Raw genomic sequence first — 222,056 nt, forward strand, 5'->3', positions numbered from 1 at the left:
GCCAAGGACAAGATCATGATGGGCGCCGAGCGCCGCTCGTCGGCCATGACCCAGGCCGAGAAGGAACTCACCGCCTATCACGAGGCCGGCCACGCCATTCTGGCGCTGAACGTGCCGTCGGCCGATCCACTGCACAAGGCGACCATCATCCCGCGCGGCCGCGCGCTTGGCATGGTCATGCAGCTGCCGGAAGGCGACCGTTATTCGATGAGCTACAAGTACATGATCTCGCGCCTCGCCATCATGATGGGTGGCCGCGTCGCCGAGGAGTTCAAGTTCGGCAAGGAGAACATCACCTCGGGCGCCTCCTCCGACATCGAGCAGGCAACCAAGCTGGCGCGCGCCATGGTCACGCGCTGGGGCTTCTCCGACAAGCTCGGCCATGTCGCCTATGGCGATAATCAGGAAGAGGTCTTCCTCGGCCATTCGGTGGCGCGCACGCAGAACGTCTCGGAAGAGACGGCGCAGATCATCGACGCGGAAGTGCGCCGGCTGATCGACGAGGCCTATTCGACTGCGAAATCCATCCTGACCAAAAAGAAGAAGGAATGGATCGCGCTGGCGCAGGGGCTGTTGGAATATGAGACGCTGTCCGGCGAGGAGATCAAGCAGCTGATCGCTGGCCACAAGCCCGCCCGCGATCTCGGCGACGACACGCCGCCAAGCCGTGGCTCGGCCGTGCCGAAGTCCGGCAGCCGCCGCAAGAAGGGTCCGGAGCCCGAGGGCGGCATGGAGCCTCAGCCGTCAAGCTAGGGTCCGGCTCAGGAGATTGATTCGAAAACGCCGCGGCTTGGACCGCGGCGTTTTTGTTCAGGAGGTGCCGACAGCCGATCACGGCGCGAAGCCTCTCACCCCCGCCGCATTCGATCCCACAACTGGATTCGGCAATTGTTAAGTTGCAAAGGGGCTGTCCCGGCGATCTCTCAAGACCTGGGTTCCTCTCCCCCGCTTTGCAGGGCGAGGAACCCAAACTGGAATGATGCCGCGATCCTCCCGCCCTGTTCTGCAGGACTTTCCCCCTTGAGGGACCCCCTTCAGGGGAGATTGGCAGTGGCTTCGCCGGTGCCCGCAGGACCGTCCGCCGTCGCCGGCAACAGATGGCCCGCGAACCTTGCGGTTGGCGGGCCTTCCTGTCTTCAGGTGTTACTGCCGATCAGCTCTTCAGCGCGGCATTGCAAAGGCTGTAGAAGCCGCCACCCTTCTGGATCCACTTGAGGCCACCCAGCGTATCGGCCTCCTTGTTGGCGTGGTACTGGTCGCGGCAGGTGTGCATGCGGCCCTTGGCCGGGGTTTCGCTGCTATACTTGGTGGAGATCGCCTTCGGAAACGTCACACCCTGGGGAGCGGTGACGGTCGGCGTTTCCGGGTGGCTGGTGAGGCTTGCCTGATCGGCTGCCGGCATGGTGTCGTCGTCGGAACCACCGGCACCGCACTGGCTCATGCGGAAGTCGTTCCACTTCATGCCGTTCAGCGTGTTGCCGGTCTTGGCCGCCTGATATTTGGCGCTGCAATCCGCCCTGCTGAGGCCGTTGCGTGCGTTGGCAGTCGCCGCTGCCTTGGTCGTCGCTGCGGCGGGTTCCACGGTCGCGCTGGCGCCGGCGGCGCATTCGCTCTCGCGGAAGTCATTCCACTTCGTGCCTTTCAGCGTGCCGGCGGCCTTTGCAGCCTGGTATTTGGTGCTGCATTCTTTCGCCGCCAGGCCCGGTGCCGCGTCGGAAATTGCAGCGCTGGTGCTGTCCGCCGCGGCTGGCGTGGCGTCGGCGGCATCGGTGCCGCATTCTGCCTTGCGGAACTGGTTCCAGTTCTGCCCGCCAAGTGTTCCGGCATCCTTTGCCGCGTTATACTTGGTGCTGCATTCAGCCATGGTCAGCGCATTGGCGGGCGCCGCCAGGAATAAGGTCACGACGGCGAGACCCGTCAAAGTGGCAAGTCGATGGATGAGCATGCGTCTTCTCCCTCAGATGTTCACGATATGTACCAACCAAGCAATAGCACTCAACGGCTGGTTGCGCCAGAGGCTAAATGGCGTAAAATCGGTCGGAAAGTGCATTATTTCGATACAATCGTAGCCAGACCCTGTCCGCCAGGTAGATTTTCCCGAGCGCGTTTGCACGGAAAACGCGTATAGAGCGAACACAGTGAGGGACTGCCTGACATGGCGGGTTGGATCGAGTGTCACCGGTGCAGCGCAACTGAATGCCTGATCCAGGGCCACTCGACCCGCGGATTGCGAATTCAGTGCCTACTGACTGACACAACAAAGAATCCAGATGCAGTCTGAAGTTCCTGAACGCTGCTGCCGCAACCAGGGCAGGAAACTTGAAAATCCACGCACGAGCGTGACACAAAACACACAAAACAACAATTTTCTAAGGATTGATGACCTATAATCATGCATTGTGATGATAGGGCTCGGGCCAATTTATGGCATGACGTGCCGGAAAAGAACCATCGGGAAGCTGGCTAGCATGGCAGGAAGTTATTTCGGTACGGACGGCATTCGCGGGCGCGCCAACAGGTTTCCAATGACGGCGGAGGTCGCCATGAGGGTCGGCATGGCCGCCGGCCTTTCGTTCCAGCGCGGCAACCATCGCCACCGCGTCGTACTCGGCAAGGACACCAGGCTTTCTGGCTACATGATCGAGAATGCGATGGTGTCGGGCCTGTGCGCCGCCGGCATGGACGTGTTCCTGCTCGGCCCGATTCCGACGCCCGCGGTCGCCATGCTGGTGCGCTCGTTGCGCGCCGACATCGGCGTGATGATCTCGGCCTCGCACAATCCCTACTACGACAACGGTATCAAGCTGTTCGGCCCAGACGGCTACAAGCTCTCCGATGAGATCGAGGAGCGCATCGAGGGGATGCTCCACAAGGATATCGACCTGGCGCTCGCCGATTCGGACGGGCTCGGCCGCGCCAAGCGCGTCGACGGCGTCCATGACCGCTACATCGAATTCGCCAAGCGCACGCTGCCGCGGTCGATGTCGCTTTCGGGCCTGCGCATCGTCGTCGATTGCGCCAACGGCGCCGCCTACAAGGTGGCGCCCGAGGCGCTGTGGGAGCTCGGCGCCGAGGTCGTCGCCATCAATGTCGAGCCCAACGGCTTCAACATCAACAAGGAGTGCGGCTCGACCCATCCGGCCGGCCTGCAGAAGAAGGTCCACGAAGTGCGCGCCGATATCGGCATCGCGCTCGACGGCGATGCCGACCGCGTCGTCATCGTCGACGAGAACGGCGCGATCGTCGATGGCGACCAGATCATGGCACTGATCGCCGAATCCTGGCATCAGAGCGGACGGCTGGCCGGCGGCGGCGTCGTCTCGACGGTGATGTCCAATCTCGGCCTCGAACGCTTCCTCGGCGACATGAACCTGCAGTTGCACCGCACCAAGGTCGGCGACCGCTATGTCGTCGAGCACATGCGTGCGCACGGCCTGAATGTCGGCGGCGAACAGTCGGGCCACATCGTGCTGTCCGATTTTTCCACCACCGGCGACGGCCTCGTCTCGGCGCTCCAGGTGCTCGCCTGCATCAAGCGGCAAAACCGGCCGGTCAGCGAACTGTCGAAGAAATTTGCGCCGGTGCCGCAGCTGCTGAAGAACGTCCACATTTCCGGCGGCAAGCCGCTCGAGGAAGCCCTGGTCAAGGCGGCGATCGAAGATGGACGCCACCGCCTGGGCAAGGCTGGCCGCCTGGTCATCCGGCCATCCGGCACGGAACCGCTCATCCGCGTCATGGCGGAAGGCGACGATCAGCAGCTGGTCGAGGCCGTCGTCAACGACATCGTCGAGGTCATTTCGGAAACGCGCAGCGCCGCCTGATCCTGCAGCTTTTGCCAGTTTGAAAGCCCGCCGTTCGGCGGGCTTTTTTGTTGGGTTGCATTCCAATGAATCCAGGGAAACGACGCGAAATCCTGAAAGATTTAGAGGTACATGGTTAAGCGATACGGTTAAACGCGTTTTAACTTTTCCAATTCATTATCCATGACTGAAGCCAATCAGATTCGGACGCGTTCGCTGTGCCGAGGGTTCTCAGGGGTGACAAGCATGTTCAATACAGCAAGAATGGCCCTCTTTGCCGCGCTGCTCGCGGGCGTGGCCGGACCAGTGTTCGCTGCCGACTTCGTCGAGCCGCCCGTGGTCGAGCCGGCCCCGCCGCTGCCCGTCTACGAGCAGCCGGTCGAATATGGCGGCTGGTACATTCGCGGCGACATCGACTACCACTGGTCGAAGTTCCGCGGCGGCGACTACATCACCTACGGGCCGGATCCTGGCACCGGCCGCTTTGACAGCGGCAAGCTGGAGGGCGCCTTCTCGGCCGGCGCCGGCGTCGGTTACCAGATCAACCAGCATTTTCGCACCGACCTGACCGCGGACTGGATGAGCAAATCCGATTTCCGCGGCTCGACCAGCGGCATCTGCCTCGATGGAGATCCCTGCACTTCGACCGACACCTCGTCCTATACGGCGCTGCTGCTTCTCGCCAACGCCTATGTCGATATCGGCACATGGCACGGCATCACTCCCTATGTCGGCGCCGGCATCGGCGGTGCCTGGGTCAAGTGGGATACGCTGCATAACGTCACTGAGGACGGTTCGTTTGAGCATAGCGGCGGCAAGGGCTGGCGTTTTGCCTATGCCGCCATGGCTGGCGCATCCTACTGCCTGACCGATCGTGTCAAGCTCGATGTCGGCTACCGCTACAGCCATATCGAAGGCGGTAAGATGTTCGACTTCGCCAGCGGCGTCGGTCCGGGCCATGACAAAGGCATCAATGTGCACGAAGTGCGCGGCGGCCTGCGCTACCAGTTCGGCAACTCGGGCTGCGCCCAGCCGGAGCCGATCGCCTACGAACCCGAACCGGTCTACACCAAGTAATCTCTCGAGAGCAGGTTTGCGAACCGCCCGGCAAAAGCCGGGCGGTTTTCGTTTGCCCGGGAAAGCGCGTCAAAATCAATTCGCTAACCCCTTGTTATCCTTAACCGCCACTTAACCAATATGGTTAACAATGATTCCTGAAACGTCGCTCGCGATCGCGAATGGCGCCACCTTCGGGAGCCGGGATTATGACTGTCAAATCGCGTATGGCGCTGGCGCTTTCAGCAATCGCCCTGACGCCGCTGTCGCAGGCACTTGGTGCCGACTACGATCCGCCGATCTATGTCGACCAGGCGCCGGATTATGTGCCGGTCGAAGTTGGTTCGGGATGGTATCTGCGGGGCGATGTCGCTTATTTGCCGGAAAAGAGTTTCGAAGATGAGGACTTCGCCTTCACACCGGCGAGCTTCAGCGACAATGAAGATCCGATCTTTGCCAGCATCGGCTTCGGCTACCATTTCAACGACTATCTGCGTGCCGATCTCAATTTCGGCTATCTGCCCGGCAACAAGATCGGCGTCGGCTATGATGACGGAACGACCGTGGCATCAGCGTCCCTGAAGAACTACGCCTTCTCGGGCATGCTCAATGGCTATGTCGATCTTGGCACCTATGTCGGGATCACGCCCTATCTCGGCGCGGGTATCGGAATCGTCCAGAGCAATCGCAAGCTTTCGGCGAGCTATTTCACCGACAACAATGACCCTACCGACGATTTTGTTCTGCAGGACGACAAGACCCAGTATTCCTTTGCCTATACGCTTAATGCGGGCCTTGCCTATCAAGTGTCCAAGAATGTTTCCGTCGATCTGGGCTATCAGTACTTTTCCGCGCCCGACGCCGAATATGCGACTGCCGAGAGTCTAACTTCATATACGATCGACAAAGGGATCAGCAATCATCAGGTCAAGCTCGGGTTGCGCTATGACCTCTGGTAGGAGCTGCGCGGGCGACAATCAAGACGGCGGATCTTCGGGTCCGCCGTTTGCGTTTTAAGCCATGGCATTTTCGCCGCGTGCGACCAGTGTCCTGCCAGCGACAAAAACTTTCCCCTTGACGCCTGACGCCTGAACGCATATCGCCGTCCGTGGGCCACCCCTCCCCAACGAGGGGCCACTATCTGGAAGGATAGACCACAATGACGACGCGTACGAAGCCCGGACTCCGTCCGGCAAATCCCAATTTTTCCTCAGGTCCCTGTGCAAAACGTCCCGGCTGGTCGGTCGAGGCGCTGACCAATGCTGCGCTCGGACGCTCGCACCGCGCCAAGATCGGCAAGACCAAGCTCGAACAAGCGATTGAGCTGACGCGGGAAGTTCTCCAGATTCCGGCGGATTATCGCATCGGCATCGTGCCGGCGTCGGACACCGGCGCGGTCGAGATGGCGCTGTGGTCGCTGCTCGGCCAACGTGGCGTCGACATGGTCGCCTGGGAGAGTTTCGGTTCCGGCTGGGTCACCGATGTGGTCAAGCAGCTGAAGCTTGCCGACATGCGCAGGATCGAAGCCGGTTACGGCGCGCTGCCGGATCTGACAAAAATCGACTTCGACCGCGATGTGGTCTTCACATGGAACGGCACGACATCAGGCGTGCGTGTGCCGAACGGCGATTTCATTCCGGCCAGCCGCAAGGGCCTGACCATCTGCGACGCGACGTCGGCGGCCTTTGCGCAAAAGCTCGATTTCCAGAAGCTCGATGTCGTCACCTTCTCCTGGCAGAAGGTGCTGGGCGGCGAAGGTGCGCACGGCATGCTGATCCTCAGCCCGCGCGCCGTCGAGCGGCTGGAAAGCTACAAGCCCGCCTGGCCGCTGCCGAAAATCTTTCGCCTCACCTCGGGCGGCAAGCTCATCGAAGGCATCTTCAAGGGCGAGACCATCAACACGCCATCGATGCTGTGCGTCGAGGACTATCTCGACGCGCTGCGTTGGGCGAAGTCGATCGGCGGCCTCGACGCGTTGATTGCCCGCGCCGACGCCAATGCCGCCGTTATCGACGGTTTTGTCGACAAATCTGCATGGCTCGGCCACCTGGCCACCGACCCGGCGACGCGGTCGAATACGTCCGTCTGTCTTTCCTTTACCGACCCGGATGTCGCTGGGCTCGATGCCGACGGACAAGCGGCGTTCGCCAAGGGCATCGTCTCGACGCTCGACAAGGAAGGCGTCGCCTACGATATCGGCGCCTATCGCGATGCGCCGCCCGGCCTGCGCATCTGGTGCGGCGCGACGGTCGAGACCTCCGACCTCAAAGCGCTGCTGCCTTGGCTCGACTGGGCCTTTGCCGCACAAAAGGCATCGCTCAAGGCGGCCGCCTGATTCCCTCCCCCTTTGAGGGGAGGGTGGCCCGGAGGGCCGGGTGGGGTTGCCTCCACCAACTCAACGGTCCGCCATCCAGAAAAGATTTCGGCCGCGTCCGGCCGCAACGACCCCACCCCGGCGCTTCGCGCCGACCCTCCCCTCAAGGGGGAGGGGCGCCAATCGCAAAGGACCAAGCTCATGCCCCGCGTTCTCGTCTCAGACAAACTCTCCACCACCGCCGTTCAGATTTTTAGGGATCGCGGCATCGACGTCGACTACCTGCCCGATCTCGGCAAGGACAAGGAAAAGCTGCTCGAAGTGATCGGCCAGTATGACGGCCTCGCCATCCGGTCGGCGACCAAAGTCACCGAAAAGCTGATCAACGCCGCCACCAGGCTCAAGGTGGTCGGCCGCGCCGGCATCGGCGTCGACAATGTCGACATCCCGGCGGCGAGCCGCAGGGGCATCATCGTCATGAACACGCCGTTCGGCAATTCGATCACCACCGCCGAGCATGCCGTCGCCATGATCTTCGCGCTGGCCCGCCAGATACCGGAAGCCAATGCCTCGACCCATGCCGGAAAATGGGAAAAGAATCGCTTCATGGGCATCGAGATCACCGGCAAGACGCTGGGCATCATCGGCTGCGGCAATATCGGCTCGATCGTGGCCACGCGCGGCGTCGGCCTGAAGATGCACGTAATCGCCTTCGACCCGTTCCTGTCGGACAGCCGCGCCGAGGAGCTCGGCGTCGAGAAGGTCGAACTGGACGAGCTGTTCACCCGCGCCGATTTCATCACTCTGCACACGCCATTGACCGACAAGACGCGCAACATCATCGACGCCGCGGCGATCGCCAAAATGAAGACCGGCGTGCGCATCATCAACTGCGCCCGTGGCGGGCTGATCGTCGAGGCCGACCTGATCGCGGCGTTGAAAAGCGGCAAGGTGGCGGGCGCTGGCATCGATGTGTTCGAGGTAGAGCCGGCGGAGAAAAGTGAGCTGTTCGGCATGGAGCACGTGGTGGCGACGCCGCATCTCGGCGCGTCGACGATGGAGGCGCAGGAGAATGTCGCCCTGCAGGTCGCCGAGCAGATGGCCGACTATCTGATCAAGGGCGCTGTTTCCAACGCCATCAACATGCCGTCGATCACCGCCGAGGAGGCGCCGCGCCTGAAGCCTTTCGTCAAGCTTGCCGAAGTGCTCGGCGCCTTTGTCGGCCAGGTCACCGAGGATCCGATCAAGGAGGTCGAGATACTGTTCGACGGCTCGACCGCGACGATGAACACGCGCGCGCTGATCAGCGCCACTCTTGCCGGGCTGATCCGGCCGCAGGTCTCCGACGTCAACATGGTGTCGGCGCCGATCATGGTGAAGGAGCGCGGCATCATCGTCGCCGAGGTCAAGCGCGACAAATCCGGCGTGTTCGACGGCTACATCAAGCTGACGGTCAAGACCGAGCACAGGACGCGTTCGATCGCCGGCACCTGCTTCTCGGACGGCAAGCCGCGCTTCATCCAGATCAAGGGCATCAACCTCGACGCCGAGGTCGGCCAGCACATGCTCTACACGACGAATGCCGATGCGCCGGGCATCATCGGCCTGCTCGGCACGGTCTGCGGCGAGAACGGCGTCAACATCGCCAACTTCCAGCTCGGCCGCAACCGGCCTGGCGGCGATGCCATTGCACTGCTTTATCTCGATGCGCCGTTCCCGGAAAACGTGCTGGAACAGGTGCGGGCGCACAAGTCGATCGACTCCGCCAAGCGGCTGCATTTCGATGTGGGCGCCTGAATCATGCCCGCGCGGCCCGCGTGCTATCAAGCACGCGGGGCGTTTCGACAATGTGGCTGACAGGCTCTGGATTGCATCATCCCCGTGCGGCATCGAATTTTTGCCGGCTAAATCGCTATCTTCCTTCCGCTGTATTCGGCGAGGCTAATACCGCCAAGCACCAGCACGAGGGCCAGTCCCTGATAGAGCTGGAATGTCTCACCGACGATCAGCACCGACAGCAGCGTGCCGAAGATCGGCACCAGGTTGATGAACAGGCCAGCCCGGTTGGCGCCGATCAGTTCGTTGCCCCGGATGTAAAAGATCTGCGAGACGACTGAGGCGCCGATCGCGGTGTAGAACGCTATCGCCCAGCCGCGCGCATCGGGGACGATGACCTTGCCGGCGGCCACTTCCCACAGGAAGAAAGGCAGCGAGGTGACAAGTGCGGCAATCGACAGCGCCAGCATCAGGCTTTGCCAGCGTATAGCCGGCTTCAGCCGCAGCCCGACCGAGTAGAAGCTGTAGCAAAGCACCGCGATCAGCATGATGGCGTCGCCGAAGTTGAGATCCAGCTTGAGAAGCAGGCGCAGATCGCCATGGCTGGCTGTCAGGGCGACACCGACAATCGTCAGCACGACGCCGGCGAGTTGCACCAGATTCACACGCAGGCGAAACAGCACGAAATTGGCGAGGATGATCACGATCGGTATCGCCGCCTGCTCGATCGAGACGTTGATCGCCGTCGTGTAGTTGAGCGCCGTGTAGAAGATCGCGTTGAAGAAGGTGAAGCCGCAAGCGCCGAGCCCGCCAAGCAGCAACCAATGCTTGCGCACCACCGGCCAGTCCTCGCGCAGCGTTCGCCAGCCGAGCGGCAGCATGATCAGAACGGCCAGAACCCAGCGCAGGAACACCAGCGTCATCGGCGAGACGTGGTCGACCGCCAGCTTGCCGGCCACGGAGTTGCCGCCCCACAGCAAGGTGGTGAACAGCAGGAACAGATAGGCGGTTCGATGCATAGCTAAAATTTCCAGCCGGGAGGGCAGGCGAAGGGTCTTTTGCCGACCTATTGTGGTGGTTCGCCCAAGTAAATGATGTCAAAGGCGAAAATTGTTGTGCCTGAGGGCGCTTTCGGCGGTAAAGAATGGTCGCGCTCGCCGGGTCTTGACGTTATAGAGCGACGTGCGTCCACTGGACGGACAAAGTACGCGTCTCAGGCTTGAATGTTCGCATCGTGCTTTCCGAAAATCGATTCCGATTTTCCGGCCTATGCGATAGAAGCCTGTCGTTTCGAACTATTTCAACCCGCTCCGAGCGGCGCCTCAAGGGAAAAGAAACATGGCCAATGTGGTGGTCGTCGGCTCGCAATGGGGCGACGAGGGCAAAGGCAAGATCGTGGACTGGCTGTCGGAACGCGCCGACGTCGTCGTACGCTTCCAGGGCGGCCACAATGCCGGCCATACGCTGGTCGTCGACGGCAAGGTCTACAAGCTGTCGCTGCTGCCGTCCGGCGTGGTGCGGCAAGGCAAGCTGTCCATCATCGGCAATGGCGTCGTCTTCGATCCGCACGCCTTCGTCGCGGAAGTGGCGAAATTGAAGGCGCAAGGCGTCGAGGTGACGCCGGAGCGCCTGAAAATAGCCGAAAACACCGCGCTTATCCTGTCCTTGCACCGGGAGCTGGACGGATTCCGCGAAGACGCCGCCACCAATTCCGGGACGAAGATCGGCACGACCCGTCGTGGCATCGGCCCTGCCTATGAGGATAAGGTGGGCCGGCGCGCCGTCAGGGTGATGGATTTGGCGGATTTGGAAACGCTGCCCTTGAAGGTCGACAGGCTGCTGACGCACCACAATGCGCTGCGCCGTGGGCTCGGCCACGCCGAAGTCACGCATGACGCAATTATGAGTGAGCTGATTTCGGTCGCGGACGAGATCCTGCCCTATATGGACCGTGTCTGGAAGATCCTTGACGACAAGCGCCGCGCCGGCGAACGCATCCTGTTCGAGGGCGCGCAAGGCACGCTGCTCGACATCGACCACGGCACTTATCCGTTCGTCACCTCGTCCAACACGGTAGCTGGTCAAGCCGCCGCCGGATCCGGCGTCGGCCCGGGTGCCATCGGCTATGTACTCGGTATCACCAAGGCCTATACGACGCGTGTCGGCGAAGGTCCGTTTCCGACCGAACAGAAGAACGAGATCGGCGAGTTCCTGGGCACGCGCGGCCATGAGTTCGGCGTCGTCACCGGCCGCAAGCGCCGCTGCGGCTGGTTCGATGCCGTGCTGGTTCGTCAGGCCGTGGCCGTCAACGGCATCAAGGGCATTGCGCTGACCAAGCTCGACGTGCTCGACGGGCTGGACGAGATTAAGGTCTGCACCGGCTACCGTCTCGATGGCGAGGCGATCGATTATTTGCCGGCCAGCCAAGGTGCGCAGGCGCGCGTCGAACCAGTCTACGAGACGCTGGAGGGCTGGAAAGGCACCACCGCCGGCGCCAGAAGCTGGAACGATCTGCCGGCCCAGGCAGTCAAATATGTCCGTCACATCGAGGAGCTGATCGGCGCGCCGGTCGCACTCCTTTCCACCAGCCCTGAACGGGACGACACAATACTTGTGACCGATCCGTTTCAAGACTAGATTCCAAGCTATTCCGGGCATCGCGGCCGCTTTGCGGGGGCCGGCCCAGAAACGAAATGCAGGTCGACTGAAGCATGGCAGATTTTGTTGGTGCTCTGAAAAAGACGCTCGACGGCCTTGGCAATCCGACGCCGGAAATACGCGCGAGGGTCTATGACAAGGCCCGTTCGACGATCGCGGACAAGCTGGCCAAGAACATACCGCCGTTGGCGCCTTCGGTCGTTGCCCAGCACAAGCGCACTCTGGAGGACGCCATCGCCAGCGTCGAGCGGGAGTACGCCAAGCCTGCGCCGGCATCCGATCCGCTGTCGGAGCTGGAGGACATCTTCTCCTCCATCGACCGCAACAAGAACCAACCCAGCCATGTCCGGCAGCCGGCAAAGGCCGAGCCGGCATGGCAACCGGCAAAGACCGAGCCGACATGGCAGCCGGCGCCTGCCGCCAAAGCCGCGCCGAATTGGCAAAAACCGCCATCCGTTGCTTCTCCTCCAGAGCGCACCGATGCGGTGCCTTCGGACGCGGATTTTCCGGCGGCGGACGAGAAGAGCGATACGTTTCGAGACGATGTCTTTGCCAACGACGAGGAGCCGGCGCCGGACACCTTTCAGCGTCTGCGTCCTGCCGAGCGCAAGCGCAGCTATGGCGGGCTGATCGCCGCTGTCATCGCTTTGCTCGTCGTCGCCGGCGGCGGCTACGGCGTCTGGCTGAACAAGGACGCGTTCAGCAACATGATGGGTCTCAACAGCACGACTGTTGCAACCATAGAACCGTTGGTGAAGCCGACCCCTTCCGAGCCGGCTACCGAGGCTGCGGCAAGGCCCCCGGCCGCAGCGGCTCCAACGGATGCCGAGGGCACAAAGTTCACCCAGCGGCTGACACCGGAGGGGGGTGAGGTCGATCCCGGCCCCGCTTCAGGACAAAGCGGTATCGGAGAGGGCGAATCCGTCGCAGCACTGACCACACCGCCGCCGGCCGCACCTGCGCCTGCAGCGCCGGCCGGCGATACGCCAGCCACGACAGCGCCCGCCACGCCGGGCGCTGCCCCCACAACACCGCCTGCCGATGAAGCAACGCCGGCGCCGGCGGCGCCGACCGACAGCGCAGCCGCCCCGGCAGCGCCGGCCCCGGGTGCTGCGCCGGCCGCGCCGACAGCCGCGCCTGCGGAAACCGCGCTGGCGGTCGGCCAAAAGGCAATCTTCTACGAGGAGCGTACCAGCACCGCCCAAGGCTCGGCCGAGCCCGGCAGCATCGTCTGGTCGCTGGTGCAGGAATCGCCCGGCGGCAATCTGCCGCCCGAGCCGGCAATCCGCGCCGAAGCGAGCATTCCGGGCAAGGACGTGCAGCTGCGCATGACCATCCGCCGCAACACCGACCAGACACTACCGGCCAGCCATATCATCGAGATGATTTTCCTGACGCCCGATGGTTTCGACGGCGGCGGCGTCGACAATATCCTGCGCGTCGCCATGAAGGGCTCTGAACAGGATGCCGGCAGCCCGCTGATCGGCATCCCGGCGAAGATCGCCGACGGCTTCTTCCTGGTCGCTCTCAACGACACCAAGGCGGACGAAGACGCCAATCTGACCCTGCTCCGGGGGCAGAACTGGATCGACGTGCCGGTCGTCTACAAGACCGGACGGCGGGCGCTGCTCACCATGGAAAAGGGCATTCCCGGCGAGAAGGTGTTCGACGAGGCGCTGAAGGCCTGGCAAACAAAAACGGCGGGCTGAGGCCGGCTCACCAGCCTCAACGCTCCCTTTGGCTCAGAAGCCTTGGAACAGCATGTCGAGTGCGGCCACGATGTCGTCATGACGACTGGAAAGATTTCCTTCGGCAGCAGGCAATTCAAAAGCCATCAAGGCTGACATGAATTGAGTGACCATGACATGGTCACTGCCGTTGATCGTGAGGTGGGGTTTAGCATGCCATCCCTACCCCTCCATCTCCTCGCGCAGCATCTCCAGCTCCAGCCATTCCTCCTCGAGCGCTGCCAGCGTGGCGCGCTCCTTATCGAGCGCGGCGATGGTCTGCTGGAATGAGGCCGGGTCGCGCTCGTAATAGGCCGGGTCGGCGATGTTGTTCTCCAGCCGTGAGATCGAGGCGTTCACCGCCTCGATCTTCTTCGGCAGTGATTCCAGCGCGAATTTCTGCTTGAACGACAGTTTCTTTGCTGGACCCTTCGGCGCAGCTGCTTCGGTCCTGCCTGCCGCCGCCATTTCGCTGGTCTCCGCCTTCGGCCGCGCCTTGCGATCGTCCAGCCTGGTGCCGCCGCGCTGCGCCAGCATGTCGGAATAGCCGCCGGCATATTCGATCCAGCGGCCGCCGCCGTCCGGCGCGATCAGGCTGGTCACGGTGCGGTCGAGGAAATCGCGGTCGTGGCTGACCAGGATGACGGTACCGGCAAAACCGGCGACCAGCTCCTGCAGCAGTTCCAATGTCTCCATGTCGAGATCGTTGGTCGGCTCGTCGAGCACCAGCAGGTTCGCCGGTCGCGCCAGCACACGGGCGAGCAGCAGCCGCGCCCGCTCGCCGCCCGAAAGCTCGCGCACCGGCGTGCGCGCCTGTTCCGGCTTGAACAGGAAATCCTTCATATAGGAGACGACGTGGCGCTGCTCGCCATTGATGACAAGGTTCTCGCCGCGCCCGTCGGTGAGGTATTGCGCCAGCGTTTCGGCCGGGTCGACCGCCTCGCGCTTCTGGTCGAGCGTGGCGATCTCCAGATTGGTGCCGAGCCGCACCGAGCCTGAGTCCGGCTTCAATTCGCCGGTCAGCATCTTCAGCAGCGTCGTCTTGCCGGCGCCGTTCGGGCCGACCAGGCCGACACGATCGCCGCGCTGGATGCGGGTCGAGAAGCCCTTGACCACGGTAAGATCGCCAAAGCTCTTCTCGATGTTCTTGGCCTCGATCACCAGCTTGCCGGATTCGGCGGCGTCGCTGGCCACCATGGTCGCCGCACCCTCGGCGCCGCGATGGCCACGAAAACGCTGGCGCATGGTCTGCAGTTCGCCGAGCCGGCGCATGTTGCGCTTGCGCCTTGCCGTCACGCCGTAGCGCAACCAGTGCTCCTCGCGTACGATCTGGCGGCCAAGCTTGTGCTGCTCGCGCTCTTCTTCTTCCAGCACGTTGTCGCGCCATTCCTCGAAATGGCCAAAGCCCTTGTCGAGCCTGCGGGTCTGGCCGCGATCGAGCCAGACAGTGGCGCGTGACACGCGCTCGAGGAAACGGCGGTCGTGCGAAATGACGATCAGTGCCGAAGAGGTGCGGGCAAGCTCCTCCTCCAGCCATTCGATGACCGACAGGTCGAGATGGTTTGTCGGCTCATCAAGGAGGAGAATGTCGGGCTCCGGCGCCATGACGCGGGCAAGGGCAGCACGGCGCGCCTCGCCGCCGGAGAGATCGTTCGGCGGTTCCTCGCCGGACAGGCCGAGATGCTCTATCAGATAGGTGGCGCGGTAGGGATCGTCGGCGGGTCCGAGCCCCGCCTCGACGTAGGCGCGGACGCTGGCGAAACCGTCCATGTCGGGCATTTGCGGCAGGTAGCGCACTGTCGCCGAAGGCTGGCGGAACACCTCGCCGTCCTGCGGCTCGATCAATCCCGCAGCGATCTTGAGCAACGTCGACTTGCCCGAGCCGTTGCGGCCGACCAAAGCGATCTTGTCGCCCGCCGACGACGTCAGTTCCGCTCCGTCGAGCAGCGGCGTGCCACCGAAGGTCAGTTTTATCCCGTCGAGATTGAGAAGTGGCGGCGCCATGTCAGCTTTCGGTAAGGGGGAATGGGTGGGCGAGCAACAGCGCGCGGCCGCTGCCCAGCGCGATTTCGAGCCGGCCCTTGACCTCATTGGAAATGGTCAGCGACGAGCCGAACGCCATCTCGATATGGTTCAGCGGCCATTTGGCGCCGGTCACGGTCAGGCCGGAAAGGTCGGAAAAGCCGAGAATCGAAAACAGCGTGCCATCGGCGTAGTCGAAGCCGGCCTTTCCGCGAGGCAAGGGGATGCCTTCCTGTGCGCCGCTGCTCAAAAGCACCTCCGTCCCTGCCTCGGCCAGTCGGACGCTGAGCGCCAGGTGCAAGAAGGCGTGGTCGGTCCGCTTGCCACCGAACGCGCCGGCAAGCACGAGGCTGGTCGCGCCGCGTTCGAGCGCGGCGGCGATAGCCAGTTCGCCGTCGGTCTTGTCCTTTTCTGCCGGAAACACCTGGCGGGGTACGGCGGCCAGCTCGTCCGGCAAATCCGCCGGCACCGAATCGAAGTCGCCGACCCAGAGTTCCGGCGTCAGGCTCAGCGTCCGGGCATGGCTCATGCCGGCGTCGGCGGCGATGACACGCGTGCCAGCGACCTGGCGGTCGAGCAGCGGGGTGCGGATAAGATCGCCGCCAAGCAGGATGGTGAATTTGCTCATATGCGTGGCCCTTACCAGCCCTGCTTGCGAAACGGAAGGCCGCGTTCCGGATGCCCGGCAAACTTCCGCTTGCGCCACGCCTGGGCCGGGCCTATGTGTCGAAACGCTCTAACGGGGTGCTGGACGCGATCTTCGCGGACCAGCTGAGAGGCAACCATGCCAACCCGCTGAACCTGATCCGGTTTGTACCGGCGGAGGGATTAGACGTTTCGGACAGCCCGACGCCTCAATTCCTTTCAACGTGAACGAAGGAGGCGCCGATGCGCGCGTTTTTATACACTCTTGTTTCGGCAATGCTGCTTGCGGCGGCCGTTCTCGCCGGCATCGGGCCGGCATCCGCGCAGGAAAAACTCACCGTCTATACCTATGAGAGCTTCACCGCCGACTGGGGTCCAGGCCCCGCGGTGAAGAAGGCCTTCGAGGCCGAATGCGGCTGTACTCTCGAATTCGTCGCGGTCGCCGACGGCGTCGCCCTGCTCAACCGCGTCAAGCTGGAAGGCGCCGCAACCAAGGCCGACATCGTGCTCGGCCTCGACACCAATCTGACGGCCGAAGCCAAGGCCACCGGCCTGTTTTCGCCGCATGGCGTCGTCATCGACGTCAATGTGCCGGGTGGCTGGAGCGACAATATTTTCGTGCCGTTCGACTATGGCTATTTCGCTGTCGTCTACGACACCGAAAAGCTAAAGACCCCGCCGAAGAGCCTGAAGGAATTGGTCGAGGGCAATGCCGATGAGAAGATCGTCATCCAGGATCCGCGCACCTCGACGCCCGGTCTCGGCCTGCTGTTGTGGGTGAGGTCGGTCTATGGCGACAAGGCGCCGGAAGCCTGGGCCAAGCTTAAGGCAAAGGTGCTCACCGTGACGCCGGGCTGGAGCGAGGCCTATGGCCTGTTCACCAAGGGTGAGGCGCCGATGGTGCTGTCCTATACCACGTCGCCGGCCTATCACATGGTCGCCGAAAACACCGAACGCTATCAGGCGGCGTCCTTCGAGGAGGGCGAGTATCTGCAGATCGAGGTTGCCGGCATAACCACCAGGGGTGCGAACAACCCGTTGGCCAAACAGTTCCTGACTTTTATGAGCGGGCCGAAATTCCAGGATGTGATCCCCGAGACCAACTGGATGTTTCCTGCCGGCAAAACTGACAAGCCGCTCAATCCGGCCTTCGACAAGCTCGTCAAGCCGACCAAGACTTTGCTGTTCAGCCCCGAAGAGGTCGCCGCCAACCGCAAGGCCTGGGTCGACGAATGGCTGTCGGTGATGAGCAAGTAGCTTGTGGATTGAAAGATGATCACTCTACGGCGCCCCCCCTCTGTCCTGCCGGACGTCTCCCCCTCAAGGGGGAGATCGAATGTCACTTCCGCTTTCGCCAATCGCAACAGTCGAAAGATTGAGGCGAGGGTAAAGCAGCCAATCTCCCCCCTTGAGGGGGAAATGTCCGGCAGGAGAGAGGAGCGTGGGCGGGAACTCGGCCTCAGCCATATTTTCTGCTTCGACGATCGTTGAACCAGGCAGGGCGGCATGCATACCGGATATCCTGCCGATCCCCGCGTCACCGCCGGCACCATCGCGCTTGCCGCTGTTGCGCTGCTGATCGGCGGAGCGTTCGCCGGGCTCATCCTTGAAGCTACACGCAACCCGACCGGCGCCGCGTCGACTTTCGATTCCTACCTCTTCCGTGTCGCCCGTTTCACGCTGTGGCAGGCTTTGCTGTCGACACTGCTTTCCGTCGTGCCGGCGCTGTTCGTTGCGCGGGCGCTGTCGCGGCATCCGCGCTTCTTTGGTCGTGGCTTGATCCTGCAGCTCTTCGCCGTGCCGCTTGCGCTGCCGGCCATCGTCGCCGCACTCGGCATTCTGGCTCTCTATGGCCGTGCCGGCTATTTCGCCGGCGTGCTCACCGCGATTGGCGGTCAGGGCTGGCCGGGCATATACGGCCTGTCCGGCATCCTCGTAGCCCATGTCTTCTTCAATCTGCCGCTGGCGACGCGGCTGTTCCTCGAGGCGCTGGCGACAGTGCCGGCCGACCAGTGGCGGCTGGCGAGCCAGCTCGGCATGGGCGCCAGACCCGCATTCCGGTTGATCGAATGGCCGACGCTGCGTGCGGCACTGCCAGGCGTCGCCGGGCTTGTCTTCATGCTCTGCATCACTTCCTTTACCATCGTGCTCACGCTGGGCGGCGGGCCGCGCGCGACCACACTGGAGGTCGCCATCTATCAGGCGCTGCGTTTCGATTTCGATCCTGCCCGCGCAGTGACGCTGACACTGCTGCAGATCGCGCTGACCTTCATCGTGGTACTTGCATTGGTGCGGCTTGGCGCCAACACCGTCGGCGACACCAACCTGCCGGTGGCACCGCGCCGGTATCTTTCGGCTGGTACGGCCGAGACCGTGCTGAACGCAGCATCGATCGTTCTGGCATTGCTGTTCGTCGCCGGGCCGATGGCGGCCACGGTGACGTCAGGCCTTGGCGCCGATCTCGGCCGGCTGGCGGCCGAGCGCGCGGTGCGGCAGGCAACGCTGACCAGCGCCGTGCTCGCCTTGCTGGCGGCGCTGCTTTCAGTGGCGCTGTCGCTGTCGCTCGTCATGGCACGACGTGCGCTGGCCTTGAGGCGTCGCGTCGACGCCAAGACGCTGCTCGAATACGCCACCGATACCGGCGCCGGCTTTGTCCTCGTCGTGCCGCCCATCCTCATCGGCGCCGGCTGGTTCCTTCTCCTGCGTACTTTCAGCGATGTCTTTGCCATCGCCCCTGTCATGGTCGTCGCCGTCAACGCAGTGATGGCGATGCCGTTTGCCATTCGCGCCATTCGCCCCGGCTATGATGCGGCGAGCGAACGCCACGAACGGCTCTGTTTGCTGCTTGGCATTTCGGGCTGGGATCGGTTCCGGCTGGTCGACTGGCCGTCGCTGCGGCGGCCGCTCGCCACCGGTTTCGCATTCGCGATGGCTTTGTCGCTCGGCGATCTCGGCGTCATTGCCCTGTTCGGCAGCGACTCCCTGCAGACGCTGCCCTATCTCTTGCTGTCGCGCATGGGCAGCTACCGCACTATGGACGCGGCAGGCCTGGCATTGCTGCTCGGCCTGGTCTGTCTCGCGCTTGTCCTGGCCGCGGACTGGCTGGGACGGGGAGAAAAATCATGACGCTCAACAGCGAAAGCGGTACGGCTGTGCGGCTGGAAAAGGTCTCGTTCAGCTATGGTGAAGCGCCGTTTTTATTCGATGTCGAGTTCGCCGCCTCGAAGATCACCGCCATCATGGGGCCGAGCGGTTCGGGAAAATCGACACTGCTCAATCTGGTGGCCGGCTTCGAGACGCCGCGATCGGGCCGCGTGCTGATCGGCGGCGCCGATTTCGGCGCCAAACCGCCTTCGGCGCGGCCGGTGTCAATGGTGTTCCAGGAAAACAATCTCTTTGCCCATCTTTCGGTCGAACGAAATGTCGGCCTTGGCCGCTCGCCGTCGCTCAGGCTGACCGAGGCCGACCACGCTGCAGTCGCCGCGGCGCTCAAGCGCGTCGGCCTTGCCGGCAAGCAACAGCGCCTGCCGCGCGAACTCTCCGGTGGCGAGCGGCAACGCGTCGCGCTCGCCCGCGTCCTGGTGCGCGACCGGCCGGTGCTCTTGCTCGACGAACCGTTCGCCTCGCTCGGACCGGCCTTGCGCGACGACATGCTCGATCTGGTAGCCGACGTTCATGCAGAGCGGCGCATGACGGTGCTGTTCGTCACGCATCAGCCGGAGGATGCCCACCGTATCGGCCAGGACATGGTGTTCCTGGACAATGGAACGGTTGCCGCAACCGGGACTGTCGCCGATTTTTTTACCAAGGCTGGACCGGAAGCCTTCCGGCACTATATCGGTGCAGGTCCGTTTGGCGCGGGATCACGAGATGTTGCCCGGAAGCGGACATAATTTACGGCCAAACCGGCTTCAGGCGATGTGGTGCTTGCTTGCCATGGTCAAAGTAGTGTGGCTAGGTCCTCCGATACTGGTCCGGCATAGGTTGTGATTTGCCACTTCGGTGTCATGCGTGCTCGTGGGCGCGAAGGACGCTGTGGCAGTTGATTGTGCGTATGATCCTTTCTGAAAATCGATGCCCGATTTTCGGGGCCATGTGCTGAGACCCGAAAGGAAGCTGTTCTGCCGACCGGCACCGACAGAGTGAGAAGGAAACCGCTGGCGCGCTTCCTCGCGCTGGCCGGCTTTGCCATGGCGCTGGCAAGCTGCCAGATGTTCACGCCTCCGGACGTTCAGGAATCCGGCTTCCAGCCTTCCAACAAACCGATCACGGTCGACAATGTCGCCGCCAACGGCAAGCTCGCCGAAATGGCGAAGGCGCAGCACCCGCGCATCCTCGCCACCTATGGCGGCGAGTATTCCGATCCCAAGCTCGAGCGCATGGTCGCCAAGGTCGTCGGCAGCCTGACCGTGGTGTCCGCCAACCCGACCCAGACCTACCGCATCACCATCCTCAATTCGCCCAACGTCAATGCTTTCGCGCTGCCGGGCGGCTATCTCTACATCACACGGGGCCTGTTGGCGCTGGCCAACGATTCGGCCGAGCTCGCCGCGGTCATCGCGCATGAAATGGGCCACGTCACTGCAAACCACGGCTTGCAGCGCCAGCAGCTCGAGGCTGAGGAGGGGTTTGCGACCAAGGTCGTCTCGGATGTGCTCGGCGACAGCCCGACCGCCAAGGCGGCACTGATCCGCGGCAAGCTGCGGCTTGCCCAGTTCTCGCGCAATCAGGAGCTTGAGGCCGACGGCATCGGCATCAAGTCGATCGGCGAGGCGGGCTTCGATCCCTTTGCCGCCGGCCGCTTCCTGCAGTCCATGTCGGCCTACACCGATTTCCGCTCTATCAGCGGCGCCACCGACGCCAGCCTCGACTTCCTGGCGACGCATCCCAACACGCCGCAACGCATCGATCTGGCGCAGCGTCATGCCCGCCAGTTCGGTGCGCCCGGCGTCGGCACGCGCGACCGCGACGCCTTCCTCGCCGGCATAGACGGCCTGCTCTACGGCGACACACCGGAGGAGGGCTATGTGCGTGGCGAAACCTTCCTGCATCCAGGGCTCGGCGTGTCGTTCTCGGTGCCCGATGGCTTCATCATCGACAACTCGGCCGCGGCGGTGACGGCAACCGGGCCAGGCGACATAGCGATCCGCTTCGACGGCGTTTCGATCGACAAGAGCCGCTCGCTGACCGACTACATCCGCAGCGGCTGGGTGGCCGGTCTCGACGAAAGCAGCGTGCGACAGGAAACGATCAATGGCAACGAGGCGGCGACGGCGCATGCCAGCGCCGAGGGCTGGCAGTTCGACATCGCGGTGATCCGCGCCGGCGGTCAGGTCTACCGTCTGTTGACCGCGGCACCTTCCGCCAGCACCTCGCTGGATGCCGTGGCGCGCTCGGTCAGCGGCTCGTTCCGTATCTTGAGCGCAACCGAGAAAGCGGCGCTGAAGCCGCTGCATATCCGCGTCGTCACGGTGCGGCCCGGACAGACCATGGGCTCTCTCGCCGCGCAGATGGTCGGTGTCGATCGCAAGCTGGACCTGTTCAGGGTGCTCAACGCGATGTCGCCTGGTGCAGCAGTTTCCGCCGGCGATAAGGTCAAGATCATCACCGACAAATAGACTCAGGCGGCTGTCGCCAGAAACTCGGGGTTTTGCTTCACCAGCGCTATCTTGAGCTTTTCCATGGCGCGTGCCTCGATCTGGCGGACGCGCTCCTTGGAGATGCCGAGCGCCTCGCCGAGGGCTTCGAGCGTCGCGCCCTCGTCGCTCAGCCGGCGCTCCTCAATGATCCTGAGCTCGCGGGCATTGAGCGCGCCGAGCGCCGTTTTCAGCCAGACAGAGCGGCGTTCGACATCGATCGTGTCGCCTACGACCTCGTCCGGCAGAGGATCGTCCGAAACCAGGAAATCCATTCGCTCGGTGGCGCCCGCATCGTCGGCGAGCGGCTGGTTGAGCGAGCTATCCGGGGCCGAAAGGCGGGAGTCCATCATCGCCACGTCGGCCTCCGAGACGCCGAGCGCCACCGACACCTCGCGGTAGAGCGAGGTATTCGAGATCGGCTCGGCGCCGTTCGCCAAGCGGGCGCGCAGGCGCCGCAAGTTGAAGAACAGCGCCTTTTGCGCCGAACTGGTGCCGCCACGCACGATCGACCAGTTGCGCAGGATATAGTCCTGCATCGAGGCGCGGATCCACCATGTCGCATAGGTCGAAAACCGCACCTCGCGCTCCGGTTCAAAACGGGCCGCTGCCTCCAGCAGGCCGACATGGCCTTCCTGGACAAGGTCGCCGAGCGGCAGACCGTAGTGGCGGAATTTCGAGGCCATGGAAATGACCAGCCGCATATGCGCCATGGCGATTTGGTGCAGCGCCTGCTGGTCGTTGTCTTGCTTCCAGCGCAGCGCGAGAAGATGCTCCTCGTCGCGCTCGAGATAGGGGGCTTTCATCGCCGCGCGGACCATGGTTCGCCCTGCCATATCTTCCATCATGCCACGCTCCCTGTTCCGGGCGTTGCGGTACGATCGCTCGACCCTGAGCTGGCATCGAGGTTGAATTGGCGACGCCGCGCCCTACAACAGCCAAGAACGTGCCACGCGGGTGAATGGTTCCGCCGCTGATGTCGCGTGGATTGCACTGGCGAAAGCTCGTTGCGGCGGTCGCTACGCGGTCGGTTGGCGTGACTCGATGTTGTTTTGAGAATTGGATTTCAAAGGCGTCTTATTTTTGAAATCCGGTTCCTTATTTCGCCAGCCTGCATCTGTCAGTTTCCGGTGCTCAACAAATGCGCCGGACGCCGGCCAAGGACGGAATCACAGAAAAATGAAATGGCTCAAATCGCTTATCGTCGCCGGAACACTGCAGGTTTTGGCCCTCACACCAGGCCATGCCGGCGCAAATCTCGATCAGATCAAGCAGGTCGGCCTCTTTAAGGTCGGCACCGAAGGCACCTATGCCCCCTTCACCTATCATGATGCCTCGGGTGCATTGGTCGGCTTCGACGTAGAGATAGCCCAGGCGATTGCCGAGCGCCTCGGCGTCAAGGCCGAATTCCTCGAAGGCAAATGGGACGGGCTGATCGCCGGCCTCGACGCCAAGCGTTATGACGCCGTCATCAATCAGGTCGGCATCACCGAGGCGCGCAAGGCCAAGTATGATTTCTCCGATCCCTATATCGCTTCCAAGGCGGTGCTGATCGTGCGCGGCGACAATACCGATATCAAGAGCTTTGCTGACCTCAAGGGCAAGAAGGCGGCGCAGTCGCTGACTTCGAATTTCGGCAAACTCGCCGAAACGAACGGCGCCGAGCTCGTCGGCACCGATGGTTTCGACCAATCGATCCAGCTGCTTCTTACCGGCCGCGCCGACGCCACCATCAACGACAGCCTGTCCTTCCTCGATTTCAAGAAGCAAAAGCCCGACGCCAATGTGAAGATCGCCGCTCAGGAAGAAAACGCCGACTATTCCGGCGTCATCGTGCGCAAGGGCGATCCGGAACTGGTCGCCGCCATCAATCAGGCACTGGCCGACATCAAGGCCGACGGCACCTACCAGAAGATCGCCGATACCTATTTCGGCCAGGACGTTTCGAAGTAAGCGCATTGCACGGAGCGGGCTGATTGCCGGCCCGCATGGCAAGCATCGCGGCGAGCCGTCTTTGACGGCCGCCGCTTTTCGCGTGATATGACGATCGTATGGTCGCGCCTCGATGCTGCCGGGCCGGTTTTTGGGGGGCAATCTCGCAAGGAGGGTTTTCGTGCCGCACTGGCTGCAATTGATGCTGGACTCATTGCCGACGCTGCTATGGGCCGCGCTGATCTTCACCGTGCCGCTAACGCTCCTGTCGTTCGCATTCGGCCTCTTCGTGGGATTGGTTGCGGCGCTTGTCCGGCTGTTCGGCCCGAAGCCGCTGGTCGCCGTGGTCCGCTTCTACGTCTGGATCTTCCGTGGCACGCCACTTCTGGTGCAGCTCTTCCTGATCTTCTACGGCCTGCCCTCGGTCGGCATCCTGCTCGACGCTTTTTCAGCCGCGTTGATCGGCTTCACGCTCAACATCGGCGCCTATACGTCGGAAATCATCCGCGCCGGCATAGGCTCGGTGCCGAAGGGGCAGTGGGAGGCGGCCTACTCGATCGGCATGACCTGGAGTCAGGCGATGCGGCGCACCATACTGCCGCAGGCCGGCCGCGTCGCGGTGCCGCCGCTGTCCAACACCTTCATCTCGCTGGTCAAGGATACATCGCTGGCCGCCGCCATCACCGTGCCGGAAATGTTCCAGGCGGCGCAGCGGATCGTCGCCACCACCTATGAGCCGCTGATCCTCTATATCGAGGCGGCGGCCCTGTATCTGGCGCTGAGCTCGGTGCTGTCGGCATTGCAGACGCGCTTGGAAAAGCGGCTTAACCGCTATGGCGGCTTCCTGGAGGCGCGTTCATGATCGGCCTGACCGACATCGAGAAGCGCTTCGGCGACAACCTCGTGCTGAAGGGCGTGACCGTCACCATCGAGGAAGGCAGCGTCACAGCCCTTGTCGGTCCCTCGGGCGGCGGGAAAAGCACGCTTCTGCGCTGCATCAACCTGCTTGAGATCCCGACTTCGGGCACGGTGCGCATCGGCGACGACGCGCTCGAATTCCACCCTGGCGGCAAGGTTTCCACAATGGCCATCCGGCGCCTGCGGCTGCAGACGGGCATGGTGTTCCAGAATTTCCAGCTGTTCCCACACCGCACCGCGATCGAGAATGTTATAGAGGGGCTGGTAACGGTGCTGAAATGGCCGACGGCGAGGGCGCGCGAGCGGGGGCTCGCTCTGCTCGAAAAGGTCGGGATGGCGCATAAGGCCGATGCCTGGCCGGCGACGCTGTCAGGCGGCCAGCAGCAACGCGTTGCGATCGCCCGGGCGCTGGCGCCATCGCCGAAAGTGCTGTTGTGCGACGAGCCGACCTCGGCGCTCGATCCGGAACTGGCGCAGGAGGTGGTCGACGTGCTCAGCCAGCTCGCCCGCGAGGGGACCACCATGGTGATGGCGACGCACGACCTGCGCCTCGCATCGAAGATCGCGCAGGAGGTGGTGTTCCTCGACGCCGGCGCCATCGTCGAGAAAGGCCCCGCCGCCGTCCTGTTCAGCAATCCGGAGCGCCAGCGAACCAGGCGGTTCATCGCGACGCTGAAGCAGGAGGCAGAGAAGGAAGGAGACGGCGAAGGTTAATGCATGTCGCCCAAAAGTTCGTAGCGGTTTTGGGATAACGACATGCATACAAAGAAAAACCCGGCACGAGGCCGGGTTTTTCCAATTCGAAGGCGAGAAGCGCTCAGGCAGCTTCTTCCTGCTCGGCTTCTTCGTTGTCGGCCTTGGCACCGCGCTTCGGACCCTTGTTGAGGTTCACCTCGATGAGGCGCACCGCTTCGGTTTCCGACATGCGGTTGACGGCCGCGATCTCGCGCGCCATGCGGTCGAGTGCCGCCTCATAAAGCTGGCGCTCGGAATAGGACTGCTCCGGCTGGTTGTCGGCGCGGTAGAGGTCGCGCACTACTTCCGAGATCGAGATCAGGTCGCCGGAATTGATCTTCGCATCATATTCCTGAGCCCGGCGCGACCACATGGTGCGCTTGACGCGGGCGCGGCCCTGCACGACCTTCAGCGCGCGATCGACATAATCCTCTTCCGACAGCTTGCGCATGCCAATGGAGGTCGCCTTGGCAACCGGAACCTTCAGACGCATCTTGTCCTTCTGGAAGTCGATGACGAACAGTTCCAGCTTGTGGCCCGCAACTTCCTGCTCGTCGATCGAGACGATCTGGCCGACGCCATGCGCCGGATAGACGATGTACTCGCCGGTCTTAAAACCGTGACGCGCTGCGCTGGACTTCTTCTGCGGGGTGATTGTTGCCATTACGCCATGAACTCCTTGGTGTGGTACCGGCATTCTGCCGGCCGAACTCGCGCGATCGGGTAACCGATCGTTAGCCGCACAACTACGAAACCACCGGAAAAGCCGAGGTCGGCAAGCCGCATAATTGCGACTGCCTGCCCCAGATCACTCTGGTCCGGATTGAGAAATTCACCTTTCAGTGATTTGGGGCGTTCGCGCCATAAATCGACGTTGTGTCACCGGCATGTTTGGTTGGTGTAGCACAAAAAGTCGGAAGAATCAAGGTTTTGCTGCACGCGCGAAGGCCATGCGCCATCGCCGCCTGTCAAGGCAGTTAATGTGCGGTGCCTGTTACGCCGCGTCATGCCGGTCAAATCGGCGTTGCCGCTACAGCGCCACGCGCCCGTTTTGGACGTGCACGGGACGCTGTGACACTTTTGATCTTGCGCATGGTCCTTCCCGAAAATCGATTCCGATTTTCGGTCAGGCGCTAGTCGCCCTCGCCGGGCTCGGGGGAGAAATACTTCTCGAACTTGCCGGCCTCGCCATCGAAGGATTTGGCGTCGGCCGGAGGCTCCTTCTTGGCGGTGATGTTGGGCCATTTATCGGCATATTCGGTGTTGATCTGCAGCCATTTGTCGAGCCCCGGCTCGGTGTCGGGCTTGATCGCGTCGGCCGGGCATTCCGGTTCGCAGACGCCGCAGTCGATGCACTCGTCAGGATGGATGACGAGCATGTTCTCGCCCTCATAGAAACAGTCGACCGGACAGACCTCGATGCAGTCCATGTATTTGCATTTTATGCAATTATCGGTCACGACATAGGTCATCAGTCGGCTCCGGGACGTCCCGTTTTATCAGAGCGAGGTGCGTCCAATCGGACGCACAAAGCACGCTCTAACACTTTGAATTCACGCATCGTGTTCCCCAATGCGGTTAGGCTTTTTGGGCGGTAGGCTTTTTTGGTGAGGTAACGTCTTTGCCCGCCGCTTGCAAGAGCAGCCATTGCGCGCGATACCGGCGTTTCCGGAATGGAATTCCAGACGGGCTATGCGACGAAAGCCGGTTATGCGTCAGTCGTCGCCGAGCAGCCGGTCGGTCTCCCGGCGTTCCTTCTTGGTGGGGCGGCCGCTGCCGGCGTCGCGCAGTGCGGGAATCGCATCGGGAACGGCCTCGCCTTTTGGCACCGGCGGTGGCGACATATCCTCGTAGAGCAAGCGCGCTTCCTCTGCGGGGCCGCGCCGGCTTCCCGTGCCGAGCACCTTCCAGACGAAGATGCGCCGCTCGAGAGTGATGGTCAGGACGTCGCCGGCGCGGACCAGATCGGAGGCCTGCGCTGCTTTGTCGCGATTGATGCGGACCCGTCCGGCCACCACCAGCTTCGCTGCCAGCGAGCGCGATTTCACCGCACGCGAAAAGAACAGCCATTTGTCGATGCGCTGGCGGGCATTAGCGACCATCGGAGCGAGCGAACCTACTTCTTCAGCTGGTCGCGCAACGCGGCGAGCTTGGCGAAGGGGGAATCCGGGTCGAAGCGCACGGGACGCTCCTCGCGAGGCTGCGGCTGGAACGCGGGCTTTCCACCGGGCGCGCCACCCTTGCCCTCCGGCCTGCCGCCCTTCCAGTCAGGCCGGCTCTCACGACGATCGGGACGCTCGCCCTGCGGCTTGCCGTCGCGCCGCTCTCCCGTCTCGCCCTGGGGCTTGGGCTTGAATTTGCTACGGTCGAAGCGCGGCTTGCCGGCGCCGTCGCGGCGTCCTTCATGGGCGGGCCGGCTGCCTAGAGCGCCGGCCGGTTGTCCGCCGGTGGCATCTGCCGGTGCGTCGCCACGGCCATCGCGCGCGGCTTGCCCGTTGCGCGGGCGATTGTCCCTATCACGGGGCCGGTTGTCATGGTGGCGGTGGCGCGGGCGCTGGTCGAAGCGGCCCTGCCGCCACAACAGGATGGGTTTTGGTTCTTCGGCCTCTTTCTCGGCCTCGCCGGTGGCGGCTTCCGCCGCCGCGGCAGGTTCGGCCGACACTGCTTCCGTTGCAGGCGAGGCTTCGGAAGCCGGCTCCGCCGATGCGACTTCAACCTCGGCGGCTTCGAGTTCTGCCTCTGGTTGAGCCGCTGATACCGCTGGCACTTCGGCTGCGGCTTCGGCTGCAGGCAGTTCTTCGGTGACCTCAGCCGGAGTTTCCAACTGAGCTTCCGCGACAGGTACCGCTTCGGTGGCGGGTTCTGCGGAAACTTCGGCTGCGGCCTCTGCCACGGCAGCGGCATCCGACTCCGAACTCTCGGCCGGCGCCTCGGCGGCTGCGTCCGCTATCGCGGCTCCCGCTGCCTTGGCCTGCTCGGCTTCTTCCGCTGCCTGCTTGGCTGCGGCGGCTTCACGCGCGGCATTGTCCTGGGCCTCGAGCCGCGCCCTCACCTCCATCGCCGGCTTCGGCTCCGCCCGGTAGCCGAGGCCTTTCAAAATCTCTTCCATGTCGTCGGCCGTGGCGCCGAGGATCGACATCATCGGCGGCGTCACCATGAAGGACTGACCGTCATAGGCGCCGTCGGGGCGCTGCCCGAGGCCCGGCTTCCAATTGGTCGCGGGCCGGATCAGGTCGGCCAATCGTTCAAGGATGTCGACGCGCACCGCGCGACGGCCGAGATTTCGGTAGCCGGCCAGCTTATAGAAGGGCTTGTCGAACGTGGGATCGATGACCACCGAGGTGCGGCCGGAGGCCAGCGCGTGAACCACGTCGCCAAAGCCGGGCTTCTCCTTGCCGTCGTTCCCCAGCGCCCACAACAGCGTCACCAGTCCGGCCGGGGCCGGTTTGATCAGCGCGGGCACGAAGACGTGGTAGGCGCCGAAGCGCACGCCGAGCCGGCGAAGGGCGGCGCGGCCTTCCTGGTCGAGCGACTTCATCTCCTCGGCGATGTCACGGCGGTTGATGAGGCCGAAATGCTCGACGAGCTGGAAGGCGATGCCGCGGCCGATGCCGGTGATCTGCTCGGCGTTCTTGAGGTCGACCAGCGGCTTCAGCAGGGATTCGATCTGGAAATTGACGAAGCGCTCGGCGCGGGCCGCGACCTTATCGCGGGCGGGTCCGGTGAGCTGCTCGTCGGCCAGCAGCACAAGGCGCGGCTTCAACGGCTCGTCGCCTGCGACCAGCGTGCCGATCGGGGCGCCGATCCAGCGCAGCGTGCCGTCGGAGCCGAGCGCGATGTCGCCGTTGGCCGAGGCGCCGAAGCGTTCGGCCCGCGCCTCGAATTCGGCTGCAAGCGCCTTCTGGGCTGCTGCACGCACCGCCTTGGCGTCCTCGCCGCCGGCGCTCTGGTCGGCGGTGAAGCGGAACCCCTGCAACTCGCCGACGTGATGGCCTTCGACGAGGACGGTTCCGGTTGGGCTGATTTCGGCTTCAGGCATGGTATTTTCTCTAAGGCGCCGCATGAGGACGGAAGTCCTGCGGTCTACGAAGCGTTTCGTCAACCGCTCATGCAGCGCATCCGACAATCTGTCTTCGATTTCGCGCGTCTTTTCCTGCCAGTGTGCCTGATCGGCCAGCCAGCCCGGCCGGTTGGAAACGAAAGTCCAGGTGCGGATCTGGGCGATCCGGTGCGACAGCGTGTCGATGTCGCCCTCGGTGGTGTCGGCACGGCGCACCTGCTCGGCCATGTAATTCTCGTCGACATGGCCATGCCTGGCAAGGTCCATGTAGATCGAGGCGATCAGGTCGGCATGCTGGGCTGGCGCGATCTTCCTGTAGTCGGGAAGGGCGCAGGCCTCCCACAACAGCGCCACCCGCCTGGCGTCGGTGGCAAGCGCCCGAATGTCCTCGTCGCGGGACAGATGTTCGAGCGCCTGCGCATCCACCGCCGGCAGCGCGCGCGTCAGGCCTTCAACCGGCGCGTTCGTCTCGATCGAGCGCTTCAGCGCGTCGAGGTTCGCGAAATCGAAACGCGCGGTGCGCCATTGCAGCACCTTCACCGGATCGAAATCATGCGCTTCGATCTTCTTGACCAGTTCCTCGTCCAGCGGATCGACCTGGCCGGTGACGCCAAAGGTTCCGTCGCGCAAGTGCCGGCCGGCGCGGCCGGCGATCTGGCCGAGCTCGGCCGCCGTCAGATTGCGGTACTGGTAGCCGTCGAACTTGCGGTTCTGGGCGAAGGCGACATGATCGAGATCGAGGTTGAGGCCCATGCCGATCGCATCGGTGGCGATCAGATAATCGACATCACCCGATTGGAACAGCGCCACCTGCGCATTGCGGGTGCGGGGCGATAGCGCGCCGAGCACGACGGCCGCACCGCCTTGCTGGCGGCGGATCAGTTCGGCGATGGCGTAGACCTCGTCGGCGGAAAAGGCGACGATCGCCGTGCGTCGCGGCAGACGTGTGAGCTTCTTCGAGCCGGCATAGGCGAGATGCGACAGCCGTGGCCGCGTCACCACCGACACGCCCTTCAGCAGACGCTGGAGGATGCCGTGCATGGTGGCCGCACCCAGCAGCAGTGTCTCCTGGCGGCCGCGCAGATGCAGGATGCGGTCGGTGAAGATGTGGCCGCGCTCGAGATCGCCGGCCAGCTGGACCTCGTCGATGGCAACGAACGCGGCGTCGGTCTCGCGCGGCATGGCTTCCACCGTACAGACCGAATATCTGGCGCCGTCGGGCTGGATCTTCTCCTCGCCGGTGATGAGCGCCACCTTGTGGGCGCCGACCTTCTCGCAGACGCGTGTGTAAACCTCGCGGGCGAGCAGCCTGAGCGGCAGGCCGATAATGCCGCTTTCATGCGCCACCATGCGCTCGATGGCGAGATGGGTCTTACCGGTGTTGGTCGGCCCGAGCACGGCGGTCACGTCGCGGCCCGACAGGATCAGCGGTTCAGTGTGTTTCGGCTGGATGTTCATCGACCTGGAAATAAGGCTCTCTGCCTCGCGTTGTCGGGGGCGCGCCACATGCTGGCGCGTGTGACAAGCGACACATAGGGATTTCGGGCGCGAAGCGAAAGCGGAATGTTCCGACGGCAGGTCGAACCCTCCCCCTCAGCGTCGATAATCTGTTCCGATTAGACGTTCGCCGTTCCGATTTAACAGTTGGAACGAGTCTGGAACGAATCGGCTACGAATCGCTGACTCGCGCGGATTCAGGGTTTGTTCACGGCTACATCTGGATTTTTCGCCGGCGAGTCTCACCACATGCTGAATCGCTGAACTGGCCCGTTTCATGCAGGGCTGACGTCGCCGTTAACCTTTGCCGGTGAACGATCGACGCAGGTCGCGTGGCATCATCCAACATTTTGAAATTATTAATCTTTCATCACGCGCCTTAACCATTTGGGGGTGTTTTCAGCCTTTTGTCCTTAACCTTCCGCTCAAAGCCGGAACGAAACGGCGACGAATCAGCGCTGGCGGAAGTTTCCCGGTTTGTTCACCCCAATATGTAGTGTCGTGAACAGGTTTTCCACCGAGTATCCACAGGCGGGGAACAGGGTTTTGCACAGGCTGCGCGGCCGCCGTTAACTTTTGCGTGCCGCTTCGGCACAAGGTCGGCGTCGCGTCCATCGGTCGGCGCAGTCGCTGCACGAGCACCAGTGTGCCAGCAATGCAGAACGGATTGGTTCAAGACCCGTCCTCTCCCACGGCATAGCGCTTCAAAGTAGGGCCGACTTTCTGGATAATTTCGTCGTGGGAAAGGGCGACGACTGGCGGAAGCCGCAGCAGGTACCGGCACATCGCCAGACCCAGCAGTTGGCTCGAAACGAGCCCGGCCCGTCGACCCGCATCGGCGGGGTCAGAGACCGCCGCAACCACCGGCCTCACCTGGTTGCCAAATACGTCGCGCAATTTTTCCGCGGCGAATCCGTTCGACGTCGCCGAACGCAGCAGAATTGCCATGCCAGGACCGCTGGCCGGGCCTTCCCAGATTTCGAGAAAACGCCTGATCAGCGTTTCGCCGATGGTGTTTCGGTCGATCACCCGCAGTGCCGGCAATTGCAGATCGACGACCGCCGCCCTGGCGAACAGCTCGTCCTTGCTGCGGAAATAGCGGATCACCATGGCCGGATCGATCGAGGCTTGCGCCGCGACGTCGCGGATGGAGGCGCCGTCATAGCCGTGCTCGGCGAACAGGAGCCTCGCGGCCTCGAGGATTTGGGCGCGCGTGCGGTCCGACTTGCTGGGTTTCTTCGGCTGATTCTCGGTCATGAAGTTCATATGCCAACGGCCGTTGACAAATGCAATGGGTTCGGCTAGAAAGTCAACGATCGTTGACAAATGGAGAGAGAAATGTTGCCCGAAACTACGGAAGTCCTGATAATCGGCGCCGGGCCGACCGGCATGGCGCTGTCCATCGTGCTGCACCAGGCCGGTGTCGATCATGTTTTGATCGACAGGCTGGCGCAGCAGCTTCAGACGTCGCGGGCTGGCGTCATCCACGCGGAGACGCTGGAAACGCTGGAGCCGCTCGGCGTCACGCAGCGGCTGAGCGAGCTTGCCCTGAAGCTGCAGAATTTCGCCATCCGCGACCGCAATCGGGCGCTGCTCAAGCTCGATTTCAGCAAGCTTCCGTCAAGGCATCCCTATCTGATGATGCTGCCTCAGAACCTGACCGAGCAGGTGTTCGCCGAGCGGATCGCAGCCCTGGGCGGCGTGATTCATCGCACGGTCGAGGCCAAGGCCGTCGTTCAGGACGCTGACGGCGCACGCGTGACGGTGATCGAGAACGGCCGCGAGAAACCGATATCGGCACGCTACGTCGTTGGTGCCGACGGCATGCACAGCCTGGTGCGCAGGTCGAGCGGCATCGAGTTCGACGGCGCGGCCTATGACGCTTCGTTCGTGCTCGCCGATGTTCGTCTCGACTGGCCGGTTGGGCCGACCGAAGTGTCGCTGTTCTTTGCACCGGCCGGGCTGGTGGTGGTGGCGCCGCTCCCGGACGGATCGTACCGGGTCGTCGCAACAATGGATGACGCACCGGAAAAGCCTGAGATCGCCGACATCCAGGCGCTGCTCGACAGCCGTGGACCGACCAAAGAAAGAGCCCAGGTGCTCGATCTGTCGTGGAGCTCGCGTTTTCGCGTCCATCACCGCTTGGTCCGCTCGTACCGCAAGGACCGGTTGTTTCTCATGGGTGATGCCGCGCACGTGCACAGCCCGGCGGGAGGGCAGGGCATGAACACCGGCATCATCGACGCGGTCGTGCTTGGCCAGTTGCTTGGCGACGTGGTGAACGGCGTGCGCCCGGAAGCGGAGCTCGACCTTTACGAAACGCTGCGGCGTCCGGCGGCCGAAGAGGTGCTTGAACTAGCGGGCACGATGACCGACATGGCGCTTACCCGCAGTCCGGTGAAGCGGTTCGTCCGCAATCTCGTGCTTTCGGTGCTGAACCTCAATTCATTCCTGAGACGTCGCATCGCCTTGAAACTGTCAGGCCTCAGCCGGGCGCCGCTTGCCCGCCTGCCGGCACCGTCGCGCGAGCCGGGCCCGATCGCCCGGACCAAGCCTGCAGCCGAACCACGGCTGAAGCTTGTCGCCTGACAGCCGCAGCTACCCCAGCCTCGATCTTGGCCCTGTGGGCGTCGGGCCGGTGCATCAGTTATCGGCGAGGGGCACGACGCCTCAGGTGATGTACTGGCCGCCATTGGCGGAGATGGTCGAGCCGGTGATGAAACCGGCATCGTCGGAAGCGAGGAAGACGACGCAGCGTGCGATCTCTTCCGGCTCGCCGAGGCGGCCAACCGGGATCTGCGGGATGACGCGCTCGTTGAGCACCTTCTCATCCATCGCCCTGACCATCTCGGTGGCGATATAGCCGGGGCAGATGACATTGACGGTGATGCCGGCCCGCGCTCCTTCCTGGGCGAGCGCCTTGGTGAAGCCGATGTCGCCGGCCTTCGACGCCGAATAATTGACCTGGCCGGTCTGACCCTTCTGGCCGTTGATCGAGGAGATGGTGATGACGCGGCCGAACTTGCGGTCGCGCATGCCGCCCCACAGCGGGTGCGTCATGTTGAAGACGCCGGAAAGATTGGTGTCGACGACCTCTTTCCATTGCTCGCGCGTCATCTTGTGGAACATGGCGTCGCGGGTGATGCCGGCATTGTTGACCAGAACGGAAACCGGGCCGAGATCGGCCTCGATCTGCTTGATGCCGGCGGCGCAGGCATCGTAGTCGGCGACCGACCATTTGTAGACCGGGATGCCGGTCTCTGCCTTGAATTTCTGCGCCGCTTCGTCATTGCCGGCGTAGTTCGCGGCAACCTTGTAGCCGGCGGTTTTCAGGCCGATCGAAATCGCGGCGCCAATACCGCGCGACCCACCGGTGACGAGTGCTACCTTTGTCATGATGTCCTCCCTTTTATTCGTGAGCGGCGGACGCTGAACGCTCTAACGGCGATTGAGCCCCGTTCGCCACCGACTATTTCACGGCTTGCCTGGCACATGAACCCCGAAAATCGAAATCGATTTTCGGAAAGCTACAGCGTGCTTTGCGCGTCCCAAGGCTGTAGCTGCCTTCACAGTGTTTCCACGCACATGGCAACGCCCATGCCGCCGCCGATGCACAGCGTGGCAAGGCCTTTCCTGGCACTTCTGCGGCGCATCTCGTAGACCAGCGTGTTGAAGATGCGGGCACCGGAGGCGCCGATCGGATGGCCGATGGCGATGGCGCCACCATTGACATTGACGATGGACGGATCCCAGCCCATGTCCTTGTTGACGGCGCAGGCCTGGGCGGCGAAGGCTTCGTTGGCCTCGACCAGGTCGAGATCGCCGACCGACCAGCCGGCCTTGGCCAGCGCCTTGCGCGAGGCGGGAATAGGCCCGGTGCCCATGATCTGCGGATCGACACCAGCGGTCGCCCAGGACACGATGCGCGCCAGCGGCGTGATGCCGCGCTTTGCGGCTTCCGCTTCGGTCATCAGCAGCACGGCGGCGGCGCCGTCATTGATGCCGGAAGCATTGGCGGCGGTCACGGTGCCGTCCTTATCGAAGGCCGGTCTTAGCTTGGTCATGGCGTCGATCGTGGCGCCGTGGCGGATATACTCGTCCTGGTCGACAATGGTGTCGCCCTTCTTGCCCTTGACGGTGAAAGCCACGATCTCGTCCTTGAACTTGCCTGCCTTCTGCGCGGCCTCTGCCTTGTTCTGGGAGGCCAATGCGAGCCGGTCCTGGTCCTCGCGGGTAATCTGGAACTGGCGTGCGACGTTTTCGGCCGTGTTGCCCATGTGGTAGCCATTGAAGGCATCCCACAGCCCGTCCTTGATCATGGTGTCGATCATCTTGTAGTCGCCCATCTTGACGCCGGCACGCAGGTGTTGAGCGTGCGGGGCCAGCGACATCGATTCCTGCCCGCCGGCGACGATCACCTTGGCATCGCCGGCGGCGATCTGCTGCATACCGAGAGCAATAGCGCGCAGACCTGAGCCGCAAACCTGATTGAGGCCCCAGGCGGTGGTTTCCTTTGGCAGGCCGGCATTGATAGATGCCTGGCGGGCGGGGTTCTGGCCCTGAGCCGCGGTCAGCACCTGGCCGAGGATGACCTCGTCGACCTCTGCCGGCTCGACACCGGCGCGAGACAGCAGTTCCTTGATGACCACGGCACCAAGCTCATGCGCCGGGGTGGCAGCAAAGGCGCCGTTGAAGGAACCGACGGGCGTGCGCGCCGCACTGGCGACAACGATGGCAGCGGACATGTTCTTCTCCAGACTTCGAGGTATCGAGGTTTTTGGTATCGTCAGGGCTTTTCTTGCCCTTTCAATGATCCAAGTCAAACCGGAAATGGGCATGCCCGCCATGCGCCGCAAGCAGGTTGCGCTTTGTGGTGGAAACAGCCCGCCCATTGCTGCGCAGCATTTTTAGCCCGCTATGCAGCATTAATTGATCCCGCAGTGCACAAACCACTTGGAATTGCGACGCTTTTGCGCATATCCTTGAAAAGGCGCAATCGTTACCGGCAGCTTACTCAAGTGCGCCGGTGTCCTGGGAGGATGCTGATGGCCGCGAAAGACGAACCGATTATCATCAAGAAATATGCCAATCGCCGCCTCTACAACACCGGCACAAGCACTTATGTGACGCTCGAGGACCTTGCCGAAATGGTCAAGAAGGGCGAGGAGTTCACTGTCCAGGACGCCAAGACCGGCGACGACATCACGCATCCGGTGCTGACCCAGATCATCTTTGAACTGGAGAACAAGGAGGGGCAGAACATGCTGCCGATTCCGTTCCTGCGCCAGTTGATCGCCTTTTACGGCGACCAGATGCAGATGATCGTGCCGAGCTTCCTCGAGCAGTCGATGATCGCCTTCTCAAAGGAACAGGAACGCTTCCGCGAGCAGATGAAGGGGGCGTTGGGCAAGTCGCCGCTGGACATGATGAAGATCGCCACGCCGATCAAGGCACTGGAAGAGCAGACGCGCCGCAACATGGAGATGTTCCAGAATGCCATGCGGCTGTTCACGCCCTTCCCACCTGCAGCCTCGAATGGCTCTTCCGCAGCGCCAGCGGAGCCGGCCAGGAAAGAAACGTCGGATAAACCCGACGACCTTCAAGAGTTGAAGGAACAGATCGCCGCCATGCAGCGCAAGCTCGACACGATGTCGTGATCGCCGGCCGACTAAACCCGGCCGAAATCTCGCATCAGCAGACCGTGGCAGAACATCCGCCTCAATGAGGCTGAGAGCTCCGGCCACGCTATTTCGTCGTCACCGTCACCAGCGCGGTAACGGGTTTGCCGTCCACAAGAATGGGCTTGTGATGATCATCGGCAAGTAGGACGCCGATCACGTGCTTGCCGGCGGCATCCGGGCAATGGCCGAAACGACCCTTGATAAGGTCGCCGCCAAAGTCGCTGTTCATGCTGTTGTACGGCTTGCCGGGGATGTTGCAGGTGTCTCCGGCGGGATCGATCTTCATATACACGTGGCCGCATTGGCTGACGCCGTCGCATTCACCCGCTGGCAGCAGCGTGAAGTTGCTCCTGACGACGACGCCTATCGCCTTCTCGGGATCGTTACCGAGTTCGATGACCGAACCGGCCACCGGCCAGACGATTTCCAGAGTTGGCCGATCTTCGGCCTGGGCAGACCCGAGCGACAATAAGGAGAAAGCGAGGGCAGTCGTTGCGATGATGCGAAGCATGGTAACCTCCGTTGATATTGTAATCACTGATTACATATGATTCGCTTGGGCGCAAGAAAATAATCGGTGATTACATTTCGGCCTCATGCTACTGGGAAGGCATGACCAACACCACGGATTCCACCGAAGCCGCCAACCCCAAGCGCTATCATCACGGCAAACTGGTCGAGGCCTTGATCGCGGCCACCGTGGGGATCATCGAGGAACGCGGAGCAGAGCATGTGTCTGTGCGCGAGGCCGCAAAGCGTGCCGGCGTTTCGCCCGGCGCGCCATTCCGCCATTTTCGGTCGAAAACAGCACTGCTGACCGCGGTCGCCGAACAGGCGATGAACCGGCTGACCGAGGCCGTTGCCAATGCACAGTCCAAAGTCGACAGCGCAGATCCCATTGTGGCCTTCGAAGCAATCGGACAAGGCTATCTGGAATGGGCGATCAGCAATCCCACCCATTTCCAGATCATCAGTTCTCGAACGCTGATCGATTTCGATGCGTCGGATAGTCTTCGTGATCAGAATGAAGCCATTCGCCGGAAGATGATCGATCTGCTGACCCAAGCGCAACAGCAAGGTCGGCTCGCTCCGGACACCGACTTCGATCATCTGATGCTTGCCGCGCGCGCATTTGTCTACGGATTGGCACGCATGGCAATCGATGGTCATTTCCCGGAGTGGCATCCGTCCGAGCCGCCATCCCTCGCCGCGCGGAGAGCTCTCCACCTTTTCATGAGCCGGATGACGATTTCATCCAAAGCGCAATCTCAGGAGCACCCCGAAGTAGCTACCCGGGATCGCTGACAAACTGTTTACACACTGTCCGTCAGGCCACAACTTCGAGTGAGGGTGTCCTCATTCATGACAAAAATTTCATGTCAGCGCCAATCCGTGCCGCTGTTCTTGCGCCACACGAGACATATATGCTGCACTGCAATATGCTTGCGTTAGCACCCCACTGAAGGATCTCGCCTTGCCCAGCAGAAAAACCGCCATCGTCACCGGTTCCACCTCGGGCATCGGGCTGGCCATCGCCCATGCGCTCGCAGCGGAAGGGTGCAACATCGTCGTCAATTCCTTTTCCGACACGGCCGACGACCAGGCCATCACCGATGCGATCGCCAAACATCACGGCGTGAAGACCGCCTACATCAAAGCAGACATGTCGAAGCCGGCCGAATGCCGGGCGCTGGTCGCAAAGGCAGCCGAGACCTTCGGCTCGGTCGACATCCTGGTCAACAATGCCGGCATCCAGCATGTCGCGTCGGTGGAAGAATTTCCGATCGAGAAGTGGGACGCGATCATCGCCATCAATCTGTCGTCGGCCTTCCACACCATCGCCGCCGCGATCCCGCTGATGAAGCAAGCCGGCGGCGGCAGGATCGTCAACATCGCCTCGGCTCACGGGCTGGTCGCCTCGCCGTTCAAGTCGGCCTATGTCTCGGCCAAGCACGGCATCATGGGGCTGACCAAGACCGTCGCCTTGGAACTGGCGCGCGACAAGATCACATGCAACGCCATCTGCCCCGGCTATGTGCTGACGCCGCTGGTCGAGGCGCAGATCCCCGACCAGATGAAGGCGAACAAGATGGACCGCGACACTGTGGTCCGCGAGGTCATGCTCGAAAAGCAGCCGACCAAGGAATTCGTCACGGTCGAGCAAGTTGCCGCTGCCGCGGTGTTCCTGTGTTCGGATGCAGCAGCGCAGATCAACGGCACGCATATTTCGGTCGACGGCGGCTGGACCGCCTAGTGAATTTGCTGCGCGAAACAAATCTGGCCGACAAATCAAGGGCAACGCCATGACGACAAACGGCAAGGTGGAGGAGCCCAAGAAGATCAACGTCGCGCTGCAGGGCGGCGGCTCGCACGGCGCCTTCTCCTGGGGGGTGCTCGACCAGCTGCTGGAGGACGGACGGCTCGACATCGCGGCGGTTTCGGGCACCAGCGCCGGCGCGATGAACGCGGTGGCGCTGGCCGACGGCTTCGTCCGAGGCGGCGTCGAGGGGGCGCGGCAGAAGCTCGACGATTTCTGGCGCGCGGTGGCGCTGAAGGGCCGGTTCAGCCCGGTACAGCGCATGCCGTGGGACGTGGCCTGGGGCAACTGGTCGATCGAGAATTCGCCGGGCTATCTCTTTTTCGACACCATGTCGCGGGTGTTCTCGCCCTATGTTGCCAACCCGCTGGGTCTCAACCCGCTGCGCGACGTGATTGAACAGGAGATCGATTTCGGCAATGTGCGCTCCTGCAAGTCGATGGAGCTCTTCATCTCAGCGACCAACGTCGAGACCGGGCAGTTGCGCGTCTTTTCGGATGGCGAGATCGATCTCGACACGGTGATGGCGTCGGCCTGCCTGCCGCAGCTGTTCCGCGCTGTCGAGATCAAGGGAGTGCCCTACTGGGATGGCGGCTATGGCGGCAATCCGGCGCTATTCCCGTTCTTCAAGACGGCTGCCACTGAGGACGTGCTGTTGGTGCAGATCAATCCGGTGGTCCGCGAGGGAACGCCGAAGAGCGCCAACGAAATCCAGAATCGCATCGACGAGATCACTTTCAATGCCGGGCTGCTGCGCGAATTCCGTTCGATCGCCTTCGTCAAGGAGCTGATCGCCGCCGGCCGGTTGCCGCACGGCGAATACCGCGACATCCGCATGCACCGCATCGATGCCGACGAGGCGTTCAAGGATCTGTCGGCATCGTCCAAGGTCAATGCCGAATGGGCGTTCCTGACCTATCTGCGCGACCTTGGCCGCACTGCCGCGAGCGATTGGCTGGAGGAGAATTACGACGCCGTCGGGAAACGGCCGACGCTTGATCTCTCAGGCGAGCTCGACGACGGCTTCAAGCCGATGCGTGGTCCGGCACCGGGCCGGCGGGTCAAGGAGTTCCTCGCGGCCCGCAAGAAGCCCGAGGCAGCGCGTCGCCAAGCCTGAGGCGTTTTGGATTGTCAGCTTTTTTGCAAGGCCAGATCGATCACCTTGATCAGCGCGGCCGCCGCCTGCCGTTGCTCGTCCGGATCGCTGATACGCATCTTCATGCCATCCAGCCCGTCGAGCAGCATGTCGGCGAGCAGTTTTACCGACAAGCCCTTGGCGGTCAGGTCGACGCCATTGCGTCCGGCTTCGCTCTGGATCGCTGCGGCGATATGCTCGGCAAACCGGCCGCGCCAGCAGCCGATCAGATCGGCGAGGCTCGACTTCATGTCAAGGAGTTCGGCGCCATGCGGCGAGGCATTGACGGCCCGCGTCATCGAGATCAGTGCCTCGTCGATGGCCCGCATCGTGCGCTCGGCAAATGGTTCTTCGCCGGCGAGCGCCGTTTTCGCCTGCTCGAGCGAGCGGGAAAGCAGCATCAGCGCGATGGCGCGATAAATGTCGGTCTTATTCTTGAACTGGAGATAAAGCGCCGGCCGCGACATGTCGGCGGCACGCGCAATGTCGTCCATGGTGGTGCGAGCGAAACCATAGGCCAGAAACACCTTCAGCGCGCCCTCCAGAATGCGGGCGCGCTTGGGGTCGGTGGCGATGTCCTCGGACTCAATCATGCTGCAACCTTATCCTGCAAAAGCTCTGTTGACAAAATGACGTAATTTGTCAAGATGTAGGAAATGGCCGACCGGCCTTTCGCCTTGGGCTGCGGACGACAACAAAGGGTATCCCCATGCGCCTCACCGTCGACGGGCAGGCATTCGACATCAATGCCGATCCCGAAATGCCGCTCCTGTGGGCGCTGCGCGATCTCATGGGCAAGACCGGGCCGAAGTTCGGATGCGGCATTGCCGCCTGCGGCGCCTGCACGGTGCATGTCGATGGCCAGCCGGTGCGCTCCTGTTCATTGCCGGTCGGTGAGGTCACCGGCACGGTCACCACGATCGAAGGCATCGGCACCGAAGGCAGACTGCATCCGGTACAGCAGGCATGGCTGGAAGTGCAGGTCGCCCAATGCGGCTACTGCCAGGCCGGCCAGATCATGAGCGCGGTGGCGCTGCTCGACGAGGTTGCCGAGCCGACCGATGCCGACATCGACAATGCCATGGGCGGCAATCTCTGCCGCTGCGGCACCTACCCAAAGATCCGCGCGGCGATCAAACGAGCGGCCGTCCTCAAGACGGCGGGGATCTGACCATGGCCAGTCTCGGAAAGATCGCCCGCCGCACATTTCTCATCGGCGCGGCTGCCATCGCGGGCGGTGTCGCCGTCGGCTACTATTACTACCGCAAACCCTATCCGAATCCGCTGGAAGGCGATCTCGCCGCTGACGAAGCGACCTTCAACCCCTATGTGAAGATCGGCGCCGACGACACGATCACCATCATCGCGCCGCGTGCCGAGATGGGCCAAGGCATCTCGACGACGCTTGCCGCCTTGGTTGCCGAAGAGCTCGATGTCGGGCTCGATCAGGTCAAGGTCGAGCACGGCCCGGCCTCCTACGCCTATTACAACCCAGCGATCCTGGAAGAGGGCGGTCCGTTCGCCTTCTTCGACGAAAGCATGACGGAAATAGTGCGCGCCGGCATGGGCGTGGTCGGAAAATTCCTCGCCCTCCAAGGCACCGGCGGCTCGGCCTCGACGCGCGACGGTTTCGACAAGATGCGGCAGGCCGGCGCCGCTGCGCGGCAGATGCTGATTGCAGCGGCCGCGCAAAAGCTCGGTATAGCTGCTGCCGATCTGGAAACGGCCAATGGCTCGATCCTGCACAAGGCGTCGGGCAAGTCGCTGACCTATGGCGCGGTCGCCGCGACCGCTGCGACGATGGCGCCGCCCGCGGAAATCAGGCTCAAAGACAAAGCCGACTGGAAACTGCTCGGTAAACCGCAAAAACGCATCGACATGCCGGCCAAGGTCACCGGGGCGCCGATCTTCGGCATCGACGTGACCTTGCCGGACATGCTGTACGGCACGGTCAAGATGAGCCCGCGCTTCTGGGCCAAGCCGGTCAAGGCCGATTTCTCAAAGGCTGAGAAAATGCCTGGCGTGATCAAGATCGTGCCGATCGACACGAATTACGGCCACGGCTTCGGCATCATCGGCGAAAACACCTGGGCGGCGTTCAAGGCGGCGGAGGCGATCGACACCGAATGGGCCGATCCCGAATATCCGCTGGATAGCGCCGGCATTTCAGAGGTGCTGAAGCAGGCGCTCGGCACAAAAGGGTCGGTGATGCGCGACGATGGCGATGTCGATACCGCCTTCGCCGACGCGCCGCGCGAAAAGATCGTCGAGGCTGACTATGCGGTGCCTTATCTGGCACATGCGACGATGGAGCCGATGAACGCCACGGCGCGGTTGAAGGACGGCGCCCTAGACATCTGGTGCGGCAATCAGGCGCCGACCTTGGTGCGGCAGCTTTGCGCCAATGCTGTCGGCATCGAGCAGGACAAGGTCAGCGTCCACACCACCTTCATGGGCGGCGGCTTCGGCCGACGTGTCGAGGTGGATTATGCGCTCTGTGCCGCGCTGATGGCGAAAGAAACGGCAGGCCGGCCGATCAAGGTGATCTGGACGCGCGAGGAGGACATGCGCCACGACGCCTACCGGCCGGCTTCCGTCGGCAAATTCCAGGCGCGGCTTGGCAACGACGGCATGCCGGTTGCCGTCGACATGACAATCGCCTCGCCATCCCTGATAGCCAGCACCTTGCGCCGGCTGTTTCCCTCGATATCGCCGCTCGGGCCCGACAAGTCCATCGTCGACGGTGCCCATAACCAGCCCTATACGATCCCGAACTACCGGGTGACCGGCGTCGCCGCACCCGTCTCGATCCCCGTCGGCTCGTGGCGATCGGTCGGCAGTTCGATCAACGGTTTCTTCCATGAAGGATTTCTGGACGAGATCGCAGTCGCCGGGAAAACCGACCCGGTCGATCTGCGCAAGAAGCTGATGGCTGCCTATCCGGCAGCGGTGAAGGTGGTCGAGAAGGTCGCCGAAATCGCGAAATGGGGCGAGACGCTGCCCGCCGGCAAGGCCAAGGGCATCGCGTTCACGCAGTCTTTCGGCAGTTGGGTCGGCGAGATCGTCCAGGTCGCCGACACGCCGTCCGGAATTCGCATTGAGAAGGTATGGATCGCCGCCGATGTCGGCACCGCACTCGATCCTGATATCATCGAGGCGCAACTCATCTCCGCCGCCGTCTATGGCCTGTCGGCGGCGATGGGTCAGGAGATTACTTTCGCCGGCGGCATGGTCGAACAGTCGAATTTCCACGATTACGATGCGATGCGCATCCTCCAGTGCCCGGCGTTCGAAGTCGCTATCCTGGAGAATTTTCACAAGATGGGCGGCGTCGGCGAAGTCGGCACGCCGCCGGCGGCACCGGCACTCGCCAACGCCATCTTCGCACTGACAGGCAAGCGCATCCGGACACTGCCCTTGTCGAAGGAAGTGACCTTTGCATGAAATATTCCCATCATGCTGACAGCTGCTGCCATGCTGTTTCGATGGCGCTTTCGCGCCGCAAAGGAAAGCCTGGCAACGGCACCGATGACGGTTGATGCAGCCAAGGGCTTGCCCGAGGAACGCGGTCTTTTCGGATCCGCGCTGCGCCGACTGCTATGTCGCAGACGGACGGCTGCGCTGGTCCGCGGCGCCTCATGGCGGCGGGCGCATCCTGCCCAGCGAAGTATTACCCATCAACTTTTCTGACTATGTTGCGGTGCAACTTTGATGTAAAAGCTCATTCGCCGATCACGGCAAGTTGAACACGGCCTTGCGCGCACCCATATCGGCGACGCGCCCGAGTTAGAAGACGCGGCCTGGCCGAACCCCGCGCACTGGAAAAACGACGATGCCGAAATACAGGTTTCACAAGCTTGCAGCCATTGTTGTGCTTGTCGGGTTCGCTGCATGGATGGTGACGGGCGAGTTCTCGTCCGTCGGCAGCGCGGCCGCCGACAACGAACCCAAGGCGGGGGAGGTCGAGCAGCCAAAAGCGGCTGACGCCGGCAAGGCCAAGCCCAGTGAGGCAGAACAGACCAAGGCGCCCCTGCGCACCGTCGCGACCATAACTCCGCCCAGGCGTACCTATGCGCGCGCCATCCGGATTTCCGGACTGACCGAAGCCGACAAGCGCGCGGTCCTGGCGACGCGCGTCGCCGGCGTCATCGACAACCTGCCGGTCAAGCAGGGACAGCGCGTCAAGACCGGCGACCTCGTGCTGATGCTGGCAGCCGAGGAAAAGCTTTCGGCGGTCAGCAACGCCAAGCAGCTTCTGGTTCAGCGTCAGGCCGAACTCGATGCGGCGTTGCGGTTGGCGAAAACCGGCAATCTGCCCAAACTGCAGCTCGACACGGCCCGCTCCAACCTGACGCTGGCCCAGTCGCAACTGGAAGCCGCGCAAGCCGAGCTTGACCGCAACGAAGTGAAGGCGCCCTTCGACGGCGTCATCGACCGAGTGCCGGTGGAGCTTGGCAGTTCCGTGATGCAGGGCGGCGAAGTGGCGACCATTCTGAGCCTCGATCCGGTGATCGCCCGCGGCGAGGTCAGCGAACGCGATCTCGGCTATCTGAAGATCGGCGACAAGGCGAATGTACGGTTGGTCAGCGGCCAGAATGTCGAGGGCACCGTGCGCTATATCAGCCGCGACGCCTCGTCCGCCACCCGCACCTTCCGCGTCGAGATCGCAATCCCCAACCCCGAGGGCACTATTCCGGCCGGGATGACCGCCGAGATCGCGCTGAGCGCCCAGCCGACCGACGCCGTCATTCTGCCGCGCTCCGTGGTGACGCTCGGCGACAAGGGCGACCTCGGCATCCGCGCCGTCGACAAAGACGACAAGGTCGTGTTTTTCCCGATCGACCTGGTCGACGACACGCCAACCGGCCTGGTGCTCGGCGGCATTCCTGCCGAAGCGCGCATCATCGTCGCCGGCCAGGAACTGGTGAAGGAAGGCGAAGTGGTCAAGCCGGTCGAAGCCGACCAGGCGACCATCCAGAAGCTGTTGGGCGAAGCGACGGCCGGGACGCAGTAATCATGGATATCGTCAAACTCGCGATCAACAATGCCCGGCTGACCATTTCGGTTCTGGTGTTCCTCATCCTTGCGGGTGCGGTCGCCTATCAGTCGACACCGAAGGAAGCGGAACCAGACGTTCCGATTCCGATGATGTATGTCAGCTTGATCTATCAGGGCATCTCGCCCGAGGATTCGGAACGCCTTCTGCTGCGGCCGATGGAAGCCAAGCTGAAAAGCCTCAAAGGTCTCAAGGAGATGCGTTCGGCCGCCTTCCAGGGCGGCGGCTATGTGCTGGTCGAATTCCAGCCGCAGACGGATCTGGCGACGGCCTTGCAGGACACACGCAGCAAGGTCCAGGACGGCAAGGCCGACCTCCCGCAGGCGGCCGAGGAGCCTGTGGTCACCGAAGTCAACATCTCCGAGTTCCCCGTTCTTGTGGTGACGCTGTCAGGCGAGGTGCCCGAGCGCATGCTGACAGCTGCGGCGCGCGAATTGCGCGACCGCATCGAGGAGGTGCCCGGCGTGCTGGAAGGCGCGCTGCAAGGTGCGCGCGACGATCTCGTCGAAGTCGTCATCGATCCGATGAAACTGTCTTCCTATGGGCTGCAGCTCGAGCAGCTGATCGGTGCGGTCGGCGATTCCAACAGCCTTGTCGCCGCCGGCAACATCGAAGGATCCGAGGGCAAATACGCGGTCAAGGTGCCGTCGCTGATCGAGACGCCGGAGGACGTGGCGGCGCTTCCGATCGTCGCCGGCCCCAATGCCGTGGTGCAGGCCAAGGATATCGCCACCGTACGCTCCACCTTCAAGGACGCCGAGACGGTGACCCGTCTCGACGGCAAGCCGGCGATCGCCATCGAGGTGAAGAAGCGCATCGGCTCCAACCTGATCGACACGATCGCCCAGGTGAGGGCCGTGTCCGATGCCTTCATAAAAACCATGCCGGAAGGTATGCACGTCACCTACACGCAGGACAAATCGGTCTTCGTCAACCAGTTGCTCGGCGATCTGCAGAATCACGTCATGATCGCCGTGATCCTGGTGTTCATCGTCATTCTCTACGCGCTCTCGGGCCGTGCATCGCTGCTGATCGGACTGGCCATTCCATCGTCCTTTCTGATCGGCATTCTGCTGTTGGCCATGATGGGCTACACGATCAACATGATCGTGCTGTTCAGCCTCATCCTGGCGGTCGGCATGCTCGTCGACGACGCCATCATCGTCACCGAATTCGCCGAGCGGCGCATGAGCGAAGGCATGCCTAAGGCAGAGGCTTTCGCCCTTGCCGCCAAACGCATGGCCGGTCCGGTCATCGCCGCGACGATGACGCGCATCGCCGCCTTCTCGCCGTTGCTGTTCTGGCCGGGCATCATAGGTGACTTCATGAAATACATGCCGATCACGCTGATCGTCACGCTCTCGGCCTCGATGCTTTATGCGCTGGTCTTTGCGCCGGCGCTGGGCGCCTTGTTCGCCAAGGCGCCGCCGCATCACGAGAATGACAACCGCGACGGCTGGTACATGGCCGTGGTCAAGCAGGCGGTGCGCTTTCCCATCACCGTGCTTCTGCTCACCGTCGGCCTTTTGATCGGTGTCGGCTTTGCCTATTCGAAATACGGCGCCGGCGTCGAGTTCTTCCCGAACGTCGAGCCTGACTACGGCCTGCTGTATGTGCACGCCCGCGGCAACCTTTCGCTCGCCGAAATGGATGCCGCCACGAAGACCGCCGAGAACCGACTTCTTGGCTGGCCAGGCGTGAAATCGGTCTATACCCGTGTCGGCAAGACGCAAGGCGGCGGCCAGGACATTCCTGAAGACGTGGTCGGCGTGATCAATTACGAGTTCATCGACTGGCGCGAGCGCAAATCGGCGAACGCGATCCTGGACGAATTGCGCGGCGTCATGGCCGGCATTCCCGGCGTCGATGTCGAGGTTCGCGTGCCCGAGGCCGGCCCGCCCACCGGCAAGCCGATCCAGATCAGGCTTTCGGCCGTCGACCCGAAAGGTCTCGACGACAAGGCGCGCGCCGTCGCCGCCCGCATTGCCAAGGTGCGAGGCGTCATCGATATTTCAGACGGCCTGCCGCCACCCGGCGTCGACTGGGCGCTCGACGTCGATCGCGCCAAGGCGGCGCAATACGGCATCAGCCCGACCTCGGTCGGAACGGTGGTGCAACTGGTGACGAACGGGCTGAAGCTCAGTGAATACCGGCCAGCCGGTGCTGACGACGCCGTCGACATCAGGCTGCGCCTGCCCGAGGACCGGCGCACGCTGTCAACGCTCGACGACCTCAGGGTGCAGACTTCGCAAGGGTCGGTGCCAATCTCGAATTTCGTCGCGCGCAAGCCCGAGCCGACGGTTGGCATCCTCAACCGCATCGACGGCGCGCGCACCGTGGTCGTCCAGGCCAATGTCGCCGCCGGTGCGCAGGTCGCGGCCGTCCAGCAAGAGGTCACCCAGGCTGTCGCCGACATGGATCTCGGCAGCGGCATACGCTGGAAGCTTGCCGGCTCGAACGAGGACAGCGCCGAAGCCAGCGCTTTCCTGAGCAAAGCCTTCGGTGCGGCGATCTTCCTGATCTTTCTGGTGCTTCTGATGCAGTTCAACAAGTTCACCAGCGTCTGGCTGGTGCTGTCCTGCGTGGTCATGGCGACGGTCGGGGTGTTCCTGGGGTTGCTGTTGACAGGAGAGGCGTTCGGCATCGTCATGTCGGGCATCGGCGTCATTGCGCTGGCCGGTGTGGTGGTGAACAACAACATCGTGTTGATCGACACCTATGACCGGCTGCGCGAAGAGGGCTGGGACAAGATGGACGCGGTTCTGCAGACCTGCCGCGAACGTGCCCGCCCGGTTGTGCTGACAGCGGTGTCGGCGATCCTCGGCGTGCTGCCGATCGCTTTCGGCCTCGGTCTCGAAATCTTCCATCACGAGACAACGATCAACGCGCCGTCGACACAATGGTGGATTTCACTGTCGTCGGCGATCGTCTTCGGCCTGTCCTTCGCCACCTTGCTGACGCTGGTGGTGACACCGTCGATGCTGATGGTGTTCACGCGTAGTAAGAACAGCCGCTTCTATGCATTCTTCCGTCGGGTGTTCCGGCGCGGCAAGACAGTCGGTGCGACTGTAGAGACCTCCGCAAGACAGGGCTCGCTTGACGAGCCGGCAATCGCCTTCCCGAAGGCCGCCGAATAGGCCAACTTTGCTTGGAGCGCCGCGCGTATTCTGAACGCGCAAAGAAAAGGCCGCCGGGAACAACCCAGCGGCCTTTTGCATTGTCCTGTCATGCAACACCTCAAAGCGGGGAGTTTCTCATGACGCTCAGCACCATTCTCGTCATCATTCTGATCCTCATTCTGATCGGCGCGGTGCCGGCATGGCCTCATTCGCGTTCCTGGGGTTATGGTCCCTCCGGCATCGTCGGCGTCATCCTGATCGTGCTGCTGGTGTTGCTGCTGATGGGCAGGATTTGACCCGGAGTTTGGTGCGCTACAAGGTACAGCGCTGCGCGCCTTCTGAGGGCGCAGCGCTGTAGCATTTGATTTTCGCTTTGGTCCTTTCCGAGCCTTCGGTTCGGATCATCCGTTGGGTAGTGACCACTTTCCGTTTTCAGGCAGCTTTCGAAACGCCATCAATCGTGGCCACACCGATAGCGTCGAGAGCTTCTGCCACCGCCCTATCCAGCGGCGTATGCGGGATTGTGCCGATGATGCCTTCCAGCCTTGCCGAGACCAGCCGGTGCGGTTCGAAGCGCAGATAGGACATCGAGACGAGCTCGCGCCACATCGCCACGAACGGGCTGCCGGCGCGCAGCACCCACCACGGCATCGACGTCAGTTTCAGCGTGCGCCCGAGCGCTTTTTCCGCGGCCGCCTTGATCTCGAGATCGGTAGCGGCGTGGCCGGGAAAGTTCAGCGCTTCGTAGGCGCCGAGCTTGTCGAGATTCTCGGCTAGCCCGACGAACGCCTTGGCCAAGTCCGGAAGGTAGGCCCATTCATGCACGAGATCTGCCGGCCCGGGAGCGGTATAGACGCCCTTGTCCATCTTGGCGGCGACGATCAGATCGAACCACGCTCCGCTGCCGGTTCCGCCGAAGAAATCGCCGGCCCGGAGCAGAATGGTGCGTACTCGGCCCGCTTCGGCCTCACGGCGAAAGAGGTCTTCCATGGCGACGCGGATGCGGCCCTTTTCGGTCGTCGGGTGGAACGGCGTGTCTTCGGTGATGACCGCCGGCATCGGCGAGCCGTAATTGTAAACGTTGCCCGGAGCGAGGTGCAATGCGTCGTTCGCCCGGCACGCGGCCATGACGTTCTCGGCCATCGGCAGGCACTTGCCCCAGTCGGTGTAGATCGGGTTGAGGCCGTTGAAGATGATGTCGACGCCTTCGGTGGCGCGGATAAGCGCTTCGCGATCGAGGCCGTCGCCGGCGACGGCGGTGGCGCCTGCCGGTTCTGCCGGGATCTTGCCGCTGCGGGTGATGGCGCGGACATCATAGCCAGCGTCGATGAAGGCCTTGGCCACCACGCGGCCGAGCCGGCCATTGGCACCCAGAATTGCGATCTTGGTCATTTTTCGTCTCCGTGTTTGCGTTACGGTCACAATATGATCCGTCCGCAAACGAATGGAAATTGACTGAATTTGGCGACGTGATATTCAGTTTTGAATGGAAGTCGACTGGAACCTGATCAAGAGTTTCGTCACAGTGGCGGAAACCGGCAGCCTGTCCGCTGCCGCGCGCAAGCTGGCTGCAAGCCAGCCGACGCTCGGCCGCCATATCGCCGAGCTGGAGCAGGCGCTCGGCGTCACCCTGTTCCGACGCGGGCGGCGCGGCTATGCGCTGACGGAAGCCGGCAGCACGCTCTATGAACGCGGCCGGGCAGTGAGCGAGCAGGCAAGCGCCTTTTCGCTATTGGCGCTGGGATCGGTCGAGGCGATCGAAGGCACAGTGCGCATTGCCGCCAGCGAGGTGGTGGCTGCCTATGTCCTGCCCGAGATGACGGCTCAGCTGGGCGCCGAGGAACCCGGCATCGAGGTCGAGATCGTCGCGTCGAACCAGGTCGAGAATCTCTTGCGCCGCGATGCCGACATTGCCATCCGCATGGTGAAGCCAGCACAGAACGAGCTGGTGGCGCGTAAAGTGGCAGACATTCCGCTCCGCGCCTGCGCGGCAAAATCCTATCTCGACCGACGTGGCCGTCCGAGCGAACCCGGCGATCTTGCCGGCCACGATCTGATAGGCTTCGACCGCAGCGATGAGATCATTCGCGGCTTTGCCCAGTTTGGTGTTCCGCTCACCCGCAATGCCTTCCGCTTCAGGACCGACAACCAAATCGTGCTTTGGGAGGCAGTGCGGGCGGGAAACGGCATCGGCTTCGGCCAGGAGCCGCTGGCCGATCGCGATCCGCTGGTGGAGACAGTGCTGCCGAGCCTCGCGCTGCCGACGCTGCCGGTATGGCTGGCTATGCACCGGGACGTGCGCACCAGCGTGCGCATCCGCCGTGTCGCGGATTTCCTCTATGAGGAGTTGAAACGCTATTCGGCTGGTGCTGCGTCGGGCGCGAATTCGGCGCGGTGAGCGAGCCCCGCCATCAAAAATACGACGACCAGCAGTCCCGACAAAGCCACGAAGATCGGACCGAAGCTTGAATGCTCGGCGATGAAGCCGATTGCCGACGGTGCCACCAGAATGCCGGAATAGCCCATGGTGGTGACGACGCTCATGCCGGTGCCGGACGACATGCCTTCCTGGTTGCCGCCGGCCGAAAACAGGATCGGCACCATATTGGCGATGCCGAAGCCGCAAAAGGCAAAGGCTGAGATGGCGAGCCAGGGCGAGGGCGCCAGCCCGGCCACCAGCATGCCGGCGGCGGCGACAAGCGCCGAGACGCGCAGCGTCGTCACGGCACCGAAACGGTTGCGGACTCCGTCGCCAGCGAAGCGCATGACGGCCATGACGCCGGAAAAAGCGGCGTAGGCCAAACCCGCTATGGCAAGGTCGGTGCCGAGTTCCTGTTGCAGGTAAAGCGCCGCCCAGTCGAGCACCGCACCCTCGGAGATCATCGTCAGCAGCGCCATCAGTCCGACCAGATAGACCAGCGGATTTCCAGGCAGGGCGAATTTGTGATGGTCGGTCACCTGAGGCCTATCCTCGGCGATCAGGTAGCGGACTGCCACTGCAATCACGGCGACAGCGAGAACCGTCACGACCATCGCATGGGCGAGATGACCGTAGTTCTGGATGGCGAAGCCGCCGAGAGCGCCGCCGGCGAAACCGCCAAGGCTCCAGAAGCCGTGCGAGGACGACATGATGGCGCGGGACAACCGCCGTTCCACCACGACCGCATTGGCGTTCATAGCGACATCCATGCCGCCGATCGAACCGCCGAAGATGAACATGGCTATGGCCGCCAGCGGCACGTTGGGGGCAAGCGCCACAACCAGCAGGCCGAAGCTGCCGATGAGACCGAACCAGCGCAGCACGGTGCGCGAACCATGCCTGGAGATCAGGTGGCCGCACCAAGTCATGGCTGTGACCGCGCCGGCGCCGAACAGCAAGATCAGCAGGCCAAGCGTAAATTTGCTGATTTCCAGCCGGGTCAGGACCACCGGGATCTGCGGCGCCCAGGCGCCGGTCAGAAAACCATTGGCGAGGAAGATGGCCGCCACGGCCCATCGTCCACGAATGGCGGTCTGCATGATTTTTAGCGTGTCCATCGTGTAGAACCCGGTGCGAAAATAGCTTCGCGCGGCAAATTAGATCGATTCAATCCTCAGTCAAGCGCTCGTTGTTGAAAGTGCTTGGGCCAAGTGACTCGCTTGAACTCGAGGTTGGTGAGAGCCGATCGGGTTAGTGATCCCTGGGGCCTCTTGCCTCGAACTCCGCCTTCTTGGCATCGGAGGCATCAGTCTGGTTGAGCGCCTGCCATTCGGCATAGGGCATGCCGTAGATGATCTCGCGCGACTGGTCCTTGCTGAGATCGACGCCCTCGGCCTCCGCGGCGTCGCGATACCAGTTGGAGAGACAGTTGCGGCAGAAGCCGGCGAGGTTCATCAGGTCGATGTTCTGCACGTCCGTGCGTTCGCGCAGATGCGCGACCAGCCGGCGGAAGGCGGCGGCTTCGAAATCGCGTTTTTGCTCGTCGCTGAGTTCCGTCATCGAAACCTCCTCACAGCGGCCCGGTGCGCGAGCCGAATCGTTTGACGTGATGTATATCGGGACGGCGGTTGATCGCGTCAACGATCGGCGCCAGCCGTTCGGCCCAGGCGACCGCATCCTTCCGACCGGCGATCAGGTCCTGACGGATTTCGATCAGCGCATGGGCAAAGCCGTTGACTATGGCATGCCTGAACATGGTGTCGCCGCGCAATGCGCCGTCATAAGGCTCGTTGTCGCCAACGATAAGGCTTTTGTCCTCGGCAAGCATTTCGATCAGCGGTCGCGCCACCCGGTCGTCGCGATCCCACAAGACACCAACATGCCAAGGGCGCACGAGCCCCTGCATGAATGGGGTGAAGGAATGTACCGAAAAAATGAAGGGCGCGCTTGCGGAAGCCTGTGCCACCGAGGCGATCATAGCGCCGACCGCATCGTGATACGGCCGATAGAAGCGGTCGAGCCGCCTTTCACGTTCTTTCAAGGCAAGTGGATAATTTCCCGAAATGACGGTGCCGTCATAGAGTTGGCGGATCAGCGTCGGATCGTCCTCGCCGCGATTGGGATCGATCAGAAGGCGCGAAAAATTGGTGAGTACCGCCGGCACGCCGAGCAAAGCTGCCAGTTCGCGCGTCACCGTCTCGACACCGATGTCGTAGGCGATATGGCGATCGAATTCCGCCGCCGGCAAGCCGAGGCTGCCATACTCTTCCGGCAAGTTGCGACGGGCGTGATCGGCCAAAAGCACGATGCCTCGCTTGCGGTCGCCCTCGACGATGTCGAAAGGCGCGAAAACTGTGGATCGGGTCATCGGCGGGAAATGGTCTGTTCGCTGGCTTCCGGGGAGGATGGTATCGTCATTCCACGAAGGGGATCATTACGCAATGCCGTCGTTTGGCCACGGTTTCTGCGGAAATCTGGCGGAAGGCGACAGATCGTGCGCCGAAGCCTTTCTAAATCGATTGGAATTGAGCAAAAGGGCGCGTTGACATGCGCCCGGACTTTTCCGAAAAGGGGCGTTGAGAGATGCGAATGTGGTTCTTGAGGGATTTCAGGATGGGTTCCGCCGGCAGGCCGCGCGTGCGCTATGCCTTCGCCGTGCCGCTCCTCACCCTTGCTGTGGGCCTCGCCGCGATGGTTGCGGCCTCGCCGGCGCGCGCCGATTTCCGTGTCTGCAACGCCACGCAGAACCTGGTCGGCGTCGGCATCGGCTATCGCGCCAAAGCCGGCTGGATCACCGAAGGCTGGTGGCACATCGAGGGATCGAGCTGCAAGACGCTGATCGAAGGGCCGCTGTCATCAAGATTTTACTATCTTTATGCAGAAGACGCCGAGCGCGGCGGGCGCTGGGATGGCCCGATCAACATGTGCGTGGCCGAAAAAGAGTTCAAGATCGCCGGCGTTACCGATTGCGTCGCCCGGGGCTTCCAGCGCGCCGGATTCCAGGAATATGACACGGGCGAGCAGGCAAGCTGGATGGTCCAGCTGACCGATGACCCCGCAACGGGGGGCGTTCCAGCCGCCCCGGGAACAAACAGTCAATGAGACGCAGCCGCAAGGTCAAGATACTCGCCACTATCGGTCCGGCCTCCTCCTCCGAGGACATGCTGAAGAAGCTCTTCGAAGCCGGCGCCGACGTGTTTCGCATCAATATGAGCCACACCGATCATGAATTGATGCGCACACTTGTCGGTCGCATCCGCACCGTCGAGAAAGCGGTCGGCCGGCCGATCGGCATTCTCGCCGATCTGCAGGGGCCCAAGCTGCGGGTCGGCAAGTTTACCAACGGCAAAGAGACGCTGACACTCGGCCAGACCTTCACGCTGGATGACAATCCCGAGCCCGGCAATTCGACCAGGGTCTATCTGCCCCACCCGGAAATCCTGAGATCGGTCGAGGCCGGTCACCGCCTTTTGATCGACGACGGCAAGCTCGAGCTGAAGGCGGTGAAGAGCGACGGCAAGGCGATCGTCTGCACCGTCGTCGCCGGCACCAGCATCTCAGACAAGAAGGGCGTCAGCCTGCCCGACACCGATCTGCCGGTCGGCGCGCTGACCGAAAAGGACCGCAGGGATCTCGATGCGGTGCTGGCCACCGGCGTCGACTGGGTGGCGCTGTCATTCGTCCAGCGTCCGGAGGATTTGGCCGAAGCGCGCAAGATCGCGCGCGGCCGGGCGCTCATCATGGCCAAGATCGAAAAGCCTCAGGCCGTCGCTCGGCTGGCCGAGATCATCGAACTTTCGGATGCCTTGATGGTTGCCCGCGGCGATCTCGGCGTCGAAATGCCTCTCGAAGCCGTGCCCGGCATCCAGAAGCAGATCACCCGCGCCGCGCGCCGCGCCGGCAAGCCGGTGGTGATCGCCACGCAGATGCTGGAATCCATGATCACCGCGCCGGTGCCGACCCGCGCCGAGGTGTCGGACGTCTCGATCGCCGTGTTCGAAGGCGCCGACGCTATCATGCTCTCGGCCGAGTCCGCGGCCGGCGCCTACCCGGTCGAGGCAGTGGCGATGATGAACCGCATCGCCAGCAAGGTCGAAATCGACCCGACCTATGCCGGCATAATCAATGCGCAGCGCTCGGAGCCGGAAGCGACCGGCGCCGACGCCATCTCGCTCGCCGCCCGCGAAATCGCCGAGACGCTGAAACTCTCGGCGATCATCAGCTATACGGCGTCGGGCACGACCGGCCTGCGCGCCGCGCGCGAGCGGCCGCAGGTGCCGATTGTCGCGCTGTCGCCGATCGTCAACACGGCGCGGCGGCTGTCGCTTCTGTGGGGTACGCATTGCGTCGTCTCGCCCGACGCCATCGACCTCGACGACATGGTCGACCGCGCCTGCCGCATCGCTTTGGACGAGGGGTTCGGCAAGCCGGGCGATCGGGTCATCATCACGGCCGGCGTGCCGCTGAGGACGCCGGGCTCCACCAACATGCTGCGCATCGCCTATGTCGGGTCGGACGTGCAGGCCAGAGGCTAATGCAAGTCGCCCAAAATTGGGCAGCGATGTTGGGATGAAAACAAACATCCAAAGCGCGTCGCATGAATCTCTTCAAACGCGACGGGCTTCAAGCAGCTCACCGGCGAATTCACCAAGCTGACGCCTTGCCTCTATGGGACCATGAGCGCAGCGACTTTCTGGCTGCGACCGAGTCAAGTCGGTGAGGCGACGGCGAGTACGATCGAGATTATCAGCAAGAGCGGCCCCATCATTTGAAATGGCTGGGAAGGCGTGCCAACCAGGCCCGTTGTCCAGCCTGGGATTGGTTTGGCATCTGGAGAAACCCGTAGCCGATGCCCGACATCCATAGGCCGACGCAAAACATTATAAATTCGTCGATATAAGCTGCAATCATGACCTAACCCCCTGACCGCCAGACAGGAAACCACACCTGGCGCTCACCGGCAAGCAGTGCCGAGACAGGTAAAAGCGACGAGGTTGCTGGATTCACTGACCGGATGGGCGTGAATATGTCGGAGCTTGGGTAGCCCGAGCGGCACCATCTGCACATAGCCTCGACGTACTTGAGCTTGAAGTCAGTTGAGGTAGTCTTTTCGGGCAAATGGGGAGGTGATCCAATGTGGACGCGCACCGATCTTCTGAAGCTCCTCGGCATCGAACACCCGATAATTCAAGCGCCGATGAGCAGCATCACCACGCCGGAACTCGCGGCCGCAGTCAGCAACGCCGGGGGGCTTGGCTCGCTTGGATGTGGCATTCTGCCAGGGGCGGCCATTCGGGAGCAACTCACGGCGACACAGCGCGCTACCAATCGGCCGATCAATGTAAACTTCTTTGCGCACCCGGTGCCAGCCCATGGTGATGAGGCGGCCCAACACATGCGCAATCGCCTTCACGGCTACTACGACGAGGTCGGCCTCGGGCCCGTGCCCCAACCGTGCGAGCCCTTTCCCAGCTTCGACGAAGAGCGCCTAGACATTGTGCTTGAGCTACGCCCAAAGGTGGTCAGCTTCCATTTTGGCCTGCCCGACACCAAAATTGTGCAACAGCTGAAAGAGGCCGGCTGTGTTCTCTTGTGCTCGGCCACCACTGTCTCGGAAGCGCGGCAAATTGAGGCAGCGGGGGTGAACGCTATCATCGCTCAGGGATACGAGGCGGGTGGCCATCGCGGCACATTCACCGGTGATCCCGCTATCGGCACAGTCGGCACGATGGCGCTGGTGCCGCAGATCGTTGATGCCGTGCGCGTGCCTGTCATTGCAGCCGGCGGTATCTTCGACGGTCGCGGCATTGCTGCCAGCTTTGCACTAGGTGCATCTGGTGTGCAGATCGGCACGGCCTTCCTGGCTTGCCCCGAGGCCAATGTGCAGCCAGTCTATCGCGCCGGGTTGCGCGCAGCCTCTGACGAGAGCACGTCGGTCACTCGTTGCTTCACTGGCCGCCCGGCGCGCGTGGTCCGTAACCGGTTTGTGTTGGAGATGGCTGGCGAGGAAGATGCCGCACTGGAGTTTCCGTTGCAGGCGAGCTTGGCATTGCCGCTTTCGATGGCAGTGGATGAAAGCAGGCGGGCTGATTTCCTGCCCATCTGGGCCGGGCAGGACGTTGCGAAATTGCGGGAGATGACGGCAACTGCCCTTGTGGAGAAACTCGTCGCGGAAGCTGGTTCATGACGGCACCGACGATGCCATCGGCCGAGAGACATCGGCAGGAGAAAACCGGGTATGCGCCCGTGAACTGGGGCTGACGCGACAGTCCCACCAGAGTTTCAGCCTTGCGGGCCCGGCCCTCCGGCATCAGATCCCTTCGCCGGCAAGTTCTTCCGAAAGCGTGCCGACCTGATCCTGTGCGCTGCGCATCATCGGGTAGATACTGAGCACGCGCTGCCACGCTTCCAGCGCCGACTGCTTGTGGCCGGTTACGGCCATGATCTGCGCCAGGCCGGAAAGTGCGCCAAAATGGCGCGGCTCGAGCTGCAGCGTGCGGTCGATGTCCGCCATCGATTTTCCAAAGTTATTCATCATGAAATGTACGGTGGCGCGCCGGTTCCAGCCTTCCGCATAGGCCGGTTGCAAGGTCACCACCTGGTCGAGGAAGTCGAGCGCCACGTCGAACTTTTTTTCTTCGGCCGCCTTTTGCGACCATTGCATCATCAGGTCGATCGAGGCGCTGCCGGATTGCGACCACTCGTGCGAGATGCGCGCGGCGATGCGCTCGGCGGCCTTTTCATTGCGCTCGCGCTTCAGGTCGACAAACAGCTGGTCGAGCCTTGCCTCCCTGGTCGTGGCAATCGGAGGGGCGACCGCATCGTCCGCTTGAGCCGGAAGCGAGGCGGAACCGAAAAGAAAAAGCGCCGCGAAGAATGCAAAGAGAATCCGCATGATCCGGAATCTAACCCCGGACAGCAGATCGTCAAACTGAATTTAGCGTGAAAGGGCCGGCAGGCCGGCAAATCCGCAAGCGCGGAGGCAGGCGCCCCCACGCAAAAAGACTCAGCCCTGGCGCGCCTTGTAGCGCGGGGCCGTCTTGTTGATGATGTACACGCGGCCCTTGCGGCGAACCAACTGGTTGTCGCGGTGACGCGCCTTGAGCGCCTTGAGCGAATTCTTGATCTTCATGGTCTTGCCCGTCGGTCTGGGCCCAGTCTTGGGCCGAATTATTAAGGCGCGCTCGGAAAGCGCGCCTCTGAACTTGTGCGTGGCTCATAAACGAGGAGCCTTGCCCGTGTCAACCGTAGCATGTGGCGAGTTTGAGTTTCCGCCCTATCGATGGCATTAGAGCAGCGCCGTCCAATAGCCTCAACGGTCACGGCTCATTCGCGTAAAATGGCCCATCTTGCGGCCGGGACGCGCTTCGGCCTTGCCGTAGAGATGCAGCATCAGATCGGGCTCGGCGAGCAGGGCCGGGACCCGCAGGACATCGTCGCCGATCAGGTTCTCCATGGCGCAGTCGAGATGGCGGCCGGGATTTCCCAGCGGTAGGCCGGCGACGGCGCGAATGTGCTGCTCGAACTGCGAGACAATGCAGGCGGCTTCCGTCCAGTGGCCGGAATTGTGAACGCGCGGCGCGATCTCATTGGCCAGCAGCGCGCCGTCGGCAAGGACAAAGAACTCGATACCGATGACGCCGACATAATCGAGCGCCGCAAGTATTTTTGCCGCCGCCGCCTGCGCTGCAGCGGCGGTTTCGGACCCTATCCTGGCCGGCAGGGTCGAGCTGTGCAGGATGCCGTCACGGTGGACGTTTTCTGCCGGATCGTAGGCGGCGAGCGAACCGTCCATGCCGCGCGCCGCGATCACCGAAATCTCGCGTTCGAAGCCGACGAAGGATTCGAGGATCAACGGCACGTTGCCCATCGATTCGCAGGTGCCGGCAAAGCCGCCTGTTTCCATGTTGCGGAACACGCGCTGGCCCTTGCCGTCATAGCCCATGCGCCGCGTCTTCAATATGCCGCTGCCGTCGAACTTTTTCAGCGCCGCCGTCAGCTCGTCGTCATTGTCGACGGGACAGAAATCTGCCGTGGGGATGCCGATGCCGTTGAGGAATTTCTTCTCCGCCACCCGGTCCTGCGCCACTTCCAGCGCGCGTGCCGGCGGATAGACCGGGACTGTGACGGCAAGCGCGCTGGCGGCCATGACCGGCACGTTCTCGAACTCATAGGTGACGACGGCGCTGACTGCCGCCAGTTCGGCGAGCGCAGCCGTGTCGTCATAGGCGGCGGCAATCTGCCGGTTGGCGACCTGTGCCGCCGGGCAATCCGGCTGCGGCTCCAGCACGACGGTACGATAGCCGAGGCGAGCCGCGGCCATGGCCAGCATGCGGCCGAGCTGGCCGCCGCCGATGATGCCGATGGTCGATCCGGCAGGCAGGCTCATGGCGTGTCCGTGGGCTCTGCGGCGACCTTGGCGGTCTGGGCGGCGCGCCAGGCATCAAGCCGGGCGGCGAGCTTTTCGTCAGTCAGCGCCAGCACGGCCGCAGCCAGAAGGGCGGCATTGGTGGCGCCCGCCTTGCCGATGGCCAGCGTGCCGACCGGAATGCCGGCCGGCATCTGCACGATAGAGAGCAGCGAGTCTTGTCCGGAAAGCGCCTTAGATTCTACCGGTACGCCAAAAACGGGAAGCGGCGTCATCGCCGCCGTCATGCCCGGCAGGTGCGCCGCACCGCCGGCGCCGGCGATGATCACCCGAAAACCGGCGGCCTTGGCGCCCTTGGCGAAGTCATAGAGCCGGTCGGGAGTGCGATGAGCCGAAACGATCAGCCGCTTGTGCGGGATACCTAGCGCCTCCAGCGTTTCGGCGGCGTGGCGCATCGTCGCCCAGTCGGACTGGCTGCCCATGATGATGGCGACGTCGGCGCGGTGATCGTCCAAGCTTCTGCTCCCGGCGGCAAAGGCGCGCATTAGCGGAATTCGGGATCGACGGCAAGGATACCATGCCTCGGCGCAGCATTCAGGCGTATGGCGCCAATGTTACCTAATCCGGCCAGCGCAAGGCGCCGGCGCTATCCTTGCGAGCCGACTTCATGGCATCCGCAGGACGGTCACTGGCGCTCAACACTGCCCGCAGGCGCTCGGCGACGATCTCCGCCTCGCCAGGATGAAGGTTGCAAGGGTCGAGGAAGAAGTGACCGCGCTCGACCTCGTGGTTGCGGACGATAATGGGAGGCGAACCTGCCGCCAGCGCCGAGGCAAGGCCGGCGGCGGTGAACCTGCTTTCGGGCGTAACAAACACCTGCAGGCGGTCGAGCGGATTGCCGGTCGGATCGGGAATGACATGCGCGGCGATACCGGGCAGCCCTTGCAATGCGTCTCTCCACAGATGCAAAGCCACTTCTTCCCGCTTGCGGATACCGGCATGGTCGCGCCGCTCCCAGGCCTCCAGGGCGGCCATGGTGCCGGCGATGCTTTCCTTGCCGATTTTCATCGCCCGCGCAACGCCACGATTCTGCAGATAGGCGGCCCGCACCAGATCCTTGCGCCCGGTGACGATGCCGCTTGTCGGTCCGCTGAGGAATTTGTGCCCGCTATAGACGACGATGTCGGCGCCGCGTGCGAGAAAGCCGCGCAAATCGTATTCGGAGGCGGCGTCAACGATCACCGGGACGCCCCTGGCATGGCAGATTTCACAGAATTCCTCGAGCGAAAGCATGCCGTATTGCACGGTGTGATGCGCAACGACATAGAGGCCTGCCGCGGTACGGTCGGAGATCGCCTCGCGCACATGATAATCCTGCGTCACGCTGACCGTGCCGGCCGGTACGGTCCTGGCCCCTGCAAGCCGGATCGACTGGTCGATCGGCGCGCCGTAGTTGACGATGTGACCGAGCTGGACAATGACCTCGGACTTGAGGCCCTCCGTGTCGTCCGGCAGCCGCTCGATCGCGAGTAGGTTGGTGCCGGTCATCGTGCCGGCAATCGCCATGGTGATGCCGCTGGCGCAGCAAGCCGTGACGAAGCCGGCCTCGCCTCCTGTGAGGCGCGCGACGACCGTGCTTGCGGCGCGTTGCAGATCGTCCATCTCCACCCACTGCGACGCGATCTCCGACATCGCGGCGATCGCTTCCGGGACGATGATCGAGGCGCCGAGCGCTGTCATCGTGCCGGAAACGTTGATGATCGGGCGAAGGCCCAGCCGTTCGCGAATTGTCGTGTTGGAGCCGTTTGCCGAATAGGTTTTCATTTTTGCGGATCCCGTTTGGTAGACATCAGGCGGCGATCTCGACCACCGCCTCGATTTCGACAGTGATGTTGCCCGGCAATGAGCCGACACCGATCGCCGAGCGGGCGTGCCCGCCGATATTATCAAAGACAGCGGCGAAAAGATCGGAGCAGCCGTTGACCACTTTCGGATGGTCACTGAAGGTCGGGATCGCGTTGACGAAGCCAAGCAGCTTAACGACGCGCACGACGCGGCCGAGGTCGCCTGCCGCGGCGTGCATGACGGCGAGCAGGTTCAGCCCGGTGAGACGGGCATGCTTATAAGCCTCTTCAACAGTGACGTCCTCGCCCACCTTGCCGGTGCAAAGCGTGCCGTCGGCGCGCAACGGCCCCTGGCCGGAGAGGAAGATCAGCCGTCCGCTTTCGGCGTGGGTGACGAAGTTGGCGATCGGCGCCGGCGGCTCGGGCAGCGTCAGGCCCAATTCGGCGAGCCGGATGTAAGGCGTCATGAAAAGGCTCCTTGCGACAGCTTTCGCCGTCCGATGTCAGAAATGCGAGGCACGAAACCGCGCCAGGAAACTGCGGAGACGCTCGTTTTCGATCTCCGCGCCCAGAATCTCGGCAGGCGGGCCTGCGGCGCTGACGCCGCCATCCGCCATGAAGACGATGCGGCTCGAGGCGTCGCGCGCAAAGGCCATCTCGTGCGTGACCATCACCATCGTCATGCCGTCCTCCGCCAGGCTGCGCACGACCTCGAGCACCTCGCCGACGAGCTCCGGGTCGAGCGCGGATGTTATCTCGTCGAGAAGCAGGATTTTCGGCTCCATCGCCACCGCCCGGGCGATGCCGACACGCTGCTGCTGACCGCCGGAAAGCTCGGCGGGCAGGCTGTCGGCTTTGTGGGCGAGGCCGACCCGGCCGAGCCAGTGCTCGGCAATGGCACGTGCTTCGGTACTGCTCTTGCCGCGCACCTTGCGCAGGCCAAGCATGATGTTGCCGGCCGCCGTCAGATGCGGGAACAGATTGAAACTCTGGAACACCATTCCGGTTTCGGCGCGCATCTTCGCCAGGTCGCGCTCGCTGCGGCGCTGGCGTGTTCCTGTGTCGCGGAAACCGACCTCCTTGCCGTCGATGCGGATGGAGCCGCTGTCGTAGCTCTCCAGGAAGTTGACGCAGCGCAGCAGCGTGGTCTTGCCGCTGCCGGAAGGTCCGATGACAGTCACCACCTCGCCGCGTGTCACCTGCAGGCTGACGGAGCGCAGGACCTCGACGGATCCAAAGGATTTGGAAACGTCGGAGATGTCGAGAAGCGCCGGATTGGCGGGCGAGGCGATGGACATCTTGCTATTCCCGGATAAAGGAGAAACGCCGCTCCAACCGTCGGCTGGCCAGGGAGAGGGCGTAATTGACGACGAAGTAGATGACCGCACCGAGGATGTAGAGCGGCATCGCCTCGTAGGTGCGGCCGATGACCTGGTTGATGGCGTGCATCAGGTCGGTGATGCCGAGCAGCGAGACCAGCGCGCTGCCCTTCACCGCATCGGTGACGCCATTGATCCAAGGCGGCAGGAAGCGCCTGAACGCTTGCGGGAAGATGACGTAAGCCAGTCGCTGGCGAAAGGTCAGCCCGATCGCCATCGCCGCTTCGGACTGCCCCTTCGGTATGGAACCGACCGCACCGCGCAGATACTCGATGACCTGCGCCGTCTTGAACAGGGTGAGTGCCAGCACGGCTGCCCAGAAGGATTCCAGATGGATGCCGACGGCAGGCAGGCCGTAATAGACGAAGAAGATGAGCACCAGGATCGGAATGCCGCGTATGGTGTCGCTGAAAATCCGCACCGCCCAGCGCAGCGGAGCCGGGCCATAGACAAGGCCGACGCCCATCATCACGCCGGCGACGAGCGACAACACCACGACCAGCAGCGACACCCATAGTGTCACGGCAAAACCCTGGGCCAGGAAAGGCAAGGCATAGGCGATCTGGCCAAGCATCCTAGTGCGCCGCCCTGAACCGGCGCTCGACAAGCCGAAGCGCATAAAGAAGCGCATAGCCGGTCAAGAGGTACATCGCCGTCACTACAAGATAGACCTCGACGATGCGGAAGGTGTTGAAGTTGATCCACTGGGCGCCGTAGGTGAGTTCGGGCACCGAAATGACCGAGGCAACGGACGTGTCCTTGAACAGCGATAGGAACGTGTTGGAAAGCGCGGGCAGCGTTATCCGCAACATCGTCGGCAAGCGCACATGGACCAGCCTTTGCCAGGGCGTCAGGCCGATCGCCTTGCCGGCGTCGAGCTGTCCGCGCGGAACCGCTTCGAGCCCCGAGCGGAACACCTCGACCAGATAAGCGCCGCTATAGAGCGACAGCGTGGCAACGAATGAGGTCTCCGCGCTGTAGGCGATGTCGACCACCGTCGGCAGGCCGTAGAAGACGAGATAGACGAGCAGGATCAGCGGCACGTTGCGGATGAACTCGACATAGGCGGCGATGACGGTCCGCACCGCACGCCCGGCCGACACGTACCAGACCGCCAGAAGCAGCCCGATGACGATGCCGATCGCAATGGAGATCACGGCCAGCTCGAGGCTGAGCAGCAGCCCTCCCCAGAGCTTGTCGAAATGCCGCCAGATCAGGTTGAAGTTTAGGGTATAGCCCATGTGTCCCTGTGATATCGAGGGCGGTCGACGAGAAGGAGGCGGAAGGGCGCGGCCCTTCCGCCAGCTTGCATCAGATGACCGGGAAGCCGGGATGGCGCGCCGGCGGCTCCTGTCCGAAATAGTCCTTGAATGCAGCATCATAGAGCGCCGTCTCATGGCCGAACATGGCGGTGGTGAAGGTCGTGTTGACGAAGGTCAGCCAGTCGAGGTCGCCTTGCCGAAGTGCGGCGCCGTAAAGCATCGAGAACCAGCTCTTGCCGGCATCGAAGTATTTGTCCGGATTACGCGAGGCGAGCCAGCGGACCGTCGACAGATCGACGGCGGCGCCGTCGACGCGCTTCGATTCCAGTGCCTGCAGCACGTTGGCCTGCGTGTCTATCTGCATCACCTGCGCCTCCGGCAGGACGATTCGCACATTTGCCTCGGCATCGACGTTCTGCAGGATGGAAATCCGTGTCGCCGAACCGCCGGCAAGCAGCTGGTCGAAGGTCTTGTTTTCGGCGTTCGGAAGGGTCAGCAAGGCGATGCCTTCGACGTAATAGGGCCGGGAAAAGTGGATAAGCTGCGAGCGCTGGGCGGTCATGGTCATGAACTGGATCGAGATGTCGACTTTGTTGGTGGTCACGTTCGGAATGCGCTGTGCCGGATCCTGCATGACGAATTCGACCTTGGTCGTATCGTCGAAAAGCCCCTTAGCAAGAATGCGCCCCATGGTGATGTCCATGCCGACCAGCTCGCCGGCATCGTTTTCGAAGTGCCAGGGCGCGTTGGTGCTGCCGGTGCCGACGATCACCTTGCCGCGCTCAAGAACAGTGCGCAGCAGGCTGTCCGGTGCAGCTTGCGCTGCCGCCTTCTGAACATCGATCGTTGCTGCTGCGCCCACCACTCCGGCCGTTGCAAGCCCTGCCATTCCCAGTTTCAGAAATTCACGTCTTTTGGATGTGTCGTTCACGGCGACCTCCTTCGTGTTGTGTTCCCCTTGGCGATACATGCGCCAGTGATCTGCTGGATTGTCTCTTACAAAAGACACATGTATCCTGTACAAGACAGATACTAACATCAGGAATCAGTAATGCAAGATGGCAATGCCTTGGCAGCGCGGTCGGAAGCTGGTCCGGACGAAGACAAGATTGCGAGTTCCCGCGAGAAGGGTCTCAACCGGGTGCTCCATATCCTGGAGTTTCTTCACGCGAACCAGCGAGCGATCGGGATTGGCGATCTCGCCAAAGGAGTGAATGCGCCGCGCTCGACGATCTACACGCTTGTGCGCTCGCTCGTGGATGCGGGCCTGCTGGAAATGGCCGGCGACGGCAATCGGGTCTATTTCGGAAAGAAGCTTTATCTCTACGGAATGGACTACGTGCGCGGCAACGACTTGCTCAGGAGAGGGCGTCAGGAAGTCGACAATCTGTCGCGCGAGACAGGCGAGACCTCTGAATTGTGCATGCTGCAAAGCGGCCGCTACACGATTGTCCATTCAAGCCCGGGCACCAGGCCATTCCGGATCAGCTCGGCCACAGGTTTGCAGATCCCGCTTCCCTGGACCGCTTCCGGGCGATTGCTTCTCGCCGGTTTCGAACGGGCCGTGATCGAAGACATGGTGTCTGAGGACGATCTCGTCCTGCCGGACGGCCGCAGATTGCTGCTGGACGACTTCATCGCCGATATCGCTACGGCTGGCGCTGTCGGCTACTGTGTGACCTCCGGTCTTGTCGACGCCTATACAAAATGCCTTGCCGCGCCGGTCTTTTCAGCTGCCGGAAAGGTCGAGGCGACGATATGCCTGGTGGTTCCCATCGACACTTCCGAGGAGAAGACCGGCAATCTCATTGCCCTGCTGCGCGAACGCGCCGCGAGGCTTTCGATCACGGGATGAGCAGGATTTGGCGCGACGGTAAGTGGATTCGCTCACGCGATGATGTCGGGGATGATCCGGTCTTCCAGCGCCATCAGCCGGTCTTTCAGGAAAAGTTTTTTCTTCTTCATGCGCTGGATCTGCAGAGGGTCGCAGCCCATGGCGATCATCGCGTTGATCGCCGCGTCGAAATCGGCATGCTCTTGCTTCAGCCGAGAATATTCGAGGCGGATATCGGCCTGTTCCTGTTCGGACATTATCTACCGTCTGCACGTCTGCGGCGCCCAAAAATGGGCCTGATTGGGCGGGGCCGGAGGTATCTTGCACCGGCGCGCAGCCAATACCACATTTCGTATTGCCGTGAAATGCTACCACGCAGCATTCGACATCGATGCCCGATAGTGGCACACTGTCATTATGCCGTCACAGAAGCGAGCCTGCGGTGGACGCGCCTTGACGGCTGCAATCGAGGAAACCATGAAAGGGAGAACCAATCATGTCTCTTGCATCCCATCTTGATGAGCTGCAGCGGAAACACGGCGACATCGAACGCGAAATCGATGATGCGATGAACCATCCATCGGTCGATGACCTCGAAATCGTGAATCTCAAGCGGCGCAAGCTGGCACTCAAGGACGAGATTGAAAAACTGAAGGCGAAACCGAAACCGACCACGCACTGACGTTCTTCTACAGCGCCGCGCGTCCTTTGGACGCGCAAAGGGCGCTGTCGCATTTCTGATTGGCGCATGATTCTTTCCGAAACCCGATTTTCGGGGTCATGCACAGGGATAGCTGCGCGCCGCCTTGGCGCGCGACCATTCTTTCCGGTGGCAACCAATGCCGCCGGAGCGTTTCGTTATTTGTCCGGCGGTCGATTTGACAGGTCTGCCTGCCTGTCGCCATTGACAAGCCATCTTTGCTCCTCCACCTCATGCCGGACCTTCTACGGCGCCGCGCGTCCTTTCGGACGCGCAAACGACGCTGTATTTTGATTTTTGCGCATGATTGTTTCCGGAAACCGATTCCGGAATTCGGCGCTAACAAAGGGCAGCCGGCCATGACCGGATATTTTTCTTCACCCTTCCCGCGCCGTACATCGGTCGGTGTCGATGTCGGCGGCGTGATGGTTGGCGGGGGTGCGCCTGTCGTCGTTCAGTCGATGACCAACACCGACACCGCCGACGTCGACCAGACAGTCGCTCAAGTTGCGGCGCTGCATCGCGCCGGCTCCGAGATCGTGCGCATCACCGTCGATCGCGACGAGAGTGCTGCCGCCGTGCCCGCCATCCGCGAGCGGCTCGAACGGCTCGGCATCGATGTGCCGCTGGTCGGCGATTTCCACTATATCGGCCACAAGCTGCTCGCCGACCATCCGGCTTGCGCCGAGGCGCTGGCCAAATACCGCATCAATCCGGGCAATGTCGGCTTCAAGGACAAGAAGGACCGGCAGTTCGCGGCGATCGTCGAGATGGCGATCCGGTACGACAAGCCGGTGCGCATCGGCGTCAACTGGGGGTCGCTCGACCAAGAGCTTCTGACCCGACTGATGGACGACAACCAGCGCCAAGGCTTTCCGCTGACCGCGCAGGAAGTGACGCGCGAGGCGATCGTGCAGTCGGCGATCCTTTCGGCCGAAATGGCCGAGGAGATCGGCCTTGGCCGCGAGAAGATCATCCTGTCGGCCAAGGTCAGCGGCGTACAGGATCTGATCGCCGTCTACACCGAGCTCGCCACCCGCTCCAACCACGCGCTGCATCTCGGCCTCACCGAGGCCGGCATGGGTTCGAAAGGCATCGTCGCCTCGTCCGCGGCGATGGGCATCCTGCTCCAGCAAGGCATTGGCGATACGATCCGCATCTCGCTGACGCCGGAGCCGAATGGCGACCGCACGCGCGAGGTGCAGGTGTCGCAAGAACTCCTGCAGACCATGGGATTCCGGCAGTTCGTGCCGATCGTCGCCGCCTGCCCCGGCTGCGGTCGCACGACCTCTACCGTGTTCCAGGAACTCGCCCAGAATATCCAGGCGGATCTGCGCAAAAACATGCCGGTGTGGCGTGAAAAATATCCCGGCGTCGAAAACCTCAAGGTCGCGGTGATGGGCTGCATCGTCAACGGTCCAGGTGAATCCAAGCATGCCGACATCGGCATTTCGCTGCCCGGTACCGGCGAGACGCCGACGGCGCCGGTGTTCGTCGACGGCAGGAAGGCGGCGACGCTGCGCGGCCCTTCGATTGCCGCCGACTTCGAAAAAATGGTCGCCGATTATATCGAGCAGCGGTTTGGGCAACCTGGCAAGGCCGCGGCGGAGTAGGTCGATGCGGCGCTTCCTCTGGGCGACGCCGGTTTTGCTTGGTGGATTGGTTTTGCTCGGCGCGCTCGGCTGGGCGACAGCCGCCCACGCCGATCCGCCCCGCCCCGCCAAGCAGCGGCTGCTCGACCGTGTTTGCAACCTGATCGAGGCCCATGCCGATCAAAACGGCCTTTCCAAGGATTTCTTTGCCCGGCTGATCTGGAAGGAAAGCCGCTTCGATCCCAATGCGGTCAGTCCGGTCGGCGCCGAAGGCATAGCCCAGTTCATGCCGGGCACCGCCAAGATACGCGGCCTTGCCAATTCCTTCGATATCGAGCAGGCCATCCCGGCCTCGGCAAAATATCTCGCCGAGATGAAAACCGGCTTCGGCAATCTGGGCCTGGCGGCCGCCGCCTACAATGCCGGTGAAAACCGGGTGTCGCGCTGGCTGAGTTCCGGTGGCTTCCTGCCGATGGAGACCGAAGACTACGTTCTGGACATCATGGGCGAGCCGGCCGACAGGTTCACCGACACCGCCTATGCCGGCACCATCCGGCCGCTCGACAAGAAAGCGAGCTTCGCGGTCGCCTGCCGCAGGCTGCCGGTCATCAAGTCCCAAACCGTGGCCATGGCGTCGATCAACATCAAGCCGTGGGGCGTGCAGGTGGCCGGCAATTTCCGCCGCGCCGCGGCTCTCAGTCAATGGAATGGTGTGAAGCGCCGGTTTCCGGCCTTGCTTAAGGACCATAATCCGGTGGTCAGCCGGGTGCGCACGCCGATCGGCAGGCGCGGCATCTATGCAGTCCGGATCGGCGCCGACTCCAAAGCCAAGGCCAACAATATCTGCCAGAAACTGCAAAGCGTCGGCGGTGCATGCATTGTGGTGCGGAATCGGTAAAGGCGATATGTCGGCGCTTGTTCGGACCTGAAAGTGCTGGCATGCGGCACGCCATCGCCGCGATGGCGGCACAAGGCAACAACCTCATTGTCGATAATGTGCTGTGCGACGGCGAGATGCCGGAGTATCTGAGGTGGCTGTCGGATTTCGATCTATGCCTGGTCGGCGTCTTTGCTCCGCTGGACGTTCTCGAAGGCTCGCGAATCCAGCGGGTCGACCGCTTGCCGGGGCTGTCGCGCTGGCGATATGACCGCGTGCACAAGAATATCAGCTACGATCTCGAAATCGACACCAGCACGCTCACGCCGCTGGAGTGCGCCAGGCGCATAAAAGCAAAATTCCAGCTATAGGCCCACAATGACCGACCTTCTTTACAGCGATCCCGACCTCGTCCAGTTCTACGATATCGAGAACGAAGGCGGCGTGGACTTCGACTATTGCGTCGGCTTTGCCAAGGCCGCGGGCTCGGTTCTCGATCTCGGCTGCGGTACCGGGCAATTGGCGGCGGCGCTCGCCGATCGGCGCAGCGTGACCGGCGTCGATCCGGCGCCGGCGATGCTCGACGTCGCGCGCCGCAGAGCCGGCGGGCAGAGGGTCGACTGGGTCGAGGCCGATGCGCGCAACGTCCGGCTTGGACGACGCTTCGACCTGGTGATTTTGACCGGGCACGCCTTCCAGGTGTTTCTGACGCCAGAAGATCGAGAGGCGGTGCTTGCCACGATCGCCGCTCATCTGGCTGCCGATGGGTGCTTCATCTTCGACACGCGAAATCCAATCGCGCAGGAATGGCTCGAGTGGACGCCGGAACAGTCGCAACGGGAACTCAGTCATCCCGAATTGGGCACCGTAAGAGCGTGGAACGATTTTAGGCGCGATCCCGCTACCGGTGTCGTCACCTACTCGACCCATTATGAAATCCCCGACAGTGGGCGGGTGCTCAGCGCCGAATCGGAAATCGCCTTCCCGACAAAGGAAAGCCTTGCGCAGATGCTGGACGAGAGCGGACTGGTCGTCGAAGAATGGCTCGGGAGTTGGCAGGGCGAGCAATATCTCGATACCTCGCCGGAAATCATCCCGATTGGCCGGTTGCGCTAGCTCGGATGGTTTGCCTTGAGCGGTTTTCCATCTTTTGCCGTGACCGATTGAGCGCACGGACGAGCCGAAAGCACCACCGGCCAATTGCGGCGCTGCGCTGGCGACGCGCCCACCGATGCAACTCGTGAGCATCGCGCAGATTTGGCTGTTCTGAACCCATCGCACCTCCTCGCCGGTATTTTTGATGCTGAAGAAGAGATCATATTATGTATCGCGCGTGCCGATAATCGATGATAATTTCTGTTCATCTGTGACGAGTTGGAATAGATGACCATGGACCGGCCAGAAACGATGGGTGTGTTCCTGTCGGTTGTCGAGGAAGGCGATTTCTCGGCGGCGGCACGCCGGCTGCGGTTGAGCCCATCGGCCGTCAGCAAGATCATCGGGCGGCTTGAGTCCCGCCTTGGCGTGCGATTGCTTCAACGCTCGACGCGGCGGATCAGCTTGACGGCGGAAGGCAGCACCTATGCCGATAGCGCTCGCCGTATCCTGAACGACATCAAAGAGGCTGAAATCGCGATTCAACCCGGCGCAGAACCACGCGGCCGGCTGCGGGTCAGTCTTCCAAGCGCCTTCGGCCATCGTTTGATCGTGCCGATGTTACCGGCCTTCATCGATCGCTACCCTGCCATCGAGCTCGAGCTAATGTTCACAGATGCGATTGTCGACCTATTGGCTGAGGAAACGGACGTCGCCGTGCGCGTTGCCGCCCAGAGCGATTCCAGGCTGGTGATGCGGCGGCTGGCGCCCAATCACCGTGTCATTTGCGCGTCAGCTCGGTATCTCGAAAAACACGGTATCCCGATGACGCCAGGCGATCTTCAACATCATACATGTCTTGGCATCACATCACGTGGCGGCCTCAACATCTGGGAATTCGATGGCCCGGACGGTCCGCAAAGCATGCGTATCCGCAGCCCGATAGAGGCCAACAGCACGGAAGCGCTACGCCGGCTGGCGCTCGCCGGTGTCGGCATCGTGTGCATGTCGGAGATATTGGTTGGACCGGATATCAGGATAGGCAGACTGACCGCATTGCTCACCGGATACAATCATCATGATGGACCGCCAATCTGCGCCGTCTATCCGCCTGGTCGAATCCTGGCGCCGCGTGTGTGCGTGTTCGTGGATTTCCTGGCCGAACAATTCGCCAACCCTCCTTGGCTACACGGCGCGCCATAGGACGGCAGTACAGCCTGGAACAGCGTCAGCTGTTGCGGGCCGCCACGAATTCCGCTGCCTGCTTCAGAAGCGCGGCGTGTCCGCCATAGGGATGAAGCAAGGCGTGAGCCTGGTCAACGAGGCCTTGAAGCTGGCCCCGCGCCCAATTGGCGCCGTGCAGCGCCACCAGCGTCGCCTTGCCGGCGGCTGCATCCTTGCCGGTTGCCTTGCCCATCTGGTGCGCGTCCGCCGTCAGATCGAGCAAATCGTCGGCAAGTTGAAAGGCAAGCCCGATCGCGGAGCCGAATTCCGCCAGTCTTTCACGGTCCGCCGCTGGCGCGCCGGCAAGGATTGCGCCCGCCTCGCAGGCGAAGCGGATCAGTGCGCCGGTCTTCATCGCCTGAAGCCGGATGATGCCGGCCTCGTCCGGCCTGATACGCTCGGCTTCGAGATCGAGCATCTGGCCGCCGACCATGCCGCCGGCTCCGGCAGCGCGGGCCAGCGCCAGCACCAGCGCCGCCCGTCGCTCGGCCGGCAGCATTGTCGCTTCGTCGGCAATGATGTCGAAGGCGAGCGCCAGCAAGGCGTCGCCAGCGAGGATAGCGGTCGCCTCGTCGAAGGCCTTGTGCACGGTCGGCTGGCCACGGCGCAGATCGTCGTCGTCCATGGCCGGCAGATCGTCATGGATCAGCGAATAGCAATGCACGCATTCGAGCGCCGCCGCCACGCGCAGCGCCGCCTCGCCGTCGGCGGAAAACAGCGCGGCGCTTTCCATGACCAGAAAAGGGCGCAGGCGCTTGCCGCCGTTCAGCACGCCGTGGCGCATCGCCTCCATCAGACGTTGCGGCCGCGCGATCTCGCCTGAAAGCGGACGGTCGTCGAGCAGTCGCCTGAGCAGCGCCTCGACCGGACCTGTGCGCGCGACAAGCGCTGCCTCGAACGGCATTTGATCGTCTTTCGTCATGCCGGGGACGGGTAGCTGACACTCAGACGTTGCGCAAGAAGCCAAGCGCCATTATGCCGGGGCAGGAGCAGCATGGATTGAGCGGCTTGGCGGAACCGATCGTCGATCACGAAACCGAAGGGCTGGACATGGTGAGGCCGAAACGCGGCAACCGCATCGGTCTCAAACGTTGGCCCCGGCACTGGGTCCGGCGCGGCATCACGGTCGCCGTCGTGCTGGCGCTGATGCCGGTGGTATTGACCTTTCTGTATCTGCCGCCGTTCGTGCATCCGGTGTCGACACTGATGCTGAAGGATCTGTCGACGTTTTCCGGCTATGACCGGCGCTGGGTCTCGATCGACGATGTGGCGCCGGCGCTGGCGAATTCGGTTGTCATGTCGGAAGACGGGCAGTTCTGTTTCCATCGCGGCATCGACCTTGGCGAGTTGAGGGGCGTCGTCGACGATGCGCTGGCCGGCGAGATGACGCGCGGCGCCTCGACCATCACCATGCAGACCGTGAAGAACCTTTATCTCTGGTCGCGGCCGCTGGGCTCGGTCCGGAAAGTCGTCGAGCTGCCGCTGGCCGTCTATGTCGACATGGTGATGTCGAAACGGCGCATTATGGAAATCTATCTCAATATCGCCGAATGGGGGCCGGGCATCTATGGCATCGAGGCCGCCGCCCAGCACCATTTCGGGGTTTCGGCAAAACGATTGTCGCGTCGCCAGGCGGCGCTGCTTGCCGTCACCTTGCCGAACCCAATCGCGCGCAACCCGGCGAAGCCCGGACCGGGGCTGAGACGGCTGGCCGCGCTGATCGAGCGGCGCGCGGGCCGGTCCGGCGCCTATGTCGGCTGTCTGCGTTAGCTTAAAAAAATTTGCGGCGACGCTGGCCAAAACGGCGCAGGGCGTGTATAGGCACCCGACTTTCTCAGATTCCGGCCCCTGACGCGGCCCTTTCACGAGGGCAGCCGGGGCATTTTGACCATGTAGTGGAGCATATCCATGGCCGTACCGAAACGAAAAACCTCTCCGTCGAAGCGCGGCATGCGCCGTTCGGCCGATGCCTTGAAGGCCCCGACCTATGTCGAGGACAAGAATTCCGGCGAGATGCGCCGCCCGCACCATATCGACCTGAAGACCGGTATGTATCGCGGTCGCCAGGTTCTGGAGCCGAAGGAAAGCTGAGAACGCTTTCGACGGTTTTGTGACTCCCGAAGACCGGCCATCGCGCCGGTCTTTTTGCACTTGGCGGAGATGATCGCCCACCGAACCAATTTCAGAGAGCTCAGCAGCCGTACCGGACGGCAGCCGCGCCGGCTGACATGGTTATTTCGCACCGTCTTGGTCCGTGTTCGCGGTCACGTACGAAAATTCTTGACGGCGAACGCCGAGCGCATACTAGAGAAGGTTGTCCAATCGGAGCCTTCTGATGTTTGGTGCCATCCCGCTGCTGATCGTGCCCTTCGTCCTCTATAATCTGGGGCTTCTGGGAATATTCGGCGGCGGCGACGATCCCTGGGCAAGCCAAATGTTCTCGATCCGCATGATGTCGGGCGGAGTGTTCTCGATGACGCTCGGCGATCTGATCGTGCTGATCGGGCTGATCCTCTTCTTCATCGAAATCGTGAAATCGACGCGCACGTCGAACGCCTCGATCATGGACCACCTGTTGTCGACCTTCGTCTTCGTGGCGTTCCTGGTCGAGTTCCTGCTGGTGAAGGGCGCGGCGCACTCGGTTTTCTTCACACTGATGGTCATCACACTGGTCGATGTCCTGGCCGGCTTCTCAGTATCGATGCGAGCGGCCACTCGTGACATAAACATGGGCTAGAGAGCCCGGCCTCAACAGCGCCGATGATGACGCCGGCCTCGTCGCGGATCAGCACCGCCGGAGACGGGCAGGACACGCCCGCGCCGGCACGTCGGAGACGCCGGCGATTTTAGATGGGTTATCGAAGATTAGAGCGCAGTGCGACGCGCAAAGGACGGTCTGCGATTTGAATCGCGCAAGCTTCTTTCCGGAAACCGATTCCGGCTTCCAGCATTATGCGCTGCGAACCAGCCCTATTTTTTCTTGGCGCGCGCCGGCTTCTTCACCGGAGCAGCCGGCGCATTGGCGAGGTCTTCCGCTTCCTTGGCAAGGCGGAGCGCCCTCAGTTTGTTGGTCTTTATCTGGCGGGCGTCGCTCTCGGCGACATATTCCGCCATCGCCTTCTGGCGAACCGTGGCTGCCTCTTCCTGCTTCTTGAAACGCAAATCGGCCCGCGCGCGGGCAGTATCCTTAGAGTTCTCAACCAAGGGCTTTTCCAATCCCGTAAATTATAGTTTTCATTCCTTTAATAGCAGAGCCGACCTGCAATGGGGAAAATAAGTTGGTCAGGCGCGGGAATCGCACCTGGCGCCCGGCGCCTTTCGAGCGGCAACCGCCTCGTATCCGGCCTGCAGGGTGGCACGCACGGTGGCATCCGGGAGCGTGTCGGAAGGCGTGCCCAGATGTTCGTGGCGCAGTTCGTCCATGAACTTTTCCCACATCGGCGGGCCGCCCTTCTCCAAAAGCTCGGCGCGGATCGAGAGATCCTCGCTGACAGGCAGCCAGACTCGACCCCAGGCGCCGAGATGCGCCAGGATCGGCACCAGCGTGATCGCCATTTCGGTCAGGCTGTAGATTGCCTTCTGCTTGTGGGTGGGATCGTCCGCCCTGGTCAGCATGCCGAGCTCCATCAGCCGCTTCAGCCGATCAGCGAGTATGTTGGAAGCGATTCCTTCCAGCGACCCGTTGAGCAGGTCGCGAAAGTGGCGTTTGCCGCCGAAAATCATGTCGCGAAGGATGATCAGGCTCCACCGGTCGCCAAACACTTCAAGCGACAGGTTGATCGGGCACCCAGACCGGCGATCGATGCTCATGCGACTCTCCAAAAAAAACCGGTTGCATTATAATATCAGTACTATTATCGTGCAACTGATTGCAAAATGCAATCGGCTTTAGGGAGGAGACTGCGATCATGATGAAGGCTGCGGAACCCGAAATCGCGTCCGAGACGTTTGGCGACCCCGCGCACCCACCGATGCTGCTGATCATGGGTGCCATGGCTTCGATGCTCTGGTGGCCGGAGGCGTTCTGCCGGAAATTGGCCGGCAAGGGTCTGTTCGTGATCCGCTATGACAATCGCGATACCGGCCGCTCGACCAAATATGCGCCGGGCGAACCGCCTTACACTTTCGACGACATGGCGGACGACGCCATCCGCGTCCTAGACAGTTATGGCATCGCGAAAGCGCATGTGGCCGGCATGTCGATGGGCGGCATGATCGCGCAGCTTGTGGCACTGAAACATCCGTCGCGGATCATCTCGCTTACGGCGATCAGCACTTCGCCAATCGGGATCGACACGTCGCATCTGCCAGGGACGACCGACGCCTATATGAAGCATTCGGCTGAAGGCGCGAAAGTCGACTGGTCGAACCGTGACGAGGTGGTCGACTTCATCGTCAAGGACGCGCACGCAATCGCCGGCACCGCGCATCCATTCGACGAGAAGCTGACGAGGGCGTTCGTCGAACAGGATTACGACCGATCCGGCGGCTTATTGAGCGCGACCAATCACTTCCTGCTTAAGAGCGGTGAAGATCGGGGCGGGGAAGACTGGAGGGGTCGCCTGCACGAATTGAAGGTTCCGCTCCTCGTTATCCACGGCACCGCGGATCCGATTTTTCCGGTCGAGCATGGCGCCGCCCTTGCCGAAGCGGTTGCCGGCGCAAGCCTTGTCCGCATTGAAGGCGGCGGCCACGAACTCCATCCCGACGATTGGGCCACGATCGTCGATGCCATTGTCACCCATAGCCAAGCCAGATAAGCGCGGAGCCGGACCTTGACAATAGTTAAGTAGATGCTTCAGTGTCTGGCTCTCTGTAAAAACACGCAGCGGCGAAGCACCAAAGGAACGAGCGAAACAATGTCCTACTTCAAGCTCTTCCCCTACAACAACGGTTAAGTCCGATGCTGCAAGATAGCGCCCAGCTCGACCTGATGTTCCAGGCGCTCGCCGACCCGGCGCGGCGGCACATGGTGGAGCGGCTGTCACGCGGCTCCGCCTCGGTCAGCCAGTTGGCCGAGCCGCTGGCGATGTCGTTGTCGGCGGTCGTCCAGCACCTGAACGTGCTGGAGGCGAGCGGCCTCGTCCGCACCGAAAAGCTCGGCCGGGTGCGCACCTGCCAGATCGAGCCGAAGGCGCTGAGGACCGCCGAACACTGGATCAACGAACGGCGCCTGAACTGGGAACAGCGGCTCGACCAACTCGGCGCCTTTCTTGCGGAAACCAAGGACGAAACCGAAGGAAACTGAGGAGGCCAACATGACCGAACGCTCCGTCGTCCATTCGACCATAGTGCTCGAACGCAGCTACGACGCTTCGCCGGCGCGGGTGTTCGCCGCCTGGTGCGATCCCGCCGCATTGCAGCGCTGGGGCTCGCCCGGAGAGGGGTGGGAAACCAGCATTGACTGCTTCGAGTTCCAGGTGGGCGGCATTGCGCTCAGCCGTTTCGGACCCAAGGGTGGCGAGAGTTATGTGAACGAGACGCGCTACCTCGACATCGTGCGCGACCAGCGCATCGTCTCGGCTGGCGGCATGACCAGCAGCGGCCAGCGATTGTTGGTGGGCCTGCTGACGGTTGAATTCAGTCCAGAAGGCACAGGCTGCCGGCTGGTGATGACCGAGCAAGGCGCCTTTCTTGATGGCCATGATCAGCCCGAAAACCATCAGGCTGGCTGGAGCCAGATGCTCAACAACTTGCGGGTAGAATGCGCATGAGCGCCGCAGCCTGAGCCAAAAGACCAGCAGAGTCGGGAGGATAGTATGAAACTCTACTGCGGCATCGGTCCGAATTCCTACCGCGTTCGCATCTTCATGGCTGAGAAAGGCATCGACGTTCCGCGGGTTGTTGTCGACCTTACAAAAGGCGAGCACAAGGCGCCGCAATTCCTGGAGCTCAACTCACTAGGCCAGATTCCCGTGCTCGTGCTCGACGACGGCACGGTGATCACCGAAAGCATCGCCATCTGCCGCTATCTGGAGGCGCTTCATCCGACGCCGGCACTGTTCGGCTCGGACGCGGTCAGCCAAGGCAAGGTCGAAATGTGGAACCGCCGCGCCGAGATCGAAATCTTCGGAACGATCGGTAGCATTGCCCAGCATTCCGATCCCATGTTTGCGGAGCGGCTCGTGCAGTTCCCGGCTTTCGCCGAAACGCAACGCGAAGCCGTTCCGGCAAAGTGGGCGTGGCTTGACCGCGAGATCGCCGATGGCCGCCCGTTCATCGCCGGCGACCAGTATTCCGTCGCCGATATCACCGCCGCCGTCGCAGCGTGGCTTGGCGCCTTCTTCGGAGCCGACATTCCGGACGCGCTCGTCAATGTCCATCATTGGCTCGACCGTGTTCAGAAACGTCCAAGCTGGAACGCTTAGGCCGATGCCCGACACTGTCTCGATGGGACGATCTGCGGCTCAACGCCAGCACCTGAATCCAAACGAGCTTTCGCCTGTCAAAGCAGATCGGACCTGATCCGCAGTTACTTCGCCGCCTACCAGGCCAACGACCGCAGCGTCATCGAGGCCGTGCTGACGACGATTTCACCTTCACCAGCCCCTATGACGAGGCCATCGACCGCGCGACTTACTTCGCTCGCTGTTGGCCGAACAGCACGCTATTCAAGTCGATCGCCGTCGAGAGGATTTGCGAGGACGGCAACGATGCTTTCGTTCTCTATCGCTGCGAAACGCTCGACGGCAAGGTCTTCCGCAACACCGAACTGCATTCGTTCCAGGACGGTAGCTGCGCAGCGTCGAGGCCTATTTCGGCGCCACCTACAAGGACGGCGTTTTCGTCCCGCAGCAACCATTGAGCTAGCTCATCGGCTTGCCAAGGCGGTAGGACCCAACAGGGGTGCCTTCTCGACAGCCACGATGATCTCGGCACCGCAAGCATGGCACAGGCGAGCTGCTCGACGCGCTTGGTGCGCCACTGGCCGAGGCGTGACGGCGCGCTTGCGCTGTCAACCAAGCTGCTCAGCATCCCAGAACTGGTCGAGCCAGATGTTGAGCTTCAGGAAGCCGGCATTGCTGACCGTATAGACGCGTCTTGTCCCTTCCGGTTTGGCGTTGACCAGTCCGGCATCGAGCAGCACCTTTAGATGCTGCGAAACAGCCGGGCGGGAGACCGGCAACCCGGCGGCCAGTTCGTTGACGGTCTTCGGGCCGCGCCGGAGCTCTTCCAAAAGATGGCGCCGGTTGGGATCGGCTATCGCCATGAAGGCGTCGGAAAACATCATGCCCTATTTGTGGGGCAAAGTTTTCTAAATCTCAACCGTTGGTTTCAGGCTTTCTGCGCGGATCGAGCCGCAAGGCTTCCGGCGTGATCGAGCGCTCGGCCGGTTGCGTCTTGAAGGCGTCGCGGCCTTCGATCGGCACTGGCGCGCGCCGACTGATGCGCAGCAGCGTATAGCCCGCCAGGCAAAGATGCGCGAAGGCCGTCGCAAGGAACAGGCCTTCCGGCCGCATCCAGCCCATCAGGCCGGCGGCCAGCAGCGGCCCGATCATCGTGCCGAAGCCATAGAGCAGCAGCAGGCCGCCCGACACTTTAACGAAATCCTCCGCCCGGGCGTGGTCGTTGGCATGTGCCACGGCGATCGAATATAGCGTATAGGCAAAAGCGCCGTAGGCGGCGGTGCAGACGATGACGAAGACGCCGGAGCGCGGCTCGAACAGGAAGACCGCGACGGCGAACAGCGCCGCGCCGAAGGCCAGGCCCGCCAGCACAAACCGGCGGTCGGTCTTGTCGGAGAGACGCCCGGCCGGAAGTTGCATGGCTGCGCCGGCAACGACCACCAAGCTCATCATCAGCGCGATCTCGGCCGTGGAAATGCCGATACGGGCGCCATAGACGGCACCAAGGGTGCCCCAGGCGCCGTTAGCGATGCCGATCAAAACGCAGGCGATCGCCGACACCGGCGAATTGACATAGAGCCCCTTGACGTCGAGCGAGACATCCTGCAGCGGCTTGGGGTGCGAAGCCGTCGACACCGCGGTCGGAATGAGCGACAGGCAGAACAGGATACCGGTGATCATGAACAGCGAGGCCGACTTCACGTCGCCGCCGGCAACGATCATCTGCCCGCCCATGATCGAAGCATAGGTGACCATCATGTAAAGGCCGAAGACGGTGCCGCGGTTCTCGTTGGTGGACTTCTCGTTCAGCCAGCTTTCGATGACCATGAAGGCGCCGGCCATGGTGAAGCCGGTGAAGGCGCGTAGCAGGATCCAGACATATTCGTCGATGATCAGGCCGGTGAGCAGGGCGACGATGGCACCCGATGCCGCAAAGGCGCCGAAAGCGCGTACGTGACCGGCGCGGCGCACCAGGCGCGGCGCAAAGAAGCAGCCGGTGACGAAGCCGCCGGCCCAGGCCGTGCCCATCAGGCCGAGCGATGCGGTCGAGAAACCTTCCAACTGGCCGCGCAGCGGCAACAGCAGGCCGTGCAGTCCGGTCGCCGCCAGCAGGAAAGCGGTGCCGCGAAGCAGCGAGAGGATCGGTCGGTAGCTTGCAAACATTTAGCTGATCCGGCTGGAATTTGGGGAGGGTCTGAAGATTCGAGCTTTTCGGCGGCGGGCGCTTCTGCTCTGGAAACTATCCGCGGCGGAACAGGGCCTCGGCCGCTGATTTGGTAGTGCTCTTGGTATTGAGCTCGGCTTCGAGCCGGGCGATCTCGTCGCGCAAGATGCCGATCCGCTCGGACAGTTCGCTAAGGGAAAGCAGCGACAGATCCTGCCCGATCTCATGCGGGCGGGCTCTCTTTTTGGGTTCGTCGTCGAAGATCGCCATCGTCGCTCCTCGCTCATGCGCTGCTACAGCATCCTTTGCGCGTCCAATCGAACGCCAGGCGCTGCAGTGGCCATTTGCCTGATTTGGCAATCAGCATACATAGGGCAGGGGCATGGATGCAAACAGTCGGCAAGAAAACCGGCAGCTGGCAAGAAACTGGCGAAGCGAGACGGGAAAATTCATGGCGAGTGGACAGAACAAAATTCCGGCGAAGATGACGGCCATTGCGATCTCGGAACCCGGCGGACCGCGAGTGCTGAAACCGGAAACGCGCGACGTGCCCGTGCCAGGTCCCGGCGAAATCCTGATCCGGGTGCGTGCCGCCGGTATCAACCGGCCGGATGTGCAGCAACGCAAAGGCGTCTATCCGCCGCCGCCCGGTGCGTCGGACCTGCCGGGCCTCGAAGCGTCAGGCGAAGTTGCAGCTCTTGGCGACGAGATATCGCGCTGGCGTGTCGGCGACCGGGTCTGCGCGCTGACGCCCGGCGGCGGCTATGCCGAATACGTCAAGGTCCATGCCGGCAGCGTGCTGCCGCTGCCCGCCGGCTTTACCCACACGGAAGCGGCGGCGGTACCGGAAAACTACTTCACCGTCTGGCATAATGTCTTCGAGCGCGGCGGCCTGAAGAGCGGCGAGACGCTGCTCGTCCATGGCGGCTCGTCCGGGATCGGCACCACGGCGATCCAGCTCGCCTCGGCCTTCGGCGCCTATGTCATCTCCACCGCCGGCAGCCAGGAGAAGTGCGACGCCTGCCTGAAGCTTGGCGCCGACCGGGCGATCAACTACCGCGAGGAGGATTTCGTCGCGGCGGTCAAGGACGCGACCGGCGGCAAGGGTGCCAACGTCATCCTCGACATGGTCGGCGGCGACTATGTGGCGCGAAACTACGAGGCCGCGGCGGTGGAAGGCCGCATCGTCCAGATCGCCACGCAGAGCGGGGCGGTGGCAAGCGCCGATTTCTCGAAGATGATGGTCAAGCGGCTCACCCACACCGGCTCGACGCTGCGGCCGCGCACCGTCGAATTCAAGGCGGCGATCGCCGCGGCGCTGGAGGCGCAGGTGTGGCCGCTGCTCGGCACCCGCAAGGTAGCACCCGTCATGGACATGATCTTCCCGCTCAAGGAAGCGTGGCGGGCGCATGAGCGAATGGAGGACGGCGACCACATCGGCAAGATCGTGCTCGATGTCGGCTGACGGTCGGCAAACAAGCTGAACAAAGGCTTAATTGTGCAATGCAACAAACGCATTGCGGCCATGCAAAAGCGTCTGTTCAACTTTTCATCAACGATGCCTACTTGAGCGGCATCGAAACGATGGAGGACTACCATGAACCCGATCCGTGCTTTCCGTAACTGGCGCATGTACAATGAAACCGTGCGCGAACTGAACCGCCTGAACGCCCGTCAGCTCAACGACCTCGGCATCAACCGTGGTGACATCGAGAGGATCGCCCGCAAGGCGCTTTGATCTCAAGCGTGATATCGCCTGAAAGCATCAAGCCGCTTTTTCGCGACTTGGTGCTTCGGTTCGAGATCATGCTTTAGAAGCCAGAGCCGCAGCAGACGGGCTTCCCGTCGCCGGTTCCGAGCCCGCTGGACCCTGTCCGGCGGGTTTTGTCGTTTTGGAGTCCGTGCAGCAGCAGCTGCGATGATCGACCGGTGCTACGAAGGCGCCGGCAAGATGCTGCAAGAAGTTCCACGCCCCCAGCGGCGCAACACTCCCACAAACTTCTGCATTCTCGGTCCTGCAGCCATGCTGCCCGATCATCCCAGCCTCCGTTCCCTGGTGATCAAACCGGACAACTCACGTGCTTACGACAGTACCTTCCAAAACCGTTGCGAAACGGCAACGGAGTGGTTATATACGCAGCGAATTTCCCATTTTGGTGGCTCTAAAACCACCGCCCGCGCGGGAACGCGGGCGAACGAGAAGGATATCTCAATAATGGCCAATACGCTGCTGATGCCCAAGGCGACCGCCGTCTGGCTGGTCGACAATACCGCGCTCTCCTTCGAGCAGATCGCGCAGTTCTGCGGGCTGCATCCGCTCGAGGTCAAGGCGATCGCCGATGGCGAATCGGCACAGGGCATCAAGGGCATGGACCCGGTCATGACCGGCCAGCTGACCCGCGACGAGATTGCACGCGCCGAGAAGGACCCGAACCATCGGCTGAAGCTGTCCGACCCCAAGGTGCGGGTGCCGGAATCCAAGCGCAAGGGTCCGCGCTACACGCCGCTGTCGAAACGCCAGGATCGGCCCAACGCCATCCTCTGGCTGGTGCGTAACCATCCCGAGCTGAAGGACGCGCAGATCGCGCGCCTCGTCGGCACCACCAAGTCGACGATCGACCAGATCCGTGACAGGAAGCACTGGAACTCGGCCAATCTGCAGCCGATGGATCCGGTGACATTGGGTCTCGCCACGCAGATCGACCTCGACATGGAAGTCAACCGCGCCTCGCGTGGCCGCGAGCAGGCACAGCCGGCCGGCGACACGCTGCTGCCGGCGGCATTGACCGAGCGGCTGGTGCCAGCGTCGGAGAAGCCAAAGGACGAGGATGCGGAACTCGACGCCAACGCCGTCTTCGCCAAGCTTTCGGCGCTGAAGTCGAAGGACGAGGACAAGGACGACGAGGAGTAGGATACCCGGCAAAGCATCAAGCCGGGCGGCCCATCTCGTTCAGCTTGGCGCGGCGGTTCCGTAACCATTGGGCGCGGAGCCAATGGCGGCGCCGCCATCGTCGGCTTTTGTCGCGCGGTTTTGTCCAGGGGCGGGAGATGGCGGCTATCCGTCTGTCAAAGTACCCACGTCTTCGGCAATGACTGCCTCATTCACCGCTGTGTATCCTGGCGTTCATTGACCGCACTCCTGCGCCGTTCCCGCCATTTTTCGAACTCCATGCCCACCAGCAAGGTGGCGGCGAGGAGAAGCAACATCCCCCATTCGCGCAGCGAAACCGGCGTGATCTGCAGTGTGTCGCTCAGTCCTGGAATATACATCGCGCCGATGTGCAGCGCCTGCGCGCCGAGCACGCCGAGAACGAGGAGGGGATTGGCGAACAGTCTTTGACGGAAAACCGAGAGGTGTTCCGAGCGGCTGTTAAAAACCTGGAAATTCTCGAAGAGGACGAAGAGGAGGAGCAGAAGGTTGCGCGCCTGCTCCTCGGGATAGCCCTGCTGGAGAAGCCAGTAGAATACAGCGAAGCCTCCGACGCCCATGACCAGAACGGAATGCCAGATGCGGCGGATCATCACGCGATCCAGGATCGGCTCGTTCGGACGGCGGGGCGGATAGCGAAGTTCGTCGCCTTCAGCCGCCTCGGCGGCAAGTGCCACGTCCTGTATGCCATTGGTGACCAGGTTGAGCCAAAGGAGCTGGACGGCCAGCAGAGGCATGGGCAGCCCCATCGGCATTGCCAGCAGGAACAGCACCACTTCCGCCGCGCCGGTCGATACCAGCATGAAGACCACCTTGCGGATGTTGGCGTAGGCTACGCGCCCCTCCAGGATGCCGTTGACGATAGAGGCGAAATTGTCGTCGGTGACGACGATATCGGCGCTTTCCTTGGCCACATCCGTACCGGCTCGTCCCATCGCCACGCCGACATGGGCATGCCTCAGCGCCGGCGCGTCGTTCACGCCGTCGCCGGTAACGGCGACAAAATGTCCGTTGCGTGAGAGGGACAAGACGATCGAGAGCTTCTGTGCCGGATCGACGCGGGCGAAAATTCGGGCATGGCGCGTCAACTTGTCGAGTGCCGCTTCCCCATCCTGTTCGGCGCGGCGCACCGTCTCGCCCGTCACCACCTGGTCGGGTTTGAATACGAAACCGGCCTGCTCGGCGATCACGCTTGCCGTTCGCGGATCATCGCCCGTCACCATCGCCACTTCGATGCCGGCACGATAGCAGTCGCGTATGGCGTTCGGCACTTCGGGACGCACCGGGTCCTGCATTCCCGCCATGCCAAGAAAGGTGAGATCCACCAGGTGGTGATGCGCGTAGCCGTCATCCGGTGCCGTGTCGATCTCCGCCTGGGCGAATGCCAGGACGCGCAGGCCCATTCCGGCGAGCTCCTCCTTCTGGCGCAGCAGAAACTCGCCATCAATCGGCAATGGCCGGTCACCAGCATCCATCTTGCTGGCCATCGCTATCAGCGTTTCGGGCGCGCCCTTGACGAAGATACGGACACGGCCCTTGCGGCGGTGAAAGGAGGCGGCGTATTTCAGGTCTGGCTCGTAGGGGATGCGCGTGATGAGCGGGTAGTGCGCGGCGATTTCCTCCTGCGCGATCCCACCCTTGCGGGCTGCCGTCAGCAAGGCGACATCGACGGGGTCGCCGTGTCGCCTCCAGCTTTCCCGCTCCTTGAACAGACGCCCTTCATTGGGCAAAGAAGCCGCTTTCAGAAGCGCGGATGCGCGCAGCGAGGCTTGCACGTTGTCGCCGAGTGTCGACACGATTGAACACGCGTCCAGATATTGGCCCGCCTCGCATTTCAGTCTCGTTCCGTCAGGCAGCAGGATGTCCGTGACGGTGAGCTCGTTAATCGTCAACGTGCCCGTCTTGTCTGTCGCGATCATGGTGCAGGAGCCAAGCGATTCCATTGCCGGCATCTTGCGCACGATGACGTTTGCCCTGGCCATCCGCCGCATGCCGATGGCCAAAGCGACGGAGATCGCGACGGGCAGCCCTTCGGGAATTGCGCTGACCGCAAGACCGACCGCAAGCATGAACAGGTCGCGATAGGGGATGTCGCGCAGAAGCCCGACCGCGATCAGCAGAAAAATTGCCAGGCAGACAGCGATCGCGATCATCCGCGAAAAGCGCTCCAGGCGTATGAGGAGTGGCGGTTTGGATATTGAGCGCCTGCCGATTTCCTCCGCGATCTTGCCGATCTCCGTTGCGCCGCCGGTCGAAACGACGACACCTCGTCCGCGTCCCCGCGTGATCATGGAACCGGCATATGAAACGGTGCGCTCCGTTTCGTCGCCCGACGATGAGGCGCTCTTCTTCACCGGTCTGGATTCGCCGGTCAGCAGCGACTCGTCGCATTGGAGGTCTTCGCTGAGCAGAAGCTGAATATCGGCCGGAACCCTCGAACCCGCTTCCAGGAGGACCAGATCACCGGGAACGAGTTCGCGTGCGTCGATGCTGCACTGCGTTCCATCGCGGACCACCGACGCATGCGGTTCTTCCAGATTTCGGAGCGCTGCAGCCGCCCGCCCGGCCGAATATTCCTGTGCGGCTCCTATGATGCCGTTGATCACCAGGACAGCGCCGATAAACAGCGCATCCTTCGCATCCCCTAGCGCCAGCGAGACCACGGCCGCAAAGAGAAGGATATAGATCAGCGGGCTGAGGAACTGCCGCAAGAATACGGCGGCGAGAGATGGTGTATGCGGTTGAGGGAGGGTGTTCGGGCCGTACTGCTCGAACCTGGCGCGTGCCTCGGCATTGGTCAGCCCCAAGATAGGAATAACATCCGGGGTTGGCGCAACGTTCGTCTGCGAGAGGACCAGGTCGTTCATGTCTTCCGTCGGCACGGTTTCCAGAATAATGGGCGGCTTGCCTGTTCCGTTGCCCCTTCGGAGGATCTCGTTGCCGCCGCCAATCTGTATGGCACACGGCCAAATTCAATTGTTTGTCTTGAATCAAGCCAGCGCGCGTTCCGCGTCCCATGATGGGGGCAGTGGCGACCGACGGCTTGGATGGAGACAGGGCCTGGCGGAGGACGCCATCATAGAGAGAAGAGGGGCAACCGTGTTGGCTATCGCGGGACTGCCGCCGGTTTTGACGCAAGTCAAGGAGAGAACGCCGTCCTCTGCCATCTTGCGGTGCTTTCCCGAGAAGGGGTGTTTACATGATCAAAAGTATTCTCGTTGCCCTGGATGGCTCAAGCTCGAGCATCGCTGGTGCCAGTTTCGCGCTTCGCCTGGCCAGTCGTCTGCAGGCAAATGTGGAAGGACTGGGTATTGTGAATTCCAACTGGATCCAGCGCCCACAGCCAGTCCCGATAGGCGGACTGGCCTACAAAAGGGCACTTGATCTCAAACTGATGAGCAGCGCTGACGAACGCATCGATGCCGTTCTGCATGCCTTCGGTTCCGATGCACGGCGGGCGGGCATAACATTTTCCGCCAAGCGGATCGATGCCGATGCGATTTCAAGCATCGGCATCGAATCCATAGAGCGCGATCTGGTGGTCGTGGGACGGAACAGCCTTTTCGACGTTGAGGCGGAACTTGACAGGATTCCGCTCTGTGTGGATCGTATCGTCCGTAACGGGCTGAGGCCTGTTGTGACGGTTCCGGATGCTGATGAGGGCCGTCGGGCGGAGAGCGACACCGCTCCCCTCTTGGTTGCCTTCGATGGGAGCGCTGCCGCTTCCCGCACACTTCATATGCTGGCTCTCCTTGGTATCGCGGCGGAGCGGGAAGTGCATATTCTGACCCAGGACAACAGGTCGGAACAGTACGCCGCCGCCGAAGCCGAGCGCGCCTGCGCTTTGCTCCGCCGGCACGGGGTCGCGCGGGTAAAAGGGGTGGGATTGGGCGACAGGCAGGCCGGCACGGCGGCGGAAGCAATCCTCGGGACGGCTAAGGTGCTGGGCGCCGGCATGATCGCCATGGGTGCCTACGGCCATAGCGGGATTCGCGAGATATTCGGGTCATGCACGCGCGCGGTTCTGACTGAAGCGCGACAGCCACTCTTCCTGTACCATTAAACATTTGTGTCGTCGAAGCTGCAGGAGGAGATGTCAAGGCACCCCCGCGCTGTCGCAGGCCTTCAACGTTCTCACACAGCCCGCTTCACGCGGGCCTTTTTGACGCGATCTCAGGCGTCAGGTTCGCGCGGCCCGGTCCGGTGCCATGCCGTAGTCTTCGCTGCGCTCAACCGCACGATAGAAATCGGCGAGCTGCTTGCCGCGCTCCGGCTTGAAGACGCGGCCGGCTATGACCACCGAAGCGATGCGATCGATACGGAAAGCGCGGAAATCGTCGCGCATCTCGCACCAGGCGACCAGCGTCCACACCTTGCCCCAGAACCACAGGCCCAATGGCCTGATGTCGCGCGCGGTGCCGCGGCCTGCTTCGTCGGAGTAGTCGATAGTCAGCACTTGGCGTTTTTCCACTGCGCGCTCGATCAGGTCGATTGCTTCGCGGGCGGCGTCGCTCACCACCCACATCGGCGTGTGGATTTCAGTGCGGGCGATGCGGTCCTTCTCTGCATCGGGCAGCACGGCGCCGATCTTGACCAGCGCCTCGTCGGCGGCCCGCGCCATGGCAGCGCCACCAAACGCGCGCACCATGCGGGCGCCGGCGACCAGCGCAACGATCTCGTCACGTGTGAACATCAGCGGTGGAAGGTCGAAACCCTCCCTCATCATGTAACCGACGCCGGCCTCGCCGTCGATCGGCACGCCCGTCGACTGCAGGTCGGCGATGTCGCGGTAGATGGTTCGCTCGGAAACCTCGAGCCACGTGCCCAGCTTCTGGGCGGTGACCAGACGGCCACCGCGCAGATGCTGCACGATCTGGAAGAGCCTGTCGGCGCGACGCATCGTATGGTCCCTCGGTGTTGTTTTCATGCATGTCGTGGTCCCAAAACCGGTGTCCACTTTTGGGCGACATGCATTATGGTTCGAGCCCTTCGCGCTTGCGCTGCGCGGCGACGAAAGCCGCGCCGAAGGACAACTTCCCTGTTGTCGGCGTCTTTGCATCCAGCACACGCCAGAACGGCGCGATGTCGCTCAGCGTCATGCCGCGTTCCAGATCCTCGTTGGCGGCCTCGGCAACAGTGCGCAGATGATAGCCGATAGTGACCGGACATGTCACTTCGGCACCGTGCTCGATGGCGAGCGCGGTGCGCAATGCGCGGACGTCCATGTCCACGCCCTCTGGGATGGAGCGGATGAAATCATCGACCTGCCGTGCCGTCGGCACCAGCATCGGCTGGCCCTCGACGACGTCGCCAACAGTGCGCAGCGTCGGCTTGATACCGTTGGTGCCCGGCGTGTTCAGCCTGTCGTTCCAGCCCTTCACCATTCCGGTTGCCTCCACCTCTAAACGAAAAGGCCGAAACTGTTGCCGTCTGGGTCCAGGCAATAGGCGAATGTGCCGGCCGGGATGGAGATCGCCGGCGAGACGACCTGACCGCCGTTCTGCCTCACCCGTTCCATGGCGTCCTCGATCGGTGCGGCAACCGACAGATGGATGGTTGGGCCGGTTCCCGGTGCCGCGGGCTTCCCGGAGTAGATGTGCCCGGAGGCCGTTCGCTCCTCGGCGGCGAACATGGCAATCGGGTTCGGGCCGCTCTCCTCCAGAATGAGATCGTTCTGGAGTACCGACCCATAAAAGGCGCGCGCCCGATCCATGCCGGTGACAGGAATCTCGAACCATGCCGAAGCTTTTGCAGGGATGAAGGCCATGTCTGTCTCCTGATACTGCCGCACTATTGCACGCGCTCCTGACACCATACTGTCAGCAGGCTTCAGCATATTCCCCTTCAGCGTACTCCTTGGCAAACAGCATACGCATCTCAGCAACGTCGCTGCTTCTCTGGGGATAGAGCGCCTTCAAATAGGCAAGAGCGAACGTGCCGGGAGCCGAACCCGGCGCGGACACGATGCGACCGTCGGCGACCGCATAGGGCACGTCCTGATAGTTCTGGGCGCCCGGGTAACCCGGTTCCTTTTCGTTGATCCAGCCACGACCATTGCTGGTGTGTTTGGCCTTGTCGAACAAGCCGGCACGTGCCAGTGCCAAGGTGCCGGCGCAAATGCCGCCGACCACGCCGCCACGCGCTGCGACCGCTGTCAGCAGCCGGGAGACATCAGGCGGGGCATCAACCCACTGGTCGGAGCCGATGACCGCCACAGCGTCGAGATCGGTGTTTTCATCAACCTCGGTGGAACGGTCGGGCGTCAGCATAAATCCGCTGGCCGAAGTCACCGGCTTGCCGTTCGGCGTCAGCGACACCGCGCGTGCGCCGAACCATTCGACCGCCGAAGCCGCCAGCAGCCCGTATTCCCAGTCGGCGAAGCGATCGATGAAAAGAACGCCAATGGTCTTCTGTTCGGACATTTCCTGCTCCGTCTTTCCGTCCGCCGGACCTATTTATCTGGGCGCCGTGGTGTCCGCATCCAACTGCTGCTGCGAAAAAATCGCCTCAATGGCCGCGGCCGTGGCGGCCTTTGTAATTATCCGGCCAACCGATGTCCTTGCGGATGCTTTGCGGCAACCCGTTCATGAAACGCCGGGTGCGGATCTCGTTGCGCATCGTCCTGATCTTGCCGACATAGTGCTGCACGCCGCGCAGAATGGTAAAACCGTTCATAGCTGGTCTCCTCTCTTTCGATGGAGACACTATCGCACACCCCTCCTGACAGCAGTCTGTCAGTAGAATGATGGCCTTCGGTGATGCTGCCGGTTTTGCCTTCCCGAGCTCGCCGGTGCGCGGCACGCCGGCTTGTTCATCGCAGGTCGCTATCAGCGTCGAGATCGTTCAGCTTACAGCGACGGACTGTCGGAATTCGCATCCTTCTGCGATAAAGTCGGCGTTCTGATATTGAAGGAGAAAAATTTTCTGTAAATCAGGGAGACGACCATGGGCCTGCAACTGACGGGAATCCACCACCTGACCGCTATCACCGCGAATGCGCCCGGAAACCTTCGTTTCTACACGAGGACCTTGGGCCTGCGACTGGTCAAGAAGACGGTCAATCAGGATGACACGACGGCCTATCACCTTTTCTATGCCGACGCCGAGGCGACGCCTGGCACCGATCTTACCTTCTTCGATTGGCCGGTCGGACGCGAACGGCGCGGCACCAACAGCATCGTCCGGACCAGCCTGAGGGTCGCCAGCTCCGAAAGCCTTGCCTGGTGGAAGCAGCACTTGTCCGGCGAGACCGTCGCGGCGGGAGAGATCGGCGATGTCGGCGGCTATCCGTCGCTGGATTTCGAAGACCCAGAAGGCCAGCGCCTGCGTCTCATCAGCGATGGCGGCAAGGGCGACAGTCATCCCTGGGCTCAAAGCCCGGTCCCAATCGAGCACCAGATACGCGGGCTCGGGCCTATCGTCATCAGCGTTCCCGACATCACCAACACCGAAGCGGTGCTGACCAGGGTGATGAACATGCACAAGGCGCGCGATTATGCCTCGCCGGATGGTCAGGGTCAGGTTCATGTGTTCGAGATGGGAAAAGGCGGCCCGGCGGCGGAACTTCATGTCGCGGTGCAGCCGGGCCTTGCGCCGGCACGGCAAGGTGCCGGGGCGGTCCACCACGTCGCGTTCAGGACGCCGGACCGGGAGACCTTGCATCAATGGACGGCGCGGCTGGCCGAATTCCGCCTGCCGTCAAGCGGTGAAGTCGAACGATACTACTTCCGTTCGCTCTACTTCCGTGAGCCGAACGGCATATTGTTCGAAATCGCCACCGACGGCCCCGGGTTCACGGCAGACGAGCCGCTGGAAACGCTGGGCGAAAGGCTGGCCTTGCCGCCCTTCCTCGAACCAAAGCGGGCCTCGATCGAGGCCGGCCTCAAGCCGCTGGCATAGCACCTCTCAGCGTTATGGCGATCTGGCATGAGCGGAGCGCTTTGACAGCCGGCCGTGATACTAGAGCGCCGCGCGTCCTTCTGGACGCGCAAAGGACGCTCCAGCACTTTTGAATCTACGCATCGTGCTTTCCGAAAATCGATTTCGATTTTCGGGCCGATGCGCTAGTCAAAAGCGGCATGTCGAAACTCCTCGCGCTCGTTATCATCGTCATGATGGTCATCCAGCTGATCAAGCCGCTCGGCTGGCCGGGGCTGAAGCGGCGCAGCGATTTCTGGAAGCTGGCGGTGCTGGCGATGGCGGCGATTTCGATAACAGCGGCGTTGGGGCATTGGACGTAGAGCTGGCGGCCCCGCTACGCTACGCGTGGTTCGTTGGCCAGCACCAGGTCGACGAGATGTTCCGCCCAGGCCCGGTAGCCGGCTTCCGAGGCATGAAATCCGTCGGAGGCAAAACCGGCTTCGGCATCGGTGATCGGCAGGCGCGGCGCCGGCACCGCGCCGCGTTCGAGGCAGAGGCGCTCGCCCATCCGGTTCATCTCGGCGGCGCGCATCTCCAGGATCGTTCCAAGCAGCGGCGGCATTGCCGGCGCCCGGGTGAATTCCAGCACCGGCGACCACACCACGCGCGCCTCAGGCCATTTGGCTCGCAGCGCGTAGAGCAGGCCGCCAAAATCGCTTTTGAAGCGTGGCACCGAGTGAAAGTTCTTGGTGTCGTTGGTGCCGATGGCGAGCACGATATGCGTCCAGGGATCAGCCGACAGATTGGGCAGCACATGGTCGCGGATCTGGCCTGAGGTCGCCGAGTTGAAGCCGGCTGCCCGCCAGCGCACCGCACGGCCAGTGCGTTGCGAGATCAGCTCGGCCAGTTGCGCGGCCAACCCGTACTCGGAATTGCCGATGCCGACCGAAGCGGCGGAAGAATCGCCAAGCATCAGAAGCGAGATCGCTGGCGCCTGGCCTGATATCTCGTGCATGACCGGACCTTGCGCGGGCAGCATGCGGGTGGTGCGGCGGCGCACGCCGAGTCCCTGCCAGACATAGGCTGGAAAGGCGAGCCAGGTGAGGAGGGCAAGAAAGCGCTGCATCGCAAACCGTTAATGGGGAAAGTCCGTTAAAGGCGTGGCGAGCAGCACTTAGCGCATATCGGGCTAAAGGCGAAAGATCTTGCGTCGGCTGCCCGTCGTCAATGTTAACAGGCGTCCTGCATCTCGTGCCTGTCTGCGTATTCATCGTGCAGCCGCACCCAGTCCATCAGGCTGTGGTAGGGACCTGTCTCGTTGCGGCCTTTCGGCGTCAGGTCGAGATAGTGATAAGCGCCGATCAGCGGATCGCCGCCCCTGGAGCGCGATATGAAGGTCAGGAAGATGTCGCCGTTCTCATCCCTGTAGAACACGCTGATGCCGGGAAGGTCCTTCGATTTCAGCGCGCGCTGCTCGAAATTGTAGGTGGTGTCGCCTGATTGGATATGTTTGTCGGTGAAGGAAACCTGCATGTCGAAGTTGAAGTCCGACGCGTAGGACGACACCCAGTCGAATTTCCACCCCATGCGCTGTTTGTAGGGCAGAAATTCGGCCAACGGCGCCCGCGAGATCACGACCAGCGACACATCGTGGTGCTTGAGGTGCTGGTTGGCGCCGTCGATATGGTCGGCAAGGAAGGAACACCCTTCGCAACGATAATCGGCGCCCGGCCCGAACATAAAGTGGTAGACGATCAGCTGGCTTGCGCCTGCGAATAGGCCGGCCAGTTTCTTCGGGCTCGGTCTCACAAGACGTAGTCCTTCCGGATCTTCAGCCAGGGCAATTCCCGCCGTTCGGCAGCGATGCGGTCGCGAAATCGCGTCAATTCCTTCTCGCGGGCCAGATGCGCCTTGTGCGCCTGGAACCAGTCTTCCCGTGAAACGAACTTGTTGTTTGGCATGAGTCTGCTCCTCTTTGAGCCCCAAGGACGTTTGGGCTCAACGCAAACCGACACGGCCCTCGGTTTTTTGGAGCATAATTGAACCCGGGCCATGGCCCGGGTTCGGACGAAGCCAAAAAACCGGTCAGGCGGCCTGTTCCAGGTCCGGCTGCCATTTTCCAAGTGCGGCCAAGTGGTTCATGTGGGCGCGGTGGGCGAAGGCGGCCTGGGCAGCGGCAACGTTGGCCGCCTTGCCGCTCCAGGCCTTCTGTGGCGCCGCCTGCAAGGCGCGGCCATAGGAAAAGGTCAGCTTCCATGGATGCGGGCCGATGGCATTGATGGCATTGAGGTTGGCGGTCGCCTCCTCGTCCGATTGCCCGCCCGAGAGAAAGGCGATGCCGCCGATTGCGGCCGGCACCGTTTCGCGGAACAGTTTTATGGTCTTTTCGGCGACTTCCTCGGGGCTGCTGGTCTTGCCCGACTTCTTGCCGCCGAGAACCATGTTCGGCTTCAAGATGGTGCCTTCGAGGACGACGCGGGCCGCGTAGAGCTCGGTGTAGAGTTTTGTCAGCGTTGCCTTGCTGATCTCGTAGCAGGTGCCGATGTCATGGGCGCCATCCATCAGCACCTCCGGCTCGACGATCGGCACGATGCCGGCCTCCTGGCAAAGCGCCGCATAGCGGGCGAGCGAATGCGCATTCGAACCGATCGACGTGGCTGAAGGCACGCCCTTGGCGACGTCGATGTCGATCACCGCACGCCATTTGGCGAAACGGGCGCCGAGCTTGTAATAGTCGGCAAGGCGCTCGCGCAGGCCGTCGAGGCCTTCGGTGATCGTGTCGCCAGGGAAACCGGCGAGAGGCTTGGCGCCGGCATCGACCTTGATGCCTGGAATGGCGCCGGTCGCCTTGATGATGTCGACCAGCGGCGTGCCGTCGGCGGCCTTCTGGCGGATGGTCTCGTCGTAGAGGATGACGCCGGAGATGTATCTGGTCATCGCCTCCTTGGCGCGGAACATCATCTCGCGATAGTCGCGGCGGCTGTCGGCGGTTGATTCGACGCCGATCACGTCGAAGCGCTTCTTGATGGTGCCGGAGCTTTCGTCGGCGGCCAAAAGACCCTTGCCGTCGGCCACCATCGCGGCGGCAATGTCCTCGAGACGTTCGCTCATTGTGCATCCTCCTGAACCGTTTGTTCCAACCTAGCAGACCACTAGAGCAAGGCAGGTTCAAGTCGAACCATTCCAAGCGGAAAGCTCGAATCGATTGAAAGGCGCAAACGCCCCTCGTTCGCCTGTCGCCCCAGGGCCTCAGCGCTTCAGCACATCGACACCGGGCAGCGGCTTGCCTTCCATCCATTCCAGAAAGGCGCCGCCGGCGGTCGAGACATAGGTGAAGTCGTCCGCGACGCCGGCATGGTTGAGTGCTGCCACTGTGTCGCCGCCGCCAGCCACCGAGACCAGTTTGCCGGCCTTGGTGCGGGCCGCGGCGTGCTTGGCTGCTGCCACCGTTGCCCGGTCGAACGGTTCGATCTCGAAGGCGCCGAGCGGGCCGTTCCAGACCAGCGTCGCAGCGCGGTCGATCCAGTCGGCAACGGTCTTCACGGTCTTTTCGCCGACATCGAGGATCATGCCATCGGTCGGCACCTCTGATATGGCGACGGTTTCGCTGGCGGCGCCCGCCTTGAATTCCCTGGCGACGACACCGTCGACCGGCAGGATGACGGCGCAGCCGGCTTCGGCCGCCTCGATCATGATCTGCTTGGCGGTCCCGGCGAGATCATGCTCGCACAGCGATTTTCCGACATCGGTGCCGCGCGCGGCGAGGAAGGTGTTGGCCATGCCGCCGCCGATGACCAGCGCGTCGACCTTCTTCACCAGATTCATCAGGAGGTCGATCTTGCTCGACACCTTGGCGCCGCCTACGATGGCGACGACAGGGCGGACGGGATTGCCGAGGCCCTTTTCCAGCGCGTCGAGCTCAGCCTGCATGGTACGCCCGGCGAAAGCCGGCAGCAGGTGTGCAAGCCCCTCCGTCGACGAATGGGCGCGGTGGGCGGCGGAAAAGGCGTCGTTGACGAAGATGTCGCCATTGGCGGCGAGCTTTTCGGTGAAGGCCGCGTCGTTCTTCTCCTCGCCCTTGTAGAAGCGGGTGTTTTCGAGCAGCAGCACGTCGCCGTTGTTCATGGCAACGACGGCGCTCGCCGCTGCGTCGCCGATGCAATCCGGCGCGAAGCCGACAGGGCGGCCAAGCACCTTCGCGCTCGCCTTGGCGATCGGCTCAAGCGAGAATTCGGGCGACGGTCCATCCTTGGGCCGGCCGAAATGGGCAAGCAGGATGACCTTGGCGCCCTTGCCGGAAAGCTCGGCGATGGTCGGCGCGATGCGCTCGATGCGGGTGGCGTCGGTGACCTTGCCGTCGGCGACGGGAACGTTGAGGTCGACGCGCACCAGCACACGCTTGCCGTCGATGTTGCCGATGTCGTCCAGTGTCTTGAAGCCGGCCATGCTGTTCCCTTTCGCGAAAAAAACGCGGGGACCTTACCCCGCATCAACGACGATGCAAGACCCGCATGGGAATTCACGGAAAATATGATCCGCGACTCGGGTCGGGAGCAGTCAGCCCTTGTCGGTTGCCTTTTCCACCACCGGCTGTGGAGACCGTTCCGCGTCCACAGGCGCCTCGGCACTCTGCTTTTTGATCCGCTTGCGCCAATTTCGCACAAAGCCAACGACGCGGTCGGCTATCTCGCCAGCACTCAGGAACACCGGCACCCGTGCCACCGGCGCGGTCGGCTCGAGGGAAAGACCAAGGCCAGTGATCTTGCCTTTGTCGTCGACGTCGCGGACGATCAGCTCGATCGGACCAATCAGCACGCGGTCGGCATATTCGGCATGACCGCCGAGCCGCTCCGTCACCAGGTCGCCGACGGTCAGCTTGCGTTCCTCCTCGGTCAGGCCCGGCGCGTAAGCGGCTTCAAGTTCCGCGGCGGAGCGCGCCGGATCGACGGCGAAGGCGCCGAAGAAGTCCGCGTCCTCGGGATCGACCACGGCGCGGCTGGCGAACAGCTTGTCGAGCAGGGCTGGATAGCGATCCGGCACGAAAATGTAGACATGGTCGCCGGCGGCGAGCCTGCCCATGTCCTGGAAGCGCATCGAGCGCCCGTCGCGCAGCACCAGCGACGGCCGCGCCCAGCGCGGAATGCGCTCGCCGCGCGCCACCGGGCTGCCAGGTGCTACGCGATAGGCGAGAAGCTCGTGATGGGCGGAGCCCGGCAATTCGAGTTCGACCTTGTCCAACGGGCCTAGGCGGGCCGGCACGATCAGGCCGAGGCGGCGCGCCAGCGGCCCGACGGTCCATCCCTGGATGACCAGCGACACCAGCACGACGATGAAGGCGGTGTTGAAAATGAGACGACCATTCTCAAGCCCGCCAAGCAGCGGCGTGATGGCGAGCAGGATCGACACGGCGCCACGCAGACCCACCCATGAGACGAAGGCGACTTCCGGGCGCGGCAGACGGAACGGCATCAGGCAAAGCCAGACGGCGATCGGCCGCGCCACGAATATCAAGAACAGGCCCAGCAGCACCGCCGGCAGCAGGATCGCCGGAAATTGCGAGGGCGTCGCGAACAGGCCGAGGACCAGGAACATGATGATCTGTGCCAGCCACGACATGCCGTCCTGGAAGCGCTTGAGAATGGTGACGGCGCGAATGTCGGAATTACCGGCAATAAGGCCGGCAATATAGACCGCCAGAAAACCGGAGCCGCCAATGGCGCCGGCGGCGGCGAACACCATCAGCGACAGCGTCAGCACGAAGATCGGCAGCAGCCCGTGGTCGAGATTGAGCCGGTCGACAAGACGCACGATGGCGAGGCCGCCGAAAATGCCGACGATGGCGCCAAGCCCCATATTGAGAAGGAAGCCGAGGGCGAGATCCGTAATCAGCACCCTGGCCTCGGGACTGGCGTTGGCGGCGATGATCTCGACCAGGCTGATGGTCAGGAAGATGGCGATTGGGTCATTGGTGCCGGATTCCACCTCGAGCGTGGAACGCACGCGTTCGCGCAAATTGATCTCGCCGGCGCGCAACAGGAAGAACACTGCCGCCGCGTCGGTCGAGGCGACAGCAGCCCCGAGCAGGAAGGATTCCAGCCAGCTGAGATCGAGCAGATAATAGGCGACGACGCCGAACAGGCCTGTGGTCAAAAGGACGCCGATGGTCGCCAGCGACAGTGCCGGTCCGGCCGCCTGGCGCAAGGCGTTGAGCGGCGTGCCGAAACCGGAATCGAACAGGATGACCGCCAGCGCCAGTGAGCCGGCAAAATAAGCCAGCCGCGCATTGTCGAATTGGATGCCGAGGCCGTCGGTTCCCGTGGCCAGGCCAATGCAGAGAAACAGCAGCAAGAGAGGGGCGCCGAAGCGGAAGGCGATCAGGCTCGAAAACGCGGCGGCGACGACCAGTGCGGCGCCGACCAGCGTCACGAGATAGATCGCATGCTCCATCCGCCAATTGCCCCTCGAATTCGTGTTCCTCTCGCTTTACGGGAGAGTGAGGCGAAGACATGACCGGTGCAAGGCGTGAGGGTGGTTTTTTGCCCTATGCCGCTGATTATTGAGTGTTTTGGCGCTCAAGGCGCGGTCTTGCCAAACAAACCGTTAGAGCGTCGTTTGCGCATCCAAAAGGGCGCTGGGCGCTCTCATGAAAACGCCCGGACAGAGCCGGGCGTTTTCCACGTCGCGAGAAGATGGTTCTGCGGTCAGGCGATGGTCTTGCCGAAGGCGACGGCGGTGTCGGCCATGCGGTTGGAAAAACCCCATTCATTGTCGTACCAGGACAGCACCGAAACGAAGTTGCCGTCCATGACCTTGGTCTGGTCGAGCGCCATGATCGAGGAATGCGGATCGTGGTTGAAGTCGATCGAAACGTTCGGATGATGGGTGACGGCGAGAATGCCCTTCAGCTTGCCGTTGGAGGCGGCGATCACCGCCTCGTTAATCTCCTGCACGGTCGTCGGCCGTTTGGCGATGAACTTGAAATCGACAACTGAGACGTTCGGGGTCGGCACGCGAATGGAGATGCCGTCGAGCTTGCCCTTGAGATCGGGCAGCACCAGGCCGATCGCCTTGGCCGCACCGGTCGAAGTCGGGATCTGCGACAGGGCCGCGGCGCGGGCGCGGTAGAGATCCTTATGCATGGTGTCCAGCGTCGGCTGGTCGCCGGTGTAGGAGTGGATCGTCGTCATCATGCCCTTCTCGATGCCGACGGCCTCATGCAGCACGGCTGCCAGCGGTGCCAGGCAGTTGGTGGTGCAGGAGGCGTTGGAGATGACGATGTGGTCCTTGGTCAGCCTGTCATGGTTGATGCCATAGACGACGGTGAGGTCGGCGCCCTCCGCCGGCGCCGAGACGAGGACGCGCTTGGCGCCGGCGGTCAGATGCGCGGCGGCCTTGTCGCGGGCGGTGAAGATGCCGGTGCATTCGAGCGCGATGTCGATGCCGAGCTCCTTCCACGGCAACTGCGTCGGATCCTTAATCGCGGTGACCTTGAATTTTTCGGTGCCGACGGTGATCTGGTCACCGTCAACCGTCACTTCATGCGGGAAGCGGCCATGCACGCTGTCGAAGCGCAGCAGATGCGCGTTGGTTTCGACCGGGCCGAGGTCGTTGACGGCGACGACGTCGATGTCCTTGCGGCCGGATTCGTGGATGGCGCGCAGGATGTTGCGGCCGATGCGGCCGAATCCGTTGATGGCAACTCTGACGGTCATTTTTCTCTCCCTGGGAGTTGGAGGCCGAAGATCAAGTCCGCAGCTTCATAACGGCGGGCTGTCAAAGAATCCAGCCGTCGATGGGTTGGATTTAAGTCCACCAGAAGGAGGCTGCCCGCAAAACCACGATGCGCGGTTTCGCGGGCGCCTGGCTTTACTCGCCGTGCAGGCTGGCTTCCGCTGCCTTCACCGTCGCTTCGGCGGTGATGCCGAAATGCGGATAGAGCTGTTCGATCGTGCCAGAGGCGCCGAAGCCGGTCATGCCGATGAAGATGCCGTCGGTGCCGATGAAATGATCCCAGCCCTGGCGGATGCCGGCCTCGATAGCGATCTTGATCGGCGCGTTGCCGATCGTCTTCTTGCGATAGTCGGCACTCTGCTTGTCGAATAATTCGAAGCAGGGGACAGAGACGACACGGGTCGGATGGCCGTGCTTCTCCAGTGCCTCGCGCGCCGCCAGCGCGATCTCGACCTCGGAGCCCGAAGCGAAGATCGTCACCGCCGCATCGCCATTGGCGGCGGCCAACTCGTAGGCGCCCTGGCGGCTGAGGTTCTCCGCAACGAACTCGTTGCGCACCGACGGCAGGTTTTGCCGGGTCAGCGCCAGCGTCGAAGGCGTCCTTTCCTGCTCGATGGCCAGCTGCCAGCATTCGGCGGTCTCGACCGCGTCGGCCGGGCGGAAGACATTGTGGTTCGGAATGGCGCGCAGTGCGGCCAGATGCTCCACCGGTTGATGGGTCGGGCCGTCTTCGCCGAGACCGATGGAATCATGGGTCATGACGAAGATCGAGCGGATGCCCATCAGCGAGGCAAGCCGCATCGACGGACGGGCGTAATCGGAAAAGCACATGAACGTGCCGCCATAGGCGATGAGGCCGCCATGCAGCGTCAATCCGTTGAGCGCTGCCGCCATGCCATGCTCGCGGATGCCGTAGTGAACGTAGCGCTGGCCGTAATCGTCTGATGTGATGTTCTTGGTCTGGCTGGTCTTGGTGTTGTTGGAGCCGGTCAGGTCGGCCGAGCCGCCGACGGTTTCCGGCACCGCGCCGTTGATGATCTCGAGCGCCATTTCCGACGATTTGCGGGTTGCGACCTTCGGCTTGTCGGCGGCGAGCTTCTTCTTGTAGTCGGTGATGACGGCGTCGAAATTCGCCGGCAGCGTGCCACTGATGCGGCGCTCGAATTCGCTGCGCAATTGGGCGTCGGCCTTGGCAAGGCGGCCTTCCCAGTCGGTGCGTGCCTTGACACCCGTCTTGCCGGCGTCGCGCCAGGCATCGAGAATATCGGCAGGAACTTCGAAGGGCGGATAGTCCCAGCCGAAGAACTTCCTGGCGCCGGCGATTTCCTCTGCGCCGAGCGGCGAGCCGTGCGCCTTGTTGGTGCCGGCCTTGGTTGGCGCGCCGAAGCCGATCGTCGTCTTGCAGGCGATCATCGTCGGTTTGTCGGAATGGCGCGCCGCCTCGATAGCATAGGCGATCGCTTCGGGGTCCTGGCCGTCGATGTGGCTGGCGTTCCAGCCGGACGCCTGGAAGCGAGCGACCTGATCGGTGTTGTCGGCCAGCGACACCGGGCCGTCGATCGAGATGTTATTGTTGTCCCAGAAGACGATCAACTTGTTCAGCTTGAGATGACCGGCAAGTGCGATGGCTTCCTGGGAGACGCCTTCCATCAGGCAGCCGTCGCCGGCCAGCACATAGGTGTAATGGTCGACGAGGTCGTTGCCGAAAGCGGCATTCATGATGCGCTCGCCGAGTGCGAAGCCGACCGAATTGGCAAGCCCCTGGCCGAGCGGGCCGGTCGTCGTCTCGATGCCGGCGGCATGGCCATATTCGGGATGACCCGCCGTCCTCGATCCCAACTGGCGGAAATGCTTGATCTGGTCGAGGGTGATGTCTTCATAGCCGGTCAGATAGAGCAGCGAATAAAGCAGCATCGAGCCATGGCCGGCCGACAGGATGAAACGGTCGCGATCGGGCCAGTGCGGGTTCTTCGGATCGTATTTCAGGAAACGCGTGAACAGCACCGTGGCGATATCGGCGCAGCCCATGGGCAGGCCGGGGTGGCCGGACTGGGCCTTCTCGACGGCATCCATGGAAAGAAAACGGATCGCATTGGCCATCCGGTCATGTTGTTCACGCGAGGTCATGCTTCCTCCAGTGTGGGGGTTTGGGCTTTGGGAGAGCCCTGGAAAGGGGTGCGCGACACATAGCAGGCGCGGCTTTTTAGTCAACAAACCGGCGCGCTTTTGCCGATCTTGTTAGTCAATAAACCGGCGCTTTTGCCGGTCTTGTGATGGCCCCAGAAGGGCCTTGGGGGCTCTACATTAGCGTTAGCAGGGGACAGCCGTGAGAGCTTTATTGACGTTGGCTTCACACGGCGGGTAATGTTTCAGACATAACGCGTTCTGTAACGTGGATGATTCGGTGATGGGCAGGGCGCAGGACGAAAGCCATGACCGGGGAAACGACACTCAAAGAAGTCATCGCGAGGCTGGGTAAGGCCATCGAGGGGCTGGAAAATGCCGTCGCGGCCAAGCTCGAGCACGAGCGCGACTATACGGAAGCCGAGGCGGAGGTGCAGCGCATGAACGCCGATCGCTCGCGGCTGGCGCAGGAACTCGACAATTCCGAAGCGCGCGCCGAACGGCTGGAAGACGCCAACAAGGAAGTGTCGCGTCGGCTGGTGACCGCCATGGAAACCATCCGCGCCGTGTTGGACAGATAGGGACTGGACAGGTAGGCCAATGGCACAAGTCACGGTTTCCATCGACGGCAAGCAGTATCGCATGGCTTGCGACGAGGGCCAGGAAGAGCATCTGATCGACCTTGCCGAGCGCTTCGACCGTTATGTCTCGCACCTGAAAGACTCATTCGGCGAGATCGGCGACCAGCGGCTGACCGTGATGGCCGGCATCATGGTCATGGACGAGCTCTCGGAACTGCAAAAACGCGTCAAGGGCATGGAAAGCGAAGTGCTGACGCTGCGCAAGACGCGTGACGACGCGCTGACCAAGGCCGACAAGAACGATTCGGTGCTGACCCAAGCGCTTGGCGCGCTCGCCCAGCGCATGGAAGATCTGGCGACGACGCTGGCGGTGAACAAGGCCTGAGCCAGCGCAGCGAAAATTCCTGCTGCATTTGCTGAGAAGCAATGAAAATTTTTCGCCGCCGGCTTCGATGCCGGTGCAACAGGCGTTTGAAGGATGACGCGGGAGTGGTAGAAATGCAAAAGCAACGCCGGTCAATGCCGGCTGCAATCACAGGGTAGGGACACGTCATGAGCCTTCGTATCAACGATATCGCGCCGGATTTCACGGCCGAAACCACGCAAGGGACGATCAGCTTCCACGAATGGATCGGTGACGGCTGGGCGGTGCTTTTCAGCCATCCGAAGAATTTCACGCCGGTCTGCACGACCGAGCTCGGCACGATGGCCGGGCTGGAAGGCGAGTTCAAGAAACGCAACGTCAAGATCATCGGCATTTCCGTCGATCCGGTCGAAAGCCACGCCAGATGGCAAGACGACATCAAGACTGCGACCGGCTATTCGCTGAACTATCCGTTGATCGGCGACAAGGACCTCAAGGTCGCCAAGCTTTACGAAATGCTGCCGGCCGGTGCCGGCGAAACCTCGGAAGGCCGTACGCCCGCCGACAATGCCACTGTGCGTTCGGTCTACGTCATCGGGCCCGACAAGAAGATCAAGCTGGTTCTCACCTATCCGATGACGACCGGCCGCAACTTCGATGAGATCCTGCGTGCAATCGATTCCATCCAGCTGACCGCCAAGCACCAGGTGGCGACGCCGGCGAACTGGAAGCAGGGCGAGGATGTCATCATAACAGCTGCGGTTTCCAACGAGGATGCGGTCAAGCGTTTCGGTGCCTTCGAGACGATCCTGCCGTATCTCAGGAAGACCAAGCAGCCCTCCGCCTGAGCGGCAGGGGCAGTACGGGAGAATTTTCGGTTTTCTTGCTTGCGCGAGCATGCGGTGCTTGACGGCGTGGCGCTGACGGATGACCATGCTCTTCTTTTGCCCCGGCAGAGAAAACCATTCCTGCCAGGTGGGAGTTCAGGGAGCCGGGATTGGACGCGACATCGGCCAAGCTGCAGGTTGCAGGCTTTTACGACAAGCCGAGCGGGTCCATCCAGTATGTCGTCGCCGACCCGCAGACGCGACGATGCGCAATCATCGATCCCGTTCTTGATTTCGATGAGAAATCCGGCGCCACGGCGACGAAGAATGCCGACGCGATGCTCGAGTTCATTAGAGATCAACGGCTGGTCGTCGAATGGATTCTCGACACGCATCCCCACGCCGACCATTTCTCGGCGGCGCACTATCTCAACGATAAGACAGGAGCGCCTACGGCGATCGGCGACAAGATTATCGACGTCCAGAAATTGTGGAAAGCGATCTACAACTGGCCGGATTTTCCTGCCGACGGATCGCAGTGGAACAGGCTGTTTGCCGATGGCGAGACCTTTTCGGTCGGCGGCATTCCGGCAAAGGTGCTTTTTTCACCGGGCCACACACTGGCCTCGATTACCTATGTGATCGGCGACGCCGCTTTCATCCATGATACGCTGTTCATGCCGGACAGCGGCACGGCAAGAGCGGATTTTCCTGGCGGCAGTGCGGCGCGACTCTGGCGCTCGATCCAGGATATCCTCGCGCTACCGGACGAGACACGTCTGTTCGTCGGTCATGACTACCAGGCGGAGGGGCGCGAACCTTTGTGGGAGAGCACTGTTGCGGAACAGAAATCCAAGAACACCCATGTTGCCGCCTGCAGGACAGAGGCCGATTTCGTGGCGTTGCGCGAGGCACGCGACAGGACGCTGCCGATGCCGAGGCTGATCCTGCACGCGCTGCAGGTCAACATGAATGGCGGGCGCTTGCCGGACCCGGAATCCAACGGCCGCCGGTATTTGAAATTTCCGCTCGATTGCTTGTGATGAGATGGGTCGCTGGCACTACAACTCTATTTTAAACTCGGCCCCGCCCCTCATCGCCTGCCGGGCACTTCTCCCCGTATAGTGACGGGGAGAAGGGACGCTTTCGCTGACGATTTCGCCAATTTTCGACGTTGCAAAAAGAGTGCCGGCGGTGCGATCTGCCTCTTCTCCCCGTCGCGATACGGGAAGGAAGTGGCGGCAGCCGGAGGAGGAGCGGCGCACACGCCAGTTACTCTGGCTTCAGGGTTTTGTTCGGCGGGCTAAATGTTCATACGTGATTTGCCAAGGATCGCTCTCGAAAGATCTTTCCTCGCCGATCCAATGGAAGCTGTTGGCAGTGATCTCAGTGAAACGCCATCGAGTTGTTAGACCGCGCGAGTCATTGCCGAGCTGGACAATGTCCTTTCCCTCGGCCCGCCCGATCTGGCGTGAGTGATCTCGGTTGAGCGGGTCGTTCCATATGATGTGCCATCCCTCGATCCCAGGATCGAAGATGCGCAAAGTCGTGCCATACATCGTGGGCGGCGCAGGGCGCTTGGGCCTGATCCAAACGTCCTGAATCGCGCGGCCTTCGAGCACCCAGCCAAAATGGCATTCTCCATTGCATTTCTGGATTTTGCCGTCGTGGAGGTAGCGGACCGAGTCCATTTCCCAGCTTCCAATTAGCCATCCATACAGGTCCATGTCTTTCGCTCGGTCGGCTGAGGGACCTTCGGATCCGAGGGCGGTGAGAAACGGAGAAATCGTCATCGTCATACTGCCTTTGTTTCCAAATAGACGAGCTCAACTGCCCAGCGCAGCCCCGGCGGCCCATTGTCGTGCCGGCCTGCCGCAAGCGCCGTCTTGTGGAATTTCGCGACGGAAGCCCGTGTCGGCGCCGGAACATTGCCGCCACAATTTGCAGCGTTGCGGTTTCCAGAGTCTTGGGGAAAATTGCCATAATGCCGCTATGAGCAGGCCAGGCTGATCGCACCGATGATTGAGCGGTCTTATCGCGACGGATCGTGCGTTCGCGAAGGTAACCGGCAACCCTAGCTGGAACACCAAGGGACAATTCTCCCGGCAGTCGGAGGACCCCATAAAAAAGGCGGCGCCAGTTACCTGACGCCGCCGTTATTTTTCCGTCGGAGCATTACGCCGCCGGCTGCGCCTCGATGGTGCGCAACGCCTGCATCTGGCGCTTGGCCGCGGCCTTGACCGCGTCCTGCACCTTCTCGAAGGCGCGCACCTCGATCTGGCGCACGCGCTCGCGGCTGATGTCGAACTCGGCCGACAGTTCTTCCAGCGTCAGCGGCTCCTCGGCCAGGCGGCGTGCCTCGAAGATGCGCCGCTCGCGCTCGTTGAGCACGGCAAGAGCGCCCGACAGCATGCCGCGCCGGTTTTCCAGCTCGTCCTGCTCGATCAGCGCCTCTTCCTGGCTTTCGTGGTCGTCGACCAGCCAGTCCTGCCACTCACCGGACTCGCCTTCGCTCGCCCGGATCGGTGCGTTGAGCGAGGCGTCGCCCGACAGGCGGCGGTTCATCGACACCACCTCGGCCTCGGACACGTTGAGGCGGGTGGCGATCTCGGTGATCTGGTCGGGTTTCAAATCGCCGTCGTCGAGCGCCTGGATCTTGCCCTTCACCTTGCGCAGGTTGAAGAATAGGCGCTTCTGGTTGGCGGTCGTGCCCATCTTGACCAGGCTCCACGAGCGCAGGATGTATTCCTGGATCGAGGCCTTGATCCACCACATGGCATAGGTGGCGAGCCGGAAGCCGCGCTCCGGTTCGAATTTCTTGACGGCCTGCATCAGGCCGACATTGCCTTCCGAGATCACCTCGCCGATCGGCAGGCCGTAGCCGCGATAGCCCATGGCGATCTTGGCGACGAGCCTAAGATGGCTGGTGACGAGCTTGTGTGCAGCCGTGGTGTCCTCATGCTCGGCGTAACGCTTGGCGAGCATGTACTCTTCCTGCGGCTGAAGCATCGGAAAGCGACGAATTTCTTCCAGGTAGCGGCTGAGGCCGCCTTCGCCGGAAACGATACTGGGTAATGACTGGGCCATGATAGCGCCCCTCTCTCTTGGAGTGGTGCCCCCGAAACGTGGCGGGCATATATCGCGAACGCCAAAGGCTCGTTCGCGACAACCGGTGTATATAGGAACAAAACCAGAAAGGACAGCATTGGTTCAACACGAAACAGTGTGTCACGCCAAAGTGAACAACGCCGGTCAGGTTTTGGCAATCAGGTTTGGAATGGGATAGGAGGCGGTTCAGAGTTTACGAAAGCCGTCGACAAGTTCCTCCATATCAGTCGGTACAGGCGCCTCGAACCTCATCGTTAAATGGGTCGTCGGATGCCGAAATTCAAGGAGGCGGGCATGCAACGCCTGTCGCGGAAATGCCTTCACCCGGCCCTTCAGCGGCTCGGGCAGCCGGTTCGCCTTGGTGCGAAAGGCCTGGCCGTAATCGGGGTCGCCGACGACCGGATGGCCGATATGGGCCATATGGACACGGATCTGATGGGTGCGGCCGGTCTCGAGCCGGCATTCGACCAGACTTGCCGTGGCAAATTGCTTTTGCTGCTCGCCAAAGCGCTCGATCACGGTGAAATGGGTGACGGCGTGGCGGGCATCGTCGCGGCCCTCCGGCACCACGGCGCGGCGCACGCGGTCGACGCCGCGGCCGAGCGGCTCGTCGACCGTGCCTGTCGGTCTCATCGGTATGCCCCAGACCAGCGCCAGGTAGGCGCGTTTGAGATCGCCGGTCAGGCCATGATCGGCAAAGGCCTCCGACAATGATTTGTGGGCGCGATCGGTCTTGGCGACGACCATGACGCCACTGGTCTCCTTGTCCAGGCGATGGACGATGCCCGGCCGCCGCACACCGCCGATGCCGGAAAGACTGTCGCCGCAATGGTGGATCAGCGCGTTGACCAGCGTGCCGGTCCAGTTGCCGGCGCCGGGATGGACGACAAGCCCAGGCGGCTTGTTGATGACGATCAATTCATTGTCTTCATAGAGGACGTCGAGCACGATGTTCTCGCCTTGCGGCTCCGCCGGCTCCGGCTCCGGCATATCGACCGATACGCGGTCACCGGCCGCCATCTTACGCTTCGTCTCGTTGACCGGCTGGCCGCCGACCTTGACGGCGCCCTGTCTGATCAGCATCTGCACCCGGCTGCGCGACATGTCCGGGCCGAGCTTGCCCGCCAGCCATTGGTCGAGGCGCTGGCCGGCCGCATCGGGACCCGCTTCCAGCACGATCGATCCCCCGTTTGGCGATCTACCGTCTGGCGATCCGCCCTCCATCAATCCATTCCCTGTCAATCCATCCTCTATCAATATGGGGGCCTGTTCGTTATGAGCGCTCATAGAAAATCGCTCCGGAATGTTTTGCCATGGCTGCTGCCGACGAAGACGAGGAAAAGCCGCTCGACCCCGAGGTTGAAAAGGTGCGCAAGAAGCTCGTCCGCTTCGTCGCCATCAATCTCGGCCTGCTGTTTCTCGCCCTTATGGTGGTGATCGCGGCCCTTGTCTATAAAACGCGCACCGCGCCACCTGCAGCCCCATCACTTGCCGGCGACATCCAGGTGCCGGCCGGCGAGCCGCTGACCGGCGACGTCGTGCTGCCGGTCGGAGCCAAGGTCATCAGCCAGTCGCTCTCCGGCAACCGCGTCTCCATCGATGCGGAACTTGCCGACGGCAGCCGCGCCATCTTTGTCTACGACATCACTGAGCGCCGCATTGTCGGTCGCTTTTCGATCCGTAACAAATGACTGGATTCGTCGGACATCGCCGTGTGGTCACGGTCGCGCTCATGGTCAGAAACTATGAGGAGGCGATCTCCTGGTACGTCGGCAAGCTGGGCTTTTTGCTCATCGAAGACGTCGATCTTGGCGGCGGCAATCGCTGGGTCACGGTGGCGCCGGCCGACGGACAAGGCGCGCGGCTGCTTCTGGCCGAAGCGGCCGATGATGTGCAAACAAGCCGCATCGGCAACCAGACCGGCGGCCGCGTCTTTTTGTTTCTCGAAACCGACGATTTTGTCCGCGACCACGCGGCAATGCTCGAAAAGGGCGTCGAATTCCGTGAGGCACCTTGCCACGAGGCCTACGGCACGGTGGCGGTTTTCGCCGATCTCCATGGAAATCTCTGGGACCTGATCGAGCCAAAACGATAGGATTGTAACGGATATTTTTCCAGCATCATCGACTGTCCGAAGCCCAGTTGCTTTTTCCCAGCCGTCAGCCTATATCGCCGGTTCTTGAACGCGCCCATCGTCTAGCGGTCAGGACACCGCCCTCTCACGGCGGGAACAGGGGTTCGATTCCCCTTGGGCGTACCAAGGATCTCAAAATATTTGCGTACCCGGGCATCGCCATCGGTCACGGCCGGCATGCCACTTCTGGCGCAGTGCCCGCAATTGAATTAGCATCGTGTCATGTAAATAGGGGCCAAAGGTGCAGAACGCCGCCGGAGATGAATCTGTCGCGCAGCGAATAGATCGAAGCTCGTCGGGAAGAGGAAGAGTGCAGGGAGAGAGGGCCAAATGCAGAAACTGCAATCGCAGGGCGTCCATCACATCACGCTGGTCGGCGCCGGGCGCCAGACCTCGATCGACTTCTGGGAAGGCGTGCTTGGCATGCCTTTTATCTTCGAGCAGCCCAATCTCGACAAGGCCAGCGAAAGCCACCTCTATTTCGATCCGGGTGACGGCCGGCTGATCACCATCTTCACCGATGAGAGCCGCACGCCGGTCAAGCGGCGCACGCCCACCGATATGGGCTGCGTCCATCACATCGCGTTTGCGGTGTCGCGCGTCACCTTCCTGCAGGCGGTCGTCCGGCTCGACGAGCGCGCCATCAAGCATAGCGGCGTCAAGGATCGCGGTTTTATGGATTCGATCTATTTCGAGGATCCGCTCGGCCTGCTGATCGAACTCGCCTCCTACCGTTTCGAGCCGCCAACGGGCTTCACCCATGCCGACGTGCTGATGCAGGCGCACAAAATTCGCGTCGCGCGCGGCGACTACGCAATCGCCGAAGTGCATCTCGCCGACGCGATCCAGGCGCTTGTCGAGCGCTCCCGCGCGACCTTGTCGGACGACCGGGCGCCGAAGAATCCATACTGACGACAGCAACCCCGAGGGAGGACCATAATGGCAAAGACGACAACGAAGAGTGCGAAGAAGCCGGCCGCCAAGGCCGCCACAAAACCAGCTGCCAAGGCGACAAAGCCTGCGGCCAAGGCGCCGAAAGCTTCCGCCAAGTCGGCAACGAAAGCCGCCGCAAAACCTGCAGGCAAGGCATCCGCGAAGCCCGCGGCCAAGGCCAAAGCGAAATCAGCGAAAAAGGCCGGGCTGACGCTCAGCATGCTGAAGCCGAGCGTCAACAATATGAGCGTTCGGGTGTTTGCGCGCGCGGCTGGGCTCGACCATTCCGAGACCGACGTATGGGGCCACACACGCTCGCCTGAATACATGGCGCGAAACCCGGCGCATCTGACGCCGATGATCGAGGACAAGGGCTTGCCGAGAGGCGTTCTGTGGGAAAGCTGCGCCATCATGCAGTATCTCGCCAACAAGCATGGGCTGGAGAAATTATATCCCAAAGCGCCGGCCAAGCGGGCAATGATCGACAGCGCCATGTTCTACCTGATCGGCACGCTCTACCCCTATGTGGCCCGCGCCACCTATCCTGCGCTGAACTTCCCGCAATATGCCGGCGAGGTCGGTCATAGCGACGCTCATCCCGACAGGAAATCGGAAGCTCAGAAGGCCGCGGCGGCTGCAATTGCCGAGCCGCTGGAGGTTTTTCACAGCTTCTTCAGGAACGGCAAGCCATTCATCGGCGGCAAGAACCCGTCGATCGCCGACATTCGCCTGGCCGCGACGCTCGAATTCCTCGCCGTCATCGACTACGCGCTGCCCCAATGGGCGAAGGAGTACATGGCGGCGATCGAGAAGAAGCTCGGCAAAGCCTATGCCGAGCCGGCCGCCGACGTGCGCGGCTATATCGCCTATCTGAAGTCGCAGGCCGAGGCGTGAGGCGTCTTGGCTGACTGCGTTGAGCGCATCGAGCTTGCCCCTCAGGCGACAGGGCTGTAGTCACAGACCCAGACACCGCCCGGCCGCCGGACAGATATGCCAGAGGCATCGGCATTGCAGCTGCAAATCGGGGCGGCGTTGCGCTTGGCGTTCAAGGACCGAATATCACAAGCTCGGTGAACGTCAGATCTCCGAGCGAGGGTGGTCTGGGACCCTTGAAGTACTTCAGCCCCCTGTTGGGGCGGTACCACCCGAACAGGCCTGCAATCGGCTCCTTGGCGTCGACGACGCACAGCAGGATGCCGCTTCGCAAGAGAAAGCGCCCCACAGCACCGGCGCACCGGCTCAAATCCGCGAGGGAGCGGCAATAGATGACCTGATAGGATGGGATAAGACCGCGCAATATCCGGCGCGGCATCAATACGAAGGGAAAAGCCGCTCCGTCGCAAATGCAAATCAATGACAGGCAACCCAGCGCGGCGTGTTCCGAGAGTATGTATCTCTCACTGTCGGACAGCATCGCCATTTCCGCAAGATCGGGACGAGCTTCGAGCACGCGACATGACCGCTGCACCGAACTAAAAAGCGGCAAGAAGGCAAATTGTCCGCTGGAAAAGAGGCGAAAGCCGAGGGCCAAATTGTGCTTCAATGTCGCGGGCGCCGGCGAAACATTCGTGTAGGTTACGTCTCTTTGCTTGAGAATCGTCGTAATCAGCTTGATGGCATAGGGGCGGAATTCTTCGTCGACGGACCAGCTTGAAAGGTTGCAGCGGATTTCGTCGCCTTCCTGCCTGCGATAACGGGTATAAAGGGTCAGCACGACGCCGACGATCCTATCAGCCTTCTCCAAAGCCAGGCCGTATTGTGGGAAGTCGGCGACGGCAGGCCGCTGCGACAAACGGATCAGCGCCTGTGTCCAGTAACTCCGGTCACGCTCCGGAAAGCCCCGGCACAGGCAGTCGACCACTCCTTCCCAATCAGCTTCGCGAATTGGTCGACAGTGGACGTCGGCAGGGAGGGCGCCAAGTACGGCCATAAATTGACTTCCAGAATACGATAGTTACTTAGGCATGCTTCACACGCTAACACATTGGTGTACAACGATTAATAATATGTGCCGCATTTAAAGACGACTTTCCGCACTCATCACGAAACGCAGATCAGATTGGCCATGACGCGTCGATGAGCAACTCCCGTCGGTTAAGGATTCGTTAACCAAATCCCTATCTACTGATCGGCAATTCACCTCCAACTCGCGACCACGGATGTACTGGCGCGGTCGAGGTGAAAAGAAAAGTCGGCCATGTGCCGGCCTTTTTGTTTCAAGGGCGATTGTTCCAGGGAAACCGCGGCCTGACTTGGCGATTGTCGTCGGCCATCAAGCCTTTAGCTTCAGGCGCAACGGCACGCCGATCGGGCCGCCCGGGCCGCCGCCATCAATGTGACCGGCGACGCGAAAGGCGCGGCAATCCTTTGTCGATCGCCGCGATTGCCGCCCTGGAAGGCTGCTTGCCGCTGAGCTTTTCGCCCGCGCTCGCCCAAGGAATTGCAGGCAGCGTCTTCACCCTGCAATTCGGCTCGCCCAAACAGTAACCGGGCATTGCCCTAGGCAAAGCCGCTCGTTTCCGGGGGGCCATTCACCCAAGCATTGCTAGGCGGCGTCACCTCGAGCGATCAGACCGGTTCCCGGTCCACGAGATATCAGTGTTGCCCGCGTCTCGCATTGACATGGCGCGCCAATTCCGGCGTCTCGAAGACATAGTCGCTCCAGGCCGATTCCGGAATCTGGCCGGCCAGATAGCATTCCAGCAAAAGACTTTGCTCAGGGCTGAGAGGTCTCGGCACGCGCTCATGGTCCAGTCTCAGCGAGAAAAACAGATTTCTGGGCGAGTGAAACAGATTTCTGGTCAAGTCCGAGACAGTGAAGTGAACCGACATGTGGTCTCCTTTGACGTTCCAGCGCATCACCCCAAGGATCGGGATCGATCTCTGCTCCGCTGCCGTTCGGTTCGAAAAGGACCATGCGCCAAAATCAAAATGGCACAGCGTGGCTTTGTGTGCCCAAAGGGACGCGCGGCGCTGCAATTTAACGTCGAGGGCGGGATAAGGTTTCAACGTGGCGGCGGTAACGCCGATCGCGCAGCCCGAAACCCACCGGTCAACACATGCTTTCGGCGATCGCGTGCGCGTGTGACCGAACCGCTGCGTCAGGTGCGCAACACGTGTTTAGGGCACATTTTTTATTGCCACCGTTGAATGCCGGCTGGCTATTCGCAGACCATGCGGACCCGTTTTCCGGGTTGGCTGACATTCCTGCAGGTGAGCGGTTTTGCCGGCTCGGATGCCAGCGTCGGCGGATTGTTGGAAGTCCTCGCGAGGCGCCTTCTCGGCGCCACGGGAGTCTTGATTCTGGGGGCCGCCGCTCTTTCCGGCATTTCGGGCGCCACAGGAAAGACATCGGTCTGCAGCAACTGCGGCTGTTCGGCTTGCGCCTGCTGCGGCGGCCTGTCCCAAAACCGCCGGACATCGAGCGGCCTTGGAATGACGACGGTGCCGTCGTAGCTGCGCGAGCAGCCGCTCCCCAACAGCAGCATCGGGCAAAGGAAAAAAGGCAGGATCCGTCCCAACATCGGCAACACCCTTGCGGGATTTATAACGCGGCTTCGGTTCTGCCGACAACCGTCGGAATACACCGCGGGCAAGGCTAGCGCATGACCCGGAGAATCGGTATCGATTTCCCTGGGGATCATGCGCAAAATCAAAATGCCGCAGCGTCCCTGGCGCGACTGGAAGCGGGCATGGGCTATTATCTGCCCAAGCCCATCAGCTCCAGGGCCTTGCTCGAAAGCGTCGAGCGCTGGCTCGGCGCGGACGGATAAATCCAGCGCAACGCGGGATCAGGCATCCGCCTCAGGCTATAAGCCGTGATTCGGCGAGGCATTGCGGACAAGACTATGGTGCGATCGCACCATATCAAAGCTTGCGTCCGGTTGGGACAATAAGCGCATTCGAGTTCCGCTCCTCCAGTTACGGGCGGGAGCAGCGACCGCCGGCAAGAAACAGGGTCAGATTTACCCCAACGGACCTGTTTCGGCGATGGCGCGGCCATGACCTCCTTGGCCGCATGCAACGCGCTCCCGCCCGGATTTTCTTTTTCGGCGCCAATTATTTCGCCTGTCGAGGCCAAATGCCGGCCGCAAATGGTGCAAGCTGCTGATTCCAGCGGCAAACCACGGCTGTGCCGGCGGGACCCGCGTCCCTTCCTTTTCGACATGGCTGTGCGGCGGTTACCGGGCTGACATCAAACTGTCATGTGACTGTAATAATCGGGGACTATTGGCCTCAGCGGGCGCCGAACGAATGGCGCCGAGAGACCATTTTCCGAACAGGAGCAGGCCACATGAAAAAATTCCTCCTTACGGCGTCGGCCGCGGCGCTTGCGCTCGCCGCGTCGGCTGGTTATGCCGCCGCGCGCGAACAGATTCAAATCGTCGGTTCGTCCACAGTGTTCCCCTTCACGACGGCTGTCGCTGAAAAGCTCGGCCAGAGCGGAAAGATCAAGACCCCGGTCGTCGAGTCGACTGGCACCGGCGGCGGCATGAAGCTGTTTTGCCAGGGCGTCGGCGAAAATACCGCCGACTTCACCAATGCCTCGCGCGCCATCAAGGACAGCGAGCTTAAAACCTGCAAGGCAAACGGCGTGACGCCGGTCGAGATCAAGGTCGGCTTCGACGGCATCGTACTGGCCAATTCGAAGGCAGGGACTGTCGTTGATCTGACCAAGGAACAGATTTTCAAGGCACTCGCCAAGAACGTCGCTGTTGACGGCAAGGTCGTCGCCAACCCCTACAAGAACTGGTCGGATGTCGACGCGTCGCTTCCCGCGACAAAGATCGAAGTGCTTGGCCCGCCGCCGACATCCGGCACGCGCGATGCGTTCGTTGAACTCGTCATGGATGCGGCCTGCCAGGAAGAAGTGAAGGCGGCTAATGAAAAGGGCTGCGGCGAGATCCGCGAAGACGGCGCTTTTGTCGAGGCCGGCGAAAACGACAATCTGATCGTCCAGAAGCTGGAAGCCAACCCCGATGCCTTCGGCATCTTTGGCTTCTCGTTCCTTGACCAGAACGCCGACAAGCTGCAGGGCCACAAGGTCGACGGCGTCGAGCCGACCTTCGAGAATATCGCATCCGGCGATTACGGCGTTTCCCGCTCGCTCTATGTCTATGCCAAGAAGGAGCATGTTGGCGTCATCCCCGGCATGCAGGAATTCATCGCCGAGTACACCTCGGAAGGTGCATGGGGTCCTGATGGTTATCTGGCCGACAAGGGCCTGATCCCGCTGCCGGACGCCGAGCGCGCCAAGTGGGCCGAAAATGCCAAGGCCCTGAAGGGTATGGGGTCCTGATGTTTCGGGGTCCGGGCGTATATCCGTTCTGACCCTCATGCTCTAAAGCCCAAAGCGCGGGACCAAGGTCCCGTGCTTTGAGCCGGTGAATGACCGGCGGTCGAGGGGACGTCCTGAATCATGGTCGGTTATCTCGTTGTTCTTCTGTTAATTCTGGCCGCTGCGGCCTATTGGATCGGCCGGACACGCGCCATTGCCAGCGTCAATGGCGACGTCGCGCGACTGCATTCGCTGCCTGGCCAGCATGGCATGTTTCTGGCGCTTTTTGCCGCCGGTCCCGCACTGCTTGCGATCGTATTGTGGTTGCTGGTGACGCCGGGAATTGAATCGTCGATCATTGCCGACCGCTTCTCCTCCGAGTTGTCGGGAATGGGCATTCCGCAGGTCGAAGCTTTCATCCGCGACGCTCGCGCGATGGCCTTTGGCGGACTTGTCGGCTTCGCCGATCCCACGAAAGAGGCGGCTGCCGCCGCCTACAAATCGATCCATACGACCAGCACCTGGATCATCTGGGCCGTTGCGCTCGTGCTTTCCGCGTCCGGATTTTACTGGGCCTATTCGCGTATCGCACAGGCCTACCGGGCGCGCCACGTGGTCGAGCGCGTTCTTCGCGCATTCTTGATCGCCTGTTCGGTGGTCGCAATCCTGACGACGGTCGGCATCGTCCTGTCGCTCATCTTCGAATCCCTGCGGTTCTTCCAACAGGTGCCGTTCTACAAGTTCCTGTTCGGCACACATTGGTCGCCGCAGAGCGCCTTCACCGGCGCCGGAGCGGAAGCCGGGGCGGTCAACCAGGACATTTTTGGCATGGTGCCGCTCTTTACCGGCACGTTGCTCATTACCTTCATCGCCATGCTGGTGGCTGCGCCTATCGGGCTGATGGCTGCGATCTACCTTTCGGATTACGCCTCCAAAAGCGTCCGCGCGGTCGCAAAACCGGTACTGGAAATCCTCGCCGGCATTCCGACCGTCGTCTACGGCTTCTTCGCCGCGCTGACGGTCGCGCCATTCTTCCGCGGCATGGGCGAAAGCCTGGGCCTCAATGTCGCGTCCGAATCCGCGCTCGCCGCAGGCGTGGTCATGGGAATCATGATCATTCCCTTCGTTTCCTCGCTTTCCGATGATGTGATCAACGCCGTTCCGCAATCCCTGAGAGACGGTTCGGCCGGCCTCGGCGCGACCAAGTCGGAAACCATCCGCAAGGTGGTCCTTCCTGCTGCCCTTCCGGGCATCGTTTCGGCGATGCTGCTTGCCGTCAGCCGCGCAATCGGCGAAACAATGATCGTGGTCATGGCGGCGGGGCTGGCGGCAAACCTCACGGCCAACCCGCTCGAAGCGGTCACCACCGTGACAGTGCAGATCGTGACGCTGCTGGTGGGCGATCAGGAGTTCGACAGCGCCAAGACGCTGGCAGCCTTCGCACTCGGCCTGGTGCTGTTCTGCATCACGCTTACACTCAACATCGTCGCTTTGCGCGTCGTCCAGAAATACCGAGAGCAATATGACTGATGCGATCTCGTCATACGGTGCCGTCGGACGGCCGGTCAGCATTCATACCGACGATGCCGCGAAGGCGCGGCTGAAGGGTCGTTACCGCACGGAAACGTGGTTCAAATGGCTCGGAGCCGGAGCCGTCGCGTTGGCCGGCCTATTCCTTGTGCTGCTCCTGTCGACGATCGTCACACAGGCGATCCCGGCGCTGCGGCAGAACTATCTGACGCTGCCGATCGACCTTTCGGCGGCCAAGGTCGACCCGGCAAAACTCGATGAAGTGAACTACGACGCCATCGCTCAGGAAGCGCTTACGGCGAGATTTCCGGATATTACGAGCCGTCAGGACAGGCGTCTGCTGCGCGGGCTGATTTCCACCGGCACAGGCGTCTTCCTGCGCAAGGATATTGCGGCTGATCCGGGGATGCTCGGAGGAACGGTGGACTATGCGGTTCCAGTTGACGATTTTGCCGACCTCTATCTTAAGGGGTTGCTTGCCGACGTCGGTTCGGACGAAGCGATTTCGACAAGCGTCACGCCTTCGGAAACCAGCGGCGACATCGATCTGACCTTCGGCGACGACGCCATGCTGGCGCTGGCGCGCGGCCGTGGTGCGACCGAAGGCGAAAACGGCATGCTCACGCTGACGAGCGGTGCATCATCGCTGCTGGTCGTGTTCAACGGCGGCACGGTCAAGCTCACCGCGCTGTCGCCGGGGCCTAGTGGGACGGCGGTCGCAAAGGGCACGGTGATCGAGGCGCTGGACAGCACGGCGCCCGCTGCGAGCGGCCAGGCATTCCTGCGCGTCATCGATAGGCCGGAAGCATCGCGAAAGATTTCCGACAAGGAGATCGTCTGGCTCGACACGCTGAAGAGCGCCGGCCTAATCGAAAGCCGATTCAACTCGATCTTCTTCTTCACCGGCGCAAGCCGCGAGCCGGAACTGGCCGGTGTCTGGGGCGCGGTCGTCGGATCGTTCCTGACCATGATCGTTACGCTCGCCATCGCCTTCCCGATCGGGGTTTCGGCGGCGATCTATCTTGAGGAATTTGCCCCCAAGAACCGGCTGACGACGATCATCGAAGTGAATATCAACAATCTGGCGGCGGTGCCTTCGATCGTCTTCGGCCTGCTTGGACTTGCCGTATTCCTGAATTTCTTCGGCATGCCGCGCTCAGCCCCGGTGGTCGGCGGCATGGTGCTGGCGCTGATGACCCTGCCGATCATCATTATCGCCTCGCGCGCTTCGCTGCGCGCCGTGCCGCCGTCGATCCGCGAGGCGGCGCTCGGCATCGGAGCGTCCAAGGTCCAGACCGTATTCCATCACGTCCTGCCGCTGGCGATGCCGGGCATCATGACCGGCACCATTCTCGGAATGGCGCATGCGCTGGGCGAAACCGCGCCGTTGCTGATGATCGGCATGGTCGCCTTCATCGTCGACATTCCCGGCGGCTTTACCGATCCCGCGACGATCCTGCCGGTGCAGATATTCATGTGGGCGGATTTCCCGGAAGCTGGATTCCAGCAGAAGACTTCGGCGGCGATTTTGATTTTGCTGCTGTTTTTGGTCATCATGAACGCCATTGCGGTGATACTGCGCAGGCGCTTCGAGCGGCGCTGGTAAGGAGCAGAGGATATGAACATCATGACGGAAGCCGGCGTCGAACAGAAACTGAGCAGCGCAACCAATGCCCCTTCGATCAAGATGAAGGGCGAAAAGGTCTCTGTTCATTACGGCGAGAAGCGAGCTCTGTTCGACGTGGACCTCGATGTCCGCGAGAACCAGGTGACGGCGTTGATCGGCCCATCGGGCTGTGGCAAGTCGACCTTCCTGCGTTGCCTGAACCGAATGAACGACACGATCGATATCGCGCGGGTGAGCGGCAAGATCACGCTCGACGGCGAGGATGTTTACGACCCGAAAATCGATGTCGTCGAGCTACGAGCTCGCGTCGGCATGGTTTTCCAGAAACCGAACCCGTTTCCGAAGTCGATCTATGAAAACGTCGCCTACGGTCCGCGCATTCACGGCCTGGCCAGGAGCAAGTCCGAGTTGGACGGCATCGTCGAATCGAGCCTGAAGAAGGCCGGTCTGTTCAACGAGGTCAAGGATCGCCTGCTCGAGTCGGGCACCGGTCTCTCCGGCGGACAGCAGCAGCGCCTGTGCATCGCGCGCGCTATCGCCGTGTCGCCGGAAGTGATTCTGATGGACGAGCCCTGTTCGGCGCTCGATCCGATCGCCACCGCCCGCGTCGAGGAACTGATCGACGAACTGCGCCAGAACTACACGATCGTCATCGTCACCCACTCGATGCAGCAGGCAGCGCGCGTGTCGCAACGCACGGCGATGTTCCATCTCGGCTATCTGGTCGAGGAGGGCGCGACCGACAAGATGTTCACCAATCCCGACGACAAGCGCACCCAGGACTACATCACCGGCCGATTCGGCTGAGCGGTCCGGCGGCGAATTTCGAACACGAGGACAGGATCATGGGTGAACACACCGTCGCATCTTTCGACGAGGAACTGGAGCACATCGACAGGCTGATCCGCGACATGGACGAGCTCGCCGCCGCGATGGTCGCAGCCTCGATCCGCGCGTTGCTTGCGTCAGACAATGCGATGGCGCAGCGTGTTGTCTCGGACGACGCCATCATGGATGCGCGGCAGCGCGAACTCGACGATAGCGCGATCACCCTGATCGCCAAGCGGCAGCCGATGGCACAAGATCTGCGCGCCGTGGTTGGCGCAATCCGCATGGCCGGCGATCTCGAGCGCATCGGCGACCTGGCCAAGAACATAGCCAAGCGGGTCAGCGCAGTCGGGCAGAGCGCCACGCCGCGCAATCTCTCGCACGGCATCGACGCGATGGCGGATCTCGTTCTCGAGCAGCTCCGCGGCGTGGTCGAGCACTATGTGTCGCGCAATGCCGGCGCGTTGAAAGAACTGCGCGCCGACGACCAGAAGATCGACGTGAAATACACGGCGGTTTTTCGCGAACTCCTGACCTACATGATGGAGGATCCGCGCAACATCACCGCCTGCACGCATCTGCTGTTCTGCGCCAAGAATCTCGAGCGTATCGGCGATCATGTCACCAACATCGCCGAAAACGCCTACTTTGTCGTGACCGGGCAGCAATTGCCGGCGGATCGCCCGAAGCTCGACGAAACGACGATGTCGGCGCCGGCGACATGACAGGAGTGACCGGCCGATGATCGCGCCGCGCATCATGGTGGTGGAGGATGAAGAGCCGCTGGGCGTCCTCCTCCGCTACAATCTGGAATCCGAAGGCTATCAGGTCGAGGTGGTGACGCGCGGCGACGAGGCCGAAATCCGGCTGCAGGAAAACGTGCCCGATCTGCTGGTGCTCGACTGGATGGTGCCGGCGGTTTCGGGCATCGAGCTTTGCCGGCGCCTTCGGGTGCGTCCCGAAACCGAGCGGCTGCCGATCATCATGCTGACCGCGCGCGGCGAGGAGAGCGACCGGGTGCGCGGCCTTTCCACCGGAGCCGACGACTATCTGGTCAAGCCGTTCTCGACACCGGAATTCATGGCCAGGGTCAAGGCGCTGCTGCGCCGCGCCAAGCCGGAAGTACTGTCCAGCGTGCTGAAGGTCGGCGACATCATGCTCGATCGCGAATCGCACAGGGTCTATCGCAAGAAGAGCGAGATCCGGCTCGGGCCGACCGAATTCCGGCTGCTCGAATTCATGATGCGGCACCCGGGTCGGGTCTTCTCGCGCAGCCAGTTGCTCGACAATGTCTGGGGCGAGACGATCTACATCGACGAGCGCACGGTGGACGTCCATGTCGGCCGGTTGCGCAAGGCGGTCAACAATGGTCGCATGCCCGATGTCATCCGCACCATCCGCGGCGCGGGCTATGCGATCAGGGAAGACTAGGGATGTGCTGATACGGGTGATTCCGGCCTGCGAACGGCGGCTTCCTGCGCTTCCGGTGCTCACGTACCCGAAATTACGCTCCGCTCCGGTTCTCGGAACCCCCATTCTCGACTCGGCCTGACCTGAATCTCAACACACCCCAAGTCGCGATCCGGGGATCCCTGCCTTCGAATTCAAGCCACGTTCTTTCCGACCGAGCCGGCTCGTGCCTGGATGCTCGGCGCGAAGATCTCCTGGTCGACGAAGCTCAGCGCCCGCATGGCGCAGCCTTCTCGGATCAGCGGCAGTTCGTTCGGCTCGGTGTCGAAGGAAATCGAACCCGAATGCTGGCCGCCGGCGGTCTGGGCGATGGCCTCGCGCAGGGCCGGCTCAATCAGGTCGAAGGCGGCAGCGCTGGCACCGACCATGGCGACCGGCGCCGGATCGATCAGCGCGAACAGGCTGCCGAGCCCGAAGCCGAGCGCTTCGCCGGCCTTGCGGTAGGCTTCGCGCTCCGGTCCGTCCGTCTCGCGCGCCCGGGCCGCCAGTGCCCGCATCTCGGCGTCGCTGACATCGGCGACCGGCTCGGCGTTTTCGCTCAATTGCCTTGCGTTGCGCCAGATAGCGTAGTTGCCGGCATAAGCCTCGACGCAACCGCGCCGCCCGCAGCGGCAAAGCGCGCCGCCCGGCCGATGAATCATGTGGCCGAATTCGCCGCCTGAGGAATGGGTGCCGGTGAACAGCTCGCCTTTCAGCACCAGCCCCATACCGATGCCATGCGAGAGCAGGATGGCGATGAAATCGTCGCGGTAGCGATCCGGGTCGCGCCAGCGCAGCGCCACGGCCATCATGTTGCAGTCGTTCTCCATGATGGCCGGAATGTCGAACTCGCGTTCCAGAATGTCGGCGAAGGCGATGTTCGTCTGCGGCGTGATCGGCGACCATAACATGGCGCGCGCATGGGAATCGGTAATACCCTGGATCGCCAGCGCGATGCGGGCGACGCTTTGGACGTCGAGGTCGGGGTCTTCGAGCCGGCGCCGGACGATGGCGACACATTCGTCGATCAGCTCGTCGCGCGACATGGTCAGCGTGTCCAGCCGGCGCTGTTCCTCGGCGACCACTTGTCCGGCATAGTCGATGACAGCGATCGACAGGAAATTCAGCGACAATACGACAGCCAATACCGCAGCGGCTTCCGGATTGAGGCTGAGGCCAACCTGCGGCCGGCCACGTTTCAGCGAGACGGTCTCACTCGCCTTGGTCTCGGCCAGGATGCCTTCCTGGATCAGGTCGGAAGAGATCGCCGATATGGTCGAATGGCTGAGGCCGGTGGTTGCGGCGATCTCGGTCCGCGACGGCTGGCCTGCGCGGCGTACGGCCGAAATAACCATGGCCCGGTTGCGCCGGCGCAAATCGTCATGGCGGATCCCAACCGACATTGTTTTGCTTCCTCCCTATTGCCGCGGCCGCTCATGAATCGGAAGCCGTCAGGCCGACAAATACTGGCAGAACCAGAAGGACCTGTCATTGTTTATTCCGAGACTCGAAAAAAAGCCGGCAGGAGATTAAAATCCATCAGAATTCATGTTGACAGTGCTTCGGCGTTGGATCAGTATTTTTTCGAGGCTCGAAAAAAAGAGTCTTTGTGCCGGCCTTCGGGCCAGTTGGTCGCGCCGTACGCGGCGTAGGGAGGAATATCATGAAGAGATTCACAGCCGCCATCCTGGCGGGGGTCGCCATGTCGCTGACGCTCGCGTCGGTCGCACAGGCGAAGGACAAGGTCATTGGTGTTTCGTGGTCGAACTTCCAGGAAGAGCGCTGGAAGACTGACGAAGCCGCCATGAAGTCGGCGATCGAGGCCGCCGGCGACAAGTATATTTCCGCCGATGCACAGTCCAATCCCGGCAAGCAGCTGACCGATGTCGAGAGCCTGATCTCGCAGGGCGCCAACGCGTTGATCATCCTTGCGCAGGATGCCTCGGCCATCGGGCCGGCGGTGCAGAAGGCGCTGGACGAAGGCATTCCGGTCGTCGGCTATGACCGGCTGATCGAGAACAAGGACGTCTTCTATTTGACCTTCGACAACCAGGAAGTCGGCCGCATGCAGGCCCGCGAAGTGTTCAAGGTGGCGCCGGAAGGCAATTACGTCTTCATCAAGGGCTCGGGCGCCGATCCGAATGCCGATTTCTTGTTCGCCGGCTCCATGGAAGTGCTCAAGGATGCCATCGACAGCGGCAAGATCAAGAATGTCGGCGAGGCCTATACGGACGGCTGGCTTCCCGCCAACGCCCAGAAGAACATGGAACAGTTCCTGACCGCCAACGACAACAAGGTCGATGCGGTGGTTGCCGCCAATGACGGCACCGCTGGTGGCGTCGTCGCGGCGCTGACGGCGCAAGGCTTGGCCGGATCCGTCCCGGTGTCGGGCCAGGACGGTGACCATGCCGCGCTGAACCGCATCGCGCTCGGCACACAGACGGTGTCGGTGTGGAAGGACGCGCGCGAGCTCGGCAAGAACGCCGCCGAGATCGCCTCGCAACTGGCCGACGGCAAGCAGATGACAGACATTGCCGGCGTCAAGGACTTCGCCACGCCGGGCGGCAATGTCGTCAAATCGCTGTTCCTGACGCCGATTGCCGTCACCAAAGACAATCTCGACGTCGTCATCGACGCGGGCTGGATCGAGAAGGAAGAGGTCTGCGCCGGCGTGGCGGCGGGCACTGTCCCGGTCTGCAACTGATCCGGCCTTCGCAAGAAGCCTGAAACGCCGCGGCTTCACGCCGCGGCGTTTTTTCAAAAAGAATTGTTTTTCCGCTTCTCGCAGATAACTTCCAAGCTGCTTCCGGCATCCGCGGCAGACGGCAAACCGGTGGGAGGACATCATGACCGACACGACTTCCAACACGCCGGCCGCCGATACAGGCGCCGATCGGGCGCGTGAATCCGAGCTCAGCCCGGTCGGCCGCTTCCTCAAGGCAACCGAGCTCGATATACGCATGCTCGGCATGGTCGGCGCGCTGCTGGTCATCTGGGTTGGAATCCACATCCTGTCGGGCGGGCTTTTCCTCACGCCGCGCAACCTCTGGAACCTGTCGGTGCAGACCTCCTCGGTCGCGATCATGGCGACCGGCATGGTGCTGGTCATCGTGATGCGCAACATCGATCTTTCGGTCGGCTCCGTCGAAGGCGTGATCGGCATGGTGATGGGCGTCGCGCAGGCCGAATTCCTCATCCGGGTCATGGGGTTCCAGCTTGGAAATCCCTGGATATGGATCATCGCACTGGCTGCCGGCGTGGTGCTCGGCCTCATGATCGGCGCGCTCCAGGGCTTCATCATCGCCTATCTCGAGGTTCCGGCCTTCATCGTGACGCTGGGCGGCCTGCTGATCTGGCGCGGCATGGCGTGGCTGATGACGAGCGGGCGCACCGTCGCGCCGCTCGACGCCACCTTTCAGCTCATGGGTGGCGGGCCGCGTGGCTCGATCGGGGCAACCGCAAGCTGGATCGTTGGCATTCTCGCCTGTGTGGCCGTCGCCTTGATGCTGCTCAACGGCCGGTCGCAGCGCAAGCGGTTCAAGTTCCCGCTGCGTCCCGTCTGGGCGGAGACCTTGCTTGGTGTTGTCGCTTGCGCCGCCATCCTCGGCGCCGTCTGGATCGCCAATTCCTATCCCTGGCCGATCGGCATCGTTCGCCAGTACGCCCAGCGGACCGGCATCACCATCCCGGAAGGCGGGCTGTTCATCGCCCATGGCATCGCCATACCGGTGCTGATCGCGGTCACTGTGGGCATCGTCATGACCTTCATCACCAGCCGCACCCGTTTCGGCCGCTATGTCTTTGCCATCGGCGGCAATCCGGAAGCGGCGGAACTCGCCGGCATCAACACGCGCTGGGTGACTATGAAGGTGTTCATGATCATGGGCGTTCTGGCCGCGATCAGCGCGGCGATTGCGTCGGCCCGTCTCAATGCGTCGACCAATGCGCTGGGTACGCTGGACGAGTTGCTGGTCATCGCGGCCGCGGTCATTGGAGGCACGTCGTTGGCCGGCGGCTCCGGCACGGTGCTCGGCGCCATGCTTGGCGCACTTCTGATGCAGTCGTTGCAGTCCGGCATGGTGTTGCTCGGCATCGATTCACCGCTTCAGAGCGTCGTCGTCGGCGCCGTCCTGGTCATCGCCGTCTGGCTCGACACCGTCTACCGCAAGCGGGTCTGACCATGATCACGAAAAAGTGGAGATCGGTTTTTGACAAGATCATGCTCACGCAAAAACCATAGGGAGGAACGATCATGGCTGACACAACTGCTCCCACGCCACTGATCGACATGCGCAACATCTCGATTGCCTTCGGCGGCATTCGCGCCGTCGACGATGCGTCGATCGATCTTTTCCCGGGCGAGGTCGTGGCGCTGCTTGGCCACAACGGTGCCGGCAAGTCGACGCTGATCAAGATCCTGTCCGGCGCCTACAAGCGCGACTCGGGCCAGATCTTCGTCAATGGCGAGGAGGCTTCGATCTCCAATCCGCGCGACGCCAAGAAATATGGCATCGAGACGATCTACCAGACGCTGGCTCTCGCCGACAATGTCGACGCCGCCGCCAACCTCTTCCTCGGCCGCGAGCTGATGACCGGCTGGGGCACGCTCGACGATGGCGCCATGGAGGCCGAGGCGCGCAAGGTGATGGGCAGGCTCAATCCCCGCTTCCAGCGCTTCAAGGAGCCGGTGGTCAAGCTTTCGGGCGGCCAGCGGCAGTCGGTGGCTATCGCGCGCGCCATCCTGTTCAACGCCCGCATCCTGATCATGGATGAGCCGACGGCGGCACTGGGCCCGCAGGAAACGGCGCAGGTCGGCGAATTGGTCATGCAGCTCAAGGCCGACGGCATCGGCATCTTCCTGATCAGCCACGACATCCACGATGTGTTCGAGCTTGCCGACCGTGTCTGCGTGATGAAGAATGGTCGAGTCGTCGGCACGGCGCGCACCAGCGACGTAACCCAGGACGAGGTGCTTGGCATGATCATCCTGGGCAAGTGCCCGCCCGGTGCCATTCCGGGGCCAGGTGCGCTGAAGATCGCCGCCTGAAGCTCAATAAGCCGGCTAAATACCCGTCATGTGATATGCCAGCGGTCATGATGGTTTGGCCGCGCCATTGTATTGACGCAGGGACTTGCCCATAAGATGGGGAACCATGGGCCGCAGCAGCAATTTGAAGAAGTTCTTTCCGATCGTCGCTTTCATCGCCGTCGCGCTGATCAGCCTGACGATGGCGGGATTCGCCTATTTCGCCACGCAGGAAGCGGCGCGCATCAAGTTCGAGGCGACGGCGGACGATGCGCTCAACCGGATCGATAGCCGCATCGACCTGCATCTGTCGCTGCTGCGATCGACCCATGCGCTGTTCGAGGCGCGCAATGGTGGCATTTCGCGGGGCGAGTTCAAGGCGTTCTTCGAAGCGCTTGGTATCAACGACAATTTTACCGGCCTGCGCGGTATCGGCTTTCTCCGGCTGGTGAGAGCCGGCGACGAGGCAGCCGTCGAACGTGCCATCCTGCACGACTATGGCGCCAGCCATGCGATCTATCCGGCTACGACAACGCTGCCATGGCGTACGCCCATTACGCTGTTTGAGCCGCTGGATCCTTCCAATCAATCCAGCATCGGCTACGACATGTTCACCGAACCGGTGCGGCGCGAGGCGATCGAAAGGGCGATGGCCGACAACCAGCAGCACGCGAGCGGGCGCGTGCAGCTCGGCCAGGAAACAGGTGCTGCGCAGACCTTCACCGGTTTCCTCGTTTTCGTGCGGCTCAACATCGAAACTGCGCCGGACGGCATCGATGCGTCCAAATCCTCGACATCAGGCTTTCTTTATGCAGCCTTCCGCGCCCGCGATCTGTTCCAGACCGCGCTCAGCCGAACGCCACTGCTGCCGGTGAACATCGAAATCTATGACGGCAAGGTGGATGCCGACCAACTTTTGTTCCAGTCGGAAACGCCGCCGGCATCGACCTTCGGTAACAGGCTGGTGGTTTCTCGCGAGATCACCATCGCCGGACGACCATGGACCGTTCTGTTCAGGCCGACAAGCGCCTTCTCGCAACCCTCCTCGCGCGCGATTCCGGTCATGCTCGGCCTCTTCGGGCTGCTGCTCGCAGGAACCATCGCGCTGGTGGCACGCTATCAGGAGCGGGCGTATGACGCGGTCTCGCTGCTTCATGAGACGACGGAAAAAAGCCTGCTCCAAAAAGACCTGATGCTGCAGGAGATGAAGCACCGCATCAAGAACTCGATCACCCGGGTACTGGCGATCGCGCGCCAGACGGCATCGCACGCCACCGACGTCCACGAGTTCTCGTCCTCTTTTTCGGCCCGGCTGCAAGCGATGGCGGCTTCCCAGGACATGCTGACGCGCTCGCGCTGGCAGAAGGCCGATCTCGGCGATCTCTTGCGCATCGAGCTTGGCCAGGTGTTCGGCAAGGAGCTTCCGGAGGGGATATTGTCGGGGCCAGAGGTGCTGCTCGACGAGACGACGACGCAAGCGCTCGGCCTGACCTTTCACGAACTTGCCACGAACGCGCTGAAATATGGCGAAACCGGCAATTCGGCCAATACTAAAAAGGGCGACTGGTCGCTCAAGGTCGACTGGTCAGTCGAAGGCCGCTGGCGCGACCGGACACTGGTTCTCAACTGGCGCGAAGTCGGCCAGAAGAAGCTTGAAGCACCTGCCAAAACCGGTTTTGGCACCAAGCTGATCGATTTGAACGTGACGCGCGAATTGCGCGGTACGATCAATCGCGATTTTCACGATGGCGGATTGAGCGTGGAAATCAGGATTCCGCTGTCGGACTGAAACGCTGACGCAAACCGACCGTTTTCGAAGGCCCTAGTAAACAGGGACCGGACGAGCCGGTCTCCGCTTTTACTGCCGCATGCGTTTTGAAGCGGATCAGCAGCGAGCCGTAAAGAGACGGCCACGGTTGTCGCGGTACTGGCAATAGCCATTGCGCAGGTTGCGCACCAGCAGGCCGGTACCGGCACCGATTGCTGCGCCGACGAGGGCACCCTTGCCGCCGTCAATCAGGCCACCGGCCAGAGCGCCAACCCCGGCGCCCACGCCGACATCCCGCTCGGTGGTGCTGCAACCGCTGACCGCGACCACGGCAACCATCGCAATAATCATCTTCCGCATAGAGCTACTCCTCGCTTTTGTCCTCACTTGTAGTCCGATCCGTCATTTATCATGCGAAAAAGCGTTTTGCCCTTTCGATTTCACTGTTGGCTAAGAAAATCTTTTTTGGCGCGCGCGCCGGTCGAGGCAACCTCAAGATTGGAAATCTCCACGGAAGCGTCGAGCGTGCCGTCCGGACGCACATTCCAGACGATCTGATCGTAATCATCCTCAAGTGCCGGATCGACGGAAAGGCATTTGGCAATTATGCGCGGAGCCTGACCCTGCACATCGCTCAAGGCAAACGGACGCTCGGCGGCGCATTCCTGAGCGGTTTCGAAAACGCTCACCGACACGGGCAGTTCGCGACACTCGGTCATCGCGTTCGAACAGCCAATGACCAGCAACACGGCAGCGATGTGTTCCATGACGACGGTCCTCTCGCCATAAGAACGGGCCATGTTCGTCAAAGTTCCTGCGATGCAGGCTGGCGCGACTGATTGGAGAACAGGTCGACATGAGGCAAGCGCAAGCCGCCGGCCACTTTGGGTCCGACGCTCTAGATCAACTGGAACGCGGCGGCCAGGACGACCACCGCAGCCAGCCCGATTGCGGCGAGGCCGGGGGTCGGGTGGGAAGCACGGGGCGACGGCATCGCGGATGCTTCGAGATCCTGAAACCCGCCCATCGAAACGCGTGCGGCCTGCTCCAGCCTGTTGATGTCGGCAACCGTCAAAGCCATTCCTCCCGTACTGCGCAGCAGACTGCGATCGAAAACGTCATGCGGATCGTGTCTGAACAGCTTCGGACTTTATGGTGAACAGGTGGTTAAGGCCGGCGCGGCTGGTATCGATCCCAGCCCTCTTGCCCCAGCCCTCTTTGGCACGGCTGTTGTCCGGTCAATCCGTCTCGAAATTGCCGCGAGGAACGACAAGGCGATATTCGAGGCGGTCCCCGGTGATTTCAAGTGTCGCCGTACCGTTCAACGACGCAGGCACGACGCGCTCGAGTGCGACGCTGCCAAAACGCTTCTCGCTGGGCTGATTGTCATTGGCTCCGATGGCTTCGGCCCATGTCAGCGACAGTGCGGTCTCGCCAGCGGAAGCGGCCGTCAGATCGGCGGTCACCTCGACGAATCCGTCGGCTCGCGACAGAGCGCCGTAGCTGACCGAATTGACGGCAAGCTCGTGCATGGCCAAACCGATATGCAGGGCGGCATTGGGGTTGAGGTACGGATTTGCCCCCTGGAAACGCAAGCTGCGCACGGGGTCGGCTCCATAGCGGCCGACCTGGCCGGACACCAGTTCGCGCAGTGCCGCTCCCCGCCAGTTGGACGAGGTCACCAGGTCCTGGGATGAGGCAAGCGACTGCAGCCGGCCGCGAAAGCGTGTCAGGAAATCACTGAGCGTGTCCGAATAACGACTGGTCTGGGTGGCGATGCTCTGGATGATGGCCAAAAGGTTCTTCGAACGGTGGCTGACCTCGCGCAGCAGCGTCTTCAGGGTTTGCTCGCGACGTTTCTGCTCGGTCGTTTCGACCATGGTGGTGACGACGCCCTGCACCGCGCCGCCGTCGTCGTGATCAGCGTCTACCCATACTTGGAACCAGCGAACGCCATCGTCGGCGGGAATGCTGAACTCAAGGTGTTCCGGATTGCCGGATGTAACGACATTGCGTTTGGCCGCACCGATGCGCTCCGCCTGCGCCAGCGGCAGGAGGCCGTTGCTGTCGGCCGTATCGGAAGCCCATGGCGGGCGCATGTTGCGCGCCCAGACGGTTTTCATCTCGCGATCCTGATAGAGAACCGAAATGCCGGCATTGTGCAGCGCATGGAGAAGGGCCCGGCCAAGCTGCATTCCACTCTCAGCGGACTGCAAGGCGACGATCTCATCGCTCCGTCCGCTGTGTTTCATATCTCCGGCTCTGGATTGCATGGTCACTTCACCCGCCCAATGCAGGCTGAACGGCTGACGGAAAAATGGGTTCCCAAACGAGGTCCGCCGAGCGACGTCCCGTTAAGGACATCGCCCGGCGGTAGCTGGGAACCGCTTGAGGGGTGCGGTTCCCAGTGTTGGATCGCAGTTCACGACGCGCGTTTGAACAAGCCCGCAATAAGCGAGATGATCAGGAAAGCGAGAAAGATGAAAAATAATATCTGCGCTATACCTGCCGAGGTGCCGGCAATACCGCCGAAACCAAGAGCGCCTGCAATGATCGCGACCACAAGAAACACGAGCGCCCAGTAAAGCATGATCCATCTCCTTCAAATGGTACGGCAAAAACGTCTTTCGCTGCCGTTTGTTCCACCTTTTCCCGAAAAAGACGATCCCTGGAAATCTTTCCGGCCCGAATTGAATCGTCATGAGCAGGGGCGCAAGTGACGTTTGCCAGCCGCACGGGCCGGCGTTATTCGATCAGTGGCAAACGGGCGACCCGTGGAAACGGGGCAGCGCGAGGCCGGGCCTGCCCGGTCCTATGCAGCGGCTTTCGCGTGCCGGTCGAAGAACAGCGCCTGGCTGATCAGGGCCTTGACCATATCCGGATTGAACGGCTTGGTGACGAGGAAGGCCGGCTCCGGCCGCTCGCCGGTTAGGAGGCGCTCGGGAAAGGCGGTGATGAAGATCACCGGCACCGGCGTGGACGACAGGATCTCGTTCACCGCTTCGATGCCCGAACTGCCGTCGGCAAGCTGGATGTCGGCCAGCACCATCTTCGGCCGCGTCTTTGTGAACATCGCCACCGCCTCGGCGTGGGTACGCGCAGTTCCGACGACGCGATGGCCCAGGCTTTCGACCATTTGTTCGATGTCCATGGCGATCAGCGGCTCGTCCTCGATGATCAGCACATCGGTTGCCACCTGGCGGGAAATCTCGTTGCTGGCCTCGGCGAGGAGTTCGGAGAATTCCTGATCGTCGACGTCGAGAATCTCCGCCGCCTCGCCTTCGCTGAAACCTTCCACGGCGACCAGCAGGAAGGCCTGACGGGGACGGGGTGAGATCGCGTTCAGATTGGCGGCGGCGCGCTGTTCCCACGCCGACTGCGGGTGTTCTTGCGGAACGCGGATGGCGACCGAGGTGAACAGCCTGGCGAATACCTTGTAGAGCGCGATGCGGTCGTTCGACGCGTCCGGAAAGATGTCGACGTCGGCGATGATGGCTTCGAGCATCGCGGCGACCAGCGCGTCGCCACTCTCCTGCGATCCGGAAACGGCCCGCGAGAAGCGGCGCAGGAACGGCAGGTGCGGAGCGATGGTTGCGGACAGGCTCATGATGGACGTCTCCCTCTGACGTAATTGGATAGATTGCAGGCCAAGGTGATTACAAGCCCCGAAAATAAGCCCTGAAAACATAAACGCCGGCTTTCCGAAAAAGTTCCGACGGTTTGGAACTAATATAAGGGGACGGCGTTTGAGGTCGGGACGGGCAACCAGACGAGGGGACCGCCTGCTTTGCGTCGTCTATTGAAGGGCGGCAGGGTACTGGGAACAAAGGGCGAAATGAAGAGATGACGAAAGATACCACGGCTGGCGCTGCAAACAGGCGCCGGGCAACTTCCGGCGACCCGCTCGGGCCAAACTCGGAAATCGGCCGCAAACTCAAACAATATTACGACGAGCTGGTCTCCGACAACGTGCCGGATCGCTTCGCCCAATTGCTCAGCCAATTGGAACGGGCCCAACCTGCACGGAAAAAGGACTGAGGCATGGCGGCCGTCTCCCAGAGCTTCAAGACGGATCTGCTCGGCTCGATTCCGAGCCTGCGGGCCTTTGCCGTGTCATTGACGCAAAACGCCGACAAGGCCGACGATCTGGTGCAGGAAACACTGGTGAAGGCCTGGGACAAGCATGAAAGCTTCGAGCCGGGCACCAATCTCAAGGCCTGGCTGTTCACCATCCTGCGCAACGAATTCTATTCGCAGATGCGCAAGCGCGGCCGCGAGGTGCAGGACAGCGACGGCATCATGACGGCCAGGCTAGCCGTCCATCCGGCCCAGCACGGCCAGCTCGACCTCAAGGACTTTCGTAGCGCGCTGGAGCAATTGCCCGAGGACCAGCGCGAAGCCATCATCCTCATCGGCGCGTCGGGCTTTTCCTACGAGGAAGCCGCCGAGATTTGCGGCTGCGCGGTCGGAACGATCAAGAGCCGCGTCAGCCGCGCCCGCACGCGGCTGCAGGAAATCCTGAAGATTTCCGGTGATGACGAGTTTGGCCCGGATGCGATATCGGCTCAGGTGACGGGGTCGAACGCCGCCTGAATACTGACCATCAAACAAGAGGTCCGCGCCCGCACGCAGCCGCCACCGCCTCCACGAGATCGTCTCCCGAATAGGGCTTGGTGATCAAGCTGACATCCGGAAAGGACACCTTGATTTCGTCCATGTCGGAATAGCCCGAGGCGAAGACAAAAGGCACGCCCGATTCGCGCAGCCGCGAAGCGAAATCGAGTGTCGAAGTGCCGCCCAGCATGAGGTCGACGATAGCCGCGTCGAATCGCGAGGCAACGTTCTTCCGATCGATCTCAGCCAGATCGCGGGCGATGACCACGTCGCCGGCGCCATAGTCGCGGCAAAGCTGCTCGACATTCATGGCGATCAGGAATTCATCCTCCAGAACAAGAATCCGCAATCCGTCCAGCAAGGGGGGCACGTGGCAATGTCTCCGTGGGGCGCAGGGAACAGAGGAATCATGATCCCTATCTAGCTTCCTGTCATTTAAAGTTATTTGGCATGCTGTCATTTAAAAAAGACATGCGTCGCAGATGGCGGAACCTCGATGCCTGCAGGGCGTTTGCTATCGCCTTCCGGAAGAGGGCCCGCCTCGAAGAGGGATTGAGATGTCTGGCCAGAACGGCCGTTCCTTGTCCGCCCGCCGGTATTCATGTGAGAACTGCCCACTGCGGCCGTTGCCGGCGTTCCGGGCCTTCGAGAAGCAGGAACTTGTCTTCGTCGACGCGCTCAAGAAAGGCGAACTGGCCTTCGACAAGGGGGCTACCGTTCTGGTGGAGGGAAGCCACAGCGACCATCTCTATACGGTGCTGTCGGGCTGGGCTTTTCGCTATAAATTGCTGTCGGATGGCCGCCGCCAGATTCTGAACTATTCCATGCCAGGCGATCTCATCGGTTTGCAAGGCAGCCTGATGGGCGAAATGCAGCACTCCGTAGAAGCGTTGTCGCCGATGCTGCTCTGCGTCTTCGAGCGGAAAGCCCTTCCCGAACTCTACCGCAGCCATCCGGGCCTCGCCTACGACATCACCTGGATCGCCTCGCGAGAGGAGCGCATGCTGGACGAGAACCTGCTCAGTATCGGCAGACGCACAGCGCTCGAGCGTGCAGCCTATCTCATCGCGTTCATCTCCAGCCGCGCCAGGGTAGTCGGGCTGAACGGCAGGACGCCAGTGCAGATCCCGATCACGCAGCAGCATCTCGCCGATACCCTCGGCCTGTCGCTGATCCACACCAACAAGACGATCCGCAAGCTGATGGACCGCAAGCTTATCTTCTGGCGCGACGGCGGCTGCGAGGTGGTCGACAACGAAAGGCTCAAGGAACTAGCCCGCTGGGAAGGGTTGAGCGAAGATCGCCGACCGCTGATCTGAGCGGCTACCGGAGACGTGCCGGGCTGGACTCGCCTGCGGAAACACCCTTTCATGGGAGTTGTTCCGATTTCGGAACCTTGGGGTGGGTCGAACGTTTCGACCCGAGCAAACGCAAGGAGTCAAGTGATGGCGACTGCCGCAGGAAAGTCCCCGAACGAAAGCCGGACGAATTCGGACCTTGAAGCCGACATCAGGCAGTTGAAAGTCGACATTCAAAAACTCACCGAACAGCTGGCCGAGACCGGCCAACATGGTTACGGGGCTGCTCGTCGCGTTGCTGCGGAAGGAGTTGAGCAATTGCGCGCCCAAGGCGAAGCAGCGTTTGAAAATATGCGCAGCAACGCAAGGGACCTCGAAGCGCAAGTGGTGGCCAGCGTGCGCGAAAAGCCGGTGACGTCGCTGGCGATCGCGGCAGGCGTCGGCTTTCTGTTCGCGCTTCTCGCGCGCCGCTAAGCCTCAGCCCAGATGGGAATGCTGGCATCGTTGATCTCGGGCCTCGCCTCGGGTGAAGCCGTGGCAGCCGTGCGCCGCGCGCGCACGGCTGCCATCGTCTATGCGCTCGCAGCGCTTGCCGCACTGTGTGGCGTCACTTTCCTCGTCGGAGCGGCCTATGTCTGGGTGGCGGGTCGCTACGGGCCGATGGCAGCCTGCCTTGGTTTCGGGGTCGGCTTCCTGGTGATCGCAGGGCTTCTCCTGCTCTTCCATCAGCTGTCGGCCGGCGCGCGCGCCCGACGCCGGGCGCGGAGGCGAAATGCCGACATGAAGGCGGTCGGCATCACGGCCGCGCTCGCCGTGCTGCCGGCGCTACTCAAGGGGAAAGGCGGCCTGGGCACCATACTCGGCCCAGCGATTGCACTCGCCGCCTACGCCATCTACCGCGAGAACGTGAAGCCCGATGCCGACGATCCGGATGCCGGCGAAGCGAAATAGCTCGAAGCGATTCTTCTTGTTGTTTGACCACAATCTAATCCGAAAACCTGGCTCCACTTTTCGCTGACGCGGACCTTCGGTTCGGGATCATGGCCAGGCCGTCACTTCGGCAGATCCTCCAGCGGCATCGATATTTCGGCGAACACGCCTTCCGGCCGGAATTCGTGGATCACTTCGCTGGAGATGACCTTGGCCAGGCTGCGGCGGATCAGGATCGAGCCGAAGCCGTGGCGTTCGGGCGAGACAACTTCAGGCCCGCCGCTTTCGCGCCAGGTCAGCACCAGGCGCCGTGCGCCCTTCCGGCCCTGTGCCTGCCAGTCGAGATCGACCTTGCCCGAAGCCGCCGATAGCGCTCCGTATTGCAGCGCGTTGCTGGCCAGTTCATGCAGAATCAGGCCAAGCCCGACTGCCTGGTCGGGCGAAAGCAGCAGATCGGCGCCTGAGATGGTCATGCGCGGCTGTTCGGCGGTGTCGAACGGCTTGACCTCGATCTGCACGAGTTCGCGGATGCCAATGCCGCGCCACTCGCGGTCGGACAGCAGGCTGTGGGCGGCGCCCAGCGCCTGAAGCCTGGCGCTGAAGGCTTCAAGGAATTCGCTCGGCTGGCGCGCATGGCGAACTGTCTGCGTCGCCAGCGCCTGCACTGTCGCCAGCGTGTTCTTGACGCGATGGTTCAGCTCGCGCAGCAAGAGCCGTTGCCGCTCGTCGCCGAGCTTGCGTTCGGTGATGTCGTAATTGACGCCGAAGATCAGCGTCGGCTTGCCGTCGCCGTCGCGCTCGATGACACGGCCGCGCGTCGCGAGCCAGCGCGGCGGACTGAAGCCCTTGACGCGGTATTCGCCAAAATAATCGTCGCCGCCGGTCAGCGCGTCGCGAAAGCGTGTCTCGGTCTGATAGACATCACGCGGGTCGATGGCGGCAAGGATATCGCGCGCCCTCAGCCGGTTCGAGCGCGGCAGGCCGAACAGCTCGGACAACCGGATATCGCATTCGATCATATCGGTATGGATATCCCATGCCCAGCTCGCGAGCGCTGCGGCATCGAGCGCAATGCCGCGCCGCTTTTCCTCGCGCGCCAGCGCCGCAGCGATGCTGGCGCCGTTGCGGGTGGCGTCCTTCAATGCGAACAGGCTGGCAGCGAGGCTGGCGAGCGCCGTCAATTGTTCGAGCTGGGCGGCAGACGGGGACGCGCGCGGCTTCCGGTCGAGCACGCAGAGCGTGCCGATCCGGGCGCCGGCCACCACAATCGCCACACCCGCATAGAAACGGACATGGTGCTGGCCAGTGACCAGCGGGCTGGCGTTGAAGCGTGAATCCGTGGTCGCATCGGTCACCACCATCGGCTGGTCGCCGGCGGCAATGGTATGGGCGCAGAAAGATGCATCTGTCGAGGCCTCGGTCTCATCCAGGCCGACACGGGACTTGAACCGTTGCCGCTCGACATCGACCAGCGTCACCAGCGCGATGGGCGCTAGCATCACCGCGGCGGCAAGACCGCTGATATGGTCGAAGTCACGATCGGCCGCCGTGTCGAGTGCGTCGAGACCGTGCAGTACTGCAAGCCGGTCCTGCGCCCTTACCACGTTAAGGACGTCGACCGGCAGATTCGGCTTTTTCACTACCCTGCTATCCACAAGGCCCCCAAGTGCATCGGCTTGCAGCCATTCTCGCCAGTTGCCTGGCTCTGAAACCGGAACCTTCGCCTTGAGGAACCGTTACCCAACCACGTTTTCCCAGCCGCGCCCGCCAGCGCCAAACGACATGCCAGCGCCAAACGAAATGGAGGCCGATCATGCCCAAGATCGTTCCTGAAGACAAAGCCCGCCAGGGACGCTGGGGGTGGCACACTTTCCGTATCTTGATCGCCGCGCTGCTTTTGGCGTTTATCGCCTGGGGCATCGCAGAGATTTACGGCAACATGATAGACAAGACGTCGACAACCGAACAGGGCGAGCTTCCCAAGGTCGAACAGGGCGAGAATCCCAAAGGCTGAAGCTATCCGATCGACTGTACCGGGCTGCATCACGCTGCCTTCGCTTGGACAGCGCGCGCCGGGACAAGAACGTTCAGCGCGCCAGGATGAATTTCGATCGTCGTTTCGGGGTCAAGCGGGACCAGTTCGCCGTCCATGACGGCGCGGAATTTCTTGGCAGCCGAGTGCACTTTCAAAACGGCCCGGTCAGCCTGGTGGATTTCCACATGCTCACTGTCGCGCCATTTGCCGCGCGCCATGTCGAAGAGAACCCTGAGCAGTTCGCCACGCTGCTGCGCCACCGTGACATAGATGCCGAGCACGCCGCCGGCGGGATTGTCGGCATAGGGCAGGTGACCCTCACCGAACAGATTGTTGGTGATGCCGATGCCGGTGGTGCGCGTCACGATCTCGGCTTCGCCGATGGTCAGCGTCACCTTCATTGCCGACGGGTTGTTGATCGCCGCCCACGCAGCCTTGACTGAAGCCCGCATCTTTCCCAACCGCGAGCCAAACTCCATGGCCTGGCGAAGCTGAACCATCCTGGCATGCATGCCGATCGAGAATTGATGCACGAATGGCTTATTGTTGGCGGTTGCCATATCGACTGCGATCACCTCGCCGTCGGCAAGAGATTTCACGGCCGCGTCAAGGGTCTGTGGAATGCCGAGCCCGCGCGCGAACAGGTTCATCGTGCCAGCCGGTAAAATGGCAAGTGCTTTCTTCCTGCCCATCAACCGAGCAGCCGCGGCCGAAATGGTGCCGTCGCCGCCACCGGCCAGCACAATGTCGACGCTGTGCTTCGAAGCGATGCGGTCCAGCGTTGCGACGATGTCCTTGCCGGCAACGATGTCGATATCGATCGAGTGACCTGCTGCCTCCAACGTCTGGCGCATCCGGTCCGTGAAGGCGGAAAGATCAATCGTGCGCAGGGTGCCGCCCTCCTGGTTCAGCACCGCCGCAAATCGCATCCCCCGCTCCGTTTTTTCTTGGCAACCATTGGATAATCATCGGCCAGGACAGAACCAGCCAAAGGCTGGAACGGGTCGGCTGAAAAAAAGTTCCGCAGCTCTAACGAAAATACAGGAGCGAATCTCACCGGCCGAACGCATGATTGAGCGCGATTCGGGTGGTTTTTTCCCGACGCTCGCCATGGTGTCGGAACAACGGCGCGGTCACGACGTTGTGAATATGTAACGCCGCGACCAATCTCCCACCCGGTGGCTCGTGGCGTGAACCGATAACGCACGAGGAGAGATTACGATGATCCGCACGCTCTTAACCACCACCGCACTCGCAGCGCTGCTTGCGACCGGTGCATATGCGCAGACGGCCACAACCCCGGCGCCGACGCAGGACCCGGCAGTCCAGGATACCGCTCCTGCGGCTCCCGTTGCGCGCGCCGAAGGCAGCCTGGTGACCAACATCATCGGGGAATCGGTCTATAATGGCACAGGCGACGATGCCGAGAACATTGGCAATGTCGACGACGTCGTCTTCGACGAAAACGGTCAGGCAAAATCCGTCATCATCGGCGTCGGTGGCTTTCTTGGCATTGGCGCCAAGAACGTGGCTTTCGACTACAACAAGCTGGAATGGGCCGAACGGAATGGCGACCGCTGGCTGATTGCCCAAACCACAAAGGATGAGTTGACGGCCCAGCCGGACTTCGATCGCAGGCCTTACGATCCGGTTCCTGCGGCCACCGACACCACGGCTACGGCTCCTCCAGCCCCTTCTGGCACGACCGATACCACCGCACAGAATGCTCCGGCGGCTCCGGTCGAACCGGTTCCGGCCGAACCCGTGAAGCGCGCCGATGGCAACCTTGCCACCAACATCATTGGTGAGACCGTCTATAACGGCACCGGCGACGACGCTCAAAACATCGGTGACGTGAACGACATCGTCCTGGCCAAGGATGGCAAGGCCGAGTCGCTGATCATTGGCGTCGGCGGCTTCCTTGAGGTTGGCGAAAAGAATGTCGCCTACGAGTTCGATAAGGCCAAGTGGGCGGAAAGGGACGGCGATCGCTGGCTGGTGGCCGAGACCACGAAGGAAGACCTGGAGGCGTTGCCAGAGTTCAACCGCGAGCCCTATGATCCGGCCCCGGCGACAACCGCATCGACTGACGCGGCGGCGCCGGCGCCGGTGACTACCACCCCTGCTGTCACTCCAGCCCCGGCGGAGAAGACCGCGGAAGCTCCGGCGGCAACGCCTGACCCGGCTGCTCCGGCACCGGCGGACAAGACGGCGCAGGCCCCGGCAACAACGACTGACCCCGCTGCTCCAGCACCGGCGGACACGACAGCCGAGGCTCCGGCTGCAGCAACGCCTGACGCAACCCCCGACCAGACGCAGACCGCGGCGATCGACAAGTCGGCGCTGACCGAAATGCCGATCAACGAAATCCGGTCCGAAGATTTGGTTGGAACCACCGTCTACGGCGCCAATGATGTCAACGTCGGCGAGATTGGTGACGTCGTACTGACGGGCGACAAGAAGGTCGACGCCGTCATCATCGACGTCGGCGGTTTCCTCGGCGTTGGCGAGAAGGAAGTCGCTGTCGGCATGGACAATCTTAAATTCATGACCGACAAGGATGGCAACCGCTATCTCTACACTAACTTCACCAAGGAGCAGCTCGAGGCGCAGGTCGCCTATGACAAGGGCACCTATACGCAAAAACGTGACGAACAGCGTATGATGATGCGCTAAGCCCCAGTGATTGACCCCGAAAGGCCCGCGCCGGCGACGGCGCGGGTCTTTTCTATGACTGGAAAGGCGGCAGGCGTGCGACGTGGCCGACAACGCCGTCGTCGGTCAGTTCGGCAAGCGCCAGCGACTGATCGAGATGTTCGGCCCGCCAGGCAAGCAGCCTTTCGGCAAGCTCCAGCCGGACCGGCAGATAGGCCGGATCGGCGGCGACATTGGTCAGTTCGTCTCGATCCTTCTCCAGGTCGAACAGCAGCGGCGGTAGGCCGCCGCCGAAATGTACATATTTGAATTGTTTCGTGCGGATGACGGCCAGATTGCACTGGCGCGGCCCGATGCCGAAATGGCGCTCGGCATCACCGTCGGCAACCGAGCGGAAATCGAACTCCCAATGCGCAGCCTCGCGCCAGTTCCGCGGCTCCCCGGCATCCAGGAACGGCTTCAGCGATCGTCCGTCGAGATGCGGCGGGGTTTCCTCGCCAAGCAGAGCGAGCAATGTCGGCGCAATGTCCACCGCCTCAGTGAAGCGGTCGACGCTGGCGCCGGCCGCTTTGCGGCGACGCGGGTCGCGGACGATCAGCGGAATATGATAACTGCCGTCGAAAAAGCCGCCCTTGCCCAGCATGTAATGGTCGCCCATCATCTCGGCATGGTCGGAGGTCAGCACGACGGTGGTGTCATCCCATGCACCCGCCGCCTTGACCGCCTGCCAGATGCGGCCAAGCTGTGCGTCGACCTCCGAGATCATGCCGTAATAGAGTGCGCGGATGCGGCCAAAATTGTCGTCGCCCCAGTCGCGCACCTTGCCCTCGGCGCCGGGGCGGAATTTCGAACGCTCCTGCAGGTCAAGATCATAGGCAAGGTAGGGGTGGCTTTCTGCCTCGGCCTGCCAGCGCACGGCGCGCTGGAAAGCCGGTCCCTCGGCAGGATCATACATCCTGTTGTAGGGCTCCGGCACGATGAAGGGCGGATGCGGGCTGAGGAAGGAAAGATGCGCGAACCACGGTGTATCGCGCTCTTGTTCGCCAAGCCAGCGGACGAACTCGCCGGCCAGGAAAGCAGCTGGGGTTTCGTCCTTCGAGTAGACGGGCGGCGCGTTGGTCACCTCGCTGTCGGTCGTGCCTCCAAGCTCGTCCGCTGGGCGATGGATGTCGGGAAAGCCGGCGCTGCTATCGATGCCGCGCGCCTGGAGCCACGACAGCCACGGTTTCTGGTGCTCCGGCAGGAGTTGGCGCACGGTGAAGCCGGGCAGCACGCCTTCGTAGCTTTTCAGCCGCGGGTCGCCCGGCGCCAGCGTGCGCGGATCGGGCGATACGTCGGTATAGCCGAACAGCGTCGGATCATAGCCGAGGCTACGCGCCGAGAGCGCGATGTTGCCGTGACGGGCGTCGAGCGGGGTGCCGTTGCGGCAAACTCGGTTGTTCATCTGGTAGAGGCCGGTGTAAAGGCAGGCGCGTGCCGGCGAGCAGGGCGCCGCGCCGCCATAATGCTGTCGAAACAGCACACCCTCGGCGGCCAGCGCGTCGGCATTCGGCGTCCGCACCACCTTGTGGCCTGCCGCCGACAGGCAGTCGCCGCGCCACTGATCGCAGGTGATCAGGAGAACATTCGGGCGTCTGTCTTTTCTGACCAATGCTGTATCCTTCATTGAAACGTGCCGCTCATGGAGCCGAAATTTTTGTGGCGACGCAAGCCTGAGGTATTCGCCAAATCGTAAACAAAAGCCGCCTTATTGTTCACTCATAGAGCACAGTCCATCTGTGTTTGCGGCCTTTGCCGCCGGCTGGCCGGTTCTCATATTGGCGTGGACCGCGGCATGGGCCGCACAGGACAAGGAAAGGGGCAGAAAAATGCTCGACCAGATCAAAGGCCTGCATCACGTCACTTCGATGGCCAGGGATGCGCGCCAGAACAATGAGTTCTTCACCAAAAAGCTCGGCCTGCGCCGGGTCAAGAAAACCGTCAATTTCGACGCGCCGGATGTCTACCATCTCTATTATGCCGACGAGCTCGGCACGCCCGGTTCGGTGATGACCTATTTTCCGTTCCCCAATATCGGCAAGGGCCGCCACGGCGTTGGCGAGGTCGGCACCACGGTCTATTCGGTGCCCGAAGGTACGCTTGCCTATTGGGAAAAGCGTTTTGCCGATGAGGGCGTCGCCGGGCTGTCGCGCGAAGAGAGCTTCGGTGAGAAGCGCCTTGGCTTCGCCGGTCCCGACGGTGACGGGTTTGCGCTGGTCGAGAACAAGGCCGACACCCGTACGCCGTGGGCGAAGGGCGATGTTCCCTCCGACGAGGCGATCCGCGGCTTTCACTCGGTGTCGCTTAGGCTGAAGGATGGCGGCGCCACCGAAGAGCTGCTGAAATTCATGGGCTATGAAGAAATCGACACGTCCGGCACTGTAAAAAGGCTGGCTGTGAAGAACGGCAACGGCGCCAATATCGTCGATATCGAATCGCTGCCGGGCGCCGCTTTTGCCGATCTCGGCGCCGGCTCCGTTCACCATGTCGCCTTCGCTGTCGAAAACCGCGCCAAGCAGCTCGAAGTGCGCAAGGCGCTGATGGACACCGGCTATCAGGTGACGCCGGTGATCGATCGTGACTATTTCTGGGCGATCTATTTCCGCACGCCGGGCGGCGTGCTGTTCGAAGTCGCCACCAACGAGCCCGGCTTCGACCGCGACGAGGACACCGCCCATCTCGGCGAGGCGCTGAAGCTGCCGTCGCAGCACCAGCATCTGAGGCCCTATCTCGAGCAACATTTGCAGAAGCTGGAAGACTGAGGACAAGGTCATGAGCAAGGATTCTTACACCCACAAGGTCCTGCCCGGTTCGCCGGGCGACGCGTTGCTCTTCGTCTTCCACGGCACCGGGGCCGACGAGACTCAGCTTTTGTCGCTTGGGCGCGATCTCGCGCCGCAGGCGACTATCGTCTCGCCGCGCGGCGATGTCTCGGAACACGGTGCCGCGCGCTTTTTCCGCCGCACCGGCGAGGGCGTCTACGACATGGGCGACCTGGCGCGGGCGACGGACAAGATGGTAGGTTTCGTCAAGGCGCATGTCGAGGCGGCAAAGCCCTCGTCGGTGCTTGGCCTCGGCTATTCCAACGGCGCCAACATCCTGGCCTCGGTGGTGTTCGCGGCGCCCTCTCTGTTCGACGCGGCGGTGCTGATGCATCCGCTGATCCCGTTCGAACCGGAGATCGAGGGAAGTCTCGCCGGCCGTCGCATCCTGGTCACAGCAGGCAGGCGCGATCCGATATGTCCGCCCAACCTGACGTCGCGGCTCGAGGCCTATTTGCGCGCCGATGGCGCCGATGTCACAGTGGAGTGGCACGACGGCGGCCATGAGGTGCAGTCGAACGAGATCGAGGCGGCGCGGCGGTTCCTGTCCGCTACGCCGGCAGAAGGAGCGTAAGCAATGCTTGACCAATTGCCGGAGATCGAACTGGAGGATCGCGGTTCCAAAGGCCGTTATCTCTTGCGCGGGCCTGATGGCGCCGAGGCGGAGATGACCTTCACCAAGATCGGCGAGCACCAGATCATCATCGACCACACCGAGGTGCCGGATGCGTTCCGCGGCCAGGGCGCCGGGCTTCGCCTTGTCACCCGAGCCGTCGAGGACGCGCGCGCGGCGGGCAAGAAGATCATCCCGCTTTGTCCGTTCGCCAACGCCCAGTTCCATCGTCACAAGGAATGGGCCGACGTGCTGAAACAGTAGGTTCGGCTCAATTCGGCCACCTAAGCGCGCGGGATGACGGTGGAAGAGCGGGCGGCCACAAGGGGATAACGTCTCTGGCATTTGCGCAGTTCGTACATCTTGCCTAATTAGGCGTATCGCCTGCAGACTGGCTGCGACTGAGGCCCGCCCCCTGAAACCGAATGGCTCCCTGATGACCGAATCCGACCTCGTCCCCGTCTTCGACGGCCACAACGATACGTTGCTCAGGCTCTATCAGTCGAAGGACGCGGATGTTGAGAAGCTGTTCATCGAGGGAACGCAGGGTGGCCACATCGACCTGCCGCGCGCGATAAAGGGCGGCTTTGCCGGCGGCATGTTCGCGATCTTTCCGCCGCCGGTCGAGAAATCCAAGCGCAGTGCGGTTCCACCTGCGCCGAGCGATACCGAGCCCTTGCCGCCCGAAATTTCGCGCGCCGACGCGCTCGCTTCCACCATCGCCATGGCCTCGATCCTGTTCAGGCTGGAACGAGCGTCGGCACTCACCGTCTGCCGCAGCGCCGGCGACGTGCGAAATGCGATGGCGCAAGGGTCGATCGCGGCGGTGTTCCATATTGAAGGCGTCGAGGCGATCGACCCCGAACTGACGATGCTCGACGTGTTGCATGCGGCCGGCCTGCGCTCGCTCGGCGTCGTCTGGAGCCGCCCGAACGCTTTCGGCCATGGCGTGCCATTCCGTTTCCCGTCGACGCCCGACACCGGACCTGGCCTGACCGATGCCGGCAAGGGACTGGTCAAGGCCTGCAACCAGCTCGGCATCATGGTCGATCTTTCGCATCTCAACGAAAAGGGGTTTCGCGACGTCGCCGAGATCAGTGACGCCCCGCTGGTCGCGACCCACTCGAACGTCCATGCGATCTGCGGCCATTCCCGCAACCTCACGGACTGGCAGCTCGGCGCGATCCGCGAGTCGGGTGGCATGGTCGGCCTGAATTTCGCGACCGGGTTTTTGCGCGAAGACGGCCGGATGAATGCTGATACCAGTGTCGACATCATGGTGCGCCATGTCGATTCGCTGCTGCAGGCGCTGGGCGAAAACGGCGTCGGCCTCGGGTCCGATTTCGACGGCGCCATGATCCCGGCTGTTATCGGCGACGTTACCGGCCTGCCGAAGCTGCTCGATGCGTTCGCGGCGCGCGGCTTCGGTCGCGCACTAATCGAGAAGATCGCCTATCGCAACTGGATCAACATGCTGGAAAAGACCATCGGGTAAAGCGTGTCGCCCGGCAGAGTAGCCAGCGACCTGCAATATATCGATCGAGCGGGGTTTTGATGATCTCGACAAAACCGTTGTGTCCGGAGCTCAAGCCGCGGATGATTGCGGACTTTGAGAACTTCAGGGCCGGCTCTTGAAGCGCCAGACCGTACGAACCGATGTCGCCATCGCCGGCGCGGGCTTTACCGGCCTGTCAGCCGCGCATGAATTGAACAAGGCCGGCATTGATTTTGTGCTGCTCGAGGCGCGCGGCCGCGTCGGCGGGCGGGTCGAGTCCAAGTGGAATGGGCTTGGCGAGCTGATCGACAGCGGCGGTCAGTTCCTGTGCGAGGACATGCCGGAACTGATGGCCCTGGTGCGAACGCGCGGTAAAACGTTGGTCGAGACCTATGTTAAGGGCGAAGTCATTGCCCAGCCGCTGACGGGCGAAAAGGAAGCCGAGCGAATCTACTACGCCTCGATGGCGATCCGCGACCGTATGAACGCGATTGCACCGGGCGATCCGACTATTGCCGGCTTGACCGTCGCCGCATGGCTCGATCGCCAGAACGATCCCGGTGAGGCCAAGGCGGCTTTTCGCTCGATGATCGAGGGCCTGTGGTGCCAGGCGCTCGAAAAACTGCCGCTTTGGCACCTCATCGACAATGACCGCCGTATCACCAATGAGGTGTCGGAGCTGCAGTATTTCGTGCACGAAACCATGCAGTCTCTGGCGGATGATCTGGCTGAGGATCTCGGCGACCGCCTGCGATTGAACACGCCGGTCAGAACGATCGAGCGCAGACTGGGAGGAATTCGTCTCGCGTCGACGACGGGCTCGATCACGGCGCGAATGGCGCTGATCGCCATGCCGCCGATGATGGCTTCGAAGCTGGATTTCGCACCGGCGCTGCCGGTTGCCTTGGAAAAGGCCCTCGGTGTCTGGCAAAGCGGCGCGGTGATCAAAATGCAGGTGCGCTACCCCACAGCCTTTTGGCGCGCCAAGGGCTTGAGCGGCATGGTGATGTGGCGCGATCCGCCGGCACTTTTTGCCTGTGAAGTCAGCAAGGATGGCGGCCACCCTGCGTTGGTCGTCTTCGTCGGCGGGCCGCTTGCTCTACGCTGGCGGGAGTTGGGAGATGCCGCGTTGCGCGCGGAGGTTACGGCGCGGCTCAAGGAGGCGCTCGGCACGGACGCAGGCAGCTTCACCGATTTCAGCTGTCGCGACTGGACCGATGATCGCTGGAGCGGCGGCGGCTACAGCGATCTCATCATCGATACGAGTGCCACCGATGCCGAACAAACCATCCTGGCCGGCGCGCCGCCAGTGTATTTCGCATCCTCGGAATTGTCGCCGTCATTTCCGGGCTATGTCGAAGGCGCAATCGTGGCTGGGCGCATTGCTGCACAGAAAATCCTCTCGGAATTTAATCCGCAGTAGTCACAAGCGCCTCATGGTCGCAGGTGAGGCGTCTCAAGCTGGCGACCGGACGTCGCCGGGCTACAGCGGCGGCGTGATTTGATCCCGTGAACATGCGACTGCATGAAACAGTTCGGCAAAGAACTCTCGCGCCCTCGCAGACCGAATATGCCCGGTACTGCCCGAATTCCGGTTTCAAATCTGTTACACGGTCAGTTTGCGTGCGTCGTTCGTCCGTTACCGGGTGCGGCTAAGTTCGTTTCAGCAGAAAAAGAAAATCAATGAAGGGAATGGCGATGCATACGAAAATCCAGACTGCCTACAATGACCGCCTGCAGGCGCCGGAGCGCAACGATCGGCGGCCGAAGCTGGCGCTGCGCCGGCGCGCCAACGACCATCCGATGGCGCTGTTCGTGGTGCTGGGCGCCGCCGCATTCGTCGGCATGGCGTTCGCGCCGACGGTTGGACCAGCCTTTGCTTCACTGAACCCGCCGGCAAATATCGTTGACGGCGCGCCGACCACGACAAAGACCGCGCGCCTGCCGATGCCGGAGATCGATTTTGTCTGCAAGGGGCAAGCCTGGGGCGCCGAAAGTGCGGACTGCCTGCGCGTCATCGCCGAGCAGTCCGGAATCCACAAGGCTCGCGCGGTCCGCGTGATCGCCAATGCCCCGCCGCTGACCGATACGCCGAACGTTTTTTGATGCCCCCCGAGCGACCCTCCAGCGCTCCCGGCAGGCTCCCGCCGCATCGTCGGCCGGGAGTCTTTTTTCTCTGGCCTCTAACCCTTCGTTTGAGCATTCGGATTCTTTCAAAAGCCGATTTCCACCAGTCCGAAGTTCTAGCTGCCCAATGCCGCCTGCTCGGCGATGGCCGACAGCACGCCGCGCACGTCCAGCGTGCTGAACGGCTTTTCCAGGATCTGCGGACGCTGCGGCGCGGGCAATGCTTCGATTTCGGCCTTTGCGCCGATCAGGTCGCCGGTGACCAGAACGAAGCGCCGCGCCAGATCGGGCTTTTCGGCGAGCAGTTCGCGATACATCGATATGCCGCTGGTGCCGGGCATGCGCAGATCGGAAAAGACGATGTCCGGCGGCATGTGGCCGGTCAAGGTCGCGGCGGCCGATGCCCAGGCCGGCACGATCCGCGACTTGATGCCCATCAACTCCAGAATATCGGACAGCGACGCGGCGACATCCGGCTCGTCGTCGATGATCAGCGCGTGACGCAATCCGCTCGAGCGCGACGGGGTTTCGCCGGCGGCGGCCGCGCCGGCGGAGATCGCCGGCAATTGGACGACGAAACGGGCGCCCCTCGGCAGAACTTCCTCGAACCAGACATTGCCATTGTGCCGTTCGATGATCGATTTGGAGATTGACAGGCCGATGCCGGTGCCGACGCCGACAGGCTTGGTGGTGAAGTAGGATTCGAAGATGCGAGAGCGAATCGCTTCCGGCACGCCCAGCCCGTTGTCCTCGACTGAGAAACAGGGATTGCCGCGATCGCTGCGAAACGTGCGAACCTTGATCAGCCGGTCGCCGCCGATGCCGGCCAGAGCGTGCTGGCTGTTGATGAGGAAGTTGGCGGCCACTTGCGTCACATGGTCGGCGTCGGCCATGGCCAGCAGCGGGCCGCTGGCGAAATCGGTATCGATAATGATGCCGGTCGACCTGGCGCCGTAGGCAGTCACTTCGAGTGCCGCGCGGACCACCTGGTTGAGGTCCGTCTCGGCCTGCGCCGCCGGGTGCAGGCGGACCATTGAGAGGAAGCTCTTGACGATGCGGCCGCAACGCTCGGCGGCGGCGCGCACCTTTTCGGCGCGCACCTTGGTCTGCGGGTCTGAAGCGAACTCGTGCAATAGCGTCGATTGTGCGACGACCACGGCAAGCGGGTTGTTGAGCTCGTGTGACACGCCGGCAAGCAGCGAGCCCATCGCCGCCATCTTCTCGTTCTGGTGCAGCTTTTCGCGCTGGCGGCCGATCTCCTCCTCGGCGCGCAATTTGTCGCGAAGGTCGCGGATCGAGCCGAAGATCAGGCGGCGGTCGGCGACTCGCATCTCGGTCGCCGTCAGTTCGATCGGAAAGACCTCGCCGGCCGCATTCTGGGTGACGGTCTCGATCCGCTGGCCGACCATCGGCGCGCCGCGGCCCGACATGTATTCGGCGCCCGACACATAGCCCTTGCGATAATATTCCGGAACGACGGTGTCGAGCAGGTCCTTGCCGAGGATGTCACTGCGCTGATAGCCGAACATCTTTTCGGCGGCAGGATTGAACTCGATGATCGAACCGGTCTCGTCGATGACGATGATGGCGTCTAGCGAGGCCTGCAACATGGTGCGGCGGATGACTTCGCTGGCATGGGCATCGGAAAGCGATCGTTCGATGGCGTCGCCGATGGCCAATGCCACGATGTGCAGCGTTGCCTCTTCCTCGTCGGTCCATTCGCGCTCGTTCACGCAGTCGTTGACCGCCAGCGTGCCCCACAGATGGCCATGCGCAAAGACCGACACCGACAGGAACGACTTGATGTGCTGCTTTTCGAAGTCGGTTCTCAGAAAGCCTTCAAGGTCGCGCGTGTGTCCCGCGAAGATCTTGCCTTGCCGCTCGTCCTCCGCCAACCGTTCCAGCAGTGGGTCCGAATTGACAACCGACTGCATGATTACCGTTGGCGACGCCAGTTCGCCACCAAATCGGGGGTTGATCCAGTAAGCCGCGACCGACTGGGCAAAGCCCTGGCCGGGCAGCTCGCGCAGCCGAAACAGGATGCCGCGCTGGCAATCCATGGCTCCGCAGAGCGTTTCAAGGATGCTGTCCATCTCGCGCTGCCAGTCGCCGGCTTCGCGAAGCCGGCGAACGACATGGACAGCCGCCATCGCCGCGCCCTGCCTGACGCCGTGCATATCGCTGCGTGCTGCTTCAGCCGTCATGGTCAGCCGTCATTTCACAGTCGTGCCACCGAGAGTGGTTACCGGTGGCCGCGCCGCTCAGTTGCTTTCGCCGGTCGGCAGCGAGAAGATATAGCCTTCGCCGCGGACTGTGCGCAGGAATTTCGGATTGGCCGGGTCCGCCTCGATCTTCTTTCTCAGCCGCATGATGCGGATATCGACCGCGCGCGACGATTCAGGATCTTCCACGAAGCCGATCGCCTCGGAGATCGCCGCACGCGTCAGCAAACGGTTGGCACGCGTCAGAAAGACCTCCAGCACGTCAAACTCGCTCTTGGCCATGTCGATGACTGTCCCATTGGTGCCGGTGACGAACCGGCCGTCGAGATCGGCATGGAAAGGGCCGAAGCTCATGAAACGGCGGTTGGCAGTTGTTTCGGCCTTGGCGCCCTGTGGTTCGGCAGGCTGCGGCACGCGGCGCAGCACGCTGCGGACCCTCGCCAGCACCTCGCGCAATTCGTAAGGCTTGACGATGTAGTCGTCGGCGCCGAGTTCCAGCCCGACGATGCGGTCGAGCGCGGTGCCGGCGGCAGTGGCGTAGATGATGCCGATAGGCATTTTCGAGCGCAGCCAGCGGCCGAGCGACAGGCCGTCCTCGCCTGGCATGGCGATGTCGAGGATGGCCAAGTGAAACGACTGCGTTTCCAGCAAGGTTCGCGCGGCGCTGGCACTCTCGGCCGTCGCGACATCGTAGCCGCTGGCGCCGAGATACTCGGCGACCGCGTCCCTCAGATCCGGCTCGTCCTCGACGATGACAATTCGCGCCCGCACTATGCTCTCGCTCCCGCTTTCAGCGGAAAGTAGATTGGGTATAAACATCATGTCCAGCACTCATCTTGGGTTGCCGGTTGCAGGGTGGAAAAAAATGGCTGCACGATCCGTCATCGCGCTGGTTTCCGTCGCCGAAGTGGTCGCGACCGATCTCGCCGACCATCTCGAACGGCGTGGTCATGACGTGCGCGCGGTGCGGCAGCCGTGGGAGGCCGAATCCTTGCTTTCCGGAAAGGGCATCGATGTCGTCGTCGTCGGCGACAGCCTCAGCCAGGCCGAAGGGCGTGATCTGCTCAGGCGCCATGGCGGCGAGGGCGGGCCGGATTTCATCCTGATCTGCCGGCCGGCCGATCTCGTCGACAAGGTGCTGGCGCTCGAACTCGGCGCCGCCGACGTCGTCGAGAGCCCGCTCAATGTCAGGGAACTCGCCGCTCGTATCGGCGGCTTGCTGGCACGGCGCGGCAGGAACGCCGGGGAATTGGTCGTGCTGGAGAACGCGACGGTCGACCTCCGGTCGGCCATGGTCATGCATCGCTCCGGCACGGAAGAACAATTGTCGCCGGGTCAGGTGGCGCTGCTCAGATTGTTCCTGGCCAGTCCGCGCAAGGTCTTGACACGCGACGACATCATTGCCGCCGCGCCCGCCGAAAATGCCGATGCCTTCGATCGCTCGATCGATTCGCGCATCGTGCGGCTGCGCCGCAAGCTCGACACCGAGACCATCACCACTATAAGGGGTGCGGGCTACCGGTTCGATCCGCCAACGCAGTTCGCCGACTGAGGCCGGGCCCCTCACCGTATTGCCCACAGGCCCAGGCGCTCAGCGGACCACAAGAAGCGACGGACCTGACGGCATTTCGCTGGCCGCGACGAATTCGCTCGCATGGGCACGATCCCTAAGAAGCACGGTGGCGAGGCCGGCAAAGCCGAGCAGGCCCTGTGCGTAGAGCAGTGCGGAAAGCACCGAAGCTGCAAATTTCGTGTTCATCGTATCCGTTCCCCAAATTCAGATCTGCTGCGTATGGCCTGTTTTCGGGCACACTCTCTTCCGGAAACCAGCACCACTTGTCGCGATGCGGTCTTTCGGTTCGGGATCATGTCTTCAGGGAAACCCCCGAAGCGCCCGCGCCGCCAGCGGAGCCCCCCGTCGCGGCGCGGGCCTTCGGTCCTCTCGGCTGCAAGTTGCCGGAGGGGCCGCGCATCTTCTTCAGCCCAAAACCGACCCGCCAGAGGGCCTTGAGCCGGTTGATGCGCAGACTGGACAGGATCCAGACCGTGGCGAAAAACAGTGCGGCATGCAGCGTCGAAACTTCGCTTGAAGTCATCCCCGCAAGCTTCGTCGTCGGGCTGCCGGCGAAGGTGCCGACGCCGCCGATCATCGCTGCGGCTATGCTTATCCTGAAGAGCCAGGAGATCGCGTTCGATTGCATGTTCATCTTCGTTTGTGTCGGCTGTTTTCGTTGGGTCAACTCTGCGGGTGGCCCGTATCCAGATCATGCCGCTAGCGTCCGCGCTTTGTTGCAGATTGGTTTCGAGCCAAGTCGAATTTCTTTCATATGAGGGTAGACCGCACTTTCACTTGGAGAAGACAATACCTTTTTGCGGGCCCGGGCTTGAGCAGCCGAGGCTTTATGTCATTGGGTTCACCCCTACAAATCCCTCGGATCGGCTTTGGGCTGTTAACCATGGGAAACACATTCGAAACAGAAACGCCTGCCGTGCGAAATCAATTCGAAACGTCACCCAACGATAAGCCAGTCATCGAATTGGAGCCGGCCATGTCCGGCAGATGGGGGACATCATGTACACTGCCATTTCTACCAAGCTCATCAACATCGCTGCCGCCGCCCTCACGGGTGCGGTTCTTCTGTTCGGCCCCGATAATGGCGTCGCCCATGCCGCCAATCAGATAGTGGCGCGGATTTCGCTTTCGCAGCAGACGATGCAAGTCATGGTCGACGGGCGGCCGACCTTCGCGTGGAAAGTCTCGACCGGCGCAAAGGGGCATGTCACCCCGACCGGCTCGTTCAAGCCGACCCGCATGCACCAAATGTGGTATTCGAGGAAATATGACAACGCGCCGATGCCGCATTCGGTCTTCTTCAAGGGTGGCTACGCCGTGCATGCGACCAATTTCGTCAAGCGCCTCGGCCAGCCGGCCTCGCATGGCTGCGTGCGGCTGCATCCGGTCGACGCCGCCGATTTCTACCAGCTTGTCGAGACTTTCGGTCCGGCCAACACCAGGATCGTCATCGTCAAATAGGTAAGCAAAGTCGATCCGCCTGCCGGGTGAAACAGGTTCCGGGTCGGACATCACTGCCCAAGAAAAAGGCCGGAAATTTCCGGCCTTTTTTGTCAATCAATCAACCGGGACCGGCATCAGCTTCGGGTCAGGCTTCTCGGCGTGATGCGGCAGGTCCTTGCTGGCAATGAAGGTGTAGAACATCGGCACCACGAACAGGGTGAACATGGTTCCCACCAGAATGCCGGTGAAGATCACCAGGCCCATCGAATAGCGCGCCGCCGCACCCGCGCCGCTGGAGATGATCAGCGGCACCACGCCGAGCGCCATCGCAGCCGTCGTCATCAGGATCGGCCTTAGCCGCACCCTGGCCGAGGCGACGATCGCATCTCGCCGCCGCATCCCGTGGAGCTCGCGCTGCTGGTTGGCAAACTCGACCAGAAGAATGCCGTGCTTGGTGATCAGACCGATCAGCGTGATCAGGCCGACCTGCGTGTAGATATTGAGCGTCCCCAGCCCCAGATTGAGCGGCACGATCGCGCCGAAGATCGACAGCGGCACCGACATCATGATGATTAACGGATCGCGGAAGCTTTCGAACTGCGCCGCCAGCACCAGATAGATGACCAGAACGGCTGCCGCGAAGGCGATGATGATCGTGTAGCCCTGTTCCTTCTCCTGCCGCGACTGGCCAGTATAGTCGATGAAGAAGGTATCGGGCAGGCTTCCCCTGGCGATATCCTCGATCGTCTTCAGCCCGTCGCCGGTGGTGACGGTGGGCAATGGCAGAGCCGAAATCGTGGCGGAGTTCAATTGGTTGAACTGCTCGATCGCGGCCGGCGATGCATTGGTCGAGATCTTCACCACCGCCGAGAGCGGCACCATCTCGCCCGACGCGCTGCGCACGAAATACTCGGCCAGCTTTTCAGGGTTGTCGCGGAAGTTCTGCGGCACCTGCGGGATGATGTCGTAGCTGTTGGATTCGCGGTCGAATTGCGCCACCTCAGCGCCGCCGACCAAGAGGGTCAGCGTCCGGCCGATGTCGGCGATCGGCAGGTTGAGCGCCGCGGCGCGGTCGCGGTCGATCGTCACCGTCACTTCTGGCGCGTCGTAGGACATCGAATTCTGCACGGCGAGGAAGCGACCGGAGGCCTGCGCCTTGTTCTTGATGTCCTCGGCCGCCTCATACACCTGGGAGGCCTCGCCGGTCGAGCGCACCACCATCGTGATCGGCAGGCCGCCGCCGGAGCCGGGCAGCGTGGGCGGTGCGAAGACGAAAGCTTCGACGCCCGCAACCTTGCTGAGGCGACCCGTGATGTCTTCCTGAAGTTCCTTCGAGCTGCGCGTGCGGTCGGCCCAGTCCTTGAATGCAAAGCCGACGAAAGCGTTGTTCGTCGGGCCTTGGAACGCGACGGCGGAGAACCGCGCCCTAGTTTCGGGGATATCATTCATCAGCCCGAGAATCTGGTTCACATAGGTTTCGGTGTAGTCCGACGTCGCATAGCGCGGCGCATTCACAATAGACAGTAAGAAGCCCTGGTCTTCTTCCGGTGCCAGTTCGCTCGCGGTCTTGGTGAACATGAAGCCGGTCGTGGCGACCAGTGCGATGACGATCATCAGCGTCACCGGGCGATATTTCAACGAGCCGCTGACCAGCCGTTCATAGACGTTTTCGACGCGCCTGAATGTGGTGTCGACAATGCGCTGGAAGCGGCTGTGCGAGCCGGCCCTGAGGATGCGTGCCGACATCATTGGCGTGATGGTGAGGGCGACGACACCCGAAAGCACCACCGAGCCGGCAAGCGTCACCGCGAATTCGCGAAACAGCGCGCCGGTCAGGCCGCCGGTGAAGGCCAGCGGCGCGAACACGGCGGCCAGCGTTATCGTCATGGCGATGACGGCGGACGAGATCTCCCGCATGCCGTTGAAGGCCGCCTGCATCGGCGACAAACCGTCTTCCTCCATATGGCGGTGGATATTTTCCACCACAACGATGGCATCATCGACGACGAGGCCGATCGCCAGCACCATGGCCAGCAACGACAAAAGATTGATCGAATAGCCCAGCGAAAACAGCAGGAAGCAGACGCCGATCAGTGACAGCGGAATGGTCACGATCGGCATCAGCACCGAGCGGAACGAGCCGAGGAAGAGCAGGATGACGACGATGACGATGGCGACCGCTTCGCCGATGGTCTTGAACACCTCCTCGATCGACGCGCTGATCTGCTCGGTCGAATCGTAGACGATCTCGATCGTCATGCCTTGCGGCAGCGTCTCCTGGATCGTCGGCACGATTTCGTGGATCGCCTCCGCTGTCGTCAGCGGATTGGCGGCCGGCGTCGGAAAGATGGCGAGGAAGATGCCGGGCTTGCCGTTGAAAGTGACCCTGGTGTCGGTGTTCGCCGCGGCGAGCTCGACGCGCGCCACATCGCGCAGCCTCACCACATTGCCGTCCTTCGATCGGAGCGGAAGGGCGGCGAAAGCCTCCGGCGTCTGCAGCGTCGAGCGAACGGTGATCGAGGAGGCGACGTATTCGTTTTCGGTATTGCCGGGCGCGGAGAGGAAATTCGATTCATTGATGGCAGTCAGCACTTCCGCCGCCGTCACGCCGCGCGCCGCCAGTTTGACCGGGTCGATCCAGACGCGCATCGAATATTCGGCGGCCCCGAAGATCTGAACGTCGGCGACACCCTCGACCGTCGACATGCGCGGCCGTACGACGCGCTCGATATATTCGGTGAGCTGTTCCGGCGTCATGTTCGGATTCTGCATCGAGATGTACATCATCGCGAACTGCTCGCCGGTGCCCTTGACGATCACCGGGTCTTCGGCCTCGTCTGGCAGATCGCCGCGTACGCCTTGTACCTTCGACAAGACTTCGTTCAACGCGACGTCGGGGTTGGAGCCGAGTTTCATCTGCACCGTCACGGTGCTTAAGGACGGCCGGCTCGCCGACGTGACATAATCGATGTTTTCGGTCGAAGCGACGGCACGGGCGATCGGCGCGGAAATGAATCCCTGGATCAGGTCGGCGCTGGCGCCTGGATAGGCCGTAGTGATCGTGATGGCCGTTTCTTCAACCTCCGGATACTGCCGGATCGAAAGGTTGAAGATGCCCTGGAAACCCAGAAGCAGGATCATCAAGGCGAGCACGGTCGAAAGGACCGGGCGGCGGATGAAGAGGTCGGAAAAGCTCATTGCTGGGCTGCCTGCTGGTTCGCCGGCTTGGTCGGGTCGATCGTGTTGTCGACGGCTACGGACATGCCGTTGGAGAGCCGGTTCTGGCCGGCGGTAACGACTTCGTCGCCGGGCGCAATACCTTCCAGGATCTCAACCAGGCCGGCATTGCGGCGGCCGGGCTTGACGAACACCTGGGCAAGTGCGAGCTGCGGTTTCTGTTCTTCCGCTGTCGATTCGGCCGGGGTGGCAGCCGGTTTTTCCTCGGGTTTTCCCGCAGGCGCTTCGGCCGCGGGCTTCGCAGTATCCGTGGCTGGCTTTTCTTCCGGCTTTGCCGCCGCAGCAGGGGCGGCGCCATTGGCCGCGGCCGCCTTCGCCGGACGCACCACAAAGACGAAGTCACCGTAGAGGCTGGAGGTCAGCGCGGTCTGCGGCACCGTCAGCACGTTGTTTTCCTCGGGCAATTCGACGCGCACCTGCACGAACTGGCCAGGTGTCAGCTTGCCTTCGGGGTTGGCGACCTCGGCTCTGACCGTCACCAGCCGGCTGGTCGGGTCGATCTTCGGGTCGATACCGCGAATGGTGCCGGCGAACGGCAACTCGCCGTCGCCAATGCCCAGCCGCACCGTCTGGCCGATCTTCAGCAGCGGAAGCTGCTGTTCGGGAACCGAGAAATCGGCCCGCATCGTCTCCAGGTCCTGCAGGGTCGCTACGGAAGTGCCGGGTGAGAGATACTGGCCGAGATCGATCCTGGGGATACCCACTGTGCCGCTGAAGGGCGCGGTCAGCAGCTTCTGCTCGAGCACCGCCTGCAGCCTGTTGACCTGTGAAGCGGAAGCCGATGCGGCTGCCCGCGCCGAGTCGAGCGTCGATTCCGAGCCGACACCGCGTTTCTGCAATTCAAGGGCGCGTGTCAACGCCGTCTGGTCGAGCGCCGCTTGCGCCTTCGTCGCATCGAGATCGGCGCGCTCGGCGGCATCGTCGAGCTGAAGGAGAACCGCGTTGGCTGCAACCTTCTGATTGGCGTGAAACAGGATGTCCTTGACGATGCCGGCGGTTTCGACGGTCAGGTCGACGCCGCGGACCGCACTGACAGTGCCGATCGCCTCGACGCCAGGCGTCCAGTTCGTCGGCTTAACGATTGTCGTCGACACGGTCGCGGCCGGCGGCTTCATCGTGGCGAAGAATTGCTGCATTGCATTGTCGCGGAACAAATTGAAGCCGACGATGCCGCCGCACACCAGCACGAGCAGAATGAAGGCAATGATGAAACGCTTGATCACGAACAGTCCCCTTGGCCATGGCCCGGCATAACAGTCGGATGACCGAAACACATACCTGTGACTGGTCCCGATTTCAAATGACGGCGATCTTACTGTACCGTCTGGACGGTCTTGTCAAATCCGCGTAGGCTAATGTATGGGGAGCGACTGATGAAGGCCCGCAGAACAAATTCGCGTGATAAAATTCTCGCCGCCGCCGCCGATGTGGCACGCGAGACAGGGCCCGGCAGCCTGTCGCTGGACGCCGTCGCCAGCCGAGCCGGCGTGTCGAAAGGCGGCTTGCTGTACAATTTCCCGACCAAGGCGAAACTGATGCAGGCGCTGGTGGAGGAATACCTGCGCGCCTTTGAGCAGGCGCTGGAGTCCGCCCGCACGGCCGGCGCCAGCGGCGAAAGCCCGCTTGCGACCTACGTCAAGCTTTCGGCCGAACATGCCGAGGAATCGAAACCGTCGGCTTCCTGGATATTTTCGGCAATCGCCGAGGATCCCGATTTCCTGACACCGATAAAATCGTCCAGGCGGCAGGTTTTCGAGCGGCTCAAGGGAGAGACGCCGGACCTCAAGGCGCTGCTGGTCTGCTACCTCGCCATCGAAGGACTTCGCAGCATGAACCTCTTCGACTCGGACGTCCTTTCACAGGACGAACGCCGGTTGCTGGTATCGTCCTTGCTTGAGATCGCGGGATAGATTGCCGCGAGCAATTGGCGTGAATGGCCGAAACCCCTATCTGGCGGCCAGGCGCTGTCATTGTCATGACCGGATTTCCTACGTGTTGCCGGCCGGATGCGAGAAGCCTTCCCCCGCGCCGCAGGATAAACTTATTATGACAGGTGAGATCATGGTTGAGCCGGTTGGCCCAAGGCGCCGTTCAGGGAACTTTTGTTCGGCTGGCGATTTTGGCTATATGGTAGAAAGCCGAACTGCCAGAAGGGTATTGCCGATGACGACAAAACGCTTTGCGATCCGCGCGCTCGCCTTCGCGATAGGCTGCAGCATGTCCGCCTCGGCTTTCGCGGGGGACAAATACCGCGACCATCGGCACCGCGACTACCGGGTTCAATCTGAGCGCTACGTTCCCGCCGAAGGCGACATCATCGACATTCTGTTCGGCGGCCCGCGGTACTATGACCAGCAGTTGTTCACGACAGCCGCCGGAGCCTGCTCCTACCACAGGGTCGGGCCTGACGCGAATGCGTTGAACAAGATCAACGATCACCACTGCGGGAAGTAGGCGGCAGGCCTTCAGCGCCCGCCAGCCTCCTTCATCCGCGCGATGATGTCGGCCATCAGCGCCAGGTCGCGACGGGAATCGGCGAGGTCGGTCAGCGGCTTTGTCCCGTCGGTGATGTGGCGATGGAAGGTCTCAAGTTCATTCGAGAAGGCGTCGCCATAGAGCGGCCCGTATGACCGCGTCACCGGGCCGGCTGCGCCGGCCTCCGTCACTTCTAGCCGCGTCGGCAGGCTGCGGATGTAGGGTGTGTCGTAGATGATGCGGACCCGCTTGGTGTTCGAGCGTACCTCGATCATGGCGTCGAACAGGCCGAGGTCGTCGACCACCGCATCGTAGCAGCAGGCGAAATGCCCGTAGTCGAAGGTCACGCTGGTGTTGGCGCCGCCATTGGTGCGGTGCGCCGCAAGCACACGGGCCGGTTCGCCGAGCAGCCCGCGCATCGCCGAAATATGGTGCGAGCTCAGCGCCGTCAGGCCGCGATAGGCGCGTACGAGGTCAGCGGGCGCATCGCTGCCCACCACTTCGCGGATCAGCGCTTCCCGCTCCTTGGCGCCGCGTGCCAAAAGGGCCGGATCGATGTCGGTGGGATAGAGGATGTTCTGGCTCTTCTTCAGGAAATGCCGGCCCTCGGAGATCAGGTCGAAGATGCGGACATGGGTGATGTCGGTGAAGTCAGGCAGTTCCTCTATCGCTGCCAGATAGGCCGGGGCGTAGCGGCGCATGTAGCCGACAAAGATCGTCTTGGCGTAGTTTGGCGTCAGCGCCAGAAGCTCGTCGATCTCGCGCACCGTCAGGCAGGCGGGCTTTTCCAGGAGGATATGCTTGTTCGCCTCGACGGCGGCACGGACGAAACGGCTGTGGGTCTCGTCGGACGAGAGGATGAAAACCGCGTCGACATCCGGCGAATCGATCAGCGCATCTGCCGTTTCGAAGGCTTTGGCGGTCGGGTATTCGGATGTGCACAGCGCCATCAGGCTCGGCGAAACATCATAGATGCCTGATATCAGCCAGCGGTCGCGCTGGTCGCTCAGCACCGGCAGATGGATCGACTGCGCGACCTCTCCCAGGCCCACTAGCCCGACACGGATCACCGCCACGGCACACTCCCTTTGCAACCAATTGTTTCAGCCAAAAGCCTGTTTGGGCGACAGGGGCGGCTCGTCCTTCATGCCGCACCGGTGACGAGCGCGACGAGTTCGTTGCCGGTCGTCTCGGAGGCACGCACCGTCGCCACCATCCGTCCCGCTCGCATCACCCAGATCTGGTCGGACAGTCGCCGCACCTGGTCGAAATTATGGCTGACCAGGATGACGCTGACGGCCTGTTCGCGCAGGCGCCGGATCAGAGCTTCGACGTTGGCCGTCTCCTGCACGCCGAGCGCTGCGGTCGGCTCGTCCATCACCACCAGCTTGGCGCCGGAACCTGCGGCGCGGCAGATCGAGATCGCCTGTCGCTGTCCGCCCGACAGGCGCCGCACGCGCTGGCTGACCGAAGGCATGTTGATCGACAGGCGCGACAGCATGGCGCGCGCCTGCTGCTTCATGGCCTTGCGGTCGAGCAGGGCGAGCGGGCCGATCCGGCGCACGATCTCACGGTTGAGGAACAGGTTCTGGGCGACGGTCAGTTCGTCGATGAGCGCCAGGTTCTGGTGCACCGTCTCGATGCCGGCCTTGCGCGCCTCGTCGGGGTTGGAGAAGGGACGCGGCCGGCCGTCGAAGAAGATCTCGCCGCCATCCGGCACATGCACGCCGACCAGGCAACGTATCAGCGTCGACTTGCCGGCGCCATTGTCGCCGATCACCGCGGTGACCTCGCCACGGCGGGCCTGGAAGGCGACATCGGTGAAGGCGCGGATGCCGCCGAAATGCTTGCTCAGTCCTTCGCAGGCGAGGATCGCGTCGACCGACGGGGAGTGATTGACGGCGCTCATTTCTGATACCGCATGATCAGGGCCGCCAGCACCACGATGGCGCCAACGGCCAGGGGCTGGTAGAAGGCCGAAACGCTGAGCAGCGTCAGCCCGTTGACGAGAGCGGTGAGCATCAGCGCTCCGATCGCCGGGCCGAGAATGCTGGCGCGTCCACCAAACAGGCTGACGCCTCCCAAGACGACTGCCGCCACCGAATTGAGCAGAAGGCTGGTATTGATCTGCGGTTCGGCCGAGCCGATGCGCGCGACCAGGAGCAGTGCGGCGATGCCGGCGCAGAAGCCTGAAATCGTATAGGCGGCGATCTTGACCCGGTTGGTGCGGATGCCGAGCGCGCTGGCGCTTTCGACCTGGCCGCCGGTCGCCAACAGATGCACGCCGAAGCGGGTGTGGTAGAGCGCGATATGCGCCACCAGAACGGCTGATATCGCCACCCAGACGGGATAGCCGAACGGCCCGAAGGAACCGGATGCCAGCCGCAGCAGGAAGGTTGAGCCGACCATTATCGGCTCGCCGCCCGACAAGATCAGGCCGAGGCCGGTGACACCCGAAAGCGTGCCGAGCGTCACCACGAAGTCGGGTATTTTCCCGGCTGTGATGAGCAAGCCGTTCAGGAAACCGACCGCGCTGGTGGCGGCGACGGCCAGTGCGCAGGCGAGGAAGATGCCATAGCCCGCGGCATCGACGAGGCCGAGGATGATGGCGCCCAGCATGACCGCGGCAGCCAGCGAGAGATCGATGCCGGCGGTGGCGACGACGAAGGTCTGGCCGATCGACAGCACGACCAGGATCGCCGCGGCCAGCAGCAGGGCCTGCAAATTGGCGACGCTGAGAAAGACCGGCTGACTGATGCCGAACACGACGACGAGGCCGATGAGGCCGACGACCGATGCCCAGTCGGCCCAGAAGGAAGGATCCAGGAGGAGAGCCGCCAGGGAGGGACGGCTCTCCTCTGCCGCGCCCGCTGTATGCGCGGGCGCGTTTTGTTCAGGCGTGCTCACTTCAACATCTCGCGGAAGGGATCGGGATAGTCGCCGCCCGGGCGCGGGAAGTTCTTCAGCGAGGCTTCGGCATTGTCTTTGTTGATCAGAAGCACGGGTGCCGGCACGTTGGCGGGCAGTTCCTTGCCCATGGCCGCTGCCTTGCAGGCTTCCACGCCCATGGCGCCGACGACATAGGGATATTGGGCGACGGTGGCGGCGAGTTCGCCGGCAGCAACGGATTTCAAGGCGTCGACGATGCCGTCGAGCCCGATCACCTTGACGTCCTTGCCCGAAGTCTGGACGGCACGTTGGACGCCGAGCGCCATGATGTCGTTGGCGGCGAAGAAGCCGGCGAGATCGGGGTGTGCGGCCAGGATGTCGGTGGCCGCGGTCAGCGCCTTTTCACGGTCCCAGTCGGCGCTGACCATTACCACGACGTCGAGCTTGCCTTCGACGGCCTGCTTGAAACCTTTGATGCGGGCGTTGCTGCCGACATCGCCGACGATGCCGGCCACCAGCGCGACCTTGGAGCCTGCAGGAACCAGCTTCAGCATCTCCTCGCCTGCCAGTACGCCGGCGGCGACGTTGTCGGTGCCGATATAGGTTGAGATGGTGAAGCCAGCGGCCTTGGCCTGCTCGGCGTCGATGGTGCTGTCGATGTTGACGATCGGCTTGTTCTTCCGGGCGACAGGCACAAGTGCCTGGACGAGGTTGCTGACGCTGATCGGATTGACCAGATAGCAATCGAAATCCTGCATGGCCATGGCGGTCAACCGATCGGCCTGCCCGGTGGCGTCGCCCATATTGGCGGCTGCCTGGATAGTGACGGCCACGCCGTCGGCCTTGGCCTGCTGTTCGATGCCCTGGTGCATGTACTGGAAGAAGGGATTGTCGAGACCCTTGACGATCGCCGCGACGCGGGCCGCGTCCTCGGCATGGACCGGCATGGAAATGATGGTTGCAAACAGGCCTGCGCCAAGCGTCAGGCAATTGAACATACGCATGCTGCCTCCTCATAATGTTGGTTGTGTCGCAGTTGACCCGTTGTTCGGCGAACCAATGCCTGTGCCGGCGAAGGCTGGCCCGGCGATTGCGAATGACGGGCTGCCGACCGATCGGCGATTGCCGCACGGCGGTTTCCGGGCTCGGTTAGGGCCATTCTTGTCAGGCATTTCTCCTCCCAGAGCGCTGACCGATGCCTTGTCAGCATTTCCGCATGTTTTAGAAAAAATTAACACGCGTCAAGATTTAAAATGGTGTGCAGTGATTTTGACGTGCTGCGGTGCAACGGAAACCGAACCATAGGAGGTCGGAGCAGCTTGATACCGGCGTCGTCAGTTGTCTGGCTTCAGGCTATGAGTCCGCCGCTCACGCCGAATGCAGCGCGCCAACAAGGACGACGAATTCGCAGTCCAGACATCAAGATCAAGGCCCTTGATGGTCTCGACGGACCCGTAGGATTTGCGCGCACCGCGCAGCTTGAGCTCAGCCATGGCTTGTCTCCCTGGCGCCGGCACGCTCAGTCGCGCCGTCTTTGTTGTCCTCGTCCTGCGCCATCGCCAATGGCGCGCCCGGTTCGCCTTCCCACAGGATCAGGCTGGCCGCGCCGATCAGGCCTGCGCGGTCGCCAAGCTGCGCCGGCACGATCGGCACATCCCGGTAGGCCGGCATCGCCCGCTGCTCGACGGTTGCCCTGATGGTTGAAGCCAACAGGTCGAAGCCATTGGCGAGGCCGCCGCCCATGACGATCAGGTCCGGCGAATAGAGATGAAGCAGGTTGGTGAAGCCGATGCCGAGCCACTTCGCCTCCGCCTCGATCAATTCGAGCGCGCTGATATCGCCGGCACGTGCGGCTTCGACGACGTGCCTGGCCGAAACGTCGCCGTCTGCCGAAAGGCGCCTGAGCAGGGAGCCGTCGCCCGGCGCTGTCAGCGCCGTGGCACGGCGCCCGAGCGCGGTTCCGGATGCGACCGCCTCGAAACAGCCGACGGCGCCGCAGAAGCAGCGATCGCCCTCGCCGGTGATGGTCATGTGGCCGATCTCGGCCGCCAGGCCGCGCCGGCCGTGATAGATGTGGCCGTCGGCAACGACCCCGCCGCCGATGCCGGTCGACACGGTGACGAACACCAGGGAGCCGCTGCCTCGGCCGGCGCCGAAGCGCCATTCGCCAAGGGCGGCCGCGTTGGCGTCGTTTTCCAGCCGTACCGGCAGGCCGAAATGCTTGCCAAGAATGTCGATCAACGGCACGTCGTGCCAGCCGGCCAGCGTCGGCGGCGCGATCACGATGCCGGCCTTGGGGTCGAGCGGTCCCGGCGCGCCGATGCCGATCCCGGCGACATCCGCCTGTGGGCGCTGTGTCAGAAGAACCCCGGCCAGTGCGATGATCTGGCCGATCACCGCATCCGATCCCGCGATCGCCATCGTCGGCGCCGAAACCTGCGCGACAATGCGGCCGCCGCTCTCGACCAGCGCGCCGCGCAGCTCCGTTCCGCCGAGATCGAAGGCGAGGGCCAGTCTTGTCATCAGGCGGCGACCTTCAGCCCATGCAGCCAGGCCATGCGCTGCGCGAGGTCGGGGTCGCCGAACGCCAGCGATCCGAGCACCACCGTCTCGGCGCCGGCGGCGCGCAGGCGCGGCACCGTCTCGTGGCGGATGCCGCCGTCGGCAGCCAGGATGATGTCGGTCTCACGACCCGCTTGCTGCATCAGCGAGCGTGCCTCAATCAGGCGGGAGCAAGCCTGCTCGGAAAGGCTCTGGCCCTTGACGCCGATGGATGTGCCGAGAAGCGTCACAAACGCCACTTGCGACAGGAAAGGCGTGACTGCGGCGACCGGCGTTTCGAGCCTGAGCACCACGCCGGCCTCGGCGCCGAGCGCATGCGCCAGCCGCACGGCGCGCAGGCCGGCTTCGCCGTTTTCGGCGTGGACACTGACCAGGTCGGCACCGGCATCGATGAACTGACGCGTCTGCTCCTCGACGATCTCGGCTTCGACCATCAGGTGCACATGGATCGGTTTTGCCGTCAGCCCGGCGATCCGCGCTACCAGATCCGGGAAGAACAGGAAGCCGGGGGTGAAGCGGGCGTCTGCGACGTCGATGTGGTGGAGGTCGACGTGAGGTTCTATGCGCTTTAGGTCGCGCTCCATATTGGCAAGGTCGGCCGACCACAAGGAAAATTCGCCGAGCAGCCGGTTGCGCGGCAGGGCGGCGATGGCGTCGGGACCGGACAAGGATTTGGTCGTCATGACGGAACGAGGCTCCGGAAATTCGAGTAGGCGTGAAGGAAGGTCGTGATCTCAGCCTGCAGCTCGGCGAAATGCCTGACGCTGTCGAGCGCCTTGGGATGGATTTCGGCAAAGGTCGCGCCGGGAATGGCTGTGGCGAGCGTATGGGCCGCCGAGAGCGGGTGCACCGCATCCATGGCATTGCCGATGACCAGCGTGGGGATACCAAGGGCAGCGGCGTCACTCGCCGAAACGCCCGGGCCGTCGGCGGCAATGTCGGCGAGGACCTGCGCGAATGGCGCGGCATCCGGCCGGTCGAAATAGCCGAACAGCGAGGCAAGGTTGTCGGGTGCTTCACGCTGCAGGCGCGCGGCGGTTTCCGATTGCGCGAAGATCGCCCTCGCCTTGTCGGCGCCGTGGTCCAGGATAAGCCTGGCAACCTCGGCGATCGGCCGCAGGTTCACCGGCGCGCTGTCGAAAATCCAGGCCGGCCGCACCAGGAGAAGACCCGCGACGCGGTCCGGATGACGGCAGGCCAGGCGCATGGCGATCGCGGCGCCCATGGAAATGCCGCCGGCGACGAAACGATCGAGGCCGGCCTGATCGGCGGCGGCAACAACATCGTCCGCGAACATGCTCAGGCAAAACGGCCGGGGGCTGCCCAGTCCCGAGGCGCCGTGTCCGCGGCATTCCAGCGTGATGCGCCGCAACCCCGGCCCGGAAGGGAAAGCCTGAGCGACCTGCGCCTCGCCACCGCCCAGCCCGTGCTGAAAGACGACCGCAAGCCCGTCGCCACTATCGGAAATCCGAAGCGTGGCGTCATCGCGAAGCAGCGTGGCCAGGCGCGCCATCACACCAGCCCTTTGAGGAAGCGGGCAACGCTGGGTGCCTCTTCGGCCGAGAGGCCATGCGTGACCAGCGGTCCGTCAAAGCCCGATGCTTTCAGCCTGGCGACGAAATCCGGAAAGTCGACGACACCCCGACCGGCCGTAGTGAAGCGGCCGTCGGCGAAACGGTCCTTGGCATGGGCCATGGCGATGTGGCCCGCTGTGCGTTCGACGGCGGCGGCGACGATGTCGCGTGCTTCGGCCGGGCTCGCCTGCTCGAACAGGTTGGCCGGATCGAGCACGATGCGCAGCCGTTTCGAGCCAATCTCGGCGATGAGGCGCGTCGCGTCCGACGCCGAGGTGACGATGTTGGCCTGTTCGGGCTCGATGCCGAGATCGACACCGTGGCGCTCGGCGAGTTGCAGCGCCTTTTCCATCTCGCCCGCCATGTCGTCCCATGCCCCAGGGTCGGCATTGTCCGGGTGATACGCCCACTGATCGTCCGCGTTGCGCGTTCCCGTGCACAAGGTGACCAAGGGAACGGACAGGGATGCCGCAGCCTTGATGACCACGCCAAGCCGGCGCAGGCCGTCGTCGCGCATAGCGCTGTCGGGATGGGCCATGTTGTAGGTGCCGGAGAGCGCCACCAGCGCGACACCGCAAGCATTTGACGCGGCCGAGATGGCATGAATGGCGTCTTCCGGCACCGCGTCCGGCATCGACGGCAGGCCGGCGCAGGCAAGGTTGAACTGGGTGACGGCAAATCCCGCGTCGCGGACCGCTGCCAGCACGCCAGCCGGCTCGCTGCCCGGGAAGGTCTTGGCGAACACCCCGATCTGCATCAGACCGCTCCCGTGACGCTGGCAATCTCGACGCGCTCACCGCTTTCGACCGAGCGGGCGATCGCCACCATGGCGCGGATCGAGGCGAGGCCGTCCTCGACATCGGCGCCGCGCAGCGGCGCGCCGTCGAGCACCGTGTCGGCGAGGCCCTCGAGCTGCCGCCTGAAGAAATGACCGTCGGCGCCGAGCGGCCTTCGCGACGTCGCATCCTTCTCGTGAAAGATATCGACCTCACTCGCCCGGAAATACCAGGGATTGAAGGTCTTCGCGATCGCCGAGCCGTTTTCGCCATAGAGCTGAAAACCCTCGTGCCAGTCCATGCGGACAGCCACGGTGAGGTCGAGATGGCCGAGCGCGCCATTGGCGAATTCGGTTTCGACGAACCAGCAATAGGCGCCGAAACGTTCGTTGAGGCGGGCGCGCACGGCAACGATCTCGCCGCACAGGAAGCGCGCGGTGTCGACGAGGTGCGAGCCGTGCGCGAGCATGAAATACTGCCTGAGATCGGCCTTCGGATTGCCGCCCGGCTTGCGCGCCAGCTTGCTGGTGACCGGCAGCGGCTGGACCGCGTTGGTGTTGGTGTAGCGGTGAGTGGAATCGCAATACCAGGCTTTTAGCGCCAGGATCTCGCCGATCTCGTCCCGGACGAAATCGCGCGCCGCTTCCAGCGCCGGGTCGAAGCGCTTCATATGGCCGACCTGCAGCACCTTGCCGGAGCGCCTGACCGCATCGGCGAGCATCTCTCCTTCCTCGACCGAGACGCCGATCGGCTTTTCGCACAGCACGTGCTTGCCGGCCTTGAGCGCCTTGATCGACATCGGCACGTGGTAGGCGTCGGAGGTCGCGACGATCACCGCCTCCAGTTGCGGGTCGGCGAGCATCTCATCGTAATCGCCATACATTTTTTCGGGTTCATAGGTCGCGCCCATGCGCGCCAGAAGATCGGGGGCGGCATCGCAGATCGCATAGAGATCGGCGTTCCTGGCCTTCACGCAGGATTCGAGATGGGCGAATTGCGCGATCGGCCCGCAGCCGAGCACGCCGACACGAAGGCGACGGTCTTGCTTTCGGATCATGGTCTCTTCCTCACGCGCCGTAGCCGCGCATGGCCTGGCGGTTGGTCTTGACCGCGGCGGCCGGATCGGCGGCGGCAGTCTCGGATTCTTCTTCCAGCACCAGCCAGCCGTTGAAACGAGGTGCGGCGCTGGCGATATCGATCACCGCTTGGATGTCGCAGACGCCCTTGCCGAGCATAGCCCAGGTGCCGCTGGCGTCGACGTCTTTCAGATGCACGTAGCGGATGCGATCGCGGTAGGCGGTGAGCGTATCTGCCATGTCTTGATGGCCGCGCAATATGTGGCCGGTGTCGGGCACCCAGCCGACGAGCGACGGATCGATCAGTGCGAAAATCCGATCATAGTCGGCACGGTCGAACAGCAGCGTGTTGTGGTGGGAACTGGGGTGGACAGCGATGTCGACGCCGGCCTTTCGCCCGAGTTCGCCGGCCTTGTTGTAGAACTCCGCAGCGATCGCAAACTTGTCGTTACGCGGGCCGTCGGACACGACGGTGGCCGAACCCATGGAGACGAGGGCGCCGGGGAATGCAGCGGCGAAATCGATCCAGCGCTGCGCCGTCTCGAGGTCGGCGCCGATATTGTCCTTCAGCGTAAAGCCGCTATTCGAGCCGAAAGCGAAGGAGACGAGCGTCAAGCCAGCCGACTCCAGCGCCATGGCGAATTCCGCCGGCCTGTCGGCATAGCGGCCGATCATCGTGTCGGTGATCTCGATGCCGGCATAACCACCGTCAGCGATCGCTTTGAGCAGATCGTCCGGACCGCCGGCAAAACCGTCTCCGAGCATTTCCCAGGTAAAGGTCTGGCAGCCGACTTTCAGGTCTTTCACGTTCATCCTTTCATTCCTTGATGCCGCCCTGCGTCAGCCCTTCGATGATGTGGCGCTGGAAGAACAGCACCAGCACGATCAAAGGGACGGTGACGACTGCCGAAGCTGCGGCGATGTCGCCCCAGGGCACGTAATATTGGTTGGTGAAATTGGCGATGCCGACAGGGATCGTCTGGCGATCGATGTTGGAGGTGAAGGCGAGGGCGAACAGGAATTCGTTCCATGCGGTGATGAAGGCGAGCAGGCCTGTGGTCACGAGGCTGGGCAGCGACATCGGCAGGATGATGTGCCAGAGCAGGCCGGGAACGCTGACGCCGTCCATGCGCGCGGCCTCGTCGATCTCGCGCGGGAGCGTTTCGAAATAGCCGAACAGCACCCAGGTGACGAGCGGCAGCCCGAGCGCCAGGTAGGTTATAATCAGCGCCGTGTAGGTATCGAGTAGGCCGAGATTGGTCGCCACCAGGTAGAGCGGCCCGACTAGCGCGATCTGCGGGAACATCGACACGGAAAGGATGACCATCAGGATGCCGAAGCGGCCCTTGACGTTGAGCCGCGACAGCGCGAAGGCGGCCAGCGATCCGACGAAGAGGCACAGGAACGTCGTGGCCAGCGAAACCACCAGCGAATTCCAGACATAGCGGTGCAGCTGCTTCTCGATGAAGGCGTTGTAGTAGTGCTCGAGCGTAAAAGGCGCGGGGATCAGCGATGGCGAGCCTGACGTCAGCGCCTTGTCGAGCTGGAACGATGTCGAGAACTGCCAGATGAAAGGGCCACCCGACCAGACCAGGATCAGCAGGGCGCCGAGATAGATCGCGATCGTCTGCAGCGGTGAACGCGCGTTGTTCATTGCGCCCTCCTGATCTGCCTGATGAGATAGAGGCAGAATACCAGTGCGATGATGCCTTCGGTGACGAACATCGCCGTCGAAACGGCGGAGCCATAGCCGAATTGCAGCGTCGAGAAGAGCACCTTGTAGGACAGCGTCGACAGCGTTTCGGTCGAATCGGCCGGGCCGCCGCCGGTCAGCACGTAAACGAGGTCGAAGACGCGAAAGGCGTCGAGTGCGCGGAACAGGCCGGCAATCAGCAATGTCGGCACCAGCAGCGGCAGACGGATGTACCAGAAGGTGGTCCAGCCTTTTGCGCCATCCATGCGCGCCGCCTCGATCAGCGAATTGGGCACTGTCTGCAGCCCGGTCAAAAGCAATAGCGCCATGAACGGGGTGGTCTTCCAGACATCGGCGATGATGATGGTCGTCATCGCCGTGTCGGGCGAGCCGTACCAGTTGACGTTCTGGTCGATCAGCCCGGCATGCAACAGGATATAATTGATGATGCCGTTCTGGCCGTCGAACAGCCAGCCGAACATCTTGGAGGTGACGACGGTGGGCATCGCCCAGGGAACCAGCATGGCGGCGCGAACCAGGCCGCGTCCTTTGAAGGCCTCGCACAGGATGAGCGCCATGCCGAGCCCGATGACGGTCTCCAGTATCGTGGATGCCGTGGTGAACCACATCGTGTGCCACCAGGCATTCCAGAATTGGGCGTCACCCCATAGCTGCACATAGTTGGAGAAGCCCGAGAACTCGTTCTCCTGGGTGATCAGCGAGGTGTTGGTGAGCGAGAGATAAAGCCCGTTGATGATCGGGTAGAAGGAAACCGACGCCAGCGACACGAAAGCCGGTGTCAACAGGAGCAAGGCCCACAATGAGACTGGAAGCGCCTTGCCAAACCGCCGCGGCCGGCCAATGCCAGGAACAGTGGCCGCCGCGGTCACGGTTCAGCCGACGATCTGGTCGATTTGCGTCGCCAGCGCGTCCATCTCGGCCTGGACGTTGCCTGAGACCAGCGCCTTGGAGATGCCCGACTGCAAGGCCAGCGTCACCTTCGCATATTCGGGCGTGATCGGCCGGGCGGTGGCGCCGGTGAACACTTTCTCGAGGCTCGCCATGAACGGCTGTTCGGTCTTGATCTTCTCGTCCTGGAGCAGCGCCGGGCGCGTCGGCGCGAGGCCGAAGTTTAGGGCGATGCGATGCTGGGTTTCGGTCGACGACAGCCAGGTCAGCAACTCGATCGCGGCTTCGCGCTGCTTCGAGTTGGCGTTGACGCCCAGTTGATAGCCGCCGAGACAGGCCGAACTCTTGCCGCCGGGGAAGGACGGCAGCGGCGCGACGCCGGCCTTGTCGACTACCTGGGAAGCCTTGGCGTCCTGGGCGATCGGATAGACATAGGACCAGTTGCGCATGAACATCGCCTTGCCCGAGGTGAACGGCTGGCGCGACGGCTCCTCGTCCCAGGACAGGACGTCCTGCGGGCTGATCTTGGTCGTGGCGATGGTGTCGTGCAGGAACTGGATCGCGTCGACCGCCGCCTTCTGGTTGATCAGCGACGACTTGCCGTCGGGCGCCAGGATAGCGCCATTGTTGGAGGTGATGATCTCGACGGCGTCGCAGACCAGAACCTCGGCCTGCTTGCCCTGCCAGAGATAGCCGAAATCGACGTCGCCGGCCTTCTGCGCGGCGGCGGCGATGGTCGCCATGTCGGCCCAGTTTTCCGGCACCTTGCCGCCATGCTTATCCAGCACGTCCTTGCGGTAATAGAACATGCCCGAATCCATGAACCAGGGCAGGGCAGTCAGCTTGCCGTCATAGGTGCATGCATTGAGGGTTCCGGAGAAGTAGGCGCTGCGCTTGTCCGCCGGAAAGTATTCGTCGAGCGGCAGCGCCCAGCCGGCGGCGGCAAAGCCGGCGATCCAGATCACGTCCTGGCTGAAGACGTCAGGCGTGCCGGTGCGCCGGGCGAGTTGCTGGACGAGGCCCTGGTAGACTTCCGTCGAGGAACTCGGCGGCGGCAGCTCGATGTTCTTGACCAGAATGCGGTCCTGCGATTCGTTGAAGGCCTTGATCAGGTCACCGAAAGTCTCCTTGCCGAAGAAAGCGGCGCTGGCAAAGCTGATTTCGGCCCGCGACTGTGCGCGAGCCCGGCGGACGCCCAGCCCGGTGCCGAGGCCAAGTGTTGCCGCGCCCAGTAGGCCGGCGCTGCCGACGAGAAACTGCCGGCGGTCGGCGATCGTCACATGCGCCGCAGGCTTCGAGCCGGAGACCGGCCCTTTTTTGATGTCAGTCATTTTCTCCTCCTTGCGCTGGCAGCCTCCCAGCCAGCATTTCCGCATGTTCCATAAAAATTTTACGCGCGTCAACATTTAAAATGCTGTAAAGCGGCTTTCGAATCTGATCCGTTGCTGGTGCATCGGTACAGCCAGAGCGATGCGACGTCGGGAGGTGAAGTAGAAAATGCGAGGAAAATCAGCAGCTAAGCTCGGCATTGGCGTTGTCGGGTGCGGCAACATCTCGATGACTTATTTGCGCAATGCAGCTCTGTTCGGTGACGTGGAGCTGCGCGCCTGCGCCGACATATCGCCCGACATGGCGGCGCTGCGTGCGAGCGAATACGGTATGCGGGCGGTCAGCGTCGAAGCGCTCCTGGCCGATCCCGAGATCGACCTCGTCCTCAACCTGACCATCCCGGCAGCGCATTTCGACATTTCGTTTTCGGCGCTTTCGGCGGGAAAGCACGTCTTCACCGAAAAACCGCTGGCGACCTCGGCCAGCGACGGCCGGCGCCTTGTCGCCGAGGCAGCGGAACGCGGGCTGCTGCTGGGTTCGGCTCCGGATACTTTCCTCGGCGCCGCCGGACGGCGGGCACGCCGCCTCATGGATGAGGGCGCAATCGGCCGCGCGGTGACCGGCACCGCCTTCATGATGGGGCGCGGCATGGAGCACTGGCATCCCAATCCGCAATTCTACTATCAGCCGGGCGGCGGACCGGTCTTCGACATGGGGCCCTATTATCTGACGATGCTTGTTAATTTGCTCGGGCCGGTGGCCCGCGTGATGGCGATGGCGACGCGAGGCCAGGAGGAGCGGCTGATCACTGCCGAAGGCCCCCATCGGAACACCAGCTTCAAGGTCGGCACACCGACCAACATCCTGTCGCTGCTGGAGTTCCGCTCGGGCGCCACCGTCACCTTCGCTGCCTCCTGGGATGTCTTCAGGCACTCTAACCATCCGATCGAGCTGCATGGGACCGAAGGCTCGCTCAGGCTGCCCGATCCGGACACGTTCGGCGGCACCGTCTCGCTGTCGGAACGTGGGGCCGACTGGGCCGACTTCCACAGTGAGAGCGAACTCTATGGCGCGCGCAACTGGCCCTATGCCGCGCCGGACCGAGCCAACTACCGAATGCTCGGCGTCGCCGACCTTTCGCGCGCACTGGCAACCGGAAGAAAGCCGCGTGCGTCCGGCGATCTTGCGCTGCATGTACTGGAGACTATGGAAGCGATTCTTGCTTCGGGAGCGAGCCGCGAGTCCGTCGCCGTCAACGCAACCGTCGATCAGCCGCAGCTCCTCCAGGAGGACGAAGCGGTTAGCCTGCTTGCCTGATATCGGAGCGCCTACGATGACGACATCGCTTTCGCCCTTGCTCGATCCGGAGGTCCGGCACGTGCTCGACCTCGACCGGCAGGCGGCTGCCCCGCCATTCGAAGCCGGCACGCCCGAAGAAGCGCGCCGCGCCTATGAGCAGGGCTTTCCGGCACTCCAGGGCGAGCGCGAGCCGGTCGGCTCACTAACCGAGCGCACCATCACCGGACCCGGCGGCCCGTTGACGCTCAGGATCTATCGCGGACACGGCGTGAGCGGGGCCGCTGCCCCGGCGCTGCTCTATCTGCATGGTGGCGGCTGGGTGATCGGCAATCTCGACTCCCATGACGAGATTTGCCGGTGGCTTGCCAATATGGCGGCCTGCGTCGTCGTCTCTCCCGATTACCGGCTGGCGCCGGAACACAAATTTCCGGCAGCCATCGAAGATTGCCGCGCCGCACTTTCCTTCATGCAGGACGGCGCGGGCGATCTCGGCATCGACGCAGAACGAATCGCTGTCGCCGGCGACAGCGCCGGCGGGCAATCTCGCTACCGTGCTTTGCCTGCTTGCGCGCGGCGACAAGAACCCGCCGACTGCGCAACTGCTGTTCTATCCGAACACGGACGCCTCGCAGGCGGCGGACAGTTATCGCCACTTTGCCGACGGTTATGGTCTCACCGCGGCGACCATGGCCTGGTTCCGCGACCACTACATCCGCGATGCCAGGGACATTGGCGACTGGCGCGTATCGCCGCTCAAAGCCGAGAGCCTTGCCGGCGCAGCCCCGGCCTTTGTCGCCATCGCGGGTCACGACATCCTCGCCGATGAAGGCGAGGCCTACGCGAAGCGTCTGGACGATGACGAGGTGCCGGTCGTCCTGCGGCGCTGGCCCGGCCAGATCCACGGCTTCGTTTCGATGGGCCGCCATGGTCCGGTGGCACGGCAAGCGGTTGGCGCGGCGGTTGCCGCATGGCGCGGCTTCGATCCTGTCTTTGGAAACGCTCAGGCCGACTGACGCATTACCAGCGTCGCGTCGAGACTGACCTTGGGGGCAACTGCCGCGTCGACTTCGTCCAGCAAGGCCAGCAGCGTCTCGACGCTGCGTCCCGCCATGGAAGCAAAGTCCTGCGCCATGGTGGTGAGGGCAGGGCAGGTGTAGCGGCTCAGCGGATGGTCGTCATGGGCTGCGACCCGCAGGTCGCAATCGCCCTTGCGGCCGACCTTGCGGCCTTGCGAGTAGGCGGCGGCCATCACGCCGAAGGCGAGACGGTCGTTGGCGCACAGAATGGTCCTGCCCGGCAGACCGCCACGGGCGAGCATCGCTTCCATCTGCTCATAGCCGATCCGTTCGAAATCCCAGGTGTAGTCATCGGTATTGCCGATGATGACAGGCTCATGTCCGAGCCGCTGCATGGCGCCGACATAGCTGTCCAGGCGTTCGCGCGAATTGTGGTTGACGTGCGGGATGTCGAAATAGACCGGGGCAGTGCCGGAACGACAGAGATAATCGACGATGGTCGAGACGCTCTGGCTGTTGTTGGTGCCGACGAATGGCGTGTCGCCCTCGAGATAGGTGTCGAAATAGACGATCGGTATCGTCTGCGTCAGCTTCTCCAGCGTGCGATGGTCGGAGCGCAGGCCGAGCGGCGCGATCAGCGCGCCGGAAACTTTTAGCGAAAGAATGGTTCGCGTCGCTTCCACTTCGAGCTCGCGCGAGCCGTGCGAGGAGATCACGATCGGCCAGTAGCCTTCGTCGCGCAGCCTGAGTTCGATTCGGCTGACCATCTCGGAATAGAAGGGATCGGCGACCGTCGGCACCACGATGCCGATGCTGCGGGTCCGCTTGCGGTTCAGGTTGCGCGCGAAGAGATTGGGCTGGTAGTCGGACGAGCGCAGCGCTACCTCGATCCGCTGACGTGTCGCCGGCTTGACGCTGGTCGGATCGTCGAAATATTTCGACAGTGTTGGCCTGGAGACGCCGCAAGAGCGAGCAAAATCCTCCATCGTCTTGTGTGTCATCGACATCAAAGCCCTCGCGCTGCCACGAGCGCTGCCCGGTTTCTACATACGGTGCGCCAGCGCGCAACTGCAAGGCGAAACTTTACAGACAATTTCGATAGTTTTCATGCGTCAATTTATTAATTGACGCGAAAAAGCACAAGCCCTATCACCCCCAGTGGGCGAATTCGAAATTCATGTCACCCGGAAAGTGCTCGCGCGGTTCATTAGAAGCGAGGCCGGGCGAAACGCCGAGAGGGATTCCGCGAGATGAGGAAGCTGGTTAGTGCCGGCGAGATTCTGGTCGAGATCATGGCCGAGCGGATCGGCCAGAGCTTTCTCGAGCCTGGTCCGCTGCTTGGGCCCTACCCGTCCGGAGCGCCTGCCATCTTCATCGGCCAGGCGGCGGCGCTCGGCCAGCCGGCTGGTCTCATCGGCGCCGTGGGCGACGACGATTTCGGCAGGCTGAATATAGAGCGGCTGCGGGCACTGGGCGCCGACGTTTCGGCGATCGCGGTACACAAGGGCCATGCAACGGGCACGGCCTTCGTCACCTACCGGGCCGACGCCAGCCGGCATTTCGTCTTCAACATCCGCAACAGCGCCTCCGGCCGGATCGAGACCGACGGGGCGGCAACAAACTTGCTCGCTAGCGCCGACCACGTCCATGTCATGGGTTCGTCGCTGTTTTCCGACCGCGCCATCGCGGTGGCGCTATCGGCGATCGAGACTGTCAAGGCCAAAGGTGGAACCGTGTCCTTCGACCCGAACATCCGCCGGGAGATCATGCAGGCGTCCGGCATGCGCGGGGCGCTCGATCATGTGCTGGCGCGAGCCGACATCTTCCTGCCGAGCGGCGAAGAGCTCTTCCTGTTTTCATCGGCGAAGGACGAGAAGAGCGCGGTCGACGAATTGCTGGCCCGTGGCCTGTCCTGCATCGTCCTCAAGAAAGGTGCCGCCGGCGCCGTTTATCATGATCATCACGGTGCGGTCGCCTCGTCAGGCTTTGCCGTTGACGAGGTCGATCCGACCGGCGCGGGCGATTGTTTCGGTGCTGCCTTCGTCTCGTTCTGGCTGCGCGGGGCGGCTCCTGCCGAAGCCCTGCGGATCGCCAATGCCTGCGGTGCGCTTGCCGTCACCCGCAAGGGGCCGATGGAAGGCATTTTCCCGCTTGAAGCGGTCGAGGCATTCATCGCCAGGGGGAACACGCAGTGAGTGACGCGACGCGAAGGTTTGCGCACATTGCGGCCAGGCGCGCCGCAGGCGAGAGAAGCGGCATCGCCTCGGTCTGCTCGGCGCATCCGCTGGTCATCGAGGCCGCCCTGCGCCACGGCGTCGCGCGGCACGCGGATGTGCTGATCGAGGCCACCTGCAACCAAGTCAACCACGAGGGCGGCTACACCGGGATGAGGCCCGCCGGCTTCCGCAGCTTCGTCGAGGCGCATGCGCTGAAAGCGGGTTTCCCAGTCGATCGCCTGGTCCTTGGCGGCGATCATCTCGGACCCAATCCGTGGAAGCACATGGCTGCGGCCGCCGCTATGAAGAAGGCGGGGGCGATGATCGATGCCTATGCGAGCGCCGGCTTCACCAAGATGCATCTGGATACGAGCATGGCCTGCGCCGATGATCCAGCCGTGCTTGCCGATGAGACGATCGCCGCTCGCGCGGCCGAACTTGCAGCAATCGCCGAGGCGGCGGTCGAGCGCGCCGGCAGCGAGAAGCCCGTCTACGTCATCGGCACCGAAGTGCCGGTGCCGGGCGGTGCACTGGAGGCGCTCGACCACCTGAATGTGACGGCGCCTGACGATGCCTTGCGCACCGTCGAGGTCCACGCCCGGGCGTTTTCCCGTGCCGGCCTCGAAGCCGCTTTTGACCGTACGGTCGGCGTCGTCGTTCAGCCCGGCGTCGAATTCGGCAACATCGAGATCATGCCCTATGCGCCAGCCAAGGCGACCGAACTCGTGGCTGTGCTCGACCGCATGCCAAAAGTCGTTTTTGAAGCGCATTCGACCGACTACCAGCCGGCCGAAGCGCTTAACGCTCTCGTTCGCGACGGTTTTGCCATCCTCAAGGTCGGCCCCTGGCTGACCTTCGCGCTTCGCGAAGCGCTGTATGGGCTCAGCCATATCGCCGATATGCTCGCGCCGGACCCTTCGCGCGAAAGCCTGCCTGCCGCGATGGAACGCATCATGCTGGCGTCGCCGGGAAATTGGCAGAAATACTATCCGGGCACTCCGGAAGAGCAGCGCGAGCAGCGGCATTTCTCGTTCAGCGACCGCATCCGCTATTACTGGCCGACGCCGGAGGCGCAGCGCGCAATGCAGGCGCTGCTGGACGTCTTGAGCGAGAAGGATATCCCCCGGCCTCTGATCAGCCAGTATCTGGGGCAGCTCGACGCTGAGGTTGCGGCAGGCCGGGCCAAGCCCCTCGCGCACAACCTTCTGATCGGCAGCATCACCCGTGTCCTCGATATCTACGCGGACGCGACGGGACAGCAGGGATCGGCTGCCGGAAAGTCGGCATCCGCCTAAATCCCCCTCATACACGTCAGATGTCGATGTTGTTTCGAAAAGGGCGTCGCCGTAATTTGCACTGACATGTTAGTGTGCTAGTGCTGCGTTCACATTGATCTCTGGAGAGAATAGCAGTGGCCTCGCGCTTTGGTCTTTCGGTCGCCCTCGCCACGCCGTTCGAGGCGTCCGGGCAAATCGCCATCTCTCCCATGATCACACAGGCCCGGGCTTGCCTTGGCGTCGGCTGCAGCAGCGCAACGCTCTTCGGCACCACCGGGGAAGGCGCCTCGGTGGGCACGGGAGAGCGGCGGATTGTTACCGAGGCCATGCTGGCCGCCGGCATTCCGGCACATCAGCTCGTCGCCGGCGTGATGGTCGATGCGGCCGAAGACGCCGCCGAACAGGCGCGACATGCCTTGCAGTGCGGTGTCCGCAATATCCTGCTGGCTCCGCCGAGCTACTTCAAGAATGTCGGCGAGGACGGGTTGTTCGGATGGTTTTCCGCCGCCTTCGCCGCGCTCGGCCCGATGGCTCGCGGCGTCCTGCTTTACAACATCCCCTCTGTCACCATGGTGCCGCTCCCGCTCAGCCTGATCGGTCGGCTAAGTGCTGCCTTTCCCGGCGTGGTCGCCGGTGTCAAGGATTCGGGTGGCGACTGGAGCTACAGCGAGGCGCTGCTAAGAGCCCATGGCGACCTGGTGATCCTGATCGGCGACGAGCGGCACCTGGCGAGAAGTGTGCGCCAGGGCGGGCAGGGCGCCATCTCCGGCATGGCCAATTTCGTCACCGGCGAAATCCGCGCCATGGCCGAGGACGGGCGCGACGATGCCCGCGTCGAGAGCTTCGTGCTCGAATTGCTCAAATATCCGGTCATCCCGGCGGTGAAGGTCATGGTGGCGCGCAAAACCGGCGACGAGCGCTGGCTGGGGGTCCGTCCGCCGCTGGAGCCGATCGCTTCGCAAGGGCGGCAACAGCTTGCCGCCGCCTATGACAGGCTGTTTGCGACAGAGCCGGCCTGACCGGCAAAGGGAAGCGCGCTGAAATGAACGACAGCAGCGAACCGGCAACCCTCAGGGAAAGAGCTTATGCCAGTTTCACGCGGCATTTGCTGGCCCGCGATCTGCGACCGGGACAGTTCGTGTCGCAGCGTGAGCTGGTTGCCTTTACCGGGCTGCCGCTTGGCGCCATCCGCGAGATCGTGCCGCGTCTCGAGGCCGAGGGACTTTTGATGACCATCCCGCAGCGCGGCATGCAGATCGCCCATATCGATATCAGCCTGATCCGCGAGGCCTTCCAGTTTCGCCTGTTCATGGAGCGCGAAGCGGTGGCGCTGTTCACCGTCAACGCCTCCGACGCCGAACTCGCTCGTTTGCGGCGCGAACATGAGGACATGCTGGCTCAAGCGTTGTCGCAGGCGCCGACGCCGGAAATGGAAGCCAAAGCCCAGAACATCGATTGGTCGATGCACGACACCTTCATCGATGCGCTGGGCAACGAGATCATCGCCAAGGCGTATTTGGTCAATTCGGTAAAGATCAGGCTAATCCACCAGGAGCGTTTCCGTATCGACGGGCGCGTCGTGCCGGTGATGCAGGAGCACCTGACGGTGATCGAAGCGCTCGAGAGCCGCGACCCGCAAAAGGCGGTCGAGGCGATCAGCCGGCATATCGACAACGCGCGCCGGTTGGCGCTCCAGATCTGAGGACGTATGGTTCGCGGCTGCCCGCGACGCTATCCACAACGACAGCAACCCAGGGAGGAAGAAATGTCGTCCAATCCGTTTAAGCCAACAAGAAGACAAGTCCTTGCAGGAACCACGGCGCTAGCCGCCGCGGGCCTGGCGGGCCTTCGCCCGAGTTTTTCCGCCAGCGTCGACTGGAAGCGCTTTGCCGGCACGACGCTCGACGTCAATTTGGTTAAAAGCCCGCGCAGCGACACCATCCTGAAATATATCGCCGAATTCGAGGAGCTGACCGGCATCAAGGTCAATGCCGAGGCGACGCCGGAACAACAGCAGCGCCAGAAGACGGTGATCGAACTGAGTTCCGGCAAGCCGAGCTTCGACGTCGTGCATCTCAGCTATCACGTGCAGAAGCGCCAGTTCGAAAAGGGTGGCTGGCTGGCCGACATCGCCGGCTATCTGGCCGATCCGACCCTGACCGATCCTGGGCTGGTCGAAAGCGATTTCGCCGAGGCTGGCATGCTTTTCGCCAAGGACAGTCAGGGCGTGCTGCGGTCGCTGCCCTTCTCCGTGGACTACTGGATCGTCTACTGGAACAAGGAGCTGTTCGAGGCCAAGGGCCTCAAATACCCTGAAACGTTCGACCAACTGGTGGCCGCCGCCGAAGCGCTGACCGATCCGTCGACCAACACTTTCGGTTTCGTCGCCCGCGGCCTCAAGAATGCCAACACGCCGGTGTGGACGTCGCTGATGCTCGGCTACGACATGACGCCGCTCGACGACAAGGGCAAGCTGCGCACCGAAACGCCCGAGGCGATCGAGGCCGCTGCCCTCTACCAGAGGCTGATGACCAAGTCCGCCCCTCCGGGCGTCACCGGCTTCAATTGGGCTGAAGCGCAGTCCGCCTTTCTGCAAGGCAAGATCGGCATGTGGTTCGATGGCGTGGGTTTTGCCCCGCCGATGGAAAATCCCGAAAAGTCGCGCGTGGTCGGCAAGGTCGGCTATGGGCTCATGCCCAAGGGCCCCAAGGCGCATGCTTCCGGGACGTTTGGCGACGGCCTCGGCGTGACCGCCTCCAGCGAAAAGAAGGAAGCTGCCTATCTGTTCTGTCAGTGGGCGGTATCCCCGGTCATGGGCGCACGCTTGCTCCAGGCCGGTGCCGGCGTGCCCTTCCGCAAGTCGGTGCTGGAAGACCCCAAGGTGCGCGAAGGCGTCACCATGCCGGCAAGCTGGCTCGATGCCGTGGTTCAGTCCGGTAACATCAGCAGGCTGGCGCTGCCGGTGATCATCCCGGTTACCGAGTTCCGCGACATCTACGGCGTGGCGCTGACCAACATGATTGCCGGTGCCGATCCTGCCGAAGAGCTGAAGAAGGCCACGGCGCAGTTCCAGCCGGTTCTCGACAGGAGCGAGCAGGGCTGATGTCCGCCATTGCCCCAGAACGCACCGGGGTGACGGCTGACCGCACCGGGGTGACGGCTGACCGCACCGGGGTGACGACGGATCGCACCGGGGTGACGACGGAAGCCATCGAAGGGAGCCAGACGATCCGGCTGGCTCCCAACTACTGGCCCTTCGTCGTTCCGGCGCTCGTCGTCGTTAGCGCCGTGATCGTCTTTCCCTGGGCTTTCACGCTCTGGATGAGCGTCAACCGCTGGACGCTCGGCCAATCGCGGAGCTTTGCCGGGATGGAAAACTACCTCCGTCTGGCCAGCGACCCGCGATTCTGGGAATCCCTGGTTCATACGTTGACCTACACCTCCCTCTCGGTGGCAGCGCCGATGTTCCTGGGCACTGTTGCCGCCCTGATCTTCGACGCCAGGTTTCCGCTGCGCGGCCTGCTGCGCGGCGTCTTCGTCATGCCAATGATGGCGACGCCAGTTGCCGTGGCGCTGGTCTGGACCATGATGTTCCATCCCCAACTCGGGGTGCTCAACTACCTTCTATCGCTGGTCGGTATCCCGGCGCAGGAATGGATTTTCAACGCCAACACGGTCATCCCTTCGCTGGTCGCGGTCGAGACCTGGCAGTGGACGCCGCTGGTGATGCTGATCGTGCTCGGCGGGCTGGCCTCGGTACCGCGTGAGCCGTTCGAGAGCGCCGAGATCGACGGTGCCAATGCCTGGCAGCAATTCCGCTACCTCACTTTGCCGATGATCGCGCCGTTCCTGATGATTGCGTTGATCATTCGCACCATCGATGCGCTGAAGAGCTTCGACATCATCTATGCGATGACCCAGGGCGGACCGGGCACGGCGTCCGAAACCATCAACATCTATCTCTACAACACCGCCTTCTCCTACTACGACATCGGCTATGGCTCGGCCATGGCCGTGGTGTTCTTCATCGTCATCGTGGCGCTGTCCTTCATTCTGCTGATGCTGCGCCAGCGCTCGCAGTGGAACGATGCGGAGGGCAAATAGATGAGCTCACGTCTGCTCAACCAGATCGGCCTGTTTTTCGCGGCTCTGGTCATCGTCTCGCCGGCGATCCTGTTCTTCCTCTGGATGATCTCGCTGTCGCTGAAATTCGAGATCGACAACGGCGCCTATCCGCCGATCCTGATCCCTGAACGTTTCGCCTGGTCGAACTATGTAAAGGTGTTCGAGGAGAACAATTTCCTGCTCTATCTCTGGAATTCGGTTCTGGTGACGGGCACGGCGACATTGCTGGCGCTGCTGATCGGCGTACCGGCTGGCTATGGCATAGCGCGGCTCAAGGCTGAAAGATCGGCGATCGTCATCATGATCGCCCGCATGACGCCGGGGCTGTCCTATCTCATCCCGCTGTTTTTGCTGTTCCAATGGATCGGGATCCTCGGAACGCTCTGGCCGCAGATCATCATCCACCTGGTGGTGACGGTGCCGATCGTGGTCTGGGTGATGATCGGCTATTTCGAGACCACGCCGATGGAACTGGAAGAGGCGGCCAACATCGACGGCGCCAGCTCCTGGCAGGTATTTCGGCTGGTCGCCCTGCCCATCGCCAAGCCGGGCATCGTTGTCGCCTTCATCCTGTCCGTCATCTTTTCGTGGAACAATTTCGTCTTCGGCGTGGTGCTCGCCAGCCGCGAGACGCGCACGCTACCGGTCGCCGTCTACAACATGCTTTCCTATGAGCAGGTGAGCTGGGGGCCGCTTGCCGCCGCAGCACTGGTGGTTACGCTGCCGGTGCTGGTCCTGACCATGTTCGCGCAAAAGCAGATCGTCGCCGGGCTGACCGCCGGCGCGGTCAAGGGCGGCTGAAGCCGCATTCCAGCTCGACATCACTCTTCTCCCGGAGAAATCCAATGGCATCGGTAACCATCAACAACGTGCAGAAAGCTTTCGGAGCCACCAGGATCATTCACGACGTCAGCGTCGATATCGCCGACGGCGAGTTCGTCATCCTGGTCGGCCCGTCGGGATGCGGAAAGTCGACGCTGCTGCGCATGATCGCCGGACTTGAAACGATCTCCGGCGGCAAGATCATCATCGGCGAGCGGATGGTCAACAATCTGCGGGCGCGGGACCGCAACATCGCCATGGTGTTCCAGAATTACGCGCTCTATCCGCATATGACGGTGGCCGACAATATGGGCTTTGCCCTCAAGATCAAGAAAGCCGATCCGGCCGATACCGCCGGCCGCGTCAGGAATGCCGCCAATATCCTTGGCCTGGAAAAGCTGCTTGAGCGCTATCCGCGTCAGCTCTCCGGCGGCCAACGCCAGCGTGTCGCCATGGGCCGCGCCATCGTGCGCGACCCGCAGGTCTTCCTGTTCGACGAGCCGCTCTCCAATCTCGACGCCAAGCTGCGCGTCCAGATGCGCGGCGAGATCAAGGCGCTGCACCAGCGGCTGGGCACGACAACGATCTATGTCACGCATGACCAGATCGAAGCGATGACCATGGCCGACAAGATCGTCGTGCTGCATGACGGCCTGGTCGAGCAGATCGGCGCGCCGCTCGACCTCTACGACCAGCCGGCCAATCTCTTCGTTGCCGGCTTTATCGGCTCGCCCGCCATGAACTTCATTGCCGGCCGCATCGAGGAAGGCGTGTTCCGCAGCGCCGGCGGGCTGATCCTGCCGCTGCCGGAAGGTGCCCGCCCGGCTGACGCTGCAGGACGCGAACTTGTCTACGGCATCCGCCCCGAACATATCCGCGCAACCGCCCAGGGCATGGAAGGTACGGTCACGCTTCTGGAGGCCACGGGCTCGGAAATCTTCGCCAAGGTCGACTGCGCCGGCGAGGAAATTGCCTGCCTGTTCCGCGAGCGGCTGCCGCTCAGGCAAGGCGCGCAGGTGCGGATCGAAGTCGATCGCGCCAGCGCCCACCTGTTCGACGCGAAAACCGGCCGGCGTGTGTGATTGGCGCAGGCGCCCCGGGGTAATCAGCGTCAGCGAACCAACCCATTCGCCAGCAAGAATCATGTGATCGCTGGTTGCGGACACTGGTCCCAGCAGGAGAAGCCTGAGGAGGTCACCGCCCTCATGCTCGACTGGCTGAAGCGGCGGTTCCCCGCGTAGCGATCGAGCGGCTGGCTGGCGATTGTGACATCAAGGGCGGCTTCGCAACGGTTGCTGCTGGCGAAGGTTCGGAGCAGGCGTGATCCCCGTAAAAATTACACAACGCGTCTTGCAGGATTGCCGTTCAGTACTGCCGGAACCGCTCTATCTCTTTGTTTTTGCGCAATTCCGGACGGAAAACCGTTCACACTTTTCCTGGAATTGCTCTAGCCGAAGACGAACGCTATCAGCAGCTCCGGCTCGATCACCGGCGCCCGCACGGCGCTCAACTGACCACGGTACTGGCGTTCGCCAGCGCCGATGACAAATCCGCTGGTGACCGGAGTGTCGCCGTCGAGGTCGAGGCGCGCAAAAATGTCGGCAACGTTGAGGTCCAGCGCCAGCTTGAGGTCGTGCCGCGCATCGTCGTTTGGTCCGGAAGGCAGTTGGCGCTTCACCAGTTGCTGGAACGGAACATTGAAAGTCAGGATCTTCTTCGATGACGTCAAGGCAAATGCAGGCGAGGGGCAGGCAACCAGTATGGCGTTGATTGTCCTTATTGACGCGAGCTTACTCAACGTCACGTTTTGCTCCGCCTGACCGCGTATGCAGGCTACCCGGATTGCCGATGTCAGGTTGCCGTTCTGTGCCTGAGTTCCGGCTATCTCATCGATCAGCATGCCGATCGTGCACTTCCGGCTCTCAGCCATCCGCTTCAGCGATATCCAAAAAGCACGCTCCAGGCGGATCCCGCGGCGCATTCCGCCACGCGCCACAACTCGAAATTCCAGTGCAAAATCCTCGTTGGCGAGCGGCAGGAGTAGCGGATCAGGATTGGTGGGGGGAGAGGTGGCGCTAGCGCTCACTCATAGCCTCCTGACGCGCCTTGTTGATCGGCTTCAAAAGGTAACCCAGGGTCGTCTTGCGTCCCGTCTTGATGTCGACTGAGCAGATCATGCCCGGGATGATGGAAAAAGCCTTGCCATCCCGTTCGAGCGTCGATTTGTCTGTCGCGACACGTACCTGGTAAAAGGGCCCACCCGTTTTTTGATCGACCAGGCTGTCGTATTCATTTCTACCCCACCCACGCTTCTGCCCTGTACGTTTTTATATGGCCAAGCCTTCTCACCGAGCTTTGACAGATTTATCCGCCAAATTCTTGGAATATGTGAGGGTTTATTGATTCAGCGCCGGTTAAAAACAGGTAAGTTTCGGGAATGTAGCGAAAATGGCACATAACGGGCGGCTCGCTACGTTGTGGAAGGACGCCTGCGCCTATGATCAATGTTGCTTGCCGCGACTCACCGGGGTCGTGGCTCAGAAGCGCCTCTATTCGGGAAGAGCGCGCCGTCCATTAAGCCTCGCGCAATCTTTGCAGCCTATTCTGCTTATCGATTGTCGAGGGAACATGACGCGCAAGCCGCTACTGCTCTTTGCCTTTCCAGCTCTCATCCTTCTGATTCTGGCAGGGGAGCGAGCTGCGACGTTCCTGCTGGGAACCTATCCGGCCAGTCCCGTCATGTGGCGGATCTGGCTTGAACTACGCCCTTTGTCGACGATGTTCTGGCAGCAGGTCGACCTCTATCTGGGCGGTTCAATGGTCCTTGATGCCGCCATCGTGACCGCCGCGTCGATCATCTGCTGGATGGCTTGCCGGACGAGAAAATCGGCCGCGTTCTTCTTCCTTACCAACCACGTCGCTCTGCTTTTCGCCGGGTTGATGATCGCTTCCGGCAGCCATTCTGAGACAGCGAGCACGATTGCGGCATTCACCGCGCCCAGCGGCCATCCATTCTCGCTGATCCTCGATTTCACATGGCAGAACAGCCTGGTGCTGCTTCTGGGCACTGCAGCCTGCGCCTACTGTCATGTTGCGTTTCTCGGCGAAGCGCGACAGCGTTCCCAAGCGCTCGCCATACGGCTTTGTGCTCTGCAGCGGGATCTCTAGCTCGGGGCACAGCCATCGCGCTGCCGATCGGCATTGCAAACAAGGTGACGGCAGCTCGGAATCCAGCTGAGCGCACAACCGATCTCTCGATGTCTGTCGCTTCTAATTGATTTTCTTGTAATGGACCTTGCCGTCAGGCTGCACTATGCGCTGGTAGGACGAGTTTGGGGCAGGGGGCAGCGCCGCCGCGATCCTCTTTTTGGGCGGGCGCGGCGCTTCGACGATACTGGGTTCGGTCGGTTCTTCGAGATCGGTGGCTGCATCCGCCATGGTGCTGGTCGTGACCACGGAAGGCTCCGCGATGCTCGACATGTCGTCGTCACTGGCCAGGGGCAGCTCCTGTTCAAGCCGGGCAATACTGCCTTTGACTTCGTTGAAGCTGCCCTGCAGTTGACTGTCCAGTTTTTCAAACCGGCTTTGAAAGCCGTTGTTGACCGTCTCAAGCCGGGCTGCGATCCGTTGCTCGAACGATCCGAGTTGTTCCAGCCGCCGTTCGACAAAGCGCAGATCGTTGATGCCGCGGTAGAAATAGACCGCGGCCGTTATGTTCACCGCCGTGATCAGCAAGGCGCCGACGGCGACAACGCCGATCATCTTTGCATTGCTTGGTTTCCCAACAACAGCTTGCCCTCCAGTGTGGGTTGCCGGCCCAATGTCGATCGCTGGCATATCCGGGTCGCTGATCATCGTCATTGGACCACCACCCTTGCGCCGACCGAGACGCGCTTGAAAAGATCGATCACATCGGTGTTGGTTAGACGGAAACATCCCGATGTTCCGTCGAAGCCGATGCCCTTGGGATCGTTGGTGCCGTGGATGCGGTAGAGCGTGTCGCGCCCGTCCCGCAGCAGATAGAGTGCCCTGGCACCGAGCGGATTGTAGGGACCGGCGGGCACCATTTCCGGCAGCTCCGGCTGGCGGGCGCGCATTTCCTTAGGCGGGCGCCATTCCGGCCATTCCGTTTTCGCTCCGACCTTGACGATGCCGGTCCAGCCAAAGCCGTCGCGCCCGACACTGATCTGGTAGCGCAGCGCCTCGCCCTGCCGGGTCACCAGATAGAGTGCCTTCTCGTCCTTGCGGATGATGATCGTGCCGGGCCGTTCCGCGGTTTGGAGAGCAACCGCCTTGCGCAGGCTGGGCCCCATTGCCGGCAGCGGCGGCCGGTCCGACAGCGCGGACCGGGCATGGGCGAATTCCCAGGCCGGCATCCCCAACGCCAGGCCTATGATGCAGGCGCCGGCAAGCCTCGGGACGATGCGGTATCTACCGGGCTGCGTCATCGAGCCGCTCTTTGAACATCCGCTTCAGGTCCTTGTTGAAACGCGCCCGCCCAGCCACTTCGGAAGGCAGGATGGCTCGGTTCAGCGCGTCGGTCAGCAGCGCATTGTCCAGGCTGACCGACTTGATGTGCGGCGCCTTGAAGATCTTCTCGAGTTCGCTGTGCGAAAAGTGGTTGCCGAACCATTTGCGCTTATGCTTGTTGGCGACCAGCGTGATGCTCGCCGCATTGCCGCGCAGCTCGCGGATCTTCGTGTAGAGCCGCTTGCCTTGCCGCAGCGAGGCGACGTTGAGCTCGAAGACGATGAAGATCTCGTCGCTCGTCGAAAGCACGGAATTCTGCCAGGGGGTTTCGATATTCGGCAGGTCGATGACGATGTCGTCGAACCGGTAGGCGACGAGGTCCAGCAGCCGGAACACGAAATTGGCGCCCTGCGGCTCAAACGGCAGTTGTGGCCTCTCGAATGAATAGAGGGTCAGGCCGGATGGACGCGAAAGCCTGATGACGTCCATCAGTTCGACATCGAGCCTTTCCGGCTGGCCGATGATGCCGGCCAGGTCGAACTGGTTGAACAGGTTGAGGTAGGCGCCGCAATTGGCGCTCTGGAAATCGAGGTCGACGAGGCAGGTCGAAGCCGCGCGTTCGGTGGATTTCGACGCCAGGAATTCCGCCGCCGACAAAGCGAGCGTCGTGGCGCCGGCGCCGCCGCTGGCGCTGATGAAAGTGATGATGCGGCTCTTAGTGCCGTGGTTGCCGGTGTCGTGGAAAGTGACCGCGTTCAGCAGCTCCTTGGCGTCGAGCGGCTTGTGCAGCCAGTCCGACGCGTTCATGCGGACCAGGATGCGCGTCTGCTCGGAAGTCAATTCGTCGGAGACCGCGATCAGCGGCACGGATGCCCACAAGGCGCGGGCCGCGACGATGCCGGGCATGCCGAGCAACTCGCCATTGGCCAGGTCGAGGATGACGATGCCCGGCCGCGTCTCGGGGGGCGGACCATTGAGGAAGTCAACCGTCTCGGAAATTCGGACGTCGTAGATAGCCAGCGCGTCCAGCCGCGTCGCCACCTCACGCTTGAACTGCGGATCCGACGAAAACAGCGCCACCTGCTTTCGTTTGGTCGGGAGAACCTTGGTGTTGATGGCGTTCATGGCGATGTACTCCTCAGGTCTTCGCCCGTGACTGTGCTGAGCATCGAGGGCATGGTGAGGTTTCCGTATCCGAGCAGGCCGCCGAGGAAGAAGAACTGGAAGGTCAGGTTCTGAAGCCTGACGGTGATTGTCGGCACCGGTCCGCCCAGCCGGGTCTGATAGCCCAAGCCGGTGGCGGAATAGGTAATGACGACATTGTCGCGCCGCAGGCCTGAAAAGAAATGGCACATCCCCGGCCGCTGGTCTGTCGCCAGCGGGACACAGGCGTCGTCATTGGTGACTGCCGTATCGCCGCGGAAGATACGGCTGAAGTTGGCGGCATTGAATGTGCCGCCATTGCTGCAAGCGCCCGTGCCGGCGGTATATGTGCAGGCGAAGGGTCCATAAGCGGCAGCAACCACCGGGGCGCCCGGTGCCGTCGTCGGTGCGGCTGTAGCTAGCGCGGTGGCAACCGGATCGGAAATCGAGGCCAGCCGTGCGCCGAGCTGCACGGCCTTGTTGGCGGCGTTCCACTGATAGAGGGCGTAACCGAAATCGACGAAGCCGAGAACAAGGGCAAACAGCAGTGTCGATACGATGGCCATCTCCACCGTCGTCGCGCCGCCTTCCGATTTTGCGAAACCCCTGATCATGATCAGAACCGGATCAACCGCTCCTCGTGAGAGCTATTTATCGTCATGGGGCCAATGCGGACCAGAGACAGCATTCCGATGCCACTATAGGCCAACGTCCCCGCCGCCCTGACGATGCAGACCTGTGCAGTTGTAGCGCGATATAGGGTGACACCTGCGACCACCGCGTCATGGCATGAGCCTGAGGCGGCAATGGTCACCGTCACATTCGCCTTCTGCCAGCCGACGATGCGCGCACTCCCTGTCCCCGCGGCATTGCCGAACACCGCGATGTTTGTGGCGATATCGGCGCAATTGATCGCCGCCAGCCCGGCCTTGGTATACAACTGGCTATTGCAGCGCGCGGCAAAGCGTGCCGCGTCAGACAGGCCGGCCTCCATCAGCAGCTTCTGGTGGATCAGATTGCCGAACTCGAACACGCCCGCCGACAGGATCAGCATCAGCGGCGCGATCAGCGCCACTTCGACGAGAGCCGTGCCGCATTGCTCGCGTCGAAATCTGTGGAGATGGTGGTACAGCGCTGCGATCATCGCCATCACCGGTAGAGCTGGGCTTCGTCACGAAGGAAATTGTCGAGCGTACCCTGGCCGGCACCCCCGGTCACGTCGACCAGTTCGACCATCACCGACGCATCTTCCGATGCTGACGGTACGGGTTCAGTGAGGAAGAAACTGCCGAAGGCCTCGACCGGCAGATTGGTGCTGTGGCCGGACAGGCCGTTGCCCGCAGCTTCGAGAGCATTGCAGTTCAGGATAGCGCCATAAAGCAAACGACGATCAACTATCGTGACAGGCGGTTGGCAAGCTGCGGCCGGCGTTCCGATCTCTCCACCGGTCGACGCGGTGCCCACCAACCCGTTCGAGATCTCGTAACGGTAGACCTCATAGCGCGTCGGCTTGGTTGTGTCCCATGACGTCGGATAGGCCGCGGAACCGAAGTTGGTGCTCCAATAGCCGGAGAAGTTCCAATCTCCGTCGCCCATCCTGCCGGCTAGATACGGGGTTGTCGCATCGCGCGGAAGGCCCATCGTTCCAGCTTCGGTGAATGAAAGTTGGTTCATGGAAGGGCATTGATTGGCGCTGCCTGTGGTCCGTATCGCCCCTTTTCGGACATTGGCGGCCGGACCGTATTCGGGGCTGTCGAAGTGGTTGCCGTTAGCTCTAATCCCGAAACGAACGTTGAAGGCATCTTGCACCGGGCCGGCATTCTGACCGGTCTTTGTCGTTACGTTCGCGGAATTGTAGCAGCCGATCGGCGTCGACGTTGCGATCGTCTGAGCCAGCGCTTGGGCACCATTTCCGACATCTGGCGGAGGTTCGAGGAAGCCGAAGTTGCCCGGACCGGCCGCAGCCCCATTTCCGACCTTCCTCAGTTCGATAAGCCGGCGACGGACGGCCGGATTGGAAACGGCCTGCTCAAGCGTGTAGCCGCCGGCGTCATTCGTTCCGTCTTCATCCATCTCATAAGGATTGCACATGAACACCGGCGTGAAATCGCAGACGCCGGAGGTGAAGCCCGCTACCGCGACTGCCCCGACATTGAAGCTGTCGCTGGCGCCGGATGTCAAAAATGAGGCGGGGAAAATCGCGGCAAACCCTTGGGGAGCGACTGTCACCTGGATGAACCGTGTTTCCGCCTGTCCGACAGCCAGATTGGCATCTGCAAGATAGTTGGCCTGATTGGCGGTTGTGATCTTGGTTCCGTCGTTGGCAGGGATCGCTTTGAGGAAGCACCAGGAAATGTGGCCAGCACTGTTGCAGCGCTGCGTGCCTCCCGGCTGACCGGAGGTGAGAGTGAACCTGCCTGCCGTGGAGAAGTTGCTTTCATTGTCTACGAGCGTCGCCATGGCGCGTTCGGCCCGCGCCCAGGAACCGCTGCTTCCGTCCAGTTCCGCTGCCGCCGCGAGCGCAAACGCGTCAGCGCCCTTCTGAAGCTCGTTGTGGAGGTTGTTGACCCGGCTCATGTCGATCGCCAGCAGGGAAAAGCCGATGATCGCCGGCAGCGTCACACTGACGAGAATCAGCGCTATTCCCCTCTGATCGTGCCAGAACGCGCGAACAATCCGCAGCATGGCCTTACTCTTAGCTCCCCTGACGCCAGTCGCTTTGCCTGACGCTGAACTCGCATCCTTCTATTCAACCCCGGTGTTGCCGACATTGACCGTAATGGCTGGCGGCGGCGGTGGTGGCGGTGGAATTCTGTAGCTCTCAGCGACAGCGGCGGCGCGCACGCCGTCGCCTTTGATCGTCGTGTTCTTGGAGGCCGGATTGAGCGGGTCGACCGTCTGCAGCAGCGAGTTGTATTTCTGCGTGTCGCCTGCGGCCAAGGTCATCGTTTCGTAACGATTCAGATAGTCGGCGCAGCCCGTCAGCAAGCCGGCGCACAAGAGGATGAGCAAGATCCTATTTCTTGACATAGAGCATCTTGTCCTTGGATTTGAGGTCGAGCATGTGGCCGTAGGGGCCAACGACACCTTCGCCCAGTTCATATTTGCGAACCATGTCCTTGGTCACTTCCAGTTGACCGAGCAGGAAAAGCTCGGGGTCGTTGGCGGGCCGTGTCTTGTCGAACGGCGTCGCCAGTTGTTCGCCTGGTTTCACCGGCCGCACGATATGCGGCGTCACGATGACGACCAGTTCGGTCTCTTCCTTCTGGTTGCTCGAATTCCGGAACAGGGTCCCGACGATCGGCACCTGGCCGAGCCACGGCACCTGCCTCTGTAGCTTGGTGTTCTTGCTCGACAGAAGCCCGCCGACCGCGAAGCTCTGGCCGTCGCGCAATTCGACGACGGTCGACAGCTTGCGGTTGGTGAAGATCGGGTCGCCGGCGCTGGTGAAACCGGTGAGGTCGCTGACTTCCGGCGCCAGCCTGATATTGATCTTGTCGTCGGCAAGAACGATCGGCGTGAACAACAGATTGACGCCGAATTGCTTGAACTCGACCTGGACCTCGCCATCACCGTCGACGCTACGGATAGGAACTTCGCCGCCGGCATTGAAGCTGGCCGGTTCGCCGGACAGCGTGGTGAGGTTGGGCTCGGCCAGCATGCGCACAACACCCTTGGCCTCGAGCGCCTCGATGATCAAATCGACCTTGATGTTGCTGTCGATGACGCGAGTGATCAGCGCCGCGAATGGATTGCTGTTCGAAAGAAGGCCGGTAATCAGACCTCCAGGTCCAAGAACCAAATTGTCCTCATCGACGGTGGCAATACCGGTTCCGGTGCGGGTCGTGCCGCTGCCGTTGGTGCTCCTGATTGAGACGCCAAGATCGCGGCCGGCATTGCGCTTGGCCTCCAGCACCCGCACTTCGAGGTTTACCTGCTGGCTGTTGTCGACGGTCACTGCATTTATGATCGCGTCAGGCCCGTATTGCTGGGCAACCTGCAGGATCGCCGCCAGCGTGGCGCCGTCCTTGACATGGCCGCCAAGCCTGACCTTGCCGTTGACCGAACCGATATCAATGCGCGCCCTGGGCGCCACCTGCCGGATCGCTTGCGCCATGTCGCTCACGTCGACGCCGACCTCGATCTGGATCACGCCAAGCGAGCGCTTGTCCTCGGAAAAGAGGTTGACGGTGGTGGTGCCGGCACTCTTGCCGATGACATAGAGCGTCCGGTCGGTCATTGGCTGGGCGTCGGCGATCTTCTCGTCGCCGACGACGATGTCGCCCAGCGTGGCGTTCACCTGGATCGTCACCGACTGTGACATGGGCAGGAAAATACGGTGGACGCTGGGGTTCGATACATCGATCCTTCGGTCGGCTGCATGAGCAGCAAGGTCGATCGGCAATAGCATCACCGAACAGGCCAGCGCAGCAGCCGCCAGTGGTCCCCGGAACATACGCATCTAGACTACCCCCCCTTGCCCAACCCGGAACCCCTTCCGAATGCGCCGGTGTTATTTTTGTCGCGGCACGTCGTAGGATTCGAGCTTCACACCCCTGAAAACGCCGATTGTCGCACGCGCCGGTGGTTCCGGCTGCACATATTTGATCACTTGCTTAACTACCTCTTGCACCTGGGGTGCTGAGGCCAGTGCCGGAGCAGGTTTTGCGCTGCTCAACAGGTCGAGCCTGCTTCCCACACGCTCCACGGCCTGGGTCAGCCCATTGATCTTGTCGTCCGCGCGCTTGCGCTCGGCCGCGGCCTCAGCTTCGGCTATCGCCTGCTTGGCGAGCTCGGCCTCCCTGGCGGCGACGTCGGCCGGCGTGTCGCCGGTCAGGTCGGAAAGCGTGATGCGTTCGGTCGACTCGCCCTCGCTGGCGGCTGCCTGGCGAAGCGCCAGCGACAGCTGGCCGGCACCGGCGGCCAAGGTAAGCTTCTGTGCATCCCTGGTGCTGGCCTCGAGCGTGACCGATTTCACCACCGTCGGGCTGTCGGTGCTTTCGTCGGCAACCTGATCGACGGCGAGCACCTTCATGCTCTGCAGCAGCACGTCGACAAAGCTCTTATCCGCGCCGCCTTCGCCACGCGCCGTGCGCGTTAAAAGTACATCGACACGATCGCCGGGAAAGACAAATCCGGCGACGCCGAGCACGTCGTTGACCCTGATAGAGACGGCTTTCATGCCTTCGCCGAGCACCGCGGAGAGCGTGGCACGCTGGCCGGGACCGGTGATCTTGGTGGCGAGAACAGGCTCGTTGGCGCTGATCGCCTGCAGCGCCTGCTTGGTGCCTTCGCCAGCCAGCGCCTCTTTCGTCGTCTTGAAAGCTCCGGCCGGAATGGCACCTGCAGGCCAGGCGATTTCACGCAGCTTGTCGGCCGACAGTGTGTCGCCGAATTTCAGCGCCACCGCTGCCACCACAACCGTATCGCGCTGGATTCCGTTTGCTTCCGCCATGGCACTACGCTGGCTGGCGAGCCAGACATTGGCGAGCACCACCGCCAGGACGCCGAACACGCCCGCAAGAACGATCATGATAAGTGTGTTAGCGCGCATAGCCCAAGCCCCAAGCCCCAAGCCTAAAGTGCGGGAATTCGCCCGTCGCGATTGGGCTCAGGCCCGGATCGGATGGGACCCGGGCCTGAGCGTGATCTGGCGATCAGGTTCCGACGCCCGTTGCCACGTTGCAGGTGCCGAGTGGCGATGCTTCCAGCGCGGCGCATAGGCCGGTAAAGCGACCGGTCACCCAACCGCCGATCGCCAGGATAGCAAGTATCGCTGCTGCGGCGATGATGCCGACAAGGATAGAATATTCGACCATGGCAGCGCCGTTTTCGTCGTCGCGGAACTGCCGGGTCATCGTCATGAGCTTCTTCATGCCAATCTCTCCCTTTGGAGTTTGAACCCGACGAGACGAGCCAAGGATGAAATCCATACCTGAGCATCCCCCGTCATCTCGAATCTAAGTCCCGGCGAAAACCGGAGTCAAACGGGATTAACGGATCCTTAACTATCATGTACATGGCCGCGCCATAATATTGCCACTCTAACACTAATCAAAGCATTGATTTGGCTGAATTTTTCATCCGCCTTAACCATTCGTTCACAATTTGACCGTGGATATGGCGGAAGCGGGGCAGCATTAGTGATGGTGCATATTCCTTTATATCTAAGGTCTTAGGTGAGTTCCATGACGCCTTTGTGGCAAAAAAGGCACTTTGCATTGAAAGGCGAGCCCCCGTGTTGCATTAGGACAGCGTCGCTGACCAAATAAACGTCGCGTTTTCTGATGCTTGATCTTAACTATGTCCGAAGTATTAATTTGCATGGTGCGCAGCTGGCGCTTGTGCCATCCGTGGTTAACGCTTAGTTTCAGCGTGGGGATTAAACGGGGAAGAAGCGTCATGTTGGGCCGATTCACCAAGGGGCCAAGCGAACCGCGGGTCGAGCCAAGGGTTGAGCCGATCGTGACGTTGCCGGTTGCGGCACTTCCCCCGGCAGCCGACGTCGAAGCGGCAGGTGACGATTTCCTGACGCTCAAGGTCGAGCTCCACCGCCATCTGATCGACCGGTTCAATCTTGCCGCGCTTGAAACGGCATCGAAGGACGAGATCCTGAACGAAATCCGGCCAATCGTTCGCGAGTTCGTTCGTGCTCGCGCTGTACCGCTGAACGCGCGGGAGCTCGACAGGCTGACCAGTGAGACAGCCGACGAGATGCTGGGCCTTGGGCCGATCGAGCCGCTGCTCAAGGACGACTCGATCACCGACATATTGATCAATACTCACAAGCGCGTCTTCATCGAGCGGCGCGGCGTGATCGAGGAGACGGCGATCCGCTTCCGCGACGAGGCGCACCTTCTGCGCGTCATCAACAAGATCGTCTCAGCCATCGGCAGGCGCGTCGATGAATCGGCGCCGATGGCGGATGCGCGCCTGGAAGACGGCTCGCGCGTCAACATCGCGGTGCGGCCGGTCTCGGTGGATGGCCCACTGGTGTCGATCCGCAAATTCTCCAAGAATCCCTATTCGCTCGAGCGCCTGATGGCGCTCAATTCGATTCGCCAGCCGATGATCGACCTCCTGCGGATCGCGGTGCAGTCGCGTAAGTCGATCCTGGTTTCGGGCGGCACCGGCAGCGGCAAGACGACATTGCTCAATGCGCTGTCTAGCTACATCCCGGCCAAGGAGCGCCTGATCACCATCGAGGATGCGGCGGAACTGCAATTGCAGCAGCCGCATGTCGGCCGCCTGGAGACGCGCCCCCCGAATGTCGAGGGCAAAGGCGAGGTTCGTCAGCGCGAACTGCTGAAGAACGCGCTGCGCATGCGGCCCGACCGCATCATCGTCGGCGAGGTTCGCGGCGAGGAAGCCTTCGACATGCTGCAGGCGATGAACACCGGCCACGAAGGCTCGATGACCACCATCCATGCCAACACGCCACGCGACGCGATCTCCCGCCTCGAGCAGATGGTCGGCATGGCCGGCATGCCGATGACCCACGAGTCCATCCGAGCGCAGATTGCGTCGGCCATCGACATCATCGTGCAGACGCAGCGTCTTTCGGACGGTGGAAGGCGCGTCGTTTCAATCTCCGAACTGACCGGCATGGAGGGCAATGTCGTCCAGCTTCAGGAGATTTACCATTTTGTCCGCCGGGAGGTGACGCCGGAGGGCAAAATCATCGGCGATTTCCGCGCTACCGGCGTCCGTCCACGCTTTGCCCCGGAGGCGGCGACCCTGGGCCATCATTTTGCCAAGGACGCCTTCAATCCGCAGGTTGCGCTCTGATGCCCACCGGCCAGACTTTGCTCTACTTCATTTATGTGCTCGCGGCCGCCTCGACGATTCTTGCTGGCGAGGCCCTGTATTTTTCCTTTGCCAAGCGCCGCTCGCGAGTCAGCACGATTAACCGCCGGATGAAGCGTCTGGTTGATGACGTTCCGGCCGAACTGACCTTGCAAGGATTGCTGCGCGAACGCGGGCTGACGGATTCGGGCGACTTTCTCTTTGGCCTGATCGGGCTGAACAGGCTCTATACCCAGTCCGGTATCACCGGAAACCCGCTGTCTTTCGCCGCGACCTTCCTGCTCGCTGGCCTGGCATTGGCGTCGCTGTTGTCGATCTTTTTGGGTTTCTCGACCTTCGTATCCCTCATCGTTTTTCTGGTGGTCGGATTTGTGCTGCCGCTTCTTGTTCTTCGGCGCGCCCGCAACAAGCGAATCCAGAAATTCGCGAAACAGCTCCCGGATGCGCTGGACATGATCGTTCGTTCACTGCGCGCCGGACATCCGGCCTCGGTGGCGATTGGTCTCGTCGCCCGCGAAATGCCCGATCCGCTCGGCACTGAATTCGGCATCGTTTCCGACGAAATCACCTTTGGACTCAGTATTGAACAAGCCGTGCGCAAGCTTTCACAACGCGTAGGCTTCGAAGGTCTTCATCTGCTTTCGGTGTCGCTGTCAATTCAAGCCAAGACCGGCGGCAATCTCACCGAGATTCTACACAATTTGGCGTCAGTTTTGCGCGAGAGGCAGAAATTGCGAATGAAAATCAGGGCGCTTTCGTCCGAGGGCCGAGTGTCGGCATGGATCATCTCACTGTTCCCGGTCGCGATGTTCCTGATCCTTCAGATACTTGCCCCAGCCTATTACGGAACGGTCTGGAACAATCCGGTCATCCTGCCGGTGTTCCTGATTTTCGGGTCGTGGGCACTGTTGGGCGATTTCATTATGTATCGAATGGTCAATTTCGATTTCTGAACAGGGGCGAAGCGTAACTTGTTTTCGAACGTCCAGAACCTGAGCATGTTGGTTTCCATTGCCGTCTTCGTGGCGGCGGTGGCACTTTTTCTGTTCGGCGCGCTCGTCTTCTTGCCGGCGCTGCAGACGCGGAAGCTGGTCGCAAAAAGCCTGATGGCCGAAGGTATTGCCGATCGCCGTTCGCTCGTTGGACAGGAGCAGCTGGCCAAGATCGCAGCGCAGCGGCCAGTGGATGCATATTTTCGATCGATCGAAAAGGAGCGGGACGAGCCCAGCGCCTTGGACGCGAAGCTCTTTCGCGCCGGCTTTTACCAGTCGAGCGCTCCACTCATTTACACCTTGTCGCGGCTTGGCGCGGTCTGTGTCGGCTTTCTGGCCGCCTATGCGCTGCTGTCACGCGTCCTGCCGCCTGAATTGCCCGCTTTCGTAGCTTTTGCCGGCTCTGCTTTGTTTGCGCTCGCCTGCATCGTGGTTCCAAGCGTCCTGCTCGATCGCTTCGAGAAGGCACAAAAGCGGATCTATCGTCGTGGCTTTCCCGATTTCATGGACATGATGATAACCTGCGCCGACGCAGGAATGAGCCTCGAGGCGGCCGTCGAGCGTGTCAGCGGTGAACTGGCCGGCACCCACAGGTGGCTCGGCATCCAGCTTTCGATCATGACTTTGCAGTTGCGCGCCGGCAAGCCATTGCGCGACGCCTTGCGCGAACTCGCCGACCGCATTGGTCTTGACGAGGCGCGGGCGCTCGCTGTGCTTTTTAGGCAGTCGGAAGAACTTGGCACTAGTCTCACGGAAGCCTTGCGCGTCTACAGCGACGAAATGCGCACCCAGAGAATCCTGATTGCCGAAGAGCGCGCCAATGCTTTGCCGGTCAAGATGATGATCCCATTGGGGCTCTGCATCTTCCCGGTCGTGTTGATGGTCATCATGTTACCGGTGATCATCCGAATGAGGGGCATTTTCTTCTAGACGATCATGTGCTTTGGTCGAAATACAGAGTCGGAGAACTCTTTTGGGGGACGAAATGATAGGGCCAATGCGCCTCGCAGCCCTAGCCGGTTTGCTGCTTATCGTGCTTTCCGGCTGTCAGACGGCTGATACCAGCGGCGTCGTCCGCACCAACGAGCCCTCAAAAGGTGACGTGACGGCATTTGGCGATGCCTTCGACGGGCTGAAGACGGTCAGCGACGTCGAGTACTATGCCTCGGACCAGGCCGTTGCCGAAGCCAAGAACCAGTTCCGCGCGGAAAATTACGGCAATGCCGGCGCCTTGTTCTACAAGGCGACACAACTGGCGCCCAATGATGGTGGTGCCTGGATGGGCCTGGCCGCCTCTAGCGATCGCATCCGCCGCTTCGACCTCTCCGACTACGCCTATCGCCAAGCCTTCCGGCTGGTCGGCGGGACGCCCGAATATTACAACAATGTCGGCTATTCCTATCTGCTGCGCGGCAAGCTGCAGGACGCACGCAGCAATTTCCTCAAGGCTTATGAGCTGGCGCCCAACGATCCGACCGTGGCCAACAATCTGCAGCTGCTGTCGTCGAGCGTGAAGAATCTCGAGCGGTAAGGCGACAGCATGTTGCTCGCCGCATCGCTGCTGCTGAAGGGACTAGCCATTCCTTTGCTGGCAAGGATCGCCTGGCTCGACTTCACCACCCAGAAGATATCCAACCAGAATGTGCTGCTGCTGCTTTGCCTGGGTTTGGGCTCGCTGCAGCTCCTATCGGTGCAATCCGGGTCGTGGCGGGACATGGGCCTGAGCGCGCTTGCCGGTCTTTTGCTGTTTGTTGCGCTCTTTCCGTTCTGGGCCATGCGCAAGATCGGGGCCGGCGATGTCAAGCTGATGGCGGTGGTGCCGTTGCTGATAGGCGGCAGCGGCCTCGTCGTATTTTCAGTGCTGCTGCTGGTTTTCGCTCTCGCCACGGCGATGGTCGTCAAAAATCCGCTCATGCTGCCGCAAGGCGCTTTCCGCCTCTACATTCAGCACCTGGACCGCAAAGGCGTCGTGCCGTTTGGCGTGCCGATCTCGCTCGCAGCGATCTGCACGATAGTGTTTCAGATTTATACCAACATGATGGTTCTAGCCGGACTATCGGTTTGACGGAGGGCGGCTTTGGACCCTTGCGGGGCAGAGGCGATGAAGGTGAAGAACTAGGCGCTTACGTGCGAGCCAAGAGGAGGGTTGCATAAAGCAGCTCGAAGTTCTGGATTGGAACCCGCCTTGTCTGGTGATCGCCTTCCCGATGGCGAAGCGTGTCGGCAAAGTCCGACGTGTTGCCGAGGTGCTTTCGGGCAAGCGCGGCGCCGCTGCGACGAACTACTGGAAGCAGGTGGTTGCGACCTTGGGCGGACAGACGCAACGTGCCGGGTTCGATCGGGATACCATCAACCGCGAACCGCGAGCGTTTCATGACGCTGTTCAGCGCGAGCTTTGCTTGCGAAGTGGGCACGGGCAGCGGTCAGGAGGTAATGCCGCATGACCCCGACCTATCGCGGCGTCAACGGGCGGGTGGTTCAACCCGTGCGAAAACCATCAGCGCTGGTTGGATCGATCTTCATCAACCGCGATCTGGCCTCGGCCACGCGACGTTGCGCAGCCCGTATCCTGCTGCACAACGCAATATTGATGCCGACACCGCAGTCTTCATCCAGCATTTCATTCGCACGCCTAAGGGAGAGCTCCGCTCGGCTGAGCCGCTGTCGGGCTCTCGCCAATTCCAAATCCAGAAATTCCATTATCCTGCATCCATTACAGTCCCTTCGATTGGTAAACCGCTTGTCGTCGCCGTTGGTTCCGGCTTTTCGCGAACGTGCAGCCTAGGCGTCGATTTGGTTGGCACAGTCTGGAACGCCAGTGGTGAGCTGCTGGCCGGAAGCGCGGGAACCAATGAGCCGTATCCCTGCCAAAAGAGAGATCGTCCGCTGATGCTGCTCACTCGACCTGCTCAATCTCCGGACCCGGTTCAGTCGGCGGAGCTGGCATGCAATCTTGTCCGGCGCATTCCTGCACAGGGTTATCCGCCGGCGGGAGACAGTTTTGCCCCTCGCAATGAACTGGCGACTGCTCTGTTGCTGCTTCGCTGTTCGGCGGAGCCGGCTGATCCTCAGCTCGAACGGGCGGCATTCCAAGGCTGATCATGGCCGTGCACAGGAGCGCAATCCGAAGCAATTTCATTTCCGCCTCCGCGGCTCACAGCGAAATGCAGACTACACTTTCGAACTGCGGCCTACATCCTGTCACCCGCGAACGGCGTTAACAGCGCGTTTCGTTGCTGGCCAGAAGGTCGCGAGGAATGAGAGCGAGCGTTGTTCGTCTCCCTGCCAAACAGCGCTAGAAACAGGCGAGCGTCTTCGACCGCTCCATATACCCGGCACCGAGGCCTTCACGGTCAAGCAGGCGCTGGAGGTGTTCAAAGACTATCGATTGTCAGAGGACACGTTGCGACGCTTGGTGAAGCAATTCAATTTCACCTCGCCAATCAGACGGCGCACCGCTTCGCATCAACGATCCAGGACCAGCCATGGCGCTTGAGGGTGATCATTGTGCGCTGAACTGCATCCAGGCAGGATGTAGAACGCCGCACTGTGCGACGCAGAGAAGGCGCCAGTGCGGTGCTCAGCATCGCACATCTGAGGCGGAGCGCTACATAGGGGCGGCGAGGATGGCGGAGCGGCGCTCGGCGCTCACGCCGTAGCTCATTACCTGACGTTCGTCCGACCGAGAGTGTCGTCCCGCCTCCTGCGGCCTGTTAGACCTGCCAGACCCAGTAGGCCGATAAGGCCCAACCAACCCCAGTCGAAGTCGTCGCGAGCATCATCGGCTGCGGCAGGCGGTGTAGGTGTTGGCGTCACTTGCGAAAGGGCAGGTGCTGCTGTTGCAGTTAAGCTGGTAGCCAGCATAAGGGCTAATAGAGATTTGGTGAGCATCGCAGTCTCCCGTTGTTCGAGGTGTGATCTAACAGGCGGAAACGACCTTTGTTCCCGCGAGTGCTCAAACGGTGACCTGCGCAACCAAAATCCGGCGCGATCATCGGGCGCTGAGATCAGGCGATCCGCACGGTTAATCCCGCCCGATCAGGACGCTTCCTGCACTTCCGCGACTTGTGGCGTCACGGGTGCAGAATTAATGACGTAGGTGTTCGAGGTCAGGTCGCTAGTAGATCGGATGATGATGCCGTCGTCTCTTAATCGGGCAAACGTCGCCCTTGCGATACGCATTGGCTTGCCTTTGGCATCTGCGGCGGTGACTTTGTTCGACCAGGGAACGTGAGTGATGGTGTCAACGCGCTTGAGAAAGCGCTTTTCCTTCTCGGTCAACTCGATCACGCCCGTTCCTCCATATCATTGGCAGCGTTTGGTTGGCCCGGTAACGCCGATGATGCGACTCCGTTCCGAGGACGCACGCGCCTAACCGGGTTGGAGCGAGCGGTCCGCCGGACTGGCTATCCGCCGAAGCACCCCCGCCGAGGGCCAAGAAATTAACATTGCCGCCAGCCCGATCTGCAGCGTGTCGTGGTTGCCGTCGACCCTTCAGGCACCAAGGGGCAAAGCGATGATGGTGACGAGATTGGCATCATCGTGGCTGGCAAGGGTATCGACAGTCGCGCTTACGTTCTTGCTGACCGGACATGCATGCTATCTCCTGACGGCTGCTGGGGGCGCCGAGCTGTCGATGCATATCATGGTCGCTGGTCGCAGACGCCGGACAAGGTGAAGGCCGACAGGATCGTGGCTGAGCGCAATTTCGGCGGCGCCATGGTCAAGCACGTCATCAAAACCATCGAGCCGACCGCTCCTTGCAAGGAAGTGACAGCCAGCCGCGGCAAGAAAGGCCGCATCTCGCACCAGCGAAAGAAACATCGGCTCGGCGTGCGATTTTACGACCCCGCCCGTGAGCCGACGCCTCGCTGGTGACACGATGGGCGATTACGAATGATCACCCGACTGATCAATTTCCCGCCTATAAAAGCAGAACTCGACGTCTTAAGGGTCGCGGAAGTTCGCAAGAGCAGATTGCGGACGTTCGATACCTGCCATTGGCCATTTCGCGCTGTTCGAATCCCGCGGTTGTTCAGAGCGATTGCTAATCCGCGCAGGCTGATTGTGCCAGAGTGCTGAATGGGCGCGATGATGGCAGCACGGTCTGGGCAAATCTGTCAGCCTCCCGGATCGAGATCTTTCGACCTCTCGCTGCAGCTTCCGCTTTATTGGTCGGATTACCGAGCTTCATTCCAGTGGTCTTGCAAGGGGCGAGGGCGGCCTTGGTCGGTTCCGAGCATCCGCGCCCTTTCCGGTTTCGATCTCGGTGAACTCCTGGAGGATGATCATCCACTCGGCCTCGGCAAAGCGGGCGACTGCAGCAGGCTGGGCCTCAATGCCCAAGCCCGAGCGTCCTTGCCGCTGTGTGGAAACCCGATAATACGCGATTGCGGTCGGCATGTTGCTGTTCCAACTGTTGTGCAAACTGCAAACCACCGTTTGCAGTTTGCTCATCGACGACGAAAGCCAAGTTCTTTCAAAGTGATAGTTGGAAACCGCAAATTGCAGCGTGCGTCCTGCACAATATTAGATCATCGTTCGCGGAACTTTTGCGAGGCCGAGCCCTTCTCCATCTGAACGAGGAGGAACCAATGGCAAATCTGGGAAAATTAGCGATCGCGATGCTTGGGGTTCTAGCTTACCAGAACCGCGACAAGATCGGAGACATGATCCGTCGCGCACGAGAGCGCGATCCGAACAATCCGCAAGGTGGAATCGTCGATCAACTGTCCAAAGGTGTGTCGGGCACTGCTCTCGGCGACATCCTCGAACGATTTAGAAATGTGGGCGCGGGATCGAAGGTAGACTCTTGGGTGAGCACTGGGCCGAACCAGCCAATCGAGCCACGCGAGGTGGAGATGGCCATAGACGAGGATACGCTCACGGCTCTTTCTATGCAGACCGGTCTTTCGCGAGAGGAGCTCATTGCCAGGATCACGCGAGATCTGCCTGATGCCGTCAATCAGATGACCCCGAATGGGGAAATACCCCCAGTTGAGCCGACGCACGGCTCGGATGAAACGACCCTGCTCGATGAGGTGCCCCCGAATACGACCCAGACTAAAGGTAGCTGATCAATGATCCAGCCGGCGTGTGCCTGTGCCTGCATGGGGGCGGCGCGTGCTGCCGCGGGCCAATGCCGACAAGTCTTGCAGCGTGCTGATCACATCGCCGTCTCCGTTTCTGACGGCCATATTCGGGCCAACAATTTCGGAAGCTTCGCCAACGGATTTACGACGCTCCTCGGCCGATGACCTCGTTGCGGCGGATGACGCCACAAGCCGCCAGCGCAGCGGCAGCGTTAGGCGGCAAGCAGCACGACGACGAAGAAGACGCGCTCTATCCCACAGCTAGTCGAGGCTGAAGACGTCTACTCACGGCCGGCGCAGAGGTCGGCCGGACTCCACTCCCCCAGCTCTCTTGTTATTGTGCAGTGCAGCAACGATATTGCTGCGCGTGCGTTGCACAGATTGCCGTCTTCCGGGCGGTTACAACAGGGACGGCTCCATTGCGAAAAATCTCCGATACCATCGCCCGCCTCGCCGCGCTGCGGGCGCGACATGCCACGCATACCGCCGACCTCGGCGCGTCGGACCATCTCCAGACGCTGGCCGACTTCGGTACCAATCCCGGCGGGTTGGGAGCGAAGTTCTACATTGCCAATCACCTATCCAAGGGCGCCCCGCTCGTCGTCGTGCTGCATGGCTGCACACAGAACGCGGCCGGCTATAACCATCATTCCGGCTGGTCCCAACTCGCCGACGAGGCTGGCTTCGCGCTGCTCTTTCCCGAACAGCAACGCGGCAACAATCCGAACCTCTGTTTCAACTGGTTCCAGCCTGGCGACACCAAGCGTGGTTCGGGCGAGGCGCTTTCGATTCGCCAGATGATCGAGACTATGGTCGTCACCTACGGTCTCGACCGAAGGCGAATCTTCATCACCGGCCTCTCGGCCGGAGGCGCAATGGCGGCGGCCATGCTGGCGACCTATCCGGAAGTGTTTGGCGGCGGTGCGTTAATTGCCGGCCTGCCCTACGGCAGCGCAACGACAATCCCGGAGGCGTTCGATCGCATGCGCGGCCACGGCGGTCCATCGGAACCGGATCTGCAACGGGCGCTCCGCCGCGCATCGGATCATCGGGGACCGTGGCCGAGGATTTCGATTTGGCACGGTGCCGCTGACCACACGGTTTCGCCTTCCAACGCGGAAGCGATCGCAGGCCAATGGCGAGGCGTCCACCGGCTCGAAAAAGCACCGACGCTCGTGGAAGCTGCCGGACCGCACGCAAAGCAGGTCTGGCGTAACGGCGCGGGAGAGGCCTTGATCGAAATCAACATGATCGCCGGGATGGACCACGGCACGCCGCTCGGCAACGGCCTCGGCGCTCCGGGACCTTATATGATTGATGTCGGCATCGCCTCCACACGCGAGATTGTGCAGTTCTGGGGGATCGCGGCAACGGAGGAAAGCGCCTCCCGGAAATCAAGGCCGCAAGTGCCCGCCAGCCAACGGCCACTACCCCAGTCACCGGCGCCAGCTATGGAAAATGCCCTCCATCAGTTCCCGCGTCACACGGAATCGGGCCAGCCCGGCGTGAAGAAGATCATCGAGGATGCCCTTCGGGCGGCCGGTTTGATGCTCTAGGTGGACGGCGCAAATCGCTCGCCCCCTCACTCTCGGGGACGAATGCCCCGATGCCGTCCGCATAGGTCAATCGCCCGGCCAAGCAAAGGAACGCGTTGTCTTTGCAATCGTTGACCGCTTTTCATCGAGCGGTCGCCATGCACCTCGTCCAGATACTGCTTCCCCGCGCGGACAACACCGGCCGGCCTTTTGGCCGGGGAGGATTCGACCGTGTGAAGGAAGACCTGGCCAACTGTTTCGAAGGCGTTACGGCCTACCTGCAGGCGCCCGCGGAAGGTCAGTGGCAGGATGGCAAGCAGCCAGCAAAGATGATCTCGTCATCTTCGAAGTGATGGTGGAGGAGATCGATCTACCGGACTGGCGCAGACGGCGCGCCGAGCTCGAACGGCGGTTCCGGCAGGACACGGTGATGATCCGCTACATGCCGATGGCGCTCGTATAGAGCGCCGACATCATGCCATCAACCTCAATCCGCAAAACCGAGTACGATCCGCAGACCAAGGTTCTCTCGGTGTGGTTCGTGGCGAGCGGCAAACGTTACGACTACGAGGCTGTTGCGCCAGAGACCTATGCGGCCTTCCGAAACGCCTTCGTAAAAGGCCGCTTCTTTAGCGACCACATTCGCGACCGTTTTGGGTACCGCCTGATTGCCGACGCATAGCGATCGTTAGCTGCACGCGGAGACTCATGCGCCGGTTTCGGAATTTGACGCGCCAGCAGGCTTCGATTCCGGGGAGCCCTTGTGGCGCAGGAAAATCGACAGGACGACCAGGACCGCGGTCGACAGGAACTCCGACTGCCAGTTCTGAAACGACTCGAACCATAGCTGGGCGTCGAGAAGATAGCTTCCTATCGATTGAACCTTGCCGCCGTGCAGCAGCGCTTCCTCGTTCGCAGCAGTCAGGCTCGCCCACCAGTGCAAGGCAAAGGAGATGATGAACAGCAGGGCCAGTGCTATGCCAAGCGAGTAGGAATAGAGCCACGACAGGATCGGATTGCGCCTGCGGGTGGCGGTCGGAAGTTCGTGCTTGGGCCGGTCGGGATCATCGGGATCACGCGACTCGGCCGAGCCGCGCTGAAACAGCATCGCTGTTAGCATGACATAGGCCGACATCTGCAGGAATTCGCTTTCCCAGTTTTCGAATAGCGCCGAGAGGAAGTTGCCGCTTTTCAAATAAGCCAACAACCCGATCGCTGCCGAGCCATGCTCACGAAGGTCTTGATTGTAGGCAGAACGGCCCGACCAGATCATGCCGACGGTGCTGAACAGGAACATCGCCACCAAGACGATCGTAAGCCCGTTGTCCCGAAAAATGGTTCTCATGGTCGTGTCTTCCTCGAGCCTTCGACTAGCGCCAGTTCTCCAGAACCTCTTCGATCCTCACCGCCTCGACCTTTGGCCGGCGGCACGAACCGCGCCAAAGATGGCATCAACTCGACGAGACCGGCATCGATGTTGGCAAGGGTGCCCTCGGCCCAACGCCGATAATACCGCGCCCACATGCCCGGCCGCGATCTTGACGACCTTCTCGCCATCGTGAGCTTCCAGCAATATCTCGAATTCATCGCTGATTACCTGTTTGCCGGTAAAAAACGTCCCAGCCTCCCCCATGTCGCGGCCATGTCGCGTGGATCCGCCGATAGTCGCAGGAAACCCTTGGAAATCAACGGTAGCGAATTGCAACATGGCGCGACATGACCACCGCCCAAATGATCACCAGCTATTGATTTTGTTGGTGATCCCGACAGGAATCGAACCTGTGACCTACAGATTAGGAATCTGCCGCTCTATCCTACTGAGCTACGGGACCACGCGGCCCGACACATAGCCGCTTCGGACCGTTTCGCCAAGAGGCAGGCTCGATGCAATCGGCCGGTTGCGAGGTGGATCGCAAAGATGAGCTGGGGATAGCGGAACTTCGGACCTCCGCTGCGCTTTAGTGTGCCGAAGGAGATGCCGCATGAGTGCTACGAAAGAGTTCTTTGAAACCTGGCTCCAGGAGAACGTCGGTAACCTGCCCGCTGAAAGCGAGGTGAGCGTGGCGGTCCTGGCTCAGCAATTCGAACAAGATGCCGACGCGGCCGGCTATGGTCACGAGGTACGCGAAGACGAGATCGGCGACATTGAAGAGGCGATTGAGAAAGCTCTGGACAAGGCCCGGACTGGCGAACAGCAGCAGGCCGATCCGGTCGAAGAGAGTGATCTGGCGCCCGTCATGGAGGCGCTGGAGGTCGAGGACCCGAAGAGCGGACCATAGCGGTCCAGGCGCCATCCACTGATTTCGAAAAGAATCCCAGCGGTTGCGGCTCCCCTCCACCCTACATGACCGCCCATGATAGATGCGTGGGTGGGTATCGGCGTCGCGTTGGCTGCGTACTACCCTCGGGGGCAAGCCCCAGGGTAGGCTTTGTATGCATTAGGCGGCCAGCGCCGTCTCCGCGAGCTTCACCCAATAGCTCATGCCGTGCGGGATGACTTCGTCGTTGAAGTCGTAGGCAGGATTGTGGAGACCGGCGGTGTCGCCATTGCCGATGAAGATGAAGGCGCCCGGCCGCGCTTCCAGCATGTAGGAGAAATCCTCGCCGCCCATCACCGGCTGGATGGCGCGGTGCACATGAGCGTCGCCGGCGATAACAGCCGCGACATCGCTGGCAAAGACCGTCTCTTCCGGATGGTTAAAGGTGACGGGATAATTGGCATTGTAATCGACCTCGATCGTTGCGCCGAAGGCCGCGCCCACGCCCTCGCAGATGGCGCGCACGCGCTCCTCAGCCTTCCTGGCGACCTCCTTCTTCAGCGTGCGCACGGTGCCGGCGATCTCGGCGCTCTCGGGAATGACATTGTAGGCGTCGCCGGCGTGGAATTTCGTCACCGACACCACGACAGCCTCGACCGGATCGGTGCTGCGCGAGGCGATCGTCTGCAGAGCGCCGACGAGCTGGCTGGTGATGACGATCGGGTCGATCGTGCCGTGCGGCATCGCCGCATGCCCGCCTCGGCCCTTGACGGTGATGGTGAATTCGGCGGTCGCCGCCATGATCGGGCCCGGCTTGATGGCGAATTGCCCGACCGGCAGGCCCGGCATGTTGTGCATGCCGAACACCTTGGAGATGCCGAAGCGCTCCATCATGCCGTCCTTGACCATCTCGTTGCCGCCGCCGCCGCCTTCTTCGGCCGGCTGGAAGATCACCGCGAGGGAGCCGGCGAAATTGCGCGTCTCGGCCAGATATTTGGCAGCGCCGAGCAGCATCGCGGTGTGGCCGTCATGGCCGCAGGCGTGCATCTTGCCCGGAATGGTCGAGGCGTAGGGTTTTCCGGTGATCTCGTTGAGCGGCAGCGCGTCCATGTCGGCGCGCAGGCCGATGGTCGTGCCTTCGCCCAGGCGGCCGCGGATGATGCCGACGACACCGGTCTTGCCGAGCCCGGTCACCACGTCGTCGCAACCGAAGGCCTTCAGCTTGTCGGTGACGAAGGCGGCGGTCTTGAAGACGTCGAAATTCAGCTCTGGCGTCTGGTGCAGATGGCGGCGCCAGCCGGCGACCTCGTCTTGCATTTCGGCGGCGCGGTTCAGGATCGGCATGATGGTTCCATCTCGCTGTTGGAGCAGACGGGTTCTGCCTGCTGCTTTGCAATTGTGCCTGCTGTTTTACAATTGTCCTTCAGGCACTTTGCCATCTTGACGTCACATAGGCTAAATAGCACCGCAAGATTGCAATCCGGATAGAGGGACCGGATCACCATGCTGGCGATCGCGTAGCAAATCTTACGGAGCCAGAGGCGACTGCGGCAAGAGGCGATTTCGAATTCCACCATGCGGTACAGGCATTTCCTCAAACTATTGCTGGCGGGCGCCGTGGCGCTTCCGGTGCTGGCCGGACCGGCTCTCGCCAATCCGACGATCGTGTTCGAACTGGGGAATGGCAAGATCCTCCAGCACCAGGAGGCTTTCAAGCGCTGGTATCCTGCCTCGCTGACCAAGCTGATGACAGCCTATGTGACGTTCCGCGCGATCGCGGCCGGCGAGGTCCAGCTCGATTCGCCGATCAAGGTCACGAAGCGTTCCGCCGGCGAGCCGCCGAGCAAGATGGGCTTCAAGCCGGGCTCGGTCATGCGGCTCGACAACGCGCTGAAAATGATGCTGGTCAAATCGGCCAACGACGTCGCCATGGCCATCGGCGAGAACATCGGCGGTTCGCAGGCCGTTTTCGCCGAACGCATGAACACCGAGGCGCGCCGGCTCGGCATGACCGGAACGCATTTCGTCAACCCGAACGGGCTCTTTTCGCCGGACCAGTATACGACGGCGCGCGACCTCGGCTTGCTGGTGATGGCGATCCGTACGGAATTTCCGCAATATGCCCCATGGTTCTCGATCGAGGGCTTGGCCGTCGGCAAGAAGCAGATCCCGAACTACAATCTTCTGATCGGCCGCTATCCCGGCGCCGACGGCATGAAGACCGGTTTCGTCTGTCCCTCGGGCTTCAACATGATCGGCTCGGCAACACGCGACGGCCGCACGCTGGTGGCGGTGGTGCTTGGCGAGAGGTCGGCCGTCACCCGCGCCGAGACCGTCGCCAGGCTGCTCGACCACGGCTTTGCCACGCCGAGAACGGGCTGGTTGACGGTGGCGGCGCTGCCTTCCTATGGCGACACCACATCGGTCAACGACCTGAATGACGAGATTTGCAGGAAGAAGCCGGCTAAGGAGCAGTCGGAAGCTGTCCCCGTCGGCGATAAGAATGCGCCAAAATCTCCCTATCGGGAAAAGCTCGACCATGTGCCGACATTGATCGCCGTCGGCCTTGGCGGCGCCACCGGGCCGAAGCCGAAGGCCATGCTCGATGCATCGGGCCGGGAATATGCCGACGTGCCGCTGCCGAGCTGGCGGCCCGACCTGCCGCCGCCGCCCGGTGCCGAGCCGACAGTGATCGGTTCCGCCACCGCGGCCCAGGGCAACCCACCCGCCAAAGCCTTGAACTAGCCTGATGAGCAGCGGCTTTCCCATTCCCGTCTCGGTGCTGACCGGTTTTCTCGGCGCCGGCAAGACGACGCTGCTCAACCGGCTGCTCAGAGATCCCGCGCTTGCCGACACCGCGGTCATCATCAACGAGTTCGGCGAGGTGGCGATCGACCATCTCCTGGTCGAACAGGCCTCAGACGGCATCATCCAGCTTTCCGACGGCTGTCTCTGCTGCACGGTGCGCGGCGAACTGGTCGACACGCTGGCCGATCTCGTCGACCGGCTGCAGACCGGCCGCATCGCCCGGCTTGCCCGCGTCATCATCGAAACCACCGGCCTCGCCGATCCGGCGCCGGTGCTGCAGTCGATCATGGCGCATCCGGCGCTGGTCCAGGCCTTCCGGCTCGACGGCGTCATCACATTGGTCGATGCGGTCAATGGCAATGCGACGCTCGACGCCCATGTCGAGGCGGCGAAGCAGGTGGCCGTCGCCGACCGCATCGGGCTGACGAAAGCCGATCTGGCCACCGATCCGCGCGACGTCGGGGCCTTGCGGGCCCGGCTGCGGCAGATCAATCCGGGTGCCGAGTTGCTCGATGCGGGTGACAGAAGGACCGATGTAGCGGCGGCGCTGTTTGATTGCGGCCTCTACAACCCGGCCACCAAGTCCGCCGACGTGCGGCGCTGGCTGGACGAGAAAGCCGCCCATGATCACCATGGCGATCATGACCACGGCGACCATGAGCACGATCACGACCATCGGCACGATTCCCGCGTGCGCTCCTACTCGTTGGTTCATGAAGGGCCGGTGCCGTTTTCGGCGATCGAGATGTTCTTTGACCTGTTGCGATCGGCGCATGGCGAGCGCCTGTTGCGCATGAAGGGCGTCATCGAATTGCTGGAAGACCCGTCGCGGCCGCTGGTCGTCCACGGCGTACAGAAGATTCTGCATCCGCCGGCGCGGCTGCCGTCCTGGCCGGACGGTCAACGCGGCACAAGGCTGGTGCTGATCACGCTCGACATGACGGAAGACTACGTCCGCCGGCTGTTTGCCGCCGTGACCAGCCGGCCGTCGATCGATACACCGGACCGCGCAGCGCTGGAAAACAACCCGCTGGCCATCGCCGGGCGGTAGCTTCAATTTTCGAACGCCGCACTGCCCTCTAACGGAATTGCAAACCTTCCGGAGCTGGCGGCGTCCGTGCAACTGCCAATCTCCCTCCTTGAGGGGAGATGTCGCCGAAGGCGACAGAGGGGGTCGCCTCGGCTGGCGCGACGCCCCGTAGGACGAAAGAAAAGGTGGGCGCTTCACGCGCGGCAACCCCCTCTGGCCTGCTCTCTTTGCCAAAACTTGGCATCTCCCCCTCATGGGGGAGATTGTCCCGCTCAGCCGTTTTCGCCAGAACGAGCTAAGTTGAGACTCAGCCACCGCCGCGCTCGACGAGGAAGCGATGGCCGCCTGATATCGCTGCCGTTTCGATCAATCGATGGCCGCTCTCGGTGCAGAAGGCGGGAATGTCGATGACGGCGAGGGGATCAGTGGTTTCAAGCCACAGACGGCTGCCCGGCTGCATTGTTGCCAACCGCTTTTTTGCCTTGAGCACGGGCAACGGGCAGTTCAGGCCTTTGAGATCGTAGACGGCGGTGGGGCTGGTTGAGGGCCTGTCTTCTTGGCCCCCATCTTCTCGTTCAAGCATGAACCTCAGCCGCCGAACATGCCGAGCAGCCTCTTCTTCAGCCTTGTCGTCGTGCTTTCGTCGGCACTCGCCGCCTGCGTTTCGATTGCCGCGGCGGCCCCGGAGGGCACGACGGTTGCAGTGGCGACAGGCGCTTCGGCTGCGGCCCGGACCGCTTCCTCTTCAGCCAGAGCCTGAGCCTTAGCTGCCTCTTTCTCGGCCTTGGCTGCTTCTATCGCGGCAAGCCTTTGCTCCTCGGCCTTCTGCTTGGCGGCCTTCTCCGCGTCGAGCGCGGCCATCTTGCGGCCCGCCGGCGAATCGATGCGGCCCATGCGTGCCGTCGCCGTCAACGAGCCGTCGGCGTTGAGCGAGGGCGGCTCGATCGGCACGCGTTCGCCACGGGCGCGCTTCTTCGACCACTCGGAGACGATGCTGGCTTCCTTGATCCCGGCGATGGTCGGCTTGGGCGCCGGCACGCTGGCCTTGACCGCGCCGTTAAAAGCCGCTTCGTAGGTGCTCTGATAGGCATTGAAGGCGCTCTTCAGCGAATCCGGCTGCGTGGTCGCGGGGCAGGCGCCGGCCGGATCGAAGGTCACGCCGTCAGCCGCGACCTGGTTGAAGACATAGCGCTTCTCGCAGACATCGACCTTCGGCGGCACTTTGGTGATCTCGAAATTGTCGTAGCCCACCTTCAGCATCTTCCAGAATTCGTAGTTCGGATCTTTGCGATAGCGCGCCATGTTGGCGGCGGTCATGCGGAATGGAAAGGCCTGGATCTGGAACTCGGTTTGGCCGCCCTGGAAAGCGTCGCGGCCGAAGGCGTAGATTTGCTCGATCTGTGCGTCGGTCATCGAATAGCAGCCCGACGACGAGCAGGCGCCATGGACCATCAGATGGGAACCGGTGCGGCCATTGGCGCGGTCGTAGGCGTTGGGGTAGCCGATGTTGAAGGCGAGGTGGTAGCTCGACCGCGGATTCATCTGCGCCGGACGGACCGTATAGAAGCCTTCCGGCGCCTGGCGGTCGCCTTCGGTGAATTTGGGGCCCAGCTTGCCCGACCATTTGCAGATGTCGTAGCTGGCGACCAAGTCGTAGCGGCCGTTGGTCTTGGCCTTCCAGATTTCGAGCTTGCCCTCTTCCTTGAAGATGCGGGCCATCACCGGCGAGGTGCGGGTCATGCCCTTGGCGTTCATGCTGGCCAGGATCTTGTCGGGCAGCGGCTTATTGGCGTGGGGGGCAAAATCCTTCATCGAAGAATCATTGCAGCCGGCGACGCCTATCGCGGCAATCAGAAGTCCGGTGCGGGCAAGCTTGGCAAACATGGATATGGCTATGTCTTTTCTTTCGCACCGCAGGCATCAACGCCGTCAGGCCCAACCCTAAGCCCGTTAACCTTGAAAATTCCTTACCGCAAGCGCCGGACGCATCCCCTTACAGCAATTTGATTGAACCGAATGCCGCGGCATTTTTGTGGCGGAAGCGCTCAATCTTGCCACATTGCGGCGCGGACACCCATCTCGCTAAAGGTTTCGCCCCATAGCCAGGTATTTTTCGCGGCGCTGCTCGCGAAAATCGGTGTTGGCGCCGGAGAACTCCTTCATCGTCTTCGCGATGAGGTCGCCGGTGGCGGCAATCACCGTTTCCGGGCCACGATGGGCGCCGCCGAGCGGTTCGGCAATGATGGCGTCGATGATCTTCAGCTCCAGCAGATCCTGGGCGGTGATCTTCATGTTGGTCGCTGCATCCTTCGAGCGGGTGGTGTCGCGCCACAGGATCGAGGCGGCGCCCTCCGGCGAGATCACCGAATAGATGGCATGCTCGAGCATGTAGACGCGGTTGGCGGTGGCGATCGCGATGGCACCGCCCGAGCCGCCTTCGCCGATGACCACCGAGATCGACGGCACCTTCAGGCCGAGACAGGCCGAGGTCGAGCGGGCGATGGCTTCGGCCTGGCCGCGCTCCTCGGCATTGACGCCGGGATAGGCGCCGGCCGTGTCGACCAGCGTCAGCAACGGGATGTTGAAGCGATCGGCGAGTTCCATCAGCCGCACCGCCTTGCGGTATCCCTCCGGCCGTACCGAGCCGAAATTATGCTTCAGCCGGCTGGCCGTGTCCGAACCCTTTTCCTGGCCGATGATCGCCACCGGCTCGCCGCGGAAGCGGGCGAAGCCGCCGACGATCGCCTGGTCCTCGCCGAAATTGCGGTCGCCGGCAAGCGGCGTGAAATCGTTGAACAGGCCCTTTATGTAGTCGACGCAATGCGGTCTGTCCGGATGGCGCGCCACCTGCACCTTCTGCCACGGGGTCAGCGCCCTATAAGTGTCGCGCAATGCGTCACGCACGCGTTTCTCGAGACGGCTGATCTCATCGCCGACATCGACCGCCTCGCCATTCTCGGCGAGCTTCTTCAGCTCGACAATCTTGCCTTCGAGATCGGCAACCGGCTTTTCGAAATCGAGGTAATTGTACATTCTTGAGCGGACCGATAAGCCGGGAGGCAATGACTGACGGAACCTGGGAAATAGAGGCGCCGGGCGGTGGAACGTCGTCCTCACATAGCGATATGACGTCTAGTCGGCAAGCGGATGATGATCGTTGACCAGCCGCACCAGCCGCTCCTCCAGCACATGCGTGTAAATCTGCGTCGTTGAAATATCGGCATGGCCAAGCAACTGCTGCACGGCCCTGAGATCGGCGCCGTTCTGCAGGAGATGGCTGGCGAAAGCATGGCGCAGCACATGCGGCGATATTTTCGCCGAGGCGATGCCGGCGCGCGCGGCAAGGCCCTTCAGGTCGCGGGCGAAAACCTGCCTGGAGAGATAGCCGCTGTCGCTTGCTGCTGGAAAAAGGAACGGGCTATCTGCGAAAGCCGGCACCGTTGCCCGGGCAGCGAGCCAGGCCCGCATTGCCATGCGCGCCTTTGCCGACAGCGGCACCATGCGTTCCTTGTCACCCTTGCCGCGCACCATGAAGAAACGATCGTCGCGCAGCGCCACTGTGACCGGCAGGCCGACCAGTTCGGAAACGCGCAGGCCGGTGGCGTAGAGCACCTCGACCAGGGCATGCAGGCGCAGCGCCGCCAGGTTGTCGCCATCGTTCAGCGAGGCGTCAGCTGCCTCCTGCGCTGCACGGTCGATCAGCCGGCCGGTGTCGGCCTCGCTCATCGTCTTCGGCAGCGGCCGGCCCTTCTTCGGACTGTCCAAGGTTCCGGTCGGGTCGTCGCCGCGTAGGCCTTCTGCATAGAGGAACTTGAAGAACTGGCGGATCGCCGACAGTTTGCGTGCCTGCGAGGTGGCAGCAAAACCGCGCGCCGCGATCTCGTCGAGATAGCCGCGGATATCGGCGGCGGCGGCACCCGCGAGCCCGCCGTCGATCTCGGCCGAAGCGTCTTCGAGGTCGCGGCGATAGCTGGAAAGCGTGTTTTCGGCAGCGCCGCGCTCGGCACTCATCATTTCCAAAAAGGCTTCGATGCGGGCCGCGCTATTCATTTCTTTTGGGTCAGTTTTTCTCTTTTTGGGTCAGTTTTTCTTGGGGTTCAGCTTTTCGGGAGGAATGCGTACGCTCATTTCGGTCTTTCTCGGCTCGACGAACATCGCCAGAGCGAACATCGTGCCATAGACAATGCCGGCCAGAATCGTGAGCGTCACGACAAAGCGGAACAGTGTCGGCATCAATTTTCGCCCGTCTTCTTGTTCTGCGTTTCCAAACCCTGTGCCCTTATGAGACGCCAATCCGGCCAATTCAAGGGCGAAGCTCGGACGACGCTCGGCGCCGCCACGCTTGACGCAATCAGGCTTTTGATGTCGATACGCCGGCAAAGAGGGCCTAAGCAGGCATTCGTGGGCTGGCCCACGAATGCCTGCTTAGATTCTTTGGCCTGTCGCAGTTCTTGTCGCCAAACCGTAGGACACTTGGCGGAACCTGCTTAGGAACATCATGGTGTCATGAACGCACTACCAGCAAATCCTCCCGATGAGAGCCATGCCGCGCTGCTCGGCCGGCTGGGCAACCGTTCCATCGTCTTTGTCGGCCTTATGGGCGCCGGCAAGACGGCGATCGGCCGCAAGGTGGCGGGGATTCTGGGACTGCCTTTCATCGACAGCGATCAGGAGATCGAAAGCGTGTCGCGCATGAGCGTCCCTGAATTGTTCGAACGCTATGGCGAGACCGAGTTCCGGGCGCTGGAGCAGCGGGTCATCCTGCGCGTGCTGGAACATGGTCCGCAGGTGCTGTCGACGGGCGGCGGCGCCTTCATGAGTGCGCAGACGCGGGAGGCCATTGCCGGCCATGGCGTGTCGGTATGGCTGAAGGCCGAGATCGACCTCTTGATGGACCGCGTTTCCAAGAAGCAGAACCGGCCGCTCCTGAAAAGCGCCGACCCTCGCGCCGTCATCGAGCGGTTGATGGCTGAGCGCTATCCGGTCTACGCGGCCGCCGATGTCACCGTGCCGACCCGCGACGATCGCAAGGAGGTCATCGCGGCCGAGGTGGTGAATGCGCTTTGCGGGTATTTCGGCGTTGCGGCCGCGACAGGCGAGGTGCGGTCGTGAGCACCAATACGACAGTCACCGTCGAAGTCGGGCTCGGCGATCGTGCCTATGACATACTGATCGGCTCCGGCCTGATTTTGCGCGCCGGCAGCGAGATTTCGCGCCGCCTGCCCGGCACGCGCGCCGCGGTGGTCACCGACGTCAATGTCGCCGCAGCACACCTCGAGACGTTGAAGGCCGGCCTTGAAAAGGGCGGCATCCAGCCCGCCGTGATCACGTTGCCGGCTGGGGAAAAGACCAAGAGTTTCGCGCATCTCGAAGAGGTGGTGGACGGCGTGCTCGCCGCAAGACTGGAACGCGGCGATGTCGTCATCGCGCTCGGTGGCGGTGTCATCGGCGATCTGGCCGGATTTGCCGCCGGCATCGTGCGCCGCGGCATGAACTTCGTGCAGATCCCGACTTCGCTGCTGGCGCAGGTCGACTCATCCGTCGGCGGCAAGACCGGCATCAACAGTGCGCGCGGCAAGAACCTCGTCGGCGTCTTCCATCAGCCGAAACTGGTGCTGGCCGACACCGAGGTGCTCGATACGCTGCCGATCCGGGAATTCCGGGCGGGTTACGCCGAACTCGCCAAGTACGGGCTCATCGATCGCCCCGACTTCTTCGCCTGGCTGGAGGAAAACTGGGGCAAAGTGTTCGCCGGCGGCCCGGAGCGGGCCGAGGCCATCGCCGAAGCCTGCCGCGCCAAGGCCGAAGTCGTCGCCCGCGACGAGTTCGAGACCGGCGACCGCGCGCTGCTCAATCTCGGCCACACGTTCGGCCATGCGCTCGAGGCCGCCACCCAATATGACAGCGCGCGTCTCGTCCACGGCGAGGGAGTCGCCATCGGCATGGCGCTGGCTTATCGCTTTTCGTCACGCCTCAACCTGGCAAGCCCCGACGATGCGGCGCGCGTCGAGGCGCATCTTCGCGCCGTTGGCCTGCCTTGGTGCATGGCCGATATTCCGGGTGAATTGCCTGTTGCCGAGGCCCTCCTTGCCTTCATCACCCAGGACAAGAAGGTCTCGCGCGGCGCGCTGACTTTCATCCTGACGCGCGGCATCGGCCAGGCCTTCATCGCCAGGGATGTGCCGGCCTCGGAAATTCTGTCGTTTCTCAGGGATAACCATCCGGGTCAGCAGGAAGGCCGCCCGGGTCAGCCGAAAGGCAGCCGGGGTCAGCAGAAGAGCCGCCCGGGATGAACGAGGCCGGCTGGATCGTTGCTGCTGTCCTTGCCGGGCTCGGCCTGCTCGCTTTCGCGTTTCGCTTGCGCCTGCTCGCCGCCTTCGGCTATGAGCTGCAGCGCATCGGGCCGCAGCATTCGAACCATGATGAAGCGCGCGGTGCCGTCAACGATTCTCGGCGCGACGGCCAGGTGGTGCACGTGGATCGCGCCCGCATCGGCCGCTTGTCCGATCTCGACGAGCTCGAAGTCTCCGATGTCATGGTCCACCGCACCAACATGCGCTCGGTCAATGCCGACAATCCGCCGGAAGCGGTGGTGCGCGAGATCCTGCAGAGCCCGCATACCCGCATGCCCTTGTGGAAGGGCTCGCTCGACAACATCGTCGGCGTGCTGCATGCCAAGGACCTGCTGCGCGCGCTGAACGATGTCGGCAACGACTTTTCCAAGATCGACGTGATGAAGATCGCTTCAAAACCGTGGTTCGTGCCCGATACCACGACACTGCAGGAACAGCTCAACGCCTTTCTGCGTCGTAAGGCGCATTTCGCAGTCGTCGTCGACGAGTATGGCGAGGTCGAGGGGCTGGTGACGCTGGAGGACATCATCGAGGAAATCGTCGGCGAGATCGCCGACGAGCACGATATCGACGTGCAGGGCGTCAAGCAGGAAGCCGACGGCTCCGTCGTCGTCGACGGCACTGTGTCGATCCGCGACCTGAACCGGGCGCTCGCCTGGGACCTGCCGGACGAAGAAGCCACCACCATTGCCGGTCTCGTCATCCACGAGACGCAATTGATCCCGGACGAGAAGCAGGCGTTCACCTTTCACGGCAAGCGCTTCGTCGTCATGAAGCGCGACAAGAACAGGATCGCAAGGCTGAGGATCAGGCCGGCCGGTGACGTCTAGTTCTGGTAGGTTCTGTCGCAGCTAACCCATCCTTGACTGCACGCTCGCCGCGCCGGCGTGCACTTTTCGACTGGGCGGTCTGGAGATGACGTGATCGATCGGCGAACCCTGCTTTTGATGTCGATGGCTTTGTTGCCGGCCAGCGCTTCGGCGGCGTCGCGCCGGCTTTCGCCATCTCCGCAAACCTTCGACTACGGACCGGCCAGGCTCGACATCTACGCGCGCGCTGGCGCTAGCTCCGTGCCTGTGGTCCTTTTCATCCATGGCGGTGCCTGGCGAGCCGGCAATCGCACCAACGTCGACGTCAAGCCGGGCTTCCTGCTCGACAATGGCTTCTGCTTCGTCTCGATCGACTACCGGATGCTGCCTAAGGCTGATGTCGCCACCCAGGCCGACGATGTCGAGCAGGCATATCGTTACGTGCGCGCCAACATCGCCAGATACGGCGGCGATCCGAACCGGATAGCGGTGATGGGCCATTCGGCCGGCAGCCATCTCGCCGCACTGACCGGGCTGCGCGGCGGTCTGCCCGGCGTCGCGGCGCTGGTTCTGAACGATACCAGGGCCTATGATCTGGAGGCGCTTGCGAGGAGCGGCGGCATGACACCGGCCTATGCCCGGGCCTTTCCCGACCCGGCGCAGTGGCGCGCGCTGTCGCCTGCCACCCATGTCGGGAGCCGCAAACATCCGCCGACCTTTATCGCCTATTCGCGCGCATCGGGTCGTGCGGCGGCCTCACGGGCCTTCGCCGAGCGCCTGCGGGCGACTGGAACGGAGGTGACACTGTTCGACGGCAGCGCTTATTCGCACATGTCGATCAACCGCGACTTCGGCGACGAAGGCGACACCTTGACCCGTGCAGTGATGACTTTCCTGAACGCGGCGCTCGGCTGAAGCCTACCACCTGGTCTTTTCGTCCGGCGCGGCCGGCTCGATCGCCAGCGCGTGGACACCAGCCTTCAGCTCGTCGGCCAGCAATGCGTTGACCGCGCGATGGCGCTCGATTCGGCTCATGCCGGCAAAGGCTGAGGAGACGATGCGGACGCGGAAATGCGTCTCGCCGGTGCCGTCATAAGTGCCGTGATGGTCGGAATCCTGATGGTGATGGCCGGCATGCAGATGGCTTTCGTTGATGATGACCAGCCGCTCCGGCGAGAACGCCTTCTTCAACTTGCCTTCCATCGTTGACTGTATGGACATTCGTACTTCCCTTCACCACATATGGCGAGCGCATGACCCTCGAAAATCGGCGCCCTTTGCGCGTCCGGAAGGACGCGCGGTACCGTCGCCGCGACAAAATTCGCCGATCGCCCGCTTTATGCCGCGATTCAGCGGTTAGGGCGATCATTGCAAAAATGTCAATTCTTGTTTCGCACCAGCGAACAGCCCATAAATGGGTGAGATGAAACCGTACCCCAAATATTTCGAAAAAATTCGCATCCGCCCGGAGAAGGATGCGGAGCTGAAGTCGCGCTCGCCGATCTGCCAATGGGACGGTTGCAAGGAGGCCGGCACCCATCGCGCGCCGGTCGGGCGCATGAAGGAGGGCGAATATTTCCAGTTCTGCTTTGATCATGTGCGCGAGTACAACAAGGGTTTCAATTATTTCTCCGGTGTCCCAGACACCGAGATCGCCCGTTTCCAGAAGGAAGCGATGACCGGCCACCGGCCGACATGGAAGATGGGCGTCAACGGTGCCTCCACGCGCTCCTCGCCCGATTTCGCCCAGCAGCGTTCCGGCCGCGCCGGCTACTACAACCGCATGCGCGATCCGTTCGACCTGTTCAAAGGCCCGAAGGATCCGCGCGAAGCGCGTGAGCGCAAGGCTAAGCCGCTTGAGGCCAAGGCGCTGGAAACGCTTGGCCTTGATACAAAGGCGACTGGCAAGGATATCAAGGCGCGTTATAAGGAACTGGTGAAACGCCACCATCCGGATGCGAATGGCGGCGACAGAGGTTCGGAAGACCGGTTCCGCGATGTGCTCCAGGCCTATCGCGTGCTCAAGCAGGCAGGATTGTGCTGAGCGACCATTCGGTTCGTGTCGTTTTCCAACTTTCATAAGGTTGGAAAAGGCTCTAAGACCGCCCCCGGACAAAATCGATTGCCGGCGAAATCAGGCGTTTCGCCTGTGGAGACGTTGACAGTGATGAACAAGGTCGATCGCGACATCGCCAACCTGCCCGACAGCACCGTGTCGGTGAAGGAGAAATTCGGCTTCGAGTCCAAGATGGTGGTGCCGGCCTATTCGGTGACGAGCGAGCATGTGCCCGACATCGATCCCGACTATCTGTTCGACAAGAACACAACGATGGCGATCCTCGCCGGCTTCGCCTACAACCGCCGCGTCATGGTGTCGGGCTACCATGGCACCGGCAAGTCGACGCATATCGAGCAGGTCGCCGCCCGTCTCAACTGGCCTATGGTGCGCGTCAATCTCGACAGCCATGTCAGCCGCATCGACCTCGTCGGCAAGGACGCCATCGTTGTCAAGGAAGGCCTGCAGATCACCGAATTCCGCGATGGCATCCTGCCCTGGGCCTACCAGCACAATGTCGCGCTGTGCTTCGACGAGTACGATGCCGGCCGTCCGGACGTGATGTTCGTCATCCAGCGCGTGCTGGAGTCGTCCGGTCGACTGACGCTGCTCGACCAGAGCCGGGTCATCCGCCCGCATCCGGCGTTCCGGCTGTTTTCCACCGCCAACACGGTTGGCCTCGGCGATACCACCGGCCTCTATCATGGCACCCAGCAGATCAATCAGGCGCAGATGGACCGCTGGTCGATCGTCACCACGCTGAATTATCTGCCGCACGACAATGAGGTGAACATCGTCCTGGCCAAAGCCAAGCACTATCGCGATGGCAAGGGAAAGGAGATCGTCAACAAGATGGTGCGTGTCGCCGACATGACGCGTTCGGCCTTCATCAACGGCGACCTTTCGACCGTCATGAGCCCGCGCACGGTCATCACGTGGGCCGAGAATGCCGAGATCTTCGGCGATATCGGCATGGCGTTCCGGCTTACCTTCCTCAACAAGTGCGACGAGCTGGAACGCACGCTCGTGGCCGAGTTCTACCAGCGCGCCTTCGGCGAGGATTTGCCCGAATCGGCCGCCAATGTGGTGCTGGGCTAAGCATGGCTCGATTCTGATTTTCGGGGTCATGCTCCAAGGAATGATCGATGGCGGGTCCGGGCGACAATACGCGCAATAAGTCGAAGACGGGGTCCGAAGCCGACAGCTTCAAGCGCGCCGTTACCGTCTGTATGCGGGCGATTGCCGGCGACAAGGACCTCGAAGTCGGTTTCGCCAAGGACCGGCCGGCACTTGCCGGCAGCCGCGCCCGGCTGCCTGAACTGCCGAAAAAAGCATCTAAGGCAGATATCGCCATCACCCGCGGGCTCGGCGATTCCATGGCGTTGAAGCGCGCCTGTCACGACACGCGCATCCACACTCGGCTGGCGCCGGAAGGCAAGCAGGCCCGCGCCATCTACGATGCGGTCGAGCAGGCCCGCGTCGAGGCGATCGGCTCCCGCGCCATGCAAGGCGTCGCCGACAACATCGGCTCGATGCTGGAGGACAAATACGCCAAGGCTAACCTCATCGACGTCAAGGACAAGGCCGACGCGCCGATCGAGGAAGCGCTAGCCTTGATGGTGCGTGAAAAGCTGACCGGCCGCACTGTCCCGAAGAGCGGCGAGCGGCTGGTCGACCTCTGGCGCCCGTGGGTCGAGGAGAAGGCCAGCGCCGATCTCGACGGGCTGTCGGCCAAGCTCGAGGACCAGCAGGCTTTCGCCCGTGTCGTGCGCGAGATGCTGGCTTCCATGGAAATGGCCGAGGAACTCGGCGACGACCAGGAGACGGAAGACTCGGAGGACAATGACGACAAACAGCCGCAAGGCGAGGAGCAGAGCGAGGAGGGCGGCGAGGATGATTCCGGCTCCGAGCAGTCGCAGTCCGACGACACCGAAGCGTCGTCCGACGACGAGCAATCGGCCGAGACGGAGGCATCGGATGCCACCGCCGACGACCTATCGGACGATGACGACGCCGATGCCGAGACGCCCGGCGAGGCGCGCCGCAACGACAATCCCTTCACCAATCTGTCGAAGGAGATCGACTACAAGGTCTTCACCACCGCCTTCGACGAGACGGTGGGTGCGGAGGACCTGTGCGAAGAGGAAGAACTGGATCGGCTGCGGGCCTTTCTCGACAAGCAACTTGCCAACCTTTCCGGCGTCGTCGGCCGGCTGGCCAACCGGCTGCAGCGCCGCCTGATGGCGCAGCAGAACCGGTCCTGGGATTTCGATCTCGAAGAGGGTTATCTCGATCCGGCGCGGCTGGTGCGCGTCGTCATCGATCCGATGCAGCCGCTGTCCTTCAAGCAGGAACGTGACACCAAATTCCGCGACACGGTGGTGACGCTGGTGCTCGACAATTCGGGCTCGATGCGCGGCCGGCCGATCACGGTCGCCGCCACCTGCGCCGACATTCTGGCGCGCACGCTGGAACGCTGCGGCGTCTCGGTCGAGATCCTCGGCTTCACCACCCGCGCCTGGAAGGGCGGGCAAGCACGCGAGAAATGGCTCAAGGAAGGCAAGCCGCCGAATCCCGGCCGGCTCAACGACCTGCGCCACATCATCTACAAATCCGCCGACCATCCGTGGCGGCGGTCGCGCCGCAATCTCGGGCTGATGATGCGCGAGGGCCTGCTCAAGGAGAATATCGACGGCGAGGCGCTGCTGTGGGCGCACAACCGCCTGATCGCCCGGCCGGAGCAGCGCAAGATCCTGATGATGATCTCGGACGGCGCGCCGGTCGACGATTCGACGCTGTCGGTTAATCCGGGCAACTATCTCGAACGGCATCTGCGCGCGGTGATCGAACTGATCGAGACGCGCTCGCCGGTCGAGCTTTTGGCCATCGGCATCGGCCACGACGTCACCCGCTACTATCGCCGCGCCGTCACCATCGTCGATGCCGAGGAACTGGCCGGCGCCATGACCGAGCAACTGGCCTCACTGTTTGGCGAGGAAAGTACGCGGGACACGCGACGCGGCGGCATGCGGCGCGCCGGATGATTTTTTCGCGGGGCGGCTTTCGGCAGACGCTTTTCGCCGTCACAACGCTGTTCGTTGCCGGCATCGCCCTGTCGCCTTGCATCGCTGCGGGCAGCGTTACGGTCGAGCCGATCGAAATCTCGGCACGGCTGATAGACCGGTTTCATATCGGCCGTGACGAAAAGCGGTTCGGCCCGCTCGAATTCGTCGGCGGGCTGGAAATGACCTCGCCGTCACGCGATTTCGGTGCTTTGTCGGCGTTTCGCTTCCTCGAGCCCGGCAGTGATTTCATCGGCGTCGCCGACACCGGTTTCTGGTTCTTCGGCACGGTTACCCATGATGCGGACAAGCGCCCATCGGGCATGCGGAATTTCCGCATGCAGCAGATGGTCGACGAGGCGGGCCAGCTGATTGACGAGAAATGGGAGGTCGACGCCGAAGGCCTTGCGGTCAAGGGCGGCACTGCCACGGTCGGCATCGAGCGCAACCACCGTGTTTCTCAGTTCAAGATCGACCCGCACGATATGGAGCCGCCGTTCAAGCAATTGGATTTCCTGATTCCAGCCTGGGAGCTTCGCCGGAATCGCGGCTTTGAGACCGTCACCCACGCCCATCCTAACGGCCAGCACCAAGGCGGGCTGGTCGTGGTGTCGGAGAAGAGCCTCGACAAGGCCGGCAACATCTATGCGGCTGTTATCGAAGGGCTGCACAAGGGCGTCTTCACCGTCAAGCGCAACGGCAATTTCGACATTACCGACGGCGCATTCCTGCCTGACGGCGACCTTTTGCTTTTGGAGCGCAGCTTTTCGATGGCTGGCGGCGTCAAGATGCGGCTGAGGCGCATCTATGGCGAAAGCGTCGAGAAGGGCGCCGTTGCCGACGGGCCGGTGCTGATGGAAGCCGACATGGCCTACCAGATCGACAATATGGAAGGGCTCGACGTCTGGACCCGCGACGACGGCGCACTGATGGTGTCGCTGATCTCGGACGACAACCACTCGATCCTACAGCGTAATCTCTATCTGGAATTCATCCTGCACGAGGATTGAAGAACGTGCGGCCGGCGATTGGCTGATGGCGAGGCTGCCGTCTCGAGCTCTTCGATGTTCACAGCTTCGCAAAGAGAATTCGGCCTATTGCTCGTTGGTCGCGATCCAGATGACGTGGCGTGCGCCGCGCTTGCCATTGGCGCGGACCCCAACTTCCTCGACCGCGAAGCCCGCCTGCTTGAGCCGCCGCGTGAAGCCTGCATCAGAGCCCTGCGACCAGACCGCCAGCACGCCGCCGGGCCTGAGCGCTTGGCGTGCGGCATTGAGGCCGTCCGCGCCGTAGAGCGCGTCGTTGGCTTTGTAGACGATGCCTTCCGGGCCATTGTCGACATCGAGCAGGATCGCGTCCCAGGCCGATGCTTGCGATCGAATGAGCTGGCCGACATCCGCCTCGCGAACGGTGACGCGGGGATCGTCGAGGCAACCGCCGAACAAATCGGCCATCGGAGCTCGCGCCCAGGCGACTATGGCGGGTACCAATTCGGCGACGGTGACGCTGGCATCGGCACCAAGCTCGGCAAGCGCGGCGCGCAGCGTAAAGCCCATGCCGAGCCCACCGATCAGGATTCTGGGTTGCCGGCGTCCGACAATCCTTTCGCAGGACAGTCTGGCCAGCGCTTCCTCGGAACCGCTGAGCCGGCTGTTCATCAGTTCGTTCGCGCCGAGCATGATCGAGAACTCGGGACCGCGCCGCTTCAGCCGGAGTTCCTGTCCGCCGTCAGGCGTGTTTGCTGAATCAAGCTGAATCCAGGGGATCACGGGCTAGCCAGCCAGTGCCGGCTGGCTCCAACGGGTGGCAAGCAGCCGGTAGGGGATCAGCGCCACCACGGCGATGATCAGCTTCACGCCGAGGTCGCCGAGCGCCCATGACACCCAGCGCATGGTCTCGACCGGCAGGACGCCCATCAGCGGCGCGGTTTCAAGCGCGAAGCCATCGTTCGGGCCAGCGAAGGCGAAGGCCGCCGAAAAGGCGACGGTGAAGAACACGGCGGTGTCGAAAACCGAGCCGACCAGCGTTCCGACGATCGGCGCACGCCACCAGCTCTGGCGGCGCAGCCGGTTGAACACGGTCACGTCGAGCAGTTGCGCTATCAGGAACGCGGTGCCGGAAGCCGCCGCAATGCGCACCAGCCGGTCGGCGGCCGTTTCGAACTCGATCAGACCGTAGCGGAACAGCAAGGGCGGGATGACGACCGAGCAGATCACCGCCGCCGTGAAGCCGACAAACACGATCCGGCGCGCCACGGCCGGGCCGTAGCGGCGGTTGGCAAGGTCGGTGACCAGGAAGGAGAAAGGATAGGTGAAGGCGCCCCAGGTCAGAATGTCGGCCAGCGACAAGCTGCCGATCGCACCTTGCAGCGGGAACTGCACAAGGATGTTCGACGCCACCACGACAAGCGCCATGGCCGCAACAAAGGGCAGGTATCGGGAGAAAAAACTCATTTTTTTATCCTGGGTAATGGAACCAGCGGGGTGTCATGCCGAGTTCGGACGACACTCCTTGGAAGGCGGCTGCCTGAGAAAATTAAGCGGCCGGCTGTTCGGCAAGTTTCTTGGCGATCTGCTTCTTCAGCAGGCGCGCGCGCTGCGACAGCTCCTTGGCGTCGGCCTTGGCCAGGAACGCATCAAGGCCGCCGCGATGCTCGACCGAACGCAGCGCGTTGGCCGAAATGCGCAAGCGCACATTCTGGTTCAGCGCTTCCGAAATCAGCGTCACATCGACGAGATTGGGCAGGAAGCGACGCTTGGTCTTGTTGTTGGCGTGGCTCACATTGTTGCCGGACATGACTGCCTTGGCAGTGAGTTCGCAGGTGCGGGACATGGTTCTAAACCTTCAGTTCTCGGTCTGGCCAAACATTCGACCCGCGCCGGTTGGCGCGCGGTTTCGGTCAGGCGGCCTTATGGAAAAAGTTGGCGTTCCATAGTTGCATTTCGCCGATGCGTCAAGCTCCGGCTTGCGCACGGGTGTGACGACGCCTTTTCACATAAAGGCCGGAATTCAGCCTATAAGCGGTCGCACAACGAGATGCCAGGCCGGAGTTGTCCGCTTCCGCTGAAAAATCGAGGATCGATCCCCGCCATGCTTCGTTCGTCTCTTGCTCTCCTTGCCTCGCTTGCCGTTGCGCTGCCGACGGCAGCGTCTGCCGCCACGCAACAATCCTTCAAGGGCGAGTATACGGTATCGATCCTCGGCCTCTCGGTGGC

General features: G+C 62.3%; 230 protein-coding genes, 2 tRNA genes, 6 pseudogenes and 1 riboswitch (2 of these 239 running past the window's edge). Of the genes and pseudogenes, 122 read left to right on the forward strand and 116 right to left on the reverse strand.

Annotation, left to right across the window (positions count from 1 at the left end; genetic code table 11):
• Window positions 1-753, forward strand: the 3' portion of a protein-coding gene (ftsH, locus tag EN807_RS06830) for an ATP-dependent zinc metalloprotease FtsH (RefSeq protein ID WP_065011263.1). It extends 1,176 nt beyond the left edge of the window; 753 of the gene's 1,929 nt are visible here — the last part of the coding sequence; the start codon falls outside the window, past its left edge; the stop codon is at window positions 751-753.
• A 400-nt stretch (window positions 754-1,153) separates the two neighbouring features.
• Here the strand turns inward: ftsH and EN807_RS06835 are convergent, their stop codons facing one another.
• The gene (locus tag EN807_RS06835; RefSeq protein ID WP_135934376.1) at window positions 1,154-1,945 is read right to left on the reverse strand and encodes a hypothetical protein; all 792 of its coding nucleotides are present in this window, start codon (window positions 1,943-1,945) and stop codon (window positions 1,154-1,156) included.
• A 523-nt stretch (window positions 1,946-2,468) separates the two neighbouring features.
• Between EN807_RS06835 and glmM the strand changes: the two genes are divergently transcribed.
• The 5 genes from glmM to serA all read left to right on the forward strand — a co-directional run bounded on the left by glmM (window position 2,469) and on the right by serA (window position 8,967).
• Window positions 2,469-3,821, forward strand: coding sequence for a phosphoglucosamine mutase (gene glmM, locus EN807_RS06840; protein ID WP_135934377.1), 1,353 nt, complete (start codon window positions 2,469-2,471; stop codon window positions 3,819-3,821).
• 225 nt (window positions 3,822-4,046) lie between these two features.
• A complete protein-coding gene (locus EN807_RS06845) occupies window positions 4,047-4,877 on the forward strand; it encodes an outer membrane protein (protein WP_135934378.1) in 831 nt (276 codons plus the stop codon).
• Window positions 4,878-5,065: 188 nt separating this feature from the next.
• On the forward strand, window positions 5,066-5,815 hold the full coding sequence (locus EN807_RS06850) for an outer membrane protein (RefSeq protein ID WP_135934379.1): 750 nt from the start codon (window positions 5,066-5,068) through the stop codon (window positions 5,813-5,815).
• 200 nt (window positions 5,816-6,015) lie between these two features.
• Window positions 6,016-7,191: a phosphoserine transaminase gene (locus tag EN807_RS06855; protein WP_135934380.1), complete on the forward strand. Its 1,176-nt coding sequence runs from the start codon at window positions 6,016-6,018 to the stop codon at window positions 7,189-7,191.
• Between the two features lie 180 nt (window positions 7,192-7,371).
• Window positions 7,372-8,967 (forward strand): phosphoglycerate dehydrogenase, encoded by a 1,596-nt coding sequence (gene serA, locus EN807_RS06860; RefSeq protein ID WP_135934381.1) that lies wholly within the window; start codon window positions 7,372-7,374, stop codon window positions 8,965-8,967.
• A gap of 107 nt (window positions 8,968-9,074) precedes the next feature.
• Here the strand turns inward: serA and EN807_RS06865 are convergent, their stop codons facing one another.
• Window positions 9,075-9,965, reverse strand: coding sequence for a DMT family transporter (locus EN807_RS06865; protein ID WP_135934382.1), 891 nt, complete (start codon window positions 9,963-9,965; stop codon window positions 9,075-9,077).
• Window positions 9,966-10,284: 319 nt separating this feature from the next.
• On the opposite strand from EN807_RS06865, the gene EN807_RS06870 reads away from it, so the two are divergent.
• A complete protein-coding gene (locus EN807_RS06870; RefSeq protein ID WP_135934383.1) occupies window positions 10,285-11,583 on the forward strand; it encodes an adenylosuccinate synthase in 1,299 nt (432 codons plus the stop codon).
• 74 nt (window positions 11,584-11,657) lie between these two features.
• Window positions 11,658-13,313, forward strand: coding sequence for a hypothetical protein (locus tag EN807_RS06875; protein ID WP_135934384.1), 1,656 nt, complete (start codon window positions 11,658-11,660; stop codon window positions 13,311-13,313).
• 33 nt (window positions 13,314-13,346) lie between these two features.
• Here EN807_RS06875 and EN807_RS06880 read toward each other — a convergent pair.
• The 3 genes and pseudogenes from EN807_RS06880 to EN807_RS06890 all read right to left on the reverse strand — a co-directional run.
• Window positions 13,347-13,490 (reverse strand): annotated as a pseudogene (locus EN807_RS06880) (CcdB family protein); the annotation flags it as partial.
• A 24-nt stretch (window positions 13,491-13,514) separates the two neighbouring features.
• Window positions 13,515-15,335: an ABC-F family ATP-binding cassette domain-containing protein gene (locus EN807_RS06885; RefSeq protein ID WP_135934386.1), complete on the reverse strand. Its 1,821-nt coding sequence runs from the start codon at window positions 15,333-15,335 to the stop codon at window positions 13,515-13,517.
• Between the two features lies 1 nt (window position 15,336).
• The gene (locus tag EN807_RS06890; RefSeq protein ID WP_135934387.1) at window positions 15,337-15,981 is read right to left on the reverse strand and encodes a thiamine diphosphokinase; all 645 of its coding nucleotides are present in this window, start codon (window positions 15,979-15,981) and stop codon (window positions 15,337-15,339) included.
• A gap of 102 nt (window positions 15,982-16,083) precedes the next feature.
• Window positions 16,084-16,198: riboswitch (TPP riboswitch) on the forward strand.
• A gap of 43 nt (window positions 16,199-16,241) precedes the next feature.
• Here EN807_RS06890 and thiB point away from each other — a divergent pair.
• From thiB to EN807_RS06915, 4 genes are all read left to right on the forward strand, one after another.
• Complete coding sequence (gene thiB / locus EN807_RS06895; protein ID WP_135934388.1) at window positions 16,242-17,255, forward strand: thiamine ABC transporter substrate binding subunit; 1,014 nt, start codon at window positions 16,242-16,244, stop codon at window positions 17,253-17,255.
• Window positions 17,256-17,504: 249 nt separating this feature from the next.
• Window positions 17,505-19,124: a thiamine/thiamine pyrophosphate ABC transporter permease gene (thiP, locus tag EN807_RS06905; RefSeq protein ID WP_135934389.1), complete on the forward strand. Its 1,620-nt coding sequence runs from the start codon at window positions 17,505-17,507 to the stop codon at window positions 19,122-19,124.
• On the forward strand, window positions 19,121-19,891 hold the full coding sequence (gene thiQ / locus EN807_RS06910) for a thiamine ABC transporter ATP-binding protein (RefSeq protein WP_127314203.1): 771 nt from the start codon (window positions 19,121-19,123) through the stop codon (window positions 19,889-19,891). The genes thiP and thiQ overlap by 4 nt, the downstream gene beginning before the upstream one ends.
• Window positions 19,892-20,188: 297 nt before the next feature.
• Window positions 20,189-21,616, forward strand: coding sequence for a M48 family metalloprotease (locus tag EN807_RS06915; protein WP_189522453.1), 1,428 nt, complete (start codon window positions 20,189-20,191; stop codon window positions 21,614-21,616).
• 2 nt (window positions 21,617-21,618) lie between these two features.
• Here EN807_RS06915 and EN807_RS06920 read toward each other — a convergent pair whose 3' ends face one another.
• Window positions 21,619-22,482: an RNA polymerase factor sigma-32 gene (locus tag EN807_RS06920; RefSeq protein WP_065011276.1), complete on the reverse strand. Its 864-nt coding sequence runs from the start codon at window positions 22,480-22,482 to the stop codon at window positions 21,619-21,621.
• 331 nt (window positions 22,483-22,813) lie between these two features.
• Between EN807_RS06920 and EN807_RS06925 the strand changes: the two genes are divergently transcribed.
• The 3 genes from EN807_RS06925 (at window position 22,814) to EN807_RS06935 (ending at window position 25,198) form a co-directional block, all read left to right on the forward strand.
• Window positions 22,814-23,587, forward strand: coding sequence for an amino acid ABC transporter substrate-binding protein (locus EN807_RS06925; RefSeq protein ID WP_135934391.1), 774 nt, complete (start codon window positions 22,814-22,816; stop codon window positions 23,585-23,587).
• 160 nt (window positions 23,588-23,747) lie between these two features.
• Window positions 23,748-24,428 carry an amino acid ABC transporter permease gene (locus EN807_RS06930; RefSeq protein ID WP_135934392.1) on the forward strand — a complete coding sequence of 227 codons (681 nt, stop codon included), beginning with the start codon at window positions 23,748-23,750 and terminating at the stop codon, window positions 24,426-24,428.
• Window positions 24,425-25,198: an amino acid ABC transporter ATP-binding protein gene (locus EN807_RS06935; RefSeq protein ID WP_135934393.1), complete on the forward strand. Its 774-nt coding sequence runs from the start codon at window positions 24,425-24,427 to the stop codon at window positions 25,196-25,198. Before EN807_RS06930 ends, EN807_RS06935 begins: the two co-directional genes overlap by 4 nt.
• Window positions 25,199-25,301: 103 nt before the next feature.
• Here EN807_RS06935 and EN807_RS06940 read toward each other — a convergent pair whose 3' ends face one another.
• The 5 genes from EN807_RS06940 to EN807_RS06960 form a co-directional block, all read right to left on the reverse strand.
• The gene (locus EN807_RS06940) at window positions 25,302-25,883 is read right to left on the reverse strand and encodes a CarD family transcriptional regulator (protein WP_027152934.1); all 582 of its coding nucleotides are present in this window, start codon (window positions 25,881-25,883) and stop codon (window positions 25,302-25,304) included.
• A 469-nt stretch (window positions 25,884-26,352) separates the two neighbouring features.
• Window positions 26,353-26,691 (reverse strand): ferredoxin FdxA, encoded by a 339-nt coding sequence (gene fdxA / locus EN807_RS06945; protein WP_023762879.1) that lies wholly within the window; start codon window positions 26,689-26,691, stop codon window positions 26,353-26,355.
• A 243-nt stretch (window positions 26,692-26,934) separates the two neighbouring features.
• Window positions 26,935-27,321 (reverse strand): RNA-binding S4 domain-containing protein, encoded by a 387-nt coding sequence (locus EN807_RS06950; protein WP_135934394.1) that lies wholly within the window; start codon window positions 27,319-27,321, stop codon window positions 26,935-26,937.
• Window positions 27,322-27,335: 14 nt separating this feature from the next.
• A complete protein-coding gene (locus EN807_RS06955) occupies window positions 27,336-30,737 on the reverse strand; it encodes a helicase-related protein (protein ID WP_135935799.1) in 3,402 nt (1,133 codons plus the stop codon).
• 711 nt (window positions 30,738-31,448) lie between these two features.
• Window positions 31,449-32,207, reverse strand: coding sequence for a TetR family transcriptional regulator (locus tag EN807_RS06960; RefSeq protein WP_246684023.1), 759 nt, complete (start codon window positions 32,205-32,207; stop codon window positions 31,449-31,451).
• Between EN807_RS06960 and EN807_RS06965 the strand changes: the two genes are divergently transcribed.
• Entirely contained in the window at window positions 32,166-33,365 is a 1,200-nt protein-coding gene (locus EN807_RS06965) for an NAD(P)/FAD-dependent oxidoreductase (RefSeq protein WP_246684024.1), read from the forward strand. The genes EN807_RS06960 and EN807_RS06965 overlap by 42 nt on opposite strands.
• A gap of 81 nt (window positions 33,366-33,446) precedes the next feature.
• Here EN807_RS06965 and phbB read toward each other — a convergent pair whose 3' ends face one another.
• On the reverse strand, window positions 33,447-34,172 hold the full coding sequence (phbB, locus tag EN807_RS06970) for an acetoacetyl-CoA reductase (RefSeq protein ID WP_065011280.1): 726 nt from the start codon (window positions 34,170-34,172) through the stop codon (window positions 33,447-33,449).
• Between the two features lie 170 nt (window positions 34,173-34,342).
• Entirely contained in the window at window positions 34,343-35,521 is a 1,179-nt protein-coding gene (locus EN807_RS06975; RefSeq protein ID WP_127314211.1) for an acetyl-CoA C-acetyltransferase, read from the reverse strand.
• Here EN807_RS06975 and EN807_RS06980 point away from each other — a divergent pair.
• Both EN807_RS06980 and phaR read left to right on the forward strand, forming a co-directional pair.
• Entirely contained in the window at window positions 35,508-35,687 is a 180-nt protein-coding gene (locus tag EN807_RS06980) for a hypothetical protein (protein ID WP_135934396.1), read from the forward strand. The two genes, EN807_RS06975 and EN807_RS06980, sit on opposite strands and share 14 nt — an antisense overlap.
• Before the next feature lie 134 nt (window positions 35,688-35,821).
• Window positions 35,822-36,433 carry a polyhydroxyalkanoate synthesis repressor PhaR gene (gene phaR / locus EN807_RS06985; RefSeq protein WP_127211363.1) on the forward strand — a complete coding sequence of 204 codons (612 nt, stop codon included), beginning with the start codon at window positions 35,822-35,824 and terminating at the stop codon, window positions 36,431-36,433.
• A gap of 88 nt (window positions 36,434-36,521) precedes the next feature.
• On the opposite strand, the gene EN807_RS06990 is transcribed toward phaR, so the two are convergent.
• Entirely contained in the window at window positions 36,522-36,968 is a 447-nt protein-coding gene (locus EN807_RS06990; protein WP_135934397.1) for a hypothetical protein, read from the reverse strand.
• A 101-nt stretch (window positions 36,969-37,069) separates the two neighbouring features.
• On the opposite strand from EN807_RS06990, the gene EN807_RS06995 reads away from it, so the two are divergent.
• The 3 genes from EN807_RS06995 to EN807_RS07005 all read left to right on the forward strand — a co-directional run bounded on the left by EN807_RS06995 (window position 37,070) and on the right by EN807_RS07005 (window position 39,891).
• Window positions 37,070-37,762, forward strand: coding sequence for a TetR/AcrR family transcriptional regulator (locus tag EN807_RS06995; RefSeq protein WP_135934398.1), 693 nt, complete (start codon window positions 37,070-37,072; stop codon window positions 37,760-37,762).
• Window positions 37,763-37,916: 154 nt separating this feature from the next.
• Window positions 37,917-38,711 carry a 3-hydroxybutyrate dehydrogenase gene (locus EN807_RS07000; protein WP_164891654.1) on the forward strand — a complete coding sequence of 265 codons (795 nt, stop codon included), beginning with the start codon at window positions 37,917-37,919 and terminating at the stop codon, window positions 38,709-38,711.
• 49 nt (window positions 38,712-38,760) lie between these two features.
• On the forward strand, window positions 38,761-39,891 hold the full coding sequence (locus tag EN807_RS07005) for a patatin-like phospholipase family protein (protein WP_135934399.1): 1,131 nt from the start codon (window positions 38,761-38,763) through the stop codon (window positions 39,889-39,891).
• A 14-nt stretch (window positions 39,892-39,905) separates the two neighbouring features.
• Here EN807_RS07005 and EN807_RS07010 read toward each other — a convergent pair whose 3' ends face one another.
• The gene (locus EN807_RS07010) at window positions 39,906-40,502 is read right to left on the reverse strand and encodes a TetR/AcrR family transcriptional regulator (protein WP_065011284.1); all 597 of its coding nucleotides are present in this window, start codon (window positions 40,500-40,502) and stop codon (window positions 39,906-39,908) included.
• 116 nt (window positions 40,503-40,618) lie between these two features.
• Between EN807_RS07010 and EN807_RS07015 the strand changes: the two genes are divergently transcribed.
• From EN807_RS07015 to EN807_RS07035, 5 genes are all read left to right on the forward strand, one after another.
• Entirely contained in the window at window positions 40,619-41,080 is a 462-nt protein-coding gene (locus tag EN807_RS07015) for a (2Fe-2S)-binding protein (RefSeq protein WP_127314217.1), read from the forward strand.
• Window positions 41,081-41,082: 2 nt separating this feature from the next.
• Complete coding sequence (locus EN807_RS07020) at window positions 41,083-43,353, forward strand: xanthine dehydrogenase family protein molybdopterin-binding subunit (RefSeq protein ID WP_135934400.1); 2,271 nt, start codon at window positions 41,083-41,085, stop codon at window positions 43,351-43,353.
• 388 nt (window positions 43,354-43,741) lie between these two features.
• Window positions 43,742-44,923, forward strand: a complete 1,182-nt coding sequence (locus EN807_RS07025; RefSeq protein ID WP_135934401.1) for an efflux RND transporter periplasmic adaptor subunit — start codon at window positions 43,742-43,744, stop codon at window positions 44,921-44,923.
• A gap of 2 nt (window positions 44,924-44,925) precedes the next feature.
• A complete protein-coding gene (locus tag EN807_RS07030; protein ID WP_135934402.1) occupies window positions 44,926-48,102 on the forward strand; it encodes an efflux RND transporter permease subunit in 3,177 nt (1,058 codons plus the stop codon).
• Between the two features lie 119 nt (window positions 48,103-48,221).
• The gene (locus EN807_RS07035) at window positions 48,222-48,380 is read left to right on the forward strand and encodes a DUF3309 family protein (protein WP_036267059.1); all 159 of its coding nucleotides are present in this window, start codon (window positions 48,222-48,224) and stop codon (window positions 48,378-48,380) included.
• Between the two features lie 136 nt (window positions 48,381-48,516).
• On the opposite strand, the gene EN807_RS07040 is transcribed toward EN807_RS07035, so the two are convergent.
• The gene (locus EN807_RS07040) at window positions 48,517-49,476 is read right to left on the reverse strand and encodes an SDR family oxidoreductase (RefSeq protein WP_135934403.1); all 960 of its coding nucleotides are present in this window, start codon (window positions 49,474-49,476) and stop codon (window positions 48,517-48,519) included.
• Window positions 49,477-49,570: 94 nt separating this feature from the next.
• On the opposite strand from EN807_RS07040, the gene EN807_RS07045 reads away from it, so the two are divergent.
• Window positions 49,571-50,482 (forward strand): LysR family transcriptional regulator, encoded by a 912-nt coding sequence (locus EN807_RS07045; RefSeq protein ID WP_135934404.1) that lies wholly within the window; start codon window positions 49,571-49,573, stop codon window positions 50,480-50,482.
• Here the strand turns inward: EN807_RS07045 and EN807_RS07050 are convergent.
• The 3 genes from EN807_RS07050 to EN807_RS07060 form a co-directional block, all read right to left on the reverse strand.
• Entirely contained in the window at window positions 50,440-51,621 is a 1,182-nt protein-coding gene (locus EN807_RS07050) for an MFS transporter (RefSeq protein ID WP_135934405.1), read from the reverse strand. The two genes, EN807_RS07045 and EN807_RS07050, sit on opposite strands and share 43 nt — an antisense overlap.
• 133 nt (window positions 51,622-51,754) lie before the next feature.
• Window positions 51,755-52,063 (reverse strand): DUF1244 domain-containing protein, encoded by a 309-nt coding sequence (locus tag EN807_RS07055; protein WP_127314224.1) that lies wholly within the window; start codon window positions 52,061-52,063, stop codon window positions 51,755-51,757.
• Window positions 52,064-52,073: 10 nt separating this feature from the next.
• Window positions 52,074-52,871 (reverse strand): N-formylglutamate amidohydrolase, encoded by a 798-nt coding sequence (locus EN807_RS07060; RefSeq protein WP_135934406.1) that lies wholly within the window; start codon window positions 52,869-52,871, stop codon window positions 52,074-52,076.
• 323 nt (window positions 52,872-53,194) lie between these two features.
• On the opposite strand from EN807_RS07060, the gene EN807_RS07065 reads away from it, so the two are divergent.
• Together EN807_RS07065 and pyk are read left to right on the forward strand one after the other, a co-directional pair.
• A complete protein-coding gene (locus tag EN807_RS07065; protein WP_246684140.1) occupies window positions 53,195-53,605 on the forward strand; it encodes a DUF1036 domain-containing protein in 411 nt (136 codons plus the stop codon).
• Window positions 53,602-55,038: a pyruvate kinase gene (gene pyk, locus EN807_RS07070; protein ID WP_135934407.1), complete on the forward strand. Its 1,437-nt coding sequence runs from the start codon at window positions 53,602-53,604 to the stop codon at window positions 55,036-55,038. The genes EN807_RS07065 and pyk overlap by 4 nt, the downstream gene beginning before the upstream one ends.
• 173 nt (window positions 55,039-55,211) lie before the next feature.
• On the opposite strand, the pseudogene EN807_RS36395 reads toward pyk, so the two are convergent.
• Window positions 55,212-55,414, reverse strand: a pseudogene (locus tag EN807_RS36395) (hypothetical protein).
• Between the two features lie 223 nt (window positions 55,415-55,637).
• Here EN807_RS36395 and EN807_RS07080 point away from each other — a divergent pair.
• Window positions 55,638-56,690 carry a nitronate monooxygenase gene (locus EN807_RS07080; protein WP_135934408.1) on the forward strand — a complete coding sequence of 351 codons (1,053 nt, stop codon included), beginning with the start codon at window positions 55,638-55,640 and terminating at the stop codon, window positions 56,688-56,690.
• Between the two features lie 123 nt (window positions 56,691-56,813).
• On the opposite strand, the gene EN807_RS07085 is transcribed toward EN807_RS07080, so the two are convergent.
• The 10 genes from EN807_RS07085 to EN807_RS07130 form a co-directional block, all read right to left on the reverse strand.
• Entirely contained in the window at window positions 56,814-57,398 is a 585-nt protein-coding gene (locus tag EN807_RS07085; RefSeq protein ID WP_127208728.1) for a hypothetical protein, read from the reverse strand.
• A gap of 111 nt (window positions 57,399-57,509) precedes the next feature.
• A complete protein-coding gene (gene ykgO, locus EN807_RS07090) occupies window positions 57,510-57,635 on the reverse strand; it encodes a type B 50S ribosomal protein L36 (RefSeq protein WP_006327841.1) in 126 nt (41 codons plus the stop codon).
• Between the two features lie 180 nt (window positions 57,636-57,815).
• Complete coding sequence (locus EN807_RS07095) at window positions 57,816-58,892, reverse strand: 5-(carboxyamino)imidazole ribonucleotide synthase (RefSeq protein WP_135934409.1); 1,077 nt, start codon at window positions 58,890-58,892, stop codon at window positions 57,816-57,818.
• Window positions 58,889-59,386, reverse strand: coding sequence for a 5-(carboxyamino)imidazole ribonucleotide mutase (gene purE, locus EN807_RS07100; RefSeq protein ID WP_065011353.1), 498 nt, complete (start codon window positions 59,384-59,386; stop codon window positions 58,889-58,891). The genes EN807_RS07095 and purE overlap by 4 nt, the downstream gene beginning before the upstream one ends.
• A gap of 103 nt (window positions 59,387-59,489) precedes the next feature.
• Window positions 59,490-60,695, reverse strand: coding sequence for an aminotransferase class V-fold PLP-dependent enzyme (locus EN807_RS07105; protein ID WP_135934410.1), 1,206 nt, complete (start codon window positions 60,693-60,695; stop codon window positions 59,490-59,492).
• 25 nt (window positions 60,696-60,720) lie between these two features.
• Entirely contained in the window at window positions 60,721-61,182 is a 462-nt protein-coding gene (locus EN807_RS07110; RefSeq protein WP_127208725.1) for a RidA family protein, read from the reverse strand.
• A 36-nt stretch (window positions 61,183-61,218) separates the two neighbouring features.
• Window positions 61,219-62,013, reverse strand: a complete 795-nt coding sequence (locus tag EN807_RS07115) for an amino acid ABC transporter ATP-binding protein (RefSeq protein ID WP_135934411.1) — start codon at window positions 62,011-62,013, stop codon at window positions 61,219-61,221.
• A 4-nt stretch (window positions 62,014-62,017) separates the two neighbouring features.
• Complete coding sequence (locus tag EN807_RS07120; RefSeq protein ID WP_095517947.1) at window positions 62,018-62,668, reverse strand: amino acid ABC transporter permease; 651 nt, start codon at window positions 62,666-62,668, stop codon at window positions 62,018-62,020.
• Window position 62,669: 1 nt separating this feature from the next.
• Window positions 62,670-63,335: an amino acid ABC transporter permease gene (locus EN807_RS07125; RefSeq protein WP_135934412.1), complete on the reverse strand. Its 666-nt coding sequence runs from the start codon at window positions 63,333-63,335 to the stop codon at window positions 62,670-62,672.
• A 70-nt stretch (window positions 63,336-63,405) separates the two neighbouring features.
• Window positions 63,406-64,287, reverse strand: a complete 882-nt coding sequence (locus EN807_RS07130; RefSeq protein WP_127314235.1) for a transporter substrate-binding domain-containing protein — start codon at window positions 64,285-64,287, stop codon at window positions 63,406-63,408.
• A gap of 120 nt (window positions 64,288-64,407) precedes the next feature.
• On the opposite strand from EN807_RS07130, the gene EN807_RS07135 reads away from it, so the two are divergent.
• Window positions 64,408-65,211, forward strand: a complete 804-nt coding sequence (locus EN807_RS07135; protein WP_135934413.1) for an IclR family transcriptional regulator — start codon at window positions 64,408-64,410, stop codon at window positions 65,209-65,211.
• Window positions 65,212-65,243: 32 nt separating this feature from the next.
• On the opposite strand, the gene EN807_RS07140 is transcribed toward EN807_RS07135, so the two are convergent.
• Window positions 65,244-65,447, reverse strand: a complete 204-nt coding sequence (locus EN807_RS07140; RefSeq protein ID WP_023797035.1) for a YdcH family protein — start codon at window positions 65,445-65,447, stop codon at window positions 65,244-65,246.
• 239 nt (window positions 65,448-65,686) lie between these two features.
• Between EN807_RS07140 and EN807_RS07145 the strand changes: the two genes are divergently transcribed.
• The 6 genes from EN807_RS07145 (at window position 65,687) to EN807_RS07170 (ending at window position 70,657) form a co-directional block, all read left to right on the forward strand.
• Window positions 65,687-65,872, forward strand: coding sequence for a YdcH family protein (locus EN807_RS07145; RefSeq protein ID WP_023797036.1), 186 nt, complete (start codon window positions 65,687-65,689; stop codon window positions 65,870-65,872).
• 377 nt (window positions 65,873-66,249) lie between these two features.
• Window positions 66,250-67,503, forward strand: coding sequence for a flavodoxin-dependent (E)-4-hydroxy-3-methylbut-2-enyl-diphosphate synthase (ispG, locus tag EN807_RS07150; protein WP_135934414.1), 1,254 nt, complete (start codon window positions 66,250-66,252; stop codon window positions 67,501-67,503).
• A gap of 4 nt (window positions 67,504-67,507) precedes the next feature.
• A complete protein-coding gene (locus EN807_RS07155) occupies window positions 67,508-68,380 on the forward strand; it encodes a lytic transglycosylase domain-containing protein (protein WP_135934415.1) in 873 nt (290 codons plus the stop codon).
• Between the two features lie 41 nt (window positions 68,381-68,421).
• Complete coding sequence (locus EN807_RS07160; protein WP_246684025.1) at window positions 68,422-68,730, forward strand: hypothetical protein; 309 nt, start codon at window positions 68,422-68,424, stop codon at window positions 68,728-68,730.
• Between the two features lie 7 nt (window positions 68,731-68,737).
• On the forward strand, window positions 68,738-69,475 hold the full coding sequence (locus tag EN807_RS07165; RefSeq protein ID WP_135934417.1) for a class I SAM-dependent methyltransferase: 738 nt from the start codon (window positions 68,738-68,740) through the stop codon (window positions 69,473-69,475).
• 273 nt (window positions 69,476-69,748) lie between these two features.
• Entirely contained in the window at window positions 69,749-70,657 is a 909-nt protein-coding gene (locus EN807_RS07170) for a LysR family transcriptional regulator (protein WP_135934418.1), read from the forward strand.
• A 25-nt stretch (window positions 70,658-70,682) separates the two neighbouring features.
• Here the strand turns inward: EN807_RS07170 and EN807_RS07175 are convergent, their stop codons facing one another.
• The gene (locus tag EN807_RS07175) at window positions 70,683-71,600 is read right to left on the reverse strand and encodes a polyprenyl synthetase family protein (protein WP_065011306.1); all 918 of its coding nucleotides are present in this window, start codon (window positions 71,598-71,600) and stop codon (window positions 70,683-70,685) included.
• A gap of 77 nt (window positions 71,601-71,677) precedes the next feature.
• Between EN807_RS07175 and EN807_RS07180 the strand changes: the two genes are divergently transcribed.
• The 3 genes from EN807_RS07180 (at window position 71,678) to EN807_RS07190 (ending at window position 73,415) form a co-directional block, all read left to right on the forward strand.
• Entirely contained in the window at window positions 71,678-72,448 is a 771-nt protein-coding gene (locus EN807_RS07180) for a transglycosylase domain-containing protein (RefSeq protein ID WP_135934419.1), read from the forward strand.
• Window positions 72,449-72,586: 138 nt separating this feature from the next.
• Window positions 72,587-72,769 (forward strand): 50S ribosomal protein L32, encoded by a 183-nt coding sequence (gene rpmF / locus EN807_RS07185; protein ID WP_006203806.1) that lies wholly within the window; start codon window positions 72,587-72,589, stop codon window positions 72,767-72,769.
• Between the two features lie 244 nt (window positions 72,770-73,013).
• Window positions 73,014-73,415 carry a hypothetical protein gene (locus tag EN807_RS07190; protein WP_095517940.1) on the forward strand — a complete coding sequence of 134 codons (402 nt, stop codon included), beginning with the start codon at window positions 73,014-73,016 and terminating at the stop codon, window positions 73,413-73,415.
• Between the two features lie 233 nt (window positions 73,416-73,648).
• On the opposite strand, the gene EN807_RS07195 is transcribed toward EN807_RS07190, so the two are convergent.
• Window positions 73,649-73,882 carry a hypothetical protein gene (locus EN807_RS07195; protein ID WP_029348749.1) on the reverse strand — a complete coding sequence of 78 codons (234 nt, stop codon included), beginning with the start codon at window positions 73,880-73,882 and terminating at the stop codon, window positions 73,649-73,651.
• A 78-nt stretch (window positions 73,883-73,960) separates the two neighbouring features.
• Window positions 73,961-74,488: a helix-turn-helix domain-containing protein gene (locus tag EN807_RS07200; RefSeq protein ID WP_135934420.1), complete on the reverse strand. Its 528-nt coding sequence runs from the start codon at window positions 74,486-74,488 to the stop codon at window positions 73,961-73,963.
• A gap of 98 nt (window positions 74,489-74,586) precedes the next feature.
• Here EN807_RS07200 and EN807_RS07205 point away from each other — a divergent pair, with 98 nt between their 5' ends.
• The 4 genes from EN807_RS07205 to EN807_RS07220 all read left to right on the forward strand — a co-directional run bounded on the left by EN807_RS07205 (window position 74,587) and on the right by EN807_RS07220 (window position 77,046).
• The gene (locus EN807_RS07205; protein WP_135934421.1) at window positions 74,587-75,438 is read left to right on the forward strand and encodes an alpha/beta hydrolase; all 852 of its coding nucleotides are present in this window, start codon (window positions 74,587-74,589) and stop codon (window positions 75,436-75,438) included.
• A 143-nt stretch (window positions 75,439-75,581) separates the two neighbouring features.
• The gene (locus EN807_RS07210) at window positions 75,582-75,926 is read left to right on the forward strand and encodes a metalloregulator ArsR/SmtB family transcription factor (RefSeq protein WP_135934422.1); all 345 of its coding nucleotides are present in this window, start codon (window positions 75,582-75,584) and stop codon (window positions 75,924-75,926) included.
• Between the two features lie 10 nt (window positions 75,927-75,936).
• A complete protein-coding gene (locus tag EN807_RS07215) occupies window positions 75,937-76,392 on the forward strand; it encodes an SRPBCC family protein (RefSeq protein WP_135934423.1) in 456 nt (151 codons plus the stop codon).
• Between the two features lie 45 nt (window positions 76,393-76,437).
• Entirely contained in the window at window positions 76,438-77,046 is a 609-nt protein-coding gene (locus EN807_RS07220; protein ID WP_135934424.1) for a glutathione S-transferase family protein, read from the forward strand.
• Window positions 77,047-77,633: 587 nt separating this feature from the next.
• Here the strand turns inward: EN807_RS07220 and EN807_RS07230 are convergent.
• The 3 genes from EN807_RS07230 to EN807_RS07240 all read right to left on the reverse strand — a co-directional run bounded on the left by EN807_RS07230 (window position 77,634) and on the right by EN807_RS07240 (window position 79,459).
• Window positions 77,634-77,909, reverse strand: coding sequence for a metalloregulator ArsR/SmtB family transcription factor (locus EN807_RS07230; protein WP_127314250.1), 276 nt, complete (start codon window positions 77,907-77,909; stop codon window positions 77,634-77,636).
• A gap of 31 nt (window positions 77,910-77,940) precedes the next feature.
• On the reverse strand, window positions 77,941-79,188 hold the full coding sequence (locus tag EN807_RS07235) for an MFS transporter (protein ID WP_135934425.1): 1,248 nt from the start codon (window positions 79,186-79,188) through the stop codon (window positions 77,941-77,943).
• Between the two features lie 76 nt (window positions 79,189-79,264).
• The gene (locus EN807_RS07240) at window positions 79,265-79,459 is read right to left on the reverse strand and encodes a DUF1192 family protein (RefSeq protein WP_135934426.1); all 195 of its coding nucleotides are present in this window, start codon (window positions 79,457-79,459) and stop codon (window positions 79,265-79,267) included.
• A 181-nt stretch (window positions 79,460-79,640) separates the two neighbouring features.
• On the opposite strand from EN807_RS07240, the gene EN807_RS07245 reads away from it, so the two are divergent.
• From EN807_RS07245 to EN807_RS07255, 3 genes are all read left to right on the forward strand, one after another.
• The gene (locus EN807_RS07245) at window positions 79,641-80,654 is read left to right on the forward strand and encodes an NAD(P)H-quinone oxidoreductase (protein WP_135934427.1); all 1,014 of its coding nucleotides are present in this window, start codon (window positions 79,641-79,643) and stop codon (window positions 80,652-80,654) included.
• A gap of 132 nt (window positions 80,655-80,786) precedes the next feature.
• A complete protein-coding gene (locus tag EN807_RS07250; protein ID WP_065011316.1) occupies window positions 80,787-80,927 on the forward strand; it encodes a DUF1127 domain-containing protein in 141 nt (46 codons plus the stop codon).
• 477 nt (window positions 80,928-81,404) lie between these two features.
• A complete protein-coding gene (locus EN807_RS07255) occupies window positions 81,405-82,100 on the forward strand; it encodes a DUF1013 domain-containing protein (protein WP_135934428.1) in 696 nt (231 codons plus the stop codon).
• Between the two features lie 191 nt (window positions 82,101-82,291).
• Here the strand turns inward: EN807_RS07255 and EN807_RS07260 are convergent, their stop codons facing one another.
• Window positions 82,292-84,985: an HAD-IC family P-type ATPase gene (locus EN807_RS07260; protein WP_135934429.1), complete on the reverse strand. Its 2,694-nt coding sequence runs from the start codon at window positions 84,983-84,985 to the stop codon at window positions 82,292-82,294.
• A gap of 332 nt (window positions 84,986-85,317) precedes the next feature.
• On the opposite strand from EN807_RS07260, the gene EN807_RS07265 reads away from it, so the two are divergent.
• Complete coding sequence (locus EN807_RS07265; RefSeq protein WP_135934430.1) at window positions 85,318-86,181, forward strand: universal stress protein; 864 nt, start codon at window positions 85,318-85,320, stop codon at window positions 86,179-86,181.
• A gap of 117 nt (window positions 86,182-86,298) precedes the next feature.
• Here the strand turns inward: EN807_RS07265 and EN807_RS07270 are convergent, their stop codons facing one another.
• The 5 genes from EN807_RS07270 to EN807_RS07290 all read right to left on the reverse strand — a co-directional run bounded on the left by EN807_RS07270 (window position 86,299) and on the right by EN807_RS07290 (window position 88,793).
• Window positions 86,299-87,018, reverse strand: a complete 720-nt coding sequence (locus tag EN807_RS07270; RefSeq protein WP_008873880.1) for a YafY family protein — start codon at window positions 87,016-87,018, stop codon at window positions 86,299-86,301.
• A 73-nt stretch (window positions 87,019-87,091) separates the two neighbouring features.
• Window positions 87,092-87,502 (reverse strand): hypothetical protein, encoded by a 411-nt coding sequence (locus tag EN807_RS07275; protein ID WP_189522365.1) that lies wholly within the window; start codon window positions 87,500-87,502, stop codon window positions 87,092-87,094.
• A gap of 17 nt (window positions 87,503-87,519) precedes the next feature.
• Window positions 87,520-87,885 carry a VOC family protein gene (locus tag EN807_RS07280; protein ID WP_135934431.1) on the reverse strand — a complete coding sequence of 122 codons (366 nt, stop codon included), beginning with the start codon at window positions 87,883-87,885 and terminating at the stop codon, window positions 87,520-87,522.
• 52 nt (window positions 87,886-87,937) lie between these two features.
• Window positions 87,938-88,540, reverse strand: coding sequence for a DJ-1/PfpI family protein (locus EN807_RS07285; protein WP_135934432.1), 603 nt, complete (start codon window positions 88,538-88,540; stop codon window positions 87,938-87,940).
• 85 nt (window positions 88,541-88,625) lie between these two features.
• Window positions 88,626-88,793 carry a hypothetical protein gene (locus tag EN807_RS07290; RefSeq protein ID WP_135934433.1) on the reverse strand — a complete coding sequence of 56 codons (168 nt, stop codon included), beginning with the start codon at window positions 88,791-88,793 and terminating at the stop codon, window positions 88,626-88,628.
• Between the two features lie 270 nt (window positions 88,794-89,063).
• Here EN807_RS07290 and EN807_RS07295 point away from each other — a divergent pair, with 270 nt between their 5' ends.
• The gene (locus EN807_RS07295) at window positions 89,064-90,017 is read left to right on the forward strand and encodes a ring-cleaving dioxygenase (RefSeq protein WP_135934434.1); all 954 of its coding nucleotides are present in this window, start codon (window positions 89,064-89,066) and stop codon (window positions 90,015-90,017) included.
• Window positions 90,018-90,196: 179 nt separating this feature from the next.
• Entirely contained in the window at window positions 90,197-90,358 is a 162-nt protein-coding gene (locus EN807_RS07300) for a hypothetical protein (RefSeq protein ID WP_127314259.1), read from the forward strand.
• A gap of 14 nt (window positions 90,359-90,372) precedes the next feature.
• Here the strand turns inward: EN807_RS07300 and EN807_RS07305 are convergent, their stop codons facing one another.
• The 7 genes and pseudogenes from EN807_RS07305 to tkt form a co-directional block, all read right to left on the reverse strand.
• Entirely contained in the window at window positions 90,373-91,104 is a 732-nt protein-coding gene (locus tag EN807_RS07305; RefSeq protein WP_135934435.1) for an SGNH/GDSL hydrolase family protein, read from the reverse strand.
• A 104-nt stretch (window positions 91,105-91,208) separates the two neighbouring features.
• Window positions 91,209-91,939: pseudogene (locus tag EN807_RS07310) on the reverse strand (thioredoxin family protein).
• A gap of 124 nt (window positions 91,940-92,063) precedes the next feature.
• Entirely contained in the window at window positions 92,064-93,089 is a 1,026-nt protein-coding gene (locus EN807_RS07315; RefSeq protein ID WP_135934436.1) for a class I fructose-bisphosphate aldolase, read from the reverse strand.
• A gap of 138 nt (window positions 93,090-93,227) precedes the next feature.
• Complete coding sequence (locus EN807_RS07320) at window positions 93,228-94,424, reverse strand: phosphoglycerate kinase (protein WP_135934437.1); 1,197 nt, start codon at window positions 94,422-94,424, stop codon at window positions 93,228-93,230.
• 111 nt (window positions 94,425-94,535) lie between these two features.
• Window positions 94,536-96,425, reverse strand: coding sequence for a potassium/proton antiporter (locus EN807_RS07325; protein ID WP_135934438.1), 1,890 nt, complete (start codon window positions 96,423-96,425; stop codon window positions 94,536-94,538).
• 254 nt (window positions 96,426-96,679) lie between these two features.
• Window positions 96,680-97,690 (reverse strand): type I glyceraldehyde-3-phosphate dehydrogenase, encoded by a 1,011-nt coding sequence (gene gap / locus EN807_RS07330; protein WP_127314265.1) that lies wholly within the window; start codon window positions 97,688-97,690, stop codon window positions 96,680-96,682.
• A gap of 154 nt (window positions 97,691-97,844) precedes the next feature.
• A complete protein-coding gene (gene tkt, locus EN807_RS07335) occupies window positions 97,845-99,836 on the reverse strand; it encodes a transketolase (RefSeq protein ID WP_135934439.1) in 1,992 nt (663 codons plus the stop codon).
• 305 nt (window positions 99,837-100,141) lie between these two features.
• On the opposite strand from tkt, the gene EN807_RS07340 reads away from it, so the two are divergent.
• The 4 genes from EN807_RS07340 (at window position 100,142) to EN807_RS07355 (ending at window position 102,648) form a co-directional block, all read left to right on the forward strand.
• Window positions 100,142-100,414, forward strand: coding sequence for a DUF4164 domain-containing protein (locus EN807_RS07340; protein ID WP_023797069.1), 273 nt, complete (start codon window positions 100,142-100,144; stop codon window positions 100,412-100,414).
• A gap of 19 nt (window positions 100,415-100,433) precedes the next feature.
• Window positions 100,434-100,799 carry a cell division protein ZapA gene (locus EN807_RS07345; protein ID WP_023797070.1) on the forward strand — a complete coding sequence of 122 codons (366 nt, stop codon included), beginning with the start codon at window positions 100,434-100,436 and terminating at the stop codon, window positions 100,797-100,799.
• A gap of 167 nt (window positions 100,800-100,966) precedes the next feature.
• Window positions 100,967-101,626 carry a peroxiredoxin gene (locus EN807_RS07350; protein ID WP_135934440.1) on the forward strand — a complete coding sequence of 220 codons (660 nt, stop codon included), beginning with the start codon at window positions 100,967-100,969 and terminating at the stop codon, window positions 101,624-101,626.
• Window positions 101,627-101,775: 149 nt separating this feature from the next.
• A complete protein-coding gene (locus EN807_RS07355) occupies window positions 101,776-102,648 on the forward strand; it encodes an MBL fold metallo-hydrolase (protein ID WP_135934441.1) in 873 nt (290 codons plus the stop codon).
• Window positions 102,649-102,888: 240 nt separating this feature from the next.
• On the opposite strand, the gene EN807_RS07360 is transcribed toward EN807_RS07355, so the two are convergent.
• The 3 genes from EN807_RS07360 to EN807_RS07370 form a co-directional block, all read right to left on the reverse strand.
• A complete protein-coding gene (locus tag EN807_RS07360) occupies window positions 102,889-103,404 on the reverse strand; it encodes a hypothetical protein (protein WP_246684026.1) in 516 nt (171 codons plus the stop codon).
• Between the two features lie 376 nt (window positions 103,405-103,780).
• Complete coding sequence (gene rpoH, locus EN807_RS07365; RefSeq protein WP_029348727.1) at window positions 103,781-104,692, reverse strand: RNA polymerase sigma factor RpoH; 912 nt, start codon at window positions 104,690-104,692, stop codon at window positions 103,781-103,783.
• 207 nt (window positions 104,693-104,899) lie between these two features.
• Window positions 104,900-106,000 carry an RluA family pseudouridine synthase gene (locus EN807_RS07370; protein ID WP_135934442.1) on the reverse strand — a complete coding sequence of 367 codons (1,101 nt, stop codon included), beginning with the start codon at window positions 105,998-106,000 and terminating at the stop codon, window positions 104,900-104,902.
• Window positions 106,001-106,026: 26 nt separating this feature from the next.
• Here EN807_RS07370 and EN807_RS07375 point away from each other — a divergent pair, with 26 nt between their 5' ends.
• The 5 genes from EN807_RS07375 to EN807_RS07395 all read left to right on the forward strand — a co-directional run bounded on the left by EN807_RS07375 (window position 106,027) and on the right by EN807_RS07395 (window position 108,674).
• On the forward strand, window positions 106,027-106,404 hold the full coding sequence (locus EN807_RS07375; RefSeq protein WP_135934443.1) for a fimbrial protein: 378 nt from the start codon (window positions 106,027-106,029) through the stop codon (window positions 106,402-106,404).
• Window positions 106,401-106,808: a VOC family protein gene (locus EN807_RS07380; RefSeq protein WP_135934444.1), complete on the forward strand. Its 408-nt coding sequence runs from the start codon at window positions 106,401-106,403 to the stop codon at window positions 106,806-106,808. The genes EN807_RS07375 and EN807_RS07380 overlap by 4 nt, the downstream gene beginning before the upstream one ends.
• A gap of 90 nt (window positions 106,809-106,898) precedes the next feature.
• Window positions 106,899-106,973: transfer RNA gene (locus tag EN807_RS07385), tRNA-Glu, on the forward strand.
• A gap of 204 nt (window positions 106,974-107,177) precedes the next feature.
• On the forward strand, window positions 107,178-107,759 hold the full coding sequence (locus tag EN807_RS07390) for a VOC family protein (protein ID WP_135934445.1): 582 nt from the start codon (window positions 107,178-107,180) through the stop codon (window positions 107,757-107,759).
• Between the two features lie 27 nt (window positions 107,760-107,786).
• Window positions 107,787-108,674: a glutathione S-transferase family protein gene (locus EN807_RS07395; RefSeq protein WP_135934446.1), complete on the forward strand. Its 888-nt coding sequence runs from the start codon at window positions 107,787-107,789 to the stop codon at window positions 108,672-108,674.
• 151 nt (window positions 108,675-108,825) lie between these two features.
• Here the strand turns inward: EN807_RS07395 and EN807_RS07400 are convergent, their stop codons facing one another.
• The 3 genes from EN807_RS07400 to EN807_RS07410 all read right to left on the reverse strand — a co-directional run bounded on the left by EN807_RS07400 (window position 108,826) and on the right by EN807_RS07410 (window position 111,304).
• Window positions 108,826-109,710, reverse strand: a complete 885-nt coding sequence (locus EN807_RS07400; RefSeq protein WP_246684027.1) for a hypothetical protein — start codon at window positions 109,708-109,710, stop codon at window positions 108,826-108,828.
• A 665-nt stretch (window positions 109,711-110,375) separates the two neighbouring features.
• Entirely contained in the window at window positions 110,376-110,612 is a 237-nt protein-coding gene (locus EN807_RS07405) for a hypothetical protein (protein WP_135935805.1), read from the reverse strand.
• Between the two features lie 329 nt (window positions 110,613-110,941).
• Window positions 110,942-111,304, reverse strand: coding sequence for a hypothetical protein (locus EN807_RS07410; RefSeq protein WP_135934447.1), 363 nt, complete (start codon window positions 111,302-111,304; stop codon window positions 110,942-110,944).
• A gap of 81 nt (window positions 111,305-111,385) precedes the next feature.
• On the opposite strand from EN807_RS07410, the gene EN807_RS35435 reads away from it, so the two are divergent.
• The 7 genes from EN807_RS35435 (at window position 111,386) to phoB (ending at window position 118,474) form a co-directional block, all read left to right on the forward strand.
• Entirely contained in the window at window positions 111,386-111,553 is a 168-nt protein-coding gene (locus EN807_RS35435) for a hypothetical protein (protein ID WP_189522367.1), read from the forward strand.
• Window positions 111,554-112,074: 521 nt separating this feature from the next.
• The gene (locus tag EN807_RS07415) at window positions 112,075-113,079 is read left to right on the forward strand and encodes a PstS family phosphate ABC transporter substrate-binding protein (RefSeq protein ID WP_135934448.1); all 1,005 of its coding nucleotides are present in this window, start codon (window positions 112,075-112,077) and stop codon (window positions 113,077-113,079) included.
• 120 nt (window positions 113,080-113,199) lie between these two features.
• A complete protein-coding gene (gene pstC / locus EN807_RS07420) occupies window positions 113,200-114,588 on the forward strand; it encodes a phosphate ABC transporter permease subunit PstC (protein WP_135934449.1) in 1,389 nt (462 codons plus the stop codon).
• A complete protein-coding gene (gene pstA, locus EN807_RS07425) occupies window positions 114,581-116,194 on the forward strand; it encodes a phosphate ABC transporter permease PstA (protein ID WP_135934450.1) in 1,614 nt (537 codons plus the stop codon). Before pstC ends, pstA begins: the two co-directional genes overlap by 8 nt.
• Before the next feature lie 12 nt (window positions 116,195-116,206).
• Entirely contained in the window at window positions 116,207-117,022 is an 816-nt protein-coding gene (gene pstB / locus EN807_RS07430; protein WP_135934451.1) for a phosphate ABC transporter ATP-binding protein PstB, read from the forward strand.
• A gap of 38 nt (window positions 117,023-117,060) precedes the next feature.
• Window positions 117,061-117,768: a phosphate signaling complex protein PhoU gene (phoU, locus tag EN807_RS07435; RefSeq protein ID WP_127314279.1), complete on the forward strand. Its 708-nt coding sequence runs from the start codon at window positions 117,061-117,063 to the stop codon at window positions 117,766-117,768.
• 16 nt (window positions 117,769-117,784) lie between these two features.
• Window positions 117,785-118,474, forward strand: coding sequence for a phosphate regulon transcriptional regulator PhoB (phoB, locus tag EN807_RS07440; RefSeq protein WP_031254097.1), 690 nt, complete (start codon window positions 117,785-117,787; stop codon window positions 118,472-118,474).
• 173 nt (window positions 118,475-118,647) lie between these two features.
• On the opposite strand, the gene EN807_RS07445 is transcribed toward phoB, so the two are convergent.
• Window positions 118,648-119,895, reverse strand: a complete 1,248-nt coding sequence (locus EN807_RS07445) for an ROK family protein (RefSeq protein ID WP_135934452.1) — start codon at window positions 119,893-119,895, stop codon at window positions 118,648-118,650.
• Between the two features lie 260 nt (window positions 119,896-120,155).
• On the opposite strand from EN807_RS07445, the gene xylF reads away from it, so the two are divergent.
• The 4 genes from xylF to EN807_RS07465 all read left to right on the forward strand — a co-directional run bounded on the left by xylF (window position 120,156) and on the right by EN807_RS07465 (window position 125,307).
• Window positions 120,156-121,196, forward strand: coding sequence for a D-xylose ABC transporter substrate-binding protein (xylF, locus tag EN807_RS07450; RefSeq protein ID WP_135934453.1), 1,041 nt, complete (start codon window positions 120,156-120,158; stop codon window positions 121,194-121,196).
• A 142-nt stretch (window positions 121,197-121,338) separates the two neighbouring features.
• Window positions 121,339-122,670, forward strand: coding sequence for a sugar ABC transporter permease (locus EN807_RS07455; RefSeq protein ID WP_135934454.1), 1,332 nt, complete (start codon window positions 121,339-121,341; stop codon window positions 122,668-122,670).
• A gap of 74 nt (window positions 122,671-122,744) precedes the next feature.
• Window positions 122,745-123,539: an ATP-binding cassette domain-containing protein gene (locus EN807_RS07460; protein WP_065007457.1), complete on the forward strand. Its 795-nt coding sequence runs from the start codon at window positions 122,745-122,747 to the stop codon at window positions 123,537-123,539.
• Between the two features lie 124 nt (window positions 123,540-123,663).
• A complete protein-coding gene (locus tag EN807_RS07465) occupies window positions 123,664-125,307 on the forward strand; it encodes a CHASE domain-containing protein (RefSeq protein WP_135935806.1) in 1,644 nt (547 codons plus the stop codon).
• Between the two features lie 96 nt (window positions 125,308-125,403).
• Here the strand turns inward: EN807_RS07465 and EN807_RS07470 are convergent, their stop codons facing one another.
• The 6 genes from EN807_RS07470 to EN807_RS07495 form a co-directional block, all read right to left on the reverse strand.
• Window positions 125,404-125,646 carry a YMGG-like glycine zipper-containing protein gene (locus EN807_RS07470; protein ID WP_065007456.1) on the reverse strand — a complete coding sequence of 81 codons (243 nt, stop codon included), beginning with the start codon at window positions 125,644-125,646 and terminating at the stop codon, window positions 125,404-125,406.
• 80 nt (window positions 125,647-125,726) lie between these two features.
• On the reverse strand, window positions 125,727-126,053 hold the full coding sequence (locus tag EN807_RS07475) for a hypothetical protein (RefSeq protein WP_135934455.1): 327 nt from the start codon (window positions 126,051-126,053) through the stop codon (window positions 125,727-125,729).
• A 131-nt stretch (window positions 126,054-126,184) separates the two neighbouring features.
• A complete protein-coding gene (locus EN807_RS07480) occupies window positions 126,185-126,367 on the reverse strand; it encodes a hypothetical protein (protein WP_127316204.1) in 183 nt (60 codons plus the stop codon).
• A gap of 157 nt (window positions 126,368-126,524) precedes the next feature.
• Complete coding sequence (locus tag EN807_RS07485) at window positions 126,525-127,559, reverse strand: sensor histidine kinase (RefSeq protein WP_135934456.1); 1,035 nt, start codon at window positions 127,557-127,559, stop codon at window positions 126,525-126,527.
• 149 nt (window positions 127,560-127,708) lie between these two features.
• Complete coding sequence (locus EN807_RS07490; protein WP_023797107.1) at window positions 127,709-127,876, reverse strand: DUF1328 domain-containing protein; 168 nt, start codon at window positions 127,874-127,876, stop codon at window positions 127,709-127,711.
• A gap of 222 nt (window positions 127,877-128,098) precedes the next feature.
• Complete coding sequence (locus EN807_RS07495; protein ID WP_127316206.1) at window positions 128,099-128,893, reverse strand: response regulator; 795 nt, start codon at window positions 128,891-128,893, stop codon at window positions 128,099-128,101.
• 236 nt (window positions 128,894-129,129) lie between these two features.
• On the opposite strand from EN807_RS07495, the gene EN807_RS07500 reads away from it, so the two are divergent.
• Window positions 129,130-129,324, forward strand: a complete 195-nt coding sequence (locus EN807_RS07500) for a NepR family anti-sigma factor (RefSeq protein ID WP_127316207.1) — start codon at window positions 129,130-129,132, stop codon at window positions 129,322-129,324.
• A gap of 3 nt (window positions 129,325-129,327) precedes the next feature.
• Window positions 129,328-129,879 carry an RNA polymerase sigma factor gene (locus EN807_RS07505; protein WP_029348707.1) on the forward strand — a complete coding sequence of 184 codons (552 nt, stop codon included), beginning with the start codon at window positions 129,328-129,330 and terminating at the stop codon, window positions 129,877-129,879.
• 10 nt (window positions 129,880-129,889) lie between these two features.
• Here EN807_RS07505 and EN807_RS07510 read toward each other — a convergent pair whose 3' ends face one another.
• A complete protein-coding gene (locus EN807_RS07510; RefSeq protein WP_135934457.1) occupies window positions 129,890-130,270 on the reverse strand; it encodes a response regulator in 381 nt (126 codons plus the stop codon).
• 187 nt (window positions 130,271-130,457) lie between these two features.
• Here EN807_RS07510 and EN807_RS07515 point away from each other — a divergent pair, with 187 nt between their 5' ends.
• The 3 genes from EN807_RS07515 (at window position 130,458) to EN807_RS07525 (ending at window position 132,149) form a co-directional block, all read left to right on the forward strand.
• Entirely contained in the window at window positions 130,458-131,219 is a 762-nt protein-coding gene (locus EN807_RS07515) for a Crp/Fnr family transcriptional regulator (RefSeq protein ID WP_135934458.1), read from the forward strand.
• Window positions 131,220-131,345: 126 nt separating this feature from the next.
• Window positions 131,346-131,672 (forward strand): DUF883 family protein, encoded by a 327-nt coding sequence (locus EN807_RS07520; RefSeq protein ID WP_095517889.1) that lies wholly within the window; start codon window positions 131,346-131,348, stop codon window positions 131,670-131,672.
• Window positions 131,673-131,684: 12 nt separating this feature from the next.
• A complete protein-coding gene (locus tag EN807_RS07525) occupies window positions 131,685-132,149 on the forward strand; it encodes a hypothetical protein (RefSeq protein ID WP_135934459.1) in 465 nt (154 codons plus the stop codon).
• 101 nt (window positions 132,150-132,250) lie between these two features.
• Here the strand turns inward: EN807_RS07525 and EN807_RS07530 are convergent, their stop codons facing one another.
• Window positions 132,251-133,768, reverse strand: coding sequence for an HWE histidine kinase domain-containing protein (locus tag EN807_RS07530; protein WP_246684028.1), 1,518 nt, complete (start codon window positions 133,766-133,768; stop codon window positions 132,251-132,253).
• Between the two features lie 173 nt (window positions 133,769-133,941).
• Between EN807_RS07530 and EN807_RS07535 the strand changes: the two genes are divergently transcribed.
• Window positions 133,942-134,142 (forward strand): hypothetical protein, encoded by a 201-nt coding sequence (locus tag EN807_RS07535; RefSeq protein ID WP_135934461.1) that lies wholly within the window; start codon window positions 133,942-133,944, stop codon window positions 134,140-134,142.
• Window positions 134,143-134,171: 29 nt separating this feature from the next.
• Here EN807_RS07535 and EN807_RS07540 read toward each other — a convergent pair whose 3' ends face one another.
• On the reverse strand, window positions 134,172-135,092 hold the full coding sequence (locus EN807_RS07540; protein WP_135934462.1) for a diacylglycerol kinase family protein: 921 nt from the start codon (window positions 135,090-135,092) through the stop codon (window positions 134,172-134,174).
• Between the two features lie 292 nt (window positions 135,093-135,384).
• Between EN807_RS07540 and EN807_RS07545 the strand changes: the two genes are divergently transcribed.
• The gene (locus EN807_RS07545; protein WP_135934463.1) at window positions 135,385-136,839 is read left to right on the forward strand and encodes a PRC-barrel domain-containing protein; all 1,455 of its coding nucleotides are present in this window, start codon (window positions 135,385-135,387) and stop codon (window positions 136,837-136,839) included.
• 52 nt (window positions 136,840-136,891) lie between these two features.
• Here the strand turns inward: EN807_RS07545 and EN807_RS07550 are convergent, their stop codons facing one another.
• Window positions 136,892-138,469: an alkaline phosphatase family protein gene (locus EN807_RS07550; protein ID WP_135934464.1), complete on the reverse strand. Its 1,578-nt coding sequence runs from the start codon at window positions 138,467-138,469 to the stop codon at window positions 136,892-136,894.
• 217 nt (window positions 138,470-138,686) lie between these two features.
• Here EN807_RS07550 and EN807_RS07555 point away from each other — a divergent pair, with 217 nt between their 5' ends.
• The 6 genes from EN807_RS07555 (at window position 138,687) to EN807_RS07580 (ending at window position 143,893) form a co-directional block, all read left to right on the forward strand.
• Entirely contained in the window at window positions 138,687-139,619 is a 933-nt protein-coding gene (locus EN807_RS07555) for a VOC family protein (protein WP_135934465.1), read from the forward strand.
• Between the two features lie 10 nt (window positions 139,620-139,629).
• Window positions 139,630-140,253 carry an alpha/beta hydrolase gene (locus EN807_RS07560; RefSeq protein WP_135934466.1) on the forward strand — a complete coding sequence of 208 codons (624 nt, stop codon included), beginning with the start codon at window positions 139,630-139,632 and terminating at the stop codon, window positions 140,251-140,253.
• A 3-nt stretch (window positions 140,254-140,256) separates the two neighbouring features.
• Complete coding sequence (locus EN807_RS07565; protein WP_029348700.1) at window positions 140,257-140,556, forward strand: GNAT family N-acetyltransferase; 300 nt, start codon at window positions 140,257-140,259, stop codon at window positions 140,554-140,556.
• A gap of 172 nt (window positions 140,557-140,728) precedes the next feature.
• Window positions 140,729-141,787, forward strand: a complete 1,059-nt coding sequence (locus tag EN807_RS07570; RefSeq protein ID WP_135934467.1) for a dipeptidase — start codon at window positions 140,729-140,731, stop codon at window positions 141,785-141,787.
• A 136-nt stretch (window positions 141,788-141,923) separates the two neighbouring features.
• A complete protein-coding gene (locus tag EN807_RS07575) occupies window positions 141,924-143,210 on the forward strand; it encodes a flavin monoamine oxidase family protein (protein WP_135934468.1) in 1,287 nt (428 codons plus the stop codon).
• Between the two features lie 275 nt (window positions 143,211-143,485).
• Window positions 143,486-143,893, forward strand: coding sequence for a hypothetical protein (locus tag EN807_RS07580; protein WP_095517879.1), 408 nt, complete (start codon window positions 143,486-143,488; stop codon window positions 143,891-143,893).
• Window positions 143,894-144,030: 137 nt separating this feature from the next.
• On the opposite strand, the gene EN807_RS07585 is transcribed toward EN807_RS07580, so the two are convergent.
• Both EN807_RS07585 and EN807_RS07590 read right to left on the reverse strand, forming a co-directional pair.
• Complete coding sequence (locus tag EN807_RS07585) at window positions 144,031-146,118, reverse strand: PAS domain S-box protein (protein WP_189522368.1); 2,088 nt, start codon at window positions 146,116-146,118, stop codon at window positions 144,031-144,033.
• A 57-nt stretch (window positions 146,119-146,175) separates the two neighbouring features.
• Window positions 146,176-146,955: a response regulator transcription factor gene (locus tag EN807_RS07590; RefSeq protein ID WP_189522455.1), complete on the reverse strand. Its 780-nt coding sequence runs from the start codon at window positions 146,953-146,955 to the stop codon at window positions 146,176-146,178.
• 46 nt (window positions 146,956-147,001) lie between these two features.
• Between EN807_RS07590 and EN807_RS07595 the strand changes: the two genes are divergently transcribed.
• Window positions 147,002-147,688 (forward strand): response regulator transcription factor, encoded by a 687-nt coding sequence (locus EN807_RS07595; RefSeq protein ID WP_065007437.1) that lies wholly within the window; start codon window positions 147,002-147,004, stop codon window positions 147,686-147,688.
• 39 nt (window positions 147,689-147,727) lie between these two features.
• Here EN807_RS07595 and EN807_RS07600 read toward each other — a convergent pair whose 3' ends face one another.
• Both EN807_RS07600 and EN807_RS07605 read right to left on the reverse strand, forming a co-directional pair.
• Window positions 147,728-147,895: a hypothetical protein gene (locus EN807_RS07600; RefSeq protein ID WP_023797130.1), complete on the reverse strand. Its 168-nt coding sequence runs from the start codon at window positions 147,893-147,895 to the stop codon at window positions 147,728-147,730.
• Between the two features lie 106 nt (window positions 147,896-148,001).
• Window positions 148,002-148,337, reverse strand: coding sequence for a hypothetical protein (locus EN807_RS07605; protein WP_246684029.1), 336 nt, complete (start codon window positions 148,335-148,337; stop codon window positions 148,002-148,004).
• 371 nt (window positions 148,338-148,708) lie between these two features.
• Between EN807_RS07605 and EN807_RS07610 the strand changes: the two genes are divergently transcribed.
• Window positions 148,709-149,170 (forward strand): L,D-transpeptidase, encoded by a 462-nt coding sequence (locus tag EN807_RS07610; RefSeq protein WP_135934470.1) that lies wholly within the window; start codon window positions 148,709-148,711, stop codon window positions 149,168-149,170.
• A 96-nt stretch (window positions 149,171-149,266) separates the two neighbouring features.
• Here EN807_RS07610 and EN807_RS07615 read toward each other — a convergent pair whose 3' ends face one another.
• Together EN807_RS07615 and EN807_RS07620 are read right to left on the reverse strand one after the other, a co-directional pair.
• Complete coding sequence (locus EN807_RS07615) at window positions 149,267-152,350, reverse strand: efflux RND transporter permease subunit (protein WP_127316224.1); 3,084 nt, start codon at window positions 152,348-152,350, stop codon at window positions 149,267-149,269.
• The gene (locus EN807_RS07620; protein WP_135935808.1) at window positions 152,347-153,618 is read right to left on the reverse strand and encodes an efflux RND transporter periplasmic adaptor subunit; all 1,272 of its coding nucleotides are present in this window, start codon (window positions 153,616-153,618) and stop codon (window positions 152,347-152,349) included. Before EN807_RS07620 ends, EN807_RS07615 begins: the two co-directional genes overlap by 4 nt.
• A gap of 144 nt (window positions 153,619-153,762) precedes the next feature.
• Between EN807_RS07620 and EN807_RS07625 the strand changes: the two genes are divergently transcribed.
• Both EN807_RS07625 and EN807_RS07630 read left to right on the forward strand, forming a co-directional pair.
• Window positions 153,763-154,299, forward strand: coding sequence for a TetR/AcrR family transcriptional regulator (locus EN807_RS07625; protein WP_135934471.1), 537 nt, complete (start codon window positions 153,763-153,765; stop codon window positions 154,297-154,299).
• 253 nt (window positions 154,300-154,552) lie between these two features.
• The gene (locus tag EN807_RS07630) at window positions 154,553-154,843 is read left to right on the forward strand and encodes a hypothetical protein (protein ID WP_135935809.1); all 291 of its coding nucleotides are present in this window, start codon (window positions 154,553-154,555) and stop codon (window positions 154,841-154,843) included.
• A gap of 11 nt (window positions 154,844-154,854) precedes the next feature.
• Here the strand turns inward: EN807_RS07630 and EN807_RS07635 are convergent, their stop codons facing one another.
• The 14 genes from EN807_RS07635 to EN807_RS07700 form a co-directional block, all read right to left on the reverse strand.
• Window positions 154,855-155,940 carry a Gfo/Idh/MocA family oxidoreductase gene (locus tag EN807_RS07635; protein ID WP_135934472.1) on the reverse strand — a complete coding sequence of 362 codons (1,086 nt, stop codon included), beginning with the start codon at window positions 155,938-155,940 and terminating at the stop codon, window positions 154,855-154,857.
• Between the two features lie 68 nt (window positions 155,941-156,008).
• Window positions 156,009-156,773 (reverse strand): ATP-binding cassette domain-containing protein, encoded by a 765-nt coding sequence (locus EN807_RS07640; RefSeq protein WP_135934473.1) that lies wholly within the window; start codon window positions 156,771-156,773, stop codon window positions 156,009-156,011.
• Window positions 156,770-157,771, reverse strand: a complete 1,002-nt coding sequence (locus EN807_RS07645) for an ABC transporter permease (RefSeq protein ID WP_135934474.1) — start codon at window positions 157,769-157,771, stop codon at window positions 156,770-156,772. Before EN807_RS07645 ends, EN807_RS07640 begins: the two co-directional genes overlap by 4 nt.
• Window positions 157,768-158,757, reverse strand: a complete 990-nt coding sequence (locus EN807_RS07650; protein WP_135934475.1) for a substrate-binding domain-containing protein — start codon at window positions 158,755-158,757, stop codon at window positions 157,768-157,770. The genes EN807_RS07645 and EN807_RS07650 overlap by 4 nt, the downstream gene beginning before the upstream one ends.
• A gap of 330 nt (window positions 158,758-159,087) precedes the next feature.
• Window positions 159,088-159,246: a hypothetical protein gene (locus EN807_RS07655; RefSeq protein WP_210239969.1), complete on the reverse strand. Its 159-nt coding sequence runs from the start codon at window positions 159,244-159,246 to the stop codon at window positions 159,088-159,090.
• On the reverse strand, window positions 159,239-160,276 hold the full coding sequence (locus EN807_RS07660) for an ROK family protein (protein ID WP_135934476.1): 1,038 nt from the start codon (window positions 160,274-160,276) through the stop codon (window positions 159,239-159,241). The genes EN807_RS07655 and EN807_RS07660 overlap by 8 nt, the downstream gene beginning before the upstream one ends.
• Window positions 160,276-160,998 (reverse strand): ribulose-phosphate 3-epimerase, encoded by a 723-nt coding sequence (locus tag EN807_RS07665; protein ID WP_135934477.1) that lies wholly within the window; start codon window positions 160,996-160,998, stop codon window positions 160,276-160,278. The genes EN807_RS07660 and EN807_RS07665 overlap by 1 nt, the downstream gene beginning before the upstream one ends.
• Complete coding sequence (locus tag EN807_RS07670) at window positions 160,995-161,828, reverse strand: alpha/beta fold hydrolase (RefSeq protein WP_135934478.1); 834 nt, start codon at window positions 161,826-161,828, stop codon at window positions 160,995-160,997. Before EN807_RS07670 ends, EN807_RS07665 begins: the two co-directional genes overlap by 4 nt.
• On the reverse strand, window positions 161,828-162,646 hold the full coding sequence (locus EN807_RS07675) for a sugar phosphate isomerase/epimerase (protein ID WP_135934479.1): 819 nt from the start codon (window positions 162,644-162,646) through the stop codon (window positions 161,828-161,830). The genes EN807_RS07670 and EN807_RS07675 overlap by 1 nt, the downstream gene beginning before the upstream one ends.
• Window positions 162,646-163,722 carry a Gfo/Idh/MocA family oxidoreductase gene (locus EN807_RS07680; RefSeq protein WP_135934480.1) on the reverse strand — a complete coding sequence of 359 codons (1,077 nt, stop codon included), beginning with the start codon at window positions 163,720-163,722 and terminating at the stop codon, window positions 162,646-162,648. The genes EN807_RS07675 and EN807_RS07680 overlap by 1 nt, the downstream gene beginning before the upstream one ends.
• A 10-nt stretch (window positions 163,723-163,732) precedes the next feature.
• Window positions 163,733-164,554 (reverse strand): sugar phosphate isomerase/epimerase, encoded by an 822-nt coding sequence (locus EN807_RS07685; protein ID WP_135934481.1) that lies wholly within the window; start codon window positions 164,552-164,554, stop codon window positions 163,733-163,735.
• Window positions 164,555-164,558: 4 nt separating this feature from the next.
• Entirely contained in the window at window positions 164,559-165,395 is an 837-nt protein-coding gene (locus EN807_RS07690; protein ID WP_135934482.1) for a carbohydrate ABC transporter permease, read from the reverse strand.
• Window positions 165,392-166,255 (reverse strand): sugar ABC transporter permease, encoded by an 864-nt coding sequence (locus EN807_RS07695; protein WP_246684030.1) that lies wholly within the window; start codon window positions 166,253-166,255, stop codon window positions 165,392-165,394. The genes EN807_RS07690 and EN807_RS07695 overlap by 4 nt, the downstream gene beginning before the upstream one ends.
• A gap of 72 nt (window positions 166,256-166,327) precedes the next feature.
• Complete coding sequence (locus EN807_RS07700) at window positions 166,328-167,674, reverse strand: ABC transporter substrate-binding protein (protein WP_135934484.1); 1,347 nt, start codon at window positions 167,672-167,674, stop codon at window positions 166,328-166,330.
• Between the two features lie 166 nt (window positions 167,675-167,840).
• Here EN807_RS07700 and EN807_RS07705 point away from each other — a divergent pair, with 166 nt between their 5' ends.
• Both EN807_RS07705 and EN807_RS07710 read left to right on the forward strand, forming a co-directional pair.
• Window positions 167,841-168,989 (forward strand): Gfo/Idh/MocA family oxidoreductase, encoded by a 1,149-nt coding sequence (locus tag EN807_RS07705; protein WP_135934485.1) that lies wholly within the window; start codon window positions 167,841-167,843, stop codon window positions 168,987-168,989.
• A gap of 16 nt (window positions 168,990-169,005) precedes the next feature.
• Window positions 169,006-169,984: pseudogene (locus EN807_RS07710) on the forward strand (alpha/beta hydrolase).
• On the opposite strand, the gene EN807_RS07715 reads toward EN807_RS07710, so the two are convergent.
• Window positions 169,972-170,997, reverse strand: coding sequence for a LacI family DNA-binding transcriptional regulator (locus EN807_RS07715; protein ID WP_135934486.1), 1,026 nt, complete (start codon window positions 170,995-170,997; stop codon window positions 169,972-169,974). The pseudogene EN807_RS07710 and the gene EN807_RS07715 sit on opposite strands and share 13 nt — an antisense overlap.
• A gap of 240 nt (window positions 170,998-171,237) precedes the next feature.
• On the opposite strand from EN807_RS07715, the gene EN807_RS07720 reads away from it, so the two are divergent.
• The 8 genes from EN807_RS07720 to ugpC all read left to right on the forward strand — a co-directional run bounded on the left by EN807_RS07720 (window position 171,238) and on the right by ugpC (window position 179,509).
• Window positions 171,238-172,182 carry a sugar kinase gene (locus EN807_RS07720; RefSeq protein WP_135934487.1) on the forward strand — a complete coding sequence of 315 codons (945 nt, stop codon included), beginning with the start codon at window positions 171,238-171,240 and terminating at the stop codon, window positions 172,180-172,182.
• Window positions 172,179-173,498 carry a D-tagatose-bisphosphate aldolase, class II, non-catalytic subunit gene (locus EN807_RS07725; protein WP_135934488.1) on the forward strand — a complete coding sequence of 440 codons (1,320 nt, stop codon included), beginning with the start codon at window positions 172,179-172,181 and terminating at the stop codon, window positions 173,496-173,498. Before EN807_RS07720 ends, EN807_RS07725 begins: the two co-directional genes overlap by 4 nt.
• Before the next feature lie 116 nt (window positions 173,499-173,614).
• Entirely contained in the window at window positions 173,615-174,499 is an 885-nt protein-coding gene (locus EN807_RS07730) for a dihydrodipicolinate synthase family protein (RefSeq protein ID WP_135934489.1), read from the forward strand.
• A 23-nt stretch (window positions 174,500-174,522) separates the two neighbouring features.
• Entirely contained in the window at window positions 174,523-175,182 is a 660-nt protein-coding gene (locus EN807_RS07735; RefSeq protein WP_135934490.1) for a GntR family transcriptional regulator, read from the forward strand.
• A gap of 63 nt (window positions 175,183-175,245) precedes the next feature.
• Complete coding sequence (locus EN807_RS07740; protein ID WP_127316243.1) at window positions 175,246-176,583, forward strand: sugar ABC transporter substrate-binding protein; 1,338 nt, start codon at window positions 175,246-175,248, stop codon at window positions 176,581-176,583.
• On the forward strand, window positions 176,583-177,584 hold the full coding sequence (locus EN807_RS07745; RefSeq protein WP_246684031.1) for a sugar ABC transporter permease: 1,002 nt from the start codon (window positions 176,583-176,585) through the stop codon (window positions 177,582-177,584). The genes EN807_RS07740 and EN807_RS07745 overlap by 1 nt, the downstream gene beginning before the upstream one ends.
• A complete protein-coding gene (locus tag EN807_RS07750; RefSeq protein ID WP_128239002.1) occupies window positions 177,585-178,406 on the forward strand; it encodes a carbohydrate ABC transporter permease in 822 nt (273 codons plus the stop codon). It begins immediately after the preceding gene.
• Window positions 178,407-178,450: 44 nt separating this feature from the next.
• Window positions 178,451-179,509, forward strand: coding sequence for a sn-glycerol-3-phosphate ABC transporter ATP-binding protein UgpC (gene ugpC / locus EN807_RS07755; protein ID WP_135934491.1), 1,059 nt, complete (start codon window positions 178,451-178,453; stop codon window positions 179,507-179,509).
• A gap of 365 nt (window positions 179,510-179,874) precedes the next feature.
• On the opposite strand, the gene EN807_RS07765 is transcribed toward ugpC, so the two are convergent.
• On the reverse strand, window positions 179,875-180,513 hold the full coding sequence (locus tag EN807_RS07765) for a ribbon-helix-helix domain-containing protein (protein ID WP_135934492.1): 639 nt from the start codon (window positions 180,511-180,513) through the stop codon (window positions 179,875-179,877).
• A pseudogene (locus tag EN807_RS36400) lies at window positions 180,503-180,712 on the reverse strand (HlyD family type I secretion periplasmic adaptor subunit); the annotation flags it as partial. The gene EN807_RS07765 and the pseudogene EN807_RS36400, both read right to left, overlap by 11 nt.
• Before the next feature lie 343 nt (window positions 180,713-181,055).
• Between EN807_RS36400 and EN807_RS07775 the strand changes: the two are divergent.
• The gene (locus tag EN807_RS07775) at window positions 181,056-181,595 is read left to right on the forward strand and encodes a hypothetical protein (RefSeq protein WP_135934493.1); all 540 of its coding nucleotides are present in this window, start codon (window positions 181,056-181,058) and stop codon (window positions 181,593-181,595) included.
• A gap of 102 nt (window positions 181,596-181,697) precedes the next feature.
• Here EN807_RS07775 and EN807_RS07780 read toward each other — a convergent pair whose 3' ends face one another.
• The 10 genes from EN807_RS07780 to EN807_RS07825 all read right to left on the reverse strand — a co-directional run bounded on the left by EN807_RS07780 (window position 181,698) and on the right by EN807_RS07825 (window position 189,916).
• Window positions 181,698-182,288, reverse strand: a complete 591-nt coding sequence (locus EN807_RS07780; RefSeq protein ID WP_135934494.1) for a hypothetical protein — start codon at window positions 182,286-182,288, stop codon at window positions 181,698-181,700.
• Entirely contained in the window at window positions 182,285-182,875 is a 591-nt protein-coding gene (locus EN807_RS07785) for a L,D-transpeptidase (protein WP_135934495.1), read from the reverse strand. The genes EN807_RS07780 and EN807_RS07785 overlap by 4 nt, the downstream gene beginning before the upstream one ends.
• Entirely contained in the window at window positions 182,859-184,022 is a 1,164-nt protein-coding gene (locus EN807_RS07790; RefSeq protein ID WP_135934496.1) for an AAA family ATPase, read from the reverse strand. The genes EN807_RS07785 and EN807_RS07790 overlap by 17 nt, the downstream gene beginning before the upstream one ends.
• Entirely contained in the window at window positions 184,019-184,654 is a 636-nt protein-coding gene (locus tag EN807_RS07795) for a TadE/TadG family type IV pilus assembly protein (RefSeq protein WP_135934497.1), read from the reverse strand. Before EN807_RS07795 ends, EN807_RS07790 begins: the two co-directional genes overlap by 4 nt.
• Before the next feature lie 2 nt (window positions 184,655-184,656).
• Window positions 184,657-185,190, reverse strand: coding sequence for a TadE/TadG family type IV pilus assembly protein (locus tag EN807_RS07800; protein WP_135934498.1), 534 nt, complete (start codon window positions 185,188-185,190; stop codon window positions 184,657-184,659).
• Window positions 185,190-186,725, reverse strand: a complete 1,536-nt coding sequence (locus EN807_RS07805; protein WP_135934499.1) for a pilus assembly protein TadG-related protein — start codon at window positions 186,723-186,725, stop codon at window positions 185,190-185,192. The genes EN807_RS07800 and EN807_RS07805 overlap by 1 nt, the downstream gene beginning before the upstream one ends.
• A gap of 60 nt (window positions 186,726-186,785) precedes the next feature.
• A complete protein-coding gene (locus EN807_RS07810; protein ID WP_246684033.1) occupies window positions 186,786-187,052 on the reverse strand; it encodes a hypothetical protein in 267 nt (88 codons plus the stop codon).
• Between the two features lie 4 nt (window positions 187,053-187,056).
• A complete protein-coding gene (locus EN807_RS07815) occupies window positions 187,057-188,502 on the reverse strand; it encodes a type II and III secretion system protein family protein (protein ID WP_135934500.1) in 1,446 nt (481 codons plus the stop codon).
• 51 nt (window positions 188,503-188,553) lie between these two features.
• Window positions 188,554-189,594: a Flp pilus assembly protein CpaB gene (cpaB, locus tag EN807_RS07820; protein WP_135934501.1), complete on the reverse strand. Its 1,041-nt coding sequence runs from the start codon at window positions 189,592-189,594 to the stop codon at window positions 188,554-188,556.
• Window positions 189,595-189,697: 103 nt separating this feature from the next.
• Window positions 189,698-189,916: a Flp family type IVb pilin gene (locus EN807_RS07825; RefSeq protein ID WP_127317297.1), complete on the reverse strand. Its 219-nt coding sequence runs from the start codon at window positions 189,914-189,916 to the stop codon at window positions 189,698-189,700.
• Between the two features lie 526 nt (window positions 189,917-190,442).
• Between EN807_RS07825 and EN807_RS07830 the strand changes: the two genes are divergently transcribed.
• The 5 genes from EN807_RS07830 to EN807_RS07850 all read left to right on the forward strand — a co-directional run bounded on the left by EN807_RS07830 (window position 190,443) and on the right by EN807_RS07850 (window position 194,903).
• The gene (locus tag EN807_RS07830; protein WP_127317296.1) at window positions 190,443-191,828 is read left to right on the forward strand and encodes a CpaF family protein; all 1,386 of its coding nucleotides are present in this window, start codon (window positions 190,443-190,445) and stop codon (window positions 191,826-191,828) included.
• Window positions 191,828-192,799, forward strand: coding sequence for a type II secretion system F family protein (locus EN807_RS07835; RefSeq protein ID WP_135934502.1), 972 nt, complete (start codon window positions 191,828-191,830; stop codon window positions 192,797-192,799). Before EN807_RS07830 ends, EN807_RS07835 begins: the two co-directional genes overlap by 1 nt.
• 45 nt (window positions 192,800-192,844) lie before the next feature.
• Window positions 192,845-193,768 carry a type II secretion system F family protein gene (locus tag EN807_RS07840; protein ID WP_246684034.1) on the forward strand — a complete coding sequence of 308 codons (924 nt, stop codon included), beginning with the start codon at window positions 192,845-192,847 and terminating at the stop codon, window positions 193,766-193,768.
• Window positions 193,769-193,835: 67 nt separating this feature from the next.
• A complete protein-coding gene (locus EN807_RS07845) occupies window positions 193,836-194,369 on the forward strand; it encodes a tetratricopeptide repeat protein (protein ID WP_127317294.1) in 534 nt (177 codons plus the stop codon).
• Window positions 194,370-194,378: 9 nt separating this feature from the next.
• Window positions 194,379-194,903: a prepilin peptidase gene (locus tag EN807_RS07850; RefSeq protein ID WP_135934504.1), complete on the forward strand. Its 525-nt coding sequence runs from the start codon at window positions 194,379-194,381 to the stop codon at window positions 194,901-194,903.
• A gap of 58 nt (window positions 194,904-194,961) precedes the next feature.
• Here EN807_RS07850 and EN807_RS07855 read toward each other — a convergent pair whose 3' ends face one another.
• Window positions 194,962-195,213, reverse strand: coding sequence for a hypothetical protein (locus tag EN807_RS07855; RefSeq protein WP_135934505.1), 252 nt, complete (start codon window positions 195,211-195,213; stop codon window positions 194,962-194,964).
• Here EN807_RS07855 and EN807_RS35440 point away from each other — a divergent pair.
• Entirely contained in the window at window positions 195,212-195,937 is a 726-nt protein-coding gene (locus tag EN807_RS35440) for a hypothetical protein (RefSeq protein ID WP_189522369.1), read from the forward strand. The two genes, EN807_RS07855 and EN807_RS35440, sit on opposite strands and share 2 nt — an antisense overlap.
• Window positions 195,938-196,876: 939 nt before the next feature.
• Here the strand turns inward: EN807_RS35440 and EN807_RS07870 are convergent.
• On the reverse strand, window positions 196,877-197,128 hold the full coding sequence (locus tag EN807_RS07870; protein ID WP_065008252.1) for a hypothetical protein: 252 nt from the start codon (window positions 197,126-197,128) through the stop codon (window positions 196,877-196,879).
• A gap of 168 nt (window positions 197,129-197,296) precedes the next feature.
• Here EN807_RS07870 and EN807_RS07875 point away from each other — a divergent pair.
• A pseudogene (locus EN807_RS07875) lies at window positions 197,297-197,629 on the forward strand (ATP-binding protein); the annotation flags it as partial.
• A 50-nt stretch (window positions 197,630-197,679) separates the two neighbouring features.
• Here EN807_RS07875 and EN807_RS37610 read toward each other — a convergent pair.
• A complete protein-coding gene (locus EN807_RS37610) occupies window positions 197,680-197,955 on the reverse strand; it encodes a recombinase family protein (RefSeq protein ID WP_348640243.1) in 276 nt (91 codons plus the stop codon).
• A gap of 73 nt (window positions 197,956-198,028) precedes the next feature.
• Window positions 198,029-198,295, reverse strand: coding sequence for a recombinase family protein (locus EN807_RS36405; RefSeq protein ID WP_246684035.1), 267 nt, complete (start codon window positions 198,293-198,295; stop codon window positions 198,029-198,031).
• 137 nt (window positions 198,296-198,432) lie between these two features.
• On the opposite strand from EN807_RS36405, the gene EN807_RS07890 reads away from it, so the two are divergent.
• From EN807_RS07890 to EN807_RS07905, 4 genes are all read left to right on the forward strand, one after another.
• Complete coding sequence (locus tag EN807_RS07890) at window positions 198,433-198,915, forward strand: YidB family protein (protein ID WP_135934508.1); 483 nt, start codon at window positions 198,433-198,435, stop codon at window positions 198,913-198,915.
• Between the two features lie 434 nt (window positions 198,916-199,349).
• Entirely contained in the window at window positions 199,350-200,486 is a 1,137-nt protein-coding gene (locus EN807_RS07895; RefSeq protein WP_135934509.1) for a PHB depolymerase family esterase, read from the forward strand.
• A 280-nt stretch (window positions 200,487-200,766) separates the two neighbouring features.
• Window positions 200,767-200,928, forward strand: a complete 162-nt coding sequence (locus tag EN807_RS36410) for a hypothetical protein (RefSeq protein WP_246684036.1) — start codon at window positions 200,767-200,769, stop codon at window positions 200,926-200,928.
• 12 nt (window positions 200,929-200,940) lie between these two features.
• Window positions 200,941-201,147 (forward strand): KTSC domain-containing protein, encoded by a 207-nt coding sequence (locus EN807_RS07905; RefSeq protein ID WP_135934510.1) that lies wholly within the window; start codon window positions 200,941-200,943, stop codon window positions 201,145-201,147.
• Window positions 201,148-201,171: 24 nt separating this feature from the next.
• Here the strand turns inward: EN807_RS07905 and EN807_RS07910 are convergent, their stop codons facing one another.
• Window positions 201,172-201,810 carry a DUF6766 family protein gene (locus tag EN807_RS07910; protein WP_135934511.1) on the reverse strand — a complete coding sequence of 213 codons (639 nt, stop codon included), beginning with the start codon at window positions 201,808-201,810 and terminating at the stop codon, window positions 201,172-201,174.
• Window positions 201,811-201,987: 177 nt separating this feature from the next.
• On the opposite strand from EN807_RS07910, the gene EN807_RS07915 reads away from it, so the two are divergent.
• Window positions 201,988-202,185 (forward strand): hypothetical protein, encoded by a 198-nt coding sequence (locus tag EN807_RS07915; RefSeq protein WP_135934512.1) that lies wholly within the window; start codon window positions 201,988-201,990, stop codon window positions 202,183-202,185.
• Between the two features lie 35 nt (window positions 202,186-202,220).
• Here the strand turns inward: EN807_RS07915 and EN807_RS07920 are convergent.
• Window positions 202,221-202,297: transfer RNA gene (locus EN807_RS07920), tRNA-Arg, on the reverse strand.
• A gap of 150 nt (window positions 202,298-202,447) precedes the next feature.
• Between EN807_RS07920 and EN807_RS07925 the strand changes: the two genes are divergently transcribed.
• Complete coding sequence (locus EN807_RS07925; RefSeq protein WP_127317286.1) at window positions 202,448-202,744, forward strand: DUF768 domain-containing protein; 297 nt, start codon at window positions 202,448-202,450, stop codon at window positions 202,742-202,744.
• Between the two features lie 159 nt (window positions 202,745-202,903).
• Here EN807_RS07925 and EN807_RS07930 read toward each other — a convergent pair whose 3' ends face one another.
• The gene (locus EN807_RS07930) at window positions 202,904-204,067 is read right to left on the reverse strand and encodes a M20 aminoacylase family protein (RefSeq protein WP_135934513.1); all 1,164 of its coding nucleotides are present in this window, start codon (window positions 204,065-204,067) and stop codon (window positions 202,904-202,906) included.
• Window positions 204,068-204,298: 231 nt separating this feature from the next.
• On the opposite strand from EN807_RS07930, the gene EN807_RS07935 reads away from it, so the two are divergent.
• A complete protein-coding gene (locus EN807_RS07935) occupies window positions 204,299-205,468 on the forward strand; it encodes a D-alanyl-D-alanine carboxypeptidase family protein (RefSeq protein ID WP_135934514.1) in 1,170 nt (389 codons plus the stop codon).
• A gap of 4 nt (window positions 205,469-205,472) precedes the next feature.
• Window positions 205,473-206,582 (forward strand): GTP-binding protein, encoded by a 1,110-nt coding sequence (locus EN807_RS07940; RefSeq protein WP_135934515.1) that lies wholly within the window; start codon window positions 205,473-205,475, stop codon window positions 206,580-206,582.
• 286 nt (window positions 206,583-206,868) lie between these two features.
• Here EN807_RS07940 and EN807_RS07945 read toward each other — a convergent pair whose 3' ends face one another.
• From EN807_RS07945 to EN807_RS07965, 5 genes are all read right to left on the reverse strand, one after another.
• Complete coding sequence (locus EN807_RS07945) at window positions 206,869-207,144, reverse strand: sulfurtransferase TusA family protein (RefSeq protein ID WP_135934516.1); 276 nt, start codon at window positions 207,142-207,144, stop codon at window positions 206,869-206,871.
• Window positions 207,145-207,149: 5 nt separating this feature from the next.
• Complete coding sequence (locus EN807_RS07950; protein ID WP_135934517.1) at window positions 207,150-208,445, reverse strand: murein L,D-transpeptidase family protein; 1,296 nt, start codon at window positions 208,443-208,445, stop codon at window positions 207,150-207,152.
• A 198-nt stretch (window positions 208,446-208,643) separates the two neighbouring features.
• Complete coding sequence (locus EN807_RS07955; RefSeq protein ID WP_065007391.1) at window positions 208,644-209,594, reverse strand: acetyl-CoA carboxylase carboxyltransferase subunit alpha; 951 nt, start codon at window positions 209,592-209,594, stop codon at window positions 208,644-208,646.
• A gap of 99 nt (window positions 209,595-209,693) precedes the next feature.
• The gene (locus EN807_RS07960; RefSeq protein ID WP_095517831.1) at window positions 209,694-210,611 is read right to left on the reverse strand and encodes a site-specific tyrosine recombinase XerD; all 918 of its coding nucleotides are present in this window, start codon (window positions 210,609-210,611) and stop codon (window positions 209,694-209,696) included.
• Window positions 210,612-210,641: 30 nt separating this feature from the next.
• Entirely contained in the window at window positions 210,642-210,794 is a 153-nt protein-coding gene (locus EN807_RS07965) for a hypothetical protein (protein ID WP_029348640.1), read from the reverse strand.
• A 273-nt stretch (window positions 210,795-211,067) separates the two neighbouring features.
• Here EN807_RS07965 and EN807_RS07970 point away from each other — a divergent pair, with 273 nt between their 5' ends.
• From EN807_RS07970 to EN807_RS07985, 4 genes are all read left to right on the forward strand, one after another.
• Window positions 211,068-211,673, forward strand: coding sequence for a shikimate kinase (locus EN807_RS07970; protein WP_029348639.1), 606 nt, complete (start codon window positions 211,068-211,070; stop codon window positions 211,671-211,673).
• Entirely contained in the window at window positions 211,670-212,854 is a 1,185-nt protein-coding gene (gene aroB, locus EN807_RS07975; RefSeq protein ID WP_135934518.1) for a 3-dehydroquinate synthase, read from the forward strand. The genes EN807_RS07970 and aroB overlap by 4 nt, the downstream gene beginning before the upstream one ends.
• Window positions 212,851-213,744, forward strand: a complete 894-nt coding sequence (locus EN807_RS07980) for a transporter associated domain-containing protein (protein WP_135934519.1) — start codon at window positions 212,851-212,853, stop codon at window positions 213,742-213,744. Before aroB ends, EN807_RS07980 begins: the two co-directional genes overlap by 4 nt.
• Window positions 213,745-213,834: 90 nt before the next feature.
• Window positions 213,835-214,638, forward strand: a complete 804-nt coding sequence (locus EN807_RS07985) for an alpha/beta hydrolase (RefSeq protein WP_135934520.1) — start codon at window positions 213,835-213,837, stop codon at window positions 214,636-214,638.
• Between the two features lie 3 nt (window positions 214,639-214,641).
• Here EN807_RS07985 and EN807_RS07990 read toward each other — a convergent pair whose 3' ends face one another.
• Window positions 214,642-214,944, reverse strand: coding sequence for a BolA family protein (locus EN807_RS07990; RefSeq protein WP_077372975.1), 303 nt, complete (start codon window positions 214,942-214,944; stop codon window positions 214,642-214,644).
• A gap of 193 nt (window positions 214,945-215,137) precedes the next feature.
• Between EN807_RS07990 and EN807_RS07995 the strand changes: the two genes are divergently transcribed.
• The 4 genes from EN807_RS07995 to EN807_RS08010 all read left to right on the forward strand — a co-directional run bounded on the left by EN807_RS07995 (window position 215,138) and on the right by EN807_RS08010 (window position 219,851).
• Complete coding sequence (locus EN807_RS07995; RefSeq protein ID WP_036262308.1) at window positions 215,138-215,767, forward strand: J domain-containing protein; 630 nt, start codon at window positions 215,138-215,140, stop codon at window positions 215,765-215,767.
• Window positions 215,768-215,890: 123 nt separating this feature from the next.
• On the forward strand, window positions 215,891-216,877 hold the full coding sequence (cobS, locus tag EN807_RS08000; protein ID WP_135934521.1) for a cobaltochelatase subunit CobS: 987 nt from the start codon (window positions 215,891-215,893) through the stop codon (window positions 216,875-216,877).
• Between the two features lie 47 nt (window positions 216,878-216,924).
• Entirely contained in the window at window positions 216,925-218,823 is a 1,899-nt protein-coding gene (gene cobT, locus EN807_RS08005) for a cobaltochelatase subunit CobT (protein WP_135934522.1), read from the forward strand.
• Window positions 218,820-219,851 (forward strand): esterase-like activity of phytase family protein, encoded by a 1,032-nt coding sequence (locus EN807_RS08010; RefSeq protein WP_135934523.1) that lies wholly within the window; start codon window positions 218,820-218,822, stop codon window positions 219,849-219,851. The genes cobT and EN807_RS08010 overlap by 4 nt, the downstream gene beginning before the upstream one ends.
• Window positions 219,852-219,935: 84 nt before the next feature.
• Here EN807_RS08010 and EN807_RS08015 read toward each other — a convergent pair whose 3' ends face one another.
• The 3 genes from EN807_RS08015 to rpmB form a co-directional block, all read right to left on the reverse strand.
• Entirely contained in the window at window positions 219,936-220,610 is a 675-nt protein-coding gene (locus tag EN807_RS08015) for a hypothetical protein (protein WP_135934524.1), read from the reverse strand.
• 3 nt (window positions 220,611-220,613) lie between these two features.
• The gene (locus EN807_RS08020) at window positions 220,614-221,294 is read right to left on the reverse strand and encodes a queuosine precursor transporter (RefSeq protein ID WP_135934525.1); all 681 of its coding nucleotides are present in this window, start codon (window positions 221,292-221,294) and stop codon (window positions 220,614-220,616) included.
• 82 nt (window positions 221,295-221,376) lie between these two features.
• A complete protein-coding gene (gene rpmB / locus EN807_RS08025; protein WP_127319984.1) occupies window positions 221,377-221,673 on the reverse strand; it encodes a 50S ribosomal protein L28 in 297 nt (98 codons plus the stop codon).
• A 258-nt stretch (window positions 221,674-221,931) separates the two neighbouring features.
• On the opposite strand from rpmB, the gene EN807_RS08030 reads away from it, so the two are divergent.
• Window positions 221,932-222,056 carry the 5' end (the start) of a DUF3108 domain-containing protein gene (locus EN807_RS08030; RefSeq protein WP_135934526.1) on the forward strand. Its footprint extends 664 nt past the window's final position, so 125 of the gene's 789 nt are visible here — the first part of the coding sequence; its start codon is at window positions 221,932-221,934; its stop codon lies beyond the right edge, outside the window.

This window comes from Mesorhizobium sp. M5C.F.Ca.ET.164.01.1.1, assembly GCF_004792125.1.
In the GTDB taxonomy this organism is placed as follows: domain Bacteria; phylum Pseudomonadota; class Alphaproteobacteria; order Rhizobiales; family Rhizobiaceae; genus Mesorhizobium; species Mesorhizobium wenxiniae.

Coding starts and splice junctions, on each gene's coding strand:
- EN807_RS07855 (WP_135934505.1), bottom strand. CDS start 195,213: ATGAAACGCTCGCGGTTCGCGGTTGATGGTATCCCGATCGAACCCGGC.
- EN807_RS06940 (WP_027152934.1), bottom strand. CDS start 25,883: ATGGCAACAATCACCCCGCAGAAGAAGTCCAGCGCAGCGCGTCACGGT.
- EN807_RS07320 (WP_135934437.1), bottom strand. CDS start 94,424: ATGGCCGGCTTCAAGACACTGGACGACATCGGCAACATCGACGGCAAG.
- EN807_RS07175 (WP_065011306.1), bottom strand. CDS start 71,600: ATGACGAAAGACGATCAAATGCCGTTCGAGGCAGCGCTTGTCGCGCGC.
- EN807_RS07275 (WP_189522365.1), bottom strand. CDS start 87,502: ATGGTGAAGGGCTGGAACGACAGGCTGAACACGCCGGGCACCAACGGT.
- EN807_RS07930 (WP_135934513.1), bottom strand. CDS start 204,067: ATGCCGATCCTGAACCGCGCCGCCGAAATGCAAGACGAGGTCGCCGGC.
- EN807_RS07515 (WP_135934458.1), top strand. CDS start 130,458: ATGTCTGGCCAGAACGGCCGTTCCTTGTCCGCCCGCCGGTATTCATGT.
- EN807_RS06890 (WP_135934387.1), bottom strand. CDS start 15,981: ATGAGCAAATTCACCATCCTGCTTGGCGGCGATCTTATCCGCACCCCG.
- EN807_RS07485 (WP_135934456.1), bottom strand. CDS start 127,559: ATGCAATCCAGAGCCGGAGATATGAAACACAGCGGACGGAGCGATGAG.
- EN807_RS07400 (WP_246684027.1), bottom strand. CDS start 109,710: ATGGCCGTACTTGGCGCCCTCCCTGCCGACGTCCACTGTCGACCAATT.
- EN807_RS07540 (WP_135934462.1), bottom strand. CDS start 135,092: ATGCGATTTGCGGCGGTGCTGAACCAGGAGGGCGGCACCCTGCGCACG.
- tkt (WP_135934439.1), bottom strand. CDS start 99,836: ATGACCTCGCGTGAACAACATGACCGGATGGCCAATGCGATCCGTTTT.
- EN807_RS07055 (WP_127314224.1), bottom strand. CDS start 52,063: ATGACGGAACTCAGCGACGAGCAAAAACGCGATTTCGAAGCCGCCGCC.
- cpaB (WP_135934501.1), bottom strand. CDS start 189,594: ATGCGCGCTAACACACTTATCATGATCGTTCTTGCGGGCGTGTTCGGC.
- EN807_RS07675 (WP_135934479.1), bottom strand. CDS start 162,646: ATGCAGATCGGGGTGTTCGCCAAGACCTTCCCGGGCAGCGAGCCGGCT.
- EN807_RS07190 (WP_095517940.1), top strand. CDS start 73,014: ATGTTTGGTGCCATCCCGCTGCTGATCGTGCCCTTCGTCCTCTATAAT.
- EN807_RS07775 (WP_135934493.1), top strand. CDS start 181,056: ATGACGCGCAAGCCGCTACTGCTCTTTGCCTTTCCAGCTCTCATCCTT.
- EN807_RS35435 (WP_189522367.1), top strand. CDS start 111,386: ATGACCCGGAGAATCGGTATCGATTTCCCTGGGGATCATGCGCAAAAT.
- EN807_RS07095 (WP_135934409.1), bottom strand. CDS start 58,892: ATGAGCCTGCCTGCCGGATCGACCATCGGCATCATCGGCGGCGGCCAG.
- EN807_RS07155 (WP_135934415.1), top strand. CDS start 67,508: ATGCGGCGCTTCCTCTGGGCGACGCCGGTTTTGCTTGGTGGATTGGTT.
- EN807_RS07240 (WP_135934426.1), bottom strand. CDS start 79,459: ATGGCGATCTTCGACGACGAACCCAAAAAGAGAGCCCGCCCGCATGAG.
- EN807_RS07270 (WP_008873880.1), bottom strand. CDS start 87,018: ATGCGTCGCGCCGACAGGCTCTTCCAGATCGTGCAGCATCTGCGCGGT.
- EN807_RS07680 (WP_135934480.1), bottom strand. CDS start 163,722: ATGATCCGAAAGCAAGACCGTCGCCTTCGTGTCGGCGTGCTCGGCTGC.
- fdxA (WP_023762879.1), bottom strand. CDS start 26,691: ATGACCTATGTCGTGACCGATAATTGCATAAAATGCAAATACATGGAC.
- phoB (WP_031254097.1), top strand. CDS start 117,785: ATGATCGCGCCGCGCATCATGGTGGTGGAGGATGAAGAGCCGCTGGGC.
- EN807_RS07325 (WP_135934438.1), bottom strand. CDS start 96,425: ATGGAGCATGCGATCTATCTCGTGACGCTGGTCGGCGCCGCACTGGTC.
- EN807_RS07105 (WP_135934410.1), bottom strand. CDS start 60,695: ATGAAAACCTATTCGGCAAACGGCTCCAACACGACAATTCGCGAACGG.
- EN807_RS07555 (WP_135934465.1), top strand. CDS start 138,687: ATGCTCGACCAGATCAAAGGCCTGCATCACGTCACTTCGATGGCCAGG.
- EN807_RS07005 (WP_135934399.1), top strand. CDS start 38,761: ATGACGACAAACGGCAAGGTGGAGGAGCCCAAGAAGATCAACGTCGCG.
- EN807_RS07345 (WP_023797070.1), top strand. CDS start 100,434: ATGGCACAAGTCACGGTTTCCATCGACGGCAAGCAGTATCGCATGGCT.
- EN807_RS07285 (WP_135934432.1), bottom strand. CDS start 88,540: ATGTCCGAACAGAAGACCATTGGCGTTCTTTTCATCGATCGCTTCGCC.
- cobT (WP_135934522.1), top strand. CDS start 216,925: ATGGCGGGTCCGGGCGACAATACGCGCAATAAGTCGAAGACGGGGTCC.
- EN807_RS07960 (WP_095517831.1), bottom strand. CDS start 210,611: ATGAATAGCGCGGCCCGCATCGAAGCCTTTTTGGAAATGATGAGTGCC.
- EN807_RS07950 (WP_135934517.1), bottom strand. CDS start 208,445: ATGTTTGCCAAGCTTGCCCGCACCGGACTTCTGATTGCCGCGATAGGC.
- EN807_RS07970 (WP_029348639.1), top strand. CDS start 211,068: ATGAACGCACTACCAGCAAATCCTCCCGATGAGAGCCATGCCGCGCTG.
- EN807_RS07460 (WP_065007457.1), top strand. CDS start 122,745: ATGGCTGACACAACTGCTCCCACGCCACTGATCGACATGCGCAACATC.
- ugpC (WP_135934491.1), top strand. CDS start 178,451: ATGGCATCGGTAACCATCAACAACGTGCAGAAAGCTTTCGGAGCCACC.
- EN807_RS07660 (WP_135934476.1), bottom strand. CDS start 160,276: ATGACAAGACTGGCCCTCGCCTTCGATCTCGGCGGAACGGAGCTGCGC.
- EN807_RS07255 (WP_135934428.1), top strand. CDS start 81,405: ATGGCCAATACGCTGCTGATGCCCAAGGCGACCGCCGTCTGGCTGGTC.
- glmM (WP_135934377.1), top strand. CDS start 2,469: ATGGCAGGAAGTTATTTCGGTACGGACGGCATTCGCGGGCGCGCCAAC.
- EN807_RS07910 (WP_135934511.1), bottom strand. CDS start 201,810: ATGAGAACCATTTTTCGGGACAACGGGCTTACGATCGTCTTGGTGGCG.
- EN807_RS07260 (WP_135934429.1), bottom strand. CDS start 84,985: ATGAACGACCTGGTCCTCTCGCAGACGAACGTTGCGCCAACCCCGGAT.
- rpmF (WP_006203806.1), top strand. CDS start 72,587: ATGGCCGTACCGAAACGAAAAACCTCTCCGTCGAAGCGCGGCATGCGC.
- EN807_RS07050 (WP_135934405.1), bottom strand. CDS start 51,621: ATGGACACGCTAAAAATCATGCAGACCGCCATTCGTGGACGATGGGCC.
- rpmB (WP_127319984.1), bottom strand. CDS start 221,673: ATGTCCCGCACCTGCGAACTCACTGCCAAGGCAGTCATGTCCGGCAAC.
- EN807_RS07210 (WP_135934422.1), top strand. CDS start 75,582: ATGCTGCAAGATAGCGCCCAGCTCGACCTGATGTTCCAGGCGCTCGCC.
- EN807_RS07140 (WP_023797035.1), bottom strand. CDS start 65,447: ATGTCCGAACAGGAACAGGCCGATATCCGCCTCGAATATTCTCGGCTG.
- EN807_RS07545 (WP_135934463.1), top strand. CDS start 135,385: ATGATCCGCACGCTCTTAACCACCACCGCACTCGCAGCGCTGCTTGCG.
- EN807_RS07480 (WP_127316204.1), bottom strand. CDS start 126,367: ATGGCTTTGACGGTTGCCGACATCAACAGGCTGGAGCAGGCCGCACGC.
- EN807_RS07560 (WP_135934466.1), top strand. CDS start 139,630: ATGAGCAAGGATTCTTACACCCACAAGGTCCTGCCCGGTTCGCCGGGC.
- EN807_RS07740 (WP_127316243.1), top strand. CDS start 175,246: ATGTCGTCCAATCCGTTTAAGCCAACAAGAAGACAAGTCCTTGCAGGA.
- EN807_RS07890 (WP_135934508.1), top strand. CDS start 198,433: ATGGCAAATCTGGGAAAATTAGCGATCGCGATGCTTGGGGTTCTAGCT.
- pstA (WP_135934450.1), top strand. CDS start 114,581: ATGACTGATGCGATCTCGTCATACGGTGCCGTCGGACGGCCGGTCAGC.
- EN807_RS06965 (WP_246684024.1), top strand. CDS start 32,166: ATGGCGCTGTCCATCGTGCTGCACCAGGCCGGTGTCGATCATGTTTTG.
- EN807_RS07590 (WP_189522455.1), bottom strand. CDS start 146,955: ATGTTTATACCCAATCTACTTTCCGCTGAAAGCGGGAGCGAGAGCATA.
- EN807_RS07805 (WP_135934499.1), bottom strand. CDS start 186,725: ATGCTGCGGATTGTTCGCGCGTTCTGGCACGATCAGAGGGGAATAGCG.
- xylF (WP_135934453.1), top strand. CDS start 120,156: ATGAAGAGATTCACAGCCGCCATCCTGGCGGGGGTCGCCATGTCGCTG.
- EN807_RS07625 (WP_135934471.1), top strand. CDS start 153,763: ATGAAGGCCCGCAGAACAAATTCGCGTGATAAAATTCTCGCCGCCGCC.
- EN807_RS06855 (WP_135934380.1), top strand. CDS start 6,016: ATGACGACGCGTACGAAGCCCGGACTCCGTCCGGCAAATCCCAATTTT.
- EN807_RS07915 (WP_135934512.1), top strand. CDS start 201,988: ATGCCCGGCCGCGATCTTGACGACCTTCTCGCCATCGTGAGCTTCCAG.
- EN807_RS07940 (WP_135934515.1), top strand. CDS start 205,473: ATGAGCAGCGGCTTTCCCATTCCCGTCTCGGTGCTGACCGGTTTTCTC.
- EN807_RS06990 (WP_135934397.1), bottom strand. CDS start 36,968: ATGCTTCGCATCATCGCAACGACTGCCCTCGCTTTCTCCTTATTGTCG.
- EN807_RS07615 (WP_127316224.1), bottom strand. CDS start 152,350: ATGAGCTTTTCCGACCTCTTCATCCGCCGCCCGGTCCTTTCGACCGTG.
- cobS (WP_135934521.1), top strand. CDS start 215,891: ATGAACAAGGTCGATCGCGACATCGCCAACCTGCCCGACAGCACCGTG.
- EN807_RS06915 (WP_189522453.1), top strand. CDS start 20,189: ATGGCGCTGGCAAGCTGCCAGATGTTCACGCCTCCGGACGTTCAGGAA.
- EN807_RS07350 (WP_135934440.1), top strand. CDS start 100,967: ATGAGCCTTCGTATCAACGATATCGCGCCGGATTTCACGGCCGAAACC.
- EN807_RS07315 (WP_135934436.1), bottom strand. CDS start 93,089: ATGAGCGAACGTCTCGAGGACATTGCCGCCGCGATGGTGGCCGACGGC.
- EN807_RS06920 (WP_065011276.1), bottom strand. CDS start 22,482: ATGATGGAAGATATGGCAGGGCGAACCATGGTCCGCGCGGCGATGAAA.
- EN807_RS06870 (WP_135934383.1), top strand. CDS start 10,285: ATGGCCAATGTGGTGGTCGTCGGCTCGCAATGGGGCGACGAGGGCAAA.
- EN807_RS07495 (WP_127316206.1), bottom strand. CDS start 128,893: ATGAGCCTGTCCGCAACCATCGCTCCGCACCTGCCGTTCCTGCGCCGC.
- EN807_RS07115 (WP_135934411.1), bottom strand. CDS start 62,013: ATGTCCATCGCCTCGCCCGCCAATCCGGCGCTTCTCGACATCTCCGAC.
- pstC (WP_135934449.1), top strand. CDS start 113,200: ATGGTCGGTTATCTCGTTGTTCTTCTGTTAATTCTGGCCGCTGCGGCC.
- EN807_RS07025 (WP_135934401.1), top strand. CDS start 43,742: ATGCCGAAATACAGGTTTCACAAGCTTGCAGCCATTGTTGTGCTTGTC.
- EN807_RS07535 (WP_135934461.1), top strand. CDS start 133,942: ATGCCCAAGATCGTTCCTGAAGACAAAGCCCGCCAGGGACGCTGGGGG.
- EN807_RS07045 (WP_135934404.1), top strand. CDS start 49,571: ATGGAAGTCGACTGGAACCTGATCAAGAGTTTCGTCACAGTGGCGGAA.
- EN807_RS07245 (WP_135934427.1), top strand. CDS start 79,641: ATGGCGAGTGGACAGAACAAAATTCCGGCGAAGATGACGGCCATTGCG.
- EN807_RS07520 (WP_095517889.1), top strand. CDS start 131,346: ATGGCGACTGCCGCAGGAAAGTCCCCGAACGAAAGCCGGACGAATTCG.
- EN807_RS07085 (WP_127208728.1), bottom strand. CDS start 57,398: ATGCGGATTCTCTTTGCATTCTTCGCGGCGCTTTTTCTTTTCGGTTCC.
- EN807_RS06950 (WP_135934394.1), bottom strand. CDS start 27,321: ATGGTCGCTAATGCCCGCCAGCGCATCGACAAATGGCTGTTCTTTTCG.
- EN807_RS06925 (WP_135934391.1), top strand. CDS start 22,814: ATGAAATGGCTCAAATCGCTTATCGTCGCCGGAACACTGCAGGTTTTG.
- EN807_RS07585 (WP_189522368.1), bottom strand. CDS start 146,118: ATGACGGCTGAAGCAGCACGCAGCGATATGCACGGCGTCAGGCAGGGC.
- EN807_RS07205 (WP_135934421.1), top strand. CDS start 74,587: ATGATGAAGGCTGCGGAACCCGAAATCGCGTCCGAGACGTTTGGCGAC.
- EN807_RS07600 (WP_023797130.1), bottom strand. CDS start 147,895: ATGAACACGAAATTTGCAGCTTCGGTGCTTTCCGCACTGCTCTACGCA.
- ykgO (WP_006327841.1), bottom strand. CDS start 57,635: ATGAAGATCAAGAATTCGCTCAAGGCGCTCAAGGCGCGTCACCGCGAC.
- EN807_RS07010 (WP_065011284.1), bottom strand. CDS start 40,502: ATGATTGAGTCCGAGGACATCGCCACCGACCCCAAGCGCGCCCGCATT.
- EN807_RS07840 (WP_246684034.1), top strand. CDS start 192,845: ATGTTGGTTTCCATTGCCGTCTTCGTGGCGGCGGTGGCACTTTTTCTG.
- EN807_RS07220 (WP_135934424.1), top strand. CDS start 76,438: ATGAAACTCTACTGCGGCATCGGTCCGAATTCCTACCGCGTTCGCATC.
- EN807_RS07850 (WP_135934504.1), top strand. CDS start 194,379: ATGTTGCTCGCCGCATCGCTGCTGCTGAAGGGACTAGCCATTCCTTTG.
- EN807_RS07380 (WP_135934444.1), top strand. CDS start 106,401: ATGACTGGATTCGTCGGACATCGCCGTGTGGTCACGGTCGCGCTCATG.
- EN807_RS07655 (WP_210239969.1), bottom strand. CDS start 159,246: ATGGCTGAGCTCAAGCTGCGCGGTGCGCGCAAATCCTACGGGTCCGTC.
- EN807_RS07525 (WP_135934459.1), top strand. CDS start 131,685: ATGGGAATGCTGGCATCGTTGATCTCGGGCCTCGCCTCGGGTGAAGCC.
- EN807_RS07475 (WP_135934455.1), bottom strand. CDS start 126,053: ATGGAACACATCGCTGCCGTGTTGCTGGTCATTGGCTGTTCGAACGCG.
- EN807_RS07370 (WP_135934442.1), bottom strand. CDS start 106,000: ATGAGCGCTCATAACGAACAGGCCCCCATATTGATAGAGGATGGATTG.
- EN807_RS07305 (WP_135934435.1), bottom strand. CDS start 91,104: ATGCAGCGCTTTCTTGCCCTCCTCACCTGGCTCGCCTTTCCAGCCTAT.
- EN807_RS07795 (WP_135934497.1), bottom strand. CDS start 184,654: ATGATCAGGGGTTTCGCAAAATCGGAAGGCGGCGCGACGACGGTGGAG.
- EN807_RS06935 (WP_135934393.1), top strand. CDS start 24,425: ATGATCGGCCTGACCGACATCGAGAAGCGCTTCGGCGACAACCTCGTG.
- EN807_RS07470 (WP_065007456.1), bottom strand. CDS start 125,646: ATGCGGAAGATGATTATTGCGATGGTTGCCGTGGTCGCGGTCAGCGGT.
- EN807_RS07605 (WP_246684029.1), bottom strand. CDS start 148,337: ATGCAATCGAACGCGATCTCCTGGCTCTTCAGGATAAGCATAGCCGCA.
- EN807_RS07290 (WP_135934433.1), bottom strand. CDS start 88,793: ATGAACGGTTTTACCATTCTGCGCGGCGTGCAGCACTATGTCGGCAAG.
- EN807_RS07720 (WP_135934487.1), top strand. CDS start 171,238: ATGAGGAAGCTGGTTAGTGCCGGCGAGATTCTGGTCGAGATCATGGCC.
- EN807_RS07160 (WP_246684025.1), top strand. CDS start 68,422: ATGCGGCACGCCATCGCCGCGATGGCGGCACAAGGCAACAACCTCATT.
- EN807_RS07735 (WP_135934490.1), top strand. CDS start 174,523: ATGAACGACAGCAGCGAACCGGCAACCCTCAGGGAAAGAGCTTATGCC.
- EN807_RS07120 (WP_095517947.1), bottom strand. CDS start 62,668: ATGCTTGGCCAGATCGCCTATGCCTTGCCTTTCCTGGCCCAGGGTTTT.
- thiQ (WP_127314203.1), top strand. CDS start 19,121: ATGACGCTCAACAGCGAAAGCGGTACGGCTGTGCGGCTGGAAAAGGTC.
- EN807_RS35440 (WP_189522369.1), top strand. CDS start 195,212: ATGACGCTGTTCAGCGCGAGCTTTGCTTGCGAAGTGGGCACGGGCAGC.
- EN807_RS07135 (WP_135934413.1), top strand. CDS start 64,408: ATGCAAGATGGCAATGCCTTGGCAGCGCGGTCGGAAGCTGGTCCGGAC.
- EN807_RS07780 (WP_135934494.1), bottom strand. CDS start 182,288: ATGACGATGATCAGCGACCCGGATATGCCAGCGATCGACATTGGGCCG.
- EN807_RS07375 (WP_135934443.1), top strand. CDS start 106,027: ATGGCTGCTGCCGACGAAGACGAGGAAAAGCCGCTCGACCCCGAGGTT.
- EN807_RS07965 (WP_029348640.1), bottom strand. CDS start 210,794: ATGCCGACACTGTTCCGCTTTGTCGTGACGCTCACGATTCTGGCCGGC.
- EN807_RS07580 (WP_095517879.1), top strand. CDS start 143,486: ATGCATACGAAAATCCAGACTGCCTACAATGACCGCCTGCAGGCGCCG.
- phaR (WP_127211363.1), top strand. CDS start 35,822: ATGGCCGCGAAAGACGAACCGATTATCATCAAGAAATATGCCAATCGC.
- EN807_RS07845 (WP_127317294.1), top strand. CDS start 193,836: ATGCGCCTCGCAGCCCTAGCCGGTTTGCTGCTTATCGTGCTTTCCGGC.
- EN807_RS07825 (WP_127317297.1), bottom strand. CDS start 189,916: ATGAAGAAGCTCATGACGATGACCCGGCAGTTCCGCGACGACGAAAAC.
- EN807_RS07415 (WP_135934448.1), top strand. CDS start 112,075: ATGAAAAAATTCCTCCTTACGGCGTCGGCCGCGGCGCTTGCGCTCGCC.
- EN807_RS07360 (WP_246684026.1), bottom strand. CDS start 103,404: ATGACGATGACGATTTCTCCGTTTCTCACCGCCCTCGGATCCGAAGGT.
- EN807_RS07815 (WP_135934500.1), bottom strand. CDS start 188,502: ATGCGTATGTTCCGGGGACCACTGGCGGCTGCTGCGCTGGCCTGTTCG.
- EN807_RS07215 (WP_135934423.1), top strand. CDS start 75,937: ATGACCGAACGCTCCGTCGTCCATTCGACCATAGTGCTCGAACGCAGC.
- EN807_RS06875 (WP_135934384.1), top strand. CDS start 11,658: ATGGCAGATTTTGTTGGTGCTCTGAAAAAGACGCTCGACGGCCTTGGC.
- phoU (WP_127314279.1), top strand. CDS start 117,061: ATGGGTGAACACACCGTCGCATCTTTCGACGAGGAACTGGAGCACATC.
- EN807_RS07410 (WP_135934447.1), bottom strand. CDS start 111,304: ATGTTGGGACGGATCCTGCCTTTTTTCCTTTGCCCGATGCTGCTGTTG.
- EN807_RS07015 (WP_127314217.1), top strand. CDS start 40,619: ATGCGCCTCACCGTCGACGGGCAGGCATTCGACATCAATGCCGATCCC.
- EN807_RS07705 (WP_135934485.1), top strand. CDS start 167,841: ATGCGAGGAAAATCAGCAGCTAAGCTCGGCATTGGCGTTGTCGGGTGC.
- EN807_RS07230 (WP_127314250.1), bottom strand. CDS start 77,909: ATGATGTTTTCCGACGCCTTCATGGCGATAGCCGATCCCAACCGGCGC.
- EN807_RS07670 (WP_135934478.1), bottom strand. CDS start 161,828: ATGGCGCGCCTGGCCACGCTGCTTCGCGATGACGCCACGCTTCGGATT.
- EN807_RS07610 (WP_135934470.1), top strand. CDS start 148,709: ATGTACACTGCCATTTCTACCAAGCTCATCAACATCGCTGCCGCCGCC.
- EN807_RS06960 (WP_246684023.1), bottom strand. CDS start 32,207: ATGATCGACACCGGCCTGGTGCAGCACGATGGACAGCGCCATGCCGGT.
- EN807_RS07405 (WP_135935805.1), bottom strand. CDS start 110,612: ATGTCGGTTCACTTCACTGTCTCGGACTTGACCAGAAATCTGTTTCAC.
- EN807_RS07295 (WP_135934434.1), top strand. CDS start 89,064: ATGGGCCTGCAACTGACGGGAATCCACCACCTGACCGCTATCACCGCG.
- phbB (WP_065011280.1), bottom strand. CDS start 34,172: ATGACAAAGGTAGCACTCGTCACCGGTGGGTCGCGCGGTATTGGCGCC.
- EN807_RS07665 (WP_135934477.1), bottom strand. CDS start 160,998: ATGACGACCAAATCCTTGTCCGGTCCCGACGCCATCGCCGCCCTGCCG.
- EN807_RS06850 (WP_135934379.1), top strand. CDS start 5,066: ATGACTGTCAAATCGCGTATGGCGCTGGCGCTTTCAGCAATCGCCCTG.
- EN807_RS07300 (WP_127314259.1), top strand. CDS start 90,197: ATGTCGAAACTCCTCGCGCTCGTTATCATCGTCATGATGGTCATCCAG.
- EN807_RS07685 (WP_135934481.1), bottom strand. CDS start 164,554: ATGAACGTGAAAGACCTGAAAGTCGGCTGCCAGACCTTTACCTGGGAA.
- EN807_RS07020 (WP_135934400.1), top strand. CDS start 41,083: ATGGCCAGTCTCGGAAAGATCGCCCGCCGCACATTTCTCATCGGCGCG.
- EN807_RS07790 (WP_135934496.1), bottom strand. CDS start 184,022: ATGAACGCCATCAACACCAAGGTTCTCCCGACCAAACGAAAGCAGGTG.
- ispG (WP_135934414.1), top strand. CDS start 66,250: ATGACCGGATATTTTTCTTCACCCTTCCCGCGCCGTACATCGGTCGGT.
- EN807_RS07570 (WP_135934467.1), top strand. CDS start 140,729: ATGACCGAATCCGACCTCGTCCCCGTCTTCGACGGCCACAACGATACG.
- EN807_RS07935 (WP_135934514.1), top strand. CDS start 204,299: ATGCGGTACAGGCATTTCCTCAAACTATTGCTGGCGGGCGCCGTGGCG.
- EN807_RS07040 (WP_135934403.1), bottom strand. CDS start 49,476: ATGACCAAGATCGCAATTCTGGGTGCCAATGGCCGGCTCGGCCGCGTG.
- EN807_RS07980 (WP_135934519.1), top strand. CDS start 212,851: ATGAACGAGGCCGGCTGGATCGTTGCTGCTGTCCTTGCCGGGCTCGGC.
- EN807_RS07500 (WP_127316207.1), top strand. CDS start 129,130: ATGACGAAAGATACCACGGCTGGCGCTGCAAACAGGCGCCGGGCAACT.
- EN807_RS07800 (WP_135934498.1), bottom strand. CDS start 185,190: ATGGCGATGATCGCAGCGCTGTACCACCATCTCCACAGATTTCGACGC.
- EN807_RS06980 (WP_135934396.1), top strand. CDS start 35,508: ATGGCAGCGGACATGTTCTTCTCCAGACTTCGAGGTATCGAGGTTTTT.
- pstB (WP_135934451.1), top strand. CDS start 116,207: ATGAACATCATGACGGAAGCCGGCGTCGAACAGAAACTGAGCAGCGCA.
- EN807_RS07390 (WP_135934445.1), top strand. CDS start 107,178: ATGCAGAAACTGCAATCGCAGGGCGTCCATCACATCACGCTGGTCGGC.
- EN807_RS07395 (WP_135934446.1), top strand. CDS start 107,787: ATGGCAAAGACGACAACGAAGAGTGCGAAGAAGCCGGCCGCCAAGGCC.
- EN807_RS07265 (WP_135934430.1), top strand. CDS start 85,318: ATGATCAAAAGTATTCTCGTTGCCCTGGATGGCTCAAGCTCGAGCATC.
- EN807_RS07640 (WP_135934473.1), bottom strand. CDS start 156,773: ATGAGCGCCGTCAATCACTCCCCGTCGGTCGACGCGATCCTCGCCTGC.
- gap (WP_127314265.1), bottom strand. CDS start 97,690: ATGACCGTCAGAGTTGCCATCAACGGATTCGGCCGCATCGGCCGCAAC.
- pyk (WP_135934407.1), top strand. CDS start 53,602: ATGAGACGCAGCCGCAAGGTCAAGATACTCGCCACTATCGGTCCGGCC.
- rpoH (WP_029348727.1), bottom strand. CDS start 104,692: ATGGCCCAGTCATTACCCAGTATCGTTTCCGGCGAAGGCGGCCTCAGC.
- EN807_RS07690 (WP_135934482.1), bottom strand. CDS start 165,395: ATGAACAACGCGCGTTCACCGCTGCAGACGATCGCGATCTATCTCGGC.
- EN807_RS07565 (WP_029348700.1), top strand. CDS start 140,257: ATGCTTGACCAATTGCCGGAGATCGAACTGGAGGATCGCGGTTCCAAA.
- EN807_RS07030 (WP_135934402.1), top strand. CDS start 44,926: ATGGATATCGTCAAACTCGCGATCAACAATGCCCGGCTGACCATTTCG.
- EN807_RS07990 (WP_077372975.1), bottom strand. CDS start 214,944: ATGTCCATACAGTCAACGATGGAAGGCAAGTTGAAGAAGGCGTTCTCG.
- EN807_RS07830 (WP_127317296.1), top strand. CDS start 190,443: ATGTTGGGCCGATTCACCAAGGGGCCAAGCGAACCGCGGGTCGAGCCA.
- EN807_RS07445 (WP_135934452.1), bottom strand. CDS start 119,895: ATGTCGGTTGGGATCCGCCATGACGATTTGCGCCGGCGCAACCGGGCC.
- EN807_RS07925 (WP_127317286.1), top strand. CDS start 202,448: ATGAGTGCTACGAAAGAGTTCTTTGAAACCTGGCTCCAGGAGAACGTC.
- EN807_RS07630 (WP_135935809.1), top strand. CDS start 154,553: ATGACGACAAAACGCTTTGCGATCCGCGCGCTCGCCTTCGCGATAGGC.
- EN807_RS07505 (WP_029348707.1), top strand. CDS start 129,328: ATGGCGGCCGTCTCCCAGAGCTTCAAGACGGATCTGCTCGGCTCGATT.
- EN807_RS07035 (WP_036267059.1), top strand. CDS start 48,222: ATGACGCTCAGCACCATTCTCGTCATCATTCTGATCCTCATTCTGATC.
- EN807_RS06835 (WP_135934376.1), bottom strand. CDS start 1,945: ATGCTCATCCATCGACTTGCCACTTTGACGGGTCTCGCCGTCGTGACC.
- EN807_RS07340 (WP_023797069.1), top strand. CDS start 100,142: ATGACCGGGGAAACGACACTCAAAGAAGTCATCGCGAGGCTGGGTAAG.
- EN807_RS07060 (WP_135934406.1), bottom strand. CDS start 52,871: ATGACCCGATCCACAGTTTTCGCGCCTTTCGACATCGTCGAGGGCGAC.
- thiB (WP_135934388.1), top strand. CDS start 16,242: ATGCGCGCGTTTTTATACACTCTTGTTTCGGCAATGCTGCTTGCGGCG.
- EN807_RS08020 (WP_135934525.1), bottom strand. CDS start 221,294: ATGAGTTTTTTCTCCCGATACCTGCCCTTTGTTGCGGCCATGGCGCTT.
- EN807_RS06975 (WP_127314211.1), bottom strand. CDS start 35,521: ATGTCCGCTGCCATCGTTGTCGCCAGTGCGGCGCGCACGCCCGTCGGT.
- EN807_RS07455 (WP_135934454.1), top strand. CDS start 121,339: ATGACCGACACGACTTCCAACACGCCGGCCGCCGATACAGGCGCCGAT.
- EN807_RS07200 (WP_135934420.1), bottom strand. CDS start 74,488: ATGAGCATCGATCGCCGGTCTGGGTGCCCGATCAACCTGTCGCTTGAA.
- EN807_RS07785 (WP_135934495.1), bottom strand. CDS start 182,875: ATGACGCAGCCCGGTAGATACCGCATCGTCCCGAGGCTTGCCGGCGCC.
- EN807_RS07995 (WP_036262308.1), top strand. CDS start 215,138: ATGGGTGAGATGAAACCGTACCCCAAATATTTCGAAAAAATTCGCATC.
- EN807_RS07905 (WP_135934510.1), top strand. CDS start 200,941: ATGCCATCAACCTCAATCCGCAAAACCGAGTACGATCCGCAGACCAAG.
- EN807_RS07595 (WP_065007437.1), top strand. CDS start 147,002: ATGGCTGCACGATCCGTCATCGCGCTGGTTTCCGTCGCCGAAGTGGTC.
- EN807_RS06865 (WP_135934382.1), bottom strand. CDS start 9,965: ATGCATCGAACCGCCTATCTGTTCCTGCTGTTCACCACCTTGCTGTGG.
- EN807_RS07235 (WP_135934425.1), bottom strand. CDS start 79,188: ATGTTTGCAAGCTACCGACCGATCCTCTCGCTGCTTCGCGGCACCGCT.
- EN807_RS07145 (WP_023797036.1), top strand. CDS start 65,687: ATGTCTCTTGCATCCCATCTTGATGAGCTGCAGCGGAAACACGGCGAC.
- EN807_RS07835 (WP_135934502.1), top strand. CDS start 191,828: ATGCCCACCGGCCAGACTTTGCTCTACTTCATTTATGTGCTCGCGGCC.
- EN807_RS07280 (WP_135934431.1), bottom strand. CDS start 87,885: ATGGCCTTCATCCCTGCAAAAGCTTCGGCATGGTTCGAGATTCCTGTC.
- EN807_RS07945 (WP_135934516.1), bottom strand. CDS start 207,144: ATGCTTGAACGAGAAGATGGGGGCCAAGAAGACAGGCCCTCAACCAGC.
- EN807_RS07125 (WP_135934412.1), bottom strand. CDS start 63,335: ATGGGCTATACCCTAAACTTCAACCTGATCTGGCGGCATTTCGACAAG.
- EN807_RS07110 (WP_127208725.1), bottom strand. CDS start 61,182: ATGACGCCTTACATCCGGCTCGCCGAATTGGGCCTGACGCTGCCCGAG.
- EN807_RS08010 (WP_135934523.1), top strand. CDS start 218,820: ATGATTTTTTCGCGGGGCGGCTTTCGGCAGACGCTTTTCGCCGTCACA.
- EN807_RS07650 (WP_135934475.1), bottom strand. CDS start 158,757: ATGCGTATGTTCAATTGCCTGACGCTTGGCGCAGGCCTGTTTGCAACC.
- EN807_RS07955 (WP_065007391.1), bottom strand. CDS start 209,594: ATGTACAATTACCTCGATTTCGAAAAGCCGGTTGCCGATCTCGAAGGC.
- EN807_RS07250 (WP_065011316.1), top strand. CDS start 80,787: ATGAACCCGATCCGTGCTTTCCGTAACTGGCGCATGTACAATGAAACC.
- EN807_RS06995 (WP_135934398.1), top strand. CDS start 37,070: ATGACCAACACCACGGATTCCACCGAAGCCGCCAACCCCAAGCGCTAT.
- EN807_RS06885 (WP_135934386.1), bottom strand. CDS start 15,335: ATGGCGCCGCCACTTCTCAATCTCGACGGGATAAAACTGACCTTCGGT.
- serA (WP_135934381.1), top strand. CDS start 7,372: ATGCCCCGCGTTCTCGTCTCAGACAAACTCTCCACCACCGCCGTTCAG.
- thiP (WP_135934389.1), top strand. CDS start 17,505: ATGCATACCGGATATCCTGCCGATCCCCGCGTCACCGCCGGCACCATC.
- EN807_RS07700 (WP_135934484.1), bottom strand. CDS start 167,674: ATGACTGACATCAAAAAAGGGCCGGTCTCCGGCTCGAAGCCTGCGGCG.
- EN807_RS07745 (WP_246684031.1), top strand. CDS start 176,583: ATGTCCGCCATTGCCCCAGAACGCACCGGGGTGACGGCTGACCGCACC.
- EN807_RS07490 (WP_023797107.1), bottom strand. CDS start 127,876: ATGCTTTACTGGGCGCTCGTGTTTCTTGTGGTCGCGATCATTGCAGGC.
- EN807_RS06845 (WP_135934378.1), top strand. CDS start 4,047: ATGTTCAATACAGCAAGAATGGCCCTCTTTGCCGCGCTGCTCGCGGGC.
- EN807_RS07065 (WP_246684140.1), top strand. CDS start 53,195: ATGGTTGCGGCCTCGCCGGCGCGCGCCGATTTCCGTGTCTGCAACGCC.
- EN807_RS36405 (WP_246684035.1), bottom strand. CDS start 198,295: ATGAGCAAACTGCAAACGGTGGTTTGCAGTTTGCACAACAGTTGGAAC.
- EN807_RS07165 (WP_135934417.1), top strand. CDS start 68,738: ATGACCGACCTTCTTTACAGCGATCCCGACCTCGTCCAGTTCTACGAT.
- EN807_RS07080 (WP_135934408.1), top strand. CDS start 55,638: ATGTGGACGCGCACCGATCTTCTGAAGCTCCTCGGCATCGAACACCCG.
- EN807_RS07170 (WP_135934418.1), top strand. CDS start 69,749: ATGGACCGGCCAGAAACGATGGGTGTGTTCCTGTCGGTTGTCGAGGAA.
- EN807_RS07750 (WP_128239002.1), top strand. CDS start 177,585: ATGAGCTCACGTCTGCTCAACCAGATCGGCCTGTTTTTCGCGGCTCTG.
- EN807_RS06955 (WP_135935799.1), bottom strand. CDS start 30,737: ATGAACATCCAGCCGAAACACACTGAACCGCTGATCCTGTCGGGCCGC.